General features: G+C 30.4%; 163 protein-coding genes and 1 tRNA gene (2 of these 164 running past the window's edge). 65 read left to right on the top strand and 99 right to left on the bottom strand.

What is annotated here, in order from left to right; translation table 11 throughout:
* The 4 genes from MKD41_RS07865 to MKD41_RS07880 form a co-directional block, all read left to right on the top strand.
* On the top strand, nt 1-1,117 hold the 3' portion of the coding sequence (locus MKD41_RS07865) for an amidase (RefSeq protein ID WP_240244880.1). 281 nt of this gene lie to the left of the window's left edge; the window shows 1,117 of its 1,398 coding nt (coding positions 282-1,398); its start codon lies off the left edge, out of view; it ends in the stop codon at nt 1,115-1,117.
* A complete protein-coding gene (gatB/aspS, locus tag MKD41_RS07870; protein WP_240244881.1) occupies nt 1,117-4,452 on the top strand; it encodes a bifunctional amidotransferase subunit GatB/aspartate--tRNA ligase AspS in 3,336 nt (1,111 codons plus the stop codon). The genes MKD41_RS07865 and gatB/aspS overlap by 1 nt, the downstream gene beginning before the upstream one ends.
* A 337-nt stretch (nt 4,453-4,789) precedes the next feature.
* Nucleotides 4,790-5,932 carry a N(5)-(carboxyethyl)ornithine synthase gene (locus MKD41_RS07875; RefSeq protein WP_240244882.1) on the top strand — a complete coding sequence of 381 codons (1,143 nt, stop codon included), beginning with the start codon at nt 4,790-4,792 and terminating at the stop codon, nt 5,930-5,932.
* A 531-nt stretch (nt 5,933-6,463) separates the two neighbouring features.
* The gene (locus MKD41_RS07880; RefSeq protein WP_240244883.1) at nt 6,464-7,945 is read left to right on the top strand and encodes an FAD-dependent monooxygenase; all 1,482 of its coding nucleotides are present in this window, start codon (nt 6,464-6,466) and stop codon (nt 7,943-7,945) included.
* A gap of 127 nt (nt 7,946-8,072) precedes the next feature.
* Here the strand turns inward: MKD41_RS07880 and MKD41_RS07885 are convergent, their stop codons facing one another.
* From MKD41_RS07885 to MKD41_RS07915, 7 genes are all read right to left on the bottom strand, one after another.
* The gene (locus MKD41_RS07885; protein WP_240244884.1) at nt 8,073-8,801 is read right to left on the bottom strand and encodes a hypothetical protein; all 729 of its coding nucleotides are present in this window, start codon (nt 8,799-8,801) and stop codon (nt 8,073-8,075) included.
* A 56-nt stretch (nt 8,802-8,857) separates the two neighbouring features.
* Nucleotides 8,858-9,361, bottom strand: coding sequence for a hypothetical protein (locus MKD41_RS07890; RefSeq protein WP_240244885.1), 504 nt, complete (start codon nt 9,359-9,361; stop codon nt 8,858-8,860).
* Nucleotides 9,362-10,038: 677 nt separating this feature from the next.
* Entirely contained in the window at nt 10,039-12,699 is a 2,661-nt protein-coding gene (locus tag MKD41_RS07895; protein WP_240244886.1) for a carboxypeptidase-like regulatory domain-containing protein, read from the bottom strand.
* Between the two features lie 23 nt (nt 12,700-12,722).
* Entirely contained in the window at nt 12,723-13,448 is a 726-nt protein-coding gene (locus tag MKD41_RS07900; RefSeq protein ID WP_240244887.1) for a GLPGLI family protein, read from the bottom strand.
* A gap of 79 nt (nt 13,449-13,527) precedes the next feature.
* Complete coding sequence (locus MKD41_RS07905; protein WP_240244888.1) at nt 13,528-13,794, bottom strand: hypothetical protein; 267 nt, start codon at nt 13,792-13,794, stop codon at nt 13,528-13,530.
* Between the two features lie 290 nt (nt 13,795-14,084).
* Entirely contained in the window at nt 14,085-14,837 is a 753-nt protein-coding gene (locus MKD41_RS07910) for a GLPGLI family protein (RefSeq protein ID WP_240244889.1), read from the bottom strand.
* Between the two features lie 269 nt (nt 14,838-15,106).
* The gene (locus MKD41_RS07915; RefSeq protein ID WP_240244890.1) at nt 15,107-15,331 is read right to left on the bottom strand and encodes a hypothetical protein; all 225 of its coding nucleotides are present in this window, start codon (nt 15,329-15,331) and stop codon (nt 15,107-15,109) included.
* 574 nt (nt 15,332-15,905) lie between these two features.
* Between MKD41_RS07915 and MKD41_RS07920 the strand changes: the two genes are divergently transcribed.
* The 5 genes from MKD41_RS07920 (at nt 15,906) to MKD41_RS07940 (ending at nt 23,046) form a co-directional block, all read left to right on the top strand.
* On the top strand, nt 15,906-16,289 hold the full coding sequence (locus tag MKD41_RS07920; protein ID WP_240244891.1) for a DUF423 domain-containing protein: 384 nt from the start codon (nt 15,906-15,908) through the stop codon (nt 16,287-16,289).
* A 122-nt stretch (nt 16,290-16,411) separates the two neighbouring features.
* Entirely contained in the window at nt 16,412-18,340 is a 1,929-nt protein-coding gene (locus MKD41_RS07925; protein ID WP_240244892.1) for a CocE/NonD family hydrolase, read from the top strand.
* 161 nt (nt 18,341-18,501) lie between these two features.
* Nucleotides 18,502-19,635: a PQQ-dependent sugar dehydrogenase gene (locus MKD41_RS07930; RefSeq protein ID WP_240244893.1), complete on the top strand. Its 1,134-nt coding sequence runs from the start codon at nt 18,502-18,504 to the stop codon at nt 19,633-19,635.
* 10 nt (nt 19,636-19,645) lie between these two features.
* The gene (locus MKD41_RS07935; RefSeq protein WP_240244894.1) at nt 19,646-20,623 is read left to right on the top strand and encodes a phosphotransferase; all 978 of its coding nucleotides are present in this window, start codon (nt 19,646-19,648) and stop codon (nt 20,621-20,623) included.
* A 71-nt stretch (nt 20,624-20,694) separates the two neighbouring features.
* Nucleotides 20,695-23,046 carry a glycoside hydrolase family 95 protein gene (locus MKD41_RS07940; protein ID WP_240244895.1) on the top strand — a complete coding sequence of 784 codons (2,352 nt, stop codon included), beginning with the start codon at nt 20,695-20,697 and terminating at the stop codon, nt 23,044-23,046.
* Nucleotides 23,047-23,106: 60 nt separating this feature from the next.
* Here the strand turns inward: MKD41_RS07940 and MKD41_RS07945 are convergent, their stop codons facing one another.
* The 14 genes from MKD41_RS07945 to MKD41_RS08010 all read right to left on the bottom strand — a co-directional run bounded on the left by MKD41_RS07945 (nt 23,107) and on the right by MKD41_RS08010 (nt 36,745).
* Nucleotides 23,107-24,357: an alginate export family protein gene (locus MKD41_RS07945; protein WP_240244896.1), complete on the bottom strand. Its 1,251-nt coding sequence runs from the start codon at nt 24,355-24,357 to the stop codon at nt 23,107-23,109.
* Between the two features lie 115 nt (nt 24,358-24,472).
* The gene (locus MKD41_RS07950) at nt 24,473-24,718 is read right to left on the bottom strand and encodes a cytochrome C oxidase subunit IV family protein (RefSeq protein WP_240244897.1); all 246 of its coding nucleotides are present in this window, start codon (nt 24,716-24,718) and stop codon (nt 24,473-24,475) included.
* Between the two features lie 4 nt (nt 24,719-24,722).
* Complete coding sequence (locus MKD41_RS07955) at nt 24,723-25,304, bottom strand: cytochrome c oxidase subunit 3 (RefSeq protein WP_240244898.1); 582 nt, start codon at nt 25,302-25,304, stop codon at nt 24,723-24,725.
* A gap of 113 nt (nt 25,305-25,417) precedes the next feature.
* Nucleotides 25,418-26,395: a DUF438 domain-containing protein gene (locus tag MKD41_RS07960; protein ID WP_240244899.1), complete on the bottom strand. Its 978-nt coding sequence runs from the start codon at nt 26,393-26,395 to the stop codon at nt 25,418-25,420.
* Nucleotides 26,395-27,105, bottom strand: coding sequence for a DUF542 domain-containing protein (locus MKD41_RS07965; RefSeq protein WP_240244900.1), 711 nt, complete (start codon nt 27,103-27,105; stop codon nt 26,395-26,397). The genes MKD41_RS07960 and MKD41_RS07965 overlap by 1 nt, the downstream gene beginning before the upstream one ends.
* A gap of 46 nt (nt 27,106-27,151) precedes the next feature.
* On the bottom strand, nt 27,152-28,921 hold the full coding sequence (locus tag MKD41_RS07970; protein WP_240244901.1) for a nitric oxide reductase activation protein NorD: 1,770 nt from the start codon (nt 28,919-28,921) through the stop codon (nt 27,152-27,154).
* Between the two features lie 87 nt (nt 28,922-29,008).
* The gene (locus tag MKD41_RS07975) at nt 29,009-29,788 is read right to left on the bottom strand and encodes a CbbQ/NirQ/NorQ/GpvN family protein (protein ID WP_240244902.1); all 780 of its coding nucleotides are present in this window, start codon (nt 29,786-29,788) and stop codon (nt 29,009-29,011) included.
* A complete protein-coding gene (locus tag MKD41_RS07980; RefSeq protein WP_240244903.1) occupies nt 29,781-30,500 on the bottom strand; it encodes an SCO family protein in 720 nt (239 codons plus the stop codon). The genes MKD41_RS07975 and MKD41_RS07980 overlap by 8 nt, the downstream gene beginning before the upstream one ends.
* Nucleotides 30,501-30,502: 2 nt before the next feature.
* Nucleotides 30,503-31,195: a formylglycine-generating enzyme family protein gene (locus MKD41_RS07985; RefSeq protein ID WP_371824296.1), complete on the bottom strand. Its 693-nt coding sequence runs from the start codon at nt 31,193-31,195 to the stop codon at nt 30,503-30,505.
* A gap of 84 nt (nt 31,196-31,279) precedes the next feature.
* Nucleotides 31,280-32,737, bottom strand: a complete 1,458-nt coding sequence (gene nirK / locus MKD41_RS07990; protein ID WP_240244905.1) for a copper-containing nitrite reductase — start codon at nt 32,735-32,737, stop codon at nt 31,280-31,282.
* Nucleotides 32,738-32,879: 142 nt separating this feature from the next.
* On the bottom strand, nt 32,880-34,217 hold the full coding sequence (locus MKD41_RS07995; protein ID WP_240244906.1) for a cbb3-type cytochrome c oxidase subunit I: 1,338 nt from the start codon (nt 34,215-34,217) through the stop codon (nt 32,880-32,882).
* Nucleotides 34,218-34,234: 17 nt separating this feature from the next.
* Nucleotides 34,235-34,723 carry a c-type cytochrome gene (locus MKD41_RS08000; protein ID WP_240244907.1) on the bottom strand — a complete coding sequence of 163 codons (489 nt, stop codon included), beginning with the start codon at nt 34,721-34,723 and terminating at the stop codon, nt 34,235-34,237.
* Nucleotides 34,724-34,836: 113 nt separating this feature from the next.
* On the bottom strand, nt 34,837-35,310 hold the full coding sequence (locus MKD41_RS08005; RefSeq protein WP_240226806.1) for an RrF2 family transcriptional regulator: 474 nt from the start codon (nt 35,308-35,310) through the stop codon (nt 34,837-34,839).
* 58 nt (nt 35,311-35,368) lie between these two features.
* Nucleotides 35,369-36,745 carry a tryptophanase gene (locus MKD41_RS08010; RefSeq protein WP_240244908.1) on the bottom strand — a complete coding sequence of 459 codons (1,377 nt, stop codon included), beginning with the start codon at nt 36,743-36,745 and terminating at the stop codon, nt 35,369-35,371.
* Nucleotides 36,746-37,120: 375 nt separating this feature from the next.
* Between MKD41_RS08010 and ccsA the strand changes: the two genes are divergently transcribed.
* Both ccsA and MKD41_RS08020 read left to right on the top strand, forming a co-directional pair.
* The gene (ccsA, locus tag MKD41_RS08015) at nt 37,121-40,240 is read left to right on the top strand and encodes a cytochrome c biogenesis protein (protein WP_240244909.1); all 3,120 of its coding nucleotides are present in this window, start codon (nt 37,121-37,123) and stop codon (nt 40,238-40,240) included.
* Between the two features lie 50 nt (nt 40,241-40,290).
* On the top strand, nt 40,291-40,806 hold the full coding sequence (locus MKD41_RS08020; protein WP_240244910.1) for a DUF2892 domain-containing protein: 516 nt from the start codon (nt 40,291-40,293) through the stop codon (nt 40,804-40,806).
* Between the two features lie 69 nt (nt 40,807-40,875).
* Here MKD41_RS08020 and MKD41_RS08025 read toward each other — a convergent pair whose 3' ends face one another.
* The gene (locus MKD41_RS08025; RefSeq protein WP_240244911.1) at nt 40,876-42,513 is read right to left on the bottom strand and encodes a lytic transglycosylase; all 1,638 of its coding nucleotides are present in this window, start codon (nt 42,511-42,513) and stop codon (nt 40,876-40,878) included.
* A gap of 139 nt (nt 42,514-42,652) precedes the next feature.
* A complete protein-coding gene (gene guaA, locus MKD41_RS08030) occupies nt 42,653-44,185 on the bottom strand; it encodes a glutamine-hydrolyzing GMP synthase (RefSeq protein ID WP_240244912.1) in 1,533 nt (510 codons plus the stop codon).
* A gap of 372 nt (nt 44,186-44,557) precedes the next feature.
* On the opposite strand from guaA, the gene gyrB reads away from it, so the two are divergent.
* Nucleotides 44,558-46,501 carry a DNA topoisomerase (ATP-hydrolyzing) subunit B gene (gene gyrB / locus MKD41_RS08035; RefSeq protein ID WP_240244913.1) on the top strand — a complete coding sequence of 648 codons (1,944 nt, stop codon included), beginning with the start codon at nt 44,558-44,560 and terminating at the stop codon, nt 46,499-46,501.
* A 186-nt stretch (nt 46,502-46,687) separates the two neighbouring features.
* Entirely contained in the window at nt 46,688-47,611 is a 924-nt protein-coding gene (gene mdh / locus MKD41_RS08040; protein ID WP_240244914.1) for a malate dehydrogenase, read from the top strand.
* A gap of 58 nt (nt 47,612-47,669) precedes the next feature.
* Here the strand turns inward: mdh and MKD41_RS08045 are convergent, their stop codons facing one another.
* The gene (locus MKD41_RS08045; RefSeq protein WP_240244915.1) at nt 47,670-49,346 is read right to left on the bottom strand and encodes a formate--tetrahydrofolate ligase; all 1,677 of its coding nucleotides are present in this window, start codon (nt 49,344-49,346) and stop codon (nt 47,670-47,672) included.
* Between the two features lie 169 nt (nt 49,347-49,515).
* On the opposite strand from MKD41_RS08045, the gene secDF reads away from it, so the two are divergent.
* The 3 genes from secDF (at nt 49,516) to obgE (ending at nt 54,832) form a co-directional block, all read left to right on the top strand.
* The gene (gene secDF, locus MKD41_RS08050; RefSeq protein WP_240244916.1) at nt 49,516-52,506 is read left to right on the top strand and encodes a protein translocase subunit SecDF; all 2,991 of its coding nucleotides are present in this window, start codon (nt 49,516-49,518) and stop codon (nt 52,504-52,506) included.
* A 136-nt stretch (nt 52,507-52,642) separates the two neighbouring features.
* On the top strand, nt 52,643-53,758 hold the full coding sequence (locus MKD41_RS08055) for an adenylate kinase (RefSeq protein WP_240244917.1): 1,116 nt from the start codon (nt 52,643-52,645) through the stop codon (nt 53,756-53,758).
* A gap of 81 nt (nt 53,759-53,839) precedes the next feature.
* Nucleotides 53,840-54,832 carry a GTPase ObgE gene (gene obgE / locus MKD41_RS08060; protein ID WP_240244918.1) on the top strand — a complete coding sequence of 331 codons (993 nt, stop codon included), beginning with the start codon at nt 53,840-53,842 and terminating at the stop codon, nt 54,830-54,832.
* Nucleotides 54,833-54,963: 131 nt separating this feature from the next.
* On the opposite strand, the gene MKD41_RS08065 is transcribed toward obgE, so the two are convergent.
* The 4 genes from MKD41_RS08065 to MKD41_RS08080 form a co-directional block, all read right to left on the bottom strand.
* Nucleotides 54,964-55,434 carry a hypothetical protein gene (locus tag MKD41_RS08065; RefSeq protein ID WP_240244919.1) on the bottom strand — a complete coding sequence of 157 codons (471 nt, stop codon included), beginning with the start codon at nt 55,432-55,434 and terminating at the stop codon, nt 54,964-54,966.
* Nucleotides 55,435-55,477: 43 nt separating this feature from the next.
* Nucleotides 55,478-56,734: a hypothetical protein gene (locus tag MKD41_RS08070; RefSeq protein ID WP_240244920.1), complete on the bottom strand. Its 1,257-nt coding sequence runs from the start codon at nt 56,732-56,734 to the stop codon at nt 55,478-55,480.
* A 10-nt stretch (nt 56,735-56,744) separates the two neighbouring features.
* On the bottom strand, nt 56,745-58,634 hold the full coding sequence (locus MKD41_RS08075; RefSeq protein WP_240244921.1) for an energy transducer TonB: 1,890 nt from the start codon (nt 58,632-58,634) through the stop codon (nt 56,745-56,747).
* A 62-nt stretch (nt 58,635-58,696) separates the two neighbouring features.
* The gene (locus MKD41_RS08080) at nt 58,697-59,068 is read right to left on the bottom strand and encodes a BlaI/MecI/CopY family transcriptional regulator (protein WP_240244922.1); all 372 of its coding nucleotides are present in this window, start codon (nt 59,066-59,068) and stop codon (nt 58,697-58,699) included.
* A 131-nt stretch (nt 59,069-59,199) separates the two neighbouring features.
* Here MKD41_RS08080 and MKD41_RS08085 point away from each other — a divergent pair, with 131 nt between their 5' ends.
* Nucleotides 59,200-59,709 carry a DUF456 domain-containing protein gene (locus MKD41_RS08085; RefSeq protein WP_240244923.1) on the top strand — a complete coding sequence of 170 codons (510 nt, stop codon included), beginning with the start codon at nt 59,200-59,202 and terminating at the stop codon, nt 59,707-59,709.
* Here the strand turns inward: MKD41_RS08085 and MKD41_RS08090 are convergent.
* The 3 genes from MKD41_RS08090 to MKD41_RS08100 form a co-directional block, all read right to left on the bottom strand.
* Nucleotides 59,706-60,917, bottom strand: a complete 1,212-nt coding sequence (locus MKD41_RS08090) for an NAD(P)/FAD-dependent oxidoreductase (protein WP_240244924.1) — start codon at nt 60,915-60,917, stop codon at nt 59,706-59,708. The two genes, MKD41_RS08085 and MKD41_RS08090, sit on opposite strands and share 4 nt — an antisense overlap.
* Before the next feature lie 247 nt (nt 60,918-61,164).
* The gene (locus MKD41_RS08095) at nt 61,165-62,094 is read right to left on the bottom strand and encodes a GYDIA family GHMP kinase (RefSeq protein ID WP_240244925.1); all 930 of its coding nucleotides are present in this window, start codon (nt 62,092-62,094) and stop codon (nt 61,165-61,167) included.
* A 463-nt stretch (nt 62,095-62,557) separates the two neighbouring features.
* Nucleotides 62,558-63,835: a hydroxymethylglutaryl-CoA reductase, degradative gene (locus MKD41_RS08100; RefSeq protein WP_240244926.1), complete on the bottom strand. Its 1,278-nt coding sequence runs from the start codon at nt 63,833-63,835 to the stop codon at nt 62,558-62,560.
* 148 nt (nt 63,836-63,983) lie between these two features.
* On the opposite strand from MKD41_RS08100, the gene MKD41_RS08105 reads away from it, so the two are divergent.
* The 5 genes from MKD41_RS08105 to MKD41_RS08125 all read left to right on the top strand — a co-directional run bounded on the left by MKD41_RS08105 (nt 63,984) and on the right by MKD41_RS08125 (nt 71,470).
* A complete protein-coding gene (locus MKD41_RS08105; protein ID WP_240244927.1) occupies nt 63,984-66,143 on the top strand; it encodes a S9 family peptidase in 2,160 nt (719 codons plus the stop codon).
* A gap of 61 nt (nt 66,144-66,204) precedes the next feature.
* Complete coding sequence (locus MKD41_RS08110) at nt 66,205-67,584, top strand: peptide MFS transporter (RefSeq protein WP_240244928.1); 1,380 nt, start codon at nt 66,205-66,207, stop codon at nt 67,582-67,584.
* A gap of 126 nt (nt 67,585-67,710) precedes the next feature.
* On the top strand, nt 67,711-69,192 hold the full coding sequence (locus MKD41_RS08115; protein WP_240244929.1) for an MFS transporter: 1,482 nt from the start codon (nt 67,711-67,713) through the stop codon (nt 69,190-69,192).
* Nucleotides 69,193-69,285: 93 nt separating this feature from the next.
* The gene (locus MKD41_RS08120) at nt 69,286-70,863 is read left to right on the top strand and encodes a peptide MFS transporter (RefSeq protein WP_240244930.1); all 1,578 of its coding nucleotides are present in this window, start codon (nt 69,286-69,288) and stop codon (nt 70,861-70,863) included.
* Between the two features lie 67 nt (nt 70,864-70,930).
* Entirely contained in the window at nt 70,931-71,470 is a 540-nt protein-coding gene (locus MKD41_RS08125) for a thioredoxin family protein (RefSeq protein ID WP_240244931.1), read from the top strand.
* Between the two features lie 5 nt (nt 71,471-71,475).
* On the opposite strand, the gene MKD41_RS08130 is transcribed toward MKD41_RS08125, so the two are convergent.
* The 4 genes from MKD41_RS08130 to surE all read right to left on the bottom strand — a co-directional run bounded on the left by MKD41_RS08130 (nt 71,476) and on the right by surE (nt 76,014).
* Nucleotides 71,476-73,518 (bottom strand): ComEC/Rec2 family competence protein, encoded by a 2,043-nt coding sequence (locus MKD41_RS08130; RefSeq protein ID WP_240244932.1) that lies wholly within the window; start codon nt 73,516-73,518, stop codon nt 71,476-71,478.
* A 247-nt stretch (nt 73,519-73,765) separates the two neighbouring features.
* Complete coding sequence (gene lpxB / locus MKD41_RS08135; protein WP_240244933.1) at nt 73,766-74,869, bottom strand: lipid-A-disaccharide synthase; 1,104 nt, start codon at nt 74,867-74,869, stop codon at nt 73,766-73,768.
* Between the two features lie 86 nt (nt 74,870-74,955).
* The gene (locus MKD41_RS08140; protein ID WP_240244934.1) at nt 74,956-75,240 is read right to left on the bottom strand and encodes a hypothetical protein; all 285 of its coding nucleotides are present in this window, start codon (nt 75,238-75,240) and stop codon (nt 74,956-74,958) included.
* Between the two features lie 9 nt (nt 75,241-75,249).
* Nucleotides 75,250-76,014, bottom strand: coding sequence for a 5'/3'-nucleotidase SurE (gene surE, locus MKD41_RS08145; RefSeq protein ID WP_240244935.1), 765 nt, complete (start codon nt 76,012-76,014; stop codon nt 75,250-75,252).
* Between the two features lie 339 nt (nt 76,015-76,353).
* Between surE and MKD41_RS08150 the strand changes: the two genes are divergently transcribed.
* The 11 genes from MKD41_RS08150 (at nt 76,354) to MKD41_RS08200 (ending at nt 96,415) form a co-directional block, all read left to right on the top strand.
* A complete protein-coding gene (locus MKD41_RS08150; RefSeq protein WP_240244936.1) occupies nt 76,354-78,462 on the top strand; it encodes a carboxy terminal-processing peptidase in 2,109 nt (702 codons plus the stop codon).
* A gap of 502 nt (nt 78,463-78,964) precedes the next feature.
* A complete protein-coding gene (locus MKD41_RS08155) occupies nt 78,965-80,662 on the top strand; it encodes a hypothetical protein (protein ID WP_240244937.1) in 1,698 nt (565 codons plus the stop codon).
* Between the two features lie 10 nt (nt 80,663-80,672).
* Nucleotides 80,673-87,164 carry a hypothetical protein gene (locus tag MKD41_RS08160; protein ID WP_240244938.1) on the top strand — a complete coding sequence of 2,164 codons (6,492 nt, stop codon included), beginning with the start codon at nt 80,673-80,675 and terminating at the stop codon, nt 87,162-87,164.
* Nucleotides 87,165-87,175: 11 nt separating this feature from the next.
* Nucleotides 87,176-89,251, top strand: a complete 2,076-nt coding sequence (locus MKD41_RS08165; protein WP_240244939.1) for a hypothetical protein — start codon at nt 87,176-87,178, stop codon at nt 89,249-89,251.
* Nucleotides 89,252-89,405: 154 nt separating this feature from the next.
* The gene (locus MKD41_RS08170) at nt 89,406-90,200 is read left to right on the top strand and encodes a prolipoprotein diacylglyceryl transferase (protein ID WP_240244940.1); all 795 of its coding nucleotides are present in this window, start codon (nt 89,406-89,408) and stop codon (nt 90,198-90,200) included.
* A 6-nt stretch (nt 90,201-90,206) separates the two neighbouring features.
* Entirely contained in the window at nt 90,207-90,890 is a 684-nt protein-coding gene (locus MKD41_RS08175; RefSeq protein ID WP_240244941.1) for a putative metal-binding motif-containing protein, read from the top strand.
* A gap of 132 nt (nt 90,891-91,022) precedes the next feature.
* The gene (locus MKD41_RS08180; RefSeq protein WP_240244942.1) at nt 91,023-93,815 is read left to right on the top strand and encodes a sensor histidine kinase; all 2,793 of its coding nucleotides are present in this window, start codon (nt 91,023-91,025) and stop codon (nt 93,813-93,815) included.
* On the top strand, nt 93,808-94,548 hold the full coding sequence (locus MKD41_RS08185) for a LytR/AlgR family response regulator transcription factor (protein ID WP_240244943.1): 741 nt from the start codon (nt 93,808-93,810) through the stop codon (nt 94,546-94,548). Before MKD41_RS08180 ends, MKD41_RS08185 begins: the two co-directional genes overlap by 8 nt.
* Nucleotides 94,549-94,670: 122 nt before the next feature.
* Nucleotides 94,671-95,120, top strand: coding sequence for an acyl-CoA thioesterase (locus MKD41_RS08190; RefSeq protein ID WP_240244944.1), 450 nt, complete (start codon nt 94,671-94,673; stop codon nt 95,118-95,120).
* Nucleotides 95,110-95,904: a DNA/RNA non-specific endonuclease gene (locus MKD41_RS08195; protein WP_371824292.1), complete on the top strand. Its 795-nt coding sequence runs from the start codon at nt 95,110-95,112 to the stop codon at nt 95,902-95,904. The genes MKD41_RS08190 and MKD41_RS08195 overlap by 11 nt, the downstream gene beginning before the upstream one ends.
* 85 nt (nt 95,905-95,989) lie before the next feature.
* A complete protein-coding gene (locus tag MKD41_RS08200) occupies nt 95,990-96,415 on the top strand; it encodes a hypothetical protein (RefSeq protein ID WP_240244945.1) in 426 nt (141 codons plus the stop codon).
* A 175-nt stretch (nt 96,416-96,590) separates the two neighbouring features.
* Here MKD41_RS08200 and MKD41_RS08205 read toward each other — a convergent pair whose 3' ends face one another.
* Together MKD41_RS08205 and galK are read right to left on the bottom strand one after the other, a co-directional pair.
* On the bottom strand, nt 96,591-98,210 hold the full coding sequence (locus MKD41_RS08205; RefSeq protein ID WP_240244946.1) for a sodium/sugar symporter: 1,620 nt from the start codon (nt 98,208-98,210) through the stop codon (nt 96,591-96,593).
* A gap of 163 nt (nt 98,211-98,373) precedes the next feature.
* Complete coding sequence (gene galK, locus MKD41_RS08210) at nt 98,374-99,501, bottom strand: galactokinase (protein ID WP_240244947.1); 1,128 nt, start codon at nt 99,499-99,501, stop codon at nt 98,374-98,376.
* A 364-nt stretch (nt 99,502-99,865) separates the two neighbouring features.
* Here galK and MKD41_RS08215 point away from each other — a divergent pair, with 364 nt between their 5' ends.
* The 9 genes from MKD41_RS08215 to MKD41_RS08255 all read left to right on the top strand — a co-directional run bounded on the left by MKD41_RS08215 (nt 99,866) and on the right by MKD41_RS08255 (nt 114,559).
* Nucleotides 99,866-100,462 (top strand): RNA polymerase sigma-70 factor, encoded by a 597-nt coding sequence (locus MKD41_RS08215; RefSeq protein WP_240244948.1) that lies wholly within the window; start codon nt 99,866-99,868, stop codon nt 100,460-100,462.
* 142 nt (nt 100,463-100,604) lie between these two features.
* Nucleotides 100,605-101,774 (top strand): FecR family protein, encoded by a 1,170-nt coding sequence (locus MKD41_RS08220; RefSeq protein ID WP_240244949.1) that lies wholly within the window; start codon nt 100,605-100,607, stop codon nt 101,772-101,774.
* A 118-nt stretch (nt 101,775-101,892) separates the two neighbouring features.
* Complete coding sequence (locus MKD41_RS08225; protein ID WP_240244950.1) at nt 101,893-105,291, top strand: SusC/RagA family TonB-linked outer membrane protein; 3,399 nt, start codon at nt 101,893-101,895, stop codon at nt 105,289-105,291.
* Nucleotides 105,292-105,301: 10 nt separating this feature from the next.
* On the top strand, nt 105,302-106,759 hold the full coding sequence (locus tag MKD41_RS08230) for a RagB/SusD family nutrient uptake outer membrane protein (protein WP_240244951.1): 1,458 nt from the start codon (nt 105,302-105,304) through the stop codon (nt 106,757-106,759).
* 17 nt (nt 106,760-106,776) lie between these two features.
* Complete coding sequence (locus MKD41_RS08235; RefSeq protein ID WP_240244952.1) at nt 106,777-107,484, top strand: DUF4843 domain-containing protein; 708 nt, start codon at nt 106,777-106,779, stop codon at nt 107,482-107,484.
* An 18-nt stretch (nt 107,485-107,502) separates the two neighbouring features.
* Nucleotides 107,503-109,038, top strand: coding sequence for a PKD-like family lipoprotein (locus tag MKD41_RS08240; protein ID WP_240244953.1), 1,536 nt, complete (start codon nt 107,503-107,505; stop codon nt 109,036-109,038).
* Between the two features lie 25 nt (nt 109,039-109,063).
* On the top strand, nt 109,064-111,334 hold the full coding sequence (locus MKD41_RS08245) for a Gldg family protein (RefSeq protein WP_240244954.1): 2,271 nt from the start codon (nt 109,064-109,066) through the stop codon (nt 111,332-111,334).
* Between the two features lie 9 nt (nt 111,335-111,343).
* Nucleotides 111,344-112,276, top strand: a complete 933-nt coding sequence (locus MKD41_RS08250) for an ABC transporter ATP-binding protein (RefSeq protein ID WP_240244955.1) — start codon at nt 111,344-111,346, stop codon at nt 112,274-112,276.
* A gap of 21 nt (nt 112,277-112,297) precedes the next feature.
* On the top strand, nt 112,298-114,559 hold the full coding sequence (locus MKD41_RS08255; RefSeq protein ID WP_240244956.1) for a Gldg family protein: 2,262 nt from the start codon (nt 112,298-112,300) through the stop codon (nt 114,557-114,559).
* Between the two features lie 1,062 nt (nt 114,560-115,621).
* Here the strand turns inward: MKD41_RS08255 and MKD41_RS08260 are convergent.
* Nucleotides 115,622-115,703, bottom strand: a tRNA-Leu gene (locus MKD41_RS08260).
* Between the two features lie 125 nt (nt 115,704-115,828).
* Here MKD41_RS08260 and MKD41_RS08265 point away from each other — a divergent pair.
* Nucleotides 115,829-117,220, top strand: a complete 1,392-nt coding sequence (locus MKD41_RS08265; protein ID WP_240244957.1) for a dipeptidase — start codon at nt 115,829-115,831, stop codon at nt 117,218-117,220.
* A gap of 159 nt (nt 117,221-117,379) precedes the next feature.
* Here the strand turns inward: MKD41_RS08265 and MKD41_RS08270 are convergent, their stop codons facing one another.
* The 23 genes from MKD41_RS08270 to MKD41_RS08380 form a co-directional block, all read right to left on the bottom strand.
* Nucleotides 117,380-117,946 carry a PhnA domain-containing protein gene (locus MKD41_RS08270; protein WP_240244958.1) on the bottom strand — a complete coding sequence of 189 codons (567 nt, stop codon included), beginning with the start codon at nt 117,944-117,946 and terminating at the stop codon, nt 117,380-117,382.
* A 661-nt stretch (nt 117,947-118,607) separates the two neighbouring features.
* Complete coding sequence (locus MKD41_RS08275) at nt 118,608-119,204, bottom strand: acetyltransferase (RefSeq protein WP_240244959.1); 597 nt, start codon at nt 119,202-119,204, stop codon at nt 118,608-118,610.
* A gap of 2 nt (nt 119,205-119,206) precedes the next feature.
* Nucleotides 119,207-119,812 carry a sugar transferase gene (locus tag MKD41_RS08280; protein ID WP_240244960.1) on the bottom strand — a complete coding sequence of 202 codons (606 nt, stop codon included), beginning with the start codon at nt 119,810-119,812 and terminating at the stop codon, nt 119,207-119,209.
* Nucleotides 119,813-120,850: 1,038 nt separating this feature from the next.
* Nucleotides 120,851-122,041, bottom strand: a complete 1,191-nt coding sequence (locus MKD41_RS08285; protein ID WP_240244961.1) for a glycosyltransferase family 4 protein — start codon at nt 122,039-122,041, stop codon at nt 120,851-120,853.
* Nucleotides 122,022-123,419 (bottom strand): phenylacetate--CoA ligase family protein, encoded by a 1,398-nt coding sequence (locus MKD41_RS08290; protein ID WP_240244962.1) that lies wholly within the window; start codon nt 123,417-123,419, stop codon nt 122,022-122,024. The genes MKD41_RS08285 and MKD41_RS08290 overlap by 20 nt, the downstream gene beginning before the upstream one ends.
* A gap of 36 nt (nt 123,420-123,455) precedes the next feature.
* The gene (locus MKD41_RS08295) at nt 123,456-124,601 is read right to left on the bottom strand and encodes a glycosyltransferase family 1 protein (protein WP_240244963.1); all 1,146 of its coding nucleotides are present in this window, start codon (nt 124,599-124,601) and stop codon (nt 123,456-123,458) included.
* Nucleotide 124,602: 1 nt separating this feature from the next.
* Nucleotides 124,603-125,490, bottom strand: a complete 888-nt coding sequence (locus MKD41_RS08300; RefSeq protein WP_240244964.1) for a glycosyltransferase family 2 protein — start codon at nt 125,488-125,490, stop codon at nt 124,603-124,605.
* Nucleotides 125,491-125,519: 29 nt separating this feature from the next.
* Nucleotides 125,520-126,611: an EpsG family protein gene (locus MKD41_RS08305; RefSeq protein ID WP_240244965.1), complete on the bottom strand. Its 1,092-nt coding sequence runs from the start codon at nt 126,609-126,611 to the stop codon at nt 125,520-125,522.
* Nucleotides 126,608-127,720 (bottom strand): glycosyltransferase family 4 protein, encoded by a 1,113-nt coding sequence (locus MKD41_RS08310; RefSeq protein ID WP_240244966.1) that lies wholly within the window; start codon nt 127,718-127,720, stop codon nt 126,608-126,610. The genes MKD41_RS08305 and MKD41_RS08310 overlap by 4 nt, the downstream gene beginning before the upstream one ends.
* 1 nt (nt 127,721) lies before the next feature.
* The gene (locus tag MKD41_RS08315) at nt 127,722-128,822 is read right to left on the bottom strand and encodes a glycosyltransferase family 4 protein (RefSeq protein WP_240244967.1); all 1,101 of its coding nucleotides are present in this window, start codon (nt 128,820-128,822) and stop codon (nt 127,722-127,724) included.
* A gap of 4 nt (nt 128,823-128,826) precedes the next feature.
* Nucleotides 128,827-129,951 (bottom strand): glycosyltransferase, encoded by a 1,125-nt coding sequence (locus tag MKD41_RS08320; protein ID WP_240244968.1) that lies wholly within the window; start codon nt 129,949-129,951, stop codon nt 128,827-128,829.
* Between the two features lie 16 nt (nt 129,952-129,967).
* Entirely contained in the window at nt 129,968-131,062 is a 1,095-nt protein-coding gene (locus tag MKD41_RS08325) for a polysaccharide pyruvyl transferase family protein (protein WP_240244969.1), read from the bottom strand.
* A gap of 14 nt (nt 131,063-131,076) precedes the next feature.
* Nucleotides 131,077-131,670 carry an acyltransferase gene (locus tag MKD41_RS08330; RefSeq protein ID WP_240244970.1) on the bottom strand — a complete coding sequence of 198 codons (594 nt, stop codon included), beginning with the start codon at nt 131,668-131,670 and terminating at the stop codon, nt 131,077-131,079.
* Complete coding sequence (locus MKD41_RS08335) at nt 131,667-132,698, bottom strand: ATP-grasp domain-containing protein (protein WP_240244971.1); 1,032 nt, start codon at nt 132,696-132,698, stop codon at nt 131,667-131,669. The genes MKD41_RS08330 and MKD41_RS08335 overlap by 4 nt, the downstream gene beginning before the upstream one ends.
* Nucleotides 132,695-133,642: a glycosyltransferase family 2 protein gene (locus MKD41_RS08340; RefSeq protein WP_240244972.1), complete on the bottom strand. Its 948-nt coding sequence runs from the start codon at nt 133,640-133,642 to the stop codon at nt 132,695-132,697. The genes MKD41_RS08335 and MKD41_RS08340 overlap by 4 nt, the downstream gene beginning before the upstream one ends.
* A gap of 17 nt (nt 133,643-133,659) precedes the next feature.
* Entirely contained in the window at nt 133,660-134,652 is a 993-nt protein-coding gene (locus tag MKD41_RS08345; RefSeq protein WP_240244973.1) for a glycosyltransferase family 2 protein, read from the bottom strand.
* Nucleotides 134,653-136,134 carry an O-antigen translocase gene (locus tag MKD41_RS08350; RefSeq protein WP_240244974.1) on the bottom strand — a complete coding sequence of 494 codons (1,482 nt, stop codon included), beginning with the start codon at nt 136,132-136,134 and terminating at the stop codon, nt 134,653-134,655.
* Nucleotides 136,134-136,277, bottom strand: a complete 144-nt coding sequence (locus MKD41_RS08355; RefSeq protein ID WP_240244975.1) for an acyltransferase — start codon at nt 136,275-136,277, stop codon at nt 136,134-136,136. Before MKD41_RS08355 ends, MKD41_RS08350 begins: the two co-directional genes overlap by 1 nt.
* Complete coding sequence (locus MKD41_RS08360) at nt 136,250-136,747, bottom strand: hypothetical protein (protein WP_240244976.1); 498 nt, start codon at nt 136,745-136,747, stop codon at nt 136,250-136,252. The genes MKD41_RS08355 and MKD41_RS08360 overlap by 28 nt, the downstream gene beginning before the upstream one ends.
* Complete coding sequence (locus MKD41_RS08365) at nt 136,737-137,873, bottom strand: DegT/DnrJ/EryC1/StrS family aminotransferase (RefSeq protein WP_240244977.1); 1,137 nt, start codon at nt 137,871-137,873, stop codon at nt 136,737-136,739. The genes MKD41_RS08360 and MKD41_RS08365 overlap by 11 nt, the downstream gene beginning before the upstream one ends.
* The gene (locus MKD41_RS08370) at nt 137,866-138,423 is read right to left on the bottom strand and encodes an acyltransferase (RefSeq protein ID WP_240244978.1); all 558 of its coding nucleotides are present in this window, start codon (nt 138,421-138,423) and stop codon (nt 137,866-137,868) included. The genes MKD41_RS08365 and MKD41_RS08370 overlap by 8 nt, the downstream gene beginning before the upstream one ends.
* On the bottom strand, nt 138,420-138,839 hold the full coding sequence (locus tag MKD41_RS08375; protein WP_240244979.1) for a sugar 3,4-ketoisomerase: 420 nt from the start codon (nt 138,837-138,839) through the stop codon (nt 138,420-138,422). The genes MKD41_RS08370 and MKD41_RS08375 overlap by 4 nt, the downstream gene beginning before the upstream one ends.
* Nucleotides 138,823-139,233: a sugar 3,4-ketoisomerase gene (locus MKD41_RS08380; RefSeq protein ID WP_240244980.1), complete on the bottom strand. Its 411-nt coding sequence runs from the start codon at nt 139,231-139,233 to the stop codon at nt 138,823-138,825. The genes MKD41_RS08375 and MKD41_RS08380 overlap by 17 nt, the downstream gene beginning before the upstream one ends.
* Nucleotides 139,234-139,491: 258 nt before the next feature.
* Between MKD41_RS08380 and MKD41_RS08385 the strand changes: the two genes are divergently transcribed.
* Both MKD41_RS08385 and MKD41_RS08390 read left to right on the top strand, forming a co-directional pair.
* Nucleotides 139,492-140,666 (top strand): IS3 family transposase gene (locus tag MKD41_RS08385; RefSeq protein ID WP_240241930.1). Its coding sequence is split into 2 segments (ribosomal slippage): nt 139,492-139,741 and nt 139,741-140,666, totalling 1,176 coding nucleotides; the frame shifts between segments, so codons are not numbered across the junction.
* A gap of 402 nt (nt 140,667-141,068) precedes the next feature.
* Nucleotides 141,069-141,452 carry an HU family DNA-binding protein gene (locus MKD41_RS08390; protein WP_240244981.1) on the top strand — a complete coding sequence of 128 codons (384 nt, stop codon included), beginning with the start codon at nt 141,069-141,071 and terminating at the stop codon, nt 141,450-141,452.
* 3,964 nt (nt 141,453-145,416) lie between these two features.
* Here the strand turns inward: MKD41_RS08390 and gldN are convergent.
* The 6 genes from gldN to topA all read right to left on the bottom strand — a co-directional run bounded on the left by gldN (nt 145,417) and on the right by topA (nt 153,771).
* Nucleotides 145,417-146,319, bottom strand: coding sequence for a type IX secretion system protein PorN/GldN (gldN, locus tag MKD41_RS08395; protein ID WP_240244982.1), 903 nt, complete (start codon nt 146,317-146,319; stop codon nt 145,417-145,419).
* Between the two features lie 10 nt (nt 146,320-146,329).
* Entirely contained in the window at nt 146,330-147,859 is a 1,530-nt protein-coding gene (gldM, locus tag MKD41_RS08400; protein ID WP_240244983.1) for a type IX secretion system protein PorM/GldM, read from the bottom strand.
* A 49-nt stretch (nt 147,860-147,908) separates the two neighbouring features.
* Nucleotides 147,909-148,562 carry a T9SS inner membrane protein PorL/GldL gene (gene gldL, locus MKD41_RS08405; RefSeq protein WP_240244984.1) on the bottom strand — a complete coding sequence of 218 codons (654 nt, stop codon included), beginning with the start codon at nt 148,560-148,562 and terminating at the stop codon, nt 147,909-147,911.
* 29 nt (nt 148,563-148,591) lie between these two features.
* The gene (gene gldK, locus MKD41_RS08410; RefSeq protein WP_240244985.1) at nt 148,592-149,953 is read right to left on the bottom strand and encodes a type IX secretion system lipoprotein PorK/GldK; all 1,362 of its coding nucleotides are present in this window, start codon (nt 149,951-149,953) and stop codon (nt 148,592-148,594) included.
* 112 nt (nt 149,954-150,065) lie between these two features.
* Nucleotides 150,066-151,226, bottom strand: a complete 1,161-nt coding sequence (locus tag MKD41_RS08415) for a formimidoylglutamase (protein ID WP_240244986.1) — start codon at nt 151,224-151,226, stop codon at nt 150,066-150,068.
* Nucleotides 151,227-151,272: 46 nt separating this feature from the next.
* On the bottom strand, nt 151,273-153,771 hold the full coding sequence (gene topA, locus MKD41_RS08420) for a type I DNA topoisomerase (protein ID WP_240244987.1): 2,499 nt from the start codon (nt 153,769-153,771) through the stop codon (nt 151,273-151,275).
* Between the two features lie 2,989 nt (nt 153,772-156,760).
* On the opposite strand from topA, the gene miaB reads away from it, so the two are divergent.
* The 8 genes from miaB to MKD41_RS08460 all read left to right on the top strand — a co-directional run bounded on the left by miaB (nt 156,761) and on the right by MKD41_RS08460 (nt 164,219).
* Nucleotides 156,761-158,194 (top strand): tRNA (N6-isopentenyl adenosine(37)-C2)-methylthiotransferase MiaB, encoded by a 1,434-nt coding sequence (gene miaB / locus MKD41_RS08425; protein ID WP_240241865.1) that lies wholly within the window; start codon nt 156,761-156,763, stop codon nt 158,192-158,194.
* Nucleotides 158,195-158,196: 2 nt separating this feature from the next.
* The gene (locus MKD41_RS08430) at nt 158,197-159,441 is read left to right on the top strand and encodes a sigma 54-interacting transcriptional regulator (protein ID WP_240241866.1); all 1,245 of its coding nucleotides are present in this window, start codon (nt 158,197-158,199) and stop codon (nt 159,439-159,441) included.
* Nucleotides 159,442-159,637: 196 nt separating this feature from the next.
* Nucleotides 159,638-160,144 carry an LptE family protein gene (locus MKD41_RS08435; protein WP_240241867.1) on the top strand — a complete coding sequence of 169 codons (507 nt, stop codon included), beginning with the start codon at nt 159,638-159,640 and terminating at the stop codon, nt 160,142-160,144.
* Nucleotides 160,145-160,150: 6 nt separating this feature from the next.
* Nucleotides 160,151-160,966, top strand: coding sequence for a hypothetical protein (locus MKD41_RS08440; protein ID WP_240241868.1), 816 nt, complete (start codon nt 160,151-160,153; stop codon nt 160,964-160,966).
* Nucleotides 160,963-161,310 carry a preprotein translocase subunit SecG gene (gene secG, locus MKD41_RS08445; RefSeq protein ID WP_240241869.1) on the top strand — a complete coding sequence of 116 codons (348 nt, stop codon included), beginning with the start codon at nt 160,963-160,965 and terminating at the stop codon, nt 161,308-161,310. The genes MKD41_RS08440 and secG overlap by 4 nt, the downstream gene beginning before the upstream one ends.
* A 160-nt stretch (nt 161,311-161,470) precedes the next feature.
* A complete protein-coding gene (locus MKD41_RS08450; protein WP_240226704.1) occupies nt 161,471-161,749 on the top strand; it encodes a co-chaperone GroES in 279 nt (92 codons plus the stop codon).
* Nucleotides 161,750-161,865: 116 nt separating this feature from the next.
* Nucleotides 161,866-163,503 (top strand): chaperonin GroEL, encoded by a 1,638-nt coding sequence (groL, locus tag MKD41_RS08455; RefSeq protein ID WP_240241870.1) that lies wholly within the window; start codon nt 161,866-161,868, stop codon nt 163,501-163,503.
* Between the two features lie 140 nt (nt 163,504-163,643).
* Nucleotides 163,644-164,219, top strand: coding sequence for an adenine phosphoribosyltransferase (locus MKD41_RS08460; RefSeq protein ID WP_240241871.1), 576 nt, complete (start codon nt 163,644-163,646; stop codon nt 164,217-164,219).
* 39 nt (nt 164,220-164,258) lie between these two features.
* Here MKD41_RS08460 and MKD41_RS08465 read toward each other — a convergent pair whose 3' ends face one another.
* The 4 genes from MKD41_RS08465 to MKD41_RS08480 form a co-directional block, all read right to left on the bottom strand.
* A complete protein-coding gene (locus tag MKD41_RS08465; protein ID WP_240241872.1) occupies nt 164,259-164,711 on the bottom strand; it encodes a hemerythrin domain-containing protein in 453 nt (150 codons plus the stop codon).
* Between the two features lie 90 nt (nt 164,712-164,801).
* Nucleotides 164,802-165,317, bottom strand: coding sequence for a hypothetical protein (locus tag MKD41_RS08470; RefSeq protein ID WP_240241873.1), 516 nt, complete (start codon nt 165,315-165,317; stop codon nt 164,802-164,804).
* 10 nt (nt 165,318-165,327) lie between these two features.
* Nucleotides 165,328-168,006 (bottom strand): TonB-dependent receptor, encoded by a 2,679-nt coding sequence (locus tag MKD41_RS08475; protein ID WP_240241874.1) that lies wholly within the window; start codon nt 168,004-168,006, stop codon nt 165,328-165,330.
* A gap of 89 nt (nt 168,007-168,095) precedes the next feature.
* Nucleotides 168,096-168,974, bottom strand: a complete 879-nt coding sequence (locus MKD41_RS08480; protein WP_240241875.1) for a GLPGLI family protein — start codon at nt 168,972-168,974, stop codon at nt 168,096-168,098.
* Between the two features lie 125 nt (nt 168,975-169,099).
* Here MKD41_RS08480 and MKD41_RS08485 point away from each other — a divergent pair, with 125 nt between their 5' ends.
* The 3 genes from MKD41_RS08485 (at nt 169,100) to MKD41_RS08495 (ending at nt 172,090) form a co-directional block, all read left to right on the top strand.
* Nucleotides 169,100-170,572 carry a sensor histidine kinase gene (locus MKD41_RS08485; RefSeq protein ID WP_240241876.1) on the top strand — a complete coding sequence of 491 codons (1,473 nt, stop codon included), beginning with the start codon at nt 169,100-169,102 and terminating at the stop codon, nt 170,570-170,572.
* Nucleotides 170,565-171,245: a response regulator transcription factor gene (locus tag MKD41_RS08490; protein ID WP_240241877.1), complete on the top strand. Its 681-nt coding sequence runs from the start codon at nt 170,565-170,567 to the stop codon at nt 171,243-171,245. Before MKD41_RS08485 ends, MKD41_RS08490 begins: the two co-directional genes overlap by 8 nt.
* A gap of 230 nt (nt 171,246-171,475) precedes the next feature.
* Nucleotides 171,476-172,090 carry a deoxynucleoside kinase gene (locus MKD41_RS08495; RefSeq protein ID WP_240241878.1) on the top strand — a complete coding sequence of 205 codons (615 nt, stop codon included), beginning with the start codon at nt 171,476-171,478 and terminating at the stop codon, nt 172,088-172,090.
* A 119-nt stretch (nt 172,091-172,209) separates the two neighbouring features.
* Here MKD41_RS08495 and pckA read toward each other — a convergent pair whose 3' ends face one another.
* Both pckA and MKD41_RS08505 read right to left on the bottom strand, forming a co-directional pair.
* Entirely contained in the window at nt 172,210-173,829 is a 1,620-nt protein-coding gene (gene pckA, locus MKD41_RS08500) for a phosphoenolpyruvate carboxykinase (ATP) (RefSeq protein WP_240241879.1), read from the bottom strand.
* Nucleotides 173,830-174,151: 322 nt separating this feature from the next.
* Complete coding sequence (locus MKD41_RS08505) at nt 174,152-174,520, bottom strand: DUF423 domain-containing protein (RefSeq protein ID WP_240241880.1); 369 nt, start codon at nt 174,518-174,520, stop codon at nt 174,152-174,154.
* Between the two features lie 136 nt (nt 174,521-174,656).
* Here MKD41_RS08505 and MKD41_RS08510 point away from each other — a divergent pair, with 136 nt between their 5' ends.
* The 3 genes from MKD41_RS08510 to MKD41_RS08520 all read left to right on the top strand — a co-directional run bounded on the left by MKD41_RS08510 (nt 174,657) and on the right by MKD41_RS08520 (nt 176,880).
* On the top strand, nt 174,657-174,890 hold the full coding sequence (locus MKD41_RS08510; RefSeq protein WP_240241881.1) for a putative signal transducing protein: 234 nt from the start codon (nt 174,657-174,659) through the stop codon (nt 174,888-174,890).
* A gap of 30 nt (nt 174,891-174,920) precedes the next feature.
* A complete protein-coding gene (locus MKD41_RS08515; RefSeq protein WP_240241882.1) occupies nt 174,921-176,291 on the top strand; it encodes a saccharopine dehydrogenase family protein in 1,371 nt (456 codons plus the stop codon).
* A gap of 121 nt (nt 176,292-176,412) precedes the next feature.
* A complete protein-coding gene (locus MKD41_RS08520) occupies nt 176,413-176,880 on the top strand; it encodes a hypothetical protein (RefSeq protein WP_240241883.1) in 468 nt (155 codons plus the stop codon).
* Between the two features lie 50 nt (nt 176,881-176,930).
* On the opposite strand, the gene MKD41_RS08525 is transcribed toward MKD41_RS08520, so the two are convergent.
* The 3 genes from MKD41_RS08525 to MKD41_RS08535 all read right to left on the bottom strand — a co-directional run bounded on the left by MKD41_RS08525 (nt 176,931) and on the right by MKD41_RS08535 (nt 181,032).
* The gene (locus MKD41_RS08525; protein WP_240241884.1) at nt 176,931-177,647 is read right to left on the bottom strand and encodes a tRNA1(Val) (adenine(37)-N6)-methyltransferase; all 717 of its coding nucleotides are present in this window, start codon (nt 177,645-177,647) and stop codon (nt 176,931-176,933) included.
* Nucleotides 177,648-177,712: 65 nt separating this feature from the next.
* Entirely contained in the window at nt 177,713-179,878 is a 2,166-nt protein-coding gene (locus MKD41_RS08530) for a multiheme c-type cytochrome (RefSeq protein ID WP_240241885.1), read from the bottom strand.
* Between the two features lie 254 nt (nt 179,879-180,132).
* A complete protein-coding gene (locus MKD41_RS08535; protein WP_240241886.1) occupies nt 180,133-181,032 on the bottom strand; it encodes a LysR family transcriptional regulator in 900 nt (299 codons plus the stop codon).
* Between the two features lie 81 nt (nt 181,033-181,113).
* Between MKD41_RS08535 and hutH the strand changes: the two genes are divergently transcribed.
* The 3 genes from hutH (at nt 181,114) to hutI (ending at nt 186,381) form a co-directional block, all read left to right on the top strand.
* Entirely contained in the window at nt 181,114-182,661 is a 1,548-nt protein-coding gene (hutH, locus tag MKD41_RS08540; RefSeq protein WP_240241887.1) for a histidine ammonia-lyase, read from the top strand.
* Between the two features lie 115 nt (nt 182,662-182,776).
* Nucleotides 182,777-184,792, top strand: coding sequence for a urocanate hydratase (locus MKD41_RS08545; protein WP_240241888.1), 2,016 nt, complete (start codon nt 182,777-182,779; stop codon nt 184,790-184,792).
* A 353-nt stretch (nt 184,793-185,145) separates the two neighbouring features.
* Entirely contained in the window at nt 185,146-186,381 is a 1,236-nt protein-coding gene (hutI, locus tag MKD41_RS08550) for an imidazolonepropionase (protein ID WP_240241889.1), read from the top strand.
* A 229-nt stretch (nt 186,382-186,610) separates the two neighbouring features.
* Here the strand turns inward: hutI and glmM are convergent, their stop codons facing one another.
* From glmM to MKD41_RS08575, 5 genes are all read right to left on the bottom strand, one after another.
* The gene (gene glmM / locus MKD41_RS08555; RefSeq protein ID WP_240241890.1) at nt 186,611-187,993 is read right to left on the bottom strand and encodes a phosphoglucosamine mutase; all 1,383 of its coding nucleotides are present in this window, start codon (nt 187,991-187,993) and stop codon (nt 186,611-186,613) included.
* Between the two features lie 16 nt (nt 187,994-188,009).
* Nucleotides 188,010-189,938, bottom strand: a complete 1,929-nt coding sequence (gene nagB / locus MKD41_RS08560; protein WP_240241891.1) for a glucosamine-6-phosphate deaminase — start codon at nt 189,936-189,938, stop codon at nt 188,010-188,012.
* A 31-nt stretch (nt 189,939-189,969) separates the two neighbouring features.
* A complete protein-coding gene (locus MKD41_RS08565; RefSeq protein WP_240241892.1) occupies nt 189,970-191,283 on the bottom strand; it encodes a sugar MFS transporter in 1,314 nt (437 codons plus the stop codon).
* 23 nt (nt 191,284-191,306) lie between these two features.
* Nucleotides 191,307-192,380, bottom strand: a complete 1,074-nt coding sequence (locus MKD41_RS08570; protein WP_240241893.1) for a phosphotransferase enzyme family protein — start codon at nt 192,378-192,380, stop codon at nt 191,307-191,309.
* Nucleotides 192,381-192,447: 67 nt separating this feature from the next.
* The gene (locus tag MKD41_RS08575; protein ID WP_240241894.1) at nt 192,448-193,362 is read right to left on the bottom strand and encodes a sugar phosphate nucleotidyltransferase; all 915 of its coding nucleotides are present in this window, start codon (nt 193,360-193,362) and stop codon (nt 192,448-192,450) included.
* A gap of 178 nt (nt 193,363-193,540) precedes the next feature.
* Between MKD41_RS08575 and MKD41_RS08580 the strand changes: the two genes are divergently transcribed.
* Nucleotides 193,541-194,584, top strand: a complete 1,044-nt coding sequence (locus MKD41_RS08580) for a LacI family DNA-binding transcriptional regulator (RefSeq protein WP_240241895.1) — start codon at nt 193,541-193,543, stop codon at nt 194,582-194,584.
* Nucleotides 194,585-194,677: 93 nt separating this feature from the next.
* Here the strand turns inward: MKD41_RS08580 and MKD41_RS08585 are convergent, their stop codons facing one another.
* From MKD41_RS08585 to MKD41_RS08610, 6 genes are all read right to left on the bottom strand, one after another.
* Nucleotides 194,678-196,531: a DUF3472 domain-containing protein gene (locus MKD41_RS08585; RefSeq protein WP_240241896.1), complete on the bottom strand. Its 1,854-nt coding sequence runs from the start codon at nt 196,529-196,531 to the stop codon at nt 194,678-194,680.
* Nucleotides 196,532-196,593: 62 nt separating this feature from the next.
* A complete protein-coding gene (locus tag MKD41_RS08590; protein ID WP_240241897.1) occupies nt 196,594-197,949 on the bottom strand; it encodes a DUF3472 domain-containing protein in 1,356 nt (451 codons plus the stop codon).
* Between the two features lie 84 nt (nt 197,950-198,033).
* The gene (locus tag MKD41_RS08595) at nt 198,034-200,538 is read right to left on the bottom strand and encodes a glycoside hydrolase family 2 TIM barrel-domain containing protein (protein WP_240241898.1); all 2,505 of its coding nucleotides are present in this window, start codon (nt 200,536-200,538) and stop codon (nt 198,034-198,036) included.
* Nucleotides 200,539-200,835: 297 nt separating this feature from the next.
* Nucleotides 200,836-202,431 (bottom strand): RagB/SusD family nutrient uptake outer membrane protein, encoded by a 1,596-nt coding sequence (locus MKD41_RS08600; RefSeq protein ID WP_240241899.1) that lies wholly within the window; start codon nt 202,429-202,431, stop codon nt 200,836-200,838.
* Nucleotides 202,432-202,444: 13 nt separating this feature from the next.
* Nucleotides 202,445-205,459 carry a SusC/RagA family TonB-linked outer membrane protein gene (locus MKD41_RS08605; protein WP_240241900.1) on the bottom strand — a complete coding sequence of 1,005 codons (3,015 nt, stop codon included), beginning with the start codon at nt 205,457-205,459 and terminating at the stop codon, nt 202,445-202,447.
* A gap of 55 nt (nt 205,460-205,514) precedes the next feature.
* Nucleotides 205,515-206,879 (bottom strand): Gfo/Idh/MocA family protein, encoded by a 1,365-nt coding sequence (locus MKD41_RS08610; protein WP_240241901.1) that lies wholly within the window; start codon nt 206,877-206,879, stop codon nt 205,515-205,517.
* A 347-nt stretch (nt 206,880-207,226) separates the two neighbouring features.
* Between MKD41_RS08610 and MKD41_RS08615 the strand changes: the two genes are divergently transcribed.
* A complete protein-coding gene (locus MKD41_RS08615) occupies nt 207,227-211,351 on the top strand; it encodes a hybrid sensor histidine kinase/response regulator transcription factor (protein ID WP_240241902.1) in 4,125 nt (1,374 codons plus the stop codon).
* A gap of 53 nt (nt 211,352-211,404) precedes the next feature.
* Here MKD41_RS08615 and MKD41_RS08620 read toward each other — a convergent pair whose 3' ends face one another.
* Nucleotides 211,405-212,043, bottom strand: coding sequence for a sugar-binding protein (locus MKD41_RS08620; RefSeq protein WP_240241903.1), 639 nt, complete (start codon nt 212,041-212,043; stop codon nt 211,405-211,407).
* On the bottom strand, nt 212,043-212,891 hold the full coding sequence (locus MKD41_RS08625; RefSeq protein WP_240241904.1) for an alpha/beta hydrolase: 849 nt from the start codon (nt 212,889-212,891) through the stop codon (nt 212,043-212,045). Before MKD41_RS08625 ends, MKD41_RS08620 begins: the two co-directional genes overlap by 1 nt.
* A gap of 439 nt (nt 212,892-213,330) precedes the next feature.
* On the opposite strand from MKD41_RS08625, the gene MKD41_RS08630 reads away from it, so the two are divergent.
* Nucleotides 213,331-214,125, top strand: coding sequence for a gluconate 5-dehydrogenase (locus tag MKD41_RS08630; protein ID WP_240241905.1), 795 nt, complete (start codon nt 213,331-213,333; stop codon nt 214,123-214,125).
* Between the two features lie 67 nt (nt 214,126-214,192).
* On the opposite strand, the gene MKD41_RS08635 is transcribed toward MKD41_RS08630, so the two are convergent.
* The 10 genes from MKD41_RS08635 to MKD41_RS08680 all read right to left on the bottom strand — a co-directional run.
* Entirely contained in the window at nt 214,193-215,398 is a 1,206-nt protein-coding gene (locus MKD41_RS08635) for an aldose epimerase family protein (RefSeq protein WP_240241906.1), read from the bottom strand.
* Nucleotides 215,399-215,551: 153 nt separating this feature from the next.
* A complete protein-coding gene (locus MKD41_RS08640) occupies nt 215,552-216,454 on the bottom strand; it encodes a glycoside hydrolase family protein (protein WP_240241907.1) in 903 nt (300 codons plus the stop codon).
* A gap of 21 nt (nt 216,455-216,475) precedes the next feature.
* Entirely contained in the window at nt 216,476-218,137 is a 1,662-nt protein-coding gene (locus MKD41_RS08645; RefSeq protein ID WP_240241908.1) for a RagB/SusD family nutrient uptake outer membrane protein, read from the bottom strand.
* 12 nt (nt 218,138-218,149) lie between these two features.
* On the bottom strand, nt 218,150-219,472 hold the full coding sequence (locus MKD41_RS08650) for a SusC/RagA family TonB-linked outer membrane protein (protein ID WP_371824297.1): 1,323 nt from the start codon (nt 219,470-219,472) through the stop codon (nt 218,150-218,152).
* Entirely contained in the window at nt 219,415-221,241 is a 1,827-nt protein-coding gene (locus MKD41_RS08655; protein ID WP_240241909.1) for a TonB-dependent receptor plug domain-containing protein, read from the bottom strand. Before MKD41_RS08655 ends, MKD41_RS08650 begins: the two co-directional genes overlap by 58 nt.
* A 31-nt stretch (nt 221,242-221,272) precedes the next feature.
* A complete protein-coding gene (locus MKD41_RS08660; protein ID WP_240241910.1) occupies nt 221,273-223,039 on the bottom strand; it encodes a RagB/SusD family nutrient uptake outer membrane protein in 1,767 nt (588 codons plus the stop codon).
* A gap of 38 nt (nt 223,040-223,077) precedes the next feature.
* Nucleotides 223,078-226,164, bottom strand: a complete 3,087-nt coding sequence (locus tag MKD41_RS08665) for a SusC/RagA family TonB-linked outer membrane protein (RefSeq protein ID WP_240241911.1) — start codon at nt 226,162-226,164, stop codon at nt 223,078-223,080.
* 551 nt (nt 226,165-226,715) lie between these two features.
* The gene (locus MKD41_RS08670) at nt 226,716-227,912 is read right to left on the bottom strand and encodes an IS256 family transposase (protein WP_240241912.1); all 1,197 of its coding nucleotides are present in this window, start codon (nt 227,910-227,912) and stop codon (nt 226,716-226,718) included.
* Nucleotides 227,913-228,078: 166 nt separating this feature from the next.
* Complete coding sequence (locus tag MKD41_RS08675) at nt 228,079-229,719, bottom strand: right-handed parallel beta-helix repeat-containing protein (protein ID WP_240241913.1); 1,641 nt, start codon at nt 229,717-229,719, stop codon at nt 228,079-228,081.
* Nucleotides 229,720-229,817: 98 nt separating this feature from the next.
* Nucleotides 229,818-230,686 carry the 3' end of a hybrid sensor histidine kinase/response regulator transcription factor gene (locus MKD41_RS08680; RefSeq protein ID WP_240241914.1) on the bottom strand. Its footprint extends 3,139 nt past the window's final position, so 869 of the gene's 4,008 nt are visible here — the last part of the coding sequence; its start codon lies beyond the right edge, outside the window; its stop codon occupies nt 229,818-229,820.

A 230,686-nucleotide genomic window follows, 5' to 3' on the forward strand; every position in this document is an offset into this window, starting at 1 on the left:
CAAATCTGCTTATACTGCAACGGCAATTCAAAAATTATTAGATGCTGGCGCAATACCGTTAGTAAAAGAAAATTGCGATAGTTTTGGACACGGTTCATCTAGTGAAAACACTATTTTTGGAGCCGTTAAAAACGCTGTAAACCCTGAATTAGTTGCTGGTGGTTCTAGCGGTGGTTCAGCTGTAAATGTTGCTAAAGATTATACTGTATTTTCAATTGGTGGAGATACTGGAGGTTCTATTCGCCAGCCTGCTGGTTACAACCATATTTATGGTTTAAAACCAACTTACGGGCGTATTTCTAGATATGGAATAATGGCTTATGCATCGTCTACCGATTGTGTTGGCCCTCTTGCTAAATCTGTTGAAGATATTCGTATCATTTTAAATACAATGAGTGGAAAAGATATTAAAGATCAAACTTCAATTATATCAAAAGAAATTGACGAAAAAGCAATTTTAAATAACACGGTGAAAACAATAGGTTACTTTAAAAACTTTATTGATAATGATGCTATTGATGCTGAAGTAAAAGCTGATTTTTTAGCCAATATTGAAAAAATTAAAGCAACCGGAATTAAAGTTAAAAAATTAGATTTCTTTAAATCTGATATTTTAGTATCTACCTATTATACGCTAGCAATGGCAGAAACTGCTTCCAACTTATCGCGTTTAGATGGAACTAATTACGGTAACAGAATAGAATCTGAAAATTTAATTGAATCTTACGCTGTAACACGTTCTGAAAATTTTTCAGAAGAAACAAAACGCAGAATTGTTGGAGGAAATCAAGTTTTATCGCAAGGTTTTTCTGATGAAATTTACCTAAAAGGATTGGCTTTAAGAGATCAAATTTCAGAAAACTTTAGTAAGGATTTTAAAGAAGTTGATGTTATTTTATCACCCGTTACACCAAGTGCTCCACCTAAAATTGGAGAAAGTTTAAAAGACCCGCACGCTATGTATTTATCTGACGTTTATACTGTTGGTTTTAGTTTAGGACAATTACCTACCTTAACCATACCTCAAGGAACAGTTACAGGTTTGCAAATTACGGCGGCAAAAAATAATGAAGAACTTATATTGAAGTTTGCTAACTTCTTAAAAGAAACTATATAATGGAATTAGAACAATTAAATGCTGCTATAAAAAAGCACGATTTAGAATTGGTAATAGGACTGGAAACTCACGTTCGATTAAATACCAAAACCAAGTTGTTTTGTTCTTGTCCAAATCAAGAAATTGAAACACCAAACACTAATATTTGTTCGGTCTGTACAGGACAAATGGGAGTTTTACCTGCCATAAACAAAGAAGCTATTACCAAGGCTATTTATTTTGGAAAAGCGGTAGAATCTTCGTTCGACAATGAAGTAATATCCTGGGACAGAAAACATTACGAATATCCAGACAATCCAAAAAACATACAAATAACGCAATTTCACAACCCTATAATTCCAGACGGACACGTTTCTTGTTATAGAAATGATGGTTCACAATTTACTGTGAATTTAACTCAGGTTCATATTGAAGAAGATGCGGCAAAATTAATGCACGAGAAAAAAATATCGTTGGTTGATTTTAACAAAGCCGGTGTTCCTTTAATTGAAATTGTTACAGAACCTTGTATCAGAAATATTGAAGATGCTTCAACCTACGCACAATACATTCAACGTATTGTTCAAAATTTAGGAATTTCTGAAGCAAACCTTGAAAAAGGTGAATTTAAATCAGACGTTTCTGTGTCTTTACGTAAACGAAGAACTTACGATTTAAACCCAAGAACTGAAATTAAAAACTTGAATTCGTTTAAGTTTATGGTTGATGCTTTAAAGGAAGAAATTGAAAAACAACTTAATTATTACGTTGAACATAAAGAATTTAGACCTGATCAAACCACAGTTTTATGGGATGCTGATTTAAAGCAAACCAAAACAATGCGTAAAAAAGAATTTGAAGCAGATTACCGTTTTATTTCTGAACCAGATTTACCTTTTGTAAGCATTAAAAACGAAATTAAAGCAATTTCTGTAGATTCAAGCGCATTGCCTTTTGCTGTTGAAACTGTTTTAATTAAAGGTGGTGTTTTACCGCAAGACGCAAAGTTTTTTACTGCCGACGCTATACGTTCTAAAGTATTTATGGACATAAATAAGGTTTTAAAAGATCCTTCTTTTGTTGCAAAAACTTTAGTAAACAATATAAAACCAGATGATTATTCAGCAATAAATAATATTGAAAGTTTAATAGAAATATTTCAATTATTTAAAGCCGAAAAAATTACAGCTGTATTGGCTCAAAACGGAATTACTTCGTATTTAAAAGATAGAACTTTTGATTACAACAAGTATTTTGAAGAAAACACTATTTCAGAAGATAAAATTAAAGAAGCAATACTAAAAGTAATTTCAGAAAATGAAGCTATAGCTAATGATATTAAATCTGGAAACCAAGGAAAAGCAGGTATTTTAGTTGGTAAAATTATTGCAATTATTGGAAAAGGAGCTTCTGGAAAAGTTATTAGACAAGGTATTTTAAATGAACTAAATGCTAGTAATACAAATTTAAAAGATTCTCAAGAAGCTAAAAACAAGTTGAACGGAATTGAAGAACATACTTCAAAAGAACAAGACGAAACACTTCCTGAAATTCCTATTATAATTAAAGATACGTATAGAACGCACAAAGCTTCAGAAATATCAGAAAAAAACATCACCGAAAAAGTTACATTAGCAGGTTGGGTTTCAAGTGTTCGTGACCACGGTGAATTAATGTTTATTGATTTACGAGATTCAAGTAATGAAATTTTTCAAGTACGTTTAAGTAGAGAATCGTTTCCAAATTTAGATGAACTTGTAAAATTAAAACCAGAAACAGTAATTTCTGTAACTGGAAACATTGTGCAACGTAATGAAGACGATTATAACGCTAGTTTAAGAACTGGAAAAATAGAGTTAGAAACTTCAGAATTAGATATTTTAAATCTTTCTAAAACATTGCCTTTTGAAATAAAAAGAGCCACAAAAACTAGTGAAAATATTCGTTTTCAATATAAGTTTTTAGACCATAGAAACGATGATGTTAGAAGAGCAATAGTTAACCGTCATAAAGTAATTAAGTTATTACGTGATATTTTAGATGATGAAGAATTTTTAGAAATTGAAACACCAATTTTAACTGCAGGAACAGATGAAGGAGCTCGTGAATTTATTGTTCCAACACGTAAACAACCAGGTTCATTTTACACATTACCACAAGCACCTCAACAGTTTAAACAAATGTTAATGGTTAGTGGTTATGAAAAATATTTCCAAATTGCACGTTGTTTTAGAGATGAGGATTCTCGTGGAGATCGTCAACCAGAATTTACGCAATTAGATATTGAAATGGCATACGCAAGTATGCAGCAAATTATAGATTTAAACACAAAAATGTTTAATGAAATAGTTAAAAAAATATATGGTAAAAAGTGGATTTTACGTCCGTTTGAAGTAATTACCTACAAAGAAGCTATGGATAAATATGGTTGCGATAGACCGGATTTACGTTATGGTTTACAAATGCAAGATATAACAAGTATTGTAAAAGATACCACATTTCAAGTATTTAGCAAGCCAATTGAACAAGGCGGAATTGTAAAATGTATTAAAGTTTCTGCCAAAGAACAAGGCGAAAGCCGTATGTCTAAAGGTCAAATTGAAAACTTGACTGCTATTGCACAACAAAATGGTTTAGGCGGATTGGCATATATTATTGTAAATGAAAATGATTTACAATCGCCTATAATTAAATTTTTAGGTGCTGAAATTGCTGCTGGAATTATTAATGAAACCAATGCTGAAGTTGGAGATATTGTATTTTTCTCTGCCGCGGATTACGAAACTGCAAACAAGGCTTTAGATGCTGTTAGACAAGAAATGGGTAAAATTTTAGGATTGATAAATCCTAAAGAATTACGTCCGGCTTGGGTTGTTGATTTCCCTATGTTTGAAAAAACAGATGAAGGTAGATGGACATTTACGCACAACCCATTCTCAATGCCTGCAATTTATGATTTAGAAAAGCATATAAATGGTAAAGAAGACGAAATTGGAACCATAATTGCCCAACAATACGACCTTATTTTAAATGGTTATGAAATTGGTGGAGGATCAGTTCGTGCACATAAAGCGGAAATTTTAGAGGCAACTTATAGAAATATGGGCTATTCTAAAAACGAAATGATAAAAAGTGTTGGTGCTATGTACAAAGCGTTTCAATATGGTGCGCCACCACACGGAGGAATTGCTTGGGGAATTGACCGTTTAATGATGATTTTAGAGAAAAAAGCATCTATTAGAGAAGTTATGGCTTTCCCTAAAACAGGAACTAGTGACGATTTACTTTTTGGAGCACCTTCAAAATTATCAGACAAAAAAGTAGAAGAACAAAACGTAAGAGTTTTAAGAAAATAACTTAACTTAAATACTTTAAAAGAGGTTATTGAAAATGTATTTTCAATAACCTCTTTTTATATTTATTAAAATATTCACCATAATATTTAGCTTATTAACCCCTTAAAATACAATTATTTATGGTAACTTTACTACTGGATTATTTATCCGTTGATGTTAATTACACTTCTAGTTCTTCTAAATGAACTAATAAGGCTTTTTAAAAAAAACCTTTCTAATTTTAACGCACTAATTATCAGATTAATGACTGATTATTAGTAAGTATTCTGTTTTAGAAATCTTATAATGATATCTTGCTTATTTCATTAATAAGTGTTGACTTCAATAAAAAAAACGAATGGCTTTATTAAAAATGGGAGTTATAGGAACTTCAAAAAAAGTAGATGAAAGACGTGTTCCAATTCATCCTGAGCATATAAAAAGAATTCCTGAAAATATTAGAAAACAACTTATTTTTGAAAAAGGATATGGAAAACCTTTCAATATTTCAGATGAAGAAATATCAAATCAAACAGGTGGAATTGCAACCAGAAAAGAACTTCTAACTGAAATAGGTTCAGTTATTATTGCGAAACCTGTATTAGCCGATTTACAAGAGTTAAAAACAGGTGGAATACTTTGGGGATATCCACATTGTGCACAGCAAATGCCGATTACGCAAACAGCTATAGATAAAAAATTAACCTTAATTGCTTTTGAAGATATGTTTGTTTGGAATCCGAACGGACAAATGGGTAGACATACTTTTTATAAAAATAATGAAATGGCAGGCTATAGCGCTGTTATCCACGCTTTACAATTAAAAGGAATAGATGGACATTATGGAAACCAAAGAAAAGCTATTATTTTTAGTTTTGGGGCTGTAAGTAGAGGTGCAATTTATGCTTTAAAAGCACATGGTTTTAGAGATATTACTATTTGTATTCAAAGACCTGATCACGAAGTAAGAGAAGAAATTCTTAATGTGGAATATGTTCGTGTTAGAAAGGGAGCAATAAATGAACCTCGACTTGTTTTGGTAGAACATGATGGTTCAGAAAGACCTTTTTCAGAACTGATTAGTGAATCTGAAATAATAGTTAATGGTACGTATCAAGATACAGATGATCCATTCGATTTTGTTATTGAAGAGGAAAAAGCTAGTTTAAATCCTGGTACTTTAATTATTGATGTAAGTTGCGATGAAGGAATGGGTTTTTATTTTGCAAAACCTACAACTTTTAAAAATCCAATGATATCTATTGATAAAATAGATTATTATGCAGTTGATCACACCCCAAGTTATTATTGGGAAAGTGCTTCAAGATCTATTTCTGCTGCTCTAATTGTACATTTACCAGCAGTAATGAACGGCAGAGAAAGTTGGATGCAAAATAAAACCATACAAAATGCCATAAATATTGATAAAGGTGTTATTGTGAAAGATACCATACTTCGATTTCAAAATCGTGATAAAACGTATCCACATTTGGTGATATAAAAATTAAAATGAATAATACTTTTAAGTAACTTCTTTTGGTTTATTGAATGTTAATTATAGATTCCTGATTGATATGCTGAAATTTTAGAAATAAAGCTTTCCTAAAACAAAAACCAGTAAGGATTTACTTTTTGGAGTATCTTCAAAATTATTAGACAAAAAAATAGAAGAATAAAATAAAAGAGTTTTAAGAAAATAATATTTTTTAAAGCAAATAAAATCAATTTATTAAACTAAGCTTGTCGAAGTTTTTTATTATAAAAAAGCGAACAACTCGTTACATTTTAACTATTTAAGAAAGGACGAGTATTGTTTCAGAATCTAATTACACTACACTCAATTAATATAAATACTAGTAATTCAACATCATTCAACAAGCTAATTTATGAATAGTTCCGCTGCACAACTCTTTACGATAAGTACTTTTTTTTAAATTGAATTTTACAAGTTTTAATTAAGTAGTATTTTAAAATGTTATTAATTCTAAAAATCTAGTATTTTTACAGAAGCTATAATTACGATTCCTTATAAATGACTACTACAAAAAAAGACAACTGGAAAATTTGTAATACCTGTAAAGGTCAAGGAAAAAAAAGGCGAAGAATTCGTAAAAAAGCACTACTAAATTATCAAAAAGCATTAGATAAATTTAATAAAGAAAATACAAACACAGCTGCTCCAAAACGACCTAGAGGTCACCTAGAAGTTTGTTCAAATTGTAGTGGATCTGGTTTAGTCCCAGCAACAAAAACTACAATTCCTAAAACAGATACTTATCCGCATATTGCAATAATAGGCGCAGGTATTGGAGGTGTAGCATTAGCGGTTGCCTGTCAACATAGAGGCATTCCATTTACACTATATGAGCGCGATAGTGATTTTGATGTACGATCACAAGGGTATGGACTTACTTTGCAACAAGCAAGCAAAGCAATTGAAGGTTTTGGACTTTTCTCTCTAAAAGAAGGTGTGGTTTCTACACGGCACGTAGTACATACCACAACTGGGACTATAATTGGTGAATGGGGTATGCGAAAATGGTTGCAAGAAAATTCTAAAACAACTCCTAAACGAACTAATATACATATTGCAAGGCAATCGCTTCGTTTAAATTTACTAAATCAACTTAACAGTAACTCAGTACAATGGAATCATCAACTTATTGCACTAAAAAACAATAACGATAATTCTATAGATTTAAGCTTTAAAATTAATGACTCTTTTAAAAATACGAAAGCCGATTTGGTTGTTGGTGCCGATGGTATTCGAAGTACTGTCCGAAAATATTTATTTGGTGAAGAAACAATGCCGCTTCGTTATTTAGGTTGTATTGTAATATTAGGTATTTGTCCTTTAAAAAATATTGAAACAATTAAAAGTGAATTGCTAGATTGCAAAACAGTTTTTCAAACGGCCAATGGTAACGAACGTATTTACGTAATGCCTTTTACTTCAAACACTTTAATGTGGCAATTAAGTTTTCCTATTTCCGAAGAAAAGGCTAAAAAATTAAGTGCTTTAGGCCCTTCAGCATTAAAAAAAGAAGCTTGTAAAAGAACACAATGGCACACTCCTATTCCGCAACTATTAGATGCTACTTTAGAAACTCAAATTTCTGGTTACCCAGTTTACGATAGAGAATTATTGAAACCAGAACTATTAGAAAAAGCAGGAACAATAACACTTATTGGAGATGCAGCCCACCCAATGAGTCCGTTTAAAGGACAAGGAGCCAATCAGGCTTTGTTAGATGCTTTAAGTTTAGCAAGAAACATAACTACTGGTTGTAGCCCTTATATAAATTGGAAAAAAATTGGAATTAGAAAAAGCGTTTTACAAAATTTTGAAGAAGAAATGCTAAAAAGAAGCGCTACCAAAGTAAAAGATTCTGCCAAGGCAGCACAATTTTTACATTCAGATATAGTGCTTCATAAAGGAAATGAACCTAGAGGGCGGTGCGAAAAAAATGTCTATAAAAAAAGTGATGACATTCAAAAAAACAGGAACCAGTGACGATTTATTGTTTGGAGCACCTTATAAATTATCTGATAAAAAAGTTGAAGAACAGAATGTTCGGGTGATTAAATAGTTAAATTTTAAAAAGGAATTGTAGTAAATATTAAAATCAAATAGAGGATAATTATTTTTCAACTAATTTATAACCTGTATCCCTAAAGTAAGGCCAAATGCCATACCAATGTTTTTTCCCAAACACAATTAATGATTTTTGATTATTCTGGTTTAAAACTTTAGAAGCAACTATACTGTCTCTGTAAGAGTTTAAAGCATAATAATTATTTACAGTTTCACATTTATACTTGTCATAAAATCCAGTATTAAAATCGCATTTTGATAACATAATTTTTCCTTCTTTTTTTTCTTGAGCATTAATTAATTCTGTTAATGTTGCATCCGTATGTATGTCTAATGAGTCAATACCCAGATTTTGATTACTTTGTGAAATATATTTTTCTTTTTTATAATATTTAGGCAATGACTTATTATTCTTTGAGGTTAAATCAGTTGCTCTAAAACCACCAGTCATTTTCCTAAATTTCATTAGCAAGATTTCAAGTTCTTGTTTATTAATTGAATCTAAATCATGTTTATAATATTTTTTATCAAGTTTAATACCTTCATAATATACTATATAACCGTTATTTTTTAACGAATCTATTATTTTTTTAACTTGTGAGAAAAATTCAGGTTTTGCGACGTGTACCATTGGTAAATAAATAACTTCTTGATTACCTTTCTTCATTACTTTTAAACTATTATTTACATCATTTGGTGTAATAATATTGAGTATTAAACTACTACAACCAACAAGTAAAAAACAGCTTAGAATTAAATAATATTTACTTTTCATTTATTATTTTTAAGATGTGAATTTAAAAATAAACTCACATCTTATCTTTTAAAAGATTATAATAATGCTTTAATAATAACATCAGCATTATCAACAATTACTTGTACAACTGCATCAAGATAACAACCTGCTTTACACCAACCACGTCCTTTTATTTTTCCCCCATTCTCATCTGTGTAATCATCATTGCATTTACTTTTACAATCTGAAATACCGCCGCTACTCTTAGAGGAATAGCTTTTTGAATTATAACCACTTAACTCTAATTCATTTTTAATTAAATTGTACAACTCATCTTTTGGTATTCCAATAAAATCAATAAGATTTTGAGACAACTCAAAACTAAATTCTTCATCGTTTATATCTTCTAAAGTAATTGTTATAAAACCTTTTTGAGATGTTGCTTTACTATATACTCCTGGTTTTGAGAATTGAACTTCTGTTTTCTGTATAGTTGTTTCAATTCCTTCTAAATCTGTTGATCCTTTTTCTTCTGAGCATGAGAATATTATAGATAAAATAAATACACAACTTATAATTTTTTTTGAAAATATTTTCATTTTAATAAATTTTAATTAGTTAATAGCGCATAATTGCGCTTTATATTTTTTTAATTTTGTGAGGAGTATTACTTTTGCTTTACTTCCTCTTTTTGTATGTATTAGCTATGTCATAATAGTTATTGGTTTTAGGTTAAACATTTTATTTGCGTATTGTGTTCTTAAAATTTTACAAACAGAGGATTTTTCTGTTTAGATAATAAGGATGAGATTCCTGCTTTCGCAGGAATGACAATAAAAATGGAATTTCTGTATTGAATGAAATGAAAAATTTAAATGAGAATTTTATTGGTTTTGCATGTTTCATAGTACAACTTTTAACTCTTTTTCAAGTTAAATTTATAAAAAAAAAAAAAATCAGCAAGTTAATATTGCTTTATTTCACTAGAAAACAAAATTTTACGGATTCCTTTTACTTAAGTAGAAAAAAACCTTACTTAATTGCAAAAATGTAAGTTTTATTAGGAGTTAGAGTATAAATTTAGATTATTAATATGCTTAAAAGCTCGTCATTCTAAACTTGATTCAGAACCGCATCATAAGTGTCACTAATTTATATGAGAACCTTAATCAAGTTCAGGTTGACGAAAACGTCATATTGAGCTTGTCGAAATAGATTAACTAACTAATAAACCAACTTCGACAAGCTCAGTTTGACAAACTAGACATAATTACAACTACAAATTATACCCAATAGAAAACATTACAATTCTCGGTAAGATATACGTTTTTGAGTCCGAAATTATGTAGGACGAAAAGCTATTTTGTTGTTTATATTTTACATTAAATAAATTTTGAGCGTCTATTTTAAAACTCCAAGCACTGTCTTCATTTTTATATGAAAGCGTGCTATTTGCAATCTGATAGGTGTTTTTTTGATTAAATGTTTTGTTTTCGTAATTGTAATTTTCGTATTCAAAAGAAAAAATAAATCCTTCTAAAAAGTCGTAATCTATATTTAGGTACGGTTGGTTTGTAACAAATTTAGAAGTACTGTTACTCGATGTGTAATTACCAATACTTTGTTCAAAACCTACTTCAATTGTTGGAAATTTATCAAACAACGTTTTTACTGAAAGCGTATAACTATAATTATTACTTTTATTGGTTACAAATGACTCATTTATATTTTGAAGATAACTAGAAGTTAACACTCTTGTATTCAATCCATATTTAAATTTCTTAATTTTTTTATCAATATTTAAATTAAAAGACCAATTTTCTGATGCATTATCTACTATTATTGGAGAAATATATTGATCGGTTTCGTTAAATTGTACTGCATTTTGAAGTCCTTTAACTTTTTTAGTATAATTTATTCCTCCAAACAACATTAAACCTCGGTACAAACTAAAACGGCTGTAATACATTCTTGCAGTATGATACAACTCATTCTCTAAATGTTCGTTTCCTTTGTACACCGAATTATACGACTGTAAATAAAACCGATTTGCCAATTTTGAAGCATCTGAAAAAGCACTTTTTAACTGATAATTTAATTTTATCTTTTTCGAATTACTAAATTTAATTTCTGCTGAAAAATCTGGCAACACAACTATTTTATTACTTTTTTTAGACTCTTGCTGATTTAAATTCCAATTGTAATTATGTAAAAAAGCACCTTGCTTTAATTCAAAAATACCTGTTTTAAATTTATAATGAACGCCTAAAAATAAATCGTTTAATTGATAGTCTAAATCGTTTCCAAAACCTGCGGAAGCAAAATTATTTATAACCCCATTTTCTAATTGTTGGCTGTCTTCTGTAAAAAAAGTTTCGTTGCTGTATTTGTTTCCTACAGTTGTATAAATATGATTAAAATTATTTAACACCCAATAATGCTTAAAAACACTATGTATTGTAGTGTTTTGTATTTCTTTTTGTTGATTTATACTATAATTATCTGATTGCTCAATAGGAATTAATCCTTGTAAAATAGCGTTGTTTGCTTCCCAAAGTGTTGTTGGATTATTTTTATCGAAAGTAATATCCGCAGCAAAAGAAAACGTATGTTTATTAGACATTTTTTGATGCCATTCTATATTCTGATTTAAGTAAATTGCTTCCGCATTATTTTCTGAAAAAATTGTCCTGTCATCATTTTCAATACTTGAAATAATATTATTACTTTTTAAATTATCTGTTTTTTTAAATTGCGTTTTAAAATACCATTGTTGGTTTATTGTAGGCGCATATTCTATATTAAATTTTCCGACTCCTAAAATATTTTTACTAGTTGAAGTATTTTCTTTTTCCTCAGTAAATGCAGTGTATTCATTTACCGAAGCAATAAATGTTTCATTTTTTGAATGTGAAAAAATAGCATAACCAGAAATATCTAATTTACTATTTACCACTTTTGAAATATTTAAAGCTCCAAATTTATTAGTGCTAGTTACCAAATCTTGAGTTTCCATAAAATTAGCAAAATCAGTTGCGGAAACATTGTAAATAGAACCATCCCCTTTTAAAGCGGCACTTATACCACCTTGAAAACTCATATAATCTCTAAACGTAAAAATTTTTTCGCCAGTATTGTTTAAATTTCCTATAAAATTAACATTGGTTTTTGGGCTGTAATAAAATAAGTTACTGTGCGCTCTATAAAAATCTTTAGCACCTTTTCCAGCTTCTATATCTCCAAAGGCAAATTGTTTTTTGTCTTCTTTCAATAGTATATTCATTGCCATTTCGTCTGTATCTGATACATTTTTTAAAAAAGCAATTTCGTTATAATTATCTATTACTTGTATTTTATCAACAGCATTTGCAGGTATATTTTCTACCGCTAATTTAGAACCACCACCAAAAAACTTTTTACCTTCTACCAATAAGGTAGTTACTTTTTTACCTTGTACTGTTACACCTCCATTTTTATCAACTTCAACACCTGGCAATTTTTTAAGTACATTTTTTAGTTTACGTTCTTCGCCTGTTACAAATTTATTTGTATTGTAGGTTATAGTATCTTCTTTAACGGTTACAGGCATTTCAATTACAACTTCTTGCAATTGGTTTGGTGCATCTTTTAAAACAATATGTTGTTGCGTATTTTCTGTTGCTGTAAACTTAAAACTAGCCGTTTTAAAACCCATATAACTTACAGAAATAGTATAAACTTCATTTTTTGAGAGTTCTAATTTATACAAACCATCATTGTCCGTAATACTAAACTGTAAATTTTTAGAAACATCTGCTGGTTTTGCTATAACGTTGGCATAACTTAAAGGGTTTTGTAAACTGTCTTTAACACTACCTTTTAAGGTAATGGTTTGGGCATTTGTAAAAAAAACACCGATTATAAAAAACCCTAAAATAGCACTATATTTTTTAAGCATACACTAAATTCTTTCAAAAATATTTATCTCTTAATAAAGCCACCCATCATTTCTCTAATTCTTTCTTGATATTTCTCTTCTGTAATAATTTTACCTTTAAATGGTTTAATTATAGGTTTTTCTTTAGGAAACAAAACAATTTCCGTTGCAAAAAAGGTATAATGTGTATCTTTTAACTCCAATACTAACCCAGGTAAACCAACAAATTGTTTCGGACCAGAGGCTACTGATATTTCTGGAGTATACCAAGCTATTATTTCGAATGTATATACACCCGTTGAGTTTTTATTTGTTACGCTAGAAATCGCTTTGTAGCATAAATAATTATTAATTTTTTTAGTCTCTTGTGTTAGTATCCATTTTATATTTGATGGTTGTGTTTCTACTAATATTTCTCCATCAACTTTTCTCAATTGTATATCTTCATTCAGGTCGCAATAATAGCTGCCGTTACTTATTAATTTACTTGCAATTGACGCTCCTTTTGGTTTTAATCCATTATCCAATTCATCCTTTACGGAGAAAATTGATTTTTTATTTACAAATTCTAATTTAAACTTAACATCAGCAATAAATTCATATAATCCTTTATACATGTCCTTTACATTCTTTTTTGCATTATTTCTCTTAGTAATTTCATTATTATTTGGTGTGAATTTATAATAAACACTACCATAAATATCTTTGTTTTGTGCAATAATATTTATTATTGGAAAAATAATAAATAGAATTAATGTTATTTTTTTCATTTTAATTATTTTAAATTACAAAACAAAATAAAGAGGAGTTATTGTATTACTCCTCCTTATTTTATTAATTATCGTTTTACTATATATTACCAGCAGCATCAATTTCTTCCCAAGAATATCCCATGCAAAGAGCATATGCCAAATTCATATGATTAAATATTGATTCGTCAGAACCTCCTGCCTCTGCCTCAGATTCTCCAGCATCAAATGCTGCCTCATCACTTGAATCTAAAACTTCAGTCTTACTGTCTAATGATAAAACAGTATTTGATTCAACTTTAGAATTTGCATTGACAAAACTTACAGTTGCAAATACAAATACCATACTAAAAATTATTTTTTTCATTTTAATAAAATTTAAATTAGTTAATAGCGCATAATTGCGCTTTAATATTTTGTTAGTTCTGCGAGGAGTATTACTTTTGCAACACTTTCCTCTGTTTGTATTTAGTAGCTATGTCATAATAGTTTCTGGTTTTAGGTTAAACATTTTATTTGCGTATTGTGTTCTTAAAATTTTACAAACAGAGGATTTTTCTGTTTTATAAATTAACATCCATTTTTTAATTATTCGAATATTATTTTAGTTTTTACTCAAAATCAAAATAAGGGGTACAATCAAATACAACTTTTAATTCATTGCTTTAAAATTAGCTTACTACCAATTCTTTTTAATTCTTCTAATGTTACTTTTTCTCCTTTAGTGGGTTTCGAGATTTTATACTTTTTATCTATCTGATTAAATTCAATTTTTGATGCAACAAACTTTATATTTGAATCGCTAATTTCTAATATAAGTCCTGGAAGGTTACAATACTCGGCAGGGCCAAATGGAAAATTTAATTCAGGAGAGTACCAAGCTGTTAACTCAACTTTTTTATTCTTACCTTTAACAACTATATTTTTTTCTCCAATAGCTTTATAACAAGTATATTTTCCAATTTTCTTACTTTTATTTTGAAGTTGCCATTTATAAGCATTTATATTATTAGATACTAAGAATAAACTGCCAAATGCTTCTTTCTCCCAAAGCTGTTCTTTAGTTTTAAAATTTGTGTAAACGATATCTCCACCTCCTCCAAGTTTTATAAATAATTTCTTTCTCCTGTTGTTATCTTTTTTTAAAATATCTTGAACTTTAAACAATGATTCACTTTTATTACATGTTAAGTAATATTCTACATTTTTAAGTTCATTATTTTGTTCATCATCAAAATTTTTAACTCTTTTAAGCTGATTGGCATCTTTTATTTTTTTTGACTCACTTAAAATACTATTCTTTTTGTAGGTTACAAATAAAACATTCTCTTGAGAAATTGATTTTAAATTAAAAAAAAATGTAACCGTAAAAAATAATAATACTTTTATTTTCTTTGATTTTATATTCATTATTAGAGTTTTATGACCCTTACCAATATCAAATAACATTGATAAGGGTAACTAAATGTATTAATTAACACTAAAAAGAAAGTTTTTTAATGATTTTTTTTGAAGTTAGCTAATAATATCTTGTAAATCAGTTAACTTCACCTTGTACCTTTGGAATTTTAAGACTGTATTTTAAAAAACATAATCAAGTGATATAATTATCATATAACACTATATGCTTCATATAAAACCATAATTTTCTTAATCAAATGCACAAAACATTTTTAATACTATACTTCTTGGTCAAGTCCCAAACACTGTTCGTAGTAGTAATTTGTAACATCCCAATAATCCCAATCACTCCAATTAGCACCCGTATCTTCTTGCAATTGATCAGTCTTATCCCAAGCATATTCAACACAATCATCTCCTAAGCTTTCATTCTCAACTTTTATAGTAAAACTATTGAGAGTCAGTGAAATTACAAATACCATTCCTAATATTATTTTTTTCATTTTTATAAAATTTAAATTAGTTAATAGCGCATAATTGCGCTTTATATTTTTTTAATTTTGTGAGGAGTATTACTTTTGCTTTACTTCCTCTTTTTGTATGTATTAGCTATGTCATAATAGTTATTGGTTTTAGGTTAAACATTTTATTTGCGTATTGTGTTCTTAAAATTTTACAAGCAGAGGATTTTTCTGTTTGGATTATAAGGATGAGATTCCTGCCAAAGTTTATCTTGAGCGAAGTCGAAAGGCAGAAATGACAGTTTAAAAATTGACAACTGTTTAACAGCGTTTCGACTCTACTCCGACTCCGCTCAGTAACCACGCTCAACGACAGTTTAAAATAAAATGGAAATTTTATAGGTTTTGGATGTTTCATAATGCAATTTTTAACTCTTTTTCAAGATAAATGTATAAAAAAAAAAAAAAAAACTCATCAAAATATTATTGCTATATTTTATTAAAAAAAAACAATTTATGGTTTTACCTTACTTATAGTGTGGAAAAACCGTACTTTAATAAAACTTGTTGGCATTAAATTAATAGTTACATTTACAAAAACTAACTCATTTATAAAATGACTCAATTCACATTAATTATTGCAAGTATTTTAGGAGGATTATCCGTTATTTTTGGTGCTTTTGGAGCGCACGCTTTAAAAAAAAATCTAACAGAAGAACAATTAAAAAGTTTTGAAACTGGTGTAAAATATCAAATGTACCACGCAATTGTTCTTTTACTTATTGGTTTTAATATAAAGTTAGAAACAGCTTCAGAAACATATATGGTGTATAGTTTTATTGCTGGAATTGTTTTATTCTCTTTTAGTATTTATGGTTTGGTAATTTCTTCAGCAAAAAATAAAAAACTACGATTTTTAGGTCCAATTACACCGCTTGGTGGCTTACTATTAGTTTGTGGTTGGTGCTTGTTATTTTATACTATTTTAAATATAAGCTAACAATAAACTTATAATAATTAAGGCTTTATCAAAAAGATTGCCACGGTCCTACCTCCCTCGCAATGACGAATTATAAATGCTATTTTTTTTGTAGATTTACCACTAAATCAACTCTTCCATTAATGAAAAACAACACTTTTAAAGTAATTGCATTAATATTAACAATTACTACACTATTTTTTTGTAAAAACAACAGTACTGAATTCACCCAAGAAAAAACAAATTATGTTCAAGAAAATTACAACAAAATAGAAACTTCCATCACTATGCGCGATGGTGTTAAACTATTTACCTCAATTTACACACCAAAAGATACTAGTAAAACCTACCCTATTCTATTACAACGCACACCTTACAGTACCAGACCTTATGGAGCAAATAAGTTTAAAACCCGTATTGCGCCAAACGAACATTTAATGAAAGAAGGCAATATTGTGGTATATCAAGATGTGCGTGGGCGTTGGATGAGTGAAGGAACGTATGATAATATGCGTGCCTATATTCCAAATAAAAAAGACAGCACTTTTGTTGACGAAAGTTCCGATACGTATGATACTATTGATTGGCTAGTAAAAAATATAGAAAACAACAACGGAAATGTTGGTACTTGGGGAATTAGTTATCCTGGTTTTTATAGTACGTATTCAACTATTGATGCGCATCCTGCTTTAAAAGCTGCATCACCACAGGCTAGTATTGCCGATTTTTATTTCGATGATTTTCACCATAATGGAGCTTTTTTATTGAGTTATTTTAGAGCAGTTCCATTGTTTGGAACTCCAAAAGATACACCTACTGATACAGCATGGTACAAAATTCCAGACCTTAAAACAAAAGATCAATATCAGTTTTTTTTAGATGCTGGTCCTTTAAGTAATTTAGATCACTTTTTTGAATATGAAAAATTAGACAATCCTGCATTAAAAAACAGTGAGAACACAAGCGATTTCTTTTGGAATGAACTGAAAGAACATCCAAATTACGACGAAGTTTGGCAAAGCAAAGGTCTTATTCAGCATTTAAAAAACATTAAATCTTCAGTTGCAACTATGGTTGTTGGCGGACAATTTGATGCTGAAGATCTATACGGTCCTTTAGAAACCTACAAAACCATAGAGAAATACAATAAAGACAATTATAATACTTTAGTTTTTGGACCTTGGAGTCACGGACAATGGGCAAGTACCAAAACAAATAATAGTGTAGGAAATTATTATTTTGGCGATTCTATTTCAATAAAATTTCAAGAGCAAATTGAAACCAAATTCTTTAATCATTTTTTAAAAGGAAATGGAGATAAAAATTCTGGACTACCAGAAGCCTATGTGTACGATACTGGAAAAAAAGAATGGAATAGTTATAATGCTTGGCCACCAGAAAATTCTGAAAAAGAAACGTTTTATTTAAGTGATAATCAAGAATTAACTTCTAAAAAAGGAAAAGAAATAGGTATTCAATTTATTAGTAATATTAAAAAACCTGTTCCGTATTCCGAAGATATTAAAACGGTTTTTACACCTAGAAAATATATGACAGATGATCAACGTTTCGCTGCTAGAAGAAGTGATGTGTTAGTTTTTGAAACCGATTTTTTAGATGAAGAAATTACAATTAGTGGAGAAATTTTAGCTAAATTACAAGTAGCAACAACTGGAACAGCTGCAGATTGGATTGTAAAAATTATTGATGTACATCCTTCAGATTCTAAAGAAAATAATAAGGATATGCAAAATCATTTAAAAATGAGCAATTATCATTTAATGGTGCGTAGCGAAGTTATGCGAGGAAAATTTAGAAACAGTTTCACCTATCCAGAACCTTTTATTCCAAACAAAAAAACTGCTGTGAATATTAAATTACAAGATATACATCATACATTTAAAAAAGGGCATAAACTACAAATTCAAGTGCAAAGTACTTGGTTTCCGTTAATTGATTTAAATCCACAAACGTATGTAGATAATATTTTTAAAGCTAAAGAAGAAGATTTTAAAACACAAACACATACTGTTTTTACATCTTCAGCAATTGAGTTTACAGTGTTAAAATAAAAAATTGTATATTATATATTTAAAACATATTTTGTTTTTTTAACTAATTGTCAATTCTACATAGATTGGAATTTGTTTTTATAACATGTAGATTCCTGCCGAAATTTATCTTGAGCGAAGTCGAGAGGCTGGAATGACAAGAATACTAAAATTTATATCTTATGAAATATTCTACTTTATTTTTCAGCTTTATAGTAATGCTACTAATTTCTTGTAAAGAAAAACCTTCAGAAAAATTAGCTATGCAAATGGTAAATAATACTCATTCTTCTTTTGAAGTAGAAACCATTGTTAGTGATATGGATATTCCTTGGAGTATGGCTTTTTTACCTGATAATTCTCTATTAATTACAGAATTAAAAGGTGAATTAATTCATTTTAAAAACGGTGTAAAAACTAGTATTAAAAATGTACCAGAAGTTTTTGCTAGAGGTCAAGGTGGTTTATTAGATATTGAATTAGATCCAAATTATAGCAAAAATGGTTGGTTGTATTTATCATACGCTTCAAACATAGAAAACGATGGTAATGGTGGAAATACAACTATTATGAGAGCAAAATTAAAAGATGGTGCTCTAACTGAAACCAAAGTATTATACAAAGCTACTCCAAACACAAAAAGCGGAACACATTTTGGATCTCGCATAGAATTTGACAAAGATGGTTATTTATATTTTTCAATTGGGGATCGTTATGTTAGAGATGAAAATCCACAAGATATTACTAAAGATGCCGGAAAAATTTATAGAATAAACAGTGATGGTACAATTCCAACAGACAACCCTTTTTACAATACAAAAAATGCTAAAAAGGCAATCTATTCTTACGGACATAGAAATCCACAAGGAATGGCAATGCATCCGGTAACTGGTGAAATTTGGATACACGAACACGGTCCAAAAGGTGGTGATGAAATAAATATTATAAAAGCTGGTAAAAATTATGGATGGCCAAAAGCATCTTTTGGAGTTAATTACAGCGGTACAAAATTTACTGATAAAACTTCTATTAAAGGAATGGAAAACCCTATTCACCATTGGACTCCTTCTATTGCGCCAAGCGGAATGACATTTGTTACAAGCGATAAATATCCAAACTGGAAAGGAAATGTACTGGTCGGTTCTTTAAAATTTCAATATATAAGTCGTTGTGTTATAGAAAACAATAAAGTAGTAAAAGAAGAAAAATTACTAGAAAATATTGGTCGTGTACGTTGTGTACGTCAAGCTCCTGATGGTTATATTTACGTGGCTGTCCAAAATTTAGGAATTGTACGTTTAACACCATCACTTTAAAAAATTATTAATGACAGATTTTCCAGTTTCAGCCTCAACACTTTCTGAAAATCATCTAGGTAAATTTGTAATAGAAAACTATAATTTACCTACAAATAGTACTTGTAAACTATATAGAACAGGTATTAACCATACATATTTTATCACAACTAATAACACCAAATACGCGTTAAGAGTTTACAGTTATAATTGGCGAACTAAACAAGAAATTGAAGAAGAACTTGAACTTTTAAATAAATTAGCTACTCATAATTTAAGTGTTTCATTTCCTATTAAAGATAAAAAAAGAGAATTTATTCAAAAAATAAACGCTCCTGAAGGCACTAGATATGCCGTACTATTTTCCTTTGCTGAAGGAAAAAAAATACGATTTATGACTCCTGAAACTTGTTTTAAAATTGGTAACCTTATGGCGAGTTTTCATAAAATTACGCATAACAAAAACATAAATCGTATTAATTATACTACAGAAACATTGGTTAAATTACCTTATAAATACGCTTGTAATTATTTTTCTGAAGCATTACCAGAAATGAAATTTATAAAAGAACATGGAAACTTAATTAGTGAAATTTTTAAACAAGTTGACACAACTCAAATTAAAAGTGGAATTGTACATTTAGACATTTGGTATGATAATATGAATATTACAAATGAAAATGAAATTACCATATTTGATTTTGATTTTTGTGGAAATGGTTGGTTACTATTTGACGTGGCATACTTTACAAATCAACTTTTTAATATTGAAACTGATAAAAAAGATTACGAACTTAAATTAAAGCATTTTTTAGAGGGATATCAAAACATTTTAACTCTAACAAATACTGAATTAACATTACTTCCAAGCGCTGCAGTAGCAACACAATTATTTTATTTAGGCGTACAATCTCAACGGTTTGACTGGTCTAATATATTTTTAACAGAAAATTATTTAAAAATGTATGTTAACCGTATAAAATCTTGGATTAATTATTCTAAACAATAAAGAAAATATTAACAGTTTGTAATATAAAATAGGCTTAATTTATTTATTTTTGGAATTCAAATTTTTTAAATATGAAGCCTCTTTCAAGACTCACATTATTCACTTTTATTTTATTGTTAAACCTTCAAATAAATGGTCAAGAAAAAAAACCTTTAGAACTTTGGTATAACACACCTGCTGTTGATTGGATGACAGAAGCATTACCTATTGGAAATGGTTATATAGGCGCTATGATTTTTGGAGACCCAGAAGAAGAACACATTCAATTCTCTGAAGGAACCTTATGGTCTGGAGGACCAGATTCTAATCCAGATTATAATTTTGGAATCCAAAAAGATGCTCATAAAAACTTACCTAAAGTTAGAGCCTTATTAAAAGAAGGTGCATATAAAAAAGCTGATTCTTTAGTTAAAAAATCATTTGTTGGTAAAATAAATAAAGGTAAAAAATACACAGCTGAATTTGGAGATTATGGTTCTCAACAAACTATGGGAGATATTTTTGTAAAAGTAGCACATAAAAAAGGTGAAATTACAAATTACAAACGTAGCTTAGATATTAGTGAAGCCATAGCAAAAGTACAGTTTGAAGTAGATGGCACCACATATAATCGTGAATTTTTTGGTAATTACCCTAAAAACCTAATGGTTTATCAATTTTCAAGTTCAGAAAAAACCGATTATGAAATTCGTTTTAAAACACCACATGCCTTAGTAAAAGAAAATTTCACTAACAGTACTTATAGTTTTCAAGGAAAAGTTCCAGATAACGGAATGGGGTTTGAAACTAAATTACATTTTAAAATTTCTGAAGGAACCTTAAGTTATAAAAATGGAATTATTTATATAAAAGGAGCAAAAGAAATTACCATTTTACATGCTGCTGCAACATCGTTTTCTTTAAAATACCCAAATTACAGTGGTACAAATTTTAAAGCGATTAATGCTAAAAATATAAAAAGTGGCGCTTCAGTTTCATACAACAATCTAAAAACTGAACACATAACAGATTATACAAACTTATTTAATCGAGTTCAATTTAATCTAGAAGGAAATTCTTTTTCAGAATTACCAACAGATAAAAGATTAGAAAATTATTTTAAAACCAAAGATGCTGTTGGTATAGAGGTTTTATACTTTCAATATGCTCGTTATTTAATGATTTCTGGAAGTCGACCAAAAACAATGTCTATGAATTTACAGGGTAAATGGAACAACTCTACAAGTGCTCCTTGGGCTGCAGATTATCATAGTAATATAAATTTACAAATGGTTTATTGGCCTGCTGAACTTACAAATTTATCGGAGTGCCACATGCCTTTTTTAAATTATATAGAAAGTCTTGTAGAACCAGGTAAATTGGCTTCAAAAGAATTTTTTAACACAAGAGGCTGGATGGTAAACACCATGTGTAATGCTTTCGGATATACATCACCAGGATGGGGAATTCCTTGGGGATTTTTTCCTGGAGGAGCAGGTTGGTTTTCTCAACATTTATGGGATCATTATGATTTTACACAAGATTCTGAATTTTTGAAATCACAAGCATATCCAGTTATGAAAGAAGCTGCTTTATTTTGGATTGATTATTTAACTTTAGACGATCAAGGTAATATAGTTTCTACACCTTCATATTCACCTGAACATGGTGGAATTTCTAATGGAGCATCTATGGACCATCAAATTGCCTGGGATTTACTTAACAATTGTATTAAAGCTGCAAAAGTTTTAAATATTGATGATGAATTTACAAAAAAGGCAAAGGAAGTTAGAGATGCTATTTTAAAACCTCAAATTGGTAGTTGGGGACAATTACAAGAGTGGAATGAAGATGTTGATGACCCAAACAGCAAACACCGTCATATTTCACACCTATTCGCACTCTATCCTGGAAACCAAATATCTACAACAAAAACGCCTAAATTGGCTGACGCAGCTAAAGTTACTTTAAATGCCAGAGGTGATAGTGGAACTGGATGGTCTTTAGGTTGGAAGGTCAATTTTTGGGCACGACTAAAAGATGGAAACCGTGCTCATAAATTACTTCAAAATTTATTAAATCCTGTGTATTCAAAAGAAATTAGAATGGCAAATGGGGGTGGTACTTATCAAAACCTATTGTGTGCGCATCCGCCTTTCCAATTAGATGGAAACATGGGTGGTGCTGCTGGTATTGTAGAAATGCTACTACAATCTCAAACTGGTATTATTGAGTTATTACCTGCACTACCAGATGCTTGGAAACAAGGTGAAGTTAAAGGACTAAAAACTAGAGGTGGTTTTCAAGTTGATATTGAATGGAAACAGGGAAAACTTACCAAATCCACAATTAAAGGAACACCAAATAAAAAAGGGACTTATAGCATTAAAAATGGTAAAACCAAAAAGTTTAAACTGAATAGCAAAGGTTATTATAAAATCTAATAACTGTTATATACAAGCAAAGCCGTTTTTTACAACGGCTTTGCTTTTTTAATTACTTTTTTATTTTGAAGAAAATAAAGTTGGTTTAAAAGTAAACATCATCCAAACCCAAGAATTATTTTCGTCTTTATCACCTCCTTTAATAATTTCCATAGAATCGGTAGCAAACATTTTAGAGTACCCAACATTAAACATAATGTCATCAGAAATTTTATAGCCTAGATTTAAATCTATTTCAGTACCTAAATTATTATCTTCTTTTGTAGTTCCATTATAAATATCAGCTGCAGATGAGAAGAAATGAGGAATTAACGCGGCAGAAAACTTATCTTTTTTATAAGAAAAAGCTACATTAACATCAACTAAACCCACAGAGTTTAAATGATTTCCAACATAAAAATAATCCATCCAACCGTTAAATTTATGGTTTGTACCAAACAGAGGATTGAACGATTTAACATCTGAAGAAGTGTCGTTTGTATCCTTACCAGATAGCATTTCAATTCCAGCACCAATAGCAAATTCTGAAGAAATTTTATAATTTAAATTAACTCCAACATAATTAGCAGAAACATCATTTCCTTTTAAACTTCCCCCTTGTAAATAAGCAGAAAGATCTGCTCCAAAATCACCTTCGAAATAGGTTAATCTTGTACCTAAAGTTTGAGAATAATCTACTGTTTGATCACCAGATTCTAAATATTCAACTCCATTATTTAATGCTAAAAGACTAATGCCTAAATTAGTTACATTTGTATGAAACCAAGCGTATTGAAATGTTTTATAACCCGCAATATTACTGTATAAATTGTCGATGCCAGACTGACTATCAGCATTTAAAGCAAAACCTAAATCTAATTTACTTTTTTCCGATAATTTAAATTTTGCTAGCATAGCATCGTGGCTTCTTGCTTGTTGTGCCCACCCCACATTTCCAAAAATTCTACTATCGTCGTATACAATTTCTTGACGTCCTAATTTTAAAGAAAAATTTTCAGATAATAATACTTCTGCCCAGGCTTCGTGTAACATAGTAGCATTATCATCGGCACCTAAAGTACTAATGTCTCCCCAAACTCTTACATTTTGCAAAGAAACGCCTAACTTTATTTTATCTTGTGTAAAACTAAAATTTAAACGTGTACGCTGCGATACAAAATTTGCACCATCTGCATCGGTTTGCATTAAAGTCCCAAAACCGTGTTTGTTTTCAAAACGAGGTCGTAATTCAGCTGATAAATCAAACTGTTGAGCTGTTAAATTAGTTACTATAAAAGTTACTAAAAGAGTTAAAATTAATAATTTTCTCATTGGTTTTTGTTTTAATTACATTCTTTCAAACATTTAAAGATCTTTTAATCTTTTAAAATACTAAAATACAGTCATAAATCATATAAAACACTGATTTTTATCAATTTATTAAAAATTATAAAATTAAGAGACTTATTATTAAAAAGAGTAACACACAAAATAACAGTGCAATTTTCCAAAACAAATGAGCTTTTCGTACTTCCATAAAATAAAATGAAACTCCATAAAACTTAACAACTGCAATACCTAAAATAAGTAGTGCAGCAGATTTAATGCTTAAGGCCGTGTTAGAAATCAAGGCAGTAGTAATTGTAAGTAAAATGAGTACAACCCAAACTTGTAAAAATATTTTATTTGTCATTATATTAAAAAATTAAATAAATTATAGGAAACAATAGCAACCAAATTAAATCGCACATATGCCAAAATGAAGCACTTGCTTCAAAATCTTCAACAGAAGTGGTTATTTTTTCTTTTTTTAAACCTCTATAAACACTGATTAAAATTACCAAACCAACAATTACATGGATCACATGAAATAATGTTAGCATCCAATAAAATGAAAAAAAGGTGTTGTAGTTTATAGTATAACCACCATCAATCTTAAGGTAATATTCAACAGACTTTAATATTAAAAATAAAAGTCCACCTAATAATGTCAACTTTAAAAATAAAATCGTTTTTTTAATGTTAGCTTCTTTATAGCTTTGCACAGATTTTGCCATAAAAAAACCGCTTGTAAGTAAAAAGATAGTATTAACAGTTCCAAAAGTTGTGTTTAGCAACAACCTTGAATTATGAAAAACTTCGGGTTCATCTTTACTATAATAAACCATAGCAATTAATGCCATACCAAAAGTAAATAGTTCTAAATAAATTATAATCCACATAAGAATTCCACCTGGTGGATAGTATAAATTTTTATGATTTGTTGTTTGTGTTTGCATATCTTGAAATATAAAATTTTGTCAACCTAGTTTATTTAAGGCTCTTATATTGTTGGAGTATCCGTGTAATGAAATGCTGAAATAAATGCAGCATGACAGTTTAAATACTTCAATTAATCCCAATCTAACAATCTTTTTTGCCCTTCTAACTTTTTAATATCTGTAATATCTTGTGACATTTCTATTACACCTTTGTATTGTTTATTAGCATCTCTAATTGCAAAATAACGAACGTGAATATCCTGCCCTTTAAAGTTGAACCAAAACTCAGCAACATCTTTTGTGCCGGCTTTAAATTCTTCAACAATACGTAATACCATATCCACACTTTTTGGCGGATGGCAAAACTTTACTTCTCTTCCAATAATACCTTTACTTCTAGGAAATACACGATCGTCTCCCCTATTGTAAAAAATAACTCTATCATTTTCATCCACGTAAGTAATATCTACAGGTAAAAAACGCAGTAATAAATTTACTTGCTCTGGCGTCATATAACCTTCATCATAATGAAATGTATTTTCTAATGAAAAAGACAATTCTCGCTGTTTAAAATCTTTACTTGGATGTACATAAGCTTCCTTTTCAATTGCAGGATATGGAGTTGGTTTCTTTGCTAACATCCAGCCAATTTCTTCATCACCTACATAAAATTCTTTCCATTCTTCTTCACTTAATAAATCCATAGCTTTTGGGAATAAACGCATGTCTTCAATAGACATTAAACGTTTAATCCCTTCAATTAAATAAGGAATATTTGCTATAATTTTGGTCGTATTTTTTTCTGAATTATAGGTGTTTAATAAACGAATTTGATCACGTAAATTATCATGAAAAGACCACATTCCTTGACTTGGGCCTTCCCATCCGTGTTTTTCTAAATAAGGAAATAATTGATTTTCTTTACGAGCAAAGCGTTTTTCTATAGTTGATAAATGATTAAAAATATTGAAATATTTTTGAAAATCAGCTACTGGATCTACTTCGTACAATTCTAATAATAAATCTTGTATTAAGGCACTTTCTTGGTAATAAACTTTTACAGGATGCCCTTCTGGTAGTTTTTCAACTGTTGGTAAAAATGCATTCATTATTTAATAATATTTAAGGTCTTTGGTATAAGTACATTTTTTTCAAAATGCATGTATTTATGAACTTCGTGTTCTAATTGTTTTAAATTTTTATACAAATATTTAAATGAATTACACCCATCACCTGGTACTTGATAATTAGATGATAAACGTGAAATTTCTTTAAATGAATCTCCAATTAATTTTTGGGCAATTTCATTTCTTTCTACTGCTTTTTTAAAAACTTGTAATGTCTCTATTGAAACCTCTTCAGATTTTGTACTTAATTCAACAATTTCATTAATAATTGGGCATAAACTCATAATTGAATTTCTAAAAGTTTCATTGATTAGCAATTCTACATTTTTGTACAAATCATTAATTTCAAAAAGCTCTTTATGCAATTCACCATGTACATTTGTAACCTTTTCAACATAAGGAGTTATTTCAAAAAAAGTATCGCTAATTGTAGTGTGATAACCACCTTTTACTTCACTAATTAAAGTCGGAATATCCAGTTCTTCAATAGTAATACCTCCTGTAATATTTGTATTTACAATTTCAATTTCTTCTTTTAAAATTTCAAATTCTACTCCACTTTCTTTACAAGCTTTTTCTAAAGTATCTCCTCCTCCACAACAAAAATCTATTTTGTATTTGCTAAAAACATGGTCTGATCCTACCTTTTTTGAAACCACTTCAGCTACAGTACTTTCTTTAGTTATTTCCATAATTATTTGTATTTTTTATCTATATTTTTTTATCTTTTTTCTAAACTTAAGACTGATGTCTAATTTTCTCATATAACTGTACCAGTGATTGTAATAATTCAACTGGATTTGTTAATATTTGATAATGATTTTGCCCAAACATTTGAGGTAAATAATACTTTGCTTGTGCCTCAATTGCCAAAGCGTACGAATTTATATTGTGCTTATTTAATTCTCGTAATGCTTGTTTTACATCATTTACACCATATTTCCCTTCGTATTTATCATAATCGTTCGGTTTTCCATCCGAAATTAAAATCACCCATTTATTTTTGGTGTCTCGTTTGTCTAATAAAGCTCCAGAATGGCGTAACGCTGTACCAATTCTTGTATAACCACTCGGTTCTACTGCACCTACTTTAAACTTGGCTTTTTGCCAACTTTCATCAAAATCTTTAATTGTAATGTATGATGAATGATTTCTAGTTTTTGAATAAAAACAATCGATAGAAAAATCGATATTAAACTCTTCTAAAATCTCACCAAACAAAATTGAAACCTGCTTTTCTACATCAATTACACGGTTTCCAGCAGCATAACCATCACTAGACAAACTAACATCTAACAATAATAAAATGGATAAATCTTTTTCTTTTTTCCGTTTAGAAGTGTATATATTTTCTGAAGGTGTATGTCCAGATTTCACATCAACAAACAAATCTGTAATTGCATCAATATCAAACTCTTCACCTTGAGGTTGTCGACGTTGTTGCTTAAATTTATTATTTACAGTAGTCAACATTTTACGTAAACCTACCAATGTTGAACGATAGTCATTCAAGGTATTTTTGTAATAATTAACATCGGTTTTTAGCAATGTTTTTGGGTACACTTTACAAAATTCTGGTTTATACCTTCGTTTTGTATAATCCCATTCATCATATTTTATATGGTAGCCTTTATTGTCTATTTCTGCACTTTCTGAAACCGTTGTATTTTCAATAAAATCTGCCTGATATACAGAATGCGCATTATCATCTACACGAACCGTATATTTCATATTAATATCTTCTAAGGCATTTGAATGGTCGTTTAACTCATCTTCACCATCAAAATCTCTAAAATTCCCTCCAAATTCTTCGGCGGTTTCAACCTTTTCAAATTGATGTTGTAATACCGCTTCTTCTTGTTGTTTAAAATCAACTTGAACAGAAATTATTTCTTCAACAGCATTAGATTTTAAAATAGTTTTTGGCTTTTCTTCTTCAGCTTTCTTAACTTTTTCAGTAAAATTTTGTAATTTTTCTTCGGAAGACTCTTCCGGATTATTTCGCATCCATTTTCCGTAGATAAATGTAAAATCTTTTAGCTTTTCTTTTTTTTGTTTTTCAGAATAAAATTTAATAAAATTTTCGTAATATTTTTTTGAAATAGGAAATTGTTTAAACAAAGATCCCAACACTATTTTCGAACTTTCTAATGCTTTTTGTTGAGATTCTATAAGTTCATGTTCTTGATTATCGTTCCAATTCAACTCTAAATTCTTTTGAACAGACAGGTATAAAACTCGAAATATATAAAATGAAATATTTTCTTCTATTGAAGGAAATTCAAGAAACCTAGCAGGAAGAAAAAAATTAGTGTTTTTATAACCACCTTCTCTTTCAGCCTCATAAATTTCTATAGATTCACCAGTAATAGCACGTGCTAAAATTAGCAAACGGGGTTTCATGTCTGCTAAATTTACTGCACGCGAAATTGCTTGCTCCTTCTCTTTTTTCTTTCTTTTAAAGTAGTAAGCAAATTTGGTAAATATGTATTCATCTGGCTCGAACATTATTAACTGGTATTGAGATATTAGTATTGAGTATTTAGACACCTCTTAATTGAATAAAATCTTGAAATAAGTTCAAGATAACGACAATTAAATCATTAAATTACATAAATCTTTCAATGCTTCAACCACATCCAAATCATCGGTTAAAGGCTCTACAACAGCAACCTCAACGGATAAGCGTTTTGGCAAACCACTATGAATTAATTTTGCTGCATCTACCAACAAACGTGTTGAAACAGTTTCTGTTAAACCGAGTTCTGTTAAATTTCTAATTTTAGTAGCAATATTTACTAATTTTTTGGCAATACTAGTTTCAATTCCAGTTTCATTAACCAAAATTTCAGTTTCAATTTTAGCTTCTGGATAAGCAAATGAAGTTACTATAAAACGCTGACGTGTAGATGGTTTCAACTCTTTAAATCCTTTTTGATAACCCGGATTAAAAGATGCTACCAACATAAAATCGTGATGCGCTTTTACGGTTTTTCCCAACTTATCAATAAACAATTCCCTCCTGTGATCAGTTAAAGAGTGAATGGCTACAATTACATCGGGTCTTGCTTCAGCTATTTCATCCAAATAAATAATGGCACCTTCTTTAATTGCTTTTGTTAAAGGACCATCCATCCAAACTGTTTCAGCTCCTTTAATAATGTATCTTCCAATTAAATCGGTTGAAGAAGTTTCTTCGTGACAGCTAATGGTTATCAATTCTTTTTCTAATTGATGTGCCATAAACTCAATAAATCTAGATTTTCCCGTTCCTGTTGGGCCTTTCAATAAAAAAGGAATTTTATTTTTATATGCATGTTGAAATACTTCAACTTCTTTTCCAACTTGATGGTAATATGGGGTTTTACTACTCATTTTCTTCTGTTATTTCAATAATTTTTGCAATGGTTTCTTTGTTATCCACACCCAAACCTTCTTGCTGATGTACTAATTCTCCTTCAGCATTAAATACACTAATGATGTTAGAATGTGAAAAATCGATTGGTGAGATTTGCTTGTATTTTACAGCCAATACATTAGCAAATTCACGAACACCAGCAACAGAACCTTGTAAAAAAGTCCATTGTTCGTCATCCATAAAATTTTCAATAGCAAAAGCTTTCAATACTTCTGGCGTATCTGTTTCTGGATCAATACTTATTAAAACAAAGTCAATATCACCTAATAAATCCTTCGGAATTTCCTTTTCAATATTACGCATATCGGCAACTAATCTAGGACAAGCAGCTTTACACGAAGTATAAATCATTACCATTACCAAGGTTTTTCCTTTTAAATCTTTTAATTGAATGGTTTTTCCTTCTTCTGTATTCCAAGTTGATGTTAAATTAAAAATAGATTCATCTGAAATTTCATCAGTTGCAATTATTTTTGAAGTTTGTTTAGAAATTGGTTGTAAATCCATTTTACAAACGCTACAAGTTCCAGGTTCTGAATATGTTTTTTCACCTTCACATTTCATTGGACATTGATAGGTTACGTCTGCTGCTTTGTTGGAAGTATCTTTACAAGATACAAACCCAATTGCAACAACTAAAATTAGTGTTATGTATTTTAAATTTTTCATATTTATTTATCTTTTACACACCTAAAACCTAAATTTCGCATGGTGTATTTTGCTTTACTACTACCTCTAATTGCATAGCGCATAAAAGCAGCATAATTCATTAAATCTGTGGCGCCAATTGCTGCACTTCCACAAAATAAATCACTGTCTTTATCTACATCTTTACGTGACTCACCTGTTATTAATACCGAATTAAAATCTGAAGTCCATTCCCAAACCAATCCGTGTAAATCATAAACACCCCAATAATTTTTAAAGGTTGAACCAATTTCATTGTTAAATGTTTTTGGCTTTTCATACCAACTTAAAATAAACTCGTTATAAGTTTCTAAAGTTCTGGCATCAGCTAAATCTTCGTTTGCCATGGCTACAAATTCCCATTCATCAACTGTTGGCAATCGCTTTCCTTGGCATTCACAATAATCGTTTGCTGCAAACCAAGAAACATTAGTTATTGGTGCTTTTAACGCTTGATTATCTCCTAAAATAGTATCAGCTTTCCAAGCATATAAATAGTTACCATCTGCAAATAAACTTTTTACATTAGACCGTTGCCATTTAGGATATTTTTTTACAAACTGAAGATATTCTTCATTGGTAACGGGATATACATCCATTTGAAAATCACCAATTGTTACTGTTAACGAGTCTCTTCCATATAAAGGAATATAAGTACCTCCTTTAATTAATACCATTTTAGATTGACAATTAACATGAATTGCAAAAAATAGAAATACACCAATTGTCAATCTTAAAATAGTATTCATGAATCTAATAATTTAGTTTGCATTTTTAACTTCAGTAACCATTGCTGGAGTTACTTCGGTTTTATTATTTCCCCAAGAATTGTAAACGTATGTTAGCACATCAGCAACTTCATCATCGGTTAATGTTTGTTTGGTCATTATACTGTTGTATTTTACACCATTTACAGTAATTTCGCCTGTTTTACCGTGTAATACAATATCAATAGCTCGATTTACATCAGCATTTAAATAATCTGAATTTGCTAACGGAGGAAAAGCATTTGGAATTCCTTCTCCATTTCCTTGGTGACAGGCGAAACAAGTTTTTGTATAAATTTGTTTTCCTGATTCAATTTTTTCAGCTAAATTTTTATTTACTGCAACTTTAGGTTCTTCTGGTTCATCTGTTACAGGCATCGATTGAATATTACCACCTTCAGGCAAATAAATACCTTCTTGTTTTACACCCGAATATAATTTTTTATCTTCTTCACCAGAAACTTTTAACATTCCTAAAGCTCCTTTATTAAATGCACGGAAAATTGCGTGATCTACTAAAATAAATGTACCTGGAACATCAACTTTAAAATCTACAATTGCAGCGCCTCCAGCAGGAATAGATGTTGTTTGTACATTTTCATTAATTGTAGAGCCTCCTTCAATATGCACACTGTCAAAAATTTCTCCAATAACATGAAAAGATGAAGTTAAATTAGGGCCTCCATTTCCAACATATAAACGTACTGTTTCACCAACATTTGCAGTAATTGCATTGTCGCCTGTTAAAGCGCCCACAGAACCATTAAAAACAACATAATCAGCATCTTCATCAACAGCTTTTTGCATATCAAAGGCTTGCAAACCTCTTTCGCCTGTAGCTCCTTTGGTATAAAAATCACCTTGCATTATATAATATTCTTTATCAACTGGAGGTAAGCCTCCTTCTGGTTCTACTAAAATTAAACCATACATTCCGTTTGCAATATGCATTCCTACAGGAGCAGTTGCACAATGGTACACATACAGTCCTGGGTTTAATGTTTTAAACGAAAATGTTTTTTCATGACCTGGAGCTACAAATGATGATTCAGCTCCACCACCTGGACCAGTTACTGCGTGCAAATCAATATTATGCGGCAATTTATTATCTGGATGGTTAGAAAGTGTAAATTCTACCTCATCGCCAACTCTTGTTCTAATAAAACTACCTGGCACAGTACCTCCAAAAGTCCAATAAATATATTTAACACCATCAGTCATAGTTCCTTCTTGTTCTAGAATCTCCATATTAACAAGCAGTTTTTTTGCGGGCCTATCACCTACAGGAGTTGGAACATATGGAGGAGCAGTTAATTCTGCTTCCATAGTTCCTGAAACTTGAATATTTTTTGAATCTACAATCTTCTCTTTTTCTGAAGTTGAACAACTAGTTATTACTGTTAATATTAGTAACAAAAAACATCCACTTGCTAGTTTGTTTAATTTTTTCATTTGATTTTATATTAATAGTTTATACTTTTAAGATACATAAAAAAACCAGAGTAATTGATATTAGATAAAAGTGTATAAAAACTAAACACTCTGGAAATCAATCTAAAAAACCACTATTTGTATTTTTTATGAGTTTATTTTTTTATTCCTTTATTTCTAAAGCTTCATCTGAAGGAGTTCCGTGTTTATAAAAATCTACAATGTACAATACAATTCCTGTAGCAAACATACTTGCACATAAAATTAATATTACAAAATGAATACTAATTTCTTTTTGAACTTCCATAAAATCCATTCCAAACTTTCTCTCTAAATAAACTTGAGCAACACCTGCAACACCAAAAGCTACGGTCATTCCTATCATTCCAATATTAGACAACCAAAAAGCCATTCTTCCTATTGCACTGTCGTATAATTTTCTACCAGTCATATTTGGTAAACTATAACTAATAATTGCTAAAACTATCATTGCGTATGCTCCCCAAAATGCTAAATGTGCGTGCATTGCTGTTACCAACGTTCCGTGTGTGTATAAATTTGTTTGTGGCAACGTGTGAGCAAAACCTAACAAACCTGCACCTACAAAAGAAACGATTGCAGCTCCTAAAGTCCAATATAAGGCTAGTTTATTTGGATGTTTTTTCTCGCCTTTTCTATACATATTAACAGCAAATAAAGCCATCGCTAAAAAAGCTAAAGGTTCTAATGCTGAGAAAATACCACCAACTAGTAGCCAAATTTTATTTACACCTATATAGTAATAGTGATGACCTGTACCTAAAACACCCGATAAGAATGTTAAACCAACAATTACATATAACCATTTTTCAATAACCTCTCTATCTACACCTGTTAATTTAATTAGTAAGAATGATAAAATACCTCCCATAATTAATTCCCAAACACCTTCTACCCATAAGTGAACAACCCACCAACGGAAAAAAGAATCTGTTACTTGGCTATCAAAAGGAAGCATTCCTGGTAAATACAATAAAGCTGCAAATAATAATCCCATTGAAAGTACCAATGCTGTTGTGGTTTGTTTTTTTCCTTTGAATAAAGTGATTAAAATTAATCCTAAAAATAAAAGTACGTTTATAACAACTAAATAATCTAGTGGTCTTGGAATTTCTAAAAATTTACGTCCTTCCCACATATTAAAGTGAAAACCTACTATTGAAATTACGCCAACAACAGCTAGACTAATTAATTGAACATATGCCAATTTTACACTTACCAATTCGCGTTGTGCTTCTTCAGGAATTATATAATAAGCAGCTCCCATAAAACCAGAAAGTAACCAAACAACTAATAAATTTGTATGAACTGCTCTAGCTGTATTAAAAGGAATAAATTCATGTAAATTATCAAAGCCTATTCGGGCAAACCCCATAATAAAACCATAGGTTATTTGTAAAACTAATAATAGCATTGAAAGTGCAAAGAACCAATAAGCTACTTTTTGTGATTTATATTTCATTTTAAATTTATTTAAAGTTATTGATTAGTGTTTTCCATTCTTTCTTTAGCAATTGGCGATATTTTTCTATCTACACCTACTACTTTACCAAATCCATTTAAGTCAATTTCTCCAATCCATTTAAAGAAAGCAACCACATCATTTGCCTCAGCCTCTGTCATACCATACGCTACCATTTTTCTTCCATTTGGTTGCCAAGGGCCTTTAGACATTAAAATACTTTTAATAACTTCTTCTCCATTATTATTATATTTTGCGTTTAATCTGTCTACAACTTTGGTTAATTCTGGAGCATAATAACCTCCTTCACCTAATATAGTATGACATCCCATACAATTATTAGTTTCCCAAATCTCTTTCCCTCTCACAACTTCTGCAGTAATGTTTTCATGATTTGTTTGATCTACGTCTTTTGAAAGAGAAAAAATAGTAAGTCCTATAAAAATAAGAAACGTTACTAATGTCCCTCCCAAAAAGAAAGCCCTTGCTTGTTTTTTCGATAACATGTTTTTAATAGTTTAATTGGTTAATCTTCAATTTAAATATAATAAGACCTTTTTATCTTTTATTAAAGCAAAAGTATATAAATTTTTATATATTTTAATGATAAATATCAGATTTATTTATTTTCTGAAATTTTTATTTCTGGAGAGATATCTTTGATACTTAATTTTCTACCATTTGCCACAATTTCCTTAGAAAACTCCATAATAGTTTTATCTCTAAATTTCCCTAGAATACTGTTTTTAAATGGTTCTACAATAAAATGTACAGGGCAAGGATTACTTGAATCGCATTCAGATAGCCCTAAAAAGCATTCGTTTAACCTATTTAATCCATCAATATTTTCTATAATATCCAATACTGTTTTTTGTTGATTTTTTTTGGTTAAATAAAATCCACCGTGTGGTCCTTTGGTTGAAGATATAATTTTACCTTTTACCAATTGTTGAAATAATTTTGCAAGAAATGGACTTGGAACATCAATAGTTTCAGCAATAACACGAACACTTATTTTTTTATTATCTTTTACATGTTCTGCCAAAAATAATGTTGACAGAATTGCATACTTACTTGCTCGTGATAACATCATACTTTTTTAAATTTATAGCGTTGAAGCCACAAAAATAATAAAAAAAGACTGACAAGTATTAAATTTTGCTGAATTTAGCCGTAAAATGTCTCATAATAGGTGCTTCATCAATAATATTATACCCCGATTTTGCTTCATTTCTAGAGTCGTAAATATTTTTTAGCGTAGCAGCAACATATGCCATGTGATTATTTGTGTAAGTTCTTCTTGGTATTGCCAAACGCACTAATTCTAGTTCTGGATATCTATTTTTTCTGGTAAAAGGATCTCTATCAGCTAGCACAGTACCAATCTCTACACCACGTATTCCACCAACTATATAAAGTTCAATTGCTAAAGCTTGGGCTCTATATTCTTCTCTCGGAATATTTGGAACAAATTTATTAGCATCTAAGAAAATTGCATGTCCTCCAAATGGTTGTTGCACAGGAACTCCATATTCAACTAATTTATGCCCTAAATAAGCAACTTGTTCTATCCTACTTTCTAAATAATTAAATTCTGTAGATTCGTTTAAACCAACTGCTAAGGCTCCCATATCACGACCATTCATTCCTCCATAAGTAATAAATCCTTCGAACATTATATTAAAAACAGTAGCTTGCTTAAACACGTCTTTATTATTAAGTGCTATAAAACCTCCCATATTTACCAAACCATCTTTTTTGGCGCTCATAGTCATACCATCTCCATAGGAAAAAACTTCTTTTACAATCTCTTTAATGGTTTTATCTGCATAGCCTTTTTCTCTTTTTTTAATAAAGTAAGCGTTTTCAGAAAAACGTGCAGCATCAAAATACAAAGGAATACCATATTGTTTACATAATGCAGAAACAGCTTTTGTGTTTTCAATAGAAACAGGCTGTCCACCTGCACTATTACACGTAATTGTTAATATAACAAATGGAATCTTTTCTTTTGGATATTTATTAAATACTACTTCAAGTTTATTTAAATCTACATTTCCTTTAAAAGGGTGCATATTTGAAGTATCAAACGCTTCATCTATTGTACAATCTACGGCAGTTGCTTTTCTAAACTCTATATGTCCTTTTGTGGTATCAAAATGTGAATTTCCAGGAACAACATCTCCCTCTTTAACCAATGTAGAAAACAAAACATTTTCGGCTGCTCTACCTTGGTGCGTTGGTAAAAAATAGTTAAATCCTGTTATCTTTTTTACTGTCTTTTTTAATTTTTTAAACGAGGTTGACCCTGCATAACTTTCATCTCCAATCATTATTTCAGCCCATTGTTTATCACTCATTGCTCCTGTACCTGAATCTGTTAATAAATCAATAAATACAGCTTCTGAAGATAAGTTAAATAAGTTGTAATGTGCTTTTTGAATCCATTTTAAACGTTGTTCTTTGGTAGAGCGTTTAATTGTTTCTACCATTTTTATTTTATACGGTTCTGCATATGGTAATTCCATAATACTAAATTTTAAGTTGAAAAAAAGTGAAAAAGGTGCGATAAATCGCCTAAAAAAGAAGTCTATTTAATAAAACACTCTGGGCGCTTAATATTTAAATAGATATTAAAATGAATAGTATAAAAGTTTAAATTTTTCATTTAAAATAGATTCTGAAACAAATTTACATAAAAAAATATTTTATATGCAAACCAACTATAAAAAAGCTTGTAATTTTAATGACAATGGTCAGCCACAGTACTAAAAGTTACACTTATATTTGTTTCAATGTTAAAAAAGATAGATAATAGTCTTAAATAAACGATTTTGAATGGCTAATATGACAATTATCATTATTTTTGCCCAACATTTATTTTTAATAATAAAACATCTGTAATGAAGAAACTACTTTCTCTTATTTATTCAACACGTTTAATGGCTATTTTATTTTTAATTTTTGCTTTAGCAATGGGAATTGCAACATTTATTGAAAATGATTATGGTACAGAAACAGCTAAAGCATTAATTTATAATGCTTGGTGGTTCGAAGCAATAATGCTACTTTTTGCAATCAACTTTTTTGGTAATATTTTTAAATATAGATTACTAAGAAAAGAAAAGTTAGTAGTTTTAGTATTTCACCTTGCCTTTTTTTTAATATTAATTGGAGCTGGTATAACGCGGTATATAAGTTTTGAAGGAATAATGCCTATAAAAGAAGGCCAAGTAACCAATAAATTTTTAACCGAAAAAAACTATTTAAGCATAGTTGTTAATGATGGAAAAGAACAAAAAACACCTGTTCATCACCCAATATTATTATCTGCTTTAGGTACAAACAATTATAGCTACACTACAGATTTTAAAGGTACAGATGTTGAAGTAAAACTTACAAACTACATACCAAACGCTAAAGAAACTTTTGAAGAAAGTGAAACCGGAGATGAATATATGCTTTTTGTAGAGTCTGGTGCTGGAGGTAGACACGACCATTATATTAAAAGAGGAACTTCAGAAGTAATACATGGTGTTTTAATTGGTTATGATGCCTCAAATAGAAATACTATCGATTTTAAAAATATTGATGGTACTATTAAAATTCAAACTACCGTAGATGGAACATTTTTTAGAATGGCAGATAGTTTTGAAGGTACAGTTACCAAAGATAGTTTACAAGATTTTTCTTTAATGGCTGTTCACAATATTGCTGGCATGCAATTTGTTGTTCCAAATGCATCTTTAAAAGGTTCTTATAAAACTATTTCTGGAGATAAAGATGAAAACACATTAGGACAATTAACTTTTGATGTTACCGTTGGAAACGAGACAAAAGAAGTAAAACTTGTAGGTGCTAAATTTGCAATTCAACCTCCTACTCAATTTTCTGTAGGAAATTTAAACTTTAGAATGAGCTACGGTGCTTTGCAAAAAGAACTACCATTTAGCATTAAATTAAACGACTTTCAATTAGATAAATACCCTGGCTCTAACAGTCCAATGTCTTTTGCTAGTGAAGTTACAGTTATTGATCCTAGTGAAACTTTTGATTTTAGAATTTTTATGAATAATATACTAAATTATAAGGGGTATAAATTTTTTCAATCTAGTTATAATATTACAGAACAATACGAAGAAACTCACTTATCTGTTAATCACGATTTTTGGGGCTCAACAATTACATACATAGGTTATTTTTTACTTTATGCAGGTTTATTATTAATACTTTTTATAAAAAATACACGCTTTGATTTTTTAAGAAAAAGTTTAGAAAAAGTAAAAAAACAAAAGGCTTTATTGTCTTCAATAGCATTTATTTTATTTTCAACATTAACTTTTGCACAAGAGCATAACCACACTCTTACAGAAAAACAAATAGATTCTGCGCTTGTAAAAAACATAATTGATGTAGCGCATGCCGAAAAATTTAGTAAAGTTGTAATACAAGATGCTGGTGGTAGAATGAAACCTGTACACACCTATGCTTCTGAATTATTACGAAAAGTAAGCAAACACGACACTTACAAAGGACTTACTGCAACACAAGTATTTTTATCTATTCAACAAAATCCTAGATTATGGTTTCAAATTCCTATAATCTATATTGAAAAAGACAATACATTATTAAGAGATATTATAGGCATTCCTCACGATCAAAAAAATGCAACATTAGCTAACTTTTTTGATGCTAAAGGAATGTATAAAATTTCTGAAATTCAGCAAGATGCTCAAAAAACAAATATTAAAAGTAAGTTTGAAAAAGATGTAATTAATGTTGATAGAAGAGTAAACTTATTATATTCTGCAATTACAGGTGATGTTTTAAGAATTTTCCCAATTCCAAATGATTATAATAATACTTGGGTATCGCATAACGATTTAAATTCTGCAAATTTTAAAGGTCAAGATTCTGTTTTTGTACGACAAATTTTACCGATTTACTTGCAAACATTATTAGAGTCTAGCACCTCAAATGATTATAGTAAATCTGATGAAATTTTAGGTGGTATTGTTAATTTTCAGAAAAAATATGGAAGTAGTGTATACCCGTCAGATGATAAAATTGATTTAGAAATTGCATATAATAAATACGATATTTTTAAAACTATCTATAGCTATTATATGTATATAGGAACCCTTATGTTCTTCTTTGTAATCTTCCAAATCTTTAAAAACAATAAAACTGTAAACTTTTTAATTAAAGCAAGTATTGCAATTGTAATAGTATTATTTTTATTACATACTGGAGGTTTAATTGCTCGTTGGATTGTTAGTGGAAACGCTCCGTGGAGTAATGCTTATGAATCTATGATATATGTTGCTTGGGCAACTATGCTCTTCGGTTTAATTTTTGGACGAAAATCTTCAATGACAATTGCTGCAACCGCGTTTTTAACATCGTTTATATTAATGGTGGCGCATTGGAACTGGATGGATCCAGAAATTGCAAACTTACAACCTGTACTTAATTCGTATTGGTTAATGATTCACGTTTCTATAATTGTTGCAAGTTACGGTCCATTTGCTTTAGGTATGATTTTAGGATTAGTAGCCTTAATACTTATGATTATTACCAATTCTAAAAATAAAAAGAAGGTTGGTTTAATGATTAAAGAAATTACCATTATTAACGAGATGGCTTTAACTATTGGATTAATATTATTAGTTATTGGTAACTTTTTAGGTGGACAATGGGCTAATGAAAGTTGGGGTCGTTATTGGGGCTGGGATCCAAAAGAAACTTGGGCTTTAATAAGTATAATGGTGTACGCTTTTGTTTTACATATGCGTTTAGTTCCTGGATTAAGAGGTAGATTTGCTTTTAATTTATTCTCTGTAGCTGCTTTTGCCTCTATATTAATGACTTATTTTGGAGTAAACTTTTACCTATCAGGTTTACACTCTTATGCTAGTGGAGATAAAGCTATTACACCTACATTTGTATATTATTCTGTAGCATTTGTTTCAATTTTAGCAGTTTTTGCACATCATCAATATAAAAAACACTATAAAAAATAATTAAAACCGAAGCAAAAATGTAACTTTGCATTCCATTAAAAAAAAATATAATGTTTAATAAGAATATAAAATTAGTAATTGCAGGAGCAATTGTTGTATGGTCAGTATTTCAATTTGTTGATGGAAATATAATGAATGGTATTTCATTAGTTTTATTGGCAGGTATATTTGTCTTATTTTATTTTAAAAATGAATTTATTTTATTAGCATTTTTACAATTAAGAAAACAAAACTTTGCAGGTGCTAGTAAATGGCTATCTTATATTAAAAATCCTAGTAGTGCTTTAATTCAAAAGCAAGAAGGTTATTATAACTTTTTACAAGGAATTATGGTTTCTCAAACAAATTTAACTCAGGCAGAAAAATACTTTAAAAAAGCAATAAGCTTAGGTTTAAATATGCAACATGATTTAGCAATGGCGAAACTACAATTAGGAGGTATTGCAATGTCTAAAAGACGAAAAAGAGAAGCTACAATGCTTATAAATGAAGCTAAAAAATTAGACACACAAGGAGTTCTTTCTGATCAAATAAAAATGATGAAAGATCAACTTAAAAGAATTTAAGTTTTTAAATGATAAAAAAAGGCTGTTTAAAAAATTTTTTAAACAGCCTTTTTTTATGTTTTCAATTTTTTACTCAACCAATACTGGAGACAATTCTTTATTGTAATGTACAATGTAAACTCCATTATTTTCAAAACTTCCAAATAGCTTTTTATCATAATTAAAAACAGCAGAAATTCTAGAAGATTTCCCTGCTCTTAAAGCTTCTTCAATACTATCTTCACTTGCCAATCTTAATAATATATCATAAGCAACATCAAAACCTCTTACAGCATATTTAGATGGTAGTGTAGCATATTTAGAACTAAAATTAGCATAGAAGATTTTTACTCTAGGATCTTGCATATTTACAAAATCTGTTGTTGGATATGTAAAATTTAACTGTCCTAAAAAGCTATTATCAATTTTATCAAAATTTCTACCCTTTTCTGTAGATAAAAGTGTTATCTCATATTCTTCCATAAAACTTTTTAAATTGTTTACTGCAGTTGCTGTAGTTACAATATCATCACTAATTAAAAACACCCAATTTTTAGTATCTTTTTTTAATTTTTGAGCAAATTTAGCATTGTCAATATTTCCTTTAGAAGGTTTTAGTACAGAAATTTCTTGAATTGAATCAAATGCTTTTAATTTATTTACAATTCTCCATAATTTACTTTGAGACTTCTCTGCTACATCATTTATCACAATAATGTTTTCACCTTTATAAACTGTTCTCATATAACTTAATAAATGTTCTTCATATAAAGCTTCACTTGCATTATCAGATTTTATTAAGTTACTGGCAGATAAATTATTTTGATCTTTTGAATAAACAGGTGAAATTACTGGTGCATTCACATGTTTTGATAACCAATGTGCTTTGGCATAAAATAAAGGTCCAATAATAACATCTGTATTAGAAAAATCATTTCTATTTACAATAGTTTGCAACTTGTAATTAGAATTTTGAGTATCGTAATATGTTACATTTACAGTTATACCTTTAGTTCTTAAAGAATCTATTGCCATAGCGGTTCCCATATGAAAATCTGTAGCAATATTAAAAATTGAATTTCCTTTAGATAATACTTTCTCTGGAATTGAATCTTGATATTTATTTAATTCATAAGGAAGCATTATTGCAACATTAATTGTTTTTTTAAGGTTAAAAGGTTCTTCAAAAAAATCTGTATCAATAGTTTCTTCATCTTCATACAAACCTTCAGTTACATCTTCTTCAATTGTTGAAGCAATTGGTTTAATTTTTAAAACCATCCCTAGTTTTAAACCTTCGCTTAAAGCTGGATTTAATGCCATTAAATTTTCTTGAGAAACTTCGTATTTCTTTGTTAAATTATAAACAGTATCATCTTTAACTACAGTATGTGTTATATAATTAGTTGAATCACTTTCTTCACTTTCAATTACCGCTGGAACTGTAAGATGCATCCCAATTTTTAATCCATCATGTAATAAATCTGGATTTGCCTGAATTAATTCTTCAATAGTAGTATTATACTTTTTCGAAATTCCAAATAATGTCTCTTTTGGTTTTACTATATAGGTTTCTGTTTCATTTTTTTCAGTTCCTATTACCTGTTTTCCATAATTTTTATTTGGTACAATAATTACGGTATTTTCTTTTGGTTTTCTACCAATATCTGGATTTAATCGTAATAAATCTCTTGTAGAAATATCATAATTTTTAGCAATACTTTTCATTGTTTCCCCACTTTTAACAATGTAGGAAACGTATTTTTTTTGTTGCGCAACTAAAGTAAAAGTACACAACAATAAAATTGAAATTAAAAACTTGATTTTTTTCATGCGTTTATTTTTTTCAAATAGTGGAATTACCAAATTATTCCCACTCAATAGTTGCAGGCGGTTTAGAGCTAATATCATACACTACTCTATTAACACCTTTTACACCATTTATTATTTTATTTGATGTTTTTTGTAAAAATTCATACGGTAAATTTACCCAATCTGCTGTCATACCATCTGTAGATTCTACTGCTCTTAAAACCACTGCTTTTTCGTAGGTTCTTTCATCTCCCATTACCCCTACAGAATTTACTGGTAACAACATAGCACCAGCTTGCCAAACTTTATTATACAAACCTTCATCTTTTAAACCTTGTATAAAAATGGCATCAACTTCTTGTAATATTCTTACTTTTTCAGCAGTAATATCTCCTAAAATTCTAATTCCTAATCCCGGGCCTGGAAATGGATGTCTACCTAATAATTCGGCATCAATACCCATAGATTTTCCAACTCTTCTAACTTCATCTTTAAACAATGTATTTAAAGGTTCTACTATTTTTAACTTCATAAAATCTGGCAATCCACCAACATTATGATGCGATTTAATAGTTGCTGAAGGACCTCCTGTTGCTGAAACTGATTCTATAACATCTGGATAAATTGTACCTTGTGCTAACCAGCTTACATCTTTAATTAAGTGTGCTTCATCATCAAATGTTTCAATAAAAACACGACCAATAATTTTACGTTTTCCTTCAGGATCACTTTCTCCTGCAAGCTCTTTCAAAAAACGTGCCGAAGCATCAACTCCTTTTACGTTTAGTCCCATACCTTTATATTGATTTAATACGCTTTCAAATTCATTTTTACGTAATAAACCATTATTTACAAATATGCAGTATAAATTTTCTCCAATAGCTTTTGAAATTAAAACTGCAGCTACTGTAGAATCTACACCTCCTGAAAGACCTAAAACAACTTTATCGTTTCCTAATTTTTCTTTTAATTCTGCCACAGTTGTTTCAACAAAAGAATCTGGTGTCCAAGTTTGAGCAACTCCAGCTATATTCACTAAAAAGTTTTTCAAAATTGTTAAACCATCTTTAGAATGGTAAACTTCTGGATGAAATTGAATTCCGTAAGTTGCTTCTCCTTTAATTTTAAAAGCTGCATTTTTTACATCATGTGTGCTTGCAATTAACTCAAAACTATCTGGTAAGTTTATAATTGTATCGCTATGGCTCATCCAAACCTGACTACCTTCAGAAACATTTTCAAAAAACAATTCGTTTTCTTTAATATAAGAAAGGTTTGCTCGTCCATACTCTCTTGTATTAGAAGCTCCTACTTCACCTCCAAAATTATGTGCCATATATTGTGCACCATAACAAACACCTAACAAAGGTAATTTACCTTTAATCTCAGATAAATTAGGTATTGGAGCATCTGTAGCCTTTACAGAAGATGGACTTCCAGAAAGAATTACAGCACTGTAATCTTCTACATTAAAATTTTCACTATTGTATGGGAAAATTTCACAAAAAATGTTTAATTCTCTAACTCTACGGGCAATCAACTGCGTGTATTGCGAACCGAAATCTAAAATAAGTACTTGATGTTGCATTCGCCAAAAATAATATTATTATAAATAGATATGATTATTTTATTTCATTTTTTCTCAACATAAAAATAAAATACTCAAAAAAAGTAACCTAAATCTGCCTTTTAAAGCTAAAACCCTGTTTAAAACAATAAAATAATCCATTTTTTTAACTAAAAATAAAGCGATTTAACGGCATTTTGCTTTGTAAAACATCCGTTATTAAAAAATACGCACAACATTTAATTTAAGCCTGTTTTTAGAGGTTTTAAGCTACTTTTAACAATTAGCAATTGTTAATAACTTCTAAAGTTCACTTTTAAAAATGGTAAAAAAACATAGATTGAATACTTATATTTGTTTGTTAAATTTTTTTAAAAACATACATTTTAAATTATGAGTGACGAAATTAATAAAAGTAATTATTCTGCTGACAGCATTCAGGCCTTAGAAGGAATGGAACATGTACGTATGCGTCCGTCAATGTATATTGGAGATGTTGGAATTAGAGGATTACACCATTTAGTATATGAAGTAGTAGACAACTCTATTGACGAAGCAATGGCAGGCCATTGTAACACCATAGATGTTATAATAAATGAGAACGGTTCTTTATCTGTAAAAGATAATGGTCGTGGTATTCCTGTTGGAATGCATAAAAAAGAAGGTGTTTCTGCTTTAGAAGTTGTAATGACAAAGATTGGAGCTGGAGGTAAATTTGATAAAGATTCTTATAAAGTTTCTGGTGGTTTACACGGTGTTGGTGTTTCTGTTGTAAATGCCTTATCCGATCATTTAAAAGCAACCGTATATTCTGGAGACGGTAAAATTTGGGAACAAGAATACGAACGTGGTAAAGCACTATACCCTGCTAAACCTGTTGGTGAAACTACCGAAAAAGGTACTATGGTAACATTTTTACCTGACGCTTCAATTTTTACCCAAACTATAGAATTCAACTACGTAACTTTAGCAACTCGTTTACGTGAACTTTCGTTCTTAAATAAAGGTGTTACTTTAACTTTAACAGATAAAAGAGTTAAAGATGATGAAGGTAATTTTATTTCTGAAACATTCCATAGTGACGAAGGTTTACCTGAATTTATAAAATACTTAGATGAAACACGTGAGCAACTAACCGCTGGAATCATTTCAATGGAAGGTGAAAAAAATGGAATCCCTGTTGAAGTAGCAATGGTTTATAACACTTCTTATGCAGAGAATTTACATTCTTACGTAAACAACATTAATACACACGAAGGAGGAACACACTTATCTGGTTTTAGACGTGGTTTAACTAACACGCTTAAAAAATATGCTGAATCATCTGGTATGTTAGATAAGTTAAAATTTGATATTGCTGGTGATGATTTTCGTGAAGGATTAACAGCTATTATATCTGTAAAAGTTGCAGAACCTCAATTTGAAGGTCAAACTAAAACTAAATTAGGAAACAGAGAAGTTACTTCAGCAGTAAGTCAAGCTGTTTCTGAAATGTTACAAGATTATTTAGAAGAAAACCCTGCAGATGCCAAAACAATTGTACAAAAAGTTGTTTTAGCTGCACAAGCAAGACACGCAGCGCGTAAAGCCCGAGAAATGGTGCAACGTAAAACTGTAATGTCTATTGGAGGTCTACCTGGTAAATTAAGTGACTGTTCTGAAACAGATCCAGAACATTGCGAAATATTCCTTGTTGAGGGAGATTCTGCAGGTGGAACTGCAAAACAAGGACGTGATAGAGCTTTTCAAGCAATTTTACCCTTACGTGGTAAAATTTTAAATGTTGAAAAAGCAATGCAACATAAAGTATTCGATAACGAAGAGATAAAAAATATGTACACCGCTTTAGGTGTTTCTATCGGTACAGAAGAAGATCCAAGAGCATTAAATCTAGACAAGCTTCGCTACAATAAAATAGTTATTATGTGTGACGCCGATGTAGATGGTAGTCACATTGCAACATTAATTCTTACATTCTTCTTTAGATATATGAAAGAATTAATAGAAAATGGTCATATCTATATAGCTACTCCACCTTTATATTTAGTTAAAAAAGGTCAAAAAAGAGAATATGCTTGGAATGAAGACCAACGCGATTTAATTGCACGTAACTTAGGAGGAAATGTAAACATACAACGTTACAAAGGTCTTGGAGAGATGAATGCTACCCAACTTTGGGACACAACTATGAACCCTGAATTTAGAACATTACGCCAAGTTACTGTTAACAACCTAACAGAAGCAGATAGAGTATTTTCTATGCTAATGGGTGATGAAGTACCACCTCGTAGAGAGTTTATAGAGAAAAATGCAAAATATGCAAATATTGATGCTTAACTCTTTATATTTTTAAAAACACAAAAGGCTGCTATTTTAGCAGCCTTTTTTTATGATAATCGTAAAAATAAAGACCTAAAATCAACAATATCGATTTCGTAAATTAAAACAAATGTCATTTCCCTTTAATTTAAAAATTCGTATTTTTGATACTTTAAAAATGAATATTAACACAATAATAAAAATATGAAAGTAACAGTAGTAGGTGCTGGTGCTGTAGGTGCAAGTTGTGCTGAGTACATAGCCATTAAAAATTTCGCAGACGAAGTAACATTAATCGACATTAAAGAAGGTTTTGCTGAAGGTAAAGCAATGGATTTAATGCAATGTGCATCATTAAATGGGTTTGACACTCAAATTACTGGTGTAACTAACGATTACTCAGCTACAGCAGGTAGTGATGTAGCAGTTATTACAAGTGGTATTCCTAGAAAACCAGGAATGACACGTGAAGAGTTAATTGGAATTAACGCAGGTATTGTAAAAACTGTTTCTGAAAACTTAATAAAATACTCTCCTGAGGTTATTATTATTGTAGTAAGTAACCCAATGGATACAATGGCATATTTAGCTCATAAAGCTACAGGATTACCAAAAAACAGAATTATTGGAATGGGTGGTGCTCTAGATAGTGCACGTTTTAAATTCCGTATAGCTGAAGCTTTAGGTTGCCCTGCTTCTGATGTAGATGGAATGGTTATTGGTGGTCACAGTGATACCGGAATGGTTCCACTAATAGGTAAAGCTGCTCGTAACAGTGTAAAAGTTTCTGAATTTTTATCAGAAGAAAGAATGCAACAAATTGTTGAAGACACCAAAGTTGGTGGAGCAACATTAACTAAATTATTAGGAACAAGTGCTTGGTACGCTCCAGGTGCAGCAGTTTCTGCAATGGTACAAGCTATTGCTTTAGACTCTAAAAAAATGTTCCCTTGTTCTGCTTTATTAGATGGTGAATACGGTTTAAGTGATATTTCAATTGGTGTACCTTGTATTATTGGTAAAAACGGAATTGAAAAAATTGTTGAAATTGAATTAACTGAAGCTGAACTTGCTAAAATTCAAGAAAGTGCTGCTGGTGTTAAAGCTACAAATGCTTTATTAGACTAGTTAACTAACACATAATATTTAAAAAGCTGTTTCAAAATTTTGAAACAGCTTTTTTATTTTAAGACAATCCAGAGATGACTCCTTCATTATCTATTGTCATGTTTTCTGACGCTGGCGTTTCAGGCAATCCAGGCATACGCATCATAGCTCCAAGTATTGGAATAATAAACCTAGCACCGGCAGCAATTTCAATTTCTCGAACAGTAACAGTAAAATTTTCAGGTCTACCTACTAAAAGTTCATTGTCTGAAAAAGATTTTTGTGTTTTTGCAATACAAATCGCAAAATCATTAAATCCAAGCTTTTCAATTCTCCTTAAATTTAATTTGGCTTTTTTATCAAAATCTACAGCTGTAGCCCCATAAATTTCTTTAGCAATTTTTTCTATTTTCTCTTTAACTGGAGAATTCCAATCATACAAAGGTTTAAAATTCGATTTATTAGCTTCAACAACTTTTACCACTGCTTTTGCTAATTTTGTAGCTCCTTTACCTCCTTTTGCCCATCCTTCAGTTACAACAGCTTGCACACCAACTTTTTTACATTTATCAGTAATGTATTTAATCTCTTCATAAGTATCACTTGAAAATGCGTTAATAGCCACTACAGGTTCTATATTAAACTTTCTAATATTTTCTACGTGTTTTTCTAAATTACAAAACCCTTTCTTTACAAATTCTAAATTCGGTGTATTATACGCTTCCTTTGTAGCGCCTCCATGGTGACGTAAAGCTCTAATTGTAACAACTAAAACTACTGCTTTAGGGCTTAAACCTGCAGATTGGCATTTAATATTTAAAAACTTTTCAGCACCTAAATCCGCACCAAAACCAGCCTCGGTAATTACATAATTTGATAATGAAAGTCCCATTTTAGTTGCAATAATTGTATTTGTTCCTTGTGCTATATTGGCAAATGGACCTCCATGTATTATTGCTGGATTACCTTCTAAAGTTTGCACTAAATTAGGTCTAATTGCCTGTTTTAATAAAATTGCCATTGCATTTTCGGCTTTTAAGTCACGTGCAAAAACAGGCTTTTTATCAAAGGTATAACCAATAAATATATTTCCTAAACGTTTTTTTAAATCTTCAAAATCAGTTGACATACAAAGTATTGCCATTACTTCAGAAGCTGGAGTAATATCAAAACCATCTTCTCTTGGAATTCCATTTGCTGTTCCACCTAAACCAACAACAATATTGCGTAAAGATCTATCATTCATATCCATAACGCGCTTCCAATGAATAGTTCTTGGATCTAAATTTAATTTACAACATTTACTTTGTAAATTATTATCGATTAAAGCGGCCAACAAATTATTAGCTTTTTCTACAGCGTTAAAATCTCCGGTAAAATGCAAGTTAATATCTTCCATAGGCACAACTTGAGAATAACCTCCGCCTGCAGCACCACCTTTAATACCAAAAACAGGCCCCAAAGAAGGTTCGCGTAGTACCACAGTAGCATCTTTCCCAATTTTGTGTAATCCTTCTGTTAAACCAATTGACACTGTAGTTTTACCTTCTCCCGCAGGAGTTGGCGTAATTGCTGTTACTAAAATTAAGTTGTTTTTCTTTATTTTTTCTTCATCTATAAGGTTTAAAGGTAATTTGGCTTTATATTTTCCATACATTTCAATTACATCTTCATCTACACCCAATTTAGCTGCAATTTCCTTTATATGCACCATGCTATTTTTCTGTGCAATTTCAATATCTGATAAATGCTTCATTTCAATTCATTTTTACTAACAAATATACAAAATTAAGAGCTGAGAATAACAGTATTTTAAGAAGTGATAAGTTATAAGGATAAAAAGCTAAAAAAGTATTGGCATTCTCTGTTTGAAATTATATATTTGCACGTTTATAACAAATGAATTCTTATCAAATTAATGTAAAATGCAAAATAAAGGACTTATAAAATTATTCGCTATTCTATTTGGATTAGTAAGTTTATACCAATTATCATTTACTTGGTTTACAAATGGTGTTGAAGATAAAGCAAAGATGTATGCTGAATCAAAATCAGAAGACGGAAAAGAAATAGCAAACTTAGAAAGAGCATATTTAGACTCAGTTGCTAATAAACCTGTAATTGATTTAGGTTTTGCCCAATTTAGTTATAATGACATTAAAGACAAAGAACTAAATTTAGGATTAGACCTTAAAGGTGGTATTAATGCTATTTTACAAGTATCTGTTAAAGATATTTTAATTGGACTATCTAATGAATCTAAAAATCCAGTATTTAACGAAGCTTTAGCGAAAGCTACTGAAGCACAAAGAAGTAGTGATAGAACATATTTAGATTTGTTTTTTGATGAATTCGAAAAAGCAAGTAATGGAACAGTTAAATTAAGTGACCCAAGTATTTTTGGTAACAAATCTTTAAGAGAAAAAATAAATTTTAAACTTACAGATGCTGAAGTAATGCCAATTATAGAGGACGAGGTAACTGGTTCTGTAAATACTGCTTTTGAAGTATTAAGAAGTCGTATTGATAAATTTGGTGTTACACAACCAAACATTCAACGTATTGGAAATTCTGGACGTATTTTAATTGAATTACCTGGAGCAAAAGATATTGATCGTGTAAAAAAATTATTACAAAGTACTGCAGAATTACAATTTTGGGAAGTATACAGTAACCAAGAAACTGCAAACTTCTTTTTTGCAGCAAATACTGTAGTAGAAAACATATTAAAAACAGAAACTGAAGAAGAAGATACAACTACTGCTAAAGACGACTTAGACGATTTATTAGGTGAGGTTTCTGATTCCTTAAACGCAACTCCAACTAAAAACTTATTTTCAGTATTATCTCCAAGTATCCCTCAAAGCCAAAACCAAATATCTTCTGTAATTGGTACAGCTAAAGTGTTAGATACTGCAAAAGTTAATTCTTACTTAGCCTTAAGAGAAGTAAGATCATTACTTTCAAATGAAATGAAATATGCTAAGTTCTTATGGGATGCTAAATCTTTTACAAGTACAACAGCAACTGGAGAAAGTGTAGAGTTAATCTACTTATACGGAATTAAATCTAACAGAGAAGATGTTGCACCTATTGAAGGTGACGTAATTGAAGATGCTAGTCAAGAATACGGACAAACAGGAAGCCCTGAAGTAAGTATGACTATGAATGCTGCTGGTTCTAGATTATGGGGAAAAATGACAACTGAAAATGTTGGAAAATTTGTTGCTGTAGTTTTAGATGATTATGTATATACAGCACCATCAGTAAATACTGCTATTACAAGCGGAAGAACTTCTATTTCTGGAGGAAGTATGACCGTTGAAGAAGCTCAAGATATTGCAAACGTTTTAAAAGCTGGTAAATTACCTGCTGCTGCACATATTATTCAATCAGAAATTGTAGGTCCTTCATTAGGTCAAAAAGCTATTGATAGTAGTTTAAGTTCATTTGCTTTAGCATTATTATTAGTATTAATATGGATGATTTTTTACTATGGAAAAGCTGGTGCATTTGCCGATGTAGCTTTAGCTGTTAACCTACTATTTATATTTGGTATTTTAACTGCATTTGGAGCGGTACTTACATTGCCAGGTATTGCAGGTATTATTTTAACAATAGGTATGTCTGTAGATGCAAACGTAATTATTTTTGAAAGAATTAAAGAAGAACTTATTAAAGGTAAAGGTCTAAAAGCTTCAATTAGCCACGGATTTAGTTTTAAAGGAGCTTTATCAGCTATTATAGATGCCAATATTACTACTATGTTAACTGGTATTATTTTATATGTGTTTGGTACTGGGCCAGTAAAAGGTTTTGCATACACTTTAATGGTAGGTATTGTAACATCTCTATTTACAGCAATATTTATTACCCGTTTATTAATAGACTGGTATGCTGCAAAAGGTAAGTTATTTACATTCGATACAAATATTACTAAAAACTGGTTTCATAGAATTGATATAGAATTCTTAAGAAAAAGAAAAATTGCATACATTTTTTCTGGAACTTTAATAGTTGTTGGTTTAATTTCATTATTTACTAACGGATTAAATTACGGTGTAGATTTTGTTGGAGGTAGAACTTATGTAGTAAAATTTGATAAAGCAACAAATGCAAGCGAAGTTTCTGAAACTTTAAAAGATGCCTTTGGAAGTGCTCCTGAGGTTAAAACTTACGGTGAAGCTAGTCAATTAAAAATTACAACTAAATATAAAATAGAAGAAGAAGCAAGTAGCCATATTGATGATGAAGTACAATCTTTATTATTTAACGGATTAAAAAAATATTATTCTAAAGACTTAACTTTAGAACAATTTAAACCTGGTTACGATGGTGTTGGAAAAGTAGGTATTATGAGTTCTATTAAAGTGGAACCAACTATTGCAGATGATATTAAAACAGCTGCAGGATGGGCTATTTTAGGTTCCTTATTAATTACTTTCTTATACATTTTATTTAGATTTAGAAAATGGCAATTTAGTTTAGGTGCTGTAGCTGCAGTATTCCATGACGTGTTAATTGTATTAGCTATATTTTCTTTACTTTATAAAATATTACCTTTCGATATGGAAATTGGACAATCATTTATTGCAGCCATACTTACAGTTGTAGGATACTCACTAAATGATACCGTGGTAATTTTTGATAGAATTCGTGAATTTACAGGGATCCATACTTCTTGGAAATTCTCTGAAATAGTAGATAAAGCGTTAAGTAGTACTTTAGGAAGAACTATTAATACATCATTAACAACATTGGTTGTATTATTAGCAATCTTCTTATTTGGTGGAGACTCTATTAAAGGATTTATGTTTGCTTTAATTGTAGGTGTTGTTGTAGGTACTTACTCATCATTATTTATTGCATCTCCTATCATGTACGATACAGTAAAAAAATTAGATTCTAAAAAATAGTAGAATTTAAACTGAATAAATTTCATAAAACCGTTTTGAGTTTCAAAACGGTTTTTCTATTTTCAAATCAACAAATAAATCTGCATTTGAATTGATTTTTGTATATTGATTATTAAATTTGTAACAAAGCATAAAAATGAGCATTATTAAATTACACGATAAGTATTTTAAATCTTATATTTCAAAAGAGCAAATCCAAGAGGCTACCAAATCTTTAGTAAAAAAAGTCTATACAGACTGCAAAGATGAAAGACCAATTTTTATTGGAATACTAAACGGTTGTTTTATGTTTGTTGCCGATTTTGTTAGACAATATAACGGTGAATGTGAAATTTCTTTTGTAAAATTAGCCTCTTACCAAGGCACATCTTCTTCAGGTAAAATTAAACAGTTAGTAGGTGTTAATGAAGATTTAGAAGGAAGAACTGTAGTAATTTTAGAAGACATTATAGATACTGGTAATACACTCCAAGAAATATATTCGATTTTTGAAGATAAAAAATTAAAAGAACTTAAAATAGCGACACTGTTTTTTAAACCAGATGTTTTCAAAAAAGAACTTAATATCGATTATATTGGAATAGAAATTCCAGATAAATTTATTGTTGGATATGGATTAGATTATGACGGAATTGGAAGAAATCTAGCAGATATATACCAACTTACAACAAAACCAACTATGAAAAACATTGTTTTATTTGGACCTCCAGGTGCAGGAAAAGGAACACAAGCAACACTTTTAAAAGATAAATATGGACTAATTCATATTTCAACTGGTGATGTTTTTAGATACAATATTAAAAATAAAACAGAACTAGGTCTATTGGCTAAAAAATATATGGATGGTGGAAATTTAGTTCCTGATGATATTACCATAAATATGTTAAAAGCTGAAGTTGAACTTAATGCAGGTGCTAACGGGTTTATTTTTGATGGTTTTCCTCGTACAGAGTCTCAAGCAAAAGCTTTAGATGAATTTTTAACCGAAAAAGGCGAAGCTATTAATGGTATGATAGCTCTTGAAGTTTCTGAAGATTTACTAGTACAACGTATTTTAGAACGCGGTAAAACAAGTGGAAGAACCGATGATCAAGATGAATCTAAAATTAGAAACCGCTTTAACGAGTACAATACAAAAACAGCTGTTTTAAAAGATTATTACGATAACCAAAATAAATATTTTGGTGTAGATGGTGTTGGTGCCATTGAAGATATAACAAAACGTTTAAGCAACGTATTTGATAAAATATAATATTGTTGTTTATTAAAACAATAATTAAACTTAGAAATGCTTAAAATAAAGATTCTTATATTGGTAAGAACACTATAAAAGATGACTGAAGGAAATTTTGTTGATTATTTAAAAGTATATGCTAGCTCTGGAAATGGTGGTGGTGGATCTACCCATTTACACAGAGAAAAATATATTACCAAAGGTGGCCCTGATGGTGGTGATGGTGGTCGTGGTGGACATATAATTGTTAGAGCAAACCCAAATTTATGGACGCTTTTTCACTTAAAATTCAACAAGCATTTTAGAGCTGAACATGGTGGCCATGGTGCTAAATCTAGAAGTAGTGGTAAAGACGGACAAGATGTTTATATTGAAGTACCTTTAGGAACAATTATAAGAGATAGTGAAACCCAAGAAATTTTGTTTGAAATAACAGAAGAAAATACCGAACAAATTCTATTAGAAGGTGGTAAAGGTGGACTGGGAAACTGGAATTTTAGATCTTCTACAAACCAAACTCCTCGTTATGCACAACCAGGTATAGAAGGAAAAGAAAATTGGTTTCAATTAGAATTAAAACTATTAGCAGATGTTGGCTTGGTTGGTTTTCCTAATGCAGGTAAATCTACCTTATTATCTGTTTTAACAGCTGCAAAACCAAAAATTGCAGATTATGCTTTTACAACCCTAAAACCAAACTTAGGAATTGTACAATACCGCGATTTTCAAACTTTTGTAATTGCCGATATTCCAGGTATTATTGAAGGTGCAGCAGAAGGAAAAGGTTTAGGACATCGTTTTTTACGCCATATTGAACGAAATTCTATCTTATTGTTTTTAATTCCTGCTGATTCAGATGACATTCAAAAAGAATACAAAATTCTTTTAAATGAATTAAAACAACACAATCCAGAATTATTAGATAAAAACAGATTACTTGCTATTTCTAAATCTGATATGTTAGATGATGAGTTAAAAGAAGAACTAAAAAAAGAACTGCCTAAAGGGATAAAAACACTATTTATTTCATCTGTTGCTCAACAAGGTTTAACTGAATTAAAAGATAATTTGTGGCAATTGTTGAATGAATAACTTTTTATTAAGTTAGTTGTCATTCCTGCCTATGCAGGAATGACAATATTACTTTATTTATAGTATAAATTAGCTGCATAAAAAACGTGTCATGCTAAACTCGTTTCAGCATCTCACCTTGACGGACAAATCTAATTCTTCAAAATAATTGGTAAGCTAAAAACAGTTTTAACAGGTATACCACGTTTAATTCCAGGTTTTAAATTTGGTAATTTATCAATCCCATCAGCAATTAAACTATCTAACTTAGGAATTTCTTGTTGAATAATTGCAGAAGATTGAATATTTACAAGTGAAACTTCACCACTTTTGGCAACTTCTAATTTCACTAAAATGGTGTCGTTTAAACTATTTTCAGTAATAAATTGATGCGATTTTAAAGAAGCATAAATATGCTCAGAAATTTTAATTTGAGAACATATTTTTTGTTTATCTTCTGAAGGAATACTATCACACGAAGGAAATAATGGAAAACTATCTATAGAACTATAATCTACAATAGTATCAACTTCTTGAATCTCTTCTTTTTTATATTTTTTTTCAAAATAAGAACAAGATAAAAGTAAAAAAGCACTAAAAATTATTATAAAAAATTGTTTCAAAATTATTGTTTAATTCGCATCGGTGAAAATACAACATTTTGATTTACTCTACAATAACCCCTTCAATAAAGTATTTCTTTCTTATTTCCTTAATTCTACCATTAGCATATTTAGTTAATTCGGGATTTTTACTTTTAAAACGTTCTATAAATTTTTCATAATGTTTTAAAGCAATTTTTTTATCTTCATAATACATATCTGAAGCAAAAGCCAACTCAAAAAGTGCATCTTCATTATTATAGTTATTTTTTACAGCTTCATCAAAAAATCTTACTGCTTTTTTATAATCCTTTTGTTCTTTGGCTATAATTCCTAGAAGCATATATTCTTTATCTAGCTCGGGTTTACTATACATTATTGCTTGAAAAATGTAAAGCTCTGCCATTTTAAAATCTTTCTTTTGATATGCTAATGTTGCCATACGATATAGAATTTTAGGGTTCATACGGTCTAATTTAAGTGCCTTTTTAAAATATACCTCTGCTGAATCAATTTGTTTTAAATTAAAATAACTCATCCCAAACATTTCGTAGGTATTTACAGATTTATAGTTTAATGCCTCTAACTTATTTAAGGTTTCAATAGTTTCTTCAAATTCTTTACTAAAATACTGATCGTTTGCTTTTAACTGTAAAAAATTAATATTTGTTGAATCTATTTGTAAACCTTTTTCAATAAATAATCTAGAAGAATCTCTAACATTTATAGTTTTAAAAAATTTAGCAACTTCATAAATACTATTTAAATGCAATGTATCAATATTAAAAGCATCTAGATAACTTTGTCCCATTTGCATTTTCTTACGTTGTAAAGCCAATGCTTTTCCTAATTGATACGGGTAATTTGGATTTAATGTATCTTGAGTTTTTAAATATCTAAATAATTCCGAAGCTCTTTTAGGTTTCATTTCTTTTAAATATAACTTTCCTAAACTATAGGCAACTAATAAATTTGATGAATCTTTTTTAAAAACGTCTTCGTATAAATTAATGGCTTTATTTTTATAGCCCAAAGTTGAAAATACATTTGCTAATTTAATTTTAAGCTGATTTTTTTCTTCAATTTCTAATGCTTCAGAATAAGTAGTAATTGCCTTATTATAATTACCAATAGTTTGGTAAATATCTGCTGTTTTTTCAAGTACTCGTGTGTTTTTATCTTTTTCATTTTCTAACAATTTTAATGCTTTTTGATAATTTCCTTTTATCAACAAACTATCTACAACCACAAAAACCGAAGATTGCGCTTCGGTTTTTAAAATTGCTACAATAAACAATAATGGAATTAAAATCTTTTTCATAAAACAACTATTAACTTACTTTAAAGGCTATTGGTAAACTGTATTTAACACCAACTGCTTTCCCTTTATATTTACCAGGTTCCATTTTTGGCAAACTTTGTACAACTCTAATAGCTTCTTCTTTTAGAGATTGGTGTGGTGCTCTTGCATCTACATCCGTAATATTCCCTTCTTTATCAATTATAAACATTACAAAAATTCGTTTTACACCAGATGTTAATCCCAAACCTTTAGATAAGTTTGAATTGAAGTTTTTATTTACGTGTTCTGTAATATTTTCTATTAAACATTGTTTCAATTCCGCATTTGTACCAACACACCCAGGAAAAACCGGCACATTTTCTATAATTGCAAAAGGCACATCGTCTCCTTCAACATATTTTTTTGCCTTTTTCCCATTTATAAAATCTTCCTTTGCTTTTTTAGATTGCTCTGGAGAAGCATTAGCTCCACCAACTTTAAAAGCAATTGGCAAACTATATTTAACACCAACAGCAACACCTTTTTGTTTACCTGGCTCCATTTTTGGTAAACTTTCTATAACTCTAATAGCTTCCTCCTCAAGAGATTTATGTGGTGCTCTTGCCATTACTTCCGCAATATCCCCTTCTTTATCTATTTTGAACATTACAAAAATACGTTTAACACCAGCTGTTAACCCTAAATCATTAGCCAAACCTGCATTAAAATTTCTATTTACATGCATAGTAATATTCTCTTGCAAACACGTTCTTAATTCTTCTTTTGATCCTTCACACCCCGGAAAAACAGGAACTTCATCAATAATTGCAAAAGGCACATCATCTCCTTCAACATATTCATATTCTGTTTTTGATTCTGTTCTTAAAGATTTTGGACGAAACCAATTTACTCTTACATCATTTTCATCTAACAAAACTACATGGTCATACAATAATTCTTCGTTATTATTAAATTTTTCGGTGATCTCTTTTTCTTTTTCTGTATACTCACTAAGCTCTAAATAACGTCCAATCATCAAACTATTTCCCACATAAGTTTTACCAATTTCAAAATCGAAATATATTCCACCTTTAAAATCTTCAGAGTTTACATTATTCAAAGCTGCTTCCATTTCAAATAACTCATCATTAGCTTCATCAATACAAGATGTATAAGTTAGCATTCCCACCAACAAAGGAATCAATAGTAAATACTTTAATTGTTTTATTTTTTGTGATTTGTTTTTAGTAATCATGACAATGCGTTTTTTTATTAATGAATGTTTATAAAATTGATTGATAAATGAGATATTTTCTACATTAAAAGTGATAGAAAGCAATTTATTGAAATACGATTTTTTGTCAGTTTCTTTCACTATTTCAGCGTCGGAAATATACTCGTGTAATAAGGTTATTCTGTTTTGGTAGATATACACTAGCGGATTAAACCACATTATAATTTTTAAAATTTCGAAAAATAATAAGTCTAAACTGTGTTTTTGCTTACAATGAATTAACTCGTGCTCAATAATGTCTAACTGCTCTTCTTCTAACAACTTTTTATTGATAAATATGTAATTAAAGAAAGAAAATGCAGATTGTTTCGATTTTAAAATTACAAGTTTATAAAAATCTTTACTTATAATCTCATTCGTTCCAATGAGTTTAAAAAGTTTAAAAATGCGAATTAAAAAAATACTTGCAAATAACACCAAACCAACATAAAATAGTAGTTCAATATAACTTAAAGTACTTGTATTGTTAGTTGCTTGTATAAATACTTCTCCAGGATTTAAAACTACTTCTGGTAATTGTACTATATATTCTTGAGGAATGGATTGCTGAACACTTTTAAACTTTAATAATGGGATTATAAAAGCTAAAATTGGAGTTGTCAACAAATAAACTCTGTTCCATTTAAAGAAGGTTTCTTTTTGCAAAAAAAGATCGTAAACAGCTAAAAATAGTGTTTGAAAAAGCACGACTTGTATTATATAGTTTATCATTTCTCTGTCTTTTTGTCATTAATTTTATCTAAAATAGCTTCCAATTCAGTAATGTCAACATCATTCTTTTTTACAAAAAACGAGACCATACTTTTAAAAGAACCTTCAAAATAACCATCAACTATTTTTTGTAAAGTTTTGTTACTATAGTCTGTTTTTTTAATTAAAGGAAAATAAATATACCCTCTTCCTTTGGCTTTATGTCCCACAAACTCTTTGGTTTCTAAAATTCTAATTATCGTAGAAACAGTATTATACGCAGGTTTTGGTATTGGTAACTGTTCAATAATTTCTTTTACAGAAGCCGTTTCTAAATCCCATAAAACTTGCATTAACTGTTCTTCTGCTTTTGTTAATTGTTTCTCCATTATTTAACTAAGTTTTTAGTTCTACAATACAAATATAACTAAATATTTAGTTCAAACTAATTTTTTAGTTATAAATTTTGCACGATTGTTGTTTAGAAATAGCTATATTTAAATTTAAATTTTAAAAAAACATGGATATAGCACTATTAATTATTGGAGTAGTATTATTAATTTTAGGTATTTTAGGTTCGTTTTTACCAGTACTACCAGGCCCAATTACAAGTTGGTTTGCCTTATTGGTTTTACATTTAACCGATGCCGTACAAATGAATTGGACTTTTTTAGGAATTACTTTAGCTATTGCATTTATAATTTGGCTAATAGATTATATTATACCCGCAATGGGTACCAAACGCTTTGGAGGTACGCGTTATGGAGTAATTGGAACTATGGTTGGTTTGGTTGTAGGAATGTTTTTCTTACCTCCTTTCGGAATAATTATTGGTCCTTTTTTAGGTGCTTTTATTGGTGAAATGATAAAAGACAGTAAAGATTCTAAAAAAGCATTAAAAGCTGCCTTTGGTTCTTTTATAGGCTTTATAACCTCAACTTTCTTAAAATTTATAACAGCTGTAGTTTATGCTGGTTTGTTTTTCTCCATATTTTGGGAATATAAAAGTGCTTTTTTTAATTTCGGTTAATTCCTTAAAGAATTCGCTACAATCCAAGCACTTGTCCATGCATTTTGAAAATTAAACCCTCCAGTAACTGCATCAATATTTAAAATTTCACCTGCAAAAAATAGATTTTTATGCAATTTACTTTCAAATCGTTTAAAATTTATTTCTTTTAAATCTACCCCTCCAGCAGTAACAAATTCATCTTTAAAAGTACTTTTCCCATGTACCTTAAAAATACTTTGTGTTAGTTGTTTTGAAATAGTTTCTAGCTGGCTATTACTTAATTGTGCCCATTGAGAATCGCTTGGTATTTCAGAAGCTATTACAAATTTCTCCCACAAACGCTTTGGAATTTCTTCAAAAACCGAACGTAAAATCACCTGTTTTTTAGCTTGTTTTTTCTTTTGAGATTTTAAAAACTCTAATATGGCTTCTTGTTTTTTCGACAACCAATTTACTTCAATTTCAAAATTGTATTCTTTTTTATGAAACTCCAACGCACCCCAAGCAGAGAGTTTTAAAATTCCTGGTCCGCTTAAACCCCAATGTGTAATTAATAATGGACCTTCTTCTGCTAATTTAGAATTCAACACTTTTACAGAAGCATTTGGAACTGAAATTCCAGGAATATCTTGTAATCTATTATCAGTGATATTAAAGGTAAATAACGAAGGAACAGGTTGTACAATAGAATGCCCTAAAACTTCCATCATATTCCAAACTTTGGTATTACTTCCACTTGCAACTAAAACATAATCGGCAATAAAATCTTCAGAATTTGTTTTAACAATAAACTGGTCTTCTTTTTTTTCTATAGAATCGACTCTAGTGCTTGTTTTTAAAACGACGCCCGCTTGTTTAGCACTTTCTAAAAAACAATCTATAATAGTTTGTGATGAATTACTTTCTGGAAAAATTCTGTTATCATCTTCAATTTTCAGCGGCACACCCCTATTTTCGAACCATTCCATAGTATCACCTGTCATAAATTGATGAAACGGACCACGCAATTCTTTTTTTCCTCTCGGATAAAATTCTACCAATTCACTTGGTGTAAAACAAGCGTGTGTAACATTACAACGTCCACCACCGCTTACTTTTACTTTTTGCAATACTTTAGAACTTCCTTCTAAAATTACAACTTCTAATTCTGAATTTAGTTCTGCAGTATTAATTGCAGCAAAAAAACCAGCAGCTCCACCTCCAATTATTATTATTTTTTTCTTCATTTCGTTTATTTAACAATTCTCGACATTCTTAACTTATTTCAGAATCTCAACTAGTTAATACTTTATTTCTGTCGGCTAAGCGAAGTCTAAACTTATTTTACCCTCAATCAATAATCAATTCATATTATTTTCTATTCTTGGCAGTTGAGTTGAGTCTAAGCCTTTTTTTATTTTTATGTATGTCTTCTTTCAAACACTTTCTATGGATACCTGCCTGCACAGGTAAGACAGTAAGTTAAGTTCTAAATTAAATAATTAAATCTGTATACGGAATTACAGTTTCAAACCCTTTTTGTTTAAAGTATTTTGGTGTATCGGCATTTCCAGTTGCTAAAATAAAATCACCTCCCCACGCACCTAAACTTTTTGTCTGTCCAAAATAATCTGAAAACAATTCTTTTTGAACTGTTTGTAATTGAATAGTTTTAGAAACTAGTTGTTCATGTCCTTCTAATAATTTTTCAAAATCATTTAAATTGGTACAATTCAAAAATAGGGTAGATAAACTTGAAATTTGTTCAATTTCTGAAGTTAAATTTCCTTTTAAATCTTTAAAGCGTTTAATACCTTCCCTACTATTTTGTTTTTTATTTAAATACACAAAATACAATTGCTCTTTAAAACTTGGATTAAAATCAACTTTTTCAACTAATGGGTTTATGTCTTTTATTGTATATAAAATTGGTGAATTATTTTGAGCACAAGCAATATCGTAGCCACTTCCTCCAAAAGTATTTTTTAATAATTTATAGGGATTTACTGCGGCCCAACTTGCTAAATTATTAATTAAAGTTGAAGAAGTTCCTAATCCCCAATTTTGAGGAAATGTAAGTTTTGTTTTAATTAAAAAGCCTTGTTTTGCACTTAAAAAAGTAGGATTTAATCTCCTTACTTCCTGTAAAATTTGCATTAATCTTTCAGCTAAAGTGTCATTTCCTCCATCTTCAGTTGCTTCAAAATCAGCTGAAACTAAGCGTAATTTTGGTAAATCAAAAATAGCTTCTAACCAACATTTACCAGTGTTTGTGTAACTTTGCCAAATTATTTGTGGTTCATTAATTTGTTCAATGGTTAAATCTTGTCCACAAGTAGTTGGAACAGCTAAAGATTTTGCGCCGTCTAATACAAAATATTCGCCAGTTAATAATAATTTTCCGTTGCTGTAGAATTGTTTCATAGTTTTCTCTGTCATTCCTGCGCAGGCAGGAATCTATACTAATCTTTTAAAATATTATCAAACCAATCATTAGAAAGGTCAAGCCATTTTTTATTATCTTCTTCTATTAATCTAATTTTCCAATCGCGTTTCCTTTTTTTAAATTGTTTTTCTCTTTATCACTTCATTAACAATTTGAAAAATTTCAAAATACACTAATTTACTTACCCTATATTTTTTTATTAAACCCTTAATAACTTCTGTTTTATGTTCATAAACTCTTCACTGTAAATTGTTTATTATTCCAATATCTAAAGTCCCTCTAATTTTACTAGCTAAAATATAAACATAACATTGATGTATAGTTTTCATTTAGATTCGTTTTATGGATTCCTGCCTGCTCAGGAATAACAAAATGGTACTAAATATAAACAAATCCTTTTTTCATAATATAATTAATTTGGACTTCACTCAACCACCAATGTTAATGCTCCCCAATCAACTTATTATAAGCATCAACCACAGCATTGTGCGTAATGGTTTTATCTTCAAAATAATCAATTAAATATTGTTTATCCTCCTCATTTGCACCTAATTGTTTTATAATATTGGTTAAGTGCATTTTCATATGTCCTTTTTGAATTCCAGTAGTTGTAAGCGCTCGTAATGCTGCAAAATTTTGAGCCAATCCGGCAACAGCAATAATTTCCATCAATTCTTTTGCCGAAGGATTACCTAACATTTTTAACGATAGTTTAGATAAAGGGTGTAATTTGGTTAAGCCGCCAACAGTACCCAAAGCAAGAGGAATATCAATCCGAAATTTAAAAATTCCATCTTCTACAGAGGCGTTTGTCAAACTTTTATAACGCCCACTTTTTGCTGCATAAGCGTGTGCTCCGGCTTCAATAGCTCTAAAATCGTTTCCAGTAGCAATAACAACAGCATCTATTCCATTCATAATTCCTTTGTTATGCGTAACTGCTCTATATGTTTCTGCATTTGCAATTTGAACCGCTTGCACAAATTTTTGAGCAAACAATTCCGAGTTTTCACCGCCTAATTCAGAAACTTTGCAACTAACCTCTGCGTGTACCAAACACTCGGGCACGTAGTTTGACAAAATACTCATTACAATTTGAATACTTTCGTTCTCAAACCTATTTGCAATAGCTTCTAAACATGAATTTATAAAATTTGCCCCCATACTATCAACTGTTTCAAAAGTAACGTGTAACTGATAGTAATTTGCTAAATCTGTGGTTTTATCACGTAATTCTATGTCTAAAATTCCACCGCCGCGCTTTTTCATATTTTGAGTAATTGCATCGGTAGCAATTAACAAATCTTCTTTTATTTCAGAAAAATAATTTTGAAGTTTTACTTTATCACCTTCATACATAAAATGAACTTGTCCTACTTTTTTAGTAGCAACTACATTGGCTTTAAACCCGCCACGCTTACTCCAAAATTTTGCAACTAAAGATGCTGCTGCAACAACAGAACTTTCTTCAATTGCCATTGGTATGGTGTAATCTTTTCCATTTATCACAAAATTAGGTGCAATTCCAAAAGGTAGGTAAAAATTAGAGATGGTATTTTCAATAAAATCGTCGTGTAGCTCTTGCAATTTATTGTTAGAATTCCAATACTGCATTAAAATTTGCTTCACTTTTATATCATCATCAAAAAAATTAGAAATCAACCAATCTATTTTTTCAAGCTTTGTAAGCTTAGAAAATCCATTAACGGTTTTAGACATTTAATGTAACTTTAATTATTTGTGCAAAGATAATTTAATAAAAATTAAAATTAACAATTATAAAAAAGTGAATATTTATGATTTATTACAACGGTAATATGCAAAAATTTTCTTAAACTTGACAATTATTTTAAGAAATGATAATTTCATGAAAAAACTACTCTTTGTATTTATTATAGTAACTTCCTTAGCAACAGCACAAAAACAAGATATTACCTTAAACGAAATTTGGAATGGTACATTTAGTACCGAAAGAATGAACTCCTTAAACTCTATGGATGGCGATTTTTATTCGTTATTAAATTTTGATAGAGCCTCTAGAAGTACTACGGTAGACAAATATAGTTACGCTACTTTAGAAAAAGTTGAAACCATAGTTAACAGCAAAGATTTAAGTGAAATTGCTTTTTTTGAAAGTTATGATTTTAACAACGATGAAACCAAATTGTTATTAGGTGTTGAAACCGAACCAATTTATAGAAGATCTAGTTTAGGTATTTTTTATGTGTATGACATCGCTTCTAAAAAATTGCAATTAATTGATGAAGAAAAAATACAAGAACCTACTTTTTCTCCAGATAGCAAAAAAGTTGCCTACGCAAAAAATAACAATATTTATATTAAAAATTTAGAAACAAATGAAGTGCTTCAAATAACTTCAGATGGTAAAAAGAATTTTATTATAAATGGTATTTGCGATTGGGTATACGAAGAAGAATTTTCTTTTGTGCGCGCTTTTGATTGGAGTGCAGATAGTAAAAATATTGCTTTTTTACGTTTTGATGAAACCGAAGTACCTGAGTTTTCTATGCAACTTACAGGTAATAATTTATACCCAACACAACAAGTTTTTAAATACCCCAAAGCTGGAGAAAAAAACGCAATTGTAACCTTACATCTTTATAATTTAGAGAGTACAAATACTTCAAAAATAACTTTAGACAATTACGAGTATATTCCACGTATAAAATGGACAAATGATGCTAATTTTTTAAGTGTTATAACATTAAATCGCCATCAAAATAATTTGAATTTATATTTTATAAATGCAACTGATAATTCAACCAAAGTTGTTTTAAATGAAACAGATAAAGCATATATTGATGTACACGATAATTTAACTTTTTTAAACGACAATAGTTTTATTTGGACTAGCGAAAAAGACGGTTTTAATCATATTTACCACTATTCTAAAGCAGGAAAACTAATCAACCAAATTACAAAAGGTACTTGGGAAGTGACTAATTTCTATGGAATTAACGAAAAATCAAAAACCGTTTACTACCAATCTGTTGAAGACGGCTCTATAAACAGAACAGTTTATTCTATAAAATTAAATGGAAAAAACAAACAACGTTTAACAAATGCTTCTGGTACAAATAGCGCTTCATTTAGTAAAAATTTAAATTACTTTATCAATACTTTTACCGATGTAAATACACCTGCTGTTTATACGCTTCATAATTCAAAAGGAAAACAGTTAAAAGAAATTTTAAACAACAATAAACTTTTAAAAAAATTAGAGAATTACAATTTATCTAAAAAAGAATTCTTCACTATAAAAACTGAAAATGGCGAATTTAATGCGTGGATGTTAAAACCATCTAATTTTGATGCTAACAAAAAATACCCATTATTTATGACTCAGTATTCGGGTCCTGGATCACAATCGGTTAGCAATACTTGGAACAGTGCAAACGACTATTGGTTTCAACATTTAGCACAACAAGGCTATATAATTGTTTGTGTAGATGGAAGAGGAACTGGTTTTAAAGGTGCAGATTTTAAAAAATCGACCTACTTAAACTTAGTAAAATACGAAACCATAGATCAGATTGATGCCGCTAAAGAATTAGCTAAAAGATCGTATATTGATGAAAATGAAATTGGAATTTGGGGATGGAGCTTTGGTGGACATATGAGTACCAATTGTTTATTAAAAGGAAACGATGTATTTAAAATGGCAATTGCTGTTGCACCTGTTACAAGCTGGCGTTTTTACGATACAGTTTATACCGAACGGTTTTTAAGAACTCCACAAGAAAACCCTGCTGGTTACGATGAAAATTCACCAATTAATTATGCAGATATGCTAAAAGGTAAATTTTTATTAGTTCACGGAAGTGGAGATGACAATGTACACGTACAAAATACAATGCGTTTAAGCAATGCTTTAATTGCTGCTAATAAACCTTTTAACCAAGCTATTTATCCTGATAGAACACACGGAATTTATAGAGGAAAAAACACAAGATTACATTTGTACAATAAAATGACTATTTTTATCAAAAAGAATTTAGGAAATTAGGAACAATTATCAGTATATCTGAAATAATTATAAATTTAATATATAACTTATAATCAACAATATGAATAGCAATACTTTAAAAACAGATCCAACACATAAACAACTTTTTGGGCATCCAGTAGGACTGTATGTATTATTTTTTACTGAAATGTGGGAGCGATTTTCCTACTACGGAATGCGTGCAATTTTAGTACTTTATCTAGTTGCTAAAACCAATGGCGATAATGCCGGTTTAGGTTGGACAAATGGAGAAGCTTTATCACTTTACGGAACTTATACAATGCTTGTATACCTAATGTCTATTCCTGGTGGATGGATTGCTGATAAATTTTTAGGACAAAAAAAATCAGTACTATATGGAGGTTTGCTATTAGTAGCCGGACATAGTATATTGGCAATTGAAGAAATGTGGGCTTTTTATACAGGTTTAGGATTAATTATTGCCGGTGTGGGTATGCTAAAACCAAATATTTCTACAATGGTTGGTGGTTTATATCAAAAAGGAGATATTAGAAGAGATAAAGGATTTACCATTTTTTACATAGGAATTAATGTTGGTGCGTTTTTATCTAGTTTAATTGTTGGTACAGTTGGTGAAGTTTATGGATGGCATTATGGATTTGGATTAGCAGGTATTGGTATGGCTTTAGGTTTAATTCAATATATGGCTGGTCAAAAATTTTTAAAATCTGTTGGTAATTTTATAGGTGAATCTAGTGAAGAAGATAAAGCCGCTTTTAATAAACCTTTAACTAAAATAGAAAAAGATAGAGTAATTGTATTGTTCATTTCTTTTTTACTTGTAATTGTATTTTGGGGTTCATTTGAACAAGCTGGAGGTTTATTAAACATTTATGCTTCAGAAAAAACAAATAGAATACTATCATTCTCACTTCCATTTATTGGAAATGAAGTACCTGCATCTTGGTTTCAATCATTAAACGCAATGTTTATTATATTTTTAGGAACTGGTGTTGCTGCTTTTTGGGCAAATAGAAAATTAAAAGGAAAAATATCTACCTCTTTATTTAAAATGATTATAGGTTTAATGATAATGGGATTTGGTTTCTTTTTTATGACTGCAGCAGCAGGACAATTTGAAGCTACAGGGACTTCAGCTATGTACTGGTTAGTTTTAGCCTATTTATTTCATACTGTTGGAGAATTATGTCTTTCACCAGTTGCACTATCATACATTACAAAATTAGCACCTGCAAAATATGCTTCATTAATGATGGGGATATATTTTGCAATGACAGGTATTGGAAATAAAGTTGCCGGATTGTTAGGAGAATCTGCAGAAGATTTAGGTGAATACACCGTGTTTACAGGTATTGCACTTTTCTGTTTAATCTTTGGATTATTAGTAATGGTATTCCGTAAAAAACTTGAAAGTTTAACACACGGAGCAGAAGACGATGAACATGTGATCACCGAATAATTTTGATTAATTTTGAAACCCGATTTGAATATATTTCTAAATAATTAATGGAACATTTAAAATAAATATTTATAAAAGCTCAGGTAATTTTTTACTTGAGCTTTTGTATTCTAAAAATCAAATATAATGAGTACAGAAAAAAAATCGTTTGTACAAACAGTTGGATCTTTTAATAAAACATTCTGGTTAGGAAGTTTTATGGAACTTATGGAGCGTTGGGCCTGGTATGGAGTTTTTACTCTTTTTGCATTATACCTAGTAGGGTCTACAGATAAAGGCGGATTAGGCTTTAACCATATTCAAAAAGGAAATATAATGTCTGATATTACAGCATTATTGTATTTTCTACCAATATTTACCGGTGTTATTGCAGATAAAATTGGATATAAATTATCCTTAATAATTTCTTACACAATCTTAATTGCAGGATATTTATTAATGGGAGAAGTAAATACTTATTGGGCAATGTATTTTGTATTCTTATTTGTTGCAATTGGAGCCGCAATGTTTAAGCCTGTTGCATCAGCTATTATAACAAAGTCAACTAATAAGTCTAATGGAACTTTAGGTTTTGGAATTTTTTATATGATGGTAAATATAGGTGGGTTTATTGGACCTGCATCATCATCATATTTAAGATCTACTTATGGATGGAAATTAATTTTTATTCAGGCTGCCGTTGTTATTGGTATTAACTTATTATTAGTTTTATTTTTCTTTAAAGAACCTGAAAGAGAAAAAACTGAAAAAGAATCTTTTGGAGCGGCAATAAGAACTTCATTATTAAAAATATGGGAAGCAGTTAAAGACACGAGATTAACTGTTCTATTAATTTTAATGGTTGGTTTCTGGACTATGTTCAACCAATTATTTTACACATTACCAAACTTTATTGAAGACTGGGTAGATTCTTCGGCTTTAAGTACATCAATTAGTAATTTTTGGCCTGGCTTAGGAAACTTATTAAGTGAAAACGGACAAATTAAACCTGAATGGTTTACTAATATAGATGCCTTAATGATTGTAACGCTACAAATGTTTGTTTCTTACTTTGTTATTAAAATGAGACATGTAAGTGCAATGATTCGTGGTTTTATAATTGCTGCCATTGGTATTGGTATTACATTTTATACAAACAATGTAATGTTTACCGTTTTAGGTACAATGATTTTTGCTGTTGGTGAAATGACAACAAACCCAACATTCTCATCATTTATTGCTTTAATATCGCCTAAAGGAAAAGAAGCCTTATATCAAGGAACCTACTTTTTACCTGTTGCAGCCGGTAACTTTTTAACAAAACTTATTTCTGGTAACCTTTACCAGTCTTGGTCAGATAAATTATCATTACTACAAACTGAAATGAAAACCAGAGGTATTGAAATGCCTGAAATAACAGAGTCGTTTACAAAAAATGATTACTTAACGCTAGCTGAACAAAAACTTGGAATGGAACATTGGGAAATGACTCAAATGTTATGGGATAATTACAACCCAAATAAAATATGGTATGTAATTGTTGGTATTGGAATTATAACAATTATAGCCTTATCTATTTACGATAAAATGGTAATTAAACCTAAAGAAAAAGCAGAACTTGAAGCTTAATTAAAATATTTAGCGAATGTATTTGTCGCTAATCAAAAAAGATAACTAAAATTTAAAAGCTAATTAAAAAAATAAAAATTAACAATTAAAATTATGAGTACACTAACAAAGTATAAATTTGAAGGTACAGAAATGAATAACAAATTATTGATGGGACATCCATCAGGATTATTCATTCTATTCTTTACAGAAATGTGGGAAAGATTCTCCTACTATGGAATGCGAGCTTTGCTTGTATTATTTTTAACCTCCGCTTTAATGGATGGTGGTTGGGCTTGGAGCCGTGAAGATGCTTTAGGTTTATACGGAACATACACAATGTTAGTTTACTTTACCCCTATTATTGGTGGTATTTTAGCAGATAGACTTCTAGGCTACAGAAATGCTGTTGCTTTAGGTGCTTTTTTAATGACCTTAGGACATGCCGCAATGGCGTTTGATACACCTTGGGCATTATACCTTGGTATTGGTTTATTAATTGCTGGTAATGGTTTTTTTAAACCAAATATTACTTCAATTATTAATGGTGTTTATAAAAATGCTCAAGGAAAAAAAGATGGTGCTTTTACCATATTTTATATGGGTGTAAATGCAGGTGCTTTTTTAGGAATAATGTTATGTGGTTATGTTGGTGAAACTTATGGATGGCATTATGGCTTTGGTTTAGCTGGTATTTTTATGTTCTTAGGAATGTTGCAATTTTGGTTTGCACAAAATATTTTTGGTAAAGTAGGCTTAAAACCATCCAAAAAAGTAGATATTTCTGATGCTATTGAAAACGAAAAAGGAAAAGAAAAAAGCTATGATGATGTGCCTGCTAGCCATCAAAGAGATAGATATATTGTTGTAGGTATTTTAGCATTTTTTACTATTTTCTTTTGGGCTGCTTTTGAACAAGCAGGTGGTTCTATGACCATTTTTGCTAAAGATTATACCAATAGAATATTAGAAGGTGGTGCTGCTAATGTTTTTAGAATAGCAAACACCTTATTAACAGTTGTTCCGTTAGCAATTATTACTTATGTTCTTTTACAATTATTCAAAATTACGTTTAAAAAATATGCTTTATCAAATACCTTTTTAGGGCTTAGTTTCGCTATAATTTGGATTATTGTTATTGTAATGTTAAAAAATCAATTTAGTCAAACTTCTACAGAAATTCCTGCTTCTTGGTTTGGTATTTTAAATTCATTCTTTATTATATCATTTGCACCTCTATTTTCTAAAATATGGGAAAGTAAATTTAACCCACCAGCTACTGTTAAATTTGGAATTGGTCTAATATTATTAGGATTAGGTTTTTCAGTTTTAGCATATGGTTCAGCAAGTATTCCTCAAGGAGCAAAAACAGCTTCTGTTAGTGTTATTTGGTTAATATTAGCGTATTTATTACACACTTTAGGTGAACTGAGTTTATCTCCTGTAGGATTATCGTATGTTTCTAAATTAGTACCAGGAAAAATGATTGCAATGATGTTTGGACTATGGTATATCGCTGTAGGTATGGGTAATAAATTAGCGGGTTCAATGGGTGGAATGATTGATGAAATTACTACTAAATATTCTATGAGTACTTTCTTTTTAATTTTTACAATTGTACCAATTATTGCAGGTATAATAATAATATCTTTAACTCCAATTATGAAAAAATTAATGCACGGAGTTAAATAAATTTAAAACTCTTTGTAATTTTGGCAGCGTTTTTGCGTCAGAATTAGAAATCAGAAAAAAATATAACATGAAAAAATTACTTATTTTAACAATTGCTTTATGTAGCTTAACTGTATCAGCTCAAAAAATAAATTGGATGAGCCTTGAAGAAGCTGTTGAAGCTCAAAAAGTAACTCCTAAAAAAATATTTATAGATGCATATACAGTTTGGTGTGGACCTTGTAAAATGCTAGATAAAAATACCTTTAGCAATAAAGATGTAGTAGAATATGTAAACGAAAACTATTACGCCGTAAAATTTAATGCTGAAGGAAACGAAACTATTAATTTTAAAGACCATACATTTACTAATCCAAATTATGATTCAAGTAAAACTGGTAGAAATAGTTCACATCAATTAGCAGGTTACTTTGGCGTAAGAGCCTACCCTACTATTATATTTTTAGATGAAGAAAATAATTTAATTGCACCGCTACCAGGTTATAAAACACCTCAACAGTTCGAGTTGTACTTAAAATTATTTGAAACAGATGATTATAAAAATATAACAGCACAAGGTGATTGGGAAACTTATCAAAACAATTTTAAATATGAATTTAAAGAATAATTAAATTATTTTTTTAATATAAAAGCTCCTTTTTGCATAGTAGAGTAAAAAGGAGTTTTATTTTTTATACAAGTCTTTTCCCATAATTCTACATAACTTCTATAATTTGAAGCATCTACAATTACCTTTTTGGGTTGGTGCTTTTTTAAGACCCGTTCCATATTAATTTTTGGAGAATTTTGCACTACTATAATTGATAGCTTAATACTCTTAAAATTATAAATTCCTAAGCTATCAATTACCAAAATTGTTTCATTATTAAATGCATACAAATTTTTAATTGGTTTTTGATTAGTCACTGTTGTTAACCCTAACCCTAAAACATACGCTTTAATACTGTATAAATTTTCAATTGAATCTTTTGAGGTATATACTGTATAATTACTACCAAATCTACAAACTATAACAGAATTCCTATTTTCATTAAAAACAATAAATTCTTTTGTTGATTGTAGTTTTTTCTTTTCAAAAATCATCACTGCTTGTATGCTTATAAAAGCAACTAAAACTAAAATCAACCTATAAAAAGTTTTCTTTTCAATCCATTTTAAAGCAAAAAATATAAAACTATATAGTGTACACATTAAGAGTAATGAAAGCGTAATATTTTTAATAATAAAAACATCCTTGTCTGCAATCCATTCAACAAAAGTATTCAACAACCAAATAATAGCATTAAAAATATCTGCCATAAACTGTGGTAGTAATTCAATAACAGAAAGCGCTATCACTATAATTCCAACTGTAAGAATAAATCCTAAAAAAGGAATAATTACCAAATTAGAGAGAAAAAATAAACCAGGAAATTGATGAAAATAAAAAATACTTAATGGCAAAACACCTAATTGCGCAGCTAATGATACCGCAAATAATTCCCACATTTTAAAAACAAACTTATTTTTAGGATTCCATAAACTTACAATTTTAGGTTGTACCCAAACAATTGCAAAAACCGCTAAATAGCTTAATTTAAATCCAACGTCGTATAAATAATACGGATTAAAAAGCAACAAAAAGAACATTGAAATTACCAATGTATTATAAATATTTGAAGGCTTATTTAAATACATTCCAATTGTAATTGCCGTAAACATGGTTACGGCTCTTACTACTGAAGGTGACAAACCCGCAATAATTGCATACATCCACAGCAGACAAACAATTAGTACACTTGAAATAAATTTCCCGTGTTTAAAATAGTGTAAAGGTTTTAATAAAAAAGTAAGAATTAATAGAATAATTCCAATATGTAAACCAGAAACAGCTAAAATATGAATGGCACCAGCATCAGAATAACTTTCTATTAAATCTTTAGAAATTGTTTGCCGTTGCCCTAATAAAAGTGCATTTACTACGGCTAATTCATTATCTTTAAACTCATACTTTTTTAAAGATGCTATAACCTTATTTCTAAATTTAGCGGCACTTCTTTTTAAAGAATGTGAAGTTGTAGTCTTTTTAAATAGCTGTGTATTATCTATATATATTTGATGGTAAATCTGTTTATTTTCTAAATATTTTTTATAATTAAACACATAAGGATTTAATGGTTTATTTATTTCATAAAATAAAGTGCTAACAACAATATTATCTCCTACATTTAAATCAACCTTACTACTATCTTTTTCTATATTTACAAGAATACTTCCAATTGATTTAGTGTTTTGTAACTGCACAACTTCAGCTTCATACTTATTATATTTTAAGGTTGGTTTTAAGACTTCTTTAATGGCAATTGTAGCAATAGTATTGCTTTTAGGTTTAAAACTAGAACTATTTGTATAATGCTGTTTATTATAGAGTTGGTTTTTAAAAGTAATGGTTGAAGTTCCAATAAAAAACATCAGTATAAAGGCAAGTATCGTAAATATTATATTAGACTTTATCTGTCTGTTTGTATACACATAAATTGCAAATAATACTACAAGTAAAAAAGAAAGAATTTTAACCAATAAATTAGGCTGAAAGTAATAGTTACTTCCAACTAAAATACCAATTATCAAAAAAAAGATTAATTGTACAGGTATAAACTTTAAAAATTTAAACATAGCTTGCTAAAGCTACAAAAAATATTTTAGTGTCTTTAAAAACTTAAAATGTAGTAACAAAAGTTGCAAAATGACTTATATCATTATTAAAACTAGTTTTATAGCGTAATTTTAAATACGGTTTTATTAATTACGTTGTAATCTTATATAAGTTTTACACCTAAAGTATGCTATAAAAGGCATTTAAAATATTATTTTCAGTTATTTCTTAAAGGCTAGGGTTATTAAATTTTATTTTTAACTAACCTTAGCTTTTAAATATCATTTTTGCAGTTTTAAGCGAAGCTCCTTTACCGCCTAATTTTTTCTCTAAATCAAAATAGTTTAAAAACATTTTAGTACGATTTTCTTCGTCTAAAATTTTATGAAGTTCTGCCTCTAAAGATTTTTCATTAAAATCGTTTTGAATTAACTCTTTAACCACTTCTTTATTCATAATTAAATTTACCAAAGAAATAAATTTTAAATTAATTAAACGTTTTCCAATTTGGTATGAAATCCAACTTGTTTTATAACACACAATTTCTGGCACTTTAAACAATGCTGTTTCTAAGGTTGCCGTTCCAGAAGTTACAATTGCAGCATAAGAAACAGACAATAAGTCGTAGGTTTTATTGCTAACAAATTTCACATTTTCTTTATTGATAAATTGTTGATAAAAATGGTAATCTTGACTTGGAGCTCCAGCAATTACAAACTGATAATCTGTAAATTTATCAGCCATTTTTAACATAACGGCAAGTAGTTTTTTTATCTCTTGTTTTCTACTACCAGGTAAAAGTGCAATAATTGGCTTTTCACCTAATTGATGCTTTTTTCTAAATTCTAATTCTTTTACTTGAGGTCTATTTGCAATAGCATCTAATAAAGGATGACCAACAAAAGTTACTTTATAATCGAACTTTTTGTAAAAATCTTCTACAAATGGAAGAATTACATACATTTCGTCAATATCTCTTTTTATATCTTTAACCCTTCCAGACCTACTTGCCCAGACTTGAGGAGAAATATAATATACTGTATGGAAATTAGCTGCTTTTGCCCATTTAGCAATACGTAAATTAAAACCAGAATTATCTATAAAAATTATTTTATCTGGGTTAAAATTAGAAATATCTTCTTTACAGAATTTTATAAACCCTAAAATTGTAGAAAGGTTAGTTACAACTTCAGCAAAACCCATAAAAGCTCTTTCTTTATAGTGTTTTACCAGGGTTCCGCCAACTTCAGCCATTAAATCACCTCCCCAAAATCTAATTTCAGCCTGTTTATCTTCTAAAAACAATGCCTTCATTAAATTAGAACCGTGTAAATCTCCAGATGCTTCACCTGAAATAATATAATATTTCATAGGTTTAAATTTTTATTTTAAAATACAAGATGTTTGTTCTCAATTATTTTTAAACAACAAAATTAACCAGTATATTTTAGCCTGATTTACTTTGAAAAAATGGTTAATAATAACACTAAAAAAGCTATAAAAAAAGATTCAAACAATACACCACGCGCTCTATAAATTTGTTTCTTTTTTAAAAATATATAAAACACAAAGAAGTTTGCTATAGCCCCTAAAGCTAACACTTTACCTTCTAAATTACCTTCTTTTATTAAATCTAAACTGATATAAAAATCGTATTTAGAAAAAAATTCAATAAAAATAAAAGTACCCGAAGCAGTAGCAATTAAACCTACAATAAAACCATTTAGTATTTCTTTAATCATTAAAAAAAATTATAAATTCCAATTATTTAATTTATGAATAAAATGATGCGCTGTTAAATCGAATTGAACAGGAACCACAGATATAAAGTTATTTGCTAAAGCCCATTCATCAGTATCTTCACCTTTATCCATATTAATAAATTTTCCTGTAAGCCAATAGTAAACTTTTCCTTGCGGATTAATACGTTTATCAAATTCTTCTACCCAATTTGCACGAGCTTGACGGCATATTTTAATACCTTTAAATGTTTCGCTTTTTGGAAAATTAACGTTTAAAACTACACCATCTGGTAAACTATGCTCCAAAACATTTAAAACAATTTGTTTTATAAAAGGTTTTAAAACTTCAAAATTAGCATTCCAAGAATAATCTAATAAAGAAAAACCAATAGCTGGTATTCCTTCAACACCGGCTTCAACTGCAGCGCTCATTGTTCCTGAATAAATTACATTTATAGATGAATTAGAGCCGTGATTAATTCCTGAAACACATAAATCTGGCCTTCTATCTAAAATTTCACTTACTGCTAGTTTTACACAATCTGCTGGAGTTCCAGAAGATTTATATTCTTTTTGCGGTCCATCATCTACTTTTATAGCATCACAATATAAAGTTTCACTAATAGTTACAGCGTGTCCCATACCACTTTGAGGACTATCTGGAGCAACTACAACTACATCTCCAATTTCATTCATCACAGCAATTAAAGTACGTATACCCGGAGCTGTAATACCATCGTCATTTGTCACTAAAATTAAAGGTCTTTTATCCATATTTTAAATTTTAAAGAACAAAGCTACTATATTTTATTTGGTTTCAATAAATTTAACTTTAACATTTTATAAAGATAGTTTAACGTTTGTTTTAAGTACTATTGTACCACATAAAATATAATATTATCTCAAAATATATTATTTAAAAGTACTTAATTAAAATAACCATAAATAGTAACTACTTTAACTAAAACTTTTACAATTTTTCACTAAAAATGACTAATTTATTTATACTTTCTCGTTGAATTTATAAAAAAAAGTTAATTTAGGCACAAATCTAAAATATTGGCACTATTTTAGTAGTTCGTAATCTTATAATACACCTATTAGTATAAAAAAATGATTAGAAAATTTAAATTTATATTACCCGTAATTGTTGTAATTGCTTTTTCAACAAGTTTCAAAAAAGTTAATGATACAGACCCTAAAGATAAAGTTTTAATAACTATCTTAAATTATGTATTAACACAATGGCATTACCACCCGCAAGAAATAAATGATTCGTTTTCAAAAAACGTATATACCAAATTTATTGAAACTTTAGACCCTTCAAAAAGGTACTTTCTACAAGCTGATATAGATGAATTTTCAAAATACAAAAATGATATTGACGATCAAATAAAAAAAGAAGATTTAAGCTTTTTTAATTTAGTTCACCAACGTTTTACACAACGTACAGAAGAATCTAAATCGTATTATAAAGAAATTTTAAGCACTAGTTTCAACTTTGATAAAAAAGATACATTAAATGTAGATTACGAAACTAAACAATATGCAAAAACTAAAAACGAATTAATTGTTAATTGGGAAAAACAACTAAAATTTAGCACTTTATCTAAACTTTATGATAAAATAAATGATGAAGAAGATAAGTTTAAAAAAGATAATTCATACAAGAAAAAAACAGCAGAAGCTTTAGAAATTGAAGCTAGAAAATCTACCTTAGAAAATATGGATGAATTTTTTATGCGTTTAGATGAATTGAATGAATCTGACTGGTTTTCAACTTATATAAATAGTATTTCTGAAGAATTTGACCCACATACTAATTATTACGATCCTGATGCTAAAAAAGGATTTGACCAAGATATTTCTGGAAAATTAGAGGGTATTGGTGCTAGACTTCAAAAGAAAAATGATTATACCAAAGTAAGTGAGCTAGTTTCTGGTGGACCTGCTTGGAAACAAGGTGAGCTAGAGGCTGAAGATCTTATTTTAAAAGTTGGACAAGGAGATGAAGAACCCGTAAATATTGTAGGTATGCGTTTATCAGATGCCATAGAATATATTAAAGGTAAAAAAGGAACAGAAGTAAGACTTACTGTTAAAAAAGTTGATGGTACTACCAAAGTAATTTCAATAATTAGAGATGTTGTAGAATTAGAAGAAACTTTTGTAAAATCTAGTGTTGTAAAAAAAGACAACCGTACATTTGGACTAATTCATTTACCTAAATTCTATATAGATTTTGACGAGAAAAACTATAGAAACTCTACAACAGATATGGCACAAGAAATTGAACGCCTAAAAAAAGAAAATGTTGAAGGTTTAATAATAGACCTAAGAAATAATGGTGGAGGTTCTTTACAAACTGCCGTAGAAATTTCTGGGTTATTTATTGAAAAAGGACCTATAGTTCAAGTAAAATCAAGAGATAAAAATGCTGATGTATTAAAAGATGTTGATTCTAAAATTCAATGGGACGGCCCATTGGTAATACTCGTAAATGAATTCTCTGCCTCAGCTTCTGAAATATTTGCTGCCGCTATGCAAGATTACAAAAGAGCTGTAATTATTGGAGGAAAACAAACTTATGGTAAAGGAACTGTACAACGTGTTTTAGACTTAAATAGGTATCACAATTTAAAAGAAGATATTGGAGCGTTAAAAATGACTGTCCAAAAGTTTTATAGAATTAACGGTGGTTCAACACAATTAGAAGGTGTACATTCAGATATTGTTTTACCAGACAGATTTATGTATTTAGAAATTGGAGAAAGAGACTTAACAAACCCTTTAGCTTATGATAAAGTACCAGAAGCAAACTATAGCTTATGGAATAATTACGAAAATTTTGATAGCGTAATTAATAATAGTAAAAAACGAATTTCAAACAACAACAACTTTAAACTTATTAATGATAATGCTAAATGGCTAAAAGACACGCAAGACGATACTTTAATTTACTTAAGCCTAGATGATTACAAAAAAGATATTGAAAACAATAAAAATGAATCTTTAAAATATCAATCTATTAAAGATTTTACAACAAACCTTACGTTTAACTCACCTCAATACGAGCTTCCTAAAATTAAAGCAGATAAAGATTTAGCAGATAAACGAAACGCTTGGCATAAAAACTTAAAAAAAGATATTTATGTGGATGAAGCTTTAAATGTATTGAGTGAATTAAAAATAAGATCTAAAAATCACTTAGTAAAAAATTAATTTAACACATAATATTGTTTTATAATTTTTATTTAAACTAAAAATTATAAATCTAAAAATAAAAAGAGGTCATCTAATATAAACTTTTAGACGACCTCTTTTTTTATAAATCTAAAACAACAAAACCAACCTCTACCTTCTACTTAACATTGACCTTTTAAGTGCTTCCTACGTCTTTTATTTTACTAAATAAACCGTATTAAAAAGTACTTTAAACACACAAAACTCACCTTAAAAAACTATCATTCAATACCTTATATTTTATAAAAAGATACTCTTTTTTTATTTTTTAATTAAAATTTACTATTTTCATTACCAACTATTGCTAAAAAAATCAAATAATCTAACCAAACTAACAGTTTATAGAATCACCATTCTTAAAACTGAATAGATGATTTATATTAGATTTTAAATTAGTGTTTTTTACTTATTTATAAAATTTTCAAAAAAAATAGGTAACAAATTTAAGTACCAGTTTATATACATTTAAACAAACTAATTAATGAAATCAATACATTATTTTTTTACCTTGCTTTTTATTTTTACAAGTAGCTTTATCTTTTCTCAAAAGAAAGAACAAAAAATTACTTTTAGTGGAAATATTGGTCTATTTTTCGATACTTATAATTATTCTGAAGAAAATTATCCAACCTTTAGACCAAAATATCCAGAGAACGAATTACGGTTAAATGCAAATGCAACAATACAAATAGGAGAATATTTATCTATTCCTTTTGGTGTTAGCATCAGCAATCAAAAAACGCTCTACAACCTACCATCATTACCAGAAGAAAACTTAATCGATTTTATTCAAAATCCTAAAAACGATATTAGTATAAATCCAGAATACAAATGGTTAAAAGGTTATTTAGGATCACAAACTCCAAACTATTCATTATTAACAACAGGAGACACCCCTCTTTTTGGAATAGGTATAGACATAAATCCTGGCAAATTTATTTTTTCAACCAACTATGGTTTATCACAAAGAGCAATAGAATCTGACGCATTATATAATATTGTTGGTGCTTATAAACAAAAAATAATAGCAACAAGAATTGGTTATGGTAAAATTGATGGTCCAAAAGTTACCTTAAACTTTGTAAAAGTTAAAGATGATGTTAATTCTGTAACTAACACACCTTTATATGATGACCCAATTGAAGGAATTACAATTTCACCTTTAATTGAGTTTAAAATTGTAGAAAAATTACTTTTTAAAACAGAAACCGCCGCTTCTATTTTTACAAGCAATTTAAATAACACATTTGCAATAAATGATGCTACTATAGAATCTTTAAGCGATTTTATAACCATAAATGCTTCTAGTAAAGCAGATATTTCTCATGTTTCCTCATTAGATTGGATTTCTAAAAAATTTACAATTGGTGGTGAAGTAAAATACATTGGCCCTGGCTTTATACCTGTTGGATATAGAAATATAGAAACCGATATATTAGATTATAAATTAAGATCTAGTTTTAAATTATTTAACGATAAAACATCTATTAACGGTATGTTTGGTATTAGAACAAACAATGTTAAAAACACCAACTTACAAAGTACCAAACGTGGAATTAGTAATATTAATGTGTTTTCTCAAATAAGTGATGCTTTCTCAATAAATGCAAATTATTCAAATTTCGGATTTAACAATAATGAAATAAATAATTTAATACGAGTTGAAATGATCAACAATTCTTTTTCTTTAGCTCCTTCTTATAATTTTGAAACGAAAACAATAAACCATCAAATTAATGTAAATGGAAGTTTAAACCTTTTTGATCAATACGATGCTGTTAGCAGTGCTTTTGTTGCTACCAAATCTAAAACTGTAAGTTTAAATTACAATCTAATGTTTAAAGAAATGCCTTTAAATATAAATGTTATCAGTTTATTTTTTAATAATGAAATGCCTTTAAGCACTATAAAAATGAGCAACTATGGAACAACTTTTAGTTACAAATTTTTCGATAAAAAATTAAGTCCTTCTTTAGGTTTTAATCTAGCAAATATTACAAGAGATAGCTTTACCACAGACCATAGATTTAGTATGCGTCTTAAAGCAAAATATAAAATCACAAAAAAATTACTGTTTAACTTATCGTATAGGTTAAACAACTACAAATATGGTTCTTCAAAACCAAATGCAATTACAAACGAACATAGAATGCAATTTGCATTACTACAAAATTTCTAAAACTAACATTATGAAAAAATTACATATAATATTCGTATTCATTTTAAGTGTTTTTATAAAATTAAATGCACAAGAAATTAATGTTAGCTTAAATGTTGACACAAACCCAAACCCTCAAATATCTGAATGGGTAGATAGAGCTGAACTAGCCTTGTTAACCATTGTAAATACAAATGAAAAATATGAAGATTACGAATATAAAATACAAACTAAAATATATAAAGACGACGAATTAGTTGCTGAAACTAAAGCTAATCAAATGCCAATTATGTACTTGCCTTTTGGTTCTGAAACTTTTTTAGCTGATGAAATAGTGCCTTACAATGCATTAACATTCTATGGTTCCATTGAAAAAACCATTATTCAAACGGGTTTATTGCCTGCAGGAATGTATTCTTTCTGTGTTTCATTAGTAGATTTAAAAGGAAATATATTAACAAAGCAAGAAAGTTTCTGTAAACCTATGATAATTACAGACTATCTATTACCTGAACTAATTTACCCTATTGAAAATACCACAATTTTAGCACAAAATTTAGCTTCAACCATATTTACTTGGTCTCCTATTGCTCCTACTCCACCCGGAGATGAAGGCATAAAATATATTATTGCAATTAGTGAAGTGAAGGACAAACAAACTCCCGCTAGAGCTTTTGATGTTAATTATCCTTTAGTTGAAGAAGAAATTATAGCCGGTACGCAATTTAACTGGCCTACAGATATTGATGCTCCAGATGAAGATACTCAATATGTGTGGAGTATAAAACCGGTAACTTTTAACGATAACCCGTACAAATCAGGTACTAATAGTTTTGTTAAAATAGGAACTTTTAATATTAAAGGTTTAAATGATGGCTCAGAAAATAATGGTGCTCCTACCACAAAATCTTCAGATGTATTTAATTGCGCAATTAATCCTCTCGACTTAAAAAAGGATCTATTTTTTGTAGATACTGGTAATAGCGACATTGTAGATTTACACGGTATTTCCGCAGTCCAAAATAATTTTTGGCTTCTTGTAGCTGGCACTATTAACCCAGCAGAATACCAACTAACTACTTATATCGATTGGGGCTGTACACATTCTATGGATGTTATACCTTATAACACAACTAATAAAACTCATAACTACAATAATTTTGGAGACAATAGTACTACAGCTTCAACTGGAGTAACTGTTAAAATGGAATTACGCTCACTATCAACAGGACAAACTTGTAAAACAGAAGTCACTATAAGTCTTAAAGAGAAAGCTCAAAACCAAGAAGACAACCGAGATAATGACATTAGCTGTAATATGTCAGACAACGACTTTATCTCTCCACTAACTTTTACAACAGGATACCCTAGTGAAGATGCCTCAGTAGAAATCTACCATATTGATACAATGGCTGAAAATTATATGGCACATATAGGTATTTCAGACCCTGAAAATTACACTTCTTATATAGAAGTAGATTGGGGATACGAAACAACCATAGATGAAGTTAGCAGATTTGGGGAATCATTTAATTATAGCAACGTTTATTTAATGGGAAATAATGAAATACCAACTGAAATCTGCCTTAGATTAATTATAAGAGATAAAAAATCTAAGGATATTATTTGTGAAAAATCAGTCTGTATACCTTATCCAAGTGATATACAAGAGCATTTAAAAGCCAACTGGCCGTCAGAATATCATGAACTAACTCAAAACTGTGAAAATTTTGATGAAGAGGCTCTTAAAAATATTTTAACTTTTTTACCTCAATCAGAAGAAAAACCGAATCTAATTCAAATAGCTGGTTTTAATGTTATGAGTATGACATATATGTCACAACTTTTAGACGGAATAGATCCAACACAATTTACCTTATTTGTAAATGTAGATTGGGGTTGTGTTCACTCCGTTAATCAATACGATGGAACGCAGCCAGTAATTGATCATAATTATGAAGACCATATTGCAGACGAAATATTAGGTAATCCAACTGAAATTTGCATTACCTTAAAACTTATAAACGTTAAAACAACAGAAGTTGTTTGTATAAACACTGTCTGCAAAGAATTTCCACAATGGTTAATTGACAGTTTTGATGACATTAAATTCTTAGGCGATGAAACGGACAATAATAACGAAAATGACCTAGTTGATGGCGATAATGAAGGTAATGAAGATCAAGACGAAGGTAATATTACTGAAACAGATGGTGATAATTGTGCATGTACAGACGAAGAAGCCATTGAACCAGAATTAAATATTTTTCAAACAGAACCAGAAGATTACCCACGTAATTTAACCTTAGCTGGTGTAATTGCTTACCGCGATTACTTATTAAATTGCAATGAAAATTACAGTTTAGAAACACACAGTATGACTGTAACTTTAAATTGGGGCGGAGATTTTACTGAAGAATCTATAATAAATAGCGGCCCGTTTATTCACGAATATACTATTGAAAATGAAATCCCAACAGAAATTTGTGCCACATTTACAATCGCACCTCTATTTCCAGAAGAAGGTGATGAAGAAGTAAGTTGTGTTACTGTTAAATGTGTACCTGTTTCTCCAGAATTATTAGCTCTAAACACTGGTGTTGGTGAAGGTGATCTTACTTTAGGTGAAAGTATATTTGCTGGCGAACATGTAAATGGCCAAGGAGAGTTCGAAATAGTCACCACAACTCTAGAAGGTGCGGCTCCAGGTCCTTATTCAGGAACTGGAACAGTGTATATCGATTGGATAAAATCTGATATGACCGTTGAATTTACAGATATTACTATTGATGGAGACAATAACCTTGTTACAGGATTTATAATAGCTCAATTACACGATACCGCACCTACATATCCAGTTGCATGGTTAATTGGAATGGGTGGTGGACTCACATTTAACCACGAACATGCTGAAGATATTATGAATTGGATTGATGCCAATACAGAACAAGAAATAGATTATGATCCAGCAACAGGAGCTGTAATGCCAGTAAAAGTTCCGTTAGGATTAAACTTCCCTAGTGGAGATCAATTAGCAATTACCGAAATGGTATTTAGAGCGGACAAATCTGAATTTAACCTTGTGGCTGCAAAAACAACGCCACCAGATTGGGGAGATATCCAATTAATTGGATTTAAAGCTTTAAATATAGAATTTCATCCAGATTCTCCTGAGTTTCCACCTGAAAGAATGGAACTTTTAGAAGATATTACAATTGGAAATATAAATGGTAAAATTACCTTTACTTTTAAAGCACCAACAGTAGATAACCCTGGTTGTTATATTGAATGGAATGAATTTGGATTTTCAAACTATGGAGTTGAATTGGATGCTAATTTTACACGTGAATGGTTAATTCCATTACCCGATGATGGCACCTCTAAAGCAAAAGCAAATTTAGTGGCTACAGGAAGTGCTTGGGGCGATTTAATCCTTATTGGAAATTTAGAGGAGTCCGTTATTTCTTGTACCATTCCCGACCCTAACTCTGGGGCACCAACAGATTCTGGAGCACACGATTTTATAATCTTAGCAGACAATATTTCTTATGATTGGTCAGACTTAGCAAATGCACCAGCAATTGAATTTCCACCGATTTACACTGGTGAAACAACCAATTTATTTAGAGGTTTTCATATGGAAGAATTAACCTTAAAATTCTCTCCAAATAAAATGAACACTCCTGAAGGTGACCCCATTGAAATTAGTATTAATGATATGATTATTGATGATACTGGAATTACCTTAGAATCTGAAATTGAAAATTTGGTAGTTTTTGGTGATGCAGAAGTTGGAGATATGGCCGCAAGTATAGATCGTATTTACTTAGAAATTTTATCTAGTAGCTTTGTAGAAGCAGGTGTTGAAGGTCGTATTGCAATTCCAGTAAGTGATGGTAATAGTATGGATGACTCTTTAGCTTATTCAGCATTGTTTAATGTACCATTAAATCCTGCAGAAAACAAAAACTTTCAAATTACATTAACACCAGATCAACCAATAAATGCCGATTTATTGAAAGGAACGATGAATCTAGACGAAACTTCAAACCTTTCTGGTTATTTCGATAAAGATAAAAAAACGTTTACAATGGATTTAAATGGTGATTTCACATGGGAAGATGCAGAAATAGGACCTGTAAATGAAATCAATATAGAAATTGGTTTTGAAGGCGTAGGTTTTGATTACGATTCAAGCTTAGCAAGTAACAAATTAGCCTTTGATTCTGGTAACTGGTCGTTTGCAAGCCCACAAAAGAAAATGGCAAATTTCCCAGTAACAATTGAAGAGATTGAATACAATGAAATGACTACCTCTGGAAATCAACTACTACATGGAAAACTAAACTTTGATGTTATTTTCAATCTTTCAGACAAAATTGGAGGAATGACAACATTAGGAGCAGAAGTTGCCATAAATGATGAATCTGGCAGTGGAGGAAAGAAATTTGAACCTGAATTTATTGGCGGTATTATTGATTCTATTGCAATTAGTGCTGACATGGCTGCAGTAAAAATAAATGGTGCCATTGGATTTAGAAATGACGACCCTGTTTTTGGTGACGGATTTATTGGTACTTTAAGTGCAGAATTTAAAGGGCCTGGAATTAAAGTTGGCGCCCTTGCTGAATTTGGAAACACTACATACTTACACTCATCAAGGTATAGATACTGGAGAGTAGAAGCTGAAGCGACTTTCCCTGCCCCAGGAATTACCTTTTTACCAGGAATGGCTTTCCGCGGTTTTGGTGGAGGCGCATTTAAAAATATGGAAGCTACCTTATCTGGATCTACCTACACGTTTACTCCAAAGCATTCTTCATTAGGTTTTAGAGCAAAAGCAGTATTAGCAACCACACCAAAAGAAGAAACTTTTAATGCAGATGTTGGCTTACTTGGAACATTTTCTGGTAGTGGCGGTATGACCTATATTGGTTTTACAGGAGACTTTTATGTGGGAGCTAGTTTTTCAACAAGAAATAAAGCTAAAGTAAATGGTTATGTTACGGTTGATTACGATTTCCCTCAAAAACACTTTAACTTAAGTGCAAACGTAAATGTAAATGCTCCACCAATTACAACTCCTAGTCCAATGAGTTTGGTATTGGATATTAATGGAAAAACCAATAATTGGTATTTTAAATTTGGTGAACCAGCTAATTTAAATACCGTAAATGTATTTGGAATAAGTTTATACGAGTATTTAATGTTTGGAAATGATATTCCATATCCAGGTGGATTTACAGATACCTTCAGAACAAATTACCACAATGCTGTTGGTACGTACCCTAGCGCAGGAGGAGCCTCAACTGGAGGTATTGGAAGTAATACTGCTAGTGGAAAAGGATTTGCTCTGGGTATTGGCTTTATGTTTGATAAAAGCGGTGAAAAAGAATTAACAGATTACAGCAATGGTAATAAAAAACACGTATTAAGTTTTGATTTAGCCGCAGGTGCCGAACTACACCTATCATATATGCAATATTTAGGAAGTTGTAATGGTAACACTCCTATTGGAATTAACGGATGGCGTGCAAAAGGAAGCTTAGGTATGTATGGTATGGCCGGAGCTGGAGTTAAAAAGTATAAAAAGAATGGTAGTGTTAAATGGAATACAAATGTTGCCAGTTTAGCGGCAGGCGCTTGGATTACCGGAGAATTCCCTAACCCTTACTATGTAGCCGGTGCAATTGATGGCTCAATTACTGTTTTTGACTTAATTTCATTTAATTTTCATAAAAGCTTTGAAAAAGGAACTTCCTGTAATAATGGTGGAGCTAGTAGCGGTGCAGCAGTAACACAAGGTGATGCAGCTGCCGATCAAGAAAATGCTTTAATACAATATGTTCACCCTAATACTAGTTTTAATTTCCCTACAAGTGAACCTCTTGCCGTAAAGTATGGTTTAAATCCAGATGAAGTATTTGACGTTTCGGAACAACAAGCAAATGGAACTGTAGAAATGCGTACATTTAAAATGACTGTAAGTAAGGTTTTACAAGTTAAAAATGACGATACAGGTGCTTGGACAACTGTAAGTTTAACAACTAATGAAAATAATTTAGGAGAATTTTTATATACAATAGCCACACCAATTTCAATTACTGCTGCTCCAGCAACATTTGCCCCAATGCCACCAAGTGGCGGTGCAGGCGGATTAACCGTTGCAGCTGCAGCACCAGTTGGTATGGCATATACAGCACCTGCCGGATTTACACCAGCAGCAACACCTGCTGTAGGTGCAATGGTAGCACCTAGTGGTTTAATGATGTACCCTGCTCCAGGACCTTCTGATGACTATGATGATTTACCACCTGAGCCAGCCCCTGTAATTAATTCGCTTACTGAAAATAAAAGCTATAGATTTACAGTAACCGCAACATTAAAGGAATGGAATGGTTCAGCTTGGACAAACGCACTTAAAAATAACGGTACACCTGTAAACCAAACGATTGTAAAAAACTTTAGAACTGGGGTTCCAGTACTTGTAAGTGGAAGCTCAGGAGCAATAATGACTCATTAAAAAAGAAAATTATGAAAAGCACAAAATATATAATATTAATCATTAGTTTATTTTTTGGAAGTACTAAAATAAATGCACAAGAAAACCCAATTAGTGAAATTAAAGCTGCAGCACGTTATACTACTAACGGTGTAGAATTACGATTTTTACCTGACAGAAAAAAAAACTTAGATTTAGGTCTTCAGGGTGGATTTATTCTAGAAAGAGCCGAAGGGAATTCTGAAACTTTTATTGAAATAGCAAAAACAACACCTTTTTCTGAAGAAGAATGGCTTCAAGCATTGGAACAAGCAGAAACAGAAGATGAAAAAATTCAAATTGAAATATCACAAGATTTTTATATTTCAAGTCAAGAAAAAACTGGTGGAGAATTTGATTTTTCAGAAGGTATTGCAGATTTAAAACAACAAAAAGCAGATGAAGATTTTCAATTTATGGTTTCTATTTTAACCGCTATAAAAAATGCAAATGCCGCTAAAGGATTAGGTTTAGCATATATAGACAAAACTGTTGAAACTGGAAAAAAATACACCTACCGTGTAAAACTAGTTGAAAACTCTGCTGTTTATGAAATTAAATCCATTCCCGTTTCAGTTGAAACAACTTTAAATAACAATCAATATAAAAACAAAGTATATATTAAAACTGGAGATACACAATTGGGCTTTGTTTGGGAAGACCATCCAGATTTATCAGGTGTAGATGTTGAAAGAGAAATAAATGGTGTTTATAAAAAATTAAACGACGCTCCAATTTATACTGTAAGAGGAAAAACTTATGAAGGTGTAAAACGCAATGGTTTTAGTGAAGATAGTTTGGTAAATTATCAAAAATACACCTATAGATTTTATGCTCAAACCATTTTTGGAGAACGCGTTAAATTTGCTGAAGTTACCGGAATGCCGCGTGATTTAACACCTCCTCAAAAACCGTTTTTAAAACAACCAAAACATGCTAAACCAGATGAAGTGCACATAGAATGGGAAATGAATAACCCTATTGAGCCGGATTTTAAAGGTTTCGCAATTTCAAGGTCCGATAAAAGCGATGGATATTTTTCGTTAATAAACGATAAATTACTGCCAAGCTCTGCTAGAAAATTTATAGACAAAAGCTTTATAGAAGGACAAAGTAATTATTATTTAGTACAAGCGCTCGATACCGCAAACAACGTAAGCTCATCTTTTCCAATTTCAGTAACTCTTATAGATTCTGTACCTCCTGTAAAACCTATATTTATTGACGGAAAAATAGACTCATTAGGCGTAGTTACTGTAAATATTCAAAAAAATAAAGAAACAGATTTAATGGGGTATCGTTTGTACCGCTCTAACAGTCCAGAGCACGAATTTTCTGTTATAAAAGAAGGGTTTTTATCGTTAGATAGCCTTCAAAATGAAGTTCAAACAGTTTTTTTAGACACTGTTACACTTAAATCTTTAACTCCGTATATTTATTATAGAACTGAAGCTTTAGATTTTAACCATAACACTTCTGAATTTTCAGAAATTTTAAAAGTAAAAAGACCCGATATTATACCACCAACAACTCCTGTATTTAAAAAAGTAAAAGTAGGTGAAGACTATGTAAATCTAGAATTTGCGTTAAGTAAAAGTCGCGATGTAAAACAACAGATTCTTTTCAGAAAATTAAACCTTAAAGATGAATGGGAACAATTGGCTCAACTTCAAAATGATCAAAAAATATATGTCGATAAAAAAGTAGAAAAAGGAACGCGCTATTACTATTCATTACAAGCAATAGACGATAGTGATAACAAATCTGATTTTGCAGTTCCAGTAATGGGAAAACCTTATGATACAGGTGTACGTCCGCCTGTTGAAGATTTAAAAGTTACGCAAGATAAAAATGAAATAACTCTAAGCTGGAAATACAAATTTCATAATAATGAAACCTTGTATGTAATTTACAAGCAGAATAAAGATGGAAACTTGGTGCAATACAAAAACACCCGAGAATTAATTTTTAAAGAACGTTTAACAAGTAAATCCCCTGCTTACGCAATAAAAGTAGTGACTACAGACGGTGGAAAATCTAAAGTTAGTGAAACAGTTAGCATTAATTAAACCTCTCTATTTTTTTAGAGAAATTGAGAAGCTTTTTGATTTTTTTCAGAAAACTTCTTTTTTTTAGTTCATCTAACCAAACTTAGAGTTCATCAAACCCCTATTTTTAAAAGGAGTAAGTTTATGTAGGTTTATATAAATTTTATAAACTTATATGTACCCGCAGCTATTTACTTTTCATCTACCTGAATTTTTATCAAACTTTCTCAATATACAAGAAGTTACCATCTACACCTACGCTTTTTGTATTGCTTCAGGTACTCTAGTTGCCGCTTTATATACTAAATGGCGCGCAAAAAAAGAAATGAATATTGTTTACTTACCAAATTCATTTTTCTATCTAATTTTTATCGCTGGGTTTATTGGCGGAAAATTATTTTACTACTTAGAAAAACCATTGTATTTTTTGAATAACCCACATTTAATGCTCAATAATTTTTCAGGTGGCTTTGTATTTTATGGATCATTTGTAACTATTATTCCCTTTGTAATCTGGTATTTAAAAAAGCACAAAATTAGCGTTTTACCTATGTTAGATATTCTAGCAATTACCACATTAATTGTACATTCAATTGGTAGAATTGGCTGTTTTAATGCAGGTTGTTGCTATGGAGATCCAACAGATAGCAGTTTTGGGATGGTATTTCCAACTACACATAATACAACTGTGCATCCCACGCAATTATACGAAGCAACTATATTAATAATCTTAATTATTAGTTTACTTATACTAAAAAAACGCCAACAATTTAACGGACAAATTTTTCTACTTTACCTAAGTTCTTATGCTGTTAGCAGATCCATTTTAGAACTCTTTAGAGGTGATAAACGCGGTTTTATTATTGAAAATTGGATTTCTCATTCTCAATTTATTGCAATACTCATATTATGTACTACGACAATCTTATACATTAAATTAAAAACAAAAAATAAATTAATCTTAAAATAAAGAACCATGAAAAAAATTATTTTAAACATCGGAATTCCTCTAACATTTTTATTAGTAGCTGTCTTAATAATTGGCCCAGCTTGTAATGATGGCTTTGCTTACTATTATCCAGATGCTGATAATGATGGGTTTGGAGATTCCACTGCAAATTCAACAGCATTTCAAGTTAACGACCCTATCCCAGATGGTTATGTTGAAAATCATACAGATTGTGATGATACAAATGCAGCTATATATCCTGGCGCAACAGAAGTACCAGACAATTTAACTGATGAAGATTGTAATGGGCAAATAGCAATTACTTTTTATGCAGATAAAGACGAAGATGGTTTTGGAAACCCTGATAGCCCCGTTGTATTTGAAATTGACGATTACGATAGTGAAGCACCAAACGGTTTCTCTTGGGTTGCAGGAGATTGCGATGATGATAATTATAATGTAAATCCAAAAGTAGATGAAATTAGAGGAAATGATATAGATGATAATTGCGATGGTGAAATTGATATTGTTGAATACTATATAGATGAAGATGGAGATGGTTACGGATCTCAAAATTTTGCAGCTGCAGATGATGGTGTAACCAACAACCTAGATTGTGATGACAACAATGCTAAAGTACATCCTTTTACAAAAGAATTAAAAGATGGTATTGATAACGATTGTGATGGTATTATTGATGAAATAATTTAAACCTAAGCTTTATTAACAACTTAAGAACATACAATTATAACTGATTTAATAGTATATTTAAATCTTAAAACTATTTTACCAAACCTATTGAAAAAAATTAAACTCCATATCACTATATTTTTCACTTTAGTTATGTGGAGTTTTTCTTTTGCGCAACAGTTTACCAATTATTCTATTAAAGATGGTTTACCAAGTAATCACATTTATACTATCCGGCAAGACACAAAAGGTTTTCTATGGTTTTTAACCGATAAAGGAATGGTTAGATATAACGGTAGTGAATTTAAAAACTTTACAACTAAAAACGGGCTTCCAAAAAATGATGTTTGGGATGCATTTACAACACCCGATTCTAAAGTATGGTACATAACAAAAACTACAGAGTTAGGTTATATAGAAAACGATAGTGTATTTTCTTTCCCAACTAAAAATGAAGGAGAAATTATGAATCCTATTTTTTCTAGTCAAATTGGAGAAAAAATATATCCCACCGGACCAACCAAAACTTATGCATTAAAAAACAATAAGTGGGAAATTATTCTGAATAATATAGGGGCTAAAGATCGAATAAATATTATACATCCTAGTGTAAAGTATTTAAAACTTACAAAGCTTCAAGATACCCTAAAAATAATTAATCATAAAAATTCAGTAATAAAAAAACTCACTAATAAACCTTATATAAACGTATTAGCAAGAAGAAAACAATTAAATGATTCTCTTTATTGTTGGGTAACTGAAAATGATTATCTAATCCTTAATTTAAACACTTTAAAACTAAGGTTTTCAACTTTTAAAGATGAAATAGGTTTAGAAAAGGCAAAACACGCTAGAATAAATATAATTAATAATAAAATTCAAATTTCTGGAACTGGTTTTGTAGGTTTTTTAGACAAAGAGCTACATATAAAAGATGCTTATTTGTTTCCTAAACACATAGACTCCCATTTTGCAATTGTAGATAAAACAAATACTATTTGGCTTGCTACATTTTCTAATGGAATTTATAAACTACCCTATGTTAAAAGAAATATAACATATTTAAATAATCTAAATACGAGCAAGTTAAGCATTATAAATAACGAGCTTTATACCAATATTTATAATAAAGGTTTTTATAAATTTAATTCTAAAATAAATAGTTTCGAGCAATTTTTAAAAATAGAAGACTATACTTTTAAACCAACGGAAATTAAAGAATTAAATACTTCTTTTTTCCCTTCAAAATTTACTATTAGCACTTTAAAAAACAATGTTTTAAAAACTATTGACTATAGAAATACTAGACTAATTACCAACCCATTATCCTATAATATCGTATATTTTAAAAATAATTTATACGGTCTTTTCCCCTTCGGATTAAATAGAATTAACCCTTCAACTTTAGAAATTGAAAAAGAATTCTACCAATCGGGTTGTAATTTTCTTATTAAATTCAAAAACCGATTATTGATAGCCACCAATAATGGATTAAAAGAATATAAAAACGACACCATTAAGAGCATAAATTTTACCAATCAAGCCTTTGAAAAATCTATTTTATCTATCAACAATATTTCAGAAAAACTCCTTTTATTAAATACGGATGGCTTTGGAAGTTTTATTACCGACTTAAAAACAATAAATCGTTTACCAAATTCTAATTTTTTAATTGTTGAGAATGCTTTTGTAGAAAAAAATCAACTTTGGTTAGCTACTAATGAAGGTGTTTACAAATACACTAACTATAAATTAGAAACCATTATAAACGCCAATAACGGTTTACCTTCAAATAATATAAATGACGTATTAATACATAAAAATAAAATTTTTATTAGCACTAATAATGGAGTTGCAATTCTGCCAAAAGACCAAAAAAACATTTCTCAATTTTTAAAAATTTACATAGAAAAAGCAGCTTATAACGGTAGTAAAATAAACAACCATAAACGTACTTTTAAATACATAAAAGATAACAATACAACGTTTTCTATTGCTAGTATAAATTTTAATGAAAACAATAAAGATTTTACGTATCAATACAAATTACATCCAGTTCAAAAAAATTGGATTACTACTAAATCTAACAACATTAATTTTACCGATTTAGAACCAAACAATTACACTTTAGAAGTAAAATCCAACAACCATTCAGAAAATTATAGTTTTCAAATAACGGCATTGTGGTATCAACGTTCTATTTCTAAATTTTTAATTTTCTTTCTTATTTTAGGAACTTTAATTTTAATTTTATTTAAAATTAGAGACAGAGAACTTACTAAAAAAACGAATAAAATAAAAGCTCAAAAAAAATTAGCTGAATACGAATTACACGCCTTACGTTCGCAAATGAACCCTCATTTTGTATTTAATTCACTCAATTCTATTCAATACTATATTACTAAAAATGAAATTGAATTATCTGAAAAATATTTGGTTCGGTTTTCACGATTAATTAGAAAGTTCTTCGATTTCTCACGAGATAAATTTATTTCTCTAGAACAAGAAATTTCATTATTAAACAACTATTTAGAAATTGAAAAAATGCGCTTTGGAGATGAGTTTAATTATAAATTTAATATTGATAAGAACCTTAATTTAAACGATCAAAAAATTCCTTCAATGCTTTTACAACCTATTGTAGAAAACTCTGTAAACCACGGTTTATTTCACAATGAAGGAAAAGGAACTATTCTAATAAATTTTAAACATCAAGCAATTAATCAATACACTGTTGAAATTATAGATAATGGTGTTGGATTAAAAAAAGCAAAACAAATTAAAGACCAATCTATAAAAACTCACATTTCTAAATCTAGCGATATTATTAAAGATCGCATACATTTACTAAACCAATCACACGAATGGTTTGTAACTTATAATATTTACGAAATTGAAAATAATGGTGGAACTTGTGTAAAACTAACTTTTAAAAACAATGAATAAAACAACTGCTATAATTGTTGATGATGAAAAAAATGCTCTGGAAAGTTTAGCTTTAAAAGTTGAAAAATATTTTCCACAAGTAACTATTACGCATAAATTTCAAAACCCCAAATTGGCATTAGAAGAAATTAATAATAACCACCCACAATTGTTATTTTTAGATATTGAAATGCCCGTATTAAGCGGATTAGATTTACTTTCTAAAATTGAAAATCCAAATTTCGAAATCATTTTTGTAACCGCTTATAACCAGTACGCTATTGAGGCCATAAAACATTGCGCCATTGGCTATATAGTTAAACCTATTGATAATGATGAGTTAAAAAATGCCATAAACAATGCTATAAAAAACATTGAACAAAAAACTGCTTTAGAAAAAAACAGACAATTATTAGAAAACCTAATTTCAAACGGAAACTCAACCATTGTAATTCCAACACAAAAAGGGCTTAGTTTTATTAAAATTTCAGATATTATTAGATTTGAAGGCATTGATGGTTATACCAAAATTATACTTACAAACTCCACTATTTTAAGCTCCTACAGTATTGGTAAATTTTCTAATTCTCCTAAACTTCACAATTTTTTTTCTATTCATAAATCTCATTTTATAAATTTAAATGTAGTTTCAGATTTTTTAAATGAAGGCTATGTAATATTAAATAATAATGACAAATTACCTGTTGCTAAAGCCAAAAGAAAAGATTTTTTAGATAAAATTCATCATATTTAAATACAAATTAATCTGTAACTAAAATAAAATGTTAAATAAAATTTAATTTCATAAAAAAGAGCCTAAAAGTTTCTTGGCATATTTTTTACTTTGTTAAATTAGCACTCTTAAAAAAAATATAAATGAATTTCGAAGTTACTTTTAATACAAAATGGTCAGATTTTGACCCAAACAGACATATGAGACATACAGCATATAACGATTATGCTGCTGAAGTTAGAGTTCGCTACTTTCAAGAACACGGTTTATCAATTAACGAATTTGCCAAACTAAATATTGGTCCAATTTTATTTAAAGAAGAAACTTCTTTTCTTAAAGAAATCCATATTGGTGAAAACATCACTGTTAAAATGGAACTAGAAGGTGTTTCAAAAGGAATTGAACGTTGGCGCTTTAAACACCAAATATTCAATCAAAAAGGTGTGCTTTCTGCTGAAATTAAAGTTTATGGAGCGTGGATAGATTTATACAAACGAAAACTAACAACTCCTCCTGCAGAATTTGTTAAGATTTTAGAAGATTTACCTAAAACCGAAAACTTTAAAGAAATACCATTAAAAAGTGAAAAATAGGAAAACTATTTACACACTTGTAACTGTATTTTTTGCCATCCTATTTTTTATTTGGGATAATTATGATTTTGAAGGTTTTGGCAATGACAAAGATAACGTTGTAATAAATACAACTAACTTTTTGCCAAGCTCAACAACCGGACAAATAGTTCATCACAATAACTATTCGCTATCTTATAATGAAAAACATGAACAAGCAGAATGGGTTGCTTATATTTTAAAAGATTCGCATATTTCTTCTACCAACTTTAAACGTCCTTATTTCGAAAAAGATTCAAAGGTTAAAACTAAAAGTGCGCATTATAAAAACTATTCTAATTCTGGATACGATAAAGGGCATTTATGTCCGGCAGGTGATCGAAAATTTTCAAAATCGGCATTCAACGAAACCTTTTTAACCAGCAATATTTCACCACAAGAACATCAATTTAATGCTGGTGTTTGGAATAGATTAGAGCAAAAAACAAGATATTGGGCTACAAAATATAAAAATTTATATATTGTTACAGGTGGTATTTTAGAAAATTCAGCCAAAACTATTGGAAGTGAAAAAGTAACTGTTCCAAATTATTTTTATAAGATTATTTTAGACTTTCAAGAGCCTGAAATTAAAGCTATAGCTTTTTTAATTCCGCATGAGAATTCTGAAAAAGCCTTGTATAAATTTGTAACTTCAATAGATAAAATAGAAGAACTTACAGGAATTGATTTCTTTCCAAAGTTAGAAGATTCTGTAGAAAATAAGTTAGAAACTTCTACCAATTATCTTAATTGGAATTTTTAAAAAAAATAGTTTAGGGTAACAAAACTCAATAGTAGTTGATATAGTTGTAAAGAAACAAATTTTACAATCTATAAAAACAACTACTATGAAAACTAAATTATTATTAATCGGAACATTATTTATTACAACAATTGCTTTTTCACAAACAAAAAGTACTACAAAAAAAGGCTATACCTATTACAAAAACACAGCTGAAATTTCTAAAAGCAGTAAAATGAACAAAGGAGAATTAACCGATGCAATGGAAAAAGATGCTTCCTTAAACAACAGAGTTCTTAATACAGTTAAAACCCCTAAAACAAAGGCTTATATCGTAAACAATGGAACCATAGAAGTAAAAGGTGACTTTAAACAAAATGCTCATGAAAAACATTTAAGAAAAAGACCAGGAAGAACTACGTATAAAAAATCTTCAAACAATACTAAAGGCATCATAGCAGCTCCTAAGACAGCTAAAGCTACAGCAACAGATTATAATAACTCTAGAAGTAATAAAAGTACCCATTACTAGAATTCTACTTTAGTTTCAAACTAACTTACAACTATATTAACCTAACAAATTTATATTTGTTAGGTTTTGTAATTTACTATTTTTACAAACAGTGCACGACCTAAAATCTATAGTATTTACACAAAAAAAGAGTTGGCTTTCACCAACTCTTTTAACCACTTAATTTATCGTTATTTTAATTCCAAAACATTGCATATAATGCTACTAAAACAAGCATAATAGCAAAAGCTCCAATATTAAAAACTGGACTTGTTTTAAATAATTGTTTAGTAATTACAATTCCTTTCTCATCATCTTTTCCTTTATGTTGAATTAAACTAGTAATAACAATTACTACCATTGTTAATACAGCAGTATATCCCATTTGATCCATAAAAGGCATAGATGTAAACTTAAATGCTACAGCAATTGGAATAGAAACTAACGCACCAATAATTGCTGCTTTATTTGTTGTTTTTTTCCAAAATAACCCTAACATAAATACAGCTAAAATACCTGGACTTACAATTCCTGTATATTCTTGTATAAACTGGAAAGCTTGATCAATTCCACCTAATAATGGTGCCATAACAGAAGCTATAATTAAAGCTACAGCAGCTGAAATTCTACCCATATTTACAGTTTGTTTATCACTTGCATTTTTATTGATGTATTGTTTGTAAATATCCATTGTAAAAATGGTTGATGTTGAATTTAACATTGATGCTAAAGACGATACAATTGCTGCTGCTAAAGCTGCAAATGCTACACCTTTCATACCGGTTGGTAAAAATTGTAACAACCAAGGATATGCTTTATCGGCTTGTTCTAAGGTTGGTAAATTATGCAATCCATCCGCACCTAATCTTGCCATAATTGCTGGATCATTAACCATAACATACGCTGCAATACCTGGAACAACAACTATAACAGGTATAATTAATTTTAAACCTGCCGCTAATAAAATCCCTTTTTGTGATTCTCTTAATGATTTTGCCGCTAAAGTTCTTTGAATAATATACTGATTGAAACCCCAATAATATAAGTTTGCAACCCACATACCACCTAATAAAACACCAACTCCTGGCAACATATCGTAGTATTTATCCGATTCATCAAAAATCATTGTAAAACGTTCTGGCGTAGCTTCATAAACAGTTTTCATACCTGCAATAATACCTTCTCCATCAGACACCGTATTTAAAGCAATATACGTAGTTACTAAACCACCTAAAACTAAAAACACCACTTGAATAACATCGGTCCAAGCAACCGCTGATAGTCCTCCGTATAATGAATAAGCAGCAGCAAATAATGCCAAACCAATTACACCATACATCATTGGTATACCCATAATAGTCTCTAAAGCTAGAGAACCCAAATATAATACAGATGCTAAGTTTACAAATACGTATAAGGCAATCCAAAAAATTGCTAAAATTGTTTTTAAATTCGTTGAAAATCGTTTTTCAACAAATTCTGGTATGGTATACAAGCCTTTTTCAATAAAAATAGGTAAGAAATATTTACCCACAATAATTAAAGTTATGGCAGCCATCCACTCGTAAGAGGCAATTGCCAATCCTAAGGCAAAACCGGAACCAGACATTCCAATAAATTGCTCTGCTGAAATATTTGCAGCAATTAAACTAGTACCAATAGCCCACCAAGGTAAACTTTTACTAGCTAAGAAATAATCTTCCGCATTCTTTTCATGCCCTTTTTTATCTCTGGAAACCCATAATCCCACTCCTAAAATTAAAACGGCATAGGCAATGAAAATGATGTAATCCCAAAATTCGAAATGTGTTGTCATATTAATATGTATAGTTTAGTTAAAATATTCTTTTTAAGTTTATATATAATTTCTTTATTTTTTTGACCAAACGAATTTAGTTATTTTCTTTAATTAATTATTACTTTTAACAATTATTAAATTTTAAAATTAACCTAAGCCGTTAAACCTCAAATTAATTTAATTATAATACAATAGCAGTTCCTTCACTAGGATTTGCCTCAAAAGCTGTTAATTTAATATTAAACTTATTAAAATAAGCTTCTGAAGCTGCTGCAATAAAATCTTCAACAGCATCTTCGTGAATAATATTAATTGTACAACCACCAAAGCCTCCACCCATCATACGAGCTCCGATAATTGTATCGTATTTTTTAGAAAAATCTACTAGAAAATCTAATTCTTCACAACTAACTTCATACAAATTAGATAAACCATCATGTGTTGCATACATATTTGCTCCTAAAACAGCAAGTTTATCATTTTTTAAAGCTTCTACAGAATCTAAAACACGTGTTTTTTCTTCAACAACATAAGTACACTTATTGTACATATCTTCAGTAAATACAGTTTTAAATTCGGCTAACATTTCAGAAGAAACATCGCGTAACGATTGTACTTCAGGGTATTGTTTTTGAATAATAGCAACACCTTGTTCACATAAACTTCTACGTTTATTATACTCTCCATCTGCTAAATTATGCGATACGTTTGTATTAAGTAATAATATTTTATAAGGTTTAATATGAATTGGCACATGTTCGTATTCTAAAGATTGACAATCTAATAGAATTACATGACCAGCTTTACTCATTACAGAAGCAAATTGATCCATAATACCACATTTTGTACCTACATAATTATGTTCAGCTCTTTGCCCTATTTCAACAAGCGTTATTCTAGGCAATCCCAATTCAAATAATTCATTTAAACCAAAAGCTATACCGCATTCTAAAGCTGCAGATGAACTAATACCAGAACCAACAGGAATATCACTGGTAAAAATACAATCAAAACCAGCTAATTTATCTGATAGTTGTTGAATTTCATAAATTACACCTAAAATGTAATTTTCCCATTGTTGTTCGCTTGGTTTAACATTATTTAAATTAAAAGTAAAACTGGTATCAAAGTTTTTACTGTATACGTTACACGTATCTGTTGTACCATTTTTTTTAAATTTAAATTGAATTTTTTTATCTATCGCTGTTGGAAGTACAAAACCGTTATTATAATCTGTATGCTCTCCAATTAAATTAATTCTTCCGGGTGAATTAATTGTTAATGTGTAATGCTGCTCATTTAAATCCATCAAAATCATTTTTTATTAATAATAAATGTTTTTTTTACGTTTATTAATTTCAGTCGCTAAATTACATATTTTTTGGTAAAAAAAATCATAAAAATTATAGAATTTAGAAATAAATTTTATGAAAAAAAGCGATTTAAAGTTAATTAACCACTTTTAACTACCAATTAAGCACATATAGACAACTCAATTACCTACTTATCAAACAATTAAAAGATTAAAATATGGCATTTTAACATTAAACTTAAAATTGGAAACATTTCATTATTTGAAAAATTCATACATTTGTAGTTATTATTAAATACTTTTCAACAAAACTCCTTGTTTATTGAAAATAATCTTTACACCAAATTAAATTCAATATTAATTGATAAAGAACGATACAAATAAAGAAGATGCACTTTTAGTAAAGCAATTGTCTAACGGCAATGAAAGGGCTTTTGAAAAGTTATATCAAAAATATAAAAATGATATTTACGCCTTTAGCTTCAGTTTAGTAAAGTCTAAATCAAATGCTGAAGAAATTCTTCAAGATGTTTATCTTAACGTTTGGCAAAATAAACACAAAATAAATCCTGACTTATCTTTCAAATCTTTCATTTTTACCTGCACCCGAAATGCTTGTTTAAACTTTTTAAAACGTGCTGTAAATGAACAAACAATGAAAGATGCTATTTTTTATAAAATCAACACCTCTAGCAACAGCACAATTTTAGACCATATTATTAATGATGAATATGAAGTTTTAAGAAAAAAAGCAATAAAAAAATTACCTCCTAAAAGAAAAATTATTTTTAAAATGTCTCGTGAAGAAGGTAAAAGTTACGAAGCTATAAGTGCAGAATTAAATATTTCTATTAGCACTGTAAAAAATCAAATGAGCAAAGCTTTAGATTCTATAAGAAACTTTCTACAAGTTAACACAGACTTAACATTCTTTATTCTATTATACTTTATTAAATAAACTAATAAAAGCACATTTAAAAAAGCTTTTAACCACCTAAATCATTACATTTTTCATTTTTTTTTAAAAATAATTCATTTTAGAGTAGTACTAAATTTATTTTCAATTGTATTATAGAGGTAAACCATAAACAATTGCTTAAATGCTAAAAGAAAATCGAATAGCGCTACTAATAAAAAAATTTGCTAATAATAAATGTAGTGATGCTGAGATTGAAGAACTAATCAGCTTACTTAAACAAAATAAAGTTTCTGAAAGTGATATTGATGTAGATACTATTCTAGAATCTATAGAAAAACCTGAAGTACTTGATGATAAAAACGCAAAAAAAATTTACTCTAACATTTTAGAATCCAATGCTTTTAGAAAGAGAAACACCCGTTTTTTAAGCAAAAAAACAGCTAAATTAGCTGCTTATGCTGCTGTTTTTATAGCATTAATTAGTGTAACTATATTTAACAATTACATCCCTATTACAACTAAAAAACCAAGTCTTAATTCTTTAATAAGTGAAGAAAATGTTACTATAAAACTAACTGACGGAGCAATAGAAGTAGTTACTAAAAACACCAAACCTATTGAAAATAAAGAAGGTGAAGTTATTGGCGAAATAAAAAACAATGTACTTACACTTAACAACCAAAAAGAACCAAAAGACACCATTATAAAGTACAATACTATAAATGTACCTTATGGTAAAACATTTGAATTAAGCCTTGCAGATGGTACTCGTGTTAAAATTAATGCGGGTACCTCCTTAAAATTTCCTACAAGTTTCTCAAATGCTAAAAACAGAACTGTGTATTTACAAGGTGAAGCGTTTTTTGAAGTTTCAAAGGATAAAAAACACCCTTTTATTGTAAAAACCGAAAATTTAGATGTAGAAGTTCTTGGTACAGAATTTAATGTATCTGCTTATAACGAAGATATTAAATCGCAAGTTTTTTTAGTTGAAGGTTCTGTAGAACTTTCAAAAGAGAATAAAATTAAAGAACCTGTTTTATTAGTTCCTGGTGAACTAGGAAGTTTAAACCAAGCCAATACACAAATTACTGTTGAAGAAGCTTCTTCATATGCTCACACATCTTGGATGCATGGCGAATTAATTTTAAGAAATGTAAAATTTGAAAACCTTCTTAAAAGGTTAGAAAGACATTTTAACGTAGCTATTCAAAATGAAAATACCGAGCTTACTAATAAAATATTCAATGCCAACTTTGGAGACCAATCAATAGAAATGGTTTTTAAATACCTTAAAGAAATACACGACATTGATTATAAAATAGACGAAAACACAATAATAATTAAATAACATATTAAATGAAACACACGTACTTTTAAAACAAAAAAACGGAAAATACGCCAATATTTTCCGCTTAAAATTAATCTGACCTATAAAAATCGAATTAACCACTAAATTATTTAAATATATGGAAAAACTTTTCAGTTGCAAAAATAAAGTTCCCACTTTATTCAAAAAAACAACTCGAGTAAATTTACTTCTTTTTTACTTTTTAACGTTTAGCATTGCTTCAATAGCTGCTACCGAAAATTTACAATCGAAACCTGTTGATTTTAAGTTAGAAAACGTAACTATTGAAAAATTAATAGATGAAATTGAACTTAAAACAGATTATAGATTTGTTTACATTATAGATGATGTTGATTTAACTAGAGTAGTTTCTGTAGAAATCTTAAAAGGCGATTTAAAAACTGCTTTAAACAAGGTGTTTAAAGCAACCAATACAACATTCAACATTATGGATAAGCAAATTATCCTAAAAAAAAGAACCGAAAATACTCTAAAAGAGCAACAAATAACCATTAAAGGAGCTATTACTACTCAAATGGGTGAGCCTTTCCCTGGAGTTAACGTATTTGTAAAACGTACAAATATTGGAACTACAAGTGATTTTGATGGAAATTACGCATTAATAGCAATGGCTAATGATACCTTAACATTCCGTTATTTAGGGTATAAAACAAAATACATTCCAGTGAACTCTAGAACAATCATTAATGTTCAAATGGAAGAAGATGTTGCTGAATTATCTGAAGTTGTAATTAATGGTGTTTTTGAACGTAAAGCAGATAGTTATACTGGTTCTACTACTACTATAACAAGTAAAGAATTAAGAAATGCCGGAAGTCAAAATATTTTTCAAGCAATTCAAAACATAGATCCTTCAATAGGACTTTTAGATAATTTTGATTTAGGATCAAATCCAAATACCTTACCCGATCTACAAATAAGAGGTACTTCTACTTTTCCACAAAGCGAAGACACGGGTACTTTTAAAGGAAACTACCTTAAAAACCCAAATCAACCTCTTTTTATTTTAAACGGGTTTGAAGTTTCTATAGAACGTGTTTTTGATTTAGATTTTAACCGTATAGAGCGTTTAACTATTTTAAAAGATGCTGCTTCTAAAGCCTTATACGGTTCTAAAGCTGCAAATGGTGTTGTAGTTATTGAAACTAAAAACTTTACTGGTGAAGATGCTTTGGTTACTTATACCACTAGATTAGATTTAGAATTACCAGATTTATCTAGTTACAACCTAACAAATTCTTTACAAAAATTAGAAGCTGAAAGAATTGACGGTTTATACACACCTTCGCTAAACGATGCTGACAGTTATGTAGAATTAATGCAATTGTACAATTACAGATTAAAATTAGCTAAAGAAGGATTGGATACCGATTGGCTTTCTAAACCCTTACAAAATGGAGTTGGTCACCGCCACTCACTTAGTGTAGAACTAGGAAGCGACGATTTAAAAATACTAGCAAATATAAATTACAAAAAAACAAATGGTGCTATGAAAGGTTCTTCCAGAGAAAACTTTGGTGGAGACTTTACTAGTTACTATAGGGTTAAAAATTTAAAATTCCGTAACATCACAAGTATTATTAGTAGTACTTCTGTAGAATCGCCTTACGGAGAATTTAGCGAATACGCCATAATGAACCCTTATTGGAGAGCTAAAAACATAGATGGAAGCATTCCTTACTATGCAGAACTAGGAACCAATGGACAGCGTTATACCAACCCGCTTTACAACTCAACTTTAGATTCTAAAAACGAATCTGGTTATTTTAACTTTATCAACAACCTGTATTTAGAATGGCAAATAAACCCAACTTTAAAAGCCGTTTCTAGAATTGGTATTGATATTAAAAAAAGTAATGCTGATGAATTTTATCCATCAAACCACACCATGTTCGATAGTTACTCGGCAACAGATAAAGACCGTAAAGGTTCGTACCAAGTAAATAATGGAGAAAGCAGTTACCTATCTGCAGATTTAAACTTACAATATTCAAAAAGCATCAATAAAAATTTCTTCTTTGGTAATGCAGGTCTTACAATTAGCGAAAGTAAATATGAAGAAGTTTCTCACTTAGCTGAAGGTTTTCCAAGTAGCAGACTTGATGATATTATTTTTGCTAGAGATTACGCACTAGATTCTAGACCTACCGGAATTAGCGGACTGTCTAGAGATATAGGTTTTCTTGCTGTTGGATCTTATAGTTATGATAATAGATTCCTTTCTGATGCAACATTTAGAACCAGTGCTTCTTCTCAATTTGGTGAAGACAAGCAATGGTCTAACTTTTGGAGTTTAGGTTTAGGTTGGAATGTACACAATGAAAAATTTTTAAACAATTCTTCTTTTGTTGAACAATTTAAATTAAGAGCTTCTGTAGGATCTACAGGAAATCAAAATTTTAACGAAAATCAATCTATTATTACCTATGGTTATTACTTAGATTCACAATACCAAGGTTTTTCTGGTTCTTATGTACAAAATGCTGGTAATCCAGGCTTACAATGGGAAACTAAACTCGATTACAACGCTGGTTTCGATGCTAAATTTAAAAACTTAAGCCTTCGTTTTGATTATTACGAAAGTTATACTGAAAATTTAATAACAGACATTACAATTCCTTATTCAACAGGTTTTAATTCCGTTAAAGATAATTTAGGACGTGTTAAAAACAACGGTATAGAATTAAATACTAGCTACCTACTATGGAATAGAGGAAAAGATTTTTTCTCTGTTAATTTTGGAATCACTACTAACAACAACAAAATAGTTGAACTTTCTGATGCTATGCAAAGCTTTAATGAAGCTCAAGAAGCAATTGCAGCAGACCGTGGTAATAACACTCCAGTACTTAAATACGAAGATGGAATGTCTATGAATGCTATTTGGGCTGTAGAATCTTTAGGAATAGACCCTGCTACTGGTAACGAAATTTACCTTAAACAAGATGGAAGTACAACCTACGAATGGAGTACAGAAGATTTAGTAGTTGCTGGTAATAGCAGCTCTAAATACAATGGTGTTTTTGGTTTTTCTGGTGAATACAAAGGCTTTGGTTTAAGTGTTACGGCTAGATTTTTAGGTGGCGGACAATTATACAACCAAACCTTAGTAGATAAAGTAGAAAATGTTGATATGTTGTACAATGTAGACGAACGCGTTTTAACAGGTAGATGGCGTTACCCAGGTCAAGAAGCTTTATTTAAACGCTTAGGAACCTATAATGTAGATCCAGATGGAGACAATGTTTATGTTTCTCTTAACGAAAAAACACGTGCAACTTCTAGATTTGTTCAAGATCGTGATGAATTAGACATAGCTGCCATCAGTTTTTATTATGATTTTAATGAAAAAGTATTAGATGCACTAGGCTTTGAACGTCTTAGATTTATGTTCAATATGAATGAAGTACATAAGTTTTCTTCAATAAAAATTGAAAGAGGAACACTATATCCTTATGCTAGATCAATGTCATTTTCTTTAACAGCAAATTTCTAAAATTAATATTATGAAATATACAAAAACAATAGGATCAATATTATTTCTACTACTAATTTTAACTAGTTGTAATAATGATTGGCTTGATGAAACTTCAAGCACACAAATAAGTAGTGATGAACAATTTGAAAATGAAGAAGGATTTAAAGATGCCTTAATGGGTGTTTATATTGGTATGACTTCTCCAAATCTTTATGCAAAAGATATGACCTACAATATTGTAGATCTATTAAGTCAACAATACACCTCACTACCAACCTTAGCGCAATACGACGAAGTACAACGCTTTGAATATAGAACAGCTGTATCTACAGATCAAATTGATAATTTATGGATCAATTCGTACAATGTAATAGCCAATATCAACCTAGCTTTAGAATACATAGATAAAAATAAAGGTATTTTAAACAGCATTGATTATTCAATAATTAAAGGTGAACTTTTAGCATTACGTGTATTTATGCATTTTGATGTAATACGTTTATATGGTTATGGAGATTTAGCAAACAGAGAAAGCTTAAAATCTGAATATACAATACCTTATGTAACAACTTATGGTAAAGATTTAACAACACAACTTTCATACACAGACACTTTTAATTTAATGGAAAGCGACTTAAATGAAGCCTTAGAACTGTTAAAAGAAGATCCTAGTTATGCTACAGACAAACCAGATGAATATTATTTAGAAGTTAATAGAAATGGTTTTTATAGCAACCGTGAACAACGTATGAATTATTATGCTGCATTGGCATTAAAAGCTCGTTTATTACAATGGCAAGGTAAAAGCCAAGAAGCTGCACTTACTGCAGAAACGGTTATTAACAACTCATTTACAAGTTTAATAAATCCTGCTACGTATTCAGTTGCTTCAGACCCAATTTTATACCCTGAAGTATTATTTAGCTTAAATGTTGAAGGCTTTGCAGACATTGTAAATAGATTTTTAGATGCAAGCGATAGTGGTACAAACTACGATGCTTTATACTATACACAATCTAAAGCCAATGAAATTTTTGAAGCGTCTAATGTAAATATCGGTTTAACAGATATACGTTATAACACGCTTTTAGATACGCAAACAAAAGGATTGGTAAGTATTAAATTATTACAAGACACCAATGCTTATTTAGATCAAATGCCTTTAATAAAACTTCCTGAAATGTATTACATACTAGCAGAATACAATGCAGAAGTAAATCCAAGTTTGGCGGTTGAATATTTAAACACCGTACGCGAACATAGAGGTATTTTAGAAGCAATTCCTTCAGACATTTCTCAAGAAAATTTAAAAATTGAAATTATGAAAGAATACCGAAAAGAATTTTTAAGCGAAGGACAGTTATTCTTTTACTACAAAAGAACTGGAGCTACAAACATATTAGATGTATCTGAAACCATAGATCTAAATGACGACATATACGTATTGCCTTACCCAGACAACGAATTAGAATTTGGAAATAGATAATTTAAAAACATTAAGATATGAAAAACTATATATTAATTACAATTTTAACCTTACTATTGATACCATTTGTATCTTGTGAAGAAAATGAAATTGAAGCTTTTAAAGCACTACCTGCTGTAAATTTTGTTAATAGCTCTTTAGATTATTCATTTGTACAAAACACAGATTCAGAATATATTGCAGAAATACCAGTACAAATAATAGGTACAGCAACAGATTACGATCGCTATTTTAATGTAGAAGTCTTAAACGACTCTATAACCTCTGCAGATACAAGTTTATATGAAATTGTAGAAGGAAAAGTACCTGCTAACGCATTTGAAGGTAGCTTATTTTTAAAAGTAAAAAACGCTGCTAAACTAGATACTACTAGCGTTAGTGTACACCTTGAAATTGCAGATTCAGAAGATTTTGTAAAAGGAAATGTAGAAACTAAAAACCATACTTTTAAATGGAGTAATACTATAATTATGCCTGCTTGGACCTATTACAGATATTTTTTCTGTAGAGATGGAAGTACTGCTGCATATAGAGTTTTTATTGCTGCAACAGGTAGAACAAGCTTTACAATATCAGATTATAGAGCATTAGGCCCAACAGGAGCAAAAGTTTTAGGAGTACAGTACGGAAACTATATCCGTAATTACAATGCAGAACACCCAGATAGCCCTTTATTACACGACGATGGAGCCAAAGCTGGAGAACCTATTGTACCTATTTATTAATAAAAAATTAGTTAAAATATGAAACATATAAAATATATAATTACAGCATTCACTGTTCTAATTCTAGCAGCTTCTTGTCTTGATGACACAAGCTCTTTAGACATTCATACCATAGATGATGTTGTAATAGATACCACAGGCGTTAGCGCATTCTCTGTGTATCAATTTGATAACCTAATAGTAGAACCTAACTTGTCTTTTGAAGGACTTTCTGAAGAAAATTTATCTTTTAAATGGCAAATTAATATCGAACCTAATGATACTTTGTATGATGTAATTGGTACTGAACGCAACTTAAATTACGAAATGAAATTTAAATCAAATGTTTCTGGTGAATTTCATCAATTGGTATACACCGTTACAGACGAAATCTCTGGATTGGATTATATTATGGCGTGGCCAGTTAAAGTACTTAACAATATAGGTGAAGGAATTGTAGTTGCCGAAACAACAGGCAATGGAACTTCAGATATTAGCCATATAATGAGCCCTCAAGTAACCACCGATTATGATGATATTAGTGTAAAACATCAAATTTACTCTTCTATTAACGGTGTAAACATAGCGGGCGTAACCAAACAATTACAATATGCAAAAGTATATGGAGTAGATGTAATATTTGGTATTACAGACCAAAGTATTTATAAAATTAACACCATAGATTATACTTTTGGCGGAAGCAATGACGATTTATTTTACGCAAGTAAAGATTCCTATACGCCTAAAGCCATAGGTTCTGTATATCAAGGAAATTTATACATAGACAATGAAGGATTAACCTCTACATATTTAGGTGCTTCTACAAGTTTTGGACTTCCTTTCGATTCAAATTTTACAGTTCCTAGTATTATTGCTGCAAACCCAAATAGCAACCCAGCAGTAGTTATTAGTTTTTACGATGAAGTAAACGAACAATTTGTATACCAACCATCAATTACGCAGTTTGGAGACAATACTATGTATAGTACACCTGCAACAGCGAGCGGTGCATTTACACCTTCTAGTGTTACTAATAAAATAAACTTGGCTGCAGGTGTTAGTACATCAGGAGAATTTAGCCACGTACTAAAAGATAAAACAACTGGAGATATTGCTTTGTACACGTTTGATGCGGGTGTTTACGTATACCCAAGTCCTACTCCACCAAGTCCAACTGGTATGTTCAATTTAAGTGATGCTCCTGAAATTTCACAAGCAAATCAATTTGTACTATTAAACAATCAAAAAGTACTGTATTATGCTACAGATACTAAAATCTATGCTGTTTTATACGCTACAGGAACACCTGTTTACGAAGAACGCTATACTGTAGCTGATGCTTCAGAAGCAATAACTACATTGCAAGTGTACCAACAAGCAGATTACCCTTTAAGAAGTTCGGGTGACTATTTACCACTAAACAACAACGCTTTACTTATGTCTACGTACGACGGAACTGAAGGACGTGTTTACATTTTACCTTTAACTAATTTAGGGGTTGGTACTATAGACAGTGCAAACAGTACTGTTTTTGAAGGTTTTAATCGTATTACAGCAATGACAACGCAACTCTAATAAAGCGAAAACAAAATTACATCGAATGAAAAAAATATTTAAAATAGCTAAAGTAGAGTTAAGTATTTTATTTTACTCACCTATTGCTTGGCTTATACTAATTATATTTATTCTACAATGTGGAATTGCGTTTACAAATATAATTGATGCAAAAGAAATGAGCCAACAGTTAGGCAATAACCTTAAAAACCTAACTATAAGTATTTTTGGAGGTCATGAAGGTTTGTTCAATGCTGTTCAAGATAAACTTTACTTATATATCCCATTGCTAACAATGGGATTAATAAGTAGAGAAACAAGTAGTGGTTCTATTAAATTATTGTTTTCCTCACCGTTAACAAGTCAGCAAATTATTTTAGGTAAATTTTTATCTATGATGCTTTACGGATTATTACTTGTTTCAGTTTTATTTTTAATTGTATTTATCGCTTCATTTAGCATAGAAAATTTAGATTATAAATTCTTATTTGGAGGTATATTAGGACTCTATATTTTAATCTGCACCTACTCTAGTATTGGGTTATTTATGTCGAGCCTCACCTCTTATCAAGTAGTTGCAGCAATTAGTACTTTAGCCGTACTTGCCGCACTAAATTTTATTGGAACCGTAGGTCAAAGTATCGATTTTGTTAGAGATATTACCTATTGGATTTCTATTTCTGGTAGAACTAACAATTTTATCAATGGCTTAATAAGCAGTAAAGATTTAATCTATTTTGCTTTAATTATTTGCCTTTTCTTATACCTAACAGTAATGCGTTTTGATAAAGGCAGAAAACAAGTAAAACAACCTGCATTAACAATTAAATATGCTGCTATAATTTTAACAGTCTTAGGTGTTGGGTATATCAGTTCTTTACCTGCGCTTGATGCTTATTACGATACTACCAGATATAAAAAGAAAACACTTACTAAAAACACACAAGAGTTAATTGCTAAATTAAAAAGTCCGCTAGAAATTACAACCTATGTAAATGTAATTAACGGATATAGCCATTTAGGATCTCCTAAATTTAGAATCTTCGACCTAAATAAATTTTCAGATTTTACTAGATTTCTTCCTGGTTTAGAAATGAATTATATAAACTATTACGATTCAACTTTTACAAGTAGAGATACCAAATACAAAACACTTGAAGAATTTGCCAGAAGATCGGCTGTAGCGCAAGGTTTTGATTTTGAAAAGGTGTTAACACCTGAAGAAATTAGAGCAAAAATTGACCTAAGAGATGAAAATAATTTCTTTGTTAGAAAAATAGCTTATAACGGAAAAACAACCAGTTTACGTATGTTTTACGATATGATTGGTTATCCTGAAGAAGCTGAAATTGCTGCTGCTATTAAACGCTTGCTACAAACACCTCCTAAAATTGGTTTTTTAACCAAAAATGCAGAAAGAAATATTACAAAAACAGGAGATAAAGCGTATAAAGATTTAATAAATACGCCTACTAGTAGAAACTCTTTAATTAATCAAGGCTTTGATTTTACATCTATAGATTTAAACTCAGATACACAAAAATTAGATAGTATAACAGCTCTTGTAATTGCAGATCCAATTATTCCGTATTCAGCAAGTCAATTAAAAGAAATTGCAAATTATATTGATAATGGAGGAAATATTATAATTGCTGGTGAACCTAAAAAACAAGCTATTTTAAATCCTATATTAGAACAATTAGGCTTACAATTTTCTGAAGGACAACTACTTCAAGAATCTAAAGAATTTGAACTGGACTTAATTCAACCTAAAATTACAGAGTTTGCTAAAGAGTTTGGCTTTAATTTAACACCAAAAGACATTATTAGTTTTTCTGGCGCCGTTGCAATTTTAAAAACTGAAACGGATAGTTTATTTGATTATAAACCTATTCTTAAAACAGTTGATACAAAAGTATGGAATCAATTAGGGGCAATAAACTTAAAAACCGATACTTTAAAATTCAATAAAAATAATTCTCAAAAAATTGAAGCACCAGTTGCTGTTGCCCTAACCCGAAAAGTAGATAACAGAGAACAAAAAATTATGGTGTTTGGTGATGCAGATTTTATGAGTAATGGTGAATTAGGTAGATTTAATCTTCGTACAAAAAACGCTCAATTTACAACAGAAATGTTTAAATGGTTTAGTAATAACGAATTTCCGGTGAATACTACACGTATAAAACCTAACGATAATAAAATCACCATAAATCAACAAAATATTAAAAACATTAAAATTCTTTTTATAGCTGTATTGCCTTTATTATTAGGTATTGCTTGTATTCAATTACTTATAAGAAGAAAAAGAAAATAATATAACAGTATGACGCAAATTATAGCAAAAGTTGAAAATTTATCTCATAAATACAGTAGAGATTGGGCTATTAGAGATATAAATTTTGAAGTTCATAACAAAGGTATCTTAGGACTTTTAGGTTCTAATGGTGCTGGTAAATCTACAACCATGAACATTCTTTGTGGTGTAGTAAATCAAACCGAAGGAAATGCTTATATTGATGGTATTAATATGAGAACAAATCCTGTTGAAGCAAAAAAACTTATCGGATTTTTACCTCAAAAAGCACCTTTACATGTAGAATTAACAGTAGATGAATATTTAATCCATTGTGCGTATTTAAGATCAATTCCTTCTTCAGAAATAAAAAAAGCACTAGAAATTGCTAAAGAAAAATGTGGCATCGGCCATTTTAGTAAAAGAGTGCTTAGAAACCTTTCTGGCGGATACCAACAACGTGTAGGTCTTGCACAAGCAATTATTCATAATCCTAAATTAGTGGTTTTAGATGAACCTACTAACGGATTAGATCCTAATCAAATATTAGAAGTTAGAAAACTAATTAAAGAAATAGCAAAAGAAAGAGCTGTTGTTTTATCAACCCATATATTACCTGAAGTACAAGCTACTTGCGACACTATTGTTATGATTGAAGAAGGTAAAATTGTTTTTGCTGATACTATGCATGCCTTTAACAATTATATAGAGCCTAATTCTTTAATTATGGAAATGAATGAACTACCTGCTAACGAAGAACTATTAGCCGTAGAAGGTGTTACCGCTATAGATGTTATCAATAAAAATCAAGTTCGCGTTATTTTTTCTAACAATAAAGATATTACACAAAAACTGATTCGTAAAAGTGTAGAAAAATCGTGGCAACTAAATGAAATCTATTTAGAAAAAACTTCATTAGATGGCGTATTTGCACAACTTTCTGGAAAAACACCAACAAACTAAACTAAAAATTACATCATATTTATGAAAAAAATAGTTAGAATAGCACGTTTAGAACTAAGTATTATGTTCTACTCTCCTATTGCTTGGCTTGTTTTAGTGCTTTTCATTATTCAAACAGGAATTACTTTTACAGAATTACTCTACAGCCAAGAAACCAATCAACAATTAGGAAGACCTCTAAACGTTCTTACAAAAGTGCTTTTTGCTGGTGAAGATGGCATACTTGCTAAAGTACAACGCACCTTATACTTATACATTCCTATACTAACTATGGGGCTGTTTAGTAGAGAAATAAGTAGTGGTTCTATAAAATTATTGTTAACCTCTCCGGTAACATCCCTACAAATTATTTTAGGAAAATACCTTTCTATGTTAGTCTATGGTTTTATACTTTCTCTAATTTTAGCTACATTTATTTTTACTGGAGCTATTTCTATAGAAGCCATAGATGTTAAATTTGTATTGGGTGGTATTTTAGGTGTTTTTCTACTTATTGCTGCGTATTCTGCAATAGGTCTTTATATGTCTAGCCTTACAAGCTATCAAGTAGTAGCTGCTGTAAGTACCTTAGCAATTTTAGCTGTTCTAAATTTTATTGGAACTGTTGGACAAGAATACGATTTTATTAGAGATATTACCTATTGGTTTTCAATATCTGGTAGAACAGATCATCTTGTAAACGGACTTATTAGCAGTAAAGACATTGTTTATTTTATTTTAGTAATTGTATTGTTTTTAGGCTTGGTTTTCTTAAAACTTAACGATGAACGTAAAAACAGTTCGACACTAATTAAAATTGGAAGGTATGCACTTTTAATAGTAGCAATAACCACTTTAGGGTATTATTCTTCACTTCCACTATTTAATAAATATTACGATACTACCAGATTTAAAGACAGAACTTTAACCGAAAATTCTAAAAAATTAATAGATCGATTAGAGGCACCTATCAACATAACAAGTTATGTTAACCTGGTACATTACAGTGCACAATATGGGTCGCCAAAAAATAGAATTAAAGATTTAAGTAGGTTTGAAATGTATCGCAGGTTTATTCCTGAAATGAAGATGAAGTACATCACTTATTACGATACAGTTCCTTATAGAGATACTACAAAAACGCTTTTAGAAAAGGCAAAAACAGCAGCATCTGTCTATAAAATTAATTTTAATGACGTATTAACTCCAGAACAAATTAGAGCAAAAATTAACCTTGCTCCAGAAAACAATAGATTGGTTCGTTTTGTTGAATATAAAGGCAAAACAACACCGCTTCGTATGTTCGATGATATGTTTGTGTATCCTAATGAAGCTGAAATTTCTGTCGCTATAAAAAGATTATTAGATGGTCCTTCGCAAATTGGTTTTTTAGCTAATAATTTAGAAAGAAGTATCAATAGCTTAGATAATAACGGGTACAAAATAATAACAAATGGTACTAATATTAGAGGTTCTTTAATCAACCAAGGTTTTAACCCAATACATATCGACCTAAATACTGTTGAACAAATACCAGATTCTTTAAAAGCATTGGTTATTGCAGATCCTAAAAAAGCCTATTCTGAAAGCGAAAAATTGAAAATTTTAAATTATATAAATACTGGTGGAAATCTACTAATAACTACAGAACCTAGCAATTACAAGTACTTAAATCCAATATTAGACAGCTTAGGTTTAGCAATAAACAAAGGCGTGTTATTACAAGAGTCTGAAAACCATCAATTAGATTTGGTACAAGCTAAATTTACGCCTGAAGCTAAAAAATTCGGATTTTCTTTTTACGAAAATGCTGTAATTGCAACACCAACTACATCTGGAATTTCAATAAAAGACACTTCAAAATTTAAAATAAATACCATTTTAAAATCCAATAAAGACCTTGTATGGAATAGAACAACGCCTTTTGATTTAGAAACCCAACAAGTAAAATTCGATACGCTAACTGATATTAGAGTTGAAGTGCCTATTGCAGTAGCTTTAGAAAGAACCATCAACAATAAAAATCAAAAAATTATGGTGGTTGCAGATGCCGATTTATTGAGCAATGCAGAAATGGCTAGAAATAATTTAACTACTGTTAATAGCTCTTTTGCCATTAGAACATTTAAATGGCTTAATGATGGTATTTACCCTGTAAGTACAGCTAGAAAAAAAGCCATAGATAAAGTTATTAAAGTCTCAAGAACACAAATTTTATGGATTAAAGCTATTTACCTTGCTATTTTACCATTTATTATAGCGTGTATTGGATTAATTATTTTAATGCGAAGAAAACGAAATTAATAGATTGTTTTTTACTTAAACCCACCTATTTTGGTGGGTTTTTTGTTTTAACAACCTCAATCAAACTATCATTGATGGTGGAATACAATGGAGCGTGACAATCTGTTACTTTAGAAAGTATATTAAAATAAAACCGTCATCCCGAACTTGGTTCGGGATCTCATGATGTTAACTAAATCATGATTGGAATTCTTTAGGAACAGATGCTGAAACCGTAGGTTCACGAATTCTAATACATAAAATAACATTTTTAATTTATAAACTTGTTAGTTTTCAGAAGCTGAGTATGGATTCCTACCGGAGTTTATCTTGAGCGGAGTCGAAAGGCAGGAATGACATCTATATTTTGAATTATGAAAAAGTTATAAAGTCATAAAGTTTCTTGTAAGCTATTGGCAACCGTCATCCCGAACTTGGTTCGGGATCTCATGATGTTAACTAGAAACATGATTTAGGTTTAATTGAGACAGATGCTGAAACCCTAGGTTCACGAACTCCAATAATAAAATAAAAAGGAATAGTGAGTAATCAAGTTCAGCATAACGAAGTGAAAGAACGTCATCCCGAACTCGATTAGCTCTGCTGAATCTTCGATTTCGTAAACTCATGATTATAGTTAAAATGCTTAAACTATTTTTTATTTTATCTTCACTTTCATTTTTTCCATCGATGAAAAAACGAAACAAAAAAATCTAGTCTGATGATAATTTAATTGAATCTTACAGAAGTTCCACAGTCGACGCCAGACCGCTACGCTCTTTGGCTTACTTCCTTTGCTTCACTTCCTCAGATTGCTACTTAAATTCTCATAGGACGTTTTAAATCCGTCATCCCGAACTTGGTTCGGGATCTCATGATGTTAGCTAAATGATGATTGGGGTTCTTTAGGTACAGCTACAGAAACCGCAAATTCACAAACTCCAGCAATAAAAAGAGATAGTACACAAACAAGTTGAACCTGACGCAATGCCAATGCTTTAACAACAATTACCCATAAACAACAATCGGTATTTCAACAAAAATCACCCATAAAAAAAGCTCTTCGATATCGAAGAGCTTTTGTGCGGGCGGAGAGACTCGAACTCTCACACCTTGCGGCACTAGATCCTAAGTCTAGCGTGTCTACCAATTCCACCACGCCCGCTTTAGTTATTGTGGGTGCAAATATACACAATAGTTTAAAATTGCAAAGCAGTTTTTCAATATTTTTTATTACCCTTAAAATCCGAATAAAATTATGTATTTTTGGATAAACAAATTATAATCTTAATGAAAAATATTAAATCGTACGTTAGTGAACATAAAGACCGCTTTATTAACGAACTTATCGAGTTACTTAAAATACCATCAATTAGTGCAGATTCTGCCTATAGTCAAGATGTTTTAGATACCGCAGACACTGTAAAAGCAGCACTTTTAAATGCTGGATGCGACCAAGTAGAAATTTGCGACACTCCAGGATATCCAATTGTTTATGGTGAAAAAATAATTGATTCAAATTTACCAACAGTCTTAGTTTATGGACATTATGATGTGCAACCTGCAGACCCAATTGAATTATGGACTTCACCTCCTTTTGAACCTGTTATTAAAACAACCGATAAACATCCTGATGGTGCTATTTTTGCTCGTGGTGCTTGCGACGATAAAGGTCAAATGTATATGCATGTAAAAGCATTGGAATACATGACCCAAAACAACAACCTACCGTGTAATGTAAAATTTATGATTGAAGGTGAAGAAGAAATTGGTTCTTCTAGTTTGGCTTGGTTTGTAGAACGCAATCAAGAAAAATTAGCCAACGATGTTATTTTAATTTCTGATACAGGAATGATCTCTAACTCCCAACCTTCTATAACTACAGGCTTACGTGGTTTAAGTTATGTAGAAGTTGAAGTTACAGGTCCTAATAGAGATTTGCATTCTGGTTTATATGGCGGTGCTGTTGCAAACCCAATTAACATATTAACTAAAATGATTGCTTCTCTACACGATGAAAACAATCATATTACAATTCCTGGTTTTTATGATAATGTTGAAGAATTATCTTTAGAAGAACGAGCTGAAATGGCAAAAGCGCCATTTTCTTTAGAAGCTTATAAAAACGCTTTAAATATTGATGATGTTTATGGCGAAAAAGGCTATACAACAAACGAGCGCAACTCCATTAGACCTACCTTAGATGTTAATGGTATTTGGGGTGGCTATACTGGTGAAGGTGCTAAAACTGTTATTGCAAGTAAAGCCTATGCTAAAATTTCTATGCGCTTAGTTCCTAATCAAGATTGGAAAACAATTACAGACCTCTTTAAAAATCATTTTGAAAGTATTGCCCCAAAAGCTGTAACTGTAAAAGTTACACCACATCATGGCGGACAAGGTTATGTTACTCCAATAGATAATATTGGCTATAAAGCAGCCAACAAAGCGTATACCGAAACTTTTGGAATTCCAGCAATTCCACAACGTTCTGGTGGAAGCATACCAATTGTTGCCTTGTTTGAAAAAGAATTAAAAAGTAAAACTATTTTAATGGGCTTCGGATTAGATAGTGATGCTATTCACTCTCCAAACGAACATTTTGGCGTTTTCAACTACCTAAAAGGGATTGAAACTATCCCATTATTTTATAAATACTTTGCTGAAATGAGTAAAGCATAAGTAAAACAAAAAAATCTCAAATTTTAAAATTTGAGATTTTTTTTATCGTTTAATTGATCTTTAATATAGTTAAGTCCTAAACCTCATCTGTTACCACTTTTTCAAACAGTAACTTTCAACTTTGAGCCTTTGAAACTTTAAAACTTTAAAACTCCAAACCTACATCTTTTTTACATAATCTGTAATAATCACAATTTGCGTAGGACCTACTTTTCCTTCAATATACTTTTCATTTTCAGGATCTAAAGAAATTCTACGTACAGCTGTTCCTTGTTTTGCAACCATACTAGACCCTTTAACTTTTAAATCTTTTATTAAAACTACAGAATCACCAGCTTGTAAAACCACCCCATTTACATCTCTATGGATAACGGCATTTTCATCTTCTTCGGCACCAATACCAGTAGCTTTTGCCCATTCAAGTGTTTCCTCTTCTAAATACATCATATCTAATAAATCTTGAGGCCAACCTTCTGCACGTAATTGTGTTAACATTCTCCAAGCCACCACTTGTACCGCAGGAACTTCACTCCACATACTATCATTTAAACAACGCCAATGATTTGCATCTACAGTATCAGGATTTTCAATTTGATCTATACATACCTTACAAGCAGCAATACTTTCTTTTGATGGTGCTACTTCAAAAGCACTTAAGTTTTCTGTTGCTCCACACAATTCACATGTAGCACCGCTACGCTTTTCTAATTCTTTTGATAAACTCATACTTAATTTTTTAGAATTGCAAAAATACATTTATTTAATTGGTATCGCAACTTGATGTTAAATTCTGTTGTTTTGGGGTATAATAACGGGTTAAAAAAACGTCATTGCGAGCGGAATGCAATGTAGCGCGGCAATCTGTTAATTAAAACCTCAATCAAAATTGTAACAAATATTCAAAAGATTGCAACAGACATACTTCTTTACAATAACAAATTGAAATCAAAATTTCAATACGTCCTATGAGAATTTAAGTAGCAATCTGAGGAAGTGGAGCAACGGGAGTAAGCCAAAGAGGACAGAACGTTAAAAAAATGTTTAGTAAACATTTTTAGAGAATGGGCCAGTTGGCGCCCGGAGTCTGGCGTCGACTGCGTAACTTCCGTAAGATTCAATAAAATCATCATCAGACTAGATTTTTTTGGTTAGCTCACGTCTACCTTATTATTTATTTGGAGTTCGTGAATCTCCTATCGTCGATTTCGTTTTTTTTATCAATGAAACTGCGAAGCACATCACGAATACAAAAACAAATAAAAAGGGGATGAGTAAAAAATGAACGGGTAATTTGATTTCATTAGAAAAAGCTACTGAAACCGAAGGTTCACAAACACCAATAATAAAATAACAAAAAATAGTGAGTAAATAAATTAAGTATAACACCCTACTTCTTAATTTCCCGAGCAGGATTCCCAACATACAAGCCATTATCAGGAATATCTCTAATAACAACAGTTCCGGCACCAATGGTCACCCATTTTCCAATAGTAATTCCTTGAATTACTTGTGCTCCAATACCAATATGACTCCCTTCTCCAACTTTTACATTTCCTGCTAAAGAGGCATTTGGAGAAATATGTACAAAATCTTCCAATTCGCAATCGTGTTCTACAATAGCTCCTGTATTTACAATACAATGTTTTCCTATTTTTGCGGAAGCATTAACTACTGCATGTGCCATAACAGCTGTACCTTTATCAATAAAAGCATATTTAGAAATATAGGCTTTTGAATGTATTACAGTACCATAATTTGCCTGTATTCTTCCTACAATAAACTTTCTAACACTATTAATTCCAACACTTACAATTAATTCATCAATCAATTCTTTGTCAAAAGTATCATAATCAAAAACGGGTATCGATAACAATTCTTTTATAGTTGTATTATCATCAAAAATACCATCAATTTTTTTTGAAGTTGAAGACTCTATACTATCTATTATCACTTTACAATGACCACTTGCTCCATATAAATACATAACTAATTATTTCCTTTAAATCGGCTCATTGCTACGGTTGAGCTCGCATTAACACCTTCAGATTTTACTACTTTTTTAATTGTTTTTATTACAATTTTTACATCTAATTTAAAACTTAAATGCCTCACATACCAAACATCATATTCAAATTTTTGCTGCCAACTAATAGCATTTCTACCATTTACTTGTGCCCAACCTGTAATTCCTGGCTTTACATGATGACGCTTTTTTTGTTCATTCGAGTATAAAGGTAAGTATTCTGGCAATAAGGGTCTAGGCCCAATTAAACTCATATCTCCTTTTAGTACATTTATCAGCTGAGGCAATTCATCTAACGATGTTTTACGTACAAAACTACCTATTTTAGTTAAACGCTCTTTATCGGATAATAAATTACCTGCTTTATCTTTTTTGTCGGTCATTGTTTTAAACTTGATAATTTTAAATAATTGTTCGTTTAAACCTGGTCGTACTTGAAAAAAGAACGGTTTTCCCTTATTTGCTAGTGCTAGTAATAGTATAATTATTACTAAAATTGGAGATAACACTAGCAGCCCAATAAATGCAAGTATGGTATCTAGTATTCGTTTAAAGTATGCTTTGTACACTTTTTTTGAGGTAAATTTAGGGGTTTTATATGGATTTTGCTATATATCGCTATTTCAAACTCTGTTACATTATATATAATAACGTGTTATAAATACAAATTGTAGTGGTTGCAACTTTTTTGTAATGACGATACCATACTCTATTCCGTCATTGCGAGCGGAATGCAATGTAGCGCGGCAATCTGTTAATTTAAAACCTATATCTAAATTGTAACAAATATTCAAAAGATTGCTACAGTTATGTTTTCATTATATTACAAACACGCTCTCGCAATGACGATACCATACTTTATTCCGTCATTACGGGATGGAGCGTAAAGAAAATGTTCGGTGAACATTTTTAGTGATCAGGCCAGCCGGCGCAAGGGAAAAAAGACGAAGTAATCTGTATCTTATAATCTAAACTATGCTTTTATAGTAAGCAACAGATTGCCGCGGTTGTGTTTTCATTGCATTACAAACACGCCCTCGCAATGACGATACCATACTTTATTCCGTCATTACGGGATGGAGCGTAAAGAAAATGTTCGGTGAACATTTTTAGTGATCAGGCCAGCCGGCGCAAGGGAAAAGCGACGAAGTAATCTGTATCTTATAATCTAAACTATGCTTTTATAGTAAGCAACAGATTGCCGCGGTTGTGTTTTTCATTGCATTACAAACACGTCCTCGCAATGACGATACCATACTTTATTCCGTCATTACGGGATGGAGCGTAAAGAAAATGTTCGGTGAACATTTTTAGTGATCAGGCCAGCCGGCGCAAGGGAAAAAAGACGAAGTAATCTGTTAATTATAATCTAAACTATGCTTTTATAGTAAGCAAAAGATTGCCGCGGTTGTGTTTTCATTGCATTACAAACACGTCCTCGCAATGACGATACCATACTTTATTCCGTCATTACGAGAAGCAAAGCGACGAAGTAATCTGTATCTTATAATCTAAACTATGCTTTTATAGTAAGCAACAGATTGCCGCAGTTGTGTTTTTCTTTACATTACAAACACGCTCTCACAATAACATTTGCAAATCAACCTCTAAACCAACCCTTCATACTCTTCTAATAAAGCATTCCAAACCACTAGTTGTTCATACCTGGTTTCAACCATTTTTCTGGCATTAGATTTTATTATATTAAAACTAGCTTCATTTACTAAACAATGCTGCATTGCTTTTAAAATAGCGTCTTTATCTTTTACAGGAATAATCCAACCATTTTTGCCTTCTTCAATAATTTCATTACAACCATTAATATTGGTAACAATACTTGGCAATGCCATAGCACCAGCTTGAAGCACTACATTTGGAAAACCTTCTCTATAGCTTGGAAACACCAATACATTGGAAATAGCAAAATACGGACGTACATCCTCCTGCCATCCTACGGATATAATATGTTTATTATTTAAAATTTCTTGTTGAGTTTCTGCCAATAACGGATCTAATTCCGTTTCTAAAGGACCTACCAATAATAATTTTGAGTGTTGCGAATTGGTTGTTGCTTGCTGACTGCCAACTGAGAACTGAGAACTGTCAACTGACAACTCTTTAAACGCTGCTACCAACTCATTAATTCCTTTATCGCCTACCAATCTGCCCACAAAAATAAATACAATAGCGTTTTTTTCAATGCCTAATTGTTGCTTTAAAGCTTCATTTTGTGAACTTGTAAAGCGCTCGTTATTAAAATATGAAGTATCTATTCCATTTGAACTCCCATTGGCTAACACTTTTAGTTTTTCAGTTTTAGCAAACTTTTCTGCTTTTATAATTTTTTCTAAACCTTTTGAATTCGGATATACTTTTGTAGCACAACTATAAGTTAGTTTTTCAACAATATTTAAAAGTGTACGTTTAAAACCTGTAGCTTCTAACAACGGCATTCCTGCAACGGTATGCAATCTATGTGGTACGCCTGCCAACTTTGCTCCTAACATACCAACAATACCAGCTTTTGGTGTATGTGAATGTACTATAAAAGGTTGTTCTTTTTTACAAAGCTTATAAAAGTTCCACAAAGAAACCAGATCTTTTAAGGGCGCAATAGTACGGGTCATTTCAACCTCAGCAACAGCAATACCTTCTTTAGTTGCTACTTCTTGTAGGTCTGAACCACGAGAAGAAACACCAAGCACCTTATAAAATTGCGACATAAAGCGATGCTGCCCCTTCAATAATATTTTTAAAGAGAGGGGAACTGTTGTAATTCTAATTAGGGTTGGTTTCATTTTTTAAAATTAAATGTTTTATATTATTTCTCACCATTCTAAATTTACCACTTTTCTCAACATCTATTTTTTTTACATAATTTAGATTTATTTTCATTTCTAAACCTACACGATCTCTCCAATTCTTAAGAAAAACCGTTTCAGTTTCTTTAGTAAAATGGTGTTCATCAATAATTATTGAAATATCAAGAGTATCTATAAAGTTTTGAATTACTTGAAATTTTACAATACCGTTTGTATCTTTTAGTGTATTTGAAATATTACCAAGATTAATCTTTCCATTTTTAGGTGAATATATAAAATCATCAACTCTCCCTAAAATTTCTTTTACCAACGGGTTGTTATTTCCACAAGTACAAACTTCATCAGATAATTCAATTGAATCTCCAATATCGTACCTAATTAATGGTGTTCCATAAGTTGTAAAAGATGTAACAACCAACCTCCCTTTTTTACAAGGCATATCTTGCTCGTCTAAAACTTCAAAAACTCCACTTTGCAATTCTAAATGCAAGTTCCCTTTTGAACATTCAATAATAAAAGGAGCTCCTTCTGAAGAAGCATATTGATTGTACATCTTTGTTTTAAAAAATGTTTCAATTACTTGCCTCATTTCATTTGTAACAGTTTCTGCTGTTGGAAAAATTGCTTTTACTGTAGCTTCCGGAAAATGATACTTATTTATTAAACCAAACTTTGCAATCTCTAATATAGAAGAAGGAAAGCCTACCAAATATTCTGGTTTATACTTTATTAAATTTTTTACGTAATAGTGTAAATAGGCATCTTTAATATGGAATGTTGAATAATACCTAACCTTATGCCAATAATCTGTTTTCCAAAATCTATTTTTATTTACATCTGACTGAGTTAATAAGTTTTTACCGGAAAACCAAGCTGTTTTTTTACCTAAACGATAACCAAAATTACCTCGAAAATTATCTAACATTGCAAAACGCTCTTGCATATTATCTTTTGAAAAAATAACTTCTAACGATTTACCCGTTGTCCCTCCTGTTTTAGAGACTATTCCTTTAGCTTTTGCTATAGTATGTATAGAATCAATATTTGACCTCAACATTTCTTTATTAACAATGGGAAGTTGCTCAATATTTTTAATACTTTGAAAATCAACAACAGCACTATATAATGACTTATAAAAATTAGATTTTTTTACAGAACTAGTAATAAATTGTTCATATTTTTTAGTTTGAATCTCTTTTAATTCTTGAATTGTTAGTTTGTTGTTTTTAGTGAATTGTTTTAAATAATAGTTATACTTCCCTCCATAACGCTTTCTATATAAGAATATATTAAAAGCACTTATCAATATATTTTGAAAAATATTAGGTAAAAAATTATATATTTTTTCTTTCATTTAGATTAGGGTACTTAACTTTCTAATTTCTCAAAATTATATATTTTCTCGATAAAAATTTTGTAAACTTAAGGCATTTACCTTAATATCATATCCTTTATTTGAAATTGATTCAAACTGTCCTTCTCTATTATAACCTGTATTATATTGTAACACTTTTTTAGCCCAAAAAACAGCTGATTGATTTAAAGAAATAAATTCAACCAAACTTGTTAGCTTAGCTTCTTGAGAAATAGTATCTGAAGCAATTATTTTTAAACCAGATGCTTGAGCTTCAATTAATGTAACTGGTAATCCCTCATAAAGTGAAGGAAACAAAAAAACATCCATAGCTTGTAAATAAAAAGGAATATCACTTTGAATCCCTAAAAAACAAACAGAATCATCAAGTTTTAACCTCTTTACTTTTTTTATTAATGTCTCTTTTAAATCCCCTTCTCCTATTAATAGTAAAACACTATTTGAGTTAATTTTATTAATTTCTTTAAAAACATCTATTAAAAAATCATGATTCTTTTGTAAGTTAAACCGTCCAATATGACCAACAACAATTTTATCCTTAAGCCCTAAAGATTCTTTATTTTCAATAGATTTATATTTATTAAACTCAAACTTACTTGTATCAATTGCATTATTGATAACAATAACTTTTTCAATATTTTCTTTTCCAAAAAGCCATACTCCAGCATCCCTCCCACAGGCAAAATAATGAGTAGCATATTTAGTAATACTTTTCTTTATGTAAGACTTAAGTAATATTTTAAATTTTTCTTTAAATGAAATATCACTTTTAAAAAAAGACTGATAACTAAATTTTGCTAATGCAATATGGCTATGTGCAATGCGCGTATTAATTCCAAACTCCATTGCCATTCTTAATACATATTTACTTAAAGCATTTAAATGAGAGTGAACAATCGTATACTCATTATGTTTTTTAAAAAACAACTCCAATTCATTTTGATAAACTTTCAAACCTTTTAGAGTAATAGGCAACATTCTAAAAATATTACCACCTAAAGATTCTATTTCATCATCAAAAGCACCTCTTTCTATTCTATGTACCAAAAAGTCAAATTGAACCTTAGTTCTATCAATATTTCTATAATAATTCATTATCATAGACTCTGCTCCACCTCTGTTCATTATTGTAAATACTTGTAAAACCCTAATTACTTTCATCCTACTTTGCCCTTGTTTTAAACTTAATATAATAGTATAATAGTATACCGAAAGGAATTGCTAATACTGTACTTCCTTTTTTGGGAGACTCTTTTAAAAAGTTTTTATTTTTAATAAATAAAGAACTCGAAACATAATGAATAGCATTCTTAAATTTATCTTTAAAAGAAGTAGCTAATAACATTCTACTTTTTCTTGAAAATGCAAAGCCTTTAGGGTTTAATCTATATTGTTTAATAATTGTTGCACTCGACCCATCTTGTCTATAATCTACTATACAAAGCACTTCATTTAAAGTTATTAATTTATAATCCTGATCAATTAGTTGGTATAAATAACCTAAGGGTACAAAATTCTCTCCTGAAAAAATAGGGTATTTAGGATATTTTTTTACAATTTCAGTTTTATATACCAATTTTTTATCTCCCAAAACTCCATGCTTGTGATATAAATCGTAAAGTGTTGTTTCTTTAACAGACTCTGGAAATTTTGTTCCTATACTATTATTTTTGGTGTCACAATCTAAACCTACAATCCCGGCAATAGTATTTTTATGTTTAACGCTTTCCCATGTATTTAAAATCAATTCAATGGCATTATTGGGCATATAATCATCCGAATCTACACATACATTTAACTCGGTAGTGATTAAACTATAAGCTGTATTATGTGCCCCGTGCATTCCTTGGTTTTCTTGAAAAACATAATTTATCTCAATTTTATGTTCAGCAATCCAAGTTGCCACCAATTCTTTTGTAGTATCTGTAGAACCATCATCTATAATAAGCCAACAAAAATTAGTTGCTGTTTGTTTTAATAAACTTTCATACAATTGCCCTAAGCAAAATGCTCTATTATATGTTGGGGTAAAAACGGTTACTAATTTCATGTATCTATCGCTTAAAAATTAGGTCTTTTTTATAGAATTGTTGTCATAAAGTACGTAAATCCATAATACACCAATACGGTATATGCCAGTACTTTTTGCTGTTTTACAAAAAATTGTTGCTTAAAAAAAGGATAAAAAATAACAATCGCCATTAAAAACCAGGACAAATAAGCAAAACGGTTAGAAAAGGCGGCACGAATTACTAAAATCCAAAAGGCATTAGCGGTTACATACATATTAAAAAGCTGCATATATACTGTATCATTAAAACCTCTTTTGATAATAAAATAATAACCTGCAAATACTGCTGCTGCACTATAGAGTAAAAAATCCCAACGAAAACCTGTTGAAGAAAATTGATCTTCAAAACCTTGCATTGTTAAATAACCTGTTCTTTCTCCCCCCAAACCTATTGACATTATTAAAGATTCTATAGCGCCACCAAAAACAAGTGATAACGGAATACTTAACAACCAACCAACTAAATAATGCTTAGAGTTTTTATAAAAAACTGTCAATATATAGGCTGCTATGGGAATTAACATACTTCCATGTACAAAATATGCCATTACAAAGAATCCATATTTCCAATACTTAGAATTAGTATAGGATACACCCAATACAAATAAGGAGGTTGCAATACCATTCCGAATACCATTAGTACCATAAGACCAAAAAGAAAAAGAAGCAAGCAGCATTAAAAAAATAAAGTATTTATCTACACCAAACCACTTTTTAACAGCACTGTATAAAGGTACTATATATAATACGGCACATAATAGAAAAAATAACTGTGCAGACATAATACTACTAGAGAGTTTCATAAATAAATCCCATAAAATATCTTTTGACATTCTAATATCTGCACCAGTAGCATATTGATTGAAATAATTATAATAAGTTCTCATATCCCCAAAATAACGACCGCTTATTGGTCTTAACCCCATATACAGCGTCACCACAATTAATAAAACTAATGAAGCGGTTTCCTTTTTGTTAACATTTTGTATAACATAGCCGTTTGTTTGTAACCTTATGAATGCAAGTATTATTATAACCAATAACACATTATAAAATAATGGTGTATAATAAGGTAAAGGTATAATAGAGTTAAAAATCATTGCGCTTTAATTTTAAATAATTTCAACCACTTTTCCATTACTTTATGTTCGTTAAAACGTGCTATGTTTTTTAAGGCGGCTTGTTCCATCAATTTTCTTTTCTCAGAATTTTTGATTAATTGAGCGAGTGCAACCGAAAAAGCCTCAATATTATTATGCTTTACTAAAATACCATCTTCTTCATTCGTTATTATATTTCTAGGACCATAAGGGCAATCATATGAAACTACAGGTAAGCCACAGGCTAAAGATTCTAGCAACACCATTGGAAAACATTCCGTTGCGGAAGTCATTGCATACAAGGAGGCTGCTTGCATTTTAGCGTCTAATTTATTAGTTGCTCCCATTAATTTAATAGAAGGTGTTTCTTCCTTTTTAATTAAGTTTTTTAATTCATTAACCAAATCTTGATCTCCTTCCCCATAAATATGCACTTCCCAATCTGGAAATTGAGCTGCAATTAAACCCCAAGCCTTAATTAAATGGTCAAATTGTTTTACCGGTGCTATTCTACCTGCGGCTAAAATAATCTTTTTCCTTTTAATAGTATTTAATTTTACCTGTGTTGAGGCATTTGGAATTACTACTAGATTATCAGGATTATAGTATTTTTGTTCATCGTTATTTAAAACAACAATGTGAGTATATTTTTTTTCAATACCCGTATTAATTCTGTGCATTATTTTTTTAAACAAACTAGCTTTTGGTAAATGCTTTACATAATAATATCGAGAAGCATGAAACTCTTTTATTGTTTTTATATGACCACTTATAAAAGGAATAAAGTAAAAATCAAAAGCATAATTACAAACAATTAACACATCTGGGTTAATTGCACGTAGCTTATTTTTTAATCTTTTTAAATGTGTAGGAACCTTTTTAAGATTAGTTAAACTAAAATAACTTTTTGTACGTATATAATTTATATCCAAATCATAATGTAGTACCTTATCTGAAATCGGATAACAAAAAGGCTTCCCTTTTTGCTCAGTTGTAATTAAATACACCTGATAGTCTGGCAATGTTACCAAATAATTTAACTTTTGAGCCAATACCTTTTCAATACCGCCGTGTAAATATATTTGATCTGTGCTATAAACTATTTTCATCCTATTTTACTAAGCTTTTAAATAAGGTATCCCACAAAGGTATAATATTATCAGGGGTATATCGCTTTACATTTTCTTTCGCTTGAAACCCCATACGTTTACGCAAGGTTTCATTTTCAATAAGGTTAATTAACACATTTGCAAAACCATTAATATTATCATTTTCAATCAAAAAACCATCTTCAGTATGAGTTATAATATCTGCAGGTCCGTGTGGACAGTCAAACGCAACACAGGGCACTCCAAAACTCATAGCTTCTATCAATACCATACCAAAACCTTCAAAACGTGAAGACATTACATATATAGAAGCTTCTTTATACTTTGCTTGTATATCCTTAACTGGTGGGTAAAAATGTATTGTATTCGAAATTTCTAATACTTCCGCTTTTTCCTCTAGTTTTAAGTTTGAATCTAATTTTCCATAAACGTCTATGCTCCAATCTGGAAATTTCTTAGATACCAAACTCCAAATATCTAATAACCTGTCATACCCTTTTTGATAGGATTGCTTGCCAACAACCAATACTTTTTTATTAGTAAGTAAAGATTGTGCTTCATTAGTAAAAGGTAATGGGTTTGGAATTACTACTAAATTATTTAAATTCCATTCTTTTAAATTTCCATTGGTTAATACTACAAATTTATGAAATTGGCTTGCTCCAAAATTCATTAGACCAAACTTTAATCTTGTTTTTAAACGTTGAACAAACGAAATTGAATCTGCTCTATTTTCAATTTGCTTAGAAACATGGCGTTCATAAATAACCGGTATTTTTTTTCCAAAGAATATTGGAAACAGCATTCCTTTTAAACCATCATCACAGACCGAAATAACATCTGGTTTTAGTGCTTTTAACGCATTTTTAATCCCTTTTTTATATTGTAAAAAATAATTGAGAGCATTGCCACCTACTTTAATATCAATAAACTTAATTTTTGTACTAAACTTATAAAATGGAGATTTGTCACCATTATTTAAAGTTAAAATATGCACTTTATACCCTAATGTATCCGCTAAATAACTTGCTTTTACCGCCAGTACACGCTCTAAGCCTCCTGAGCCATTAATTGCATTTGTAATGTAGAGTAGTTTTATCATTTGTTTAACTTTCTATAAGATTCTTAACTTCCCTTAAAGTTTTCTCTTTTTGATTGTCTTGTTGTTCTTCTAAGTTTTTTATTAAATAATTTTTAAAATCCAAATCTGTCATAATTTTCTCTATACCACCTGCTATTGATTTTGAATTCATCTCAGTAATTACACCTGTTTTATCTTGTTCTAAAATAGAATACGCTGTAGGAAAATTAGTAGTGACTATTGGTTTATTAAGTATAGAAGCTTCAATTAGTGTTCTACCTAAGCCTTCAAAATGTGAAGTTTGCACATAAACATCACACATTTTAACGTATGGGTACGGATTATCTCTAAAACCAAGTAGAATAAATTTATTTTCTAAATTAAGTTCTTTAATTAATTTTTCTAAATAAGCTCTTTCATTACCCTCTCCTATTATATACCAACGAAAATTAAAACCTAAATCTGAAAGAATTTTGGCTGCTTGCACTGATAATTCAAAACCTTTTTGAATCGCAAGTCTCCCTATAGAAACAATATTAATACTATCTGTTGAAAACTTAATAGATACTTTATCTTCTGCTCTTTTTAAAATATCATCTTTATCTATTATATTTCTTATACTAATTACCTTATTGGGTGGTATAAACTTTTGCATCGATTCTTTTACAAATACAGATACTCCAACTATTTTATCAAACTTATTGTATATCGGCGTATCAATTTTAATATTATAACCAGCCTTGGCAAAATCAATATTAACCCATGCAAATTTCTTTTTTGCCATAATCTTTTCAGCAACAAAATATGTAGCAAAGCCTTGCCCCCAAGCTATTGCAATATCAATATCAAGGTCTAATTTTGGAACTTTATTCTTTGCTATTTTCCAAAACAATTGAGCGTTGTGTGTTTTCTCTTTAAAATTTAGAACTCTTGCTATTTTAAACTTTATTCTAGCAATTAAACTTAAATTAATAGCAACACTTTCAATTGTTAAGTGTTTTGGAACAAATTGTTCAAATTCACCTCCTTTTTTTAGCACCATTAAACGTACTTCGTAGCCTGAGTAATCAAGATTATTCAATAAACTTAACAAGCTTCTTTCAGCTCCTCCACAATGCAACGATTCAACAAAAAAAAGTATTTTCTTCATTTTATTTTTCATAAATTTAGTTTTTGATAGCATTTATCAAAAAAGCTTTTGAACTTAATATGGCTTCCTGTTTTTTATGCCTAATAGATTTGTAATCTATTAAATTTAAAGTATCTGTTATATTATTCTTAGTAATTAATACATGGTTCAAATCAAAAAGAGCTAATAAATCTCGCATACGGGTATTAATTGCCTCTTGCCTATTTACCACTACAAATTGTTTTTCAAAAATTAATGAAAAAGCAACTGCATGAAACGAATTTGTAATAACAAACTGCGCATTTGCAATTAATGATAAAAAAAACTCAGGACCTTTTAACCAATAATTATTGGTTGCATACTTAATATTTTTATTTACTGTATAAATTTTATACCCTTTTTCTTGTTGTAACTTAATTGCTATCTCTTTAATAAAAGAATTAGAATCAAAATCGTATACAAAAATAAATTTTTCATCAATCTTTTTTATAAAGGTTTCTTTCCAATACTTGGCTGATAGTAAGAATACCGGGTCTAAAACCTGTGCTACATTTTCAATATCTAATTCATTTAATATAGTTACACCAGAAGTCTCTCTTACAGAAACATGGTGTATCCTACTTACCTTTTCTTTAACAAATGGTTTTAAGTACGCCTCAATACTATCAATAGCAAAACTTGCTGCATACGAAATTTTCAACTTATCATCTGGCACAAAATCTAAATAAAAAGCAGGGTCTTTTCCATTCTCAAAAAAAGAATTCCAAATTTGGTCACTGCCACAAATATACGTATCTGCAATAGGTAGGTTATTTTTTAACTCTTCATTAGTTTTATATATACTGTTTCCGGTTTTAATATATTTCTTTGAAAATGTATCAAATACCTTTTTACGTTTTAATGCTTTTATCCTTCCTGGTAATTTAGCCAATAAATAAATGTACTTAACAGGAAATGTATTGTATTTTGGTGAAACCGACCATAAATTAAAATGATTACTTAAATAATAGGGCTTATAATGGATTGCCTCCGTTGTATGCCCTAATGCTTCAAGGTATTTTAGCAAGGCAAACTCTTGTAAACTAGCACCATAATTATAAACTTCATGACAAGTAATGGTTTTAATTTTCATAACATAAATAAAATCTAGTTTAAATCCTTAATAATTTTAATAGGATTACCTCCTGCTATTACCATACTTGGGATGTCTTTATGTACAACACTATTGGCAGAGATTATACTCCCAGCACCAATGGTTACTCCGGGTAAAACAACAACTCCTGTACCTAACCAAACATTGTCTTCGATAACAACTTCTTTAACTTCTCCAGTAGTATTAATTCTGTTTTCAATGTTATCAAAAGAAGCTTGATGCCCATTCCCATCAATTATATGACAATTTGCAGCAATAAGACAATTATTTCCAATTTCTACTCTTTTATAAGCATGTATACAGCTCCCGTGAAACCGAGTGTTATCTCCTATTTTTATAATTGCATTAGATATATCTGCCATTAACTTACAAGGTGAATGCATGTTTACGTGATATCCATAATTGTCAGAGTTTATAGTTGCATTATTCCCAATAATTAATTTCGCATCTGGATGAAGTTGAATTATAGGATTCTTTTTAAAAACTACGTTGTTTCCAACTTTAATTGGTAGATTTTTTAAAAGCTCTTGAAACTCTTTTCTTTCTAGATAATTAATTATTTTTCGTAAATATTTTAAGATTATCATTTTTTATTTTTAACTTGTTCAATTACTTTATCAACCATCCAGGAAGAATAGTTTCCAATTTGTCCTTTAATCCAATTTAAATTTTCATCCCAATAACCTGGACATTTCTCGTAAGCACTTGTTGAATAGGCGTATGTAATTTCAATAATAACAGGCTTATCATTTTTATCAAAGACAATATCATAAGCTACACTATTCATTTTTAACTTCTTTGCAACATTAAGCACAAGTTGTAATATTGATGTATCAACATCATTATTTAAAAAATCCATATTACCACTTCCTGATGCTTTAAAATCTCCCTCTCTATTAGATCTTTTTAACCCAAAAATTCTTTCCTGATTAACAACAACAAGTCTTAAATCATAATCATTGTTTGGCATAAACTCTTGAAAATACACATAATCTTTTTCTATATGATTAACCCAATCTTTATTTAAAGGTTTTAACAGATGACGAAAGCTTTTAAGTAACCTCCAAAGTGACTTATGTTGACGATACCTAGCTAAACTTTCTTCTAAAAAGTATTTTTTTTGATCAAATGCTATAAATCCCTTTCTAAAAGAAGTTCGAATAATTTTTTTAGCCTCATTTTCACTATGAATCAACTTCACATTACTTGAACCAGCTCCTCCAGTAAGTTTAAAAACTTTTGGCCATTTAGTATTAGCTGCCCATTCTAAAGCTTCTTGCTTATCATAAAAGACATAGGAAGGTATTAAAGGTGCATCAATAGCCTCTAACAAATATTTCTGTCCAACCTTATCATCGTAATGCCAATTTTCTTTTATAGACGGAAAGCATACTTTTCCGGCATGCTCAACAGCTGTTAATAATCGCTTAGCTACTTGATAATCTTTTTTACTTAAATGGTTAGTATGCCACATTAAAGCATCACAGTCTTTAAGTTGCTCAATAACATTATTACTATAAACATCTATTAATTGATAATTAATATTTTGATTGTCACAATATTCAATCCATTTCTTAGCAAACCCTCTTGGATTACTTTGTATACCTATTTTCATACTTTCCTTATATTTGTTATCAAAATAGCTAAGGCAATCAATTCATGTTTTATAATCCAAGTCAAGGGTATTAAATGAATACTTTGTCCTTTTGCTCTTAATACCAATTGATTTTTATGTTTCTTAATAAGTTCTTTCAAAATCTTTTTCTTTTTTATTTTCGAATAGTCTGAGTACAATACGTTAAAAAAATATACTAACGCTGATAAAGAATTGTGTTTTGATATAAATTCTAAATCTTGTGAATAACTCTCAAGTAAATTGAATATTTTACTATATAAATACTCACTATGTTTTACATTTGATTTTTTCGAACTTAGACTATTCGAAACTATTCGATAATTATAAGAAGTTGAATTTGAAATTCCAATCATTTTACATTTAAGAACATATGTCAAATTAAACACCACATCCTCCCCTTTGTCTAATTTCTCATCGAAACCAATTTTATTTTCAAATATAATAGATTTTCTAAAAAATTTACCCCAAGGAGAGCCAAAGTCTCTAAATAGATTATATTGATTTAAAAATTCATTCAAAATCAAACTTTTAGGTTCATATCTGTTATAAAAAGATTTTACATCATCTTTAATAATATATGAATCCATAATAATGTAGTCATGTTTATCAAAATCTAATATCGGTTGAAAATAATTTTCAGAAATAAAATCATCACTATCTATAAAAGTAATCCATTCTCCAACCGCATTTTTTAAGCCTAAATTACGAGCAGAACTAACACCTCCATTTTTTTTATGAAAGACGCTAACTCTTTTATCATTAGCTGCATAACTGTTACATATCACACCACTTTTATCTTTAGACCCATCATTAATTAACAGCAATTCAAAATTAGTAAAACTCTGATTTAAGACAGATTGTATGCATTGTTTAAGGTACTTTTCAGCATTATAAACTGGGATAATTATAGAAATTTTTATCATCTGAATATTACATTATTTTAAAATTTACGGTTCTTGTATTCTTTATAAAATTTATTTAATGCATTGTAGTTTTCTTTTTCTCCCTTTTGAACTAAAAAATACCACAAACGTCTAAATACTTTTATAAAAAAATTTAAGTTATCATCTTTTTTAAAAAACAAATAATACTTATACCTCACATGAAAATAAACTTTTTCTTTAAAAGTAAAATATGAATAAAACTTCTCATATATTAAGTCCCGAAACTTTATGAAGAAGTCATTTATATACGAATTGTTTACAAGATTTTTGTTTGTAATTGAGTTATCATTTATTCTATATTTTATCGTTTTTTTAGGTAAATAATAAAACTTATTTCCTGCTTTTAACCAATTAAAAAACGTTAATCTATCTTCAACGAAAGAATAACTCTCGTCATAACCTCCCATTTCTAAAAATTTATTACGTTTGTAGAAAGTAGCTGGCCCATGAAGAACAATATTCCTAATCATTACTTTTAATTGAAACTCATTATTCAATTCCGAAAATTGTTTTGAACGAGCATCAGAATCATTTTTATAGTTTACCAAATTAGAGTCTTCAAAAGTATCTTTATAAGCCTCATAATCGGAAAAACAAAATTTAATTCTTGAATCACTTTTTACAAACTCTATATTGTCTTTGATGCAATTTGCCATTAATGCGTCATCGCCAGCAATTAACTTAACCCATTCACCTTTTGCAGCATATAAACCTCGGTTACAATTTTTAGGAATCCCAGTATTTTCTTTAACTGTTATTAATTGAGTTCTAACAAACCTATCCTTATTCTTTTGTAACCATTCTTCACAAACTGTAACAGTATTATCTGTAGAACAATCATCTGATATAATTAATTCAATATTTTGGTAGGTCTGTGCTTTTGCACTTTCTAAGGTTTCCAATACATAATTGGAAGAATTGTATGTGATTACAATTATGGAAACTAAGGGGTTTCTTTTTAAACTATTTGCTATTTCAATAGTATTCATTTATTTCCTTTTTCTAAAATTTAGAATTATCTCTTTCAAATTTAAACGGGTATCTAGCTCTCTATAAGAATACCATACAGAAAACAAAATAAAAGGCACTCCAACAACATAAGCCCAAAGAGTTGGGATAAATTTAATAATTATAAAACAACACAAGCCTAATATCAATTGAATTCCAAAAATTTTATAAAAACCAGTATCAAAATGGAACTTATATTTATATTTCAAAACTACATATATCTGAAAAAAATAAAGAACATACGTGATAAAAAATGAGATTCCTAAACCATCCAAACCATAAAAGTAATACCCCAATAGATTTAAGCCTAGCATATAAATATTAACAATCAGTTCATTCCAAAAAAACAACTTTGAAGCTCCTTTAGCCAATAACAAAAAACCCATAGCCCAACTTACTACTTTAAAATACATACCTAAGGCGGCCCAATGTATCATACCATTCACAGGAATAAATTTTGTTGAATACAGTATGATTACCACCCAATTTATAAAAATTATAAATATGGTTAAAATTGGAGCTAAAATTAAGATACCTATTTCTGCTTGTTGATTTATTAATTGATTTGCTTTGTTATTATCATATGAGACACCTGAAAGTCTAGGATAATAATCAGTTGCCATAGCACTAAAAACAAGACCAACATAGGTAGTGATAATTGCAAAGCCTGCTCCATATAACCCAACATCTTCAAGCCCTCCTACTTTATTAATATAAACACGTACCGCATAAGAAAAAGCTACTGTTAACAAACCACTCAAACTAATCATAAAACCTAATATCATCATCTGCTTTCCTTCTTTAATTGTTTGAGCAATATCAACATTCACTTTTTCTATAGTCACTTTTCTAGAAAAATACCAAGTTAACATTAGGGTAGTAATAGAAGAAATAATAAGCACTGGTACAATCCCTTTTTCACCATAAAAATAATATATGGGTACTGTCACTAGCAAACCAATAAAACTCCCAAAAACACTAGATTTTGCTAATGGTTTTAACTTCCTAAAGCCTTGTAATAACACACTTTGCCCACTACTTAATTGATAAAACAATAAGGTTATAGAAAGCCAAATAAATGCAGATGTATAATTTGTATTCCCAAAAGCCAATTTGCTTAACCAAGATGAAAAAACAATAGTAATAACGGCACCTAACAACCCTGTAAACCATACTAATTTACGCATTACAGCTACCACAACTGCAACTCTCTTAAGGTTATCTGTACCAACAGCAGCCGCAATATCTTTTACAGCACTTGTACGTAATCCAAAGTTTGTGATACTTGTAACTAACCCCAGAGTTGATTGTAACAAACCAACAACCCCCATACCTGCAGGGCCTAATAATATTGCTACAAATTTTGAACGTACAATAGCAATTAAGATGTTAAAAACTTGAACTCCTCCAAAAAGAGAAGTTGCTTTCATAATTTGCCGATACGAAGATTTATCCTCTTGCATTAAATAGTTTTAATAATTTTGGCAGGTACACCACCAATTATAACATTCTTAGGGAATTTACCAATTACAACAGCCCCAATAGCAACAATAGAATTATCACCAACTTCAGAGTTTTTTAATATTGTAACATTATGCCTATCCATACATTTTCACCTAAAATAACGTTACCAATTTCCCCAACTTTATTTCTTAAATGAGGTAATATACCATGCGCTTCAAAATCCATAATTGTTACATTTTGCCCTATTAGGGTGTTTGAGCCAATTTCAATATTGTTGGCAGCACAAATAAATATATTATTATTTGTTGCTACATTGTTACCAATATTAATAATTGCATTTTTATAACGAGCTTGTAATTCAATAGAACCTCCTCTATGAAAACCTCCAGGCTTATAGCCGAATTTGCAATTTTTCCCAATAGAGATTTCCCCTTTTCCAGTTAGTAACGTTTTTTGATTACATATTGGTAAATGTTGGTAATTAAATCTCTTTGATCTAATAAATCTTAAATTTGGAAATACAAAATTAAAATACTTTTTCTTTTTAGAAATAATCCACCAAAATGGAAAATTAAATAAAAGTTGAATTTTCCTTAAAATATTATAGCTCATAATTATTTATATTGTAAACTACATTTTCAATTTCTTTACTAGTCATAACAGCACTCAAAGGCAAACTCAACACTTCGTTATGGATTTGTTCTGTTATTGGGAAACTAAGGTTGTTATATTCGGCATAGGCTTTTTGCTTGTGCGGTGGTATAGGATAATGAATTAATGTTTGAATGCCTTTTTCCAAAAGGTATTGTTGCAACAAATCTCTTTTTTTTGTTCTAATAACAAATAAATGCCAAACATGAGTTAAATTCAAACCTACTTCGACAGGCTCAGTATGACTTTCGACACAAAAACTTGGTAATACTATTTCTGGATTCTTAATATTTTTCAAATAATAATTCGCCACTTTTCTTCTTGCTTCAATATCTTGTGCTATGTATTTTAATTTTACAGTTAAAAAAGCTGCTTGTAACTCGTCTAAACGAGAATTTAAACCTTGAAATTTATTTTCATATTTTTTATGAGATCCATAATTACCAAGTGCTCTAATTGTGGCTGTTAGTTCAGCATTATTTGTTGTAACTGCACCAGCATCTCCTAATGCTCCCAAGTTTTTTCCAGGGTAAAAACTATGACCTGCTGCATCACCAATAGCGCCAGATATTTTACCGTTCCATTGTGCCCCATGAGATTGCGCCGCATCTTCAATTAATTTTAAATGGTGTTTTTCACAAATTTCAAGCATTTTTGCATCTACAGAAATCTGTCCATATAAATGCACAGCTAATATTGCTTTTGTTTTAGGGGTAATAGCTTGTTCAACAAGGTTACTATCTATATTATAGGTTTGTATATTAGGCTCAACAAAAACAGGAATTAAACCATTATCTGAAATTGCTAAAATAGATGCGATATAGGTATTAGCAGGCACTAGTACCTCATCACCTTTTTGCATAATTCCTAATTCCAAGTATGCTTTAAAAATTAAACGTAAGGCATCTAGTCCATTGGCTACACCTACACAATGTTTTACTCCACAAAAATCCGCATAGTTATGTTCAAAAGTTTCTAGCTCTTTCCCCATTAAATACCAACCTGAATCAATAACTTTAGAAGCTGCTTCTTTTAACTCTTGCTGGTATTGCGCATTTATTTTTTGTAAGTCTAAAAATTTAATCATGCTGTTTCACTAATTTGTTTTCCTCCCATAAATATATCTCCTTAGTAACTTTATCTCTCAAATTGAGGTCTAATATCCTACCTTCATTGGTTACATAACTTGAAAGTTTTGCAGGATTCCCTAACCACAATTCATTATTTCCAATTGATTTTGTTACTACAGCTCCTGCACCTACCATGGCATATTCACCAATGGTATTCCCTGCAATAATTGTAGCGTTTGCTCCAATAGAAGCTCCTTTTTTAATAATTGTCTGTAAAAATGATTCAGGATATTGTTTAGATCGCGGCACAAGATCATTCGTAAATGTTACATTAGGCCCTATAAAAACATCATCTTCAATTGTGATGCCATCCCAAATTTGCACACCTGATTTTACAGTTACATTATTTCCAATATGAACCTTATTTTCTATAAACACATGTGCATTTATATTGCAGTTTTCCCCAATAATAGCATCTTTTAAAATTACAACAAATTGCCAAATTCTTGTTTTTACTCCAATTTTAGTAGTTTGTACATCGGCTAATTTATGACAGCTATAATTCATCTTTTATAGTCTAAAAATTCTTGATATTCTCGTATATAATCACTCTCATTATAAGTATGTGAAGCTAATACCAAACAAATTGAGCCTGATGAAAAATTGATTTCAGAAGCCCAAATTCCGGGTGGTATGTGTAAACCTTTGTTTGGTTGGTTTAAAAATACTGTTTTTGTAAATTTCCCATCATCTAATTTAACTTCAAAACTTCCAGAAGCTGCCACTAAAAACTGATGACAAGCTTTATGTGCATGTGCTCCCCTATCTTCACCCCCAGGAATATCATATAAATAAAAAATTCTTTTTACTACAAATGGTAATTTTTTTCCATTTTCTACAACAGTAATATTACCTGCATCGTTTTGAATTTTAGACACGTCAATAACCTTACAATCTTTAACAGTGTTATTTGTTACTTTCATCTTTCAGGCTTTTAAAACTGTCAAAATCACGAATATAATCATCTTCTTCATATCCTATAGATGAAACTATTAATGCTAAAGAATTAGTTGAAAAATTTTCCAACCTTCTCCATAATAAGTTAGGCACATACAATCCATAATACGATCTGTTTAAACTATATTTCACTTCTTTTGTACCGTCGTGTAATACTACGTCAAAACTACCGGAAAGTGCTATTATAAATTCATGAGATTTTTTAAATGCATGACTTCCTCTAATCTCTCCTCCAGGCACATCGTATATCCAATACGTTCTTTTAATATCGAATGGTATTTGATTGCAATTTTCAAAAAAACTTAAATTACCTCTTCTATCTAATATTTTAGGGAGCTCTATAATTTTTACATTATTCATTTTTTAATGTTATAGATTTTGAGGGTTCGGGGTTACAAATGTTTGCTGCAAATATATGGTTTTATTCTTTATAAGTTAAAAGTTGGGTGTTGCTTGTTTGTTGGTTATTGGGAACTGTTATTCTGAAGTTGTTTTAGTTTGGTCCTTTATCCCGAACTCGATTCGGGATCTCATGAACTAAACTAAATGATGATTGGGGTGGAATACCTACATTTATAGTTACAGTTAAAACGGCTCATAAATTAATATATTTGAATTATGAGTAAAACAAAAAGGTACGACAAGGAATTTAAGATTATGTTAGTAGAATTAATGCTCTCAGGTCAGAGTGCAGAAGATTTGGGGAAAGAATATGGTGTCCATTCTGCAAGTATACGCAGTTGGAAAAGATCCTATTTATCAAACCGAGAATCTTTTACAGGTTCAGGAACTCCGAGCTTAACACCAGAAGAAAAAGAGATTCGAGAATTGAAAAGGCGTCTTAGAGATGCTGAGATGGAGAGGGATATCTTAAAAAAGGCGGTGAGCATCTTCTCCAAGAACGACAGGTAAAGTACAGGTTTATAAATAAACACAGTACCAACTATCCTGTTGAGAAGATGTGTAAACTTTTAAAAATTAGTAGAAATTCTTATTATCAATGGCTAAGAAATAGTAGTATTATCAGAGTCTCTAAAACAAGAATACTTAAAGCGAAAATTTATCAAATATGGAAAACAAATCGTAAAGTATATGGTAGTTATAAAATCACTAAAACCTTAGCTAGAGCGGGATATCATTATCATCCATCGTATATTTCAAGACTTATGCAGCAAATGGGAATTAGAAGCCAATCTAAAAGAAAATATGTAGTTACAACGAATTCTAATCATAATTATAACATCAGTCCTAATATATTGAATAGGAATTTCAACATAAAAGAACTTGGTAAGGTTTGGGTTTCTGATATTACCTACATTCGATGTAAAGACAAATGGATTTATTTAACTACTATGATAGATTTAGCTGATAGAAAGATTGTTGGATGGTCTTTAAGCAATGATATGACTGTAGAAAATACAGTTTATAAAGCCTGGGCAAGAGCTAGAAAAAACAGACCCATTTCAGATGATTTTATTTTTCATTCTGATAGAGGGGTTCAATATGCGTCAGGTAAAATGACTGCTATTTTTAGGCATAATAAAAAGATAAATCAAAGTATGAGTAGAAAAGGTAATTGTTGGGATAATGCAGTAGCTGAATCATTTTTTAAAACAATTAAATGCGAATTAATTTACAGAAGATCATTCAAAACCTTTATCCAGGCATATAGTCAAATAGATAGTTATATTCATTGGTATAATACTAAAAGAATACATCAGTCTTTAGACTATTTAACTCCTCTAGAAATGGAAATAATATTAAAAAATATCAAAACTAAACGAGCCGCTTAAAAATGTAATCTTTTTTGTAGGAATATCAGTAATAAAAAAAGATAGTGAGTAACTGAATTCAGCATGACGGGGTTATTTTGATTGAGGTTTTAAGTAATAAATCACTTCAATTTTTTTTTCAACAAACGGTTATTTATAAGCTATTTAGTGAAAAAAAAAAAAAAGTTATTAACAATCATTTTAATTTGTGCTACAGTTTACTATAGAAATTAACTATTAAATTACAGAAATTATAGTAATAAATCTATACTTGTAAAATTCATGAATAAAAAAATACTTTTATTGGTTTTTTTTTAAACAAAATGTTAATAAGTAACTTACTGAAGCAATGACAATTAAGTTGAATTATTATTAATTTAGCATTAATGTTGCAACGAAGCAACAGGTTAAATTTTAATAATCATGGTTTTTTTAAAAGCAATGGAGCGTCGCAATCCGCAAGACGTAAACGCGGACAACAAATTTTATGCTAAGGCTATTTCTCAAGGAGTGATAGATTTTGAAAGATTGGCATATTTAGTATCCAACCAATGTACAGTTCGTGAATCGGATTGTTATGCAGTGCTACGTGCATTAGAACATAACATTATGGATGAACTAAAACAAGGGAAGGTTGTACAACTCGGTGGTATCGGGAATCTTCAAGTAGGAGTATCTTCTAGAGGAGAGACGTTACCCGAGGAAGTGAGTGGAAACTCTGTTAAAAAAGCGCATATGAATTTTAGACCTGGTGCTAATTTAAGAGATATGCTAGAGGTAATGAAATACAAAATAATTGCTGGTTAGGACCCTAATTATTGAGTAGTATTTTTCAAGAAAATCCCGAGCTGTTCCCGCAGCTTGGGATTTTTTATGCCCAATTTTTAGCTATATTTATTAGTATAAATCTCAAAATCTATTTAATAAATTCGCTAAACTATACTAATAAATCTTTTGAACTATTAGTATAAATCTAAAAATCTATTTAATAGATAAAAAATTTATTAGTATAAATTTTAAAACACGAAGAAATACATTTTTTAGACGCTTTAATAGCTTTTTTAGTGTAAAAATGGAGTAAAAAAACACAATTACGGCTTTTATAAACAGACTTATTTTACCTTAATTAATAACAAATAAGGCTTTTTTATTAACATTTTAGAGTCGTTTTATGTAAAACTAAGGTGTTTTTTTAGATGTTGCTATGATTTTTCCGTTGTCGAAATGACAAAAAATTGCTTGTTTACTTCAATTTAAAAGCGATTTAAAACTATAATTTCCTACCTACCTTATCACAAAACACACTTCAACAAAACTTTAAAGGCATAAAAAAAACTCAATAAAAATGGTTAGGACCCTTAATTATTGAGTTGTATTTTTTAAGAAAATCCCGATTAGTTCCCGCTAATCGTTAAATTTAATAAAGTAAAAGTAAGCTATAGAATTGGTACTGACAATTTTTTTGTGTTATTTTTTTATAAGATTTAAGGAGGTTTAGGTTTTGGCTTTTAGCTATTTGTAACCGTCATCCTGAACTTGGTTCAGGATCTTATGATATTAGCTAAATGATGCTTGAGTTTTTTAAGTAACAGGTATGATATCGTCATTGCGAGGAAGGTACGACCGCGGCAATCTTTTGAATAATAGTTATAATTTTAAAAATCTTTTATTTTCATTTTTTCCATTGATGAAAAAACGAAACAAAAAAATCTAGTCTGATGATAATTTAATTGAATCTTACGGAAGTTACGCAGTCGACGCCAGACCGCTGCGCTATTTGGCTTACTCTTTCTGCTTCACTTCCTTAGATTGCTACTTAAATTCTCATAGGACGTTTTAAAATTCGTCATCCCGCAATGACGATCTATAATGAATTCCGTCATTGAGAGGAAGGTACGACCGCGGCAATCTCATAATATTTAGTTAGTATGTTAGTTAATAGCAAGTCGTCATCCTGAACTTGGTTCAGGATCTCATGAACTTAACTAAATGATGATTGAGGTTTCTAGATACAGATTGCCGCAGTTGTGTTTTCATTGCATTACAACACGCCCTCGCAATGACGGAATACACTTTACTTCGTCATTGCTGGATGGAACGTGAAGAAAATGTTCAGTGAACATTTTTAGTGATCAGGTCAGCCGGCGCCAGGGAAAAGCGACCGCGGCAATCTCTTGAACTTAACTAAATGATGTTTGGGGTTTCTAAGTAACAGGTTTGATATCGTCATTGCGAGGGAGGTACGACCGCGGCAATCTCTTGAACTTAACTAAATGATGATTAGAATTTCATTTCACTTGTTCATTTTTACTCATTCCTTAATTATTTGTTATTGTATTCGTGATGTACTACGCAGTTCCATTGATGAAAAACGAAATCGACGATAGGAGATTCACGAACTCCAAATAAATAATAAGGCAGGCGTGAGCTAACCAAAAAATCTAGTCTGATGATAATTTAATTGAATCTTACGGAAGTTACGCAGTCGACGCCAGACCGCTGCGCTATTTGGCTTACTCTTTCTGCTTCATTTCCTCAGATTGCTACTTAAATTCTCATAGGACGTTTTAAAATTCATCATCCCGCAATGACGAGCTATAATGAATTCCGTCATTGAGAGGAAGGTACGATCGCGGCAATCTCATAATATTTAGTTAGTATGTTAGTTAATAGCAAGTCGTCATCCTGAACTTAACTAAATGATGATTGAGGTTTCTAGATACAGATTGCCGCAGTTGTGTTTTCATTGCATTACAACACGCCCTCGCAATGACGGAATACACTTTACTTCGTCATTGCTGGATGGAACGTGAAGAAAATGTTCAGTGAACATTTTTAGTGATCAGGTCAGCCGGCGCCAGGGAAAAGCGACCGCGGCAATCTCTTGAACTTAACTAAATGATGTTTGGGGTTTCTAAGTAACAGGTTTGATATCGTCATTGCGAGGGAGGTACGACCGCGGCAATCTCTTGAACTTAACTAAATGATGATTAGAATTTCATTTCACTTGTTCATTTTTACTCATTCCTTAATTATTTGTTATTGTATTCGTGATGTACTACGCAGTTCCATTGATGAAAAACGAAATCGACGATAGGAGATTCACGAACTCCAAATAAATAATAAGGCAGGCGTGAGCTAACCAAAAAATCTAGTCTGATGATAATTTAATTGAATCTTACGGAAGTTACGCAGTCGACGCCAGACCGCTGCGCTCTTTGGCTTACTCCCGTTGCTCCACTTCCTTAGATTGCTAATTAAATTCTCATAGGACGTTTTAAAATTCGTCATCCCGTAATGACAAGCTATAATGAATTCCGTCATTGAGAGGAAGGTACGACCGCGGCAATCTCATAATATTTAGTTAGTATGTTAGTTAATAGCAAGTCGTCATCCTGAACTTGATTAGCTCCGCTGAATCTTCGATTTCAGGATCTCTTGAACTTAACTAAATGATGTTTGGGGTTCTTTAGGGGCAGATGCTGAAACAAGTTCAGCATGACGGTTATATTTTGATTGAGGTCTTAAGCAACAGATTGCCGCAGTTGTGTTTTCATTGCATTACAACACGCCCTCGCAATGACGGTTTTTAAAGAACGTCATCCTGAACTTGGTTCAGGATCTCATGAACTTAACTAAATGATGATTGGGGTTCTTTAGGGGCAGCTACTGAAACCGTAGGTTCACGAACTCTTTTAAAGGTAATAAAAAAAGATAGTGAGTACCTAAATTCAGCATGACGGGGTTATTTTGATTAAGGTCTTAAGCAACAGATTGCCGCAGTTGTGTTTTCATTGCATTACAACACGCCCTCGCAATGACGGTTTTTAAAGAACGTCATCCTGAACTTGATTAGCTCCGCTGAATCTTCGATTTCAGGATCTCATGAACTTAACTAAATGATGATTGGGGTTTCTAAGTAACAGGTTTGATATCGTCATTGCGAGGGAGGTACGACCGCGGCAATCTCTTGAACTTAACTAAATGATGATTAGAATTTCATTTCACTTGTTCATTTTTACTCATTCCTTAATTATTTGTTATTGTATTCGTGATGTACTACGCAGTTCCATTGATGAAAAACGAAATCGACGATAGGAGATTCACGAACTCCAAATAAATAATAAGGCAGGCGTGAGCTAACCAAAAAATCTAGTCTGATGATAATTTAATTGAATCTTACGGAAGTTACGCAGTCGACGCCAGACCGCTGCGCTCTTTGGCTTACTCCCGTTGCTCCACTTCATTAGATTGCTACTTAAATTCTCATAGGACGTTTTAAAATTCGTCATCCCGCAATGACGATCTATAATGAATTCCGTCATTGAGAGGAAGGTACGACCGCGGCAATCTCATAATATTTAATTAGTATGTTAGTTAATAGCAAGTCGTCATCCTGAACTTGATTCAGGATCTCATGATATTCACTAAATGATGATTGAGGTTCTTTAGTTGCAGATTGCCGCAGTTGTGTTTTCATTGCATTACAACACGCCCTCGCAATGACGGTTTTAAAGTAACGTCATCTAGAACTAGTTTAGTCTGAAAGTTGAGGCAATTAAGCGGAGTCGAAACCATTTTTTTAATTTGAAGGTTGGTTTTAAGTTCTTCAATCTTTCAATCCTTCAATCTTTCAATCCTTCAATCTTTCAATCTTTCAATCCTTCAATCTTTCAATCCTTTAATCTTTCAATCCTTTAATAATTAAAAAAAATCCCGAATTTGTATTAAAACAAGATTCGGGATGGTATTGTATTGTATGTTTAAAGCGTTAATAGCTCCACATATCTAGCTCTTTATTTCTAATTTCTTCTTTAATTCTATTAGATTCCATAACTTGGAATAAAGCATTACCTTTTACATACTCTGAAACTTCTCTATCTCCATATACATTTTCTTCTTGATAGATAATGGAATTAAACCTTCTCGCATTTAAAATATGATCATAAGAAATAGGGAATGCAGAATTTTTTGGGTTGAATACTTTCATTTTATGCAATAAATTTCGTGCATCTGGAAACCATACCCAAAATAAAGGCAATTGTTCGGCTATATTAATATCTTCTCTCCCCATAGTTTGTACATCTGGAGCGATTGGAGCCAATGCCAATAAACGGTATTTTAATTCTCCTTGACGTTTATCTATATACCAATAACCTTTTATTTTAAAGCCTTCAATATCTTGCGATGTTAAATTTATTTTATCAACATATTCATCAATATTAATAGCACCTGCATTTAATTCATCAAAACCAGCATCGGTGGTATCAACTCTAAATAGCTTAGCATTAATTTCTGCTTTTGTTAATTTTGCTGTAAAATAAGAATCGTCGTACACTTCGGTTATTTCACCCGATCTAATTCCTTTTAATAAGGTATCGAATAAAGATCTTCTATCACTTGCTACATTGGTGGTGTCTACTGGGTAATACAGCGGTAAGTTAATGCGCTCGTTAAGGTCTATATACTCCCAAACCATTTTAGACCATAAAATATCTCTATCATCTACATAGCCATATGGTAAAGGTCTATCATCATCAACAGCTTTTTGAGCAGCCGTTTTTTTACCAATATCGGAAGGACTTTTAGCATTTAAAAGATTAGATTGTGCGTACGTTGTTTGAAACAACACACACAATAAAATAAACATTCCAATATTTCTCTTATTTATCATTTATTTCAGTTTATTGAATTTCAACACTTACAGGTGAAGCGTTTTTTATTTTATATCCACTGTTTCCTACTAACGAAGATTTAATGTCAAATATTGTAACTACATCACCTCTTTTAGCTTTTGCTATCGATTTTTTTGCAGCAGAATTCATTTTATTCCCTCTAACAACAACAGCACCTTGCCCTGGTACTTTAAGTGTAAAACCAGTTGTTGAAAGTTTTAAATCAAAATCAAAGTCTGGTAATTGTACCCCAACCGTTGCATTTTCTAAACTAGATTTTGGCATTACTACGTGACCAGATTCTTTTCTTATAGTTCCTTGTGGTGAAGGAATGTCTTTAATTCTAAAATTTTGAGAAGAACTTACCGATTGTCCATTTGGCAATGTTCCAGAAACTTTAATTGTTACTTCTCTACCTGAACCTGGAGTCATTACATATTTTCCAGATCCTGATACACTGTTTAAACCCGGTGCAGTTGCTTTTACTAAATTGTCTGGAATTCCAGGAATAGAAATAGTCATTGGGTTTGGCACACCCCTATACACTACATTCATTTTATCCGCTGAAATTACAGCACTATTTGGTTTTGGAATTACGGCATAAGAGCTATTGATAGCAATTTCTACCGGTTCTCCATTTTCTATAAACACAAATTTACCTTTTACTTCGCGTTCTCCAACACTACCTGCAGGAAAGTCTAAAACCGCACCACCATCTTCTATTTTAGTAATTGTTTTTCCGTTTACTATTACTTCTGAAGGTTGTAAAGAAGCGTCATAACGACCTAAAACTACTTTTCCTTTAAAATTTTCACCTTGAAAAAAGGCAGATTTTTCTGGAATTAAGATTGTTTTGTAGTTAGACATTGAAACATCACTTTCTAATTGACCACCTAACAGACTGCTATAAATTTCAGATTCTGTAGTTTTAACATCCATTTGCATAGACGTTAAATTGGTTACGGTAGAAATTAAAGGAAAGCCTTCGTATCTATTGTTTAACCAAGGTTGCGTACCAGCGCCCTTTTTTTGGTCTGAAGTATCGAAACGTTTTTTAATAACAGCGCTTAACGGATTGTTTTCGCCTAAAATGCTTACAACTTCATCTTTATAGCCATTAATTTGATCTAAAAATTCTTGACCTTCTTCTGTAAATTTATCATTTGCAAAAAAATGTTCGTCCACAAGATTTGATTGATCCATACTTTCGTAATTTTTTGGATCTTCTTGTTTTTCTAAAAAGAAAGCTTTTTTAGATTCTAAATAACTTGTAAAATCTTTTGATAGTTGATTAATGGTATTTGCTTTTTGATACAAATCGCCATATTTTTCTGGTTGTTCTTGTGCTTTTGTAGCTAAGTTGCTAAGTGTTTGGGTGTTTTTTTGTGTAGCTGTTAAATTGTTTTCAACTAGCTTTTCATTCATAAAACCGAAAGCTGATAAAACTTCTTTAGACATATTCATTGCTAACATAGCAATAAACACTAAATACATTAAGTTTATCATCTTTTGCCTTGGTGATAATTTACCTGAAGCCATTTTTAATTAGTTTTTTTTGATTAATAATTTATTTACAATAAACAACTAATTATTTATTAGACATTGCAGATAACATACCTCCATACACACCATTTAACGATGATAAATTAGTAGCTAACGACTCCATTTGTTCTTTTAATTTTCCAGCATTTACGGCAACTTGCTCATTTATTTCAGCTTGTCGGCCTGTGCTGTCTAATTGTACTTTATACAAACTATTTAACGACTCCATTTGTGCAGCAGCTAAAGATAATTGCTCGCTATATTTAGTAGTTGCAGCAATAGAATCTACTGCTGGAGCAATATTTTCTGCAGCTCCTTTAAAGTTTTTAATACTTTCTCCTAAGCTTTGCATTAAATTAGCATCTAATTTTGCTTCTTTAAGCATGGCGTCTAATTTTTGAGATAAAAGACCTTCTGTTTGTGTAGCTTCTTGAATTGTTGCTTTTTCTCTTGCAGAACCACTACCACCAGCTAATTCTGGATAAACAAGCGACCAATCTAAATCGTCATCAACGGGTTCAAAAGCTGAAATTGCAAAAATAACTGCTTCTGTAATTAAACCAATTGCTAGCATTACACCACCTGTTAACGGGCCAATACTATAGTGTGTTAATTTAAAAAGTGCCCCAATAATTACTACTGATGCTCCAAGCCCATAGGCCATATTAAATATTTTCTTGGTTGCTTTTGATTGTGCCATAATTCGTAATGTTAAAGTTTTAAAGTTTGTTAATTTCCATTTATATCTGTTCCTAAATAATCTTGTACGGTTCTAAAGCCAATATAACTTCTAGCTGAATCTGCATATTCATAATCACGTGTGCTTACTTCTAAAAAATAAGCAACATCTTTCCAAGAACCTCCTCTAATTACTTTTCTATGATTTTTATCTATTTCTACATTTGGATTCATAGTAGACCCAATATAATATGACGCTTCACTGTAAGCAGTGTTCGTCCATTCGGCAACGTTTCCAGACATATTGTATAAACCATAGTCGTTTGGTGGATATGATTTTGCTTCAACAGTGTACAAAGCACCGTCAACCGCATAATTACCTCTTGTAGGTTTAAAGTTTGCTAAGAAGCATCCTCTATCTGTAGTAAGGTAAGGATTTCCCCAAGGGTACGTTGCATTTTCAAGACCGCCTCTAGCAGCATATTCCCATTCGGCTTCTGTTGCCAATCTAAATTGTGGTACTTGTGTAGGATTTCTTTTTGAACTTAAATAATCGTTTTTCTTTTTAGTTCTCCATCTACAAAATGCTTTTGATTGCATCCAAGTAACACCAACAACAGGATAATCGTTATAAGCTTGGTGGTAAAAATAATCTTGATGCATTGGATCGTTATACGAATATTTAAAATCACGTACCCAAACAGTGGTATCTGGATACACATTTACAGTTTCTTGTTTTATAAAATCTCTTCTGTTTCCTTTATTTCTGGCAGCAGCTTCTTGATCTAACCAATAATAAGTGAACTTTAATTTTTCTACATTTAACATTCTTCTACCTTCAAAACTATCTTCAATAGGTGTTAAAATAGAATCAATCATTACTTCGGCATATTCTTCACTAGGAAATTCGTGTACATTCCAAATAATTTCTTCGTCCCAATTTAGCATTTTACCTTGGGTTGGAGAATTTAAATCGCCTAAGCTACCGTAAGTTTTCATCATATATTTTTGATATGGAGACATATCGGTAGAGTCAATATTTAAAAACTTGTATTCTTCTAATACAGGTTCTCCATCATAAGACATTAATTCTGAGAACAATGCTAGTTCTGTTCTAACAATAGAATCTCTTACCCAATATACAAATTCTTTGTACTCGCTATTTGTAATCTCTGTTTCGTCCATATAAAAAGGACGTACAGTTACAGTTCTGGCTGGGGAGTTAAGTGAACCTGCAACGTCTTCACTTTGCTTACCCATTGTAAAAGATCCACCAGGGATTAGTGTCATACCCAACGGTCTTTCTGAATGCCAATTACCGGAACCTCTTACCCCTACTAATTCTCCTTGATCATTTGATCCGCAACTGACTACCACTAATGCTAGTAAAATATACAATGATATTTTCTTCATATTAATTTATAATTCTTTTGGCAAACGTATTACTAATTATTTTAAAATACAATATTTAATTTAATCAGTTTTAAACTTAAAAAGATGAATTTTAGTATGTAACCCTTCTTATTTAGTTTAATTTTTTATATGTTCGCATCCATCTTTCAGGAATTTCTTGGTTACTTGCACTTATATAATCTTGATATGTACAAGGTATTAACGCATGTCTTTTAAATTTATTATTATTACTTATTTCAATTTCCATCCACCAACGCCCACTTTTGTTGCTTTTATAAAAATTTAGCAACTCATTTTCTATGGGTACAATAAATTTTTGGTACTGATCTTTTAATCCAAATGGATAATCATGGGCTCTAAAATTAAACCCTTCTATAAAATACCAAATCATTTGAGCGATTAATTGCGCCGATTGATTTTTAGTATCTAACAATGGATTGTATTCATAAATACCAAAGGATGTTACCTTATCACTAATACCTGCATAACGTGCTATTGCACAGATATCAGTTCCTGAAAGTCCATTAGGCCCTGCATTGTTATTGGCTGGCGATTCGGCATTTTTTACAGAAGCCATATCTATACTTACAATATCTGCATCTCTTAAAATAGGCTCTACTATTTGAATTGAATTTAAAACTTCGCCCAATCTACAGGTATCAAAATAAAGGCTACTTAACAAATCTATTTCGTCTTGTGAGTTAAAATAGGTTTGATACCCAATATTACAAAAATTAAATAAATTATTTGGCGGATTCATAACCACTCTACTTAAATACGATTGTGAATTTAAGTCGTCTTCTATAGAACCTAAATCAAACTTACTATCTACAGCAACAATATTAACCGTTTGTTCTAAAGTATCGTAAGCTCTGTAATTTGCGTAGGTAATATCTTGTCCGCCTCCAATAATAATTGGAATAATTTTATTTCTTATTAAGTAATTGGTAAGTTCATTTACTGCAAAGTAGGTGTCTTCTATGGTATTTCCTTGTACAATATCTCCTAAATCGGCAACATTTATAGGCCAATTGCCAGGAAATAATTTATACAATTCTTTTCGTATTGGTTCTAAACTAGACCCTGTTTCCGAATTGTTTACCGCAGCTCTACCGTCTAAAACGCCTATAATTGCAATTTTTGTAGTAGTTAAATCCGGAAAATCACCTTTAGTAGCGTATATCTTAATACATTGACCAAACGAAAGATTGGATTGCATTTTAGCATAATTCACTAATGAATTATCTACGGGATTAAGATAATCAAAATTCATTCTTAGGGGTTAAAGTAATCTAATTGTTGGCAAGATAGTAAAAAATTTATTTTTTGGTAGATTTTCTTTTAGTTGTTTTTCGTTTAGTTGCTTTCTTTTTTGGTGCTTTCTTTTCAATAATGTCTTTTACCTCTTCTAAAGTTAAATTTTTAGCATCGGTTGTTTTTGGCATTTCTATTTTAATTTTTCCTTTTAAAATATTAAATCTACCCCAACGTGCTTTTTCAACTCTAATACCTTCTTCTTCCCAATTATGAATTACTTTTTCAATTTCTTTTCGCTTTTTATCTTCAATTAATTCTACAAGATTTGCTTGCGTTAAGTTATCAAAATCGTATTTTTTATTGACATTGATAAACATATTGTTCCATTTGATAAAAGGTCCAAATCTACCTACACCTTTTTGTATTGGCAAGTCTTCATAACTACCAATTGGGGCATCGGCTTTTTGTTTTTCTTGAATTAACTCAATAGCTCTGTTAACATCTACAGACATTGGATTTTCATCTTTTGGAATAGATACAAACATAGTATCGTACTTAATATAAGGTCCAAATCTACCATTGGCTACTACAATATCTTTCCCTTCATAACCACCAATAGTTTTAGGAAGCTTAAACAAGTCCATTGCCTCTTCATAAGTTATGGTTGTTAAGGTTTGGTCTGGTTGTAAACTTGCAAATCTCGGTTTTTCTTCATCTGTAGCCTCTCCTATTTGCACCATTGCTCCAAATCTACCCAAACGCGCATATACATTTTTACCACTTTTAGGATCTACACCTAATAAACGCTCACCTTTTGCTCTATCTGCATTTGCTGCAACATCTTCTACTATTGGATGAAAATTATTATAGAAATCTTTAATCATAGAAATCCAATCTTCTTTTCCTTCTGCAATTTCATCAAAAGCAGATTCTACTTTTGCTGTAAATCCGAAATCTAAAATATTTGAAAAATTCTCTACTAAAAAGTCGTTTACTATATTTCCAATATCTGTTGGCACTAATTTTCCTTTGTCTGAACCTACTTTTTCGGTTAAAACTTTAGAAACCACCTTATTTTTGGCTAATTTTATTTGTGTATAATCTCTATCTACACCTTCAATAGTTCCTTTTTCTACATATTCTCTACGTTGAATTGTTGAAATGGTTGGTGCATAAGTAGACGGACGTCCAATTCCTAATTCTTCTAATCTTTTTACCAAAGAAGCCTCAGTATATCTGTATGGCGGTCTAGAATACCTTTGGGTTGCCACAATATTTTTATTTATTAAGGCATCTCCTTTTGTTAAATTAGGCAACATTCCTTCTTGCTCTTCATCTTCGTTATCTGTACCTTCTAAATATACCTTTAAAAACCCTTCAAACTTTATCATTTCACCGTTAGCGGTAAAAATAGTAGTGTTGTTAGAGTTCGAAATTTTAACATTTGTACGTTCTAATTGCGCATCGCTCATTTGTGAAGCAATGGTTCTTTTCCAAATTAAATCGTACAGCCTATCTTGATCGTAATCTACAGAAACTGTATGCTGATCCATAGATGTTGGTCTAATGGCTTCGTGAGCTTCTTGCGCTCCTTTAGATTTAGAAGTAAAATTTCTTGGTTTGCTATAAGCCTCGCCATAAGAAGCAATAATTTCTTCTTGTGCCGCATTTTTAGCATCGTCAGATAAGTTTACACTATCTGTTCTCATATACGTAATTAAACCGGCTTCATACAAACGCTGTGCAATCATCATTGTTTTTGCAACAGGAAAATACAACTTTCTTGAAGCTTCTTGCTGCAATGTTGATGTTGTAAATGGTGCTGCTGGCGATTTTTTAGCTGGTTTTTTTTGTAAATCTTCAACTTTAAAATCAGCACCAATACACGAGTTTAAAAATGCCTCTGCTGCTTCTTTAGTATCGAAACTTTTTGGCAAGTTCGCTTTAAATTTTTTACCTTCAGAATTGGTGAATTCAGCAACAACTTTATAACTTGCTACTGGTGTATATGCTGTTATTTCGCGTTCTCTTTCTACAATTAGTCGAACCGCTACAGATTGTACTCTACCTGCAGATAAACCTCCTTTTATTTTTCTCCATAACACAGGCGATAATTCATAACCCACCAACCTATCGAGCACTCTACGTGCTTGTTGTGCATTTACTAAGTGGTAGTCTATACTTCTTGGATTTTCAACAGCTTTTAAAATTGCCTTTTTGGTAATCTCGTGAAAAACAATACGTTTTGTAGCAACATCTTTTAATTTTAATTGCTCAAATAAATGCCAAGCAATAGCCTCTCCCTCGCGATCCTCATCCGAAGCCAACCAAACAGTATCTGCTTTTTTTGCTAAACTTTTTAGTTTTTTTACAACAGCTTTTTTATCTGTAGATACTACATAATTTGGCATAAAGTCTCCTTCTACATTTATTCCAATTTCTTTAGAGGGCAAGTCTGCAATATGTCCAAAACTAGATTCGACTTGAAAATCTTTACCTAGAAATTTTTCAATTGTTTTTGCTTTTGCTGGTGACTCTACTATTACCAAATTTTTTGCCATATATCTGTTCTTTTTTCATAAAAAACACCTGTTACCTATAATGGTGTTTAAGAATTGCAAATGTATATAAGATTTTTAAAACTTATCAAACACCATACATTAAAAATAAATAAAACGCCTCTTAACCCCTATATTTACTAAGAAAACTATTTTTAATTTTAACATTCTATTTGCAATAAATAAGATTTTTTTCTTAAATATTATGTTAAAATAATAAGGTATCTACAATTAAAAAAGCATTTTTTGGGCTTTAAATTGAGGATTTGTTAATGTTTTTACTTATTGAAAACCGTTGTCCCAAACCTACCGTTATTCTGAATTTATTTAACTCTACTGAATCTGGGATTTTGGGATCTCATGAAGTTTGGTTTGAAAATCGAATACATCGGCGGCTGAGCGGAGTCGAAGCTTTTTTGTTTTTAAGTTAGAAAGTCTGAAAGTCTAAAGTTGAAAGTTGGTTGTAAGCTGTGGGCTTTTGGCGGTTGGCTTCCGTCATCCCGAACTTGATTCGGGATCTCATGAACTAAACTAAATAATGATTGGTATTTCATTATAGACAGATGCTGAAATGAATTCAGCATGACGGTTATATTTTAATTGCGGTTTTTAAGTAACGTCATCCTGAATTTAGTTACTCACTATTCATTATTATTTTATAAAAAGGTGTTCGTGAATCTCCGATTTCGGGATCTTATGATTATAATTAAAATGCTTAAACATTTTTTATTTTATCTTATTTTTCATTTTTTCCATCGATGAAAAAACGAAATCGACGATAGGAGATTCACGAACTCCAAATAAATAATAAGGCAGGCGTGAGCTAAACAAAAAAATCTAGTCTGATGATAATTTAATTGAATCTTACGGAAGTTACGCAGTCGACGCCAGACCGCTGCGCTATTTGGCTTACTCTTTCTGCTTCAATTCCTTAGATTGCTACTTAAATTCTCATAGGACGTTTTAAAATTCGTCATCCCGTAATGACGAGCTATAATGAATTCCGTCATTGCGGGATGGAACGTGAAGAAAATGTTCAGTGAACATTTTTAGTGATCAGGTCAGCCGGCGCCAGGGAAAAGCGACCGCGGCAATTTCTTGAACTTAACTAGATGATGTTTGGGGTTCTTTAGGGGCAGATGCTGAAACGAGTTCAGCATGACGGTTATATATTGATTGAGGTCTTAAGCAACAGATTGCCGCAGTTGTGTTTTCACTGCATTACAACACGCCCTCGCAATGACGGAATAAAGTTTAACCCGGCCTATCGAAAGTTTATCGTAAAATGTGAAGTGAAGACATCGTAAAATTTTAGGCTGTTTGAGCTAACAATAAATTTGATAGCTAGCTAAAAATATTAAAAGCGAGTTCCTAAAATTTAGATGTTGAACAAAACATTTAGATAAAGTTTCGTAAGCCTAGATTTTTTGGTTCGTTTTTCATCAATGGAAAAATGAACAGAGCAAATGAAAAAAGTTAGAATATTAAACAAAATTTAGATTACCACATGAGATCCCGAATCGAGTTCGGGATGACGGTTTCTATAATATTTCGTCATGCTGAATTTATTTAGCTCCGCTGAATCTTCGATTTCAGCATCTTATGAAGTAAACTAGGAATTAGTTGAAAAGTTTAAATACTAACGTCATTGCGGGATGGAACGTGAAGAAAATGTTCAGTGAACATTTTTAGTGATCAGGTCAGCCGGCGCCAGGGAAAAGCGACCGCGGCAATCTCATGAACTTAACTAGATGATGTTTGGGGTTCTTTAGGGGCAGATGCTGAAACGAGTTCAGCATGACGGTTATATATTGATTGAGGTCTTAAGCAACAGATTGCCGCAGTTGTGTTTTCACTGCATTACAACACGCCCTCGCAATGACGGGTTTTAAAATAACTTCATCCTAAACCTCTCGTCATCCCGAACTTGGTTACTCACTATTCATTATTATTTTATAAAAAGGTGTTCGTGAATCTTCGATTTCGGGATCTCATGAACTTAACTAAATGATGTTTGGGGTTCTTTAGGGGCAGATGCTGAAACGAGTTCAGCATGACGGTTATATTTTGATTGAGGTCTTAAGCAACAGATTGCCGCAGTTGTGTTTTCATTGCATTACAACACGCCCTCGCAATGACGGGTTTTAAAATAACTTCATCCTAAACCTCTCGTCATCCCGAACTTGGTTACTCACTATTCATTATTATTTTATAAAAAGGTGTTCGTGAATCTCCGATTTCGGGATCTTATGATTATAATTAAAATGCTTAAACATTTTTTATTTTATCTTATTTTTCATTTTTTCCATCGATGAAAAAACGAAATCGACGATAGGAGATTCACGAACTCCAAATAAATAATAAGGCAGGCGTGAGCTAAACAAAAAAATCTAGTCTGATGATAATTTAATTGAATCTTACGGAAGTTACGCAGTCGACGCCAGACCGCTGCGCTATTTGGCTTACTCTTTCTGCTTCAATTCCTTAGATTGCTACTTAAATTCTCATAGGACGTTTTAAAATTCGTCATCCCGTAATGACGAGCTATAATGAATTCCGTCATTGCGGGATGGAACGTGAAGAAAATGTTCAGTGAACATTTTTAGTGATCAGGTCAGCCGGCGCCAGGGAAAAGCGACCGCGGCAATCTCATGAACTTAACTAGATGATGTTTGGGGTTCTTTAGGGGCAGATGCTGAAACGAGTTCAGCATGACGGTTATATATTGATTGAGGTCTTAAGCAACAGATTGCCGCAGTTGTGTTTTCACTGCATTACAACACGCCCTCGCAATGACGGGTTTTAAAATAACGTCATCCTAAACCTCTCGTCATCTTGAACTTGGTTAGTTGAAAAGTTGGAAAATTAACTTTAAACTTGCGACTAGCAACTTTCACATCCTAAAACCAACTTCTAAAGGATTGTTAAAATTATGACAATATGTCATATCTTCAAAAAATTGGTTATATCTTTGCAATCCAATAAAAAAAATATGGGTAGCGAAAAAATTATAGAAGAAAAAAAACAAGGTCAAGCGCTTTTAACAGATCAAAAGGAAGGAAATCATAAAAAACTTTATATAGAAAGTTATGGTTGCCAAATGAATTTAAATGATACTGAAATTGTTGCTTCAATACTTTCTGATGAAGGTTATAATACTACGCATTTACTTGAGGAAGCTGATTTAGTTTTGGTAAACACTTGCTCTATTAGAGAAAAAGCAGAACAAACCGTTCGTAAACGTTTAGAAAAATACAATGCTGTTAAAAAAATAAATCCAGCGATGAAAGTCGGTGTTTTAGGTTGTATGGCTGAACGTTTAAAAGCTAAATTTTTAGAGGAAGAAAAAATTGTTGATTTGGTTGTTGGACCCGATGCTTATAAAGATTTACCTAATTTATTAGCTGATGTTAGCGCTGGAAGAGATGCTGTAAATGTAATTTTATCTAAAGAAGAAACCTACGGAGATATTTCTCCGGTTAGATTAAATAGCAACGGAGTGTCTGCCTTTGTTTCAATAACCAGAGGTTGCGATAATATGTGCACCTTTTGTGTAGTACCATTTACACGTGGACGTGAAAGAAGTAGAGATCCGAAAAGTATTTTAGAAGAAATTCGTGGCTTGGTAGCTAACAATTATAAAGAGATTACCTTATTAGGACAAAATGTAGATAGCTACCTTTGGTATGGTGGTGGCTTAAAAAAAGATTTTAAAAATGCTTCTGAAATTGCCAAAGCTACTGCAGTAGATTTTGCACAATTATTAGACTTGGCTGCTACAGAATTTCCTAAAACACGTTTTCGTTTTTCAACATCTAATCCACAAGATATGAGCTTAGATGTTATTTATACAATGGCCAAACACGAAAATATTTGTAAATACATTCATTTACCTGTACAGTCTGGAAGTACCAGTGTATTAAAAAGAATGAACAGACAACACACGCGTGAAGAATATATAGAACTTATTGATAATATAAGAAAAATACTCCCAGACTGTGCTTTGTCGCAAGATATGATTGCTGGTTTTTGTGGAGAAACAGAAGAAGAACATCAAGATACTTTAAGTTTAATGGAGTATGTAAAATACGATTTTGGTTTTATGTTTGCCTATTCTGAAAGACCTGGAACTCCAGCAGAAAAAAGAATGGCAGATGATGTTGAACTTGCTGTTAAAAAAAGAAGATTGAATGAAATAATTCAACTACAAAGAGCACACGGAAATTACCGAATGGAACAATTTATTGGTAAAACCGTTGAAGTTTTAATTGAAGGAACTTCAAAAAAATCGGATGCACATTGGAAAGGACGAAATTCGCAAAACGCCATGGTTATTTTCCCGAAAGGAGATGAAAACATTGGTGATTTTGTACAGGTTTTAGTCGAAAATTGTACTTCCGCAACGCTATTAGGAAAAAGAGCTTAGTTATGGAATCATTACAAGTAATAAAACAACGTTTTGGTATTATTGGAAACGACCTACTCTTAAACAGATCGCTTGAAAAAGCCATTAGAGTTGCGCCAACAGATATTTCTGTTTTAGTAACTGGTGAAAGTGGAGTTGGTAAAGAAAATATTCCGAAAATAATTCACGCTTTATCTCATAGAAAACACGCAAAATACATAGCTGTAAACTGTGGAGCAATTCCTGAAGGAACTATAGATAGTGAATTGTTTGGACACGAAAAAGGTGCGTTTACTGGCGCAACAACAACACGTAAAGGATATTTTGAAGTTGCTGATAAGGGTACTATTTTTTTAGATGAAGTTGGTGAATTACCACTAACAACACAAGTTAGATTATTACGTGTATTAGAAAATGGTGAATTTATTAAAGTAGGGTCTTCACAGGTTCAAAAAACAGATGTGCGTATTGTTGCAGCAACAAATTTAAAAATGCGCAGCGCCATTTCTAAAGGTAAATTTAGAGAGGATTTATATTACAGGTTAAGCACTATTGAAATTAACCTACCTCCTTTGCGAGATCGTTTGGGCGATATTCATTTATTATTTAGAAAATTCGCATCAGACTTTGCACAAAAATATAAAATGCCTACAGTTCGCTTAACTGATGATGCCATAAAAATGTTGAACAATTATGGTTTTCCAGGGAATATTAGACAGTTAAAAAATATTGCTGAACAAATATCTGTTGTAGAAGAAGAACGCGCAATTACCGGACAAAAATTATTGGAATATTTACCAACTGAAGGCACCAATTTACCTTCTGTGGTAAATAGTAACGAAAAATCGTCTAACAGTGATTTTGCTTCAGAACGAGAAATCATGTACAAAATACTGTTTGATATGCGTAATGATATCAACGATTTAAAGAAACTAACACTCGATTTACTAAAAAACAACAATTCAGATAAAGTTCAGGAAGAAAACAAACATTTAATTCAAAAAATATACAAAGAAAAACAGTTTAAAGAACAAGACGAAAATCGTGTTGAAGTTGTTAGAATTAATGAAACCTATAATAATTTAGAAGAAGATTATCCTTTTACTGAAACCATAGATGCAGACGAAAGTTTATCCATTCAAGATAAAGAAATAGAATTGATAAAAAAATCGTTAGAACGCAATAATGGCAAACGAAAATTAGCTGCTAAAGAACTAGGTATTTCAGAAAGAACACTGTATCGTAAAATAAAACAATACAATTTATAGTTAATTATAATTATATTTGAAATCGATTTTTGTCATTCGTATAAAGTCACTGAGCGGAGTCGAAATAAAAACAGGAATCTACTGTATAAAAATAGATTTATGCCTACTCAAAAATGACAAGATTCATAAAAAGTTTACAAAAAACCAAAATTCTGTACTAAAATTGCTGAATTTTAACCTTCAACATTAAAAAAAAATGAAAAAAGTTAACTTACTAATACTATTTCTTTCACTAGTTACATATCAAAGTTGTGGTATTTATTCTTTTACAGGAACAAATATAAGTCCTGATGTAAAAACAGTACAAATAGATTATTTCCCAAATGAAGCTATTTTGGTAGAACCAAGTTTAAGTCAGGTATTTACTACAGAACTTAGAGATTTATTTGATACGCAAACAAATTTAACATCGGTAAATTCTGGTGGAGATTTGCAGTTTGAAGGTGAAATTACTGGGTATAAAATAAACCCAATGACAGCTACTGCAGAACAAACAGCTGCACAAAACAGGCTAACAATTACAGTAAATGTTCGTTTCTTTAATAATAAAAACGAAGACGATAATTTTGAAAAAAGCTTCTCTCATTATTACGATTATGGAGGCGACGTTCAATTAATTGGTAGCGCTTTAGACGATGCTTTTGATGAAATTATTGAACGTATTGCACAAGATATTTTTAATGCTTCGGTAGCAAAATGGTAATGGTTTATGAACACCAATAACTTTATAGAATTAATACAAAATACCGCCTCAATTGATGCAGCTAAAACAGCCGAATTAGAAGCTGTTATAAAAGAATATCCGTATTTTCAGTTGGCAAGAGCTATACAGTTAAAAGGTTTAAACAATACCAATAGTTTTAAATACAACCAAGCCTTAAAAAAAACAGCCGCTTATACTGTAGACAGATCGGTGCTTTTTAATTTTATTACTTCACAAAATTTTGTAAAAAATACAATTACAACACCACCAATTTTAGAAGAAATTGAAATAATTGAACCCGAAACTATAGAAGCACTTCCTAAAAAAGCAGCAACAACTGTTGAAGAAACAGACGAAATATTAACTAAAAAAACAGTTAAACCAGCTGAAATTGAAGCGCTTCAAAAAGCAACTTTAGAAACTTTAGAGATTGGAAAACCGCTAAATTTTAAAAATACAGAGCCTCATTCTTTTAACGAATGGATGCAATTGGTTGCTAAAAAGCCAATTATTAGAAAAGAAACAACAGAAAAAAATACTCCTATAAGCAATAAAATAACTTTAATAAATAAGTTTATAGAGAGTAAGCCAAAAATTAAACCAATCTCCAAAACAACTGTCAATCAAGATCTTGCACCAAAAAGCATTACAGAAAACGAGAGTTTAATGACTGAAACTTTGGCAAAAGTATATCTTGAACAACAAAAATTTGAAAATGCAATAAAAGCCTATCGCATTTTAAGTTTGAAATATCCAGAAAAAAGTGGTTTCTTTGCAGACCAAATTAAAGCAATTAAAATTTTACAAAAAAATAAGTCATGACATATACATTATTCCTAGTTCTGATTATGGTAGTAGCATTTTTGCTAATATTAATTATTATGGTTCAAAACCCTAAAGGAGGAGGATTGTCTTCTTCATTTGGAGGAGGAGGTACACAGTCTCTAGGAGGTGTACAAAATACAACCAGTTTTTTAGATAAAAGTACTTGGACACTTTCAATTGTACTTTTAGCACTTATCTTATTATCAAACTTTGCTGCACCAAAAACGCATGCAGTTGATACAACATCTGAAATTGAAAATACTATTGAAAATCGTGAAGTACAAGATGCGCCAGCAGCTTTACCTGTAGAAACACCTACAACACAAGATACTGTTCAATAAAAAACACTTTTTAAAAGTCAAAAAATGCCAATGTGTGTGACACGTTGGCATTTTTTTTATGCCTATATTTTTATTCAAAAGTACATTTGTCAGTTTATAAATATTGGCACACTTTTAGACTATTATATCGTAGAATTAATAAATTTAAACTAATTATAAAATGAGTAAAATTAACATCAAACCATTAGCGGATAGAGTTTTAATAGAGCCTCTACCTGCAGAGACTACAACAGCTTCAGGTTTAATTATTCCAGATTCGGCAAAAGAAAAGCAACAAAAAGGAACTGTTTTAGCAGTTGGTAACGGTACAAAAGACGAACCAATGACTGTAAAAGTTGGTGATACTGTTTTGTATGGTAAATATGCTGGTACTGAACTTGTTTTAGAAGGAAGTGAATATCTAATAATGAGAGAAAGCGATATTTTAGCAATTGTTTAAAATTCAGATTTCTAGCCTTTCGCTTTTAGCAATTGGCTTAATACATTAATTTATAAAACTAGCAAAAAGCTAAAGGCAAATAGCCAATAGCATTTTGCACAAAAAAACAGAATAAAATGGCAAAAGAAATAATTTTTGATATTGAAGCACGTGACGGATTAAAACGTGGTGTAGATGCTTTAGCAAATGCTGTTAAAGTAACTTTAGGACCTAAAGGAAGAAATGTAGTAATTGGTAAATCTTTTGGAGGCCCATCAATAACAAAAGATGGAGTATCTGTAGCAAAAGAAATAGAATTAGAAGACCCACTTGAAAATATGGGTGCTCAAATGGTAAAAGAAGTCGCTTCAAAAACCAACGATTTAGCTGGTGATGGAACTACAACTGCAACTGTATTAGCACAAGCAATTGTAAAAGAAGGCTTAAAAAATGTTGCTGCAGGTGCAAACCCATTAGATTTAAAACGTGGAATAGACAAAGCAGTTGAAGCTATTGTTGGAAACTTAAGAGAACAATCTCAAGAAGTTGGTAACAAATCAGAAAAAATAAAACAAGTTGCATCTATTTCTGCTAACAACGATGAAACCATTGGAGATTTAATTGCGCAAGCTTTTGAAAAAGTTGGAAAAGAAGGTGTAATTACTGTTGAAGAAGCAAAAGGAACTGCTACCTATGTAGATATTGTTGAAGGTATGCAATTTGATAGAGGTTACCTATCTCCTTACTTTGTAACCAATGCAGATAAAATGTTAACAGATTTAGAAAATCCTTACATTTTATTATTCGATAAAAAAATAACAAATCTTAAAGATTTATTACCAATTTTAGAACCAGTTGCGCAAAGTGGAAAACCACTATTAATTATTGCTGAAGATGTTGAAGGTGAAGCCTTAGCTACATTAGTAATGAATAAATTACGTGGAGCACTTAAAATTGCTGCTGTAAAAGCACCTGGATTTGGAGACAGAAGAAAAGCAATGTTAGAAGATGTTGCTATTTTAACAGGTGGTACAGTAATTTCTGAAGAAAGAGGATTAACTCTAGAAAAAACAACTTTAGAAATGCTAGGTTCTGCCGAAAGAGTTACTATAGACAAAGACAATACAACTATTGTAAATGGTGCTGGTGAAGCAGATTCAATTAAAGCGCGTGTTTCTCAAATTAAAGCACAAATTGAAACTACAACTTCAGACTACGATAAAGAAAAATTACAAGAACGCTTGGCTAAATTAGCTGGCGGTGTTGCAGTTTTATATGTGGGTGCTGCAAGTGAAGTTGAAATGAAAGAGAAAAAAGATAGAGTTGATGATGCATTACACGCAACACGTGCCGCTGTTGAAGAAGGAATTGTTGCAGGTGGTGGTGTTGCTTTAGTTAGAACTATTGAAATCTTAAAATCTATTACCACAGATAGTTTAGATGAAGTAACTGGTATTAAAATTTTAGCTCGTGCTATTGAAGAACCACTACGCCAAATTGTTGAAAATGCTGGTGGTGAAGGCTCTGTAGTTGTTGCTAAAGTAGCTGAAGGTAAAGGAGATTTTGGTTACAATGCCAAAACTGAAGAATATACCGAAATGCTAAAAGCTGGAATTATTGACCCTACAAAAGTAACTCGTATTGCTTTAGAAAATGCAGCTTCTGTTGCTGGTATGATTTTAACAACAGCTTGTACTTTAGTTGATATTAAAGAAGATGCACCTGCTGGTGGTGGAATGCCTCCAATGGGTGGTGGAATGCCAGGAATGATGTAATAAAACATTTATATTACTATAAATAAAAAAGGCTGTTTAGAAAATTTTCTAAACAGCCTTTTCATTTTTAACCGTAAAAATAGACCTATTTCACAACTAATTTAGTACTTTTAAAGTCCAAAAAATTATAAATTTTTCTAATGAGTACAGAACGCATAGCAACAATTGAAGATTGTAGAAAATTATTAAAAAAAGAAATTAAAACGTTTCCAGATTGGCCAGAGAAAGGTGTAAATTTTAAAGATGTACAAAGTATTTTATACAAACCAGAATTAGCTGTACTTACATCGCATTACCTACAAGAATTGTTGCCAAAACAAAATACTGATTACTTATTCAATAAAATTTTATGTTTTGATGCTAGAGGTTTTTTATTTGGATTTGATTTAGCAAAAGCTGCTAAAACACCTATGATTTTAGCTAGAAAACCAGGAAAACTACCTGGTGAGGTTATTACTCAAACCTTTGAAAAAGAATATGGCTTAGATGAAATTCAAGTACAAAAAGGCTTAATTAATCCAGGTGATAAAGTGTTGATACACGACGATTTATTAGCAACTGGAGGAACCGCACGCGCTGCCGCCGAAATAATTTTAAAATGTGGTGCTGAAATTGCTGGCTTTAATTTTATTATGGATTTATCTTTTTTACCTGGAAGGAAAGTACTTCAAAAATATGTGGATGATAGCAAGATAAATGCGCTGTTAACTTTTTAGCACAACGCGTAATTTTAGTTTTTTTTAAAAATAGTGCATTTACTTCCAAAATACATCATTTAAATTATCAACGAATTTAGTTTCGTTATGAAATTTTTCTATATCTTCTAATTGTTCTTTTGTAGCGACAGCTTGAATTTCATTAAACAAAATACGTTCTTCAAAACGAACGTGTTCTTTTAACTTTACGTGTAATCTAGTTAAAGAATTTTCTATTTCTGTAGTATTGATAAAAAGTGCTATTATTAAGTTATGTTCTTCTAACGCCTGAATTATTAAGGGATGCTCACCTCCCAAAACTGGAAACATATAGCGTTCTTCTAACTGAAAATGCTCTAAAATATGAGTCTCATAAAACCAATTAACATACGTTTTAATTCTATCTACTTCAACTTTTTTAGAAAGTCCAACTTTAATTTTCCAACAAAGCAATAACGCTTGATGGTGATCTTTAGAAAACTCTTGTAAAGATTGATGCCTTTTAATTGCCATTAGCCAAATTATTATTTTTATAAATCTAAGTATTTATTTTAGAACAAATAACTTTAAGATTTATAAAAATAATAAGACATTAGTAAAAACTTATATAAAAATTAAAACGAGTGTTAAAACAATTCCTCCAAGGGTAAAGTACATTCCTTTTTTAAAAGTTTTAGTTTTTGGTAAAAACATCCAAAATGAAGAAATAGAAAAAAACAATAATGACAACCCAAAGAATATATTTAACCAGTATAATGATCCTTTTGTATTTGATTTATGTAAATGCGTAATTTTATCTAACACAAATGGAAGTTCTTTTGACGTATATTTTGCAATTCCAGTAATGCTATTATAAGTACCATTATCAAAATAAAGTATAGCATTCTCAGTTTTGTTAATCTTAAGATTTCGCATTTTTAATTCTCTACTAAGATCTAATACATTTAAATTTGCCTGTAACTTCTTTTCTCTTTGCTTTTCAACTTTAAAAGCACCTGTATCACGAAAAATTAATACAATTCCACTTACCGCATACATACTCATTACACCTATTAGAAAAAAACCTAAATACCGGTGTACAATTCTCATATAAAAATTTGTTGATTTTTTACTTTTCATTATTAATTAATTATAAGTTATATTTTACAGAAAACATCCAAAGTCTTGGTTGAATATAATACAACGAAGTTGAATTACTATCTGTAATTTCGTTATAACTATCCGTATTCATAGATGTATTGTCTGTTAAGTTACTTGCTGAAATTTTAAATTCCCACTTACTATTTGCTTGTTGGTAGTACAAATTTGCATTTAAAAACGAATAGGTATTTTTAGTTTCGTTGTTAGAATTTTCAAAAGTATTTTTATAGCTGTAATAACTATAATCTGCAGTTAAAATAAAGTTTTTTAAGAAACTTACTTCAAAATTTGCAAAAGGCCTATCGGTTTCACTATTTGATCTTGTATAGTCTGAAAATGATTTTTGATATCCAACTTCAAAATTTGGAGCATTTTTAAACTTTGTTGCAATACTCGCTTGGTAATTATGTGATAACGATTCTGATTTTATTAGTTCATCATCTACAATATTATTAAACGTAGAGTTTGAAATTCTTGCAGAAAAATTTGTTTTAAGTTTACTATAAGTTTTTCCATATCTAAATGAAGCAGACATTGTTTCATCGGCTAAATTTGAATTTACTGGGTATGAAATTCTATCAATTCCAATTAACTCTGTATTATTTTTAATACTATTATCTTTTTTAGTATAGTTAATAGAAGCATTAATATTTGTAAAAGAAAACATACTAAAACTAAAATAACTTAATGAATAGGTATGGTACAAGGCACTTTCTAAATCTCTGTTACCGCGTGTAAGCGAATTGTAATTATTTAAAAAATACCCTTCACCAATATTATCAATATCTGTAAACTGAGTTGTCATTGCGTAATTAAAACGCAAACTTTCAGAAGACTTCAATTGTAAACTCGCATACACATCTGGCAATAATTTGGTAGTATTTTCTTTATTTTCACTACCTAACTGCGTATCTTTTGTTGTGTATTGATGTAAGCTTAACCCTGGATTAAAAGTAAAAATTCCAGAAACCATTTTATAATGCACTCCTAAAAACATGTCGGTAAAATTATAAACCACATCATTATTTAAAGCAGCATCGTTAAAATCTAATACAGAACCATCATCTAAATTTTGAGAAATATGCGAATCTAAATTTTGATGACTAAATGTAGTTCCTAAAGAAATATTAATATTACTTTTTGGAGTTAACAGGTAGTAATAATCAAACTTAGCATCAAATTTATTGGTTGTAATTTTTTTATCTTGAACTATATCAAAGAAATTTTCAGCTTCTGAAGTTGGCAATACTAAAAACGGTTGTAAAGTAGCTATTGAATTGTACAAAGGTTTGTCTTTTTGATATAAATGTTGCATTTCTGCAGAAAAAATATTTTTATCATCTATGGTATAATACAAGTTAAAATTCTGATTTAAAGAAGCTGGTTTTTCTTCTTGATAGGTATCTGCATCTCTACTTGTAGAAGTTACATCTTGAAATTCATTTTGCTCAGAAATTTTACCAAAAATGTCATAATCTATATGTACATCTGTAGTTGGTTTATAAGTAGCACTAAATTTTAGCAATCCTAATTTACTTTCTTGATACGCTTTGTTTTCTGAAGTTTCGGTTAAATTCAACTTATTATATACCGTATTTGACGCAGTTAATAAATCGGTTTCAGATTGATTTACAATTGCAAATCCGTTTAAATCTAGATTTTTATTTGGAGACAAGCCAAAGTTTAAAGCTCCAAATTTTGATGTAATTTCTTGCGCTCTATTATTTTGAGTAGTTAAAAAACCGACACCTCCAGTAGAAACATTAAAACTAGTTCCGCTTCCGCTCATAGCACTACGCAAACCACCTGTAAATCTAAAATAATCTTGTCTGGTAAAAGGTGCTTCTCCAATATTATTAAAGTCGGCTAAAATATTTATACTCTTATCTGGACTGTAATAAAACAGTTTAGGTTTTGCTAGGTATTTATCATCTTCTCCTACTCCGGCATTTACTTCTCCAAACCAAAATTTATTTTTACCTTTTTTTAATTTAATATTGATAGCAACATTATCTTCATTATTGGTTACACCGCGCATTCCAGCAACTTCGTTATAATTTTTTAACACTTGTACTTTATCAATAGCACTTGCTGGTATATTTTGAGTTGCTAGTTTAGAATCTCCATCGAAAAACTCTTTTCCTTCAACCAATATTTTTTGCACTTTTTTACCTTCTACTTCTACCTCTCCATTGTCATCAATATCAATTCCAGGTAATTTTTCAAGCACATCTTCTAACTTTTTTTCTGTCCCTGTTGTAAACGAATCTGAATTATACACAATGGTATCGCCAACAATTTTCACCGGCATTTCATAGGTTATTTCAACGGTATTTAAAGATTCACTAGATTCTTTTAGAACAAAATCTTTGGTAAAATCTGCTGTTGTATTGTTTGTATCAATTTCAAAATCTTGAGTATCAAAACCAAGATAACTCACCTTAAGTGTATACGCTTCATCTTGTTCTAAAGCAAGCTTATAATTCCCTTTAGCATCTGTTATTGAATACGATTGTAAGAATTTTGTACCTTTTTTAAAAGCAATAACATTTGCCATTTCTAGGGGTTCACCTGCTTCATTCTTTATGATTCCTTCTAACTTTATATTTTGTGCAATCACAAAAAATGGAGCTGCCATAAAAATAAGCAAGCTTATGTATTTTTTCATTTTAAATTGTTTTAATTGTATTGAATTGTATTGGCTTTTATAGACCTAATAGGTTTTATTTCAAGATTTAAACTTCTCGTTTAATACGTTTAACCTCTTCTTCTACCGCCTGGTTGCCCACCTTTTTGACGTTCATTTCTAAAACGCTCTTGCATTTCTTTCATTTTTTCAGCAATAATTTCGTCGTATTCTGCTTGAGTAACTTCTTTACCTTTTGTTGGTTCTTTAAGCTCAATTTTATCTTTAGGGTTGATTACTATTTTAGTACATAAAACAACCGTATTTCCATAAGATGCTTCTAGAATAAGACCTGGTAATCCCCAAAAATCTGAAGGACCGTGACTTACTGGAATATTTAAAGCATACCAAGCTGTTACAACAACCTCTTCTGTTTTAGGCGCTTCCTCTTTTTCTTCCTCTTCTTCAGCATTGTTATTTTGTCCAGGACCACCTCTTCTATCAAATCTAAATTCTGGTTGTACAGGAACCTCAATAACTGTTGTAGCTTTAAAACACATATTTTCACCAATCATTTTGGTTTCTTGCTCCATCTTCCATTCGTAATCTTTTAAGGCATCTTTTATTAAAAAGTTTTTACCACTAAATTCATTCTCTTTTACAGCTGACTTAGTTTGTGTGTTTTTATAATAATCTCCTGTAGCTCCACCACTTATTGCTCCAAGACGAAAACCACCTCTTCCACCACCAGCGCTTTGATCTAGAGTTACTTCTTCTTTATAAATTGAAGCTGTTTTATCGAATGTTAAGGTGTATGTTTTTTCTAGCTGACTTTTCATTCTTTCTTTAATAAATTTAATTCTATCAGCAGGAATTCCACTACTTTCAAAATCTATATCTAAAGTTGTTTTTGTTTGATAGGTAGCAATTCCTTGAAAGTCTTGAGCAAAAACTGCTGTACTTACAAGTAATACTATAACGGTGATACTTTTTAAAAGAATTGATTTCATTATTTATGATTTTTATTGTTATTTTAGATACAAATATAATTACATACTAGGTAACCTAAAGTTAATTAGTGTTAACTACTGTTAACCAATTGGGATTATAGACTTTATGTACTTAACTTTGAACAATGGAAAAGCAAAATTACAAATATGTAGTTTATTTTATTGGTATTACCATCTTGGTTACAATTGCCGCACAAGTTTATTGGAACTATAAAGAATACCAAGCAAACAAACAAAATTTAATTAGCAAGGTACAACTGAGTTTAGACAACTCTGTAGAAACTTATTTTGCAAATATTACAAAATCTGGAATTATAACTTACGCTTCTACAGACACTTTAAACTCTGAAAACAAAATTGATACTATTGTTGTAAAAACAAATTCGCGCTACGGATTTAGAAAAAAAATTGATAGCACCTTACAAAACTTAATTAAAAAGGATAGTAGTAAACCTTTATTATTAAAAAATCATAATTATGGGCAATATCCTTTTTTTACTAGTGACAAAAACTTCCCGAAAAATATAGATAGTTTAATTTCAAAAGTTTTTATTTCTATATCTAGAGACACCTTAGATCTAGAAAAGTTAGACAGTTACTTAAATGAAGAATTTAAAAGAAATAATATTGATGTTACGTATGGCTTAAAATATAAATACCTCAAGAAAAATTATTCAAAAGATAGTATTCTGCCAAAAACTATTGATTTTAACTTAGATAAATTTCCAAATAAACATTTAACAGCGACTTCAAAATCTACTTTTCTACCACACAGAAGCACTTTAAAATTATTTTTCACCAACGAAACACGACTGCTTTTACAAAAATCATACATTAGCATATTACTCTCACTTTTACTATCTTTAAGCGTTATTGCAAGTTTAGTATATTTACTAAAAACAATATACAAACAAAAGCAACTAGCAGAAGTAAAAAACGATTTAATAAACAATATAACACACGAGTTTAAAACACCCATTGCAACTATTTCAACAGCCTTAGAAGCAATGAAAAACTTTAACGCATTGGATGATAAAGTGAAATCTGAAAAATACATTGGCATTGCCAATTCTCAGGTTCAAAAACTCCATACTATGGTTGAAAAAATATTAGAAACCGCATCCATAAATAACGAAAACCTTGTTTTAACCAAGGAAGCTATCAACATTACCGAACTGGTTAAAAATGTAATTGAAAAATACAAATTAATTAGTACCGATAAGCAAATTACTTTTAATACCAATTGCGAACATACCATTTTAAATCTTGATCCATTTCATTTTGAAAATGCCATTGGAAATATTATTGATAATGCTATAAAATATGGTGGAGATAAAATCTCGGTAAATTTATCTTCTAAAGCATCTAAAATTATTATTTTAATTGAAGACAATGGAAAAGGAATTCATAAAACACAAAAAGAAAAAGTTTTTGAACAATTTTATAGAATTCCAACGGGTAACACCCACAATGTAAAAGGCTTTGGAATTGGACTGTATTACACCAAAAATATTATTGAAAAACACGGTGGAAGTATTGATATTATTTACGATAAAAAAAATAACACCTTATTTAAAATTGAACTTTTAAATGTCTAAATCGATAAAAATACTATTAGCTGAAGACGAACCTTCTTTAGGGCAAATTATTAAAGAAAGTTTAGAAACTAGAAATTTTGAAGTGCTGCTATGTGCAGACGGTGAAGAAGCTTACACTACTTATAAATCTGAAAAACCACTATTATTAGTTTTGGATATTATGATGCCAAAAAAAGATGGTTTTACACTTGCTGAAGAAATACGAAAAGAAGATCAAGATATTCCTATTATTTTTTTAACAGCTAAATCTTTAACCGAAGATGTAGTTAAAGGCTTTAATATTGGTGGTAACGATTATTTAAAGAAGCCTTTTAGTATGGAAGAGCTTATTGTTAGAATTAATGCACTTTTAAAACGAAGTAAAAACACTAACAGTACAGACCCAATTCAGCTTGGAAAATTTATTTTTGATTTAAAAAAACAAACCTTACAACTCGACACACATATAGAAAACTTAACCCATAGAGAAGCACATTTACTACACCATTTAGCTCTAAATAAAAATCAAATTTTAGATCGCTCAACTATTTTAAAAAAATTATGGGGAGACGATGATTTTTTTAATGCTAGAAGTATGGATGTTTTTATAACTAAACTTCGAAAAAAATTAAAACTAGACCCTTCAATACAAATTATTAATGTTAGAGGTTACGGCTATAAATTAATTTATTAAATATTTATAATATTATAAAATACAGTTATACTAAACCTACCTGCTAAAAGGTAGATTTCTTTTTACATCGCAACTTTTTGATTTTAATTGAATACCATTCTAAAATAAGTATTTACAAACCTTTTTTAAACTTAAAATTAATTGTTCCTCCTTTAAATTTAAATTGGCATTGTTTATTCATAAAAAAATTAAGTACTTTAGCCTTTTAATTTTTTATAATAAAAACTATTATGCACGTAGCCATTGCAGGTAACATAGGAGCTGGTAAAACAACTTTAACCAAGCTTTTAGCAAAACATTACAATTGGGAACCACATTTTGAATCTGTAGAAGAAAACCCTTATTTAGATGATTTTTACGGGGAAATGGAGCGTTGGTCTTTTAATTTACAGGTATATTTTTTAAATAGTAGATTTCGTCAAATATTAGAAATTCGTGAAAGTGGTAAAAACATTATTCAAGATAGAACTATTTATGAAGATGCCCGTATTTTTGCCCCAAATTTACATGCTATGGGTTTAATGCCTAATAGAGATTACAAAAATTACGATTCTCTTTTTGAACTTATGGAACGCTTGGTAACTCCTCCAGATTTATTAATTTATTTAAGAGCTTCTATACAAACATTGGTTGGTCAAATTCATAAAAGAGGTAGAGACTATGAAAATTCTATTAGCATAGACTATTTAAGCAGGTTAAACGAACGTTATGAAGCTTGGATTACTAAATACACCAAAGGAAAATTATTAATTATTGATGTTGATAATTTGGATTTTGTTTCAAATCCAGAAGATTTAGGGTTGATAATTGATAAAATTGATGCTCAAATAAACGGTTTATTTTAAAAATACTTGTTATAATAATTAGACCCTTTATTTAAAACGACAGTTTTTTTAAAACTTAATTTTCAATATAAAAAAAGCTCGCCAAATGGCGAGCTTTTTAATTATATAACAGTTATTTATTATAATTGTGGTCCTGCTGCTACTAGCGCTTTTCCTTCTTCATTATCAGTATATTTCTCAAAGTTTTTGATAAATAATCCTGCTAATTTAGTTGCTTTTGTTTCCCAATCAGATGCATCTTCATAAGTATCTCTAGGATCTAATATATTAGGATCTACTCCTGGTAAAGCAGTTGGTACTTCTAAATTAAAAATTGGAATGTTTTTAGTTTCCGCTTTTTCAATAGAACCGTCTAAAATAGCATTGATAATTCCTCTTGTATCTTTAATAGAAATACGTTTTCCTGATCCGTTCCATCCTGTGTTTACTAAATAAGCTTCTGCTCCATTAGCTTCCATTTTTTTAACTAATTCTTGACCGTATTTTGTTGGGTGTAACGATAAGAAAGCAGCTCCGAAACAAGCAGAGAATGTTGGAGTTGGTTCAGTAATACCTCTTTCAGTACCAGCTAATTTTGCTGTAAATCCAGATAAGAAGTGATATTTAGTTTGCTCTGGAGTTAATTTAGAAACTGGAGGTAATGTTCCAAATGCATCAGCAGATAAGAAAATTACTTTTTTAGCAGCTCCAGCTTTTGAAGGAACAGCAATGTTTTCAATATGATTAATTGGGTAAGAAACACGTGTGTTTTGAGTTACAGAATCATCTGTAAAATCAATTTTACCATCTTCATCAACAGTTACATTTTCTAAAAGAGCGTTACGTTTAATTGCTCCATAAATTTCTGGTTCAGCTTCTTTATCTAAGTTAATTGTTTTTGCATAACAACCACCTTCAAAGTTAAATACACCTTCATCATCCCATCCGTGCTCATCATCACCAATTAATTGACGGCTAGCATCTGTAGATAAGGTAGTTTTACCAGTTCCTGATAATCCAAAGAAAATTGCAGTATCTCCATCTTTACCAACATTAGCAGAACAGTGCATTGCAGCCATACCTTTTAATGGTAAATAGTAGTTCATCATTGCAAAAATTCCTTTTTTCATTTCACCACCATACCAAGATCCTCCAATTACTTGCATTTTCTCAGTTAAGTTAAATACTGTAAATACTTCAGAATTTAATCCGTGCTCTTTCCAGTTTGGGTTTGTTGTTTTAGAACCATTTAATACTGTGAAGTCTGGTTCTCCGTAAGTTTCTAATTCTTCTGCAGTTGGTCTAATAAACATATTAGTTACAAAGTGAGCTTGCCAAGCAACTTCCACTACAAAACGTACTTTTAATCTTGAATCTGGGTTAGCACCACAAAAAGTATCAACTACAAATAATCTTTTCCCATCTAATTCTTCAACAACTAATGCTTTTAAATCATTCCAAACAGCTTGTGTAGTTGGTTTGTTGTCATTAGGAGCTTGAGGTGAATTCCACCACATAGTATCTTTTGTAATATCATCCTTTACGATAAATTTATCTTTAGGAGAACGACCTGTAAATTTACCTGTCATTACATTAACAGCATCTAATTCTGTTAATTGAGCTTTTTCGAAACCTTCTAAAGAAGGATCCATTTCTGCTTCAAATAATTCTTCATAAGATGGATTGTAAATAATTTCGTTCTTTTTTGTTAAGCCAATATTTTTTAAAGCTTCTACAACTGAGTCTCTTAATACTTGCATTTTCGTTGTTTTTTATTTTATTATTATTTTCAATTATTTCTATTATTTCTTTAACAAATTTACGAATATTTAAAGGTACAAGCTTATGACATATATCAGTAAAAAAAGACTATTTACTAAAACGTTTTCAATATTCAACTATTTAACCATCAGTAACTTAACCTAAAATACCTTTTACTATGTTTTTGCGAAAACGTTTTCAAAAAACATTAAAAAAAATCGTATTTTTCTAATTTGTACTTTTTAATTTAAAAAAACGATCAATCTATAAAATTAACTTTCATATAAATATCCTATTGCATCTTTTTATTATTAACAGTTTTTACTCTTTTTTATAAAAAGATAGTGCCATTTTAAGCCAACCAATAACAAACAATAAACCTCCTATTGGTGTTATAAACCAAATAGTTTTAGCATTTACACCTAAAGTTATTGCATATATTGATCCCGAAAAAAATAAAATTCCAATAAAGAATAAAACACTAATCGTATTTTTAGTTTTAGAATTAAATGCACTATATGTATTAACAAACAATAAAGCCAACACATGAAACATTTGATAACGTACAGCTGTTTCAAAACTCTTAAGTTGATCAGCCGTTAAAATATCTTCTAATGTATGTGCTCCAAAGGCTCCTAAAATAATTGTTAGTGCACCAATAATTGCTGTAAGTATTAGGTTTTTATTCATTTTATTAAAATCTTAACAATCTAATTTAACTATTTATGATACATTCAAATATAATATTCTTATCTTTAAGTAATTAATTTAAAATGTTAAGAAAATTATAATAGATTGATTTTTTAATAACTTAAAATATAATATTATGGAAGATACATCAAAATCATTAGTCACAGTTTTAACAGCTAGTTTAATTCATGAAGTTCATATAGCAAAAGCAGTGCTTGCTAATGAAGATATTGAGAGTTATATAATCGATCAAAATATAGCCACCTCTATTGGTACTGCTTTTGTTGAAGGTTATAAACTTAAAGTAGACATCTCTGATGTTGATAAAGCTAAAAAAATTTTAGATGAAATAGCAAGTATAGAAGAATAGTTTAATATTAAAAATATCTAAAAATTTACTATGCGAAACATATTAATAATTGGAGCTGGTAAATCTTCATCATCTTTAATAACATATTTATTAAATAAATCTGCTTCTGAAAATCTGCACATAATTGTTGCTGATGTTTCTCTTGAACAGGCTAAAAATAAAATTCAACAGCATACAAACGGCACAGCCATTAGTTTGAATATTTTTAACGACACCGAAAGAGCAACAGCAATAAAAAATGCCAGTATTGTTGTTTCTATGCTACCGGCACATTTACATATTAATATTGCCAAAGATTGTTTAAAGTATGGTAAAAATATGGTTACAGCCTCTTATATTTCAAAAGAAATGCAAGCCTTAGATACTGACGTAAAAACTAAAGGCCTTACTTTTTTAAATGAAATTGGACTAGATCCAGGAATAGATCATATGAGCGCTATGCAAATTATTGATCGTATTTCTGAACAAGGTGGTAAAATGCTTCTTTTCGAATCGTTTTGTGGCGGCTTAGTTGCCCCAGAAAGCGACGATAACTTGTGGAATTATAAATTTACTTGGAATCCTAGAAACGTTGTATTAGCTGGACAAGGTGGTGTCTCTAAATTTATTCAAGAAGGAAAATACAAATACATTCCGTATCATAAATTATTTAGACGTACTGAACTATTAAATATAGATGGATTTGGAAAATTTGAAGCCTATGCAAATAGAGATTCTTTAAAATATAGAAACATTTATGGTTTAGAAAATATTTTAACATTATATAGAGGCACTATTAGACGCGTTGGCTTTTCTAAAGCTTGGAATATTTTTGTGCAATTGGGTATGACAGACGATAGCTACATAATTGAAGATTCTGAAACTATGAGTTACCGGGATTTTACCAATTCGTTTTTAGCATATAACCCCTATGATTCTGTTGAATTAAAACTTAGACATTATTTAAAAATTGATCAAGACGATATTCTTTGGGAAAAGTTATTAGAATTAAACCTTTTTGATGCTACAAAAAAAGTAGGTTTAAAAAATGCAACACCCGCGCAAATTCTTGAAAAAATATTAAAAGACAGTTGGACCCTAAAAGAAAATGACAAAGATATGATTGTTATGCAACATCTTTTTGGTTATGAACTCAATGGAAAACAACATCAGATTGAAAGTAGTATGGTATGTATTGGAGATAACCAAACCTATACCGCTATGGCAAAAACTGTTGGCTTACCTGTTGCCATTGCAACTTTAAAAATACTAAATAAACAAATAAAAACAACTGGTGTTATTATTCCAATTAAAAAAAACATATACGAACCTATTTTAAAAGAACTTGAAGAAAACGGAATTGTATTTAAACACAAAAACACAACCTATTTAGGCTACAACCCAGAAAGTATCATTGGTTAATTTTTATGTATTCTCATTAAAAGCAAGCAAGCATATTAAATAATTCTTTGTAAATTTAGATACGGTTTTATTGTTGACAACAATTCTCTTTATTTCATATTTAATTAATATCTAAATTATAATGAAATCTACTAAAAAAAAATATTTATTTTATGAAAGTATACTTGCGATACTAATTATTACCATTCCCTATCTTTTATATTTTCACGTACAAATTCCAGAAAACTTAACAGAATACGACACTGTTTTTGGAACAATTAATGCCGGTTATTTTGAAACATTAGATGTTTATATTTATTATATTTTTAGCAAATTTGTTCCCCTTTTTTTACTCACATTATTATACATTACTCACAGTAAATGGTGGAGCCACGCTTTAATAATTCCAATAGCAACTTACCTGTTTCAATTAATTTCAATATTAAATGATGGTTTAGATTATTTTGATGAAACAGAGTTTATATATACCCTTCCAATAATGGTTGTAGTTATAGTCCCTTTATATTTTATAAGAAAGAATATCAGTATCTATATAGCTGCAACTAATTTAAAAAAAGAAATGGATGATAAAATAAATAAGGTTAGTTAAACTTAATTTAATTTTGTAGTTTTTAATAGTTGTTATAAACAAAGTGAAAATTACATTTTTAAATAAAAATCTTGCACTAAATTTATATAATCGGCTGTATATTTATGACGTTCAATTTCAATAATAAGCTCACTTTTTTCAATAACTTTTTCTTCAAAAGAAAATTGTAATAAACTGCGTTTTATTTTTGAGGTCTCAGTTCCTTTTACATGGGTTATTCTATTAGGAAACAAGTTAAACTCAGTAGCAATTTTAATAAAATCAACTTCCTCATTAAAAGGAATTATAAATGCACAATTTCCCTGTTTAGCTAATAATTTAGAAACCCCTTGTAACAATTCTCTATAACTTAATGTTTCGGTATGCCTGGCCATTGCCCGCTCACTTTCTAACTCTTTATACGTAGAAGTATAAAACGGCGGATTAGAAACTATTAAATCGTACGTATCATCAATTTCTTCAGCAAATTCTTGTAAAGAAGCATGGTAACAAAACAATCTATCGCCCCAACTGCTTTCTTCAAAATTGGCTACGGTTTGCTCATAAGCATCGTTATTTAACTCTACAGCATCTATTAATTCTGCATTGCTTTTTTGTGCTAACATTAAAGCTATTAATCCGGTTCCAGCTCCAACATCTAAAATACTAAAAGGATTTGAGTCTACAGTTACCCAAGCGCCTAACAAAACACCATCTGTACCAACTTTCATAGCCGTTTTATCTTGCTGAATTGCAAATTGTTTAAATTGAAATGGTTTATGAGACATAATGCATTTTATTTTTTTACTGTTAATTAGTGCTTAAACAACGTACAATACATTTTAGAAGAAAACTATTCTAAGCTTTTTAAAATATTTAAATAATCGGTGTTTTCTGGAGCAATTTTCAACAATGCAGAACAGGTAACTTTAGCCGCTGCGCTGTTATCTAAATTTAACTGTCCTAATAATTTAACATACAACAATCTTTCTGTATTTGGAAAAAACTCTAAACCTTCATTTATTATTTCAATAGATTTTTTATTGTCTCCAGCTTTTTGAAGCATCAATGCATAATTGTAAAACACACTTGAATTTCTAGGCTCTTTTTTAGTTGCAAGCTCTAAATATTTCATAGATTTTTCGGTATCACCAGTTTCGTTATACAACAATCCAAGCATATAGTATGACGAACTAAATTCTGGTTCTTGTTCTACTACTTTTAAATAAAGAGCTTCACTTTCTTTAACTCTACCTATTTGATAGTAAATTAAAGCTAAATTCATTCTAGACATATTAAAATAATTATCTATTTCAATAGCTCTTTCATAATGTTTTATAGCTGCTTCTGTATTGTTTTTAGATTGATAATAGATTGCTTTTTGATGGTTTCCAGAAGCAAAATCTAAATTATACTCTAAATCTTTTAAATATTCTTTTGTTGCATTCTTATAAGCAACATCCTCTAACTTATCAATTCCAAGCAAATTAAAATACCTTGCTGCAGAAATTCTTACCAAACGTATAGAGTCTTTTAACATAGGCGCTACATCATTTGCAAACTCTGGGCTTCTAGTTGATTCTAATGCTTTTACAGTTTCGTTTCTAACCAATGCCGAAGAATCTTTTAAATACTGAAGTAAGTTATTTACATCTTCAAGTGTTACTTGATGTGTCATATATTGGTTTATAGCTGTTGCTCTAGCAATTTCAGGGTAATTAGTGTTGCTAAATACTGTTTCATAGCCTTTTTTATCATTATGAAACCCTTCTAAAAGATGGTCTGAAAAATGATCTGCACGTTCTTCTCCATATTTTTCTCTTACAAAATCTGCTGCCCATTTAGCGCTTTTATCTGTATGACAAGAATTGCAAGCATTTGGCGTACCGTATTTTTCAGTTTGGTCTGGTCTCGGATTTCTAAAACTGTGGTCTCTTCTAAAATCATTTCCCATGTAAATTCTACCTGTCATATGGCAATTTATACATTGTGAAGCTTCTGTATTTACTTCGTGAAAATGATGTTCAGGAGTATTATAACTAGGAACATGGCAAGTTAAACAAAGGTTATTTCCTTGTATTTTTAATTCCATAGAGTGTACATCGTGACAATCTCTACACGAAATTCCTTCAGCATACATTTTACTTTGCATAAAAGATGCATATACATAATCCTCATCTCTAATTTGCCCATCAACAAAATAAGTAGGATCTGTTAATAATTGTGGGTTGTAATGATCCAGAAAATGACCTTCATAATCATAATAATCTGTAAATTGTGATCTTCTAGAATGACAACGAGCACATTGTTGCACTAAATCTTTAGAACTCAAATTAGTTCCCATATGCATTTTTGGAGGAGTGCCAGTAAGCTCTTTTTCATAAAAATCTACATGTGCACTTGAAGGTCCGTGGCAAGCTTCACAGCTTACATTTATTTCACTAAAAGTAGTGGTATAGGTATCTGTTTCTCCATCATAATTTTTATGTACATTGGTAGAATGACAGTCTGCACACATATTATTCCAGTTCATAGAACCACCTGTCCAATGCATCCATTCTTCTGTTGCAATATCTAAATCTGGTTGTAAATGGTACCATTTGTTTTCTACAGAATCCCAAGCAGTAATTAAACAATGAAATTTTCCATTCTCTAGTTTAACAATATATTGTTGTAAAGGTGTAACTCCAAAAGTGTAAATTATTTTATAATCTCGGTATGCTCCATCGGCTCCTTGCGTATTTACATAATAATCACCATCTTTTTTAAAAAAAGTACTTTTCACATTTTTATGCGTAAAAGTAGCATTATCAAAATCGCCTAAAATTGCATGCTGCCCCGCAAATTTCATTGCTTGATCGTGATGGGAACCTTCCCAACTTTCATATTCTTGCTGATGACATTCTTTACAACTAATTGAACCTACAAATGTTGATGCTTCAGTTGGTGTACTTACCGCACTATATTTTTCATTAGTATTACACCCATAAACAACTACTAACAATATTATATAGATCATTTGTTTTGGCATACTTAATAAGAGTTGTTTTAACATGCAATCGGGTTTTATTTTTAAATTACTAATTATCAGACAGATACTTTTACAGTAGCACTCTATAAATTTATTTTTTTTAAAAGTTTAAAAATAAGAAAATTTACTTTTAGAACCGTTCTATTTTGGAGTATTTTGTATTTTATTATACAATTAAACTGTTAAATTTTATTTTAAACTAACTAGCAAAATGTTACCTCTTAAAATTTACAATTGATTAGTTATTTAACCTTGCTTTTCTCAAAAATAAACTCTAAAATTTTAGCTAAAATTGGATTGCTATTATTTTTATTCCATATTGCTGATAATGTGGTACGTTGTGGTATATGTTTTAATTCTATAAACTTAACACTATTCGTATTTCCAATCTGCAAAGAACTCGGCACTATTGAAATTCCAAAATTATGTTCAATTAATTTATAAATTGAAGATGCATGAACCGTTCTATGAGAAACAATTGGAGTAAACCCCCAATAATCAAAAATTTGCATTATTTTTTGATAATAATTAGGACTATAAGAAGGGTCAAACATAATAAAAGATTCGCTTCTTAACTGAGATAAATCTGTAAAGTTTTCAGAATTTATAGCGTGATTTACTGGTAAAACTAGCGAAAAAGTATCTTCTTCTATGGGGGTAATTTCTAAATCGTTTGGCACACGTTCCAATCTTACAAATCCAATATCAATCTCTTGCATTTGTAAATTATCTACCTGCTTTTGATTGTCCATTTCTTTTAAACTAAAATGAATATTAGGATATTCATTTCTAATTTGAACCAATAACTCAGGAATAATATACTGCATTGCAGAACCTACATATCCAAAATTTAAATTTCCTTCTACCCCATCATTAATACGCTTTGTAGTATTTAAAATAGTATCTAACATCCTTAAATGTTTACCAACCTCCTTTTGAAGATACTCACCAGCTTTGGTTAAAGTTACATTTCTATTATTTCTTTCAAACAAGGCAACGCCTAAATCTGCCTCTAACTGCTTTATTTGCCTGCTTAATCCAGGCTGTGAAATAAACAACTTATCAGCTGCTTTTCTAAAATGTAATTCTTCTGCAACTGCCAAAAAATAATTAAGATGTCTTATTTCAATTTGATAACTCATAGTTATTAGTTAGATGTATTAATAGTATTGTTAAGCATCAAATATAATGTTAAATTTGTGAATATAAAACCATAAACAGATATGTTTCACTACGGAATAGACTCACTTACAGTTGGTAAAGTTTTACAAATTTTAAATGGAGAACTTAAAGCAACCCTTACAGATGAAGCCTTTACTAAAATTGAGGCTTGCCATAAAATTGTTTTAGAAACAGCTAAGAAAGACAAAGCTGTATACGGTATAAACACAGGTTTCGGACCTTTATGCGATACCCGAATTTCAAAAGATAAAACAAGTGAATTGCAACGTAAAATATTACTAAGTCATTCAGTTGGTGTAGGAAAACCTATAGAAAAAGACTTGGCCAAATTAATGTTAATTTTAAAAGTACATTCGTTATCTCAGGGCTTTTCAGGAATATCTTCAACCGTTTTAAAGCGTATCTTATGGCATATAGAAAATGATGCAATTCCAATGGTTCCCGAACAAGGTTCTGTTGGAGCATCTGGAGATTTATGTCCTTTAGCTCACTTATTCTTACCGCTAATTGGAGAAGGACAGGTATATTATAAAGATGAACTTTTTGAAACATCAATTATTTTAAAAAAATTTAATTTAGAACCGATAGCATTGCATCCAAAAGCAGGCTTGGCATTAATAAATGGTACGCAATTTATATTAGCGCACGCTGTAATGGTGGTTGATAAAATGTATAAATGTCTATCGCACGCCGATTTAATTGGAAGTTTAATGATTGAAGGTTTAATGGGGTCTCAAACACCTTTTTATAGAAAATTACACCAAACAAGACCTTATAAGGGAAACATTCATGTAGCTGCAAGAATGCGAACCTTTTTAAAAGATTCTGAAATAGGAAATTCACATACCAACTGCGGAAAAGTACAAGACCCATACTCTATGCGCTGCATTCCACAAGTTCACGGAAGTTCTAGGAATGCTTGGCTGCATTTAAAAGAAGTTGTTGAAACCGAATTGAATTCGGTTACAGACAACCCTATAATAATTTCAGAAGATTTAATTATTAGTGGCGGAAGTTTTCACGGCCAACCTTTAGCTATGCCACTTGATTATGCTTGTTTAGCTGCCGCAGAACTAGGTAGTATCTCAGACAGAAGAACCTATTTATCTTTGGAAGGTAAATACGATGGCACGCCTCGCCTACTAATAAAAGATTCTGGTTTAAACTCTGGCTTTATGATTTTACAATACACAACTGCTGCCTTAGTAAGCGAAAACAAAGGCTTGTGTTTTCCTGCTAGTGCCGATAGTATTCCAACATCATTAGGACAAGAAGATCACGTTAGTATGGGATCAATTTCTGGAAGAAAAGCGTTGAGAGTGCTCAATAATTTAGAAAAAATATTAGCTATTGAAATGCTATGTGCAGCACAAGCTTTTGATTTTAGAAAACCCTTACATTCTAGTAAGGTATTAAACAAAGTGCATCAACTTATTCGGTCTAAAATTGAACACACAACTGAAGATCGTGTATTTGCTTTGGATATTGAAAAGGCAATTACCCTACTAAAATCTAATACATTATTAGAAATCACTTCAGAAGAAAACAATTGCTACAGCGAATATGATGCTGAATTTGAAACTTATTAAAATATAAACGTCACCCTGAACTTGATTCAGGGTCACACACTACTATGAGATTTCTAAACAAAAGTCGAAGCAAAATATAAATTTAGGATTCTTAAGGTAAATCAAAAAAAATAATATGATTACAACAAACACCAATTTTCAGACTGAAATTCTACAAGGAATTCCTTCGGAATTACCAGAGAAAAAGCCATATCCAACAAATGGAAATCCTGCTCCAAAACGTAAAGACATTCTTTCTTTAGAAGAAAAGCAATTAGCCATTAAAAATGCTTTGCGTTACTTTCCAAAAAAATGGCATCAAGAGTTAGCAGAAGAATTTGCCGAAGAATTAAAAACATTTGGCCGTATTTATATGCATCGTTTTAAACCAAATTATAAAATGTATGCGCGTCCAATTACCGCATATCCTGCAAAATCGCAACAAGCTGCTGCAATTATGTTAATGATTCAAAATAATTTAGATCCAGCGGTAGCACAACACCCTAATGAATTAATTACCTACGGCGGAAATGGTGCTGTTTTTCAAAATTGGGCACAATACCTTTTAACAATGCAGTATTTAGCTACAATGACTGATACACAAACATTAAACATGTATTCTGGTCATCCAATGGGTTTATTTCCTTCTTCAAAAGATGCGCCTAGAGTTGTAGTTACTAATGGAATGATGGTTCCAAATTATTCTAAACAAGACGATTGGGAAAAATTTAATGCACTTGGAGTTACGCAATATGGACAAATGACTGCGGGTTCGTTTATGTATATTGGTCCGCAAGGAATTGTACACGGAACTACAATCACGGTAATGAATGCCTTTAGAAAAATTTTAAAAATAGGTGAAAATCCCGCTGGAAAAATATTTTTAACCTCTGGTTTAGGAGGAATGAGCGGTGCACAACCAAAAGCAGGAAATATTGCAGGTTGTATAACTGTTTGTGCTGAAGTTAATGCAAATGCAGCTACAAAAAGGTACGAACAAGGTTGGGTAGATATACTTATTGATGACTTAAATGAACTAGTTATTCGAGTACAAGAAGCTCAAAAAAAACAAGAAATTATTTCAATTGCCTTTATTGGAAATATTGTTGATGTTTGGGAACGTTTTGATACTGAAAATATTTATGTTCATGTTGGATCCGACCAAACTTCATTACACAATCCTTGGTCCGGCGGTTATTATCCAGTTGGATTAACCTATAAAGAAAGCAATGATTTAATACGGAACAATCCAGAAAAGTTTAAAAAACACGTACAAAAATCGTTAGTGCGTCAAACAAATGCAATTAACAAACATACTGCAAAAGGCACCTACTTTTTCGATTATGGAAATGCATTTTTATTGGAAGCTTCTCGCGCTGGAGCGAACATATTTGCTAAAAATAATATCGATTTTAAATACCCTTCTTATGTGCAAGATATTTTAGGACCTATGTGTTTTGATTATGGCTTCGGACCTTTTAGATGGGTGTGCACTTCAGGAAAATCAGAAGATTTAGATAAAACAGACGCTATTGCTATGCGTATTTTATCTAAAATCATGAAAAATTCTCCAAAGGAAATTCAATTACAAATGCAAGATAATATTACCTGGATTAAAAATGCGAAAACCAATAAATTAGTAGTTGGTTCTCAAGCACGTATTTTATATGCCGATGCTGAAGGAAGAGCAAAAATTGCGGAAGCTTTTAATAATGCGATTGCAAATGGTGAAATTGGAGCTGTAGTTTTAGGAAGAGATCACCATGATGTTAGTGGCACAGATTCTCCGTACAGAGAAACCAGCAACATTTACGACGGAAGTAAATTTACGGCTGACATGGCGATTCAAAATGTAATTGGTGATAGTTTTAGAGGCGCAACTTGGGTTTCAATCCACAACGGTGGTGGCGTTGGCTGGGGTGAAGTTATTAATGGTGGTTTTGGAATGTTGTTAGACGGAACAAAAGAAGCAGAAAAAAAACTAAAAAACATGTTATTTTATGATGTAAATAACGGGATTGCTCGCAGAAGCTGGGCAAGAAATGATGAAGCCCTATTTGCTATAAAACGAGAAATGGAACGAAGATCCGATTTAAAAATTACGTTACCAAATAGTGTTGAGGATAACATTTTGAAGGATTTGTTTAAGTAAATTTATTAAAAATCCGTCACCCTAAACTTGTTTCAGGGTCGCATATTGCTAGCGGAAGGATGAGATGCTGAAATCGAAGATTCAGCGTAGCTAAACAAGTTTAGCATGACGTAAAAGTTTAATATAAACTGTCATAACTACGGAGGGAGGTATCCATTTTCATAGAGTATGGATTAGCTCCGCTGAACCTAAAGGTTTATCTGTTTTCACAGGAATGACAAAACTGATATTAATAGCACAAAAAACCTAACAGGTTTCTAAAACCTGTTAGGTTTACTAAAGTTAAAAACATTTAAGCAATCAGTTTCTAAACAACAAATTGTATCTTTAAACATCAAAAAGAATAAAACTAAATGCGTACTTTATTTAAAAACATAAAAGAGTTAATACAAATTAGAGATCATTCAGTTTCATTTTTATCTGGAGTAGAAATGAAGGAATTACCAAGCATTAAAAACGCTTATTTATTAGTTGAAAATGGAAGAATTTCTAATTTTGGAAAAATGAATGTTTGTCCTAATATTTCTGTAGATGAAGTTGTTGATGCTACAGGAAAAATGATACTCCCTTCTTGGTGCGATTCACACACACATATTGTATATGCTGGAAATAGAGAAGGAGAATTTGTTGATAGAATACACGGATTATCTTATGAAGAAATTGCGAATAAAGGAGGTGGAATTTTAAATTCGTCAAAAAAATTACAAGAAATTTCAGAAGAAGCATTATACCAGCAAAGTAAAATCCGTTTAGAAGAAGTGATTAAATTAGGCACTGGCGCCATTGAAATTAAATCTGGTTACGGTTTAACAGCTGAAGCAGAATTAAAAATGTTGCGTGTAATAAAACAACTAAAAGAACAGTATCCAATCCCGATAAAAGCAACATTTTTAGGTGCACATGCTATTCCAGTAATTTATAAAGATAAAAAACAAGCATATTTACAAATGTTAGTTGATGAAATACTTCCAACAATTGCAAAAGAAAAACTAGCTGATTATATAGATATTTTCTGTGAAACTGGCTACTTTTCAGTTAAAGATACTGCATTTATACTTGAAGCGGGGAAACAATATGGACTTATTCCAAAAATACATGTAAATCAATTTAATGCTATTGGAGGTATTAAAACTGGTGTAAATTACAATGCATTATCTGTAGATCATTTAGAAATAATGCACAATGATGATATAGAAATTTTAAAAAACACCCAAACAATGCCTGTAGCTTTACCAAGCTGTTCTTATTTTTTAAGTATTCCCTACACGCCAGCACGAAAAATGATAGATGCAGGCTTACCAATAGCCTTGGCATCCGATTACAATCCTGGCTCAACACCTTCTGGAAATATGAATTTTGTAGTTTCTACTGCTTGTATTAAAATGAAAATGACACCAGAAGAAGCAATAAACGCCGCCACAATTAATGGGGCGTATGCTATGGGATTGGAAAAAGAAGTTGGTTCTATTACTGTAGGGAAACAAGCAAATTTAATACTTACAAAACCAATTAACTCATATGGATTTATACCGTATTCTTTTGGAAATCATCAAATTGAAAAAACATATTTAAATGGAAAGTCTTGGTAGTTAACACTTTTAAAGGTTAATTTTAATTTAATCTACGTTTTTTAATATTATAAATATGTTTAGTAGGAGCTGTTATATTGCTGGTAAAAACAATAACAAAATCATCGTTTGATTACTAGTATCTATAGAAACATCAATAATTTACAAAAAAATTCCCCTTATCTTCCAGCGAAAGATTAGGGGAATCTAAACAACTATTATTAAATTTTAATATTTAAAATCTTATCTTCTAAATTATTTCTTTAATTTCATCAATAATACGTACAGCTAAATTATCGGCTTTATTTTGAGAAGTACTTTCAGTATAAATTCTAATAATTGGTTCTGTATTAGATTTTCTTAAATGCACCCATTCTGAAGCAAAATTAATTTTAACACCATCTATAGTACTAATATCCTCATTTTTATAGTTTGAAGCCATTTTTTCTAAAATAGCATCTACATTAATTTCAGGAGTTAATTGAATTTTATTTTTACTCATAAAATAATTTGGATAACTATCACGTAACTGTTTACAAGAAATTTTTAAACTTGCTAAATGCGATAAAAATAAGGCTACACCAACTAGTGAATCTCTTCCATAGTGTGATTCTGGATAAATAATTCCTCCGTTTCCTTCACCACCAATTATAGCATTTGAAGCTTTCATCAGTTCTACAACATTTACCTCTCCAACGGCACTTGCTTGGTATGTTCCACCATGTTTTTCTGTAATATCTCTTAAAGCTCTTGATGAAGATAAGTTAGAGACTGTATTTCCTTTTGTTTTTCCGAGTACATAATCTGCACAAGCAACCAATGTGTATTCTTCACCAAACATAGAGCCGTCTTCACAAACTAAAGCTAACCTATCTACATCTGGATCAACCACAATACCTAAATCTGCTTTTTCTTTAACAACCAATTCTGAAATGGCTGATAAATGCTCTTTTAAAGGCTCTGGATTGTGTGGAAACTGTCCGTTTGGTGTACAATACAATTCTACACATTCAACACCAAGCTCTTTTAACAAAGCTGGAATTGCAATACCACCTGTAGAATTAACAGCATCAACAACAACTTTAAAATTAGCATTTTTAATAGCTTCAACAGTAACTAAAGGTAAGTTTAAGACTTCAGAAATATGTTTTTCTATATATTGCTCATTTTTTTCATACTTCCCTAAATCATCTACTTCGGCAAATAAAAAGGCTTCATTTTCTGCAATATTTAATACTTTTTCACCTTCAACACCATTGAGAAACTCTCCTTTTTTATTCAATAATTTAAGTGCATTCCATTGTTTTGGGTTATGACTTGCAGTAATTATAATTCCACCATCTGCACTTTCTAAAGGCACAGCAACTTCAACTGTAGGTGTAGTTGATAAACCTACATCTACAACATCAATTCCTAATCCAACTAGCGTATTACAAACTAAGCTACTAACCATTTCACCAGAAATTCTGGCGTCTCTACCTACAACAACTTTTAATTTATCTTTTTCTGAATTATTTTTAAGCCACATACCATAAGCAGCGGCAAATTTTACAGCATCTATTGGAGTTAAATTATTATTAACTTTACCTCCAATAGTACCTCTTATTCCTGAAATTGATTTTATTAATGACATTTATATTATTTTTTAATTAAAATCTCCAACGTACAAATGCTTCCATAGCCGCATATCTTGCCATACCTAACTCGTGGTATAAATCGGCTGTTTCTTCATTTCTATCTTCTGCACGTTGCCAAAACTCTCTAGCATCTACCCCTTGAAATACAACGCCATCTTTTTGAGATTGGTGTTTAAAAATACCATGTCTTTTTTCTAATACTTGGTCTGGGCTCATTGGAACTGCCATTTCAATTTCATCAATTCCCCATTCTTGCCAAGCACCACGGTATAACCAAACCCAACAATCTTTCATAAATTTCTTAGATTTTAGATTTTTTACCGCAGCAAAAATTGCATCTAAACATACTTTATGAGTACCGTGTGGATCTGCTAAATCTCCAGCAGCATAAAGTTGATGAGGTTTTATTTTTTCGATCAACTCCATAGTTAACTTAACATCTTCTTCTCCTAGTGGGTGTTTTTCAATAGTACCTGTTTCATAGAAAGGCAATTCCATAAAGTGAATTTGATCATCTGGCAATCCAATATAATGTGCAGTTGCTCTTGCTTCTCCTTTACGAATAATTCCTTTTATATATCTAACTTCAGGAATATCTACTTCACTATTTTTTTTATTTTTTAAGAAGTTAACAGCCTTTTTATAAATAGCAGCTGCTTCATCACTTTTAATACCAAATTTCTCGTTATAATCACATACAAAACTTGCATACCTTAAGGCCTCACTATCTGTTACAGCAATATTTCCAGAAGTTTGATAAGCAACGTGCACTTCATGTCCTTGATTTTGTAACCTAATAAAGGTTCCTCCCATACTAATAATATCATCATCTGGGTGTGGACTAAAAATTAAGATTCTTTTTTTAGCTGGTTCAGCTCTTTCTGGTCTTTTACTATCGTCTGAGTTTGGTTTTCCACCTGGCCAACCAGTAATTGTATTTTGTAAATCGTTAAATATTTTGATATTGATATCGTAAGCTGGACCTAAATCTGCTAATAAATCACTCAATCCATTTTCAATATAGTCTGTATCTGTTAACATTAATATTGGTTTTGAAACTTTTTGAGCCAATCCTAATACCGCTTTACGAATTACTTTATCTGTCCAAACTATTTTTTCTACCAACCAAGGTGTATTTACTCTGGTTAATTTTGAAGAAGCTTCTCTATCTAGAACAATTGTTGCGTTGTTATGTTCTTGTAAAAATGATGCTGGCACACGGTTTGTTACTTGACCTTCAACAGCTTCTCTTATTATATTTGATTTTCCTTCACCCCAAGCAAATAAAATTACGCGTTTTGCCTCCATAATTTTTTTAACACCAAGTGTTATTGCTGTTCTTGGAGTATTGCTTAAACCAAAAAAGTCTTTACTTGCAGCTACTCTTGTAATATGATCTAGAGCTACTAAACGTGTTTTGGAGTTTTGTAATGATCCAGATTCGTTAAAACCAATATGTCCATTTCCACCAATTCCTAAGATTTGTAAATCAAGACCTCCTAATGATTTAATTTTAGCTTCATAAGCTGCACAATATTCAGCAATTTCATTTTTTTCTAGCGTTCCATCTGGTATATGGTAATTTTCTGGAAGTACATCTACATGATTAAATAGATGTTCTTTCATAAAGCGAACATAGCTATTTACAGAATCTGGTTCCATTGGGTAGTATTCATCTAAATTAAAAGTGATTACATTTTTAAAACTTAATCCTTCTTCTTTATGTAACCTTACCAATTCGGCATATAAACCTTTAGGTGAAGACCCTGTTGCTAAACCTAAGATACAAGGTTGTTTTTGAGCTTGTTTTACTCTAATTAAATCTGCAATTTCAAGTGCAACAGCATTAGAAGCTACTATAGAATTATCAAAAATTTTAGTTTCAATATTCTCAAACCTTTTTTCAAAATCTGTTGATTTATCAATATTACTTTTTAACATTTCTTTATTTTTTTAGTATTTTTTTTTAATCTTATTTCTTTTTCATTCCCAATTTATGTCCGGATAAGGCAAAGTATAGTATTAAGGCATAGCAAGGTATTAATATCCAATAGCTACCCGTAGCTGCTGTTGCCATTGCTTCTGCTTCATTTACACCACTTGTAATTAATTCGTGCTTACTAGCATCTACCAATCTACCGTATAATGGAGGTATAATAGCGCCTCCAGAAATTGCCATAACTAATAATGCGGAGGCTGTTTTTGTGTATTTTCCTAAACCTTCTAAAGTTAAAGGCCAAACTGCTGGCCATACCAATGCATTGGCAATACCTAATGCAGCTACAAATAAAATAGATGTAAATCCTGTAGTAAATAAAATACAAACACTAAATATAATACCTAAGCTTGCACTTATTTTTAATGCCGTACCTTGTTTTAAATATTTAGGAATTAAAAATACACCTAATGCATATGTTGCTACCATAGCCATTAATGTATATGTTGTAAAGAACTTTGCTTCTTCACCCGTAAATCCTAAAGAAATTCCATAAGAGATGATAGTATCTCCAGCAATTACCTCAGCACCAACATAAACGAATAATGTTAATACACCTAACCATAAATGTGGAAATTGAAAGATACTTGTTTTGGTTGTTTCTCCAGATTCACTCTCTTCTATTGGAGATGCTTCCACGTGAGGTAGAGGAGCTTTTCTAATTAAAATACCCAATACAAATAATACTATTGCCATTATTAAATATGGCATAAAAACACTATCTGCCATAGTATCTAATAAATGTGCTTTTTCTTCTACAGAAGCCGTACCTAATTTATCTTTTACTTCATCTATTCCTGCTAATAAAATAGCTCCAAATATTAATGAACCTAAAGCACCTGCAGTTTTATTTGCAATCCCCATAATGGCAATTCTTTTTGCACCACTTTCAATAGGTCCTAGAATTGTGATGTATGGATTTGAAGCTGTTTGTAAGATTGTCATACCAACTCCTTGAATAAAAATACCTGCCAAGAAAACCCAATAGGTTCTTGCTTCTGCCGCTGGAATAAATACCAAGGCTCCAATTGCCATAATAAATAAACCTAAAGACATTCCTTTTCTATAGCCAACTTTTTCTAAAATATAAGAAGCTGGTAATGCCATTACTACAAAAGAAATATAGGAGGCAGAGGCTACTAAATAAGATTGCGCATCGGTTAATTCGTTAATGGTTTTCATAAATGGAATTAATGCGCCATTAATCCAAGTTACAAATCCGAAAATAAAAAATAGTCCTGCAATAATAAGTATCGGGACTAAGGTGCTGTTCTTGCTTGATTGTGTCATATAGTTATTTTTTGTTTTTATTATTAGTTGCTATAAACATCCATTTTTTGAGTCATACTTTCAATTAATTTAAATTGATTTTTTGCTCTATCTAAATTATGTTCTGGATATTTAGTTTTAAAATAAATATCTCCGTTTAAATAATCTGTTAAAAATCGAAGTGCTATTATAAAAATCATTGTTTTTGCACCAAGTGGCAAATATTTTAATTCTGTTGGTGTTAATACAGATTCAACTTGTTCTAAAAATCCTTTTGTATAAGCCTTATAATATTCTAAGTTAAAATTTACTTTATCTAAATCTGTTTCATCTTCGGCCGCAGAATTACAAATAGTTCTAATTGCATCTCCAAAATCATAATGTACAACACCAGGCATTACCGTATCGGTATCTATTACACACAAGCCTTTGTTATCAGTATCAAAAAGCACGTTTGATATTTTAGTATCATTATGAGTAACTCTTAATTTTATATCTCCAGATTCTTTTAAATTTTGAATAATATGCATCTCATCTTTTAAACTCCAAACAAGATCTATATACTCTTTAGCTTTTTCTATTCTTTCTTCTGAAGCAACTTTTAAAGCATCTTCAAATTGAGAAAAACGGAAGGGCATATCGTGAAATTTTGGAATCACTTCCGATAGTTTACTCGCATCAAAATCGCTTGTTAAATTTAAAAACCCTCCTATTAATTTTCCACCTTCATAGGCCACATCTGCACTAGTTACAGTTTCAAATGTAATGCTATTGTCTATATACACCATTAAGTTCCAATAATTACCTTCAGCATCTGTATAATAATAATCGCCGTTTGTAGTTTCTACAAATGACAGTACTTTTCTATTTAATTCGTATTTTGGAAGGTATGCTAATTTTTTTTGTAAATGTTTACTGACATTTACTTTATTAGAAATAAGTCCAGGAACATTTTTAAAAACACCATGGTTTATTCTTTGAAGCACATAATTAATTCCAGCTGAAGTTTTAACTAAATACGTATCGTTTATATGACCAGATGCTAATTCTGAATGCGATAAAAATTTTGAATTATGATTAAACTGATTAAAAGCTTCTTGTAAGTGTTCTAATTTCATCTATATTATTATTTAGCGGTACATTTTTTATGTATTGATAATTACCTTTTTGTATACAGGTTTTATATTACCAAAGTTTTGCTGGATAACTTTTATTCTTTTGCAAAAGTTCAATTTCCTTTTGAACTATTTCTTTATCCTCTTTATAAGTAACTCCAAACCATTTAGCATCCGATTTTAATACTTCAACAGTTGCTTTTCCAGATTTTAAAATTTCACTTACAATTAAAGGTATAAAAAACTCAGCTTTTAAATTCCCTTTATTTTCTTCAAGAAACTTTTCAAAAAGCGAAGCTCCAAACTCGAAACACTTAGGTGTAAAACCCCAAAAATTCATAGAAACTACAGCATCTCCATCAATTGGAACAAATACACCATTTTCATCTTTTCTTATAAGGTAGTTATTCACTTTTTCTATATGAAGCCTTTCATTTATTTCTGTTAAAAAACCATTTTCATCAACCTCACATTCACCTCTAGAAACAAAACCATGCTCTGAAACTGTATTTTTCAACAAATATCCCATCATATTAAAATTATATGAATTAGGATCTATTTTAACCAGCTCTTGCGCCATTACTTTAAAGGCTTCCTTTCCATAAAAATCATCTGCATTAATAATTGCAAAATTTTCTTTTACAACATCTTTAGTCATTAAAAGTGCATGACCTGTACCCCATGGTTTGGTTCTTTCGGGATTCTGATATTGTTCTGGAACATCATCAATTTCTTGAAAAACATAAACAACTTCAGCTTTTCCTTCCAATTTTTTATCAAAAATTGCTTTAAACTCTTTTTCAAAACTTTTTCTAATAATAAACACAAATTTACCGAATCCGGCTTGTAATGCATCATAAATTGAAAAGTCTATAATGGTTGCCCCTTCAGGGGTAAAAGTATCAAGTTGTTTTAGCCCACCATAACGGCTTCCCATTCCTGCAGCTAAAATCACCAAAGTAGGTTTTAATTTACTTGTTTCCAATATATTATATTTTTATATTTTTAAACAAAACTCTTATTTCTGATAAAACATTATGCTAATTTATAAATGAATTTTGAGATATCAAAGGAAAATCACCAATAATGTGCTCGAACACATTATTTTTGTGTTATCGAACACATTTTTAAATCTGTGTCGTAAAGTTTTATATATTTGTAATATGAAAAAATATACGATTAAAGATATTGCTCAACTTGCAGGTGTTTCTAAAGGTACTGTTGATAGAGTTTTACATAAGCGTGGAAAAGTTTCTGAAATTGCCTTAGAAAAAGTAACTAAAATTTTAAATGAAATTGATTATAGACCAAACCCAATTGCTAAAAACTTAAAAAGCAATAAAATATACAAATTGGCTGTAATTTTACCAGATGCACAAAAAGACTCCTATTGGGAACCTTGTACTGGTGCTATAAAAGAAGTTGAAAGTGAGTTTCAACACTTTGGCATTGAAATTAAAAAGTATGTTTTTGATGCAACAGAAACAAGTACATTTATTAAAACTTCATTAGAAGTTATAGCTACCTTACCCGATGCTATTTTAATGGTACCATTATTTCAAAAAGAAGCTTCTAAAATTGCTGCAAAATGCACAGAAAACAACATAAAAGTATCTACATTCAATAACTTTATTGATTCAAGTTATTCAAATAATTTTATTGGTCAAGATTTATATCAAAGCGGAAGGGTAGCTGCAAAATTAATGGATATGTTGTTAAAAAAAGGAACTATTGGAATTATACATATAGATGAGGATTACCAAAACGCAACGCATTTACAAGAAAAAGAAAAAGGATTTAGAAGTTATTTTAAATCGTTGAAAACATCAGATTACAAGATAACCACTGTTAATTTAAATTATAAAAAATCGGAAATTTTTAATGCATCAATTGATTCTTTTTTAGAAAAAAATCCAAATATAAATGGTCTTTTCGTAACCATCTCTAAATCTTATGTAGTAGTTGAAGCTCTTAAAGAAAAAGCAAACACTATAGCTATTGTTGGATATGATCTTGTTAAAAAAAATATTGATTATTTAAAACAAGGACAAATTGATTTTTTAATCCATCAAAACCCTAAGCAACAGGTATATTTAGGTTTGAGTTATTTAGTTGAGCATTTTTTATTTGACAAACAAATTCCACCGCAACTTTTATTGCCTTTAGATATTATTAATTCTGAGAATATTGAGGGGTATTTAACCTAGTAAATAAATAATATATATTTCTAATAAAAACATAAAAAAGCCTCTACACCATAAAAGTGTAAAGGCTTTAGCATTAATTCAAATAAATATATTTTAATCAAAAATATATGCCTTTATTTCAGCCATAGCTGCATTTTCTGTTCCATCATGAGAAGATTTTGCAATAAACTTAAAGTACCTAAATGCTTTAGTATTATTTACATTAATATTTTGGGTAACTATAGTTTTATCAATTGAAAAATCTCCTAAACTTTCCCAAGTTAAATTATCAGTACTCACCTGAATTTCAACATCTTTTACAGCTCTTGATAGAGATTGCCTTTGAACAAAACCAAAACCATCTACTGACTTTAACATTCCCATATCAACAATTATATAATGAGGTGATGTTGCTGTACAATCACCAACCCAACAAGAGTGCCAGTATGTAGTAATATCACCATCTATAATATCTTTAGCTAAACCTGTGGTTCCCTCTCCTCCATTATCTTCTTGTGAGCTATATTCAATTACAGACCAAGATGCGCTATCTAAATATGTATAAGAAGCTTCAACTGGCAACTCAGGCACTTCTAAAGCTGAAAAATCTATAATAGGAGTGACACCTTCTGATGGTCTAATAAATTGTGTATTTGTCTTTTTATTATCACTAAAAAAACCACAATTTCTTAAATAAAAAGAATCTCCTTCTGAACCTCCATCATAATCGAAACGAACTCCACTAGCACCAGTATTATCTATTGTAAATTTGGCTGAGGTAGCTTCACTCCAATTCCCTTCAGTATCATACATCCATTGGTTTGAATAGTTCGCTTTTCTAGTTAAACTTCCAGTTTTAGTTTCAAAATTTTCTAAAAACGAATGCAACCCTGTTAAATGTGCACCTGTAGGAAATGGTCTTCTAAAACTTGCTATTAATTTCCAATCTCCAATTTCAGGTGCGTAAAAGTATGCCGTATAATCAATAGAATTCTCTGCATTAGATTCTCCTTTTAATAAAAATTTATACGTTACATCTGGTTTCCAATCGTACACAAAATAACTTTGTGCTCCAGAACCTTCATTTCCAAATTCACCTACCGTAACTCCATCTCCATAACCCAATGGTAAAACTGTATATTCTTTTGGTATTTGACTTGGGTCTTGCGTATCATAAGCACTCCAAACTGAAAATAAAATTCGTCGTTCAGTTTCAGAATTCACTTGCATCCCAAAATAACCTGAAGAAAATCCATTTGCCATAAAATAGGAACCTATAGGATCACTACCCTCTGGAACGGTTATTTCATTATAAAACCAAGTAATATCTTTACCTGCTGGTTCATCAAAATTTAAATGAACAGACGGACCTCTTCTTCCCCAATAAAACCAATCTGCTTCCACATAATCAATATGTGAAGTCCAAACAGTATCACCTAATATGATATCTGAAATTTCTCCAAATGTATTTCCTGTTTTAGAAACACCTTCTAACTCTACATAATGATACCCTATTTCTGTAATATTAAAAGTGGCAATCACATGTTTAATAGTAGTACTTGAAGATTCAAAAGATACTTCTTTAGAAACATTACCCAGTGTTACTTTTAATTTAGTGGTCCCTGTAAATTTAGCATTCAGCCCAACATCTATATCTCCTGTAGCAGTAGCATAAAAATAAGTTCTAATTCTATCAGTAGTATTTGACCAGTTTTTAATTCCACCTTCTACCACCATATTTGTTGTAGCTGTTGGATTATCAACCACCCAACTATTTCCTTCACAGGGTATAAAAATTATTAAATCATCTTTAGTTGGAGCCTCTGATTGTTCTGGCTCTTCTGTAACTGGAGGGGTCGGTTCTTCAATAATTGAGCTTTCTTGATTTGTCTTACTACAAGAAATTCCCAATATTGCAATACTATATAAATAAACAATGATTAAAGATATATCTAGATTTTTTTTCATTACAATAAGGTTTTTTATTACAAACTATGCTCAATAATTAAACATTCTAAAATTTATAAAAACTATCGAGTGATTTTTATATTAGGTACTTCTAAAGTTGAAAAATCAATTGTTGGAGCAGCACCTCCCGACACTCTAGTAAACTTAGTATTTGGAACTTCATTATCACTAAAAAATCCGCAATTTCTTAAGTAAAAAGAATCCCCTTCTGAACCTCCATCATAATCGAACCGAACTCCACTTGCACCAGTATTATCGATAGTAAATTTAGCAGCAGTAGCTTCATTCCAATTACCTTCTGTGTCATACATCCATTGGTTTGTATATTTAACACTTCTACTTTTATCTCCTGTAGAAGTTGAAAAGTTTTCTAAAAACGAATGCAATCTTGTTAAATGTGAACCTGTTGGGAATGGTCTTCTAAAACTTGCTATTAATTTCCAATCTCCAACCTCAGGTGCGTAAAAATATGCTGTATAATCTATGGAATTCTCTGCATTAGATTCTCCTTTTAGTAAAAATTTATAGGTTACATTTGGTTTCCAATCGTACACAAAATAACTTTGCGCTCCAGAACCTTCATTACCAAACTCACCTACTGTAACACCATCTCCATTACCAAGCGGTAAAACAGAGTATTCTTTTGGTATTTGTTTTGGATCTTGTGTATCATAAGCACTCCAGACCGAAAATAAAATACGTCTTTCAGTTTCTGTATTTACTTGCATACCAAAATAACCAGAAGAAAATCCATTTGCCATAAAATAGGAACCTATAGGGTCATTTCCTTCAGGAACAGTAATTTCGTTATAAAACCACTTTATATTTTTATCTGCTGGTTTTTCAAAACTTAAATGTACCGATGGTCCTCGTCTTCCCCAATATGACCAGTCTTTAGTTGCAAAACTTATTTTAGATTCCCAAGAAGCATCTCCCAATAAAATTTCAGAAATTTCTCCAAAAGTATCTCCTGATTTTGAAATCCCTTCTAATTCTAAATAATGATAGCCTGGTTCTGCAATATTAAAAGTTCCTATTGCATATTTACTAACTGATTCTGAAGCTTCTAAATCAATTTCTTTTGAAGCACCTCCCAACGTTACTTTAAGTTTGCTTGCCCCTGTAAATTTAGCATTAAGTCCAACATTTATAACTCCTATATCCTTAGCGTAAAAATAGGTTCTAATTTTATCTGTAGCATTTGTCCAATTTTTAATTCCTCTTTTACCTATAACTAATCTTGTAGCTTTTGGGTTATTTACAACCCAACTATTTGCTAGTGTTGGTATAGAAATGCTAGTTTCGGTTTCTATAGTTTCTTCAGTTTTATCTGAAGTTACCTTGGTATTTTTACATGCATCACCAACAAGTAATAACAAACTTAAAATCAGGTATGAAAAGATGATTTTTTTGTTCATTTTATATTTTTTATTCAAACGTATTTTTATTAATGGATAATAATTACTAATAGCACTAGAACTAGTTTTGTTCTTTCTTAAATTTTAATAAAGATTCCATTTTATTGATTTATGATCAAAATCAGATTTTGCATTTATTTCTAATTGACCTACATCATGTGTCTTTACAATAAACGATGCAATTCCTGCTTCTGCTTCAACTGTATTTGGTCCAACAATCTCTCCCCCTTCAATAACTTCTAATAAAATACTTGACGAATCATTTATACATAGTGTTCCATTTAAATCTTTTATTTTCACATAGACAATCAATAAGTCATTTATAGATGCTTTTTTACCTGATTCAAAATAATCAATAGATAATTTAGAAGCTTTTATTGGTGTAGAAATTTCATATTCTGTTAATGCTTTTCCATCTACATATCCAATTGCCTTTACCGTTCCTTTTTCCCATTTAATATTATTAAATGTAAATGGCGCTTTTTCAAGATTGTTACCATTTCCCCCGTCAAAAGGATTTCCTCCATTATACCACATTTCTTTAGTGTTTCCATAATCACTATCCATTCCTTTATCACTTTGCTGTCTAGCTACTTGTTTTCCATTTATTTCCAGTACTACTTCTTCTGTATTAGAATAGACCACCAGCTTATTATTATCTAATTGATTATCCCAATAGTTTGCAATAAACACATATGGCTTAAAAATCCCTGATGGGAGTGGTGTTCCAATAGACATCTGACTTTTGTAAAACGGGACACTAAATTTATCAATTCTAAAAATATCAGCTATTCCACTGCGACAGATGTTGTCACAACAGCCACGGTTATAATCGTACATACTCCAAACTGCATCACCTGCAGTTTGAGGATATTGGGCTCTATATCTATTATGAGACCATTGTGCATTCCAAGCATTTTGTAGCAGAGCTTTTTCTCCATCTCCTCTTTTAACCCTTGTAGTACTATAATGTCCTCCAAATTCATAGTCGTAATATTCTCTTATAAAACCAGCTTTTTCACTTATATTTGGTCGTTTGAAGCCTTCTTCCCAATCATTATATTGAACATCCCAACCATAATAACCATAACTATCTCCAGAAACAAAAAATTGATTGCCTGGATACTCTGCTTTTGCAAAATTGTAAGCCTTGTCTTTCCACCAATTTGGAGGCCATGCTTCATTTAAAATAACTTCCCACATAATAATAGAAGGGTGATTTCGATCTCGGCGTATCATATGTTTTATATCTCTATAAGTCAGCTCACAAAATTGTTCATTCTCATTAAAAAATTGCCAACCTGGAATAGGTTCAATAGCTAAAAGACCTAGCTCATCACAAGCTTCGAGTACAGATTTATCTTGAACATAATGCCCCAAGCGTACTGTGTTGAATCCACTTTCTTTGATATGATAAATATCTCTATATTGTGCTAAATCAGAAATTGCATTCCCTATATATGGATATTCCATATGTCTATTACTACCTTCCAACCGTAGCTTTGTTCCATTTATTTCAAAACCATTTTTTTTTGTAAAAGCTATACTACGTATACCTATACGTCTTTCTTCGCTGTCAATAATCTTACCATTTTGTAACACTTCGGTCTTTAATAAGTAAAGATAGGGTGCATCTGGAGACCAAAGTTGAGGCTGTTTTACATTAATATTTTGCTTAACATGTTTACTTTCTCCTGACGAAAGATTTAAAATTGTTTTTGTATTGCCTATTTCCACACCGATATTTCGTTCTTGAAAAAGCCCATTAATTGTCAACAGTCTTTGATGTACCTCTACTTCACAATTCTTATCTAGCTCATTTATTATTTGAGTTTTAACAGCAACAACTGCATTTTGATCGGTAACTTTTGGGTACGTAACAAACACACCGCCACCTCCTACTTCATTTGCTAAAATTGGATGTGTTATGTGTATCTTATTTTTTATAATAAAATTTACATCTCGATAAATTCCACCATAATAATTGAAATCTAATTTATCGACTGGTTTACCCGGTGGTATGAGTTCATTATTCCTATTATCTAACCTAACTACTATTTCATTAGACTCACCAAATTTTAAATTATTAGAAACATCAATCACAAATGGAGTATACCCACCTGCGTGCTGCATAACATGTTTTCCATTAATCCAAATATCCGCTAGATGCATGGCTCCTTCAAATTCAATATAAGAAATTTGATCCTTCCAATTATTGTCTGCTATAAATTCTTTTTTATAGTAGCAGATACCTTGCCATTGTTTCAATACAGTTAAATCTTCAATTTTAGGTGTATGAGGAATTGATATAGATTGCCAATCGGCAGATTCAAGTAATTTAAACTCACTATTTACAATATCTTTATCTAATCCAAGATTACCTTCTGATACCACATGTGTAACATTATATTGTGATTTCCAGCCTGTTCCTTGATTTTCAATGTTTACTTTTGCAATACCCTTATCGTCTAATCTAACAAATTGCCAATTTGAATTGAATAAAATTGTTTTTTGTTGATGTTGATTATTACAACCAATTAAAAATATAGTTATAAAAAAAATCACAAATGAATTATAAAGTTTTATCATATATATTTATTTTTTATAATTTTTATAAAATAATTCGTAAAAGCTTACAGGTTCCATTATTACTTTATAAGAAAACTTTTTTTTATAAAGTATTAAATACTCTAGTTAATTTATCAATTCTTTTAAAACATTATTTTTTAGGATTTATATTTCCAAATGAATTTATAATTATAATAAATTGTAACAAAAAAATTAATGGTAGATTTAATAAACCCCGCCAACCATAAAAAAGCTGACGGGATAAACTTATTGAATCAAATAAAAATTATTTTTTAATAATAATTTGAGTTCAAACAATTAATAACCTGGGTTATTCGGTTTTAAATTAGGGTTCTTATCAATAGCGCTTTGCGGTATAGGTAAAAGATTATTTTTAGGAACTTGAAAAGATCGATTCTCAATTATGTTTGGATCCAAATTCATTAATACATTATAATCACCATTAGGTTGTTTAGTATCCAATACAGTTCCTCTGTTAGCCCCTAACAAATCACCATTAAGAACCTCTGAAGCAATTCCCCAACGTATAATATCATCTCTACGAAGACCTTCCATTGCAAATTCAACTCTACGCTCATTTCTAATTAACTTCCTTAAACTTAATTCATCTGCATATTTAACTCTATCAACTTCTGGCATACCAGCTCTTAAGCGAATAGCATCTATTGCTTCATAAAGTTCATTATCTATCTGACCTAATTCTAACTTAGCTTCTGCTATTGTTAGAAGCACTTCTGCATATCTAAAAATAAAAATATCATTACCCATATTCCAATAAGCTGAACCTGGGTCTAAATCCATAAAACTAGTATATTTCTTAAAGTTGTATCCAGTTTTAGAAGAATTATTTGCTTTACTATAGTAATCATCGTCACCAACTTCAATAGAACGGTAAACATTGTTTGCAAATACTTGTCCTGGATAAACAACAGAAGCTCTCAATCTAGGGTCTCTATTTACATATGGATTTGTAGGGTCATAATCCCCATCATTTTCAGCTTCATCAATTGTTCGTCCATCTGCCATTTCAAAAGCGTCAACTAAAGACTGTGTTGGCACTACAGAAGACCACCCTCCAATACCATTTGGTAAATAAGGTGTAAAACCAATTGAATAAAGATCTGGAGTATACTGTACAGATAAAATTATTTCACTATTTTGCTCGTTTGCAGGGTCAAATAGGCCTTCAAATGTAGCGTTTAAAGAATATCCACTAATACTATTTGCAGTTGATAAAGCTTTTTGATATTCTTTAAAATAAAGAAAGTAACGCATTAGTAATGCTTGTGCAGCGCCTTTTGTAGCTTTTCCATATTCTGCAGCGGAATAAGCATCAGGCAAAATATTAATCACATCATTTAATTCGTCTTCAATAAAATTACGAACTACCTCTTGTGAATCCCTTGAAACTTTAGCTTCTTCTGGAGTACCAAAATTCTGAGTTATTAAAGGAACATCACCATAATTTGTTGTTAAAACATAATATTTAAAGGCACGAATAAAACGTGCTTGAGCTTTATATACCTCCCTAAGATTCTCATCTACATCAACAGCAAAATCAACATTTTCAATAAACTCGTTACATCTATTTATTATTGTAAAATCATAATAAGTAGAACCTGGGTCAGCTGGAGATAATTCTCCATTTCCTATATTTTTCCATCCTTCCCAAGGAAAATTATTATAAGCATTATCTGATCCACAATCTCGATATATAATTGAACCTCCATCTTCAAAACCACTATAACAACCAGTTAAAGCTAAGTCTAAATCATTTTGGGTTTTCCAAAAAGTTGAAGGTGAAAGAGCATCATTAGGATCCGTTTCTAAAAAGGATTCGTCACAAGAGTTGAATACAACAACTATTGCTAATAAATATATTATTTTTTTCATCTTTTACTATAAATTAAAAAGTTAAATTAATACCTATTGAATTTGTTTTTACAACAGGATAACTACTACCACGTCCAGATGGCGCTTCAGGATCCCACCCCTTAAGATAAGATGTAATTGTAAATAAATTTTGAGCACTATAATAAACTCTCAAACGTGAAATATTCCAATTATCTAATATTTTTGAAGGAATATTATACCCTAACTGAAGGTTCTTCATTCTTAAGTAATCAGTACTTCTCAACCAGTAACTTGTAGTTGAATTTTGTGGCAAACTTGGCCCAACTGTATTATCAATAAGTCTTGGTACGTTAGTATCAGTATTTTCGAGAGTCCAACTATCCAGCCATAATGCTGCTGGTTTAACACTATCTCCATTTGCTGAACCTATAGCAGAACTATCCATATAACCATGTCCTCCCGCAGTTCCTTGGAAAAATGCCATAAAATCAAAGTTTTGGTATTCTAATGTAAAATTAAATCCAAAAATTAAATTAGGTGTAGAATCACCTAATATTACACGATCATCTGCATCTACCTTACCATCTCCAGTAACATCAACATAGCGTAAATCACCTGGTTTAATTTGACTTCTATAAAGAGTATTGGTTGCATAAGAATCAATTTCATCTTGACTTTGATATAATCCATCTGTCTTATAACCATACCAAGAGTCTAAAGATTCACCTAGCTTACGTATTGTGCGATCACTAATAATTTGATCAACCCCCGCCAATTGAATCAGTTCATTTTTATTGAAAGCTACATTTCCACTAAACCCAAAACCTACATCTCCAAATTTTTCATTATAATTTAGGCTCACTTCTACCCCTTTATTTTCTAGCTCACCAACATTATCAAAAAAATTACTTAAAGCAAATTCATCTGGTGCAGGCACTTGCATAATTATACCTTCAGTTAATTTTTTATATAAATCAATAGTAATATCAAGTGTATTAAATATCCTTGCATCTACACCTATACCATAACTTGTTGTTTTTTCCCAAATTAAATCTGCATTTTTAGCATCTGTTATAGCTGCTCCAGAGTTTATATTACTATTATAAGGATAATCCACTCCTAGTCCCAAAGTTGGGATAGTTGGATAATAGTCACTTAATGCATCTTGATTACCTAATTGCCCCCAAGAAATTCTAAATTTTAAATCATTAAATATATTATCTCTTGCACTCTCAAAAAACTCCTCTTCAGATATACGCCAACCAGCAGAGAAAGAAGGAAACACACCTACTCTATTATCTTCAGAAAAACGTGAAGAAGCATCAGACCTTATATTTGCTTCAAACAAATAACGTCCTAAATAATCATAATTAATACGCCCAAACCAAGAGGTCATATTTAGTTCGCGTGTATACCCTGTATTTTTCATACCGCTAGTAGATCCTGCGTTTAAATCTGAAAGTTCAGTGTTTGGAAAATTTTCACGATATCCCGTCAATACTTTATAATCATAAGATTCCGCATGATATCCAGCCAAAGCACCCAAATTATGCACATCATTAAAAGTTTTATTATAATTTGCAGTCAAATCAAATGTATTACGAGTAGTTGTACTAAAACTTTCTGTCAATTTTGTAGGCCCATGGTATTTTGATGAATTGTATTGAATCTCTTTATTCATTTCTGAATTATTAGATTCTACATTTCTGTGAGAAACCAAAGCTTTAACACTTAAACCTTCAAATAAATCGGCCTTAATCGAACCAATTCCTACAAAAGTTTTACGTTTGTAGTTAATTTGTGGTCCCAAATCTATCCACGCGATTGGATTACCATCTCCAATAGTTCCATAAGTTCCATCTTCATTTTTGTAAGGAACCCATGGAGAAATTCTATTTACTTGTCTTATTATCTGATCAATTCCCCCACCTACATAGGCATTATTTGGCTCTTCACGATCCATTAGAGTATATGATAAATTCATATTTGTAGTAATCCATTTTTTAGGAGTAACAGAAAGATTAAGCCTTGCATTATACTCATTTTTACCAGTATGCTCTATAATACCATCTTGTTTTTGATGATTAATAGACGCTCTATACTTAGTTATCTCTGAGCCTCCTGATATACCTAAAGTATTGGTATTAACAAAACCTGAACCCTGATATAAAAGATCTTGCCAATCTGTATTTGGGTGTCCATACGGATCAGTTCCATTTTTAAACAATTCTAAATCATTATCACTAAAAGCAGGTGTTTTTCCACTATTAGTTAAGGCTTCGTTATATAAAACTCCGTAATCATAAGAACCTAAATAATCTGGTAATACTGTTGCAGATTGCCACCCTACATCACTTGAAAAATTAATCAATGGAGCTCCAAATTTACCTGTTTTAGTTGTAATTAAAATAACACCATTTGCCGCTTTTGAACCATAAATAGCAGCAGATGCAGCATCTTTCAACACGGATATATTTGCAATATCATTAGCTTGCACATCATTTAAAGAGCCTTCAGTCCCATCAATTAACACCATAGGAGAAGCTTGATTTAAAGTACCCGTACCTCTAATTCTAATTGTACCACTATCAGAACCTGGCATACCTGTAGATTGATTCACTGACACACCTGGCAACAACCCTGAAAGTCCAGCTGAAACACTAGTAATAGGTCTACTTTCAAGCATGTCACTACCTACAGAAGCAACAGACCCTGTAAGGTTTACTTTTTTCTGAGTACCAAAACCTACTACAACTACTTCATCTAACAATGCGGTATCTTGAACTAATTCAATTGTAATAGTTGACTGTCCATTTAACTTGACTTCTTTAGTAGTAAAACCCATATAAGAAATTACTAGAGTCGGATTTTTAGTTGTTAGTGAAATAGAAAATTTACCATCAAAATCCGTTAATGTTCCGTTTACTGTTCCTTTTTCTAAAATACTGGCACCAGGTAAAAGTCCACCAGTTTCATCAAAAACAGTTCCTGTAACTGTTTTGTCTTGTGCTTGGACATAAAATATACCCAGCATAGAAATTATTAAACATGTGATTAATTTTTTCATAAAGTTAATTTAAGTTAATGATTGAGTTGAATATTCGACTAGATACATAAATACTTTAATAAGTATCTTTCATCCAGTTATAAGGTTTTCTTTTAATCCAGTTTCCTCTTGTAAAGTCTGGAAAGTCTTGAGGTTCTCCGTTGTTTTCTATTGAAAGTTCTGATAGTGGTGTTATGGCACTCCACGCTGCTGCATCATACGCATCCATTGGTGGTGCAATATTTAATTTTGCTGATTCTATAAAGGCATTGATAACAAAAAAGTCCATTCCCCCGTGTCCGGCACCTAAAGCATGTTCTCCATATTTTTTCCATAATGGATGGTCGTATTTTTTTAACCATTCATCTGCTACATCCCAACGATGTGGATCAGATTCACCTTCAATATAGATTCTATTTCCGTCTACTTCCCATAGTCCGTTACTTCCTTGAACTCTAAATCCTAAAGAATAAGGTCTTGGTAAATTACAATCATGTGTTACAATAATTGTCTCTCCGTTTGCTGTTTCTATTGTTGATGTTATCACATCTCCTTGTTTAAATTTTAATTTTGCATTTGGATGATCTTCTCCTCCATGTTTTACGATATAATCGTTTAATCCTATAGCTTTTGATGCATTGGCTGTTAAAGAGGTAAAGCGATTCCCTCTATTAATATCACACATAGCTGCTATTGGACCTGCTCCGTGGGTTGGATACACATCGGCATTTCTTAATAATGAATGTTGCGTTCTCCATGCTGATTCTGAAATACCTTTATCTCCAAATTCAACTCCTTTACCATAAGCACTTTTTCCATCATTTAGTTTTACAAAACGCAAATCGTGTTGGTAACCACATCTAAAATGAACCAACTCGCCAAACACATTTTGTCTTACCATATTTAATACTGCAAGTACATCTCGTCTATAATTCACATTTTCTAATATCATTAAATGTGTACCTGTTTCTTCGTATGTATTTACCAAATCCCAACATTCTTCCATGGTATTGGCTGCTGACACTTCTAAACCTGTATACTTTCCAGCTTTCATTGCATCTTTTGCCATACGGGTATGCCATAACCAAGGTGTAGAAATTATTACTGCATCTACTTCTTTCAACTCTAACAAATTTCTATAATCAAGATCACTTGATCCAAAAACTTCAGGTTTAGGCTGACCAGCTTTTTTTATCTTATCTAAGGCAATAGTATTACGTCTAGGATCAATATCACAAATTGCTGTTACTAATACATCATCTCTTTGTAAAACATTATCTAAATGATTCGTTCCTCTCAATCCAACACCTATCATCCCTACCTTTAATTTCTGTTCTTTTCCAAATAAACCTGTGTTTATTCCAAAAGACATATTAGGTAACATTGTAATTCCTGCTCCTGCAAGCGCAGTTTTTTTAATAAAATTTCTTCTTGATTTCATTTTGTTATGGATTTTAATTTTGTTTATTTCAAACCTGTTTTACTAAAGCTTGAAAATTGAATATTTTAAATTTCTTAATCATTTTTTAATAGTAACATTATATTCGTATAACACATGTTACGCATTTAGATATTTCAAATTTGATAATTACATTTAACAAAAAAGTAGATTATTTAGTCTAAGAGGTGGTTATTTTTAATAAAAACAAGAATTTGCTGATATTTTACACCTATTTGACTAAATAATCTACTTTTAATGAATTTAAAAATATTTTAATTAAATTGTTATGGATACATTTGTAATTACATTTACACTTAAATAAACTTAACAATATTGTAATATTTTTGATGAAAAAAGCCATCTTAATAAAACAAAATATTAGAAAACACACATTTAAATCTATATTTTTAATTGCATATTTACTATTAAATGGTGTTTCTCTCATAGGGCAAGAACATTCTAATTTTATCCATATAGAACCTACTTATAATAAAAAACCATTACCTATTAATAGTATTATTCAAGATTATTATGGTTATATATGGCTGGGACATTCTTCTGGGTTTGCAAAATATGATGGTTCTAATTATTATTACACTAGCATAAAAGACTTATTTAAAGAGCTAGAACCTGATGATGCTATTAAAAGTTTACATAAAGATTTTAATAATAATATTTGGATTAATACTAAAAATGGACTTGTTACTATTTGCGATACATTAGGTAACTATAATCATTTCAAAGCTTTAAAAGACAAGAAAACCCAACTAATATCAAGTAATAAAAACAAAATTGTTTTAGCTACTAAACAAGGAGAAATCTTTAATTATGATTACACAACATCTTCATTTAAAAAAATTACTCAAATACCAAACATAGCACATAATGTATCTGAAATTTTAAATATTGTTATATCTGATACCGAAGAGCTATTTATAAGTACAGATAAGGGTAAAATATTTCATTACTCCTTAAAATACAACATTTTAGACACCTTAAATACTCCTTTTTCAAATTTCCCTGGGAATATTAAAATCACTAAAGATTTAAGCAATAAATTATGGATTGGTACAGAATCTTATGGTTTATTTGCCTATGATATAAGCTCCAAAAAATTTATACAAGACTCTCTATACAAAACCCCTTCTTACAATATTAAAAATGAGATGTTTATCACACTTTTTTGTGATTCTAAAGGTTATATATGGGCAGGAACAGACGGTGGTGGTTTATACAAAGTGGATTCTAGCGAAGGCACAATACAACTTTACACACACCAAAATACCAATAAATTTTCATTAAGAAGTAACACTGTAATTGCAATTTATGAAGACACACATGAAAATATTTGGGTTTCTTCTAATTATGGGGAATTGAATATTTTACCTGAAGTTAATACCGAAATTAAATATTATCATGGTTCCGATGACAATACTCCTTCTAGAGTTTTATCTATCTACAAAACAAAAAACGGAACTTTATGGGCTGGTACAGACGGAACAGGAATTACTAAAATTGAATTAAATAAAAACGGTACAAGTTCTAAAAAACAATACTTTTCATCTAACAACCTAAAAAAAGGATTCTATATACAATCTATAACAGAAGACTCTAAATCTAATATATGGTTTGGAACCTATAAAAATAGTTTATGGCATTACAATACTAAAAATAATAAATTTAAGAATATAGAAATTAAAAACTCTAAAAATCAAAAAGCTACTGATGTTAGAGCTGTTTATACAGACTCTAAACAACGTATCTGGGTAGCTTCTAACTTATCTCTTAATGTTTATTCTAACACACAAAAATTACTTGCTAGTTTTGAAAATGAAACCCACGGGCTTAAAGGATTTATAGCTGAAAGCATTATAGAAGATGCTAACGGTACAATTTGGGTTGGGTATTATAAGGGAGGACTTTTTAAATTTGAAGAAAACTTAGAAAATCTCTCTAATTCAAAATTTAGCTATGTAAGTTATTACAATGAAAATAAGTATCCGAACGATTTTCTTGGAGTTAAGTATATGGAAATGGATCCTTCTGGAATTCTATGGTTGATAAACTCACATGGAAAACTTATAAAATTTAATCCAAATACAAATAAATACCATTCGTTAGAAAACTTTATTCCATTAAAAAACTTTGATGTAAGAGCTGTATTAGCAGAAAATGATACAAATTTATGGTTAAGTACTTCAAACGGAGTTTTACGCTTTAACGTAAAAGATTCTTTAATAACTAAATTTCAAATTATTGATGGCTTACAAGATAATTCATTTTTAGCAAGAAGTGCATTTAAAGATAAACAAACACTTTACTTTGGAGGCATAAATGGATTAAATAGTTTTAAGCCTTCAGATATTACAAAAAAAGAATTAAAACCTAAATTATATATTAACTCTATAGAAATATTAAACCAACCTGCTACTTTATTAATTCCTGAACAGATAAATTCAAGTATAGAACACTTAAAAAAAATAACTTTAGAGCCTAATCAATCCTCTTTTTCATTCAGATTTTCAGCTTTTGATAATGTTTTAAATTCTAACTACCACTATGCATATCGTTTAATAGGTTTTAATGATGATTGGATCCCTGTAACAAAAGAACAATTGGCAACCTATACTAATATACCCTCAGGCAATTATACTTTTGAAGTAAAAGCAGGTTCTAAAACAGGTGTTTGGGATATTCCTTCTAAAAAAATTGCAATAGAAATTACACAACCTTTTTGGAATAGCCCACTTGCTTATTTCCTATATTTATTCCTTTTTATCGCTATATTATTAATCGTTATTAGATGGTACGATTTACGAAAAAAAATAATTGCAGATAAAATTAATCACAATAAAGAAAAAGAATTACATGCGTTAAAAATGAACTTTTTCGCTAAAATGTCTCACGAAATTCAAACACCTCTAACACTTATTTCAAGCCCAATAGATAGCATGTTGCAAAGAGCTGAAGAAAATGGTAACTTATTATTAAAACAACGGCTACAAATAATTTCTAATAACGTAAAACGCTTATCAAGAATTGTTTTTGAACTTACCACCGTTAGAAATAAAGAATTAGAAAAAATACGTTTACTTGTTACAAAAAATAATCTATATGAAGATTTAAACGACATCGCCCTCTCTTTTAAAGAACAAGCACGTCTAAAAAACATAGATTTCAGTTTAAATTGTCCTCAAAATCTTTCGGCAGCGTGGTACGACAAAGATAAAATTGAACATATTGTATATAATTTACTTTCAAATGCTTTTAAATTTACACCAAAAGAAGGGAACATTCAACTAATAGCCACTCCTATTAATAATAAAAACTCTATTAAAATTTATGTTAAAGACTCTGGACCAGGTATAGAACAAGAAGAATTGAATGATATATTTACTCTTTTTTACCAATCTAAAACTGGTATTCAATCTAAAGGTTCTGGTATTGGATTGGCCTTAACTAAAGAATTAATTGAAGTACACAGAGGTAAAATTGAAGTTTCATCTAACAGTATTGAAGGAACCACTTTTTCAATAACTTTCCCAATAACTGAAGAAGCTTATTTACAAGAAGAACGTATTATTCCAGAACAAAAACCAAAAACTGAAGTAAAAGAAGACACCTTAAAAACCACCAAAACAATAACAAAAAAACATGATAAAACAATATTAATTGTAGAAGACAATTTAGAATTACAGCAGCTCTTAAACGACCTACTTTCTGATATCTACAATATTATTTTAACTGAAAATGGTAGAGAAGGCTATAATGCAGCAAACCAACACCATCCAGATCTTATTTTAAGCGATATTATGATGCCTGAAGTTGATGGTATTGAAATGTGTAAAATGCTTCAAAAAAATGAATTAACAAAACATATTCCAATTGTACTTTTAACTGCTAAAAACTCTACAAAATCTAAAATACTTGGACTAGAATCTGGCGCCATAGAATTTATTAACAAGCCTTTTAATACTAACGAATTATTACTTAAAATAAATAATATTATTGTTTCTACCGAACATATTATTTCAAATCTAAAGAAAGAAATAATTAACAATCCTACTATCAATGTAAATAAATCTAACGACGATATATTCCTTGAAAATTTAATTACTGCTATTAATGCAAGAATAGAAGATCCAAACTTTAGAGTTGAAGATTTATCTGAAGCATTAAGCATGAGTTACTCTACACTCTACAGAAAATGTCAAGCTTTAACGGGTGAAGGTTTGGTAGAATTAGTACGTTTATTGCGCTTAAAAAAAGCAGCTATTGTAATTGCAAAATACGGATATAGTATTTCTGAAGCGGCTTATATATCTGGATTTAACGATCCAAAATATTTTTCTAAATGCTTTAAAAAGTATTTTGGAAAAACTCCAAATACTTTTAAAAAAGAAGCAGTAGAAATGGGTTCAGAAAATTATCTTAAAAAGCATAACTTAGATGCTGGCATTATAAAAAAGTAACTACTTTAAACTTTAATAATGCACTTAAAATATCCTTTATGACTGATTTAATTTTAACCTTCTAAATACAATTCACCAAAAGAAGTTGGCGTATGAAAATTTGGTGTTTCAGTATTTGGATTTACCCAAGAAATCCAAGTTGGTCTATAAGAAGCGTCATCTTCTTGCTTATTATACTTTGCTCTAAAAATACCAGCTTCTATTTTAGAACCTATTAATAAATTTAACTTTTTTAATGAAGCTATACTAATTTCACCTTCAACTATAAAATAATCTTTATCTATATAAGATTTTACAGAGATATCTTTTTTGGGCCAATTCCAATCAAAATTAAATTTTTTGTTAGGGTATGCTTTAAAATCCATAATTCTAGGTGTAGGATCAATTTCTAAACAATAATACGGATTTAATCGTTTATCTGTTCTAAAAAACAATTCTACCCTATCAGAATTACCAATACTATTTATTGTATTATCTGTATTATCAATATAAACTTTAGCATCGTAAACTTTAAAACAGAAAAATAAATTTGCTGAATTCCAAAGCGATTTAAATTCAATTTTTTTAATAGGCTCGGTATCCCAAGCCGAAATAAAATCTTTTAAAACAACTGCTTTTTTCCAAAGAGGACTATCTCCTTTTCCCGATAACTTTATTGAAGAATCTCCAATAAAATTCACTTTATACTTCATTAATTTAAAAGTGTTTTTTTTAACCAAGCTTCTAATAATTTAGGCCACGCTTCTGCTGCTACATTTCCCGTTCTTAAACCATAACCATGACCTCCATCAGTTAAAAAATGTAATTCAACAGGTACTCTGGCATCATTTAGTGCCTTTGCTATCACCAAACTACTATTTCCATGTGCATCATCAGAAGTAGCAAACACAAACATAGGAGGTGTATTTTTTGTTATTTTAAGCTCTGGAGTTATAGAATAATTTTCTCCTTTATCTAAATAAGCCGGATATATTAACACTGAAAAATCTGGTCGGCTAGAAACAGTATCAATAGCATCTATTTCAGTATATGTTTCTTTATTATATAACGTACTGGCTCTTGCACTTAAACTTCCTCCTGCCGAAAAACCTAATACACCTATTTTAGCTGCATCTATTTTATATTTTTCAGCATCATTTCTAACAATTCTAATGGTTCTTTTTAAATCGTTTAAAGCTTCTGCTTCTTTTTTTGGCACACTATACTTTAACAAAAAAACAGTATACCCCAATTCTGTTAACCATTCTGCAACTTCTTCACCTTCTAAATCAATTGCTAAAATATTATAGCCTCCTCCAGGGTTAACAATTACACCTACACCATTACTAATTGATTTGGGTTTATATACAGTAAAAGATGGGTATTTTACTTCTGTAATTTTAGTTATCATTCCAGAACTTACTCTAGACTGTGTCGTTTTTTCTATAATTTGATCGTTACTAGGTGTTTTATCTGGCCATATATAAACTGTTTCTTTATTTTGTGAATGGACAGAAATCATTGTTAATAGAAGTAAAAAAAAAATATAATTATTATTCATAGTGCACTTATAATTTTAAAAAATGAAAATGATACTGTTTAAATATCTTAAAACAAATTTTTAATTTACTGATTTTAAAACACCCAACAAAATCATTTTTCCTTTAAATAAAACATGATGCACATTGTAATTATACAAACAAAAAAGAACGCACCATAACCTTGCTGCAAATTTACTATTTTTTAACTTTTTAAACACTTAGATTTTCTATTAATTTAAATGTAAACACAGGTTGAAATTAAATTTTTATTATTTTAAGAGCCCTAAAATTATAAATTTGTACATTATAGAATTTAAAACCCTTAAAAAGGCTGTTTTACCTTCTTACTTCACTTAATATAAAATACGCTCTTTATAAATTAATTAGAAGTAACAATTCTAAAATCGATTGCTTGTACTTTTTTAAATGGTTACTTTTACAAAACCAAAACATACAATTATGTCGATTAACTTATTTGATTTATCAGGAAAAATAGCATTAATAACTGGAGCAACTCATGGCTTAGGAATGGCAATGGCAATTGGATTAGGAAAAGCTGGAGCCACACTTGTAATAAATGGAGCTTCTTCACAAGAAAAATTAAACAAAGCAATTGAAACATATAAAGCTTTAGGTTTAAATGCTTACGGATACCTTTTTGATGTAACAGATGAATCTTTAGTTATAAAAAATATTAATGCCATAGAAAAAGAAGTTGGAGCTATTGATATACTTGTAAATAATGCCGGAATAATAAAAAGAACTCCATTAGAAGAAATGGAAGTTGCAGATTTTGAAAAGGTACTAAAAGTAGATTTAGTAAGTCCTTTTATTGTATCTAAACATGTTGTAAAAGGAATGATTTCCAGAAAAGAAGGTAAAATTATAAATATTTGCTCTATGATGAGTGAATTAGGAAGAAACACTGTTGGTGCTTATGCTGCTGCAAAAGGTGGCTTAAAAATGTTAACACAAAATATGGCTACAGAATGGGCTAAACACAATATTCAAATCAATGGAATTGGACCTGGCTATTTTGCTACAAGCCAAACCGAACCTATTAGAAAAGACGGCAACCCGTTTAACGATTTTATAATAGGAAGAACTCCTGCTGGAAAATGGGGAGATCCAGATGACTTACAAGGTGCTGCAATTTTTCTAAGTTCAAAGGCTAGTAATTTTGTTAATGGACAAGTAATTTATGTAGATGGAGGTATTTTAGCTACTATTGGAAAACCTGCTAACGAAGATTAAATTTTAAAAGCAAACGTAAATCATATAAAATTAAAGAGGGCTAAAATAACATTTTAGCCCTCTTTAATTAGTGAATAACATCAAACTTATAAACACAAGTAGATGTATACAATTCCCCAGGTCTTAATAATGTTGATGAAAAATTAGGCTGATTAGGAGCATTTGGAAAATGTTGCGTTTCTAAGCAGAAAGCACTTCTAAAATCATACGATTTTCCGCTTTTACCTATAGTACCACCACCAAGAAAATTACCGCTATAAAATTGCAACCCAGGTTCATCAGTATATACTTCCAATACTCTTCCTCTTATTGGTTCTATTACTTTTGCTGCCAAAGTAAGTTGGTTCTTATTTTTTGATGCACCTTTTCGTAAAACAAAATTTTGATCATAACCATTTGCTATAATTAATTGTTCGTTATCACCTTCTAAATCTTTCCCTATAGCTTTTAATGTTCTAAAATCAAATGGAGTACCAATTAGTGAACGCAATTCTCCCGTTGGAATTAAAACTTTATTTACTGGTGTAAATTTATCAGCATTTATCATTAACAAATGATTATTAATTGTACCATTACCTTCACCCGTTAAATTAAAAAATGAATGATGAGTCAAGTTTATAACAGTTGCTTTATCTGTTTCAGCAAAATATTTTATTACAAGAGCATTTTCATCCGTCAATAAATAGTTTACACGTACTTTTAAATTACCTGGATATCCTTCTTCCATGTCCGTAGACGTTCTAGTAAACTCTATTTCATTTTGAGCAATTTGATGAGCATCCCACATTACATTATTAAATCCTTTGACACCTCCATGCAAGTGATTAATTCCATTATTTTTAGTTAAGGCATACTCCGTTCCGTCTATTGAAAATTTACCATTAGCTATTCTATTTCCATAACGACCAATTATTGAACCAAAATATTTTTCTTTGGCTGAAATATATTTATTTAAGGTTTTAAATCCTAAAACAATATCTTCAAACTTTCCATTTTTATCAGGAACCATTAATGATGTTAAGCGCTGACCATAATCTGTAAATGTAACCTCAATACCATTTTTATTTGTTAAAACATAAAAACTAGTAGAATCTCCACCAATTTCTATTTGAAAATCTTTAGGATTTAAATTTGTTTTTAATTTCCTCTTTATATTTTCAGGAACTATAGTTGATTTTTTGGTTTTATTTTCTGAAACCCTACAACCTATTACTACTATTAGTAAAAGTATAGCACATAATTTAAATGCAACAATGGAGGTTTTAATACTCATCTTATTTAAAATTTATCAGATTTAATTTGAATAACTTTCTAGATTATTAGAACAATAAAATTGTATTTATTCTTTTAAAAGAATAAAAAAAGCGCTCTTGTTTTAAATAAAAACAAGAACGCTTTCAAACTATGTTAAATAAAAAACAAACTATTAATTTTTAAGTTCTATCTTTAAATTAGGTTTATAATCGGCATAAAACTGCCCTAATTCGGTTAGCGTTCCATCAGGTTTAAATAATGCTGAAGAAGTACCTGCCGCAGAAGTTTGACCAAAAGAAAACCAAGTATAACGATGTACATACTCCAATGCTTCTAATTGTGGCAAAACTTCTTTCATAAAAGCCAGTACCTGTTCTGAACTAAATTTATTATCCTCTGGAGATACTGCTGTCCAATCAGCAGGAGCAAATTCGGTTATCCAAATAGGTTTTCCATATAAATTGTAAGTATCTTCTAATCTTTTTATAAATGAAGTAGCGCTTACACCTCCATACCAATGTACGGTAACAAAATCAACTCTTAAATCATTTTCAACAGCCTTTTCCATAAATTCTTGCATCCAATCTCCAGTTGAATTTACACACGCTGGGCTACCTAAAGGCAATCCAACTTCTTCAAGTTTTGGCCAAAGTTCAATAGCTTTATCAACAGACATATTTGCTTGTTTTGCACCATCTGGCTCGTTAAAACCAAGTAAAAACTTTATTTTACCTTCTTCTTTTAATGATTTCATACTTGCTACAAACGCATCGTTTACATCCCATTTTCCCCATTTCATCGGTACAAATTCGATATTATTAGGAATTAAATCTTCAAAATAACCTTCTCCCCAAGTATAAAACCAATGTGCTTTTAATATTGAAACTCTTTCTGGCCATAGTCCAGAAGCAGTTGTAATAGCAAACCCTTTTTTACCAACCACTAAAGAATCTTCAACTGGTTGTATAATTTCAGGTTTTTCTATTTCTTCAAAATTAAATTTATCGTTATTAGCCTTTTCACACGAACTGAATATTAAAGTAAAAGCAATAAATATTTTAATTAAAATTCTCATTTCTTATTTTATTTATTGTGTTTACCAACCTATATTTTGAACTAAATTTGAATTTTTATTAATTTCAGATTTAGGTATTGGATATAAATTCATACGATCTTCAAAGGCTCTAACTTCTATTAAACTTTTTTCATATTCAAAATTATTAGTTACAGCATCTTTCGTTATTTTAACCCCGTAAATATCGGTAGTTTCATTTCCTATTTTCCATCTTCTAACATCCCAAAAACGGTGATCTTCAAAGGCCAATTCAACCATACGTTCATTTTGTAATTTTTGGCGAAATTCATCTTTGCTCAATCCACTTGGAAAGTTAGGCATATTTGCTCTTGTTCTTATTTTATTAACCGCATCTAAAGCAGTCATTCCATAGGTTGAAGCATTTTCTGGTCCATAAGCCTCATTCATTGCTTCAGCATAATTTAGTAGTACTTCACCAAGTCTAAACAACACCCAAGTATGCTCTCTACTTGTTGTATTTGTAGGTGTTAAATTTATATCTTCAATTACATATTTTTTAAGATAATAACCTGTTTTTGTAGCATTTACAATAGGAGCACCATTTAAACCTCCTACAAAACTTTCTATAGTTTTACCTTTCCAGGCAGCACCGTTTACAAGAACAGTTTGTGCTAACCTTGGGTCTCTTCCTGCATAAGGATTTGTTGCATCGTAACCTGAAGCTGGATCCATAATTGAAAGTCCTGTAGCTTGCATTTCATATGCATCAACTAAATTTTGTGTAGGACAAGTCCCTGTGTTTCCTCCTTCAAAACCTATTGGGAAATTTCTTTGTTCAAATCCATTTGTAGTACCTTGACGACGTTCAAAAATTAATTCGGAACTTAGATAATTGTTTACAATATCAGCATAATTACCCTCTAAAGTATACGCATCTAAATCTAATACAGATTTAGCAGCTTCAGCCGCATCAACCCATAAAGATGCATTACCAGTAGTATTGTGTAAAGGACTTGCTGCATAAAGTAACATACGTGCTTTTAATGCTAACGCGGCTCCTTTTGTAGCTCTTCCTGTTTCTCCTACTGAAGAAAAATCTTCGTACTTTACAGGTAACTCTTCTGCAATTACATCACATTCATTCACTATAAAATCTACAACCTCTTCAAAGCTATTTTGACTTACATTTATAGCTTCTTCTGAAGTTAACACATCGGTAATAAGTGGTATATTTTTATATCTTTTTACTAATTCAAAATAAAAATAAGCTCTTAAAAAACGTGCTTCATATGCATAATTTTTAAACTGCTCAATAGTTTCTGCATAACTTTCATTGTATTGATCTTCTAAAAACTCAACGCCTTCAGTTTCAACAATAAACATATTGGCAGCTCTAATTCCAGAATACATATTTCCCCAAACATTATCAATAGGTCTTAAATCGCTATATCTACCTTCATTAAACCTTTGAATATCCGATAAATCTAACACATGCTCTGCTTCGTCTGTAGCTGAAGAACGCATTGCTCCATCTACACTATTAAAGTCTGTTGGTAAATAACTATATATGTTTGTTAAAAAACTTTTAGAACGATTAAAATCTGTAAACACATCATCTTTACGATTAAATGAGGTTTCATCATACTCTAAATAGTCACAACTAATTATTGCAAAAAACAACACTGCAAATAGTCGATAATTTATATATTTTAGTATTTTCATAAGTCCTTATTTTTAAAATTCTAATTTAATTCCAACGTGGTACGATGCAAGTGACGGATAACTAACCCCAATAGATTCTGGGTCAACATCTCCAGTATTATCAATACTAAACACATTCATTCCACGGCCATATATTTTGGCTTTTGATATATTTAATTTACTAATTAATTGCTCTGGTAATTTATAATAAACTTCAAAACGTCTTAATTTTAAGTAGTCTCCACTAACTAACCAGATGTCGTTTTTACGGTAATTATTTTCATTTTCTAATAAAGATAATCTTGGTAACGTAGCCGTTGCGGCAGTTTCTGGAGTCCAACTATTTGCTGAAAAATTAGTAATATTGGTATTACCACGTAATGGGATGTGTACACTTTTTGTGTTTAAATAAACTGTTTGATTTGCAATTCCTTGAAATTGTAAATCAATACCAAATCTTTTATACTCTCCACCTAAATTAATACCGTAATATATTTCTGGATAAGCATTTGCATAACCAATAGGTACAATATCTAAATCGTCTATAACACCATCGTTATTTTGATCTTTATATTTAATATCTCCTGGGCGTACATTTGAAAATAGTTGTTGAGGACTTGCATCAATATCGGCTTGATTTTCGAAGAAACCTAATGCTTGTAATCCAAATTGTTGTCCGATAGAATTCCCAGTTTCTTTTAAATAATCGTAAGGTTGAAATTCTTCATTCTTATTTACAATTTCATTTTTTGCAAACGTAAAATTACCACCTACATAATATTTGAATGAACCTGCATTACTTTTCCATAAAAGTGATGTTTCAACTCCTCTATTTTTAACCTCACCTTCATTTGCTATTGCGGTATTTACACCAATTAATGAAGGAATTGTTCCAGAAGTGGCAACAAGAATGTTTTCTCTTATATCATAAAAAGCATCTAGAGTTATTGAAAGACTACCAAACAACTCTATATCTACACCTAAATTACTCTTAATAGAATTTTCGTAGGTAAGATTATTAGATGCTAAACGCCATTCGCTAATACCTCCAAGATTGCTATTATTATTGTTAAAATAATATCCTCCTCCGCTTCCAAAAGCTTGCTCGTAAAGGTTTGGATCCATAATATTATTACCACTCATCCCCCAAGATGCACGTACTTTTAAATAATCTACTGATTTATTATCTTTTAAGAAATCTTCGCGGTTTAAAACCCAACCGGCTGAAATAGCTGGAAAAAATCCAAAACGATCTCCATCAGGTAAAACACTACTTCCACTATAAGATAGTACAGCATCTACAAAGTATTTATTTTTATAACCATAACTTGCTGATGCAATAGCATTTTGACGCAGGTATGTATTGTATTGACCATTTTTTTAACACGTTTTTCTTGTTGATACATTAAAGATGTGTTTAAAACACTGTTTTCCCAAGATGTATCGTAATTTAATTTACCGTATAAAGAGGCTTGACGAAGTTGATTTTTAAATCCTTTTGAGTAATTTAAATCGGTTTCACTACCATAAACATTTGCTATTGTATCGTTTATAACACCAGTTAAAGGGTTTCTTGTAAAAGACAAACTTTCATATATAAAATTTCTCTTTTTACTTTCAGAATAATTAACTTCATTATCGTAAGCTAAAGCAGCTTCAGCAGATAAACCTTTTAACCAGCCACTTAAATCTTGAGTAATTTTACCATCAATCATTATTTGTCTACCGTTAGGTTGCAGCACACCTGTTGAAGACACTAAAGCCACAGGATTGTTATCGTAATATGCTGTTCCTCCCCATTCCCCGTTTGGAGTTCTTACTGGAAATGCTGAAGAAGGCACGCTATAAATTGCATCCATAATAGTACTAACTCCTGCTCCAGGCTCTGTTCTACCATCAATATGTCCTGCCACATTAACAATAAACTTTGTAGTATTTGTTAAATCTATATCTAAATTTGTTCTAAAATTAAAACGGTCATATTTTAACTGACTATCATAACGATCATCAAAAGTTGTATTATCAAATAAACCTCTTTCATTTTGGTAATTTAATGAGGTAAAATATTTTAATTTTTCACCACCACCAGAAAAACTAGCACTAACATTTGTTGTACTACCAAAATCTCTTAAAGTTTCGTCTAACCAATTAACATTAGGTAGCAAGGTTAAATTTTCACCCGTTTGAAACCCATATAAATCCAAATCGGAATATACAGCTTCATTACCATCTAAAATACTTGCTTGGTTTACAGCTCTTGCATAATTATAAGAATCTAAAAAATCAGGTTCACGAGCAGCAAAGTTTATTCCATTATCATAAGAAACATTTATTTTAAAAGAATTGTAAGCGCCTCTTTTGGTTGTAACCAAAATTACCCCATTAGCGCCTCTTTGTCCATATCTGGCTAAATCTGCTCCATCTTTTAATACGGAAACACTTTCAATATCAGACAATGCTAATGAAGCCATATCTCTTTCAAAACCATCTACTAATACAAGAATAGCGTTATCATTAAGGGTTCCTAAACCTCTTAAATACATACTAGGACTTCGTTCCCAAGGTGTTCCTGCATTTTGAAGTACCATCAATCCTGAAAGTTCTCCATAAAGACTTTCTAAAGGATTGTTTAATGAACTTTTTTCTAATCTATCAGAATATACAATATCTATAGAAGAAGTAATTTCATCTACTGGTTTTGATATTCCGTAACCAAGGTTTATATTTTTAGATGTTTTGCCTAATTGAATTGTTAATGTTTTAGAATTAACATTAACTACCTTTTGCATATCGCTAAAAGTTAATTTAATTAAACCTTGAGGTTCCATATTTAAAACTGCTGTTCCAAAATCATCAGTTACAACAGTTATATCTGAATTTGTAAGTGATTCTATATTAACACCTGAAAACGGTTTTCCGGCATCGTTAATAACAGTAATTTTTATAGTATCTGATTGTGCTAAAATTAATTGAGACGATAGCAATAATGCTAACATACAGCAAATTTTCACAATCTTTTTATTTGTTTTCTGCAATAAATTTTGGAAATAAATAAAGGTGAAACTATTTAAATAGTTGTCCTTCCAAGTTCCATAACTTAGTTTTCCTATTTTGTATTTTTTCATTTGATAGTGATTAGTTTATTCAAATTGTATATTACCATCCTGGATTTTGTACCAATCCATAACCTTTATTAATTTCATCTGGTGGAAACGCACTTAAATACCATTTTGGTGAAAAATTAGTTTTCCAATAGCGCTCTGGCAGTTCAAATGTGTCGTAAGTATATGAACCATCACTTTCCTTATTTGTGTTTACACCGTATAAAGTTTTAGTAAAACTATCTTCATCTTTCCAACGAATAAGATCGTACCAACGTACTTCTTCATAACCCAATTCTAAAGCTCTTTCATTTAAAACAGCTTTTCTAAAATCTTCTTGAGATAAACCTGGAGTAAGATCATTTAATCCAACTCTATTACGCACTTTATTAATAGCTGCATACGCTTCTACAGTAGGACCCGAATTTGCTTCATTTAATGCTTCTGCATAGGTTAAATAAATTTCACTTAAACGTAAATAAGGCCATTGAACAACTGAATTTAAAGATGTTGCATTGTTTCTTTCTAATAAAAATTTTCTTAAACCAAAACCAGTTTTAAAACCTGAAGCGTTTATGTTTTTTCGTTCTCTACCACCAATCCATAATTCTGCTGTACGACCTTGATAAGTATCTCCATTTATTAAAACAGTTTCATACAATCTAGGATCGCGATTTGCCCACGGATTGTTTGGATCCCATCCAGAATTAGGAGCATCTATTGGGGTTCCATCTGCCATAGGAAACATATCTACGTAATTTTTAGTAGGTAACCCAGAACCATATCCTCCAGAACTTTGGTAGAAATAATAATTTCCAGACCAATAACCTCCTGATTTATAGCGAACTCTTGTACTTATTAAAATTTCGTGATTATTACGCATATAATACGCATCTTGAAAATCTTGTCTTGGATCTCCTGTATTTATTAGGTTATAACCTCCTTGATTTTCAACAGCATCTAAAAGTTCTTTTGCTGCTTGTGCAGCTTCTGTCCACAAATTAGCATCGTAACCTCCAAACCAAGTTAATTTACTATCTGAAGCCTCTCCAGTAAGGTAAGGTTCCGAATTGTTAAATAAGGGACTTGCACCAAACAATAAAACTCTCGCTTTTAGCCCCATAGCCGAAGCTTTTGTAAATCTTCCATCCCAGTTAGATGCATCTTCAATTGTCCAAGGTAGTGCAGGAATTACCTCATCTAAAAGTGCCACTATATTATTCATAGTTTCTTTTGCTGTTAACCTAGGTAAATCTGTATTCTCAGTAGGCGTATATGCGTGATCTACCCAAGGCAAACCTCCAAAATTTCTATACATATCTACATAATGAATAGCGATAATCATTTTTGCTTCAGCTTTTAATTGATTGATATAATCTTCTGAAACATCTGGTATTTTATCTGCATTTTCAATAAAATTCCAACCTATTCTAATCCCTTCCCAACTTTGTTCTTTTGTATAACTATATTTTGAATTAGAAGCGCTATTTTCTGTAGCAGCAGTATACTGACCGCTATAGTACAATCTATTAGGACCACCCCAACCAAGGTAACTATGACCAAGGTCTGATAAAGACTCTAAAAGATCCATTCCTATTTTATTTCCTTTTTCAGACCAGTTTACATTTAGTCCATAAGGTAATGTTGCATAACCGCCCCATAAATAACGTTCAGATAGTTCTATAGAGTTAAATATGGTATCTTTAGTAACATCTACACTAGGTTCCTTTTCTAGAAACTCGTTTCCAAACTGAACTTTTTCACAGCTGTTTAGAATGAGTGCTAGAATAGCAATAATGAATATTATATTTTTTAGTTTCATACTATAATTTTTTAATAATTTTTTATAAACTTTATATCTTATAAGAAATTTAATCTTACTCCTAAATTAAATACTTTAGTCAACGGATATTTTGAATCATTTGCAGTTTTAGATTCTGGATCTGCAATATCTAGTTTATCTATTGTAACTAGGTTTGTTCCATTAATAAAGGTTCTAAGGTTGCTAATCCCCATATTTTTTAAGAAGGCAGATTTAAAATTATATCCCATTTCAAGATTTTTTAAACGCACATAAGAAGCGTCTCTCAACCAAAAATCTGAGTTTTTAGTATTGTTAGAACTTCCCGTTAAAGTCATTCTAGGGTAGGTAGCTGTATCTGCTGTTTCTGGTATCCAACGTCCATCAGCCATATATTGCAATAAAGAACGATCTAACGTGGCTCCAAAAGCAGTTCTGTAGGTATCTCCTAAATATCTTGAAGTATTTGCTGCACCAACCCACGACATAGAAAAATCGAAGTTTTTAAAGTTAAACCCTGCATTTACACCAAAACTATATTGTGGATATACAGAATAACCAATTGCTTTTTGGTCATTTTGATCAATAACACCATCTGCATTTAAATCTTTATAAACCATGTCTCCTGGTTTTAAATCGTATTGATGGTCTGGCAACTCATCATTTCCTGCATCAGCATCGTTATAAAACTTATCAAAAATATACCCAAATGGTTGTCCCACTGGTTTTCCTGTACGGTATAAATAATCTTCAGATTGAGGAATTTCATCCATAAAAATTATTTCATTTTGGGCATGTGATACATTTGAATTAACCCAGTATCTAAAATCATCGGTTAGTTGTTGTTTCCATTTAAGTTCTAATTCAAACCCTTTATTTTGTACTTCACCAATATTTACAGCAGGAAGATCGTAAGCTACATATCCTGGAACTGTTCCTCTATAGGTTAAAATATCTGTACGGTTTTCTATAAAATAATCAAATGTTAAGTTCAATTTAGATTCAAAAAGTCTTAATTCTATACCGTAATTTTGCTTTTCTGCAGTTTCCCAAGTAACATCTGAGTTTCCAATTTGTCCTTCACTAGCAGCTTGTTGATTGGATGGGTTATTATAGCCAAAACTATAATTACCACTTGCTGAATTATAACTATCTGGAAGATACAGAAAACGGTTACTTCCAATTCTATCATTCCCTACCAATCCATAAGAAAAACGTAATTTCATAAAATCAAGAACATTTTGTTCTTGCATAAACTCTTCATTTGTAAGCACCCAACCAGTTGAAAATGCTGGAAAAAATCCAAAACGTTTATCTTTTGCAAAATTTTCTGACCCATTGTAACCAATACTAACATCTGCCATGTATTTATTATCAAAATCATAAGTTACACGTCCAACCAAACCAACTAAACCACTAGGTAATTCTGTATATTGTGAAGGATAATAGGTTTTTTGTTGATTGTAAAGCAACAATCCACCAACATTATGACCTCCAAATTTATTACTATAACTAAATCCACCTTCTAAATACCAATTTCTTCCTGTTCCATAAGACTCGCCATAAGTTAAATTACCATCGGAACCACTTCTTCTATATACAATTTCGTCACTATTTTGATCTGCAGAAGGATTAATATCTCTTAAAAAAACAGGTTCATAACTAGCTGATGAAGAATTTCTAGTTTTTGTATGTGTATAGTTTGTATTATAAGCAAACTTTGTTCTAAATTTTAATCCTTTAATAAAGCCTAATTCTTGTTCTAAATCAATATCTAAATTCAATTTATTATTTAAAATATTAGAATACCCTTGACCATAAAATGGAGCTAAACCGTCTTTTTTAGTTCCTGGAATATAAAGTTGACTAGAAGTAATATATTTTCCATCTACAATTCCTGGCCCTGAATATGGAACAGACCAATAAATATCTCTAAAAAGCTCGCTAAAACTATTTTTTGTGTTTGGTCTATTTGTAATACCTGCTTGACCTCCAATAGTAACACCTAATTTAGTGGTATTGGTAATATCAATATCAATATTTGAACGATAATTATACCTTTGAAATGAGAAGTTATAATCGTACTGAGAATCGTAGGTTTTAAATAAACCATCTTGATTTAAGATCCCTAAAGACACAAAATATTTAACTTTATCTGTACCTCCAGAAATATTTAAATTCCCTTTAGATTGACTTGCTGAAGGCTTTAAAAGGTAATCCATCCAATCTGTATTTGGATACATTAATGGGTTAGAGTTTGTTCTAAATGCTTCAATGGCTTCTGGTGTAAACTTAAGCTGACTAGGATCTAGACTCGGATCATCGTTTAACTGAGCTTCATTATAACGCTGTGCATACGTATAACTATCTGCAAAATCTAATAATCTAGTAGGTTGTTGCATACCTCTAGAAAAACTTGCTGTTATTTTTGCTTTTCCTTCTGAACCTCTTTTAGTAGTAACTATAATTACACCGTTTGCACCACGCACACCATAAACTGCTGTTGCAGATGCATCTTTAAGAATAGTAATACTTCCTATTTCTTCAGGATCTAAGGACATAAAAGAACGCTCAACACCATCTACTATCATTAAAGGTTGCGATTGTCCTTCTGACAAAGTAGCAACTCCACGTAAATAAATACTTGGATCATCGGCTCCTGGCTGCCCTGAATATTGAACTGTAGACAAACCTGTTACTTTTCCTGCTAAAGAGTTTGCAACATTAGCTGCTGGTGATTTTGCTAATTCTTCAGAATCTATTGAGCTAATTGCCCCAGTAATTGTTACTTTCTTTTGCCTTCCATAAGCTACTACCGTAACTTCATCTAAACCAGTTAAACTAGATTCTAAAACAATATTAATTACTTTTTGAATAGTTATTTTAACTTCTTTAGTTTCAAATCCCATATAACTATAAACTAGGGTACTGTTAGGTGAAGTACTTATTTCATAATTTCCATCAAAATCTGTTGCTGTACCATTTAATGTTCCTTTTTCAAGTATTGTAACACCCGGAAGAGGAAACCCTTCGATGTCTGTTATCACACCAGTGATTTTTGTATTTTGAGCCCATAAGGCTTGATTAACTCCTAATAAAACCATTAAGGTTAGGAATAAATAAATCTGTTTTTGTTTTATTCGCATAGGTTTAAATTTTCATAAAATTTGTTGTTTGTTTAGTTTAATTGTATCTAATAAGAAAACGTTTAAGTAAAGCCTTCAAAAAAAATTAGCGCCTTAATTCCAAAATATTAGATTTAATTGTTTGCGTAAAAAAGATAGTGTAGTTAATTGAATCATAATTTGTAGTTTTTATATTGTTATGGTTAAGTTATTGTTATAATTATTTTAACATGGTATAATCACAACAACCCAAAATTAATCAGAACCTATTCAAAAGACTTGGTTATATAATTCAATTGATTGGTTATATAGTTCATAGCTTTAAAAACAAGCTTTTACAAATGCTTTAATTAGTTTTACTGACTTCAATTACAAAAAACTAAGATTTTAAATTCCTAATCTTGTTTTCAAAATAACAGAAAAAACAACTTAAAAGTCTTTTTATTGGTGCTGAAATTTATGGTTAAATTCTAAAAAAATAGATTTATTTAGGAAGTATATAACACTTTAAAAAAATTTTGACACTATCCCAAAAAGTGTGTAAGTTAAAAATATTGGGTTTAGATTTTTCATTAAATCTGAACCCTTTTTTCAAATATAGTCAAAAATTGGTTAAGAATTATCCCCCAGTTATGAATTGGCATCGACCATTTTTTTGTTGCCTCTCTTATAGCTAAAAAAACAGATTTCATTACGGCTTCATCTGTTGGGAATGAGAGCTTATTTTTAGTGTATTTTCTTATTTTTCCATTTAAATTTTCAATAAGATTAGTGGTGTAAATAATTTTTCTAATTTCTAGAGGGAACTCAAAGAAAACAGTAAGTTCTTCCCAGTTTTCCTCCCAGCTTTTTATAGCGTAAGAATATTTATGACTCCATTTGTCTGAAAAATCTTTTAGAGCCGCACGTGCAGCTTGTTTGGTAGGTGCTCCGTAAATTTGCTTCATATCATTTGTAAACTCCTTTTTATCTTTCCAAACCACATATCTACAAGCATTTCTGATTTGATGCACAACGCAAATTTGTGTTTTAGATTCAGAGAATACATTTTTAATAGTATCGGTAAATCCGTTCAGGTTATCAGTTGCTGTAATTAAAATATCTTGAACTCCACGTGCTTTTATATCTGTTAAAACACTCATCCAAAAGGCTGCCGATTCATTCTTTCCAAGCCAAAGACCTAATACTTCCTTTTTGCCATCTCTACGCAAACCTACTGATATGTAGATTGTTTTGTTAATCACTTTTGAGTTCTCACGAACCTTAAAAACAATGCCATCCATCCAAACAATTAGATAAATGGACTCTAATGGTCGGTTTTGCCAAGCGATTATATCATCTGTAATACGGTCTGTAATTCTTGAAATAGTGGATGTAGAAACATTAAAATTATACAATTCATTTATTTGAGACTCAATATCGCTGTTGCTCATTCCTTTGGCATATAAAGATACTATAATGTTTTCAAGACCATCAACCATACTTTTCCTTTTAGGAATAAGCATTGGATTAAAGGAGGCGTCTCGGTCGCGAGGTACATTAATTTTTGATTCACCATAACTGGTTTGAATCTTCTTATTTGAATATCCGTTGCGAGTATTATCGGTTAAGGACTTTTGGTGTTTTTCGTAGTCTAAATGACTATCTAATTCGCCTTCTAGGATTTTTTCAATACCTCGTTTTTGTAAGGCACTTAAAAAGCTATGAAGCTCTTCTCCATTTTTAAATTGCTTTAAAAAATCATCGTTTAATAAATCTTCTTTTTTCATTAAAGTGTGTATTTAAAAGTTAAAATTAATTACTTAAAAAGTTATTTCCGAAATATTTTTTGCTTTTTAAGAAGCAAAATATTTCAGAATAACTTTTACACTTACACACTTTGTGAGATACTGCTAAAATTTTAAAACGAGAAAATATTAGTACTATAAATAACTTTTATTTAGGTTCAATTGCTCCAAGACTCGGATTTCCATTGATCGAATTTCCCATAATATCCTTAACTTGTTTTAAGCCCTGTAACAAACCAACAACATCATTTGGAAGCAAATTAATTTCTATTCCTTTATGTTTGACTAACTTTTTATTTTTAGGAATATAATTACTAATTATTATATCTCCTAAATTTTCAAACCCAGCATCTCCATACATTGGAAGTTCATCAGCTATCTGCATATACTTAGGCCAGCTAGCTTCAGTTAAAAATAAATTATTTTTGAAAGTTAAATTTTTTATTGATTTATCATTTTTTAAATCTGGCTTATATTGATCTCCTACAACAGCTGCAGAATTCCCCATAATATGAAAAATATTGTTTGCTATCAATACTCCTTTACTTGTATTATCAAAGGCTATTTTAGAAACAATAGAAGCATCGCAATAAATTGTGTTATTATAAATATAGGTATTAACAGGACCTTTTCTAACTTTTTTAGTTCCCTGATAACCACTTAACCATATTGTTTTACCTTCTTGGAAAGCCCCATTAACTCCCTTAACTCTATATCCGTCATTAATACTAATATTATAACGATATGCACAATTATAATTATTACCTAATATTTCACAAAATCCACCTGCATTATATGCACTTATATTATATTGAAGCACAATATTATCACAATTAAAATCTATATGAGCTCCTGCAGAATCTCCTGGACCATTGGCGTATAAAAATTTATTTTTTTCAATTAAAACATTTGAAGAACTCCAAGTCCATAAACCACTACCACGTCCCCATTTCCTAGAATCTGTATTACTGCCTGAATGCGTTACAATATTACCTGTCACCTCCACATCCTTAACTCCAGACATTTGTATTCCCGGACCACCTGTAGCTTCTAAATTGTTATTTAAAATGTAAATATTTGATATATTTTTTCCTTTACCTGTTAGTTTTATGCCTGTATGTGATACATCTTTAATATTGGAATTTTTAATATATACATGTTTTATAGCAACAGTTTTATCCTCATTTATAACACGAACACCCCAGCCATATTTTTGAGTTCCATTAGCAGTTCTCACCTCTTCTTTTCCTCTAGAAAACCCTTCTTTTTCATAATAAACATCTAAAATAGATACATTATTTATTGTAATGTATTTCATTTCTTCTACTCCTTTATTTATTATAAGAATAGCACAATGCATTTTAGCTTTATTATTACTCTTTAAATAACCGTTAGCAGTTAAGCGTATATTAGAAATATTTACATAGCTACAATTTTCAATTAAAACACCATTAAGGTTATGGGTAAAATTAATGGTTGCTGGTATAAAACTATCTTTAGAGTTCCACAGTACTGAAGTTATACTTATTGGTTTATCTGCTGTACCTTGCTTGTTAATAAGTTTAAATCCGTGATTATAGATTTGCCCAGAGGCAAGTAATAATCTATCGCCACTATTAAAACTAATTTTATTTGCACGCTCAATTGTTTTAAATGCTTGAGCTTTTGAAACACCTGTATTGGTATCATTACCAAGTTTTGGATGTACATAATAATCTTTTGAAAACAATATGTTTTGAAAAAATAAGATTAAAATAAAAGGAATAAATTTAATGTTCATTTTTTTCATAAAATAATAATTTTAAATTAATTATGCTTTAAAAAAGCATCTCGTTTATAATTAAATAAAGCAATATTTAATCATAATTTTTAAAGACAATAAACAAATTAATTATTTATTTTTTTTACCAATTCTTTATATTTAGAAGGCAAACAATTAAACTGTTTCTCAAAAGATATTTTAAAGTATTTATAATCGTTAAAACCAACTTCGTAGGCAATCTGGTTTAAATTCATATCGTTAGCAACCATAATAAGATTGGCTGCTTTTTTTAAGCGAATAGACCTTATAAAAGCTGTTAAAGACAAGCCAGTTAGCGATTTAATTTTTCGATATAAGGTAGATTGGCTCATATTTAGTTCATCAACCATATTATCAATTCCAAAATCAGAATTTTGTAAATTATCTTCTACTAAAAGAATTGCTTTATGTATAAACGCATTTTCGGTATCTGAATCTTTAACTGTTTCTATTGAAGCTGTAGGTTCAAAACGTATTTTATTTTTTAAATGAGTTCTTAATTTTTCTCTATTTTCTAATAAACCAGCTATTCTTGCTTTTACTACAGTTGTATTAAAAGGTTTTGTAATATAATCGTCTGCTCCCGTTTTTAAACCTTTTATTTCAAATACAGAAGAAGTACGTGCAGTTAATAAAATTATTGGAATGTGCGATGTTATAATTTGCGATTTCAATTCTTTACATAGCGTTATTCCGTCCTTACCCGGCATCATTACATCACTAACTATTAAATCTGGAATTTCAGTTGATGCCATTTGAAAACCTGTAGTTCCATTATCGGCTTTTAGTATTGTATATGTATCTTCTAAAATATCATTTAGGTATGCTAAGATTTCAAAATTATCATCTATTACTAATATTGTATATTTTTTAGTTTCATTAGTATTATTCTGCTCTATTTTAGATGGTTTTTGAACATTATAAGCTTTTATATTGTCTGTGTTTACAAAAGTTT

This window comes from Lutibacter sp. A64, from assembly GCF_022429565.1.
GTDB lineage: Bacteria > Bacteroidota > Bacteroidia > Flavobacteriales > Flavobacteriaceae > Lutibacter.

Bases quoted from the DNA above. Each gene is read 5' to 3' on its own strand.
- gatB/aspS (WP_240244881.1), top strand. From the start codon at position 1,117: ATGGAATTAGAACAATTAAATGCTGCTATAAAAAAGCACGATTTAGAA.
- MKD41_RS07875 (WP_240244882.1), top strand. From the start codon at position 4,790: ATGGCTTTATTAAAAATGGGAGTTATAGGAACTTCAAAAAAAGTAGAT.
- MKD41_RS07880 (WP_240244883.1), top strand. From the start codon at position 6,464: ATGACTACTACAAAAAAAGACAACTGGAAAATTTGTAATACCTGTAAA.
- MKD41_RS07885 (WP_240244884.1), bottom strand. From the start codon at position 8,801: ATGAAAAGTAAATATTATTTAATTCTAAGCTGTTTTTTACTTGTTGGT.
- MKD41_RS07890 (WP_240244885.1), bottom strand. From the start codon at position 9,361: ATGAAAATATTTTCAAAAAAAATTATAAGTTGTGTATTTATTTTATCT.
- MKD41_RS07895 (WP_240244886.1), bottom strand. From the start codon at position 12,699: ATGCTTAAAAAATATAGTGCTATTTTAGGGTTTTTTATAATCGGTGTT.
- MKD41_RS07900 (WP_240244887.1), bottom strand. From the start codon at position 13,448: ATGAAAAAAATAACATTAATTCTATTTATTATTTTTCCAATAATAAAT.
- MKD41_RS07905 (WP_240244888.1), bottom strand. From the start codon at position 13,794: ATGAAAAAAATAATTTTTAGTATGGTATTTGTATTTGCAACTGTAAGT.
- MKD41_RS07910 (WP_240244889.1), bottom strand. From the start codon at position 14,837: ATGAATATAAAATCAAAGAAAATAAAAGTATTATTATTTTTTACGGTT.
- MKD41_RS07915 (WP_240244890.1), bottom strand. From the start codon at position 15,331: ATGAAAAAAATAATATTAGGAATGGTATTTGTAATTTCACTGACTCTC.
- MKD41_RS07920 (WP_240244891.1), top strand. From the start codon at position 15,906: ATGACTCAATTCACATTAATTATTGCAAGTATTTTAGGAGGATTATCC.
- MKD41_RS07925 (WP_240244892.1), top strand. From the start codon at position 16,412: ATGAAAAACAACACTTTTAAAGTAATTGCATTAATATTAACAATTACT.
- MKD41_RS07930 (WP_240244893.1), top strand. From the start codon at position 18,502: ATGAAATATTCTACTTTATTTTTCAGCTTTATAGTAATGCTACTAATT.
- MKD41_RS07935 (WP_240244894.1), top strand. From the start codon at position 19,646: ATGACAGATTTTCCAGTTTCAGCCTCAACACTTTCTGAAAATCATCTA.
- MKD41_RS07940 (WP_240244895.1), top strand. From the start codon at position 20,695: ATGAAGCCTCTTTCAAGACTCACATTATTCACTTTTATTTTATTGTTA.
- MKD41_RS07945 (WP_240244896.1), bottom strand. From the start codon at position 24,357: ATGAGAAAATTATTAATTTTAACTCTTTTAGTAACTTTTATAGTAACT.
- MKD41_RS07950 (WP_240244897.1), bottom strand. From the start codon at position 24,718: ATGACAAATAAAATATTTTTACAAGTTTGGGTTGTACTCATTTTACTT.
- MKD41_RS07955 (WP_240244898.1), bottom strand. From the start codon at position 25,304: ATGCAAACACAAACAACAAATCATAAAAATTTATACTATCCACCAGGT.
- MKD41_RS07960 (WP_240244899.1), bottom strand. From the start codon at position 26,395: ATGAATGCATTTTTACCAACAGTTGAAAAACTACCAGAAGGGCATCCT.
- MKD41_RS07965 (WP_240244900.1), bottom strand. From the start codon at position 27,105: ATGGAAATAACTAAAGAAAGTACTGTAGCTGAAGTGGTTTCAAAAAAG.
- MKD41_RS07970 (WP_240244901.1), bottom strand. From the start codon at position 28,921: ATGTTCGAGCCAGATGAATACATATTTACCAAATTTGCTTACTACTTT.
- MKD41_RS07975 (WP_240244902.1), bottom strand. From the start codon at position 29,788: ATGAGTAGTAAAACCCCATATTACCATCAAGTTGGAAAAGAAGTTGAA.
- MKD41_RS07980 (WP_240244903.1), bottom strand. From the start codon at position 30,500: ATGAAAAATTTAAAATACATAACACTAATTTTAGTTGTTGCAATTGGG.
- MKD41_RS07985 (WP_371824296.1), bottom strand. From the start codon at position 31,195: ATGGTATTAATTAAAGGAGGTACTTATATTCCTTTATATGGAAGAGAC.
- nirK (WP_240244905.1), bottom strand. From the start codon at position 32,737: ATGAAAAAATTAAACAAACTAGCAAGTGGATGTTTTTTGTTACTAATA.
- MKD41_RS07995 (WP_240244906.1), bottom strand. From the start codon at position 34,217: ATGAAATATAAATCACAAAAAGTAGCTTATTGGTTCTTTGCACTTTCA.
- MKD41_RS08000 (WP_240244907.1), bottom strand. From the start codon at position 34,723: ATGTTATCGAAAAAACAAGCAAGGGCTTTCTTTTTGGGAGGGACATTA.
- MKD41_RS08005 (WP_240226806.1), bottom strand. From the start codon at position 35,310: ATGATGTTATCACGAGCAAGTAAGTATGCAATTCTGTCAACATTATTT.
- MKD41_RS08010 (WP_240244908.1), bottom strand. From the start codon at position 36,745: ATGGAATTACCATATGCAGAACCGTATAAAATAAAAATGGTAGAAACA.
- ccsA (WP_240244909.1), top strand. From the start codon at position 37,121: ATGAAGAAACTACTTTCTCTTATTTATTCAACACGTTTAATGGCTATT.
- MKD41_RS08020 (WP_240244910.1), top strand. From the start codon at position 40,291: ATGTTTAATAAGAATATAAAATTAGTAATTGCAGGAGCAATTGTTGTA.
- MKD41_RS08025 (WP_240244911.1), bottom strand. From the start codon at position 42,513: ATGAAAAGTATTGCTAAAAATTATGATATTTCTACAAGAGATTTATTA.
- guaA (WP_240244912.1), bottom strand. From the start codon at position 44,185: ATGCAACATCAAGTACTTATTTTAGATTTCGGTTCGCAATACACGCAG.
- gyrB (WP_240244913.1), top strand. From the start codon at position 44,558: ATGAGTGACGAAATTAATAAAAGTAATTATTCTGCTGACAGCATTCAG.
- mdh (WP_240244914.1), top strand. From the start codon at position 46,688: ATGAAAGTAACAGTAGTAGGTGCTGGTGCTGTAGGTGCAAGTTGTGCT.
- MKD41_RS08045 (WP_240244915.1), bottom strand. From the start codon at position 49,346: ATGAAGCATTTATCAGATATTGAAATTGCACAGAAAAATAGCATGGTG.
- secDF (WP_240244916.1), top strand. From the start codon at position 49,516: ATGCAAAATAAAGGACTTATAAAATTATTCGCTATTCTATTTGGATTA.
- MKD41_RS08055 (WP_240244917.1), top strand. From the start codon at position 52,643: ATGAGCATTATTAAATTACACGATAAGTATTTTAAATCTTATATTTCA.
- obgE (WP_240244918.1), top strand. From the start codon at position 53,840: ATGACTGAAGGAAATTTTGTTGATTATTTAAAAGTATATGCTAGCTCT.
- MKD41_RS08070 (WP_240244920.1), bottom strand. From the start codon at position 56,734: ATGAAAAAGATTTTAATTCCATTATTGTTTATTGTAGCAATTTTAAAA.
- MKD41_RS08080 (WP_240244922.1), bottom strand. From the start codon at position 59,068: ATGGAGAAACAATTAACAAAAGCAGAAGAACAGTTAATGCAAGTTTTA.
- MKD41_RS08085 (WP_240244923.1), top strand. From the start codon at position 59,200: ATGGATATAGCACTATTAATTATTGGAGTAGTATTATTAATTTTAGGT.
- MKD41_RS08090 (WP_240244924.1), bottom strand. From the start codon at position 60,917: ATGAAGAAAAAAATAATAATAATTGGAGGTGGAGCTGCTGGTTTTTTT.
- MKD41_RS08095 (WP_240244925.1), bottom strand. From the start codon at position 62,094: ATGAAACAATTCTACAGCAACGGAAAATTATTATTAACTGGCGAATAT.
- MKD41_RS08100 (WP_240244926.1), bottom strand. From the start codon at position 63,835: ATGTCTAAAACCGTTAATGGATTTTCTAAGCTTACAAAGCTTGAAAAA.
- MKD41_RS08105 (WP_240244927.1), top strand. From the start codon at position 63,984: ATGAAAAAACTACTCTTTGTATTTATTATAGTAACTTCCTTAGCAACA.
- MKD41_RS08110 (WP_240244928.1), top strand. From the start codon at position 66,205: ATGAATAGCAATACTTTAAAAACAGATCCAACACATAAACAACTTTTT.
- MKD41_RS08115 (WP_240244929.1), top strand. From the start codon at position 67,711: ATGAGTACAGAAAAAAAATCGTTTGTACAAACAGTTGGATCTTTTAAT.
- MKD41_RS08120 (WP_240244930.1), top strand. From the start codon at position 69,286: ATGAGTACACTAACAAAGTATAAATTTGAAGGTACAGAAATGAATAAC.
- MKD41_RS08125 (WP_240244931.1), top strand. From the start codon at position 70,931: ATGAAAAAATTACTTATTTTAACAATTGCTTTATGTAGCTTAACTGTA.
- MKD41_RS08130 (WP_240244932.1), bottom strand. From the start codon at position 73,518: ATGTTTAAATTTTTAAAGTTTATACCTGTACAATTAATCTTTTTTTTG.
- lpxB (WP_240244933.1), bottom strand. From the start codon at position 74,869: ATGAAATATTATATTATTTCAGGTGAAGCATCTGGAGATTTACACGGT.
- MKD41_RS08140 (WP_240244934.1), bottom strand. From the start codon at position 75,240: ATGATTAAAGAAATACTAAATGGTTTTATTGTAGGTTTAATTGCTACT.
- surE (WP_240244935.1), bottom strand. From the start codon at position 76,014: ATGGATAAAAGACCTTTAATTTTAGTGACAAATGACGATGGTATTACA.
- MKD41_RS08150 (WP_240244936.1), top strand. From the start codon at position 76,354: ATGATTAGAAAATTTAAATTTATATTACCCGTAATTGTTGTAATTGCT.
- MKD41_RS08155 (WP_240244937.1), top strand. From the start codon at position 78,965: ATGAAATCAATACATTATTTTTTTACCTTGCTTTTTATTTTTACAAGT.
- MKD41_RS08160 (WP_240244938.1), top strand. From the start codon at position 80,673: ATGAAAAAATTACATATAATATTCGTATTCATTTTAAGTGTTTTTATA.
- MKD41_RS08165 (WP_240244939.1), top strand. From the start codon at position 87,176: ATGAAAAGCACAAAATATATAATATTAATCATTAGTTTATTTTTTGGA.
- MKD41_RS08170 (WP_240244940.1), top strand. From the start codon at position 89,406: ATGTACCCGCAGCTATTTACTTTTCATCTACCTGAATTTTTATCAAAC.
- MKD41_RS08175 (WP_240244941.1), top strand. From the start codon at position 90,207: ATGAAAAAAATTATTTTAAACATCGGAATTCCTCTAACATTTTTATTA.
- MKD41_RS08180 (WP_240244942.1), top strand. From the start codon at position 91,023: ATGTGGAGTTTTTCTTTTGCGCAACAGTTTACCAATTATTCTATTAAA.
- MKD41_RS08185 (WP_240244943.1), top strand. From the start codon at position 93,808: ATGAATAAAACAACTGCTATAATTGTTGATGATGAAAAAAATGCTCTG.
- MKD41_RS08190 (WP_240244944.1), top strand. From the start codon at position 94,671: ATGAATTTCGAAGTTACTTTTAATACAAAATGGTCAGATTTTGACCCA.
- MKD41_RS08200 (WP_240244945.1), top strand. From the start codon at position 95,990: ATGAAAACTAAATTATTATTAATCGGAACATTATTTATTACAACAATT.
- MKD41_RS08205 (WP_240244946.1), bottom strand. From the start codon at position 98,210: ATGACAACACATTTCGAATTTTGGGATTACATCATTTTCATTGCCTAT.
- galK (WP_240244947.1), bottom strand. From the start codon at position 99,501: ATGGATTTAAATGAGCAGCATTACACATTAACAATTAATTCACCCGGA.
- MKD41_RS08220 (WP_240244949.1), top strand. From the start codon at position 100,605: ATGCTAAAAGAAAATCGAATAGCGCTACTAATAAAAAAATTTGCTAAT.
- MKD41_RS08225 (WP_240244950.1), top strand. From the start codon at position 101,893: ATGGAAAAACTTTTCAGTTGCAAAAATAAAGTTCCCACTTTATTCAAA.
- MKD41_RS08230 (WP_240244951.1), top strand. From the start codon at position 105,302: ATGAAATATACAAAAACAATAGGATCAATATTATTTCTACTACTAATT.
- MKD41_RS08235 (WP_240244952.1), top strand. From the start codon at position 106,777: ATGAAAAACTATATATTAATTACAATTTTAACCTTACTATTGATACCA.
- MKD41_RS08240 (WP_240244953.1), top strand. From the start codon at position 107,503: ATGAAACATATAAAATATATAATTACAGCATTCACTGTTCTAATTCTA.
- MKD41_RS08245 (WP_240244954.1), top strand. From the start codon at position 109,064: ATGAAAAAAATATTTAAAATAGCTAAAGTAGAGTTAAGTATTTTATTT.
- MKD41_RS08250 (WP_240244955.1), top strand. From the start codon at position 111,344: ATGACGCAAATTATAGCAAAAGTTGAAAATTTATCTCATAAATACAGT.
- MKD41_RS08255 (WP_240244956.1), top strand. From the start codon at position 112,298: ATGAAAAAAATAGTTAGAATAGCACGTTTAGAACTAAGTATTATGTTC.
- MKD41_RS08265 (WP_240244957.1), top strand. From the start codon at position 115,829: ATGAAAAATATTAAATCGTACGTTAGTGAACATAAAGACCGCTTTATT.
- MKD41_RS08270 (WP_240244958.1), bottom strand. From the start codon at position 117,946: ATGAGTTTATCAAAAGAATTAGAAAAGCGTAGCGGTGCTACATGTGAA.
- MKD41_RS08275 (WP_240244959.1), bottom strand. From the start codon at position 119,204: ATGTATTTATATGGAGCAAGTGGTCATTGTAAAGTGATAATAGATAGT.
- MKD41_RS08285 (WP_240244961.1), bottom strand. From the start codon at position 122,041: ATGAAACCAACCCTAATTAGAATTACAACAGTTCCCCTCTCTTTAAAA.
- MKD41_RS08290 (WP_240244962.1), bottom strand. From the start codon at position 123,419: ATGAAAGAAAAAATATATAATTTTTTACCTAATATTTTTCAAAATATA.
- MKD41_RS08295 (WP_240244963.1), bottom strand. From the start codon at position 124,601: ATGAAAGTAATTAGGGTTTTACAAGTATTTACAATAATGAACAGAGGT.
- MKD41_RS08300 (WP_240244964.1), bottom strand. From the start codon at position 125,490: ATGAAATTAGTAACCGTTTTTACCCCAACATATAATAGAGCATTTTGC.
- MKD41_RS08305 (WP_240244965.1), bottom strand. From the start codon at position 126,611: ATGATTTTTAACTCTATTATACCTTTACCTTATTATACACCATTATTT.
- MKD41_RS08310 (WP_240244966.1), bottom strand. From the start codon at position 127,720: ATGAAAATAGTTTATAGCACAGATCAAATATATTTACACGGCGGTATT.
- MKD41_RS08315 (WP_240244967.1), bottom strand. From the start codon at position 128,822: ATGATAAAACTACTCTACATTACAAATGCAATTAATGGCTCAGGAGGC.
- MKD41_RS08320 (WP_240244968.1), bottom strand. From the start codon at position 129,951: ATGAAGAAAATACTTTTTTTTGTTGAATCGTTGCATTGTGGAGGAGCT.
- MKD41_RS08325 (WP_240244969.1), bottom strand. From the start codon at position 131,062: ATGAAAATTAAAACCATTACTTGTCATGAAGTTTATAATTATGGTGCT.
- MKD41_RS08330 (WP_240244970.1), bottom strand. From the start codon at position 131,670: ATGATAATCTTAAAATATTTACGAAAAATAATTAATTATCTAGAAAGA.
- MKD41_RS08335 (WP_240244971.1), bottom strand. From the start codon at position 132,698: ATGAAAATAGGTATACAAAGTAATCCAAGAGGGTTTGCTAAGAAATGG.
- MKD41_RS08340 (WP_240244972.1), bottom strand. From the start codon at position 133,642: ATGATAAAAATTTCTATAATTATCCCAGTTTATAATGCTGAAAAGTAC.
- MKD41_RS08345 (WP_240244973.1), bottom strand. From the start codon at position 134,652: ATGAATACTATTGAAATAGCAAATAGTTTAAAAAGAAACCCCTTAGTT.
- MKD41_RS08350 (WP_240244974.1), bottom strand. From the start codon at position 136,134: ATGCAAGAGGATAAATCTTCGTATCGGCAAATTATGAAAGCAACTTCT.
- MKD41_RS08355 (WP_240244975.1), bottom strand. From the start codon at position 136,277: ATGGATAGGCATAATGTTACAATATTAAAAAACTCTGAAGTTGGTGAT.
- MKD41_RS08360 (WP_240244976.1), bottom strand. From the start codon at position 136,747: ATGAGCTATAATATTTTAAGGAAAATTCAACTTTTATTTAATTTTCCA.
- MKD41_RS08365 (WP_240244977.1), bottom strand. From the start codon at position 137,873: ATGATTAAATTTTTAGACTTACAAAAAATAAATGCGCAATACCAGCAA.
- MKD41_RS08370 (WP_240244978.1), bottom strand. From the start codon at position 138,423: ATGAATTATAGCTGTCATAAATTAGCCGATGTACAAACTACTAAAATT.
- MKD41_RS08375 (WP_240244979.1), bottom strand. From the start codon at position 138,839: ATGAAAGTAACAAATAACACTGTTAAAGATTGTAAGGTTATTGACGTG.
- MKD41_RS08380 (WP_240244980.1), bottom strand. From the start codon at position 139,233: ATGAATAATGTAAAAATTATAGAGCTCCCTAAAATATTAGATAGAAGA.
- MKD41_RS08390 (WP_240244981.1), top strand. From the start codon at position 141,069: ATGGTTTTTTTAAAAGCAATGGAGCGTCGCAATCCGCAAGACGTAAAC.
- gldN (WP_240244982.1), bottom strand. From the start codon at position 146,319: ATGATAAATAAGAGAAATATTGGAATGTTTATTTTATTGTGTGTGTTG.
- gldM (WP_240244983.1), bottom strand. From the start codon at position 147,859: ATGGCTTCAGGTAAATTATCACCAAGGCAAAAGATGATAAACTTAATG.
- gldL (WP_240244984.1), bottom strand. From the start codon at position 148,562: ATGGCACAATCAAAAGCAACCAAGAAAATATTTAATATGGCCTATGGG.
- gldK (WP_240244985.1), bottom strand. From the start codon at position 149,953: ATGAAGAAAATATCATTGTATATTTTACTAGCATTAGTGGTAGTCAGT.
- MKD41_RS08415 (WP_240244986.1), bottom strand. From the start codon at position 151,226: ATGAATTTTGATTATCTTAATCCCGTAGATAATTCATTAGTGAATTAT.
- topA (WP_240244987.1), bottom strand. From the start codon at position 153,771: ATGGCAAAAAATTTGGTAATAGTAGAGTCACCAGCAAAAGCAAAAACA.
- miaB (WP_240241865.1), top strand. From the start codon at position 156,761: ATGGGTAGCGAAAAAATTATAGAAGAAAAAAAACAAGGTCAAGCGCTT.
- MKD41_RS08430 (WP_240241866.1), top strand. From the start codon at position 158,197: ATGGAATCATTACAAGTAATAAAACAACGTTTTGGTATTATTGGAAAC.
- MKD41_RS08435 (WP_240241867.1), top strand. From the start codon at position 159,638: ATGAAAAAAGTTAACTTACTAATACTATTTCTTTCACTAGTTACATAT.
- MKD41_RS08440 (WP_240241868.1), top strand. From the start codon at position 160,151: ATGAACACCAATAACTTTATAGAATTAATACAAAATACCGCCTCAATT.
- secG (WP_240241869.1), top strand. From the start codon at position 160,963: ATGACATATACATTATTCCTAGTTCTGATTATGGTAGTAGCATTTTTG.
- MKD41_RS08450 (WP_240226704.1), top strand. From the start codon at position 161,471: ATGAGTAAAATTAACATCAAACCATTAGCGGATAGAGTTTTAATAGAG.
- groL (WP_240241870.1), top strand. From the start codon at position 161,866: ATGGCAAAAGAAATAATTTTTGATATTGAAGCACGTGACGGATTAAAA.
- MKD41_RS08460 (WP_240241871.1), top strand. From the start codon at position 163,644: ATGAGTACAGAACGCATAGCAACAATTGAAGATTGTAGAAAATTATTA.
- MKD41_RS08465 (WP_240241872.1), bottom strand. From the start codon at position 164,711: ATGGCAATTAAAAGGCATCAATCTTTACAAGAGTTTTCTAAAGATCAC.
- MKD41_RS08470 (WP_240241873.1), bottom strand. From the start codon at position 165,317: ATGAAAAGTAAAAAATCAACAAATTTTTATATGAGAATTGTACACCGG.
- MKD41_RS08475 (WP_240241874.1), bottom strand. From the start codon at position 168,006: ATGAAAAAATACATAAGCTTGCTTATTTTTATGGCAGCTCCATTTTTT.
- MKD41_RS08480 (WP_240241875.1), bottom strand. From the start codon at position 168,974: ATGAAATCAATTCTTTTAAAAAGTATCACCGTTATAGTATTACTTGTA.
- MKD41_RS08485 (WP_240241876.1), top strand. From the start codon at position 169,100: ATGGAAAAGCAAAATTACAAATATGTAGTTTATTTTATTGGTATTACC.
- MKD41_RS08490 (WP_240241877.1), top strand. From the start codon at position 170,565: ATGTCTAAATCGATAAAAATACTATTAGCTGAAGACGAACCTTCTTTA.
- MKD41_RS08495 (WP_240241878.1), top strand. From the start codon at position 171,476: ATGCACGTAGCCATTGCAGGTAACATAGGAGCTGGTAAAACAACTTTA.
- pckA (WP_240241879.1), bottom strand. From the start codon at position 173,829: ATGCAAGTATTAAGAGACTCAGTTGTAGAAGCTTTAAAAAATATTGGC.
- MKD41_RS08505 (WP_240241880.1), bottom strand. From the start codon at position 174,520: ATGAATAAAAACCTAATACTTACAGCAATTATTGGTGCACTAACAATT.
- MKD41_RS08510 (WP_240241881.1), top strand. From the start codon at position 174,657: ATGGAAGATACATCAAAATCATTAGTCACAGTTTTAACAGCTAGTTTA.
- MKD41_RS08515 (WP_240241882.1), top strand. From the start codon at position 174,921: ATGCGAAACATATTAATAATTGGAGCTGGTAAATCTTCATCATCTTTA.
- MKD41_RS08520 (WP_240241883.1), top strand. From the start codon at position 176,413: ATGAAATCTACTAAAAAAAAATATTTATTTTATGAAAGTATACTTGCG.
- MKD41_RS08525 (WP_240241884.1), bottom strand. From the start codon at position 177,647: ATGTCTCATAAACCATTTCAATTTAAACAATTTGCAATTCAGCAAGAT.
- MKD41_RS08530 (WP_240241885.1), bottom strand. From the start codon at position 179,878: ATGATCTATATAATATTGTTAGTAGTTGTTTATGGGTGTAATACTAAT.
- MKD41_RS08535 (WP_240241886.1), bottom strand. From the start codon at position 181,032: ATGAGTTATCAAATTGAAATAAGACATCTTAATTATTTTTTGGCAGTT.
- hutH (WP_240241887.1), top strand. From the start codon at position 181,114: ATGTTTCACTACGGAATAGACTCACTTACAGTTGGTAAAGTTTTACAA.
- MKD41_RS08545 (WP_240241888.1), top strand. From the start codon at position 182,777: ATGATTACAACAAACACCAATTTTCAGACTGAAATTCTACAAGGAATT.
- hutI (WP_240241889.1), top strand. From the start codon at position 185,146: ATGCGTACTTTATTTAAAAACATAAAAGAGTTAATACAAATTAGAGAT.
- glmM (WP_240241890.1), bottom strand. From the start codon at position 187,993: ATGTCATTAATAAAATCAATTTCAGGAATAAGAGGTACTATTGGAGGT.
- nagB (WP_240241891.1), bottom strand. From the start codon at position 189,938: ATGTTAAAAAGTAATATTGATAAATCAACAGATTTTGAAAAAAGGTTT.
- MKD41_RS08565 (WP_240241892.1), bottom strand. From the start codon at position 191,283: ATGACACAATCAAGCAAGAACAGCACCTTAGTCCCGATACTTATTATT.
- MKD41_RS08570 (WP_240241893.1), bottom strand. From the start codon at position 192,380: ATGAAATTAGAACACTTACAAGAAGCTTTTAATCAGTTTAATCATAAT.
- MKD41_RS08580 (WP_240241895.1), top strand. From the start codon at position 193,541: ATGAAAAAATATACGATTAAAGATATTGCTCAACTTGCAGGTGTTTCT.
- MKD41_RS08585 (WP_240241896.1), bottom strand. From the start codon at position 196,531: ATGAAAAAAAATCTAGATATATCTTTAATCATTGTTTATTTATATAGT.
- MKD41_RS08590 (WP_240241897.1), bottom strand. From the start codon at position 197,949: ATGAACAAAAAAATCATCTTTTCATACCTGATTTTAAGTTTGTTATTA.
- MKD41_RS08595 (WP_240241898.1), bottom strand. From the start codon at position 200,538: ATGATAAAACTTTATAATTCATTTGTGATTTTTTTTATAACTATATTT.
- MKD41_RS08600 (WP_240241899.1), bottom strand. From the start codon at position 202,431: ATGAAAAAAATAATATATTTATTAGCAATAGTTGTTGTATTCAACTCT.
- MKD41_RS08605 (WP_240241900.1), bottom strand. From the start codon at position 205,459: ATGAAAAAATTAATCACATGTTTAATAATTTCTATGCTGGGTATATTT.
- MKD41_RS08610 (WP_240241901.1), bottom strand. From the start codon at position 206,879: ATGAAATCAAGAAGAAATTTTATTAAAAAAACTGCGCTTGCAGGAGCA.
- MKD41_RS08615 (WP_240241902.1), top strand. From the start codon at position 207,227: ATGAAAAAAGCCATCTTAATAAAACAAAATATTAGAAAACACACATTT.
- MKD41_RS08620 (WP_240241903.1), bottom strand. From the start codon at position 212,043: ATGAAGTATAAAGTGAATTTTATTGGAGATTCTTCAATAAAGTTATCG.
- MKD41_RS08625 (WP_240241904.1), bottom strand. From the start codon at position 212,891: ATGAATAATAATTATATTTTTTTTTTACTTCTATTAACAATGATTTCT.
- MKD41_RS08630 (WP_240241905.1), top strand. From the start codon at position 213,331: ATGTCGATTAACTTATTTGATTTATCAGGAAAAATAGCATTAATAACT.
- MKD41_RS08635 (WP_240241906.1), bottom strand. From the start codon at position 215,398: ATGAGTATTAAAACCTCCATTGTTGCATTTAAATTATGTGCTATACTT.
- MKD41_RS08640 (WP_240241907.1), bottom strand. From the start codon at position 216,454: ATGAGAATTTTAATTAAAATATTTATTGCTTTTACTTTAATATTCAGT.
- MKD41_RS08645 (WP_240241908.1), bottom strand. From the start codon at position 218,137: ATGAAAATACTAAAATATATAAATTATCGACTATTTGCAGTGTTGTTT.
- MKD41_RS08655 (WP_240241909.1), bottom strand. From the start codon at position 221,241: ATGAAAAAATACAAAATAGGAAAACTAAGTTATGGAACTTGGAAGGAC.
- MKD41_RS08660 (WP_240241910.1), bottom strand. From the start codon at position 223,039: ATGAAACTAAAAAATATAATATTCATTATTGCTATTCTAGCACTCATT.
- MKD41_RS08665 (WP_240241911.1), bottom strand. From the start codon at position 226,164: ATGCGAATAAAACAAAAACAGATTTATTTATTCCTAACCTTAATGGTT.
- MKD41_RS08670 (WP_240241912.1), bottom strand. From the start codon at position 227,912: ATGAAAAAAGAAGATTTATTAAACGATGATTTTTTAAAGCAATTTAAA.
- MKD41_RS08675 (WP_240241913.1), bottom strand. From the start codon at position 229,719: ATGAAAAAAATGAACATTAAATTTATTCCTTTTATTTTAATCTTATTT.